We start from the raw sequence: 230,686 nt of genomic DNA on the forward strand, positions 1-230,686 counted from the left end.
CGATGGCCGTGAATCTGTCGGCTACCTGGTTGCGGTGAAAGAGATGCTGGAAGACCCGGCGCGCCTGCTGCTGGATGTCTGATTTTCATCGGGCGCGCCTCGCCGCGCGCCCAACCTCTTTACTCTTTTCAGACCTGAATGGATAGAACATCATGAACTTACACGAATACCAGGCGAAACAACTGTTTGCACGGTATGGCATGCCAGCACCGACCGGTTACGCCTGTACTACACCACGTGAAGCGGAAGAAGCAGCCTCGAAAATTGGCGCAGGCCCGTGGGTAGTAAAATGTCAGGTTCATGCCGGTGGCCGCGGTAAAGCGGGCGGTGTGAAAGTGGTTAACAGCAAAGAAGAGATCCGTGCCTTTGCTGAAAACTGGCTGGGCAAACGCCTGGTGACCTACCAGACAGACGCCAATGGCCAGCCGGTCAACCAGATTCTGGTTGAAGCAGCGACCGACATCGATCAGGAGCTTTACCTGGGTGCGGTGGTCGATCGTGCAACGCGTCGCGTGATCTTCATGGCCTCAACCGAAGGCGGCGTGGAAATCGAAAAAGTGGCGGAAGAGACCCCGCACCTGATCCACAAAATGGCGCTTGATCCCCTGACCGGTCCACAGCCTTATCAGGGCCGTGAGCTGGCATTCAAACTGGGCTTGTCCGGTAAGCTGGTGGGTCAGTTCACCAAGATCTTTATGGGTCTGGCGACGCTGTTCCTGGAGCGCGATCTGGCGATGGTTGAGATCAACCCGCTGGTGATCACTAAGCAGGGCGATCTGATCTGCCTGGATGGCAAACTGGGTGCCGATGGCAATGCCCTGTTCCGTCAGCCAGAACTGCGCGAAATGCGCGATCCAAGCCAGGAAGATCCGCGTGAAGCCCATGCCACACAGTGGGAACTGAACTATGTTGCGCTGGAAGGCAACATCGGTTGTATGGTGAACGGCGCAGGTCTGGCGATGGGTACCATGGACATCGTTAAGCACCACGGCGGTCAGCCAGCCAACTTCCTTGATGTCGGCGGCGGCGCAACCAAAGAGCGCGTCACAGAAGCCTTCAAAATCATCCTGTCTGACGATGCGGTGAAAGCCGTGTTTGTTAACATCTTCGGCGGTATCGTACGCTGCGACCTGATTGCCGACGGCATCATCGGCGCAGTGGCTGAAGTGGGTGTTAACGTACCAGTCGTGGTACGTCTGGAAGGTAACAACGCCGAGCTGGGCGCCCAGAAACTGGCGGACAGCGGTCTGAACATCATTGCAGCAACCAGCCTGACAGACGCCGCACAGCGTGTTGTTGCTGCCGCGGAGGGTAAATAATGTCCATTCTGATCGACAAAAACACCAAAGTCATTTGCCAGGGTTTCACCGGTGGCCAGGGGACTTTCCATTCTGAGCAGGCGCTGGCTTACGGCACCCAACTGGTTGGCGGCGTGACGCCAGGCAAAGGCGGCACCACGCACCTTGGTCTGCCGGTGTTCAATACCGTGCGCGAAGCCGTAGAAGCGACCGGCGCAACCGCCACCGTCATCTACGTACCGGCACCGTTCTGTAAAGATGGCATCCTCGAAGCGATCGATGCGGGCATTAAACTGATCATCACCATCACCGAAGGCATCCCGACGCTGGATATGCTGACGGTGAAAGTGAAGCTGGATGAAGCAGGCGTGCGGATGATCGGTCCAAACTGCCCAGGCGTGATCACCCCAGGCGAATGCAAAATCGGCATCATGCCGGGCCACATTCACCAGCCGGGCCGCGTCGGCATCGTGTCACGTTCAGGGACACTGACCTATGAAGCGGTTAAGCAGACCACGGACATCGGTTACGGCCAGTCGACCTGCGTCGGCATCGGCGGCGACCCGATCCCAGGTTCTAACTTCATCGACATCCTGAAAATGTTCCAGGACGATCCACAGACCGAAGCGATCGTGATGATCGGTGAGATCGGTGGCAGCGCGGAAGAAGAAGCGGCGGCGTTCATCAAAGAGCACGTCACCAAACCGGTCGTTGGTTACATCGCGGGTGTGACGGCACCTAAAGGCAAGCGTATGGGCCATGCGGGCGCCATCATTGCCGGTGGTAAAGGCACCGCTGACGAGAAGTTTGCGGCGCTGGAAGCAGCGGGCGTGAAAACCGTTCGCAGCCTGGCTGACATTGGTGATGCCGTGAAAGCGGTACTGCCAGCGAAATAAGCCGGACCGTTCCGACAACAAAGCCACCTCATGCGGGTGGCTTTTTTTATGCGGTTAAACGGCCGCCAGAGCTTGGTGCGGCTGGGCCGGATACCGCGCTGAATCATCCTCTAAAAACCGCCAACGTTAATTAAATAGGTCAAAGGTAACCTTTTTTAAATAATATTCAGCGCGACGATGACATCCTGATAACAAGAAACCTACCTGAACATATCTGGAAACTTATTGCGTTAATCCAGATCAATTATCGGCAAGTTATAACCAACTATTCCGCTGGCAAAGCGCAGCGTTAAAGGCGTAAATTGCGCTGCATCAATCCAGCCTTTTACACAAACTTTCAAACGTTTGCTCTGACCGGGGATGACACCCTCTTTTCTGTTGTTTCTGCTTACGTTGAAGATAGCGCTGCGTTGACACTCAGGGCTGCTTTACCCGTTATTTGCCAGCATCGGGCAGCTCATTTACCGGTTCCGCCGGGTATAAAAAAACTGGAATTAATAAACAGTCGTTCCTGACTCAGATTACGCGCGCCGCTGACGCGCGCGTAACGAGATAATGCGAGGAGCAAGGAGTCATTATGTTAGATATCGTCGAGCTGTCGCGGTTACAGTTTGCCTTAACGGCGATGTACCATTTTCTGTTCGTGCCTTTAACGCTGGGTATGGCGTTTTTGCTGGCGATCATGGAAACGGTTTACGTCCTGAGCGGTAAACAAATTTATAAAGATATGACTAAATTCTGGGGCAAGTTATTTGGTATTAACTTTGCGCTGGGTGTGGCTACCGGTCTGACGATGGAATTTCAGTTCGGCACCAACTGGTCCTATTATTCTCACTACGTCGGCGATATTTTCGGTGCGCCGCTCGCCATTGAAGGCCTGATGGCGTTCTTCCTCGAATCCACCTTTGTCGGTCTGTTCTTTTTTGGCTGGGATCGGCTGGGCAAAGTGCAGCATCTGGCGGTGACCTGGCTGGTGGCGCTTGGCTCAAACATGTCTGCGCTGTGGATTCTGGTGGCCAACGGCTGGATGCAGAACCCCATCGCCTCTGAGTTCAACTTCGAAACCATGCGTATGGAGATGGTCAGCTTCTCTGAGCTGGTGCTGAACCCGGTTGCGCAGGTGAAATTCGTTCATACCGTGGCAGCCGGTTACACCACCGGTGCGATGTTCATTATGGGCATCAGCGCCTGGTACATGCTGAAAGGGCGTGACTTCGCCTTTGCTAAACGCTCGTTCGCCATTGCGGCCAGCTTTGGCATGGCGGCGATACTGTCGGTAATCGTGCTGGGTGATGAGTCTGGTTATGAGATGGGCGACGTGCAGAAAACCAAGCTGGCAGCGATTGAAGCGGAATGGGAAACCCAGCCCGCGCCTGCGTCATTTACCCTGTTTGGCCTGCCGGATCAGGAAACCCGCGAAAACAAATATGCCATTCAAATCCCGTGGCTGCTCGGCCTGATCGCGACCCGATCCACCGACACGCCAGTGACCGGTCTGAAAGATCTGATGGCGCAGCATGAAGTGCGTATCCGTAACGGCATGAAAGCCTACGCCTTGCTGAATGAACTGCGTGGCGGCAGCCAGGACCCGGCAGTACGCGATGCGTTCAACGCCCATAAACAGGATCTTGGTTATGGCCTGCTGCTGAAGCGCTATACCGACAACGTGGCGGATGCGACCGAAGCACAGATTCAGCAGGCGACGCAGGATTCCATCCCGCGCGTGGCTCCGCTTTACTTCGCCTTCCGCATCATGGTTCTTTGCGGCGTGCTGCTGCTGGGTGTGATGACCCTGGCGTTCTGGAGCGTGATCCGTAACCGCATCGGTAAGAATCGCTGGTTACTGAAAGCGGCGCTGTTTGGTATCCCGCTGCCGTGGATTGCCATCGAATCGGGCTGGTTTGTGGCCGAATATGGTCGTCAGCCGTGGGCGATCGGTGAAGTGCTGCCGACCGCGGTCGCCAACTCGTCGCTGACCACGGGCGATCTGCTGTTCTCCATGATCCTGATCTGCGGCCTCTACACGATGTTCCTGATAGCTGAGATGTACCTGATGTTTAAATTTGCCCGCCTCGGGCCGAGCAGCCTGAAAACCGGGCGTTACCATCATGAACAGATCACGGCGATCACCCAGCCGGTGCAGGGATAAGGAGAAGGATCATGTTTGATTATGAAGTACTGCGCTTTGTCTGGTGGCTGCTGATAGGCGTCCTGCTGATTGGCTTTGCGGTCGCGGATGGCTTTGATATGGGCGTCGGTATGCTGACGCGCATTCTGGGCCGCAACGATACCGAACGCCGCATCATGATTAACTCGATTGCGCCGCACTGGGATGGCAATCAGGTGTGGCTGATCACGGCGGGCGGCGCGCTGTTTGCTGCCTGGCCGATGGTCTATGCCGCCGCGTTTTCCGGCTTCTATGTGGCGATGATTCTGGTGCTCGCCTCGCTGTTCTTCCGTCCGGTGGGTTTCGATTACCGCTCGAAGATTGAAGACAACCGCTGGCGCGGTGCCTGGGACTGGGGCATCTTCATCGGCAGCTTCGTGCCACCGCTGGTGATTGGCGTGGCGTTCGGTAACCTGTTGCAGGGCGTACCGTTCCATGCTGATGAGTATCTGCGCCTGTTCTATACCGGTAACTTCTTCCAGCTGCTGAATCCGTTTGGCCTGCTGGCAGGCGTGGTCAGCGTCGCGATGATTCTGGCGCAGGGCGCGACCTACCTGCAGATGCGCACCACCGGTGAACTGCATCTGCGGTCACGCACTGCGGCACAACTGGCGGCGCTGGTGATGATGGTCTGCTTCGTACTGGCGGGCGTCTGGGTCAAATATGGAATTGATGGCTACGTGGTCACCAGCACCATCGATCACTTCGCTGCCTCTAACCCATTGGGTAAAACCGTGGTGCGCGAAGCGGGTGCCTGGATGGTCAACTTCCAGAATCATCCTGTGCTGTGGCTGTTCCCGGTGCTGGGCGCTGTGCTGCCGCTGCTGACCATCCTCTGCTCACGGGTTGAGAAGGGCGCCTGGGCGTTCCTGTTCTCTTCCCTGACGCTGGCCTGCGTCATCATGACCGCCGGTATCGCGATGTTCCCGTTCATCATGCCATCCAGCACGGTGCCGGGAATGAGCCTGACGATGTGGGATGCCACCTCCAGTCTGCTCACCCTGAAAATTATGACCGTCGCCGCGGTGATTTTCGTACCGATCATTCTTGCCTACACCAGCTGGTGTTACTGGAAGATGTTCGGTCGCATCACCAAAGAGCACATTGAAAGCAACAGTCACTCACTCTACTGATTAAGGAGACGACGCATGTGGTATTTTGCCTGGATTCTTGGCACCTTGCTGGCCTGTGCCTTTGGTATCGTCACCGCACTGGCGATTGAGCATGTCGATGCGCAGGATGAGACACACTGATGCGTACCGTGATTCAGATGCTCTATGGTCTGATGGATAAGGGCCCGTTACGGGCCCTTTCACTGCTGCTGGCGCTGGTGACGGCTGGCGGCGTGCTGTGGGACCCGACGCGCTTTGCCGACCACGCAGGCCGGCTGCCTGCACTGCAGGCGGTGGTGCTGATTTGGGCGATCTGCTGTGGCGTGATCCACGGCGTCGGTTTCCGGCCACAACATACCCGATGGCAGGCGCTATTTTCTCCCTTACCGGCAATGGGGGTGCTGTTTATCGCGCTTTATCGCTTTTACGCTTAATCTCCCGCCATATCGACGCTGTGAGTGAGTTTTTGTCAGCGTCCGGTCAAGAAATCTCCCTGAAATCGTTCCGTTTGTTTCGGTGCGATAATTATTTTCGCCTGGCTCTGGCGACCCATTCCAAACCCGATTTGTCTTGCGTATAGTAGCAACGTTTAAAACGAGGCCGGGATGTAGAGTGAGTACAACGCTGTTTCGCTGGCCGGTTCGGGTCTATTACGAAGATACTGATGCCGGTGGCGTGGTTTATCACGCCAGCTATATCGCTTTTTATGAACGAGCACGTACCGAAATGTTGCGTCAGCACCATTTCAATCAGCAGACGCTGTTAGAACAGCAGGTCGCTTTTGTGGTGCGGCGCATGACGGTGGACTATCTGGCCGCAGCGCGTCTTGATGACCTTCTGGAAATCCAGAGTGAAGTGACATCAATGACCCGGGCGACCATGACGTTTACCCAGCGTATCGTGAATGCTGAAGGCAAAGTGCTCAATGAGGCAGAGGTCCTGATTGCCTGCATTAACCCACATCTGATGAAGCCGATTGCGCTTCCCAAGTCTATTGTCGCGGAGTTCAAGCAGTGACTGACATGAACATTCTTGATTTGTTCCTGAAGGCGAGCCTTCTGGTCAAACTTATCATGTTGATTTTGATCGGCTTTTCGATTGCCTCCTGGGCGATCATTATTCAGCGTACGCGTATTCTCAACGCGGCGGGGCGGGAAGCGGAGGCGTTTGAAGACAAGTTCTGGTCCGGTATCGAACTCTCTCGTCTCTATCAGGAGAGCCAGGGTCGCCGTGATGAACTCGCCGGGTCGGAGCAGATTTTCTACTCCGGCTTCAAAGAGTTTGCCCGTCTGCATCGCGCGAATAACCACGCGCCTGAAGCCGTCATTGAGGGCGCAAGTCGTGCAATGCGCATCTCAATGAACCGTGAGCTGGAGGCGCTGGAAAACCACATTCCTTTCCTCGGCACCGTCGGTTCCATCAGTCCCTATATCGGTCTGTTTGGTACCGTCTGGGGGATCATGCACGCCTTTATCGCGCTGGGCGCGGTGAAGCAGGCGACTCTGCAAATGGTTGCACCTGGTATTGCTGAAGCGCTGATCGCCACGGCGATCGGTCTGTTTGCGGCGATCCCGGCGGTGATGGCCTATAACCGACTGAACCAGCGCGTGAACAAACTGGAGCAGGGCTATGACAACTTCATGGAAGAGTTCACCGCCATTCTGCATCGCCAGGCTTTCTCCAGCGATAGCGCTAAGTAAATAGAGGTTAATGATGGCCAGAGTACGTGGTCGCAAACGCCGCGACCTGAAGTCGGAAATCAACATCGTTCCGCTACTGGACGTCCTGTTGGTGCTGTTGCTGATCTTCATGGCGACGGCGCCCATTATTACCCAGAGCGTAGAAGTGGACCTGCCTGATGCCACCGATTCGAAAACCGTCGCCAGTGACGATAACCCGCCGGTGATTGTCGAAGTGGCGGGTGTCGGTCAGTACAGTCTGGTGGTCGATCACGATCGTATGGATCAGTTGCCACCGGAGCAGGTCATCAGCGAAGCGCAGCGTCGACTGGAAGCGAATCCAAAGACCGTCTTTTTGATCGGGGGCGCGAAAGAAGTGCCTTACGACGAAATTATTAAAGCGCTCAACCTGCTGCACCAGGCGGGTGTTAAATCTGTCGGTTTGATGACGCAGCCGATTTAAAATCGAACCGTTTTTTGGGAACCGAGTGTGTCGAAGGCAACCGAGCAAAACGAGAAGTTAAAGCGCGCGATAATCATTTCGGTGATTCTGCACATCGTGCTGATCGCGCTGCTGATATGGAGCTCGTTTAATGAGCACATTGACGCCAGCAGTGCCGGTGGCGGCGGCAGCGATATTGATGCTGTGATGGTCGATCCCGGTGCGGTAGTGAGTCAATACAACCGTCAGCAGAACCAGCAGAGCGACAGCCAGCGCGCTGAACAGCAGCGTAAAAAGCAGGCGCAGCAGCAGGCTGAAGAGTTGCAACAGAAACAGGCCGCAGAGCAGCAGCGTCTGAAAGCGCTGGAGAAAGAGCGGCTGGAAGCGCAGGAAAACGCCAGACAGCAGGCGAAGCAGCAGGCCGAACAGCAAAAAGCGGCAGAAGAGGCAGCGAAGCAAGCGCAGGAGCAACAAAAAACCGCTGAAGCGGCTGCAGCGAAAGCGAAAGCGGACGCAAAAGCTCAGGCGGATGCGCAGGCGAAAGCCGCTGCCGAACAGGCCAAACAGGCTGCCGCAGAGGCGAAGAAACAGGCCGATCAGCAGGCTAAAGCGGCCGCGGCCGCGGCAGCCAAAGAAAAAGCCGTAGCCGAAGCCAAAGCGAAGTCGGAAGCTGAGGCGAAAGCCGCTGCAGAAGCTAAAGCGAAAGCTGCGGCCGATGCGAAAGCCAAAGCGGCTGAAGAAGCCAAAGAAAAGGCGGCTGAAGCCGCGAAAGCGAAAGCCGAAGCCGCTAAAGAGAAAGCAGAAGCCGCCGCCAAAGCCAAAGCGGACGCAGCTAAAGAGAAAGCGGAAGCCGCTGCGAAAGCGAAAGCCGATGCAGCCGCCAAAGCAAAAGCTGACGCCGCAGCGAAAGCGAAAGCCGATGCGAAGGCCAAAGCCGCTGCAGATGCCGCCAACGACAGCGATGTTGATGACCTGCTAGGCGGACTCGCCTCCGGTAAAAATGCGCCGAAAAGTGGCACTTCTGGCGCAGCAGGTCAGGGTAAACAGAAAAAATCGGGCGCATCAGGTGCAGATATCAGCAATTATGCGGGTCAAATCCAGGACGCAGTAAAGAGCAAGTTTTACGATTGGGAAAGCTTTAAAGGCCGTACCTGTACCTTGCGGATCAAGTTGGCACCAGATGGAATGTTAATCGACGCAAAAACTGAAGGCGGAGATCCCGCTTTGTGCCAGGCGGCATTGGCAGCAGCACGTCAGGCGCGTTTTCCTAAGCCGCCTAGTCAGGATGTTTATGAGGTGTTCCGCAACGCACCTCTGGATTTTAAACCGCAATAATGCAGTATCTGACGGCAAGTTGATCTAAGGTTAGCTTGCCGTAATTAAGTCGTACTCATGGTTTCCAGGAACAGTGCCAATTATCGTGGACTGAGGTTCAGATAAGGGAGATAAAATGAAGCAAGCTCTTCGCGTTACGTTAGGCTTTTTTATCCTGCTGTGGGCAGCCGTGCTGCATGCAGAAGTTCGTATTGAGATCACCCAGGGTGTGAATACCGCACGCCCGATTGGCGTGGTCCCGTTTAAATGGGCCGGTGCTGGCGCCGCGCCAGAAGATATCGGTGGCATTGTGGCGGCTGACCTGCGCAACAGCGGTAAATTTAATCCGCTTGATCGCTCACGTCTGCCACAGCAGCCAACCAGCGCGCAGGAAGTTCAGCCTGCTGCCTGGAGCGCGCTGGGCATTGATTCCGTCGTTGTGGGTCAGGTGCAGTCTAACCCGGATGGCAGCTATCAGGTCTCTTATCAGCTCGTCGATACCGGCGGCGCGCCAGGGACCGTGCTGGCACAAAACTCCTTCAAGGTGACCAAACAGTGGCTGCGCTATGCGGCGCACACCGCCAGTGACGAAACCTTTCAGAAGCTGACCGGTATTAAAGGCGCTTTCCGCACCCGTATCGCCTATGTGGTGCAGACCAACGGCGGTCAGTTCCCATATGAACTGCGCGTGGCGGATTACGATGGCTACAACCAGTTTGTGGTACACCGCTCGCCGCAGCCGCTGATGTCACCCGCCTGGTCGCCAGATGGCAGCAAAGTGGCTTACGTGACCTTTGAAAGCGGCAAGTCAGCGCTGGTAGTGCAGACGCTCTCCAACGGTGCTGTGCGCCAGGTCGCCTCTTATCCGCGTCACAACGGTGCGCCGGCGTTCTCACCAGATGGCTCAAAACTGGCTTTTGCCCTGTCTAAAACCGGTAGCCTCAACCTCTACGTCATGGATCTGGCGTCCGGTCAGACCCGTCAGGTGACCGATGGCCGTTATAACAGCACCGAACCGACCTGGTTCCCGGATAGCCAGACGCTGGCTTATACCTCGGATCAGGCGGGTGCGCCGCAGATTTATAAAGTGGGTCTCAACGGTGGCACGCCACAGCGTATTACCTGGGAAGGCGGTCAGAACCAGGATGCGGATGTGGCTACCGATGGTAAATCAATGGTGATGATTAGCACCAGTGGCGGTGCTCAACACGTCGCCAAACAGGATCTGGAAACGGGAGCCGTTCAAACGTTAACGGACACGTTCCTGGATGAAACGCCGAGCCTGGCACCGAACGGCACAATGGTAATCTATAGCTCTACTCAGGGGATGGGTTCCGTGCTGCAGTTGGTTTCAACCGACGGCCGTTTCAAAGCGCGTCTTCCGGCAACTGATGGACAGGTAAAATTTCCTGCCTGGTCGCCGTATCTGTAATGTCTGACTTAACAGACATCACAAACAATAAACAATAATGGGATTTTTGAAATGCAACTGAACAAAGTGCTGAAGGGTTTGATGCTGGCTCTGCCGGTTCTGGCAGTAGCGGCTTGTAGCTCACACAAAAACAACAACAATGACCAGACTGGCATGGGCGCTGATGGCGCTTACGGTGCAAATTCTGGCATGAACGGCAACGGCGGCAACATGTCTTCTGACGAGCAGGCGCGTCTGCAGATGCAGCAGCTGCAGCAGAACAACATCGTCTACTTCGGTCTGGACAAATATGACGTTCAGTCTGATTACGCTCAGATGCTGGATCAGCATGCTGCCTTCCTGCGTAGCAACCCATCTTACAAAGTGACCATTGAAGGTCACGCGGATGAGCGCGGTACGCCGGAATACAACATCGCCCTGGGCGAACGTCGCGCCAGCGCAGTGAAAATGTATCTGCAAGGCAAAGGCGTTTCTGCCGATCAGATGTCTATCGTTTCTTATGGTAAAGAGAAGCCAGCGGTTCTGGGTCATGACGAAGCGGCTTACTCTAAAAACCGTCGTGCCGTACTGGTCTACTAAGAGAATCACATGGTTAGTAACTTCAGACATCATCTGTTGAGTCTGTCGTTACTGATTGGCGTAGCGGCCCCCTGGGCCGCTAATGCCCAAGCGTCAATCAGTAGCGTTGGCTCCGGCTCGGTCGAAGACCGTGTCACCACTCTTGAACGAATCTCCAATGCCCAGGCACAGCTGATGCAACAACTGCAACAGCAGATGAGCGATAACCAGCGTGACATCGACTCGCTGCGTGGGCAAATCCAGCAAAACTCGTATCAGCTTAATCAGGTCGTCGAGCGTCAGAAACAGCTCTATCAGCAGATCGACAGCCTGAGCAGCAGTAACAGCGGCGGCGCGCAGTCAGCGGCTGGCAGCGATGCCTCAGCCGGTGCAGCGGCGGCCACCGACGCGGGTGCGGCGGCTGCCACTGATAGCGCACCGACGCAGAGCGGTGATGCAAACAGTGATTACAATGCGGCTGTTGCGCTGATTCTGGAGAAGAAACAGTACGATCAGGCGATCACTGCGCTGCAGGCATGGGTAAAACGTTACCCTGATTCGACCTATCAGCCGAACGCCAATTACTGGCTGGGACAGCTGAACTACAACAAAGGCAAAAAGGACGACGCGGCCTATTATTACGCCACGGTGGTGAAAAACTATCCGAAGTCGCCGAAAGCCGCAGAGGCGTTATTGAAAGTGGGCGTCATCATGCAGGAGAAAAACGACACGGCGAAAGCCAAAGCGGTTTACCAGCAGGTGATCAAACTTTATCCCAATACCGACTCTGCAAAACAGGCGCAAAAACGTCTGGCAGGGATGTAATCTGTACGGTTCAGACCGGATATCGTGTGATTTCTGGTCTTGCCGTATGAAAGGTAAGCAAACGACGCTTTTGGCAGAAATAAGGGTTGCGCTACCTCAGTAAATCAGTAATATATGCCGCCGTTGCCGGGTGACATTGCAAAATTGCAAAAGTGTCCGGTAAGCCTGAAGATGGGTCGTTAGCTCAGTTGGTAGAGCAGTTGACTTTTAATCAATTGGTCGCAGGTTCGAATCCTGCACGACCCACCATCTCCGGTCAGACGCGTTGTTAACTGCGCGCCCTTTCAGGAAATAACCTTCAGCATTGCTTCACAACCTAAGATGGGTCGTTAGCTCAGTTGGTAGAGCAGTTGACTTTTAATCAATTGGTCGCAGGTTCGAATCCTGCACGACCCACCATCTTGTTTCAGGCGCCCGGCGCGAAGAACGGTTGTAAGCCCCCAGCGGGTCGTTAGCTCAGTTGGTAGAGCAGTTGACTTTTAATCAATTGGTCGCAGGTTCGAATCCTGCACGACCCACCAATTAAGAAAGAAGCGCCTTTAAGGCGCTTTTTTCGTTTTCAGGGCACAGAGTTAAGCGTGCCGGATGAGGACCTGCCGCAGGTTCGACTGAATCGCGGGGAGCGATTCAGGCTGATGCGCCAGCATCACCCGCAGGGCGAGGCCCCGGATGGGCCGAGGCTTATCCTGCACGACCCACCAATTAAGAAAAAAGCGCCTTTAAGGCGCTTTTTTCGTTTTCAGGGCACAGAGTTAAGCGTGCCGGATGAGGACCTGCCGCAGGTTCGACTGAATCGCCAGCATCACTCCATTTCCCGACTACGACAGACTCTTCCAGATATGCATCACCGCGTAGCTACGCCACGGCCGCCAGACCTGTGAACGCTGCTCAGCGGCGCGCGGCGTCAGGCCACCCAGATTATTGCGCACCGCAATGTCTTCTTTCGGAAACGCATCCGGCCAGCGCAGGGCGCGCATCGCAATATAGTGAGCCGTCCACGGACCAATGCCCGGTAAGCTCATCAGCCGCGTCATCATCGCCTCAGGCGACAGCGTGGCATTGAACCGTAGCTCACCGCTGGCGCAGGCGCTGGCGAACGCCTGAATCGCTCTGGCGCGGGCGCTGACAATCCCGAGCCGGGCAATCTCATCCAGCGCGGTTTCTGCAATCCGTTCCGGACGGGCGGAGTAACGTGACAGATCGGCGAACGGCGTCACGCAGGCCTCGCCAAACGCCTCAGCAAAACGGCTGCTCAGCGTGGTCGCGGCTTTCACCGTGATCTGCTGACCAAGTATCGCCCGGACCCCCATTTCAAAGCCGTCAAAGGCACCAGGCACCCGCAGGCCGGGGTAATCCGCCAGGCTCTGCGCCAGCAGTGGGTCCTGTTGCAGGTGCGCCGCAATCCGCTGTGGCTGCGCATTAAGATCGAACAGATCGCGCAGCCGACGCAGCAGGGCGGGCAACACCGGCGTTAAACTGCTGGTGAACTCAACCTGCAACGCCTGTTTTGCCGGCAGATGTGACACGCTGACCCAGCCGCGATAGTCGCCCAGCGCCACGGTGCGCCGGTAACAGTTATCTTCAACCGCCTCGATCTCTTTCATCAGACGGAGCTGCAGAAAACTGAGCATCGCCTGCCAGTCGTAAGGCGGACGATAGCTAAGCCGCAGCCGCATAGTATCATCAGGCTGCAGCTGTGCCGCCGGCAGCGTCTGCTTGCGTAAGGCACCCGGTGTCATGCGGTAACGGGCCTGAAAGACATCATTGAAGCGCCGCAGGCTGCCAAAGCCGCTGGCATAGGCGACATCAATAATCGGCAACCGGGTTTCGGTCAGTAGCTGTTTCGCCAGCAGCATCCGACGCGTCTGCTTCAGCTCCAGCGGCGAGACGCCCAGCTCCTGCTGCACAATGCGCCGCAGCTGGCGTGCGCTGATGCCAAACTCGGCCGCAATCTCATCCAGCCCCTCGTGCTGCTCCAGCACGCCTTCCTCAATGCGCTGCACCAGCCGATCGGCAATGCGATGCGCATGATCCACCGGCGCATTGCCCGGTGCCAGTTCTGGCCGGCAGCGCAGGCAGGGACGGAACCGCGCTTTTTCGGCCGCTTCGGCGCTGCTGAAGAACAGACAGTTTTTCTGCATCGGCGCTTTCACCGGGCAGATCGGACGGCAATAGATGCCGGTTGAGGTGACGCCGACGAAGAAAACTCCATCGAAGCGGGTATCACGTGAGGTCAGCGCCTGATAGGCAATCTCGGGATCGAGCATGGTCTTTCTCCGGCAAATAAAGCGCAGCCTACGCCGGATACGGCAGGCAGACTGGCTGTTTTCGGACAGCACAACAGTTTATCGTCGTGACCGAAAACAGCCAGCCTGACGGCTGAAAAGTGCGATAATCGGCACTGACTCAGTGAGCGGAGAATCAGCATGTATTACTTCAAACCTATCGTCACACCGGTCGGCGAACTCAAGCTGGTGGCCAGCGACCGTGGTCTGGTCGGCATTTTGTGGGAGAACGACGATCCCAGACGCACCCGGTTTCTACCGCAAACCCGTCACGATGACCTGCCGGTGTTTCTGGCGGCCGAACAGCAGCTGGCGGAATATTTTGCTGGCAAACGCCGCTGTTTCGAACTGCCGCTCGACTTTGTCGGCACCGACTTTCAGAAGAAGGTGTGGCAGGCGCTGGTGGTGATCCCGTTTGGCGAAACACGCAGCTACAGCCAGATTGCCCGTGAGATTGGTCATCCGCTGGCAGTCCGTGCGGTCGGGGCCGCCAACGGCCGTAATCCGCTCTCGATTATCGCACCCTGCCATCGGGTGATTGGTGCCAACGGTAAACTCACCGGCTTTGCCGGGGGACTGGAGATCAAAGCCTTTCTGCTGGCACTGGAAGCCCCGCAGGCACACCTGGCGCTGGCAACCACCACGCAGCCCGACGTGAGCTGATTATTCATACGGGCTGAACAAAAACCCCACGACACACCGAGACATTTCCGCTATCGTGTTTAGCATATAAAACACGATGGCGGGATCAACGCCATAAGTCGCCTTAACAGGCGATTTTCGTTAATTAGATAAAACGAGAGCTGTGTCATGAGTGTGATGTTCGATCCTGAGAGCGCCGTTTACCCCTTTCCGCCTAAACCGGCCCGTCTGACTGACGATGAAAAAGCGGGCTACCGCGAAAAAATCAAAGCGTTGCTGAAAGCGCGTAACGCCGTCATGGTGGCGCACTACTATACCGACCCGGAAATTCAGGCGCTGGCCGAAGAGACCGGCGGCTGTGTCTCGGACTCGCTGGAGATGGCGCGCTTCGGCAGTCAACATCCGGCCACGACCTTGCTGGTGGCGGGCGTGCGCTTTATGGGTGAAACCGCCAAAATTCTCAGCCCGGAGAAGAGGGTGCTGATGCCGACACTGCAGGCGGAATGCTCACTCGATCTCGGCTGCCCGATTGAGGAGTTTAACGCCTTCTGCGATGCCCATCCCGATCGTACCGTGGTGGTCTACGCCAATACCTCCGCGGCGGTGAAAGCACGCGCCGACTGGGTGGTGACCTCCAGCATCGCGGTTGAGCTGATTGAACATCTCGACAGCCTCGGTGAGAAGATCATCTGGGCACCGGATCGCCATCTTGGCCGCTACGTGACGCAAAAATCGGGCGCGGATGTGCTGTGCTGGCAGGGCGCCTGTATTGTGCATGACGAATTTAAAACCCAGGCGCTGCAGCGCATGAAGGCGCTCTATCCCGACGCAGCGGTGCTGGTGCATCCGGAGTCGCCGCAGGCGATTGTCGATCTGGCCGACGCGGTGGGCTCTACCAGCCAGCTGATTCAGGCGGCGAAATCGCTGCCGCATCCGCAAATGATTGTGGCCACCGATCGCGGCATCTTTTATAAAATGCAGCAGGCGGTACCGGAGAAAGAGCTGCTGGAAGCGCCGACCGCTGGCGAAGGGGCTACCTGCCGCAGCTGCGCCCACTGTCCGTGGATGGCGATGAACGGCCTCAGGGCGATTGCAGAGGCGCTGGAGTCGGGCGGCGCGCAGCATGAGGTGCAGGTTGACAATGACCTGCGAGAAGCCGCGTTGCTGCCGCTTAACCGCATGCTATCCTTTGCAGCGGATCTTAAACTCAACGTGAAAGGAAACGCGTAAGCGTTTCTTTGACAGGTGCCTGGCATGGACTTCTTCAGCACACACAATATTCTGGTTCATATTCCGCTCGGTGCGGGCGGCTACGATCTCTCGTGGATTGAGGCGATCGGCACGCTGGCAGGCTTGCTCTGCATCTGGCTCGCTAGCCTGGAAAAGATCGTCAACTATCCGTTTGGCCTGATTAACGTCACGCTGTTTGCGGTGATCTTCTTTCAAATCCAGCTCTATGCCAGCCTGCTGTTACAGCTGTTCTTTTTTGTCGCCAATCTCTATGGCTGGTACGCCTGGAGTCGCCAGACCGACGACCACCAGGCCGCGCTGAAGATTCGCTGGCTGCCGTTACCTAAAGCGCTGGCGTGGGCGGTGGGCTGCATCGTTGCGATTGCGCTGATGACGCTCTATATCGACCCGGTATTTGCCGTCCTGACGCAGGCAGCGGTCACGCTGATGAACGGTCTCGGACTGACGGTGGCGATGCCGGTGCTGCAACCGGATGCCTTCCCGTTCTGGGATTCGTGCATGATGGTGCTGTCGATTGCGGCAATGATTCTGATGACGCGCAAATATGTTGAGAACTGGCTGCTGTGGGTGATTATCAACGTGATCAGCGTAATGATCTTCGCCCGTCAGGGGGTGTATGCGATGTCGCTGGAGTATGTGATTCTGACGCTGATTGCGCTGAACGGTTCCCGGATGTGGATTCGCAGCGCGCGGCAACAGGGTTCCCGCGCGCTGTCGTCTCAGTGAGCGTGATGCTCGCCCGCGGCGTGATGGTGCGCAGGATGAGAGTGATCTGAGCCACCGCTGATGCCGAGCTCACACTCGGCACCGGCACAGGGCTGATACTCCATCTGTACGGTGGCGTGCGCAATCTGATAGTGCTGCTGCAGATAGGCGTGAATGCGGTGCAGCAGCGCATCATGATCGTACGGCGGGATCACCTGCACATGCAGCGTCAGCAGCGGTTTCTCGCCAACCTGCCACAGATGCACATGATGCACGTTGCGCACTTCGGCAATATTCAGGGTCAAATCGCGAATCAGCCGGGTGACGTCAAGCGAGCGCGGCGCACCTTCCAGCAGCTCCTGCAGGCTTTCACGCAGCAGCGCCCAGGCGCTGCGCAGTACCAGCAGCGACACCAGCAGTGACAGGATCGGGTCAATCGGCGTCCAGCCGGTCAGCATAATGATCACTGCCGCCGCCACCGCCCCGACCGAACCCAGCAAATCACCCATCACATGCAGCGCCGCAGCGCGCACGTTGAGGTTCTTCTCGCCGCTGCCGTGATGCAGCAACCAGAACGACAGGATATTGGCCAGCAGTCCCGCGATAGCAATGCCCAGCATCAGCCCGCCGGTGACCGGCTGCGGATCGGCGAAACGGCGCACGGCTTCCCAGACGATCAGGGCGGTAATCACCAGCAGGGCGATAGCGTTGACGAAGGCGGCCAGCGTGGTCAGGCGCAGCAGGCCGAAAGTATGGCGTGCATTGGGCTTGCGGCGGGCAAACTGCACTGCCAGCAGCGCCATCAACAGCGCTGCCGCATCGGTCAGCATATGTCCGGCATCGGCTAGCAGCGCCAGCGAGCCAGAGAGCCAGCCGCCAATCACTTCGGCGATCATAAACAGGGTGGTAACGCCAAATGCCGCGGCCAGACGGGTACGATTGCTATCCTGCCCGCTATGAGTGTGGGTGTGTGCCATAAGAATCCAGTTTTTTCAGTAACCTGTTAGTCAATAATATCAGTAATCGCCACGTTTCAGCGGTGTCCTGATGCTGTTTTGCCTGCTCCGCTAACTGCTGGCTAAGCTGCGCGCCTTCCTCCAGCCCGACCAGTAACCAGCTGCCTTTCATCCGGTGTGCGGCTTCCGCCAGCTGCGTCCAGTCCTGCCGATCGCGCGCCGCGGCAAGCCGCGCCAGATCCTGGCTGACGGTGTCGCGTAATGTCTGGCTCAGACGGCCAAGGAACCGGTCGTTGTGCTGCGCCAGTCGTAACAGGTTGTCATCCAGTGCCGCCAGCGGATCGGGCTGCCAGGCGGCCAGCAGGGCGCTGAGATCGGATAACTGCACCGGTTTAATCAGCACCCGTTCGCCGGCCGCCAGCGGCTGGGACAGCAACTGGGCGTCGGCTGAGCACAATACCCGCATCGCCTGACGGCCACGCTGACGATCGCGACGGCGCAGCAGCCGCAGCAGCAGCGTGCCGTCGGGACGCGGCATCATCTGGTCGATAAACAGCAGGTCATACGGCTGCTGCGCATCGGCGCGCAACAGGTCGCGGCCCTGCTCGAAGGTATCGGCCTGAATAGCGAAGCGCGCCAGCTGCTGCTGCATCACCAGCAGATTGGTGGGATGGTCATCAACAATCGCCACCCGCAACTGCGGGTAGCCGGGCAGGGCAGATTCGCTGACAGGGCTGACCGGCTGACAGGGCTCAAGCGGAAGCGTGACCGTCACTTCGGTGCCGTGACCGGGTTGAGAAACCAGCCGGATATCGCCGCCCATGCGCAACACCATTTCCCGGCAGATAAACAGCCCCAGGCCGCTGCCCTGGACGGAAACCGATTTGCCCGACGGTGCCTGATACCAGGGATCGAACAGCTTCTGCTGCTCCTCCGGCGGAATGCCGCTACCGCTGTCGCTGACCGTCAGCTCCAGCTGCTGTCGGGCCGCCAGCGTCAGCCGGATCTCACCGTGCCGGGTAAATTTCAGCGCATTGGTCATCAGGTTATTCACTACCTGTTGCAGGCGATCGGCATCGATCAGAATCGCCTCCGGCAGCGGCGTCAGCGCCCTGACCACCAGACGCGGTCCGTCAGCGCGCATCAACGGATGGTAAAAGTGCTGCTGCTGTTCGAGCCAGGTCGCCAGCGCCAGCGGACGCGGCGACAGCGTAAAGCTGTTGCTCTCAATCCGGGCGTGATCCTGCAGGTCGTTGAGTAAGGTCAGCAATGATTGCGCGCTGCTGTGCAGTAGCGTCAGATTCTGGCTGCTGTGCTGCTGCTTTTCCAGCTCCAGCAGTCCGAGAATCGCCTGCATCGGCGTGCGCAGCTCATGGCTGACGGTGGCCAGAAACTGGCTCTTCATCGCGTTGGCGCGCTCCGCCTGCTCACGCTGCTGACGCTCCCGGCGCTGCTGCCAGTAGCGGCGCGCCAGTAACAGCAGCAGTAAGGCGATCGCCGCTCCGGCCACTACCAGCACCATCATCGGTAAGGAGCGCATCACCATCACGCTGCCCGGCTGTGGCGGAGTGGACCAGCTATCGCGCATCTGGCTCTGGGTTTCAGCCGGAATCTGCTGCAACGCCCGATCCAGCAGCGCACGCAGCACCGGCTGATCCGGGGCGACGCCCAGCGCGATCGGCCAGGCGATGTCGCTGGCGGCGAAGGCGAGATGAATACGGGGATCGTTGCGGCTGGCGATACGCCAGCGGGCTGACAGCACGTTATCGACCAGGGCATCAATCTGGCCTCTGGCCAGCGCATCGTACAGGCTGTTGCGATCGGCAAAGCGCTGCGGCTGCAGGTCGTCGGGCAACAGCCGCAGCGCCAGATCGTCCTGTAGCACGCCGACCCGCTTACCGCGCAGGTCACGCCAGTGCGTCAGGGAATGGGGCTGAATGCTGTAGATGCCCCACAACGCCCGCCACACCGGTAGCGAGGTGCTCTGCATCGCATCACCGTTAAGCGGTTGCATCAGCTGCAGCATCGCCTGCTGCTGACCGATCAGTGCGGCGGCCTGGCGGGGATTGCTGACCCATACCGGCTCGAATTGCAGTCCGGTACTCTGGGCGATCACTTTCAGCAGCTCGACGCCGTAGCCGCGCGCCGTGCCGGTGCTGTCGCGGTAGCTCCACGGATAGTTATCCGGCTCGGCGGCGTAGAACACCCGTGGATGGGCGGCAATCCATGCCCGTTCATCCGGGCTGAGCATCAGCGTCTGGGTATCCTGATAGCGTGGCAGGATGCTGCTCCAGCGCGCCTGAAGCGTGTTCATCAGCTCGGCGGGCAGCTGACGCAGGCTCTGATTGATCCAGCTAATCAGCTGCGGATCGCGGCTCACCGCGCGCAGGCTGAGCTGACCGGCCTCTATCCGCGAAGCAATCTGATAAATCTGACCCTGCTGCAGCTGACTTAACAGAAAGCCGGCGCTGGTCTCATCCGCCACCACATAATCGTTCTGCTGATTAAGCAGGGTATAGAGAGCCTGCAGATCGCTGCTATAACGCCGCCAGCGATGGCGCGCCGCCAGATCGGGCGGCAGCTGTGCCAGCGTGGTGTCACTGATCGCCAGCTGGGCATTCTGGCTGTTAAACATCACGGCGCGCTGATTCTGCTGGTTACGGTAGATGCGTAGCGGGCTGCTGTACCAGATGTCACTGCTGAGCGTGCCTGGCGGTAACGGCGCGGCCAGCATACCCAGGGCAAAATCGATCTCTCCGTTATTCAGCGCCTGCAATAGATGTGCCTGATCGGCGTACAGCGTCAGACTGAACTGGGCACCGGTCAGCTGACGCAGCGCCGAGAGATAATCGGCATTGATGCCATAGAGATCGTTGCCGATGCGCATCGCCCAGGGCGCGTTGTTCTCCTCCAGCAGACCGACGCGCAGCATCCGACCCTGCATGGTTTCGGCGCGGTTCACCGGCAGCATCATCGGCAGATTTACGCTGCTTACTGGCCGGACGGCCATCCCGACTCCGCTCCATAACAGCAATAAAATCAGCAGCCAGTTCCTCACTGCTGCGCTTTCCACAGGTCAGCCAGTTCCACCACCGAGCGGGCACCGGTCTTTTCCAGAATATTCTTTTTATGGGTGCTGACGGTTTTGTTGCTGATATGCAGCTGAGCGGCAATTTGCAGGTTAGAGAGGCCGCTGGCCAGTAATGCCAGGACCTGGCGCTCTTTCTGGGTCAGCGGCAGTTCTGGTTCATCCTCAATAGCAGGAAAGGCCGTGTGACCGCCCAGCACCGCCAGAATCGCGCTCAGGAGCTGCTCCATGCGCTGACTTTTCACCACATAACCTGCCGCACCCAGCGCCTGAGCGCGTCGCATGGTGTGATGGGTTTGCTGCGCCGAGTAGATCAGCACCGGGCAATCGGGCAGATGAATCTTCAGACGGCGCAGAATCTCCAGGCCGTCGCCATCCGGCAGGCCAATGTCCAGCACGATAATATCCAGCGGCAAAGAGAGAAAGGCGCGTGCGGCTTTTTCACTGCTGGCAGAGTAAAGTTTTACCGGAATCGGTGACTGAGTCAGCGCAGCCTCAAGGGCGACCTCGACCAGTGGATGATCGTCAATCAGAAGCAATGCGGCCATGAATATTTCCCTGTTAATTTCACCGGCTCAGCATAGCGGAAGAGAAGAGAGGAGGGGAGAAAAAGACAGGAGAGCAGAGGCTCTCCTGATCGGACGGAATTACTGTGAGGTGCCGTCGGTTTTGGTATTCACGTCACCGCCACCTTCTTTGGTCTGGACTTTTTTATTGATGTTCGGGCATTTGCCATCTTTACACTGGCTGTTCTGGTCGATTTCATTCGCAGACATATTACCGCTGCTGGTATTGCTGCCAGAAGTTGCCGGATTCGTGTTGGTGCCGGTGTTATTAATATTGCTGTTATCAACATTATTCGGTGGCAGATTTTCTTTCGCACCGCCCGCCGCTGCGCCTGCATCGGCAGCCTGGTTAGCCGTACCATTGTTGCCGCTCGCCGCCATGGCTGCGCCGCTGCTCAGAGTCATCGCTGCTGTCAAAAAGAGTAAGGCAAACTTTTTCATCATTATGCTCCCGTTAATTAATGAAGTTGCTGCTTCAAGCCCAGAGGTGCAATTTGGATAAAAAGGTCCCGTACGAAATAAAATTCGCCGGTTGGCTTAAACAGGGTGATTTAATCGGGTAAGCAGTCCGTTTATCAGTGCTTACCATTAAAAAGTCTAGACGCTAACCCGATTAATGCAAATATCACCCGAACATTTAACCCGTAGCGGGAATTTACACCCCTGGCGCTTCGGGCTACATTGGACAGGTTGTGCCCGGCGCGCGCTGGGCCTGAAATAATATGGAATCAGTATGAATTACCAGAACGATGATTTACGCATCAAAGAGATTAAAGAGCTGCTGCCGCCGGTTGCGCTGCTGGAAAAATTCCCGGCCACCGATCGGGCTGCCGAAACAGTTTCACAGGCGCGTCAGGCTATTCATCAGATCCTTCAGGGTCAGGACGATCGTCTGCTGGTGGTGATCGGGCCGTGCTCGATTCACGACACCGAAGCCGCGAAAGAGTACGCCGCCCGACTGCTGACGCTGCGCGACGAGTTGAAAGGCGAGCTGGAAGTGGTCATGCGGGTCTATTTTGAAAAGCCGCGCACCACGGTGGGCTGGAAAGGGCTGATCAATGACCCTTACATGGATGGCACTTTCCAGCTGAACGACGGACTGCGTCTGGCGCGTAAACTGCTGCTGGAGATCAACGACAGTGGGTTACCGGCGGCCGGCGAGTTCCTCGATATGATCACCCCACAATATGTGGCCGATCTGATGAGCTGGGGCGCGATTGGTGCCCGTACCACCGAGTCTCAGGTACACCGTGAGCTGGCGTCGGGCCTCTCCTGCCCGGTGGGCTTTAAAAACGGTACCGACGGCACCATCAAAGTCGCCATCGACGCGATCAACGCTGCCGGTTCGCCGCACTGTTTCCTGTCGGTCACCAAATATGGTCACTCGGCGATTGTCGAAACCAGCGGTAACGCGGATTGCCACATCATTCTGCGCGGCGGTAAAGAGCCAAACTACAGCGCGCAGCACGTCAGCGAAGTCAAAGCCGGACTGGCGAAAGCGGGCCTGCCGCAGCAGGTGATGATCGACTTCAGCCACGCCAACAGCAGCAAGCAGTTCCAGCGGCAGATGGTTGTGGCGGAAGATGTGGCGCAGCAGATGAGCAACGGTGAGCGGGCAATTATCGGCGTGATGATTGAGAGCCACCTGGTAGAAGGCAACCAGAGCCTGGAGAGCGGCGAGCCGCTGGTCTACGGCAAAAGCGTCACTGACGCCTGCATCGGCTGGGATGACACCGACAAAGTGTTACGCCAGTTAGCGGCAGCGGTAAAACAGCGTCGCGGCTAAAGGAAGCACGCATGAAAAAGGCCAGACTTGCGTCTGGCCTTTTGGCGTTTTAGCGCAGAATTACTTCGCTTTACCCTGATTCGCAACGGCTGCGGCTTTCGCTGCAATCTCGTCGGCATCACCCAGGTAGTAACGCTTCAGCGGTTTGAAGTTTTCATCGAACTCATACACCAGCGGTACGCCGGTAGGGATGTTCAGTTCGAGGATTTCATCTTCGCTCAGGTTATCGAGATATTTCACCAGCGCACGCAGTGAGTTGCCGTGTGCGGCGATAATCACTTTCTCACCGCTTTTGATGCGCGGCAGAATGGTGTCGTTCCAGTAAGGAATGACGCGATCGATGGTCAGCGCCAGGCTTTCGGTGGTTGGCAGCTGCTCTGGGGTCAGTTTCGCATAACGCGGATCATGGCCCGGGAAACGCTCATCTGAACGATCCAGCTCTGGCGGGGTAACGGCAAAACCGCGACGCCACTGCTTAACCTGCTCGTCGCCATATTTCGCGGCGGTTTCTGCTTTATCCAGACCCTGCAGCGCACCGTAGTGACGCTCATTCAGACGCCAGGTTTTTTCGACCGGCAGCCAGGCCTGATCCAGCTCATCCAGCACGTTCCACAGGGTGTGAATCGCACGCTTCAGTACTGAGGTGTAAGCAAAATCAAACACAAAGCCTTCTTTCTTCAGCAGTTGACCCGCTGATTTGGCTTCGCCACGACCTTTTTCAGAAAGGTCAACATCATACCAACCGGTAAAGCGGTTTTCGTTGTTCCACTGGCTTTCGCCGTGACGCACCAGAACCAGCTTAGTTACAGCCATAGCTTAACTCCTTAATACTGTGATGTTTCTGTGAGAATGGAAACCTGCTGCTGCCAGCCCGTTCAACGAGCCAATTGCGCCATACCATAACGGAAAAGCGGGCAGCACGTAAGCCTGTCGGCAACGCACTGCGCGTTTTTCAGCCGGTGACTCAGCGCGGCGTGAAGCGATAACGCGTCACCGATTCCCAGCGATCTCCCGGCTGCAGCCAGCAATCAGGCTGCGGCCATTCCGCATGATTAGGCGAGTCCGGTAAAAATTCACTCTCCAGCGCAATGCCCTGGAAAGCAGTATAGCTCTCCTGCTCACGGGCACGGGTGCCAGCCAGATAGTTAGCCGAGTAAAACTGCAGCGCCGGCGCGGAGGTGGTGACGCTAAGCTGCAGTTTGCCATCTTCCGACCAGAGTTCAGCCGCGGGCTGAGTGGCGTCGCCGGCGCTGTTAAGCAGGAAGGCGTGATCATAGCCCTTCACCGCACGCTGATCGTCGTCGGCGAGGAAATCCTGCGCCACCGGTTTGGCCTGACGGAAATCGAAACTGGTGCCTGCCACCGCTTTCAGTGGCGCATTCGGAATCCCGTCGCTGTCGACAGGCAGGTAACTGTCGGCGTGCAGTTGTAAGCGATGCTGACGCGCGTCGCCATGATGCGCATCAAGGTTAAAGTAAGCGTGGTTGGTGAGGTTGACCGGACAGGCCTGATCGCAGCGCGCTTCATACTGAATGCTCAGGCAGTTATCGTCATCCAGCTGATAGCGCAGATCGGCAATCAGATTGCCCGGATAACCCTGATCGCCATCCGGCGAATCCAGCCGATAGTGCACTTCAGTTTCCGACTGGCTGACGATTTGCCAGCGACGTTTATCAAACCCTTCCGGGCCGCCGTGCAGCTGATGCGGGCCCTGATTGGCCACCAGCTGACGGTTCAGTTTATTCAGCGTCGCTCCGGCGATGCGGTTGGCATAACGGCCCACCGTGGCGCCCAGATAGGCATCCTGGTGCAGATAGTCAGAGGGCGTGGCACAGCCGAGCAGTGCCTCACGGACCGTGCCATCCTGCATCGGCACCCGGGCCGACAGCCAGGTTGCGCCCCAGTCCATAAAGGTCACCAGCATGCCGTTCGCATTGCGCAGCACGGTGATGCGCCACGGTTGCCCGTCCGGCGCATGAGAATTAACGTCGTTTAGCATAGGCCAGCTCCCGCTGAGGCTTTACAAACGTAGAAGGTCTCTTTGATGCCGGTCGCTGCTTCATACTGCTCTGCTACGGCGGCTTTCACCTGATCAACCAGATCGAGCGGCATCAGCGCCACGATACAGCCGCCAAAGCCACCGCCGGTCATGCGCACACCGCCGCGCTCGCCAATCTGCGCTTTCACGATCTCAACCAGGGTGTCGATCGGTGGCACGGTGATCTCGAAATCATTGCGCATCGATGCGTGAGATTCGGCCATCAGCTGGCCCATGCGCGTCAGGTCGCCACGGGTCAGCGCATCGGCGGCTTCCAGGGTACGGGCATTTTCCGTCAGTACGTGGCGCACACGCTTCGCCACCTGCGGATCAAGCTGCGACTGCGCAGCTTCAAATTCAGCCAGTTCGACATCACGCAGCGCTGGTTTATTGAAGAAGCGCGCACCGGTTTCACACTGCTGACGACGGGTGTTGTACTCGCTACCTACCAGCGTACGGCGGAAGTTAGAGTTGATGATCACCACCGCGATATCTTCCGGCATTGAGACCGGGCGGGTCCCCAGCGTGCGGCAATCGAGCAGCATGGCGTGATCTTTCTGGCCCAGCGCCGAGATCAGCTGATCCATGATACCGCAGTTACAGCCGACGAACTGGTTCTCAGCTTCCTGACCGTTGACCGCAATCGCCGCGCCGTCCAGCGGCAGATTGTAGAGCTGCTGCACCACGGTGCCGACCGCCACTTCCAGCGAGGCTGATGAACTCAGGCCCGCGCCCTGCGGCACGTTGCCGCTGATCACCATATCGATGCCGCCGAAATCGGCGTGGCGCTGTTGCAGGTGTTTCACCACGCCGCGCACATAGTTGGCCCACATCGGCTGCTCCAGGCTGCGGATCTCTTCATCCAGCGAGAAGCTGTCTTCAGCGTTGTCGTAATCGACCGCTACCACCCGGATCTGACGATCGTCACGGCGCGCGCAGGCGATCACCGTCTGATAATCGATGGCGCACGGCAGCACAAAGCCATCGTTATAATCGGTATGTTCACCGATCAGGTTAACGCGGCCCGGAGCCTGAATGGTGTGGGTCGGCGCGTAGCCAAAAGTGTCGGAGAAGACCTGCTGCGTGATGGTTTTTAAGCTCATTATTGTGCCTCACGGAAGTGAACGTCGCTGACAGAACGCAGACGTTCCGCCGCCTGTTCCGCCGTTAAATCGCGTTGGGTTTCGGCCAGCATTTCATAGCCAACCATAAATTTACGTACCGTTGCTGAACGCAGCAGCGGCGGATAGAAGTGAGCATGCAACTGCCAGTGATCGTTGGCTTCACCGTTGAACGGTGCGCCGTGCCAGCCCATCGAGTAGGGGAAGGAGCACTGAAACAGGTTGTCGTAGCGGCTGGTCAACAGCTTGATCGCTTTAGCCAGATCGCTGCGTTGCGCCTCGTTCAGATCGGTCAGACGTTGAACGTGTGCTTTCGGCAACAGCAGGGTTTCGAACGGCCATGCCGCCCACCACGGCACCACGGCCAGCCAGTGATCGGTCTCGACCACGGTGCGGCTGCCATCCTGCTGTTCACGGGCGAGATAATCGACCAGCATCGGTGAGCCATGCTTCGCAAAATAGGCGCGCTGATGATCGTCTTCGCGCTGCGCTTCATTCGGCAGGAAACTGTTGGCCCAAATCTGGCCGTGCGGATGAGGATTAGAGCAGCCCATCGCTGCGCCTTTGTTTTCGAACACCTGCACCCACGGATAGTGCTGACCGAGATCGGCGGTCTGTTCCTGCCAGGTGCGTACGACTTCCTCCAGCGCGCTTAACGACATCTCCGGCAGCGTTTTGCTGTGATCCGGCGAAAAGCAGATCACCCGACTGGTGCCGCGCGCGCTTTCACAGCGCATCAGCAGATCGTCGCTCTCTGGCGCGTCTGGCGTGTCGGTCATCAGAGCGGCAAAGTCATTGGTAAAGACATAAGTGCCGGTATAGTCAGGATTTTTGTCACCGGTGATGCGGGTATTGCCCGCACACAGGAAGCAATCGGGATCGTGCGCCGGTAAGGTATTGACCGCCGGGGTCTCCTGCGCGCCTTGCCACGGACGTTTTGCCCGATGGGGTGAAACGAGAATCCATTGATCAATCAGTGGATTGTAACGGCGATGCGGGTGATCGACCGGGTTAAATTTTTCCATGTTGAATCCTGGTAAGCGTCAAAAGCCAAAGAGGCATCGGTAAAAAGTAGCACATCAGCGCGCCCGAAAGCGTGATCAAGTCTGGATAAATGGTATCGTTTACACAAGCTGAATATTCTCATTTCGTGGCATTGTGACGGAATTGCAGGCGGGAAAGCGCAGGTTAAGTGGTAGCGGTTACATCTGAGGGTGAAGCAGACGCCGTCTGACCGGCGTCTGGCCGATTTATTTCAGCTGCTGCTGCGGGTAGTGATAGCCGCCGTCACCGGCAACAAAACTCAGACGGTGCGTGATGCACTGCGGCGCATCTTCGGCATGATGTGAGACAAACAGTAGCTGAGTGCGACCTTCGCCAATCAGCACATCGATAAAACGCCGTACCAGCTGACGGTTGATCGGATCGAGTCCCTGCAGCGGCTCATCCAGAATGAGCAGCGTCGGATGCTTCACCAGCGCGCGGGCAATCAATACCAGCCGCTGTTGTCCCCACGACAGGCTGTGAAAGGGCGCATCCGCCAGCGCATTGTTCATCCCGAGCAGCGCCAGCCATTGCCGGGCCAGCGCCTTCTGACGGTCTGACGCGGCCTGATAAAGACCAATCGAATCGAAAAAGCCTGACAGGATCACCGTCAGCACGTTGACGCTGACGCGATAATCGAGATGCAGGCTGCTGCTGACATAGCCAATATGCTGCTTGATCTCCCAGATGGTTTCACCACTGCCGCGCCGGCGACCAAACAAGGTCAGGTCGTTGCTGTAGCCTTGGGGATGATCGCCGGTCACCAGGCTGAGCAGGGTTGATTTACCGGCGCCGTTGGGGCCGATAATCTGCCAGTGCTCACCGGCATTGACCTGCCAGTTCAGCCCGTCGATCACCGGCCGATCGTGATAAGAGACCACGCCGTTGCGCAGAATCACGCGCGGCGCATCATCCGCCAGCGACGGCAGCTGATCCGGCGCATCTGCTTCCGGCAGCGCCATCCCCAGCAGTTGTTCACTGTGCGCCAGCTGCGCCACCAGCGCTTCGGCTAAAATGGTCTGGCGCGGGCCGATATGGGTGAGGGTACACTCCGCCAGTACTCCAATCTGCTGTATGTACTCGGGAATATCATCAAAGCGGTTGAGCACCAGCACCAGAGTAAAGTCGGGATGCTGCAGGCTGCGTAAGGTCCCGGTCAGGCTGGCGCGTGACGCCACATCCAGCCCGTCAAACGGCTCATCCAGAATTAACAGATCCGGCTGCTGCATCAGCGCCTGGCAGAGCAGCGTCTTGCGGGTTTCGCCGGTGGAGAGATATTTGAAGCGGCGCGTCAGTAACTGCTCGATGCCAAACTGGCGGGCCAGCTGTGTACAGCGTTCCGGCTGCTGCATTTCCGCCTGGATCACCTCAGCCACGGTCAGGCCGGTATCCTCTTCACCTTCACTGAGCAGGTCGGTGTTGTTGCGCTGCCACTCATCGGCGACCAGCTTTTGCAACTGCTCCAGCGACAGTCGCGTCGGACGCTGGAAATCACTGCTGACCGAGCCCGCCAGCGGCGACAACTCGCCAGAGAGGACGCGCGCCAGTGATGACTTGCCGCTGCCGTTGGCACCGACAAAGGCCCAGCTCTCGCCACGCTGAAGCTGAACCTCATTCAGGGTCAAAACCCGGGTATCGCTAAGACGAAACGTGCCTTGCGAAATCTGCAATGAAGCCATGATCTGTTCCATTTTTTGCATCGTGTTACTGTGTTGTAACCACTGGATGCGATGAAGTCAAATCAGCCGGGGAAAATCATACCAGGGTGGCGACGATAGCGTGTTCCGCGTCAAAATGGGCGATGACCGGGTCGCCAGGCTGCAGGTTCTGCTGCTGCAACGCCACATTGCTCAGCGTCGCGCACAGGGTTTCTCCGCTGGCAAGCTGCATCAGCAGCTCACTGAACTGTTCGCCAGGCTCTATGGCGCTGACGGTCGCCGCCAGCTGATTGTCGCCGTCGCCGGCCTGGCGGCTGACCCGAATCCAGGGCGCCTTAATCAACAGCAGCACCTCTTTGCCGGCAGCCAGCTGCAGGCGATCGGCACTGCGCTGGGTCAGCGCCACCCGGAGTTCGGTGACGCCGTCAGCCAGTAAAATCCTGAGATGCTGCACCACCGACTGCGCATCGTTGCTGATCACGGTGCCAAACAGCTGATTCCGGGCGCTGGTTTGCAGTGAGAAGCGCGCAATGGCGGCCAGCAGACTGTCGAGCGGCAGCGCATCCTGTTGCAGGGCGTCAAACGCTTTTTGCTGGATCTGCTCCATCAGCTGAAACAGCTGAATCAGCCGTTCACCGTAGCGCGTCAGGGTAGCGCCGCCACCGCCTTTGCCGCCGGTGGCGCGTGCCACCAGCGTCTCATCCGCCAGCTGGTTCATCTCATTGATCGCATCCCAGGCACTTTTGTAACTGATGCCCGCCAGCTTTGCGCCCTGACTGATTGAACCGGTTTGCTGCACGCGTTTCAGCAGTTCGATGCGGCGCGGATCGGCAAACAGTTTTTGCTGTAAACGAATATGGAGGGAAAGTTCGGCTTGCATAGCGACTCCGGCAAAGGGTTAAGGCGTATCTGCGCGATGATAGCGGCGTTTCGTGACCAAAGTAAAAGCACGAAAAGGGCTGCGCAAAATTTTGCTGACCCGTTACAATCACTTTTTTGTTCGCAGAGTGAGACGCTCCATGCTGGAATTACTTAAAAGCCTCGCCATAGCTGTGCTTATGGTCCCTGTCGTCATGGCGCTGATGTTAGGTATGATCTATGGCCTGGGTGAAGTGTTTAACGTCATCTCAAAATTTGGTCATCGCGAAAAATCTTCAGCCCGTTCGCACAATTAATTGCCTGTCACGCCCGCCTTTGTGCGGGCGTGCTGCTTTCTGCTACCGCTACCGCTACCTCCACTTCCACTCATCCTTCTGCTAAAACTGCCGATAAATTAATAACACTGCCGGAACGGGCGTTGTATTATCCGTTACACAACGAATAACCGGAGAGGATCATGTCTTTACTACAGTACCGCTGGGGAATCGCCGCACTGGTGACCGTTTCACTGACGGGCCAGGCGCTGGCGGCGGAAAAAGTGACCGTCTTTGCTGCCGCCTCGCTGACCAACGCCCTGCAGGATATCGCCCGTGACTATCAGCAGCAGACCGGCGTCACGGTGGTCTCATCGTTCGCCTCCTCCTCGACGCTGGCGCGCCAGATAGAGCAGGGCGCGCCGGCTGACCTGTTTATCTCCGCCGATCAGCAGTGGATGGATGATGCGGTGGCGAAAAAGAGCGTTGATACCGGCAGCCGTTACACGCTGCTGGGCAACGATCTGGTGCTGGTGGCACCGCGCGGCGCGGCGGCGAAGAAGGTTGAGCTGAATCAGCAGACCGACTGGAAAACGCTGCTGCACGGAGAACGTCTGGCGGTAGGCGATCCCGACCATGTTCCGGCCGGTATTTACGCCAAAGAGGCGCTACAGAAGCTCGGTGCCTGGCAAACGGTTGAACCGGTGCTGGCACCGGCAAATAATGTGCGGGCCGCACTGGCGCTGGTTGAGCGTAATGAGACACCCTATGGCATTGTGTACGGTTCCGATGCAGTCGCCAGTGCGAAAGTGCAGGTAGTGGGACGATTCCCGGCCTCCAGTCACAAACCGGTAGAATATCCGATGGCGATCGTTAAAGATCGCGACAACGCCGCCGTTAACGCTTTTTATCACTACCTGAAAGGACCGCAAGCAGCGGTCGTGTTTAAACATTACGGATTCACACCAACGAAATGATACTCAGCGATCCCGAATGGCAGGCGGTAGTGCTCAGCCTGAAAGTCTCTGGCATTGCCGTGCTGGGCAGCCTGCCGTTCGGCATCCTGATGGCGTGGATTCTGGTGCGCTGCCGTTTTCCCGGTAAAGCGCTGCTCGACAGCCTGATTCATCTGCCGCTGGTGCTGCCGCCGGTGGTGGTCGGCTATCTGCTGCTGATCGGCCTGGGACGACGCGGCATCATCGGTGAAAAACTCTATGACTGGTTCGGCTTCAGTTTTGCCTTTAGCTGGCGCGGGGCAGCGCTGGCGTCGGCGGTGATTGCGTTTCCGCTGATGGTACGCGCCATTCGCCTGGCGCTGGAAGCGGTTGATATCCGGCTGGAGCAAGCCGCCCGCACCTTGGGTGCCGGACGCTGGCGGGTATTCTTTACTATCACGCTGCCGCTGACTCTGCCAGGCGTTATCGTCGGCACGGTGCTGGCCTTTGCGCGATCGCTGGGGGAGTTCGGTGCCACCATTACTTTTGTCTCTAATATTCCCGGCGAGACGCGCACCATACCGCTGGCGATGTACAGCCTGATTGAAACGCCAGGCGCAGAAGGCGCCGCCGCGCGGCTGTGTGTGATTGCCATCGTGCTGGCGCTGGCGTCGTTACTGGCGTCAGAATGGCTGGCGCGACTGGGCCGTAAGCGGATGGGGAACTGATGCTGTCACTGAATTTTATCCAGCAGCAGGGCGATCATCGGCTGACGATTGACCTGCAAATCCCTGCTAAGGGCATCACCGCCATTTTCGGCGTGTCGGGTGCCGGTAAAACCTCGTTAATCAACGCCATCAGCGGGCTGACGCAGCCACAGCATGGCCGGATAGAGTTGCGCGATCGGGTGCTGTTTGATGCAGAACAGCAGATTTCGCTGCCGCCGGAAAAGCGCCGGATTGGCTATGTGTTTCAGGATGCGCGGCTGTTTCCACACTATCGGGTGCGCGGCAATCTGCAATATGGCATGGCCCCGGCGATGAAAGCGCAGTTCGACTCGCTGGTCTCCCTGCTGGGTCTGGAGCCATTGCTGTCGCGCTTTCCGCTGTCGCTGTCGGGCGGTGAAAAGCAGCGGGTGGCGATTGGCCGGGCGTTACTGACCGCGCCGGATATGTTGCTGCTGGATGAGCCGCTGGCGTCGCTGGATGTGCCGCGTAAACGCGAGCTGATGCCTTATCTGCAAAAACTGGCGAAGCAGGTGGAGATCCCGATGCTCTACGTGTCGCACAGCCTGGAAGAGATCCTGCATCTGGCGGATAACGTGCTGGTGCTGGATAACGGTAGCGTGAAAGCGTTTGGCCCGCTGGAGCGGGTCTGGAGCAGCAGCGCGATGCGACCGTGGCTGCCGGTCAGCGAGCTGAGCAGCGTATTGCGGGTACAGGTGCTGGAGCAGCATCCTGACTATCCGATGACCGCCCTGTCGCTGGGTGATCAGCATATCTGGGTCAGCCGCATCCATCAGCCGCTGAAAACGCCACTGCGGATTCGTATCGCCTCGGCCGATGTCTCGCTGGCGCTGCAGCCGCCGCACAATACTTCCATCCGCAATATCCTGCCGGCACAGGTGGTGGAGCTGGTGGAGGTCGGCGATCAGGTGGAGGTGAAGCTGCGCATCGGCATCAGTGAACTCTGGGCGCGCATTACGCCGTGGGCGCGGGATGAGCTGGGCATTCGGCCAGATCAGTGGCTCTATGCCCAGATAAAAAGCGTTTCGGTGACGCCCTGATGACTAAAGGTACTGGTAAGTCATTATTTTTAATGAAATTATTTAATGGGTCTCTGTTTTTCTGACTTGTTTCGGATGTTTTATTGAGTAGGGTTCTGACACCTCTGAACAGAGAGCGTGGGTTCTTGCTTTGGTCTCTGGTCGTCGTGAAGAGAAGAAGTGGAAAGCCGACATTAATAATCTGATCAGTATTGATATTCAATTCCCTGTCAGGAAGGGTGATACCGACCAGACGTTTAAACCAAATTAAAATGTAAAGCCTTTTGGTGGCCCCGAACCGTTACCAGAGGGATTCTGCAAAACTTTCTGTGGTTCAGGGCAACGCCCTATAAAATGGCTTTCACCCTGCTTCTGTTTGGTGGCCTGGATGACATCACTCTGCATCAATCAAAGAAGCGTTTGATTCGGATGGCAGAGCAGCGTGGTCAATAGCGCTATATGCCCCGGAATCGTCTATAACTTCAATCCATGTTCTTTGCAGTATTTAACACTGTATACTTCTGATAAAAGATTTTCGACTTCAGGTACGGTCAGTGCAAATACGGCATCACGGGCGAAATATCCAAAATGACGCACGACTAAAAATACTGGCTCTTGTGTTTTCAGATCATTCTCTTCACCGTATTCCAGAATATCATTGTAACGTCCTCCAATGACCTTTTGCTTTGTTTCCTGACGCTGAATAAAGGGTTGTTTAGACCAGGCCAGAAATTCAAAAAAGGGTGCGGTGTTTTCCGTGATTCGACTATCTGTATAGATAAAGGGAAGCGCAACATAGTCGTAGCCCAGGTCAACGACAAATTGCACAAAGGAGAGGTCGTCCGGCACTTTCATGGGATAAACTTTAGGCGCGTAGGGAGCAACGATTGAGCCATCAATGAAAGAATAATAATGCACATCACTGGCGTAGCGGGTTAAATGACCAACCTGTAACGATGTACAACCCGTGAGCATCAATGATAATAAAAGCAGAGCCTTGTTGAATCTATTTGTAAACATATCCCATACCTACAGATAAATAAGGGTTATCGGCAGGTGAAAAATAATCTTTAGCATTTTTTAATTGAAAGTGGTGGGCGGCCTGATATCAAATAGCTTTATATCCCTCTTATGGCAGCACTGTTTTTTGATATTTTTCCGTCATCAACGCTGGAGTCAGCTTTAATGACTATTTATGTCACGTTGCTTTATATCAATGTCAGGTGTTTAAAGGTTAAGAGTGAATAATAAAATGCAGGGCTTATTTTAATAAAAGATTAATAAGGGCTTGAATGTATACAGACCCTCCTCAGAGTCATGTTGCGTTATCTATTGTTTTATCCCTGCGTTAAAATTTGCTTTTTGCTTCTCAACGCATTAAATGAAACAGACCCTTTTTCATCGGGTCAATGCCGGGCGCGCATTACGCAGTGGGCGCCGGATAAGCTGGGCATTCGGCCCGATCAATGGCTCTATGCCCGGCTACAAAGCGTCCCGGTGACGCCCTGATTACAACACGTACTGATAGAGGGTTTCGGCGATACCGGGCTCGAGGTTAGTGCCGATCACTTTTTTCGCCCGCGCTTTGATCGCTTCATCAGCATTGCCCATCACCACGCCCAGACCGGCGGTTTCCAGCATACTGAGATCGTTATAGTTATCACCGAAGGCGATCACATCGGACATGCTCAGCCCCAGCGATTCCACCCACTGCGCCAGTCGCTTGCCTTTGCTGTTGCCGCCTTTGGCGATATCGACCTGATCGTGCCACGACCATTCGCAGGCCAGACCCAGTTCCGCCTCGACTTTGCTGGCAAACTGCTGCAGTTCGGGAATGTTGGGATGTGACAGTGCAAATTTCCAGATGGAATCCGCTTCACGCGCGGCCTGCGCCAGATCGGGTACCTGCCGGAACACCGGGCGCTGGTGCGGCGGCAGCGATTCAGCCCAGTGGAGTGTGCGGGTAACGTGACCGGTCGGCGTCTGATAGAGCATCGCATCATCGACATACAGCAGGCCGTGAATCCGCTGCTGATCCAGCATCTCAATCACCTGCAGCGCCAGCTGGGTGTCGAGCGGATCGGCGGCCAGCACCTTTTTCGCCTGATAGTCATACAGATAGGTACCGTTACAACAGATGGCTGGCGTATCGAGCTCCAGCGCCTGATAAAAAGGGTGAATGGCGCAGTGGTGGCGTCCGGTCACGATAGCGACGTGAATGCCCGCCTCGCGCGCTTTTTTCAGCGCCTCGACAGACTGCGGCAGAATGGTTTTGGCGGGTGTTAATAGCGTGCCATCGAGGTCGAGGGCAATTACACGGTAGCTCATTAATCCTTCCGTTCGGGTAGCGTAGCGAAGCCTCAAGTCTACACCTGACCGCGGTCGCGAGACAAAAAACCGGGCACAAATGATTCCAGCATGGCTAAAACGCGCTACAGTGACTCACAGATCATCATCAGGCAGCCAAAAAGGAGAATGCATGAAACAAGTTGTCTACACCGCCAGTCCCGAGAGCCAGCAGATCCACGTCTGGCAGATGAATGAAGAGGGTGCGCTGACGCTGCTTCAGGTGACCGATGTCGCTGGCCAGGTTCAGCCCATGGTGGTGAGTCCGAACCGCGAATTTCTCTATGTCGGCGTGCGCCCCAATTTTCGCGTGCTGGCGTTCCGCATCGCCGCTGACGGCACCCTGACGGAAGCCGGACAGGCACCGCTGCCAGGCAGCCCGACCCATATCTCTACCGATCGCTACGGTAAGTTCCTGTTCTGCGGCTCCTATAATGACGCCTGCGTCAGCGTCAGCCCGATTGGCGAGGATGGCGTGCCACAGGCACCGCTGCAGGTGATTCACGGACTGGAAGGGTGCCACTCGGCCAATATCGACCTGGCTAACCAGACACTCTACGTACCGGCGCTGAAACAGGATCGCATCTGCCTGTTTGCGCTGGGTGATGACGGCCAGCTGACGCCACGCCCGCAGGCGCAGGTCACCACCGTCGACGGTGCCGGTCCGCGCCACATGCAGTTCCATCCGAACGGTCACTACGCCTATTGCGTCAATGAACTCGACAGCACGGTCGACGTCTGGGCGTTAGATAATGAAGATGGCGAAGTTGAGAGCGTACAGACGCTGGACATGATGCCGGCTGATTTCAGCGGAACCCGCTGGGCCGCAGATATTCATCTGACGCCGGATGGCCGTTTCCTCTACGCCTGTGACCGCACCAGCAGCACGCTGGCGGTGTTCAGCGTCAGTGAAGATGGCGGACAGCTGACGCTGCAAGGTTTCCAGCCAACTGAAACCCAGCCGCGCGGCTTTAATATCGATCACAGCGGACAGTATCTGGTGGCGGCGGGGCAGAAATCCCATCACATTGAGGTCTATCGCATCACTGAACCACAGGGACTGTTACAGCCGCTGGGACGCTATGCGGTCGGACAGGGTCCGATGTGGGTCGTGGTACATCAGTTGCAGGCGTAACGCTGCAATTTAACGCCTCTCCCGGCTGGGAGAGGCGTAGCGGAATTACTGGTAGTTCACGGTCAGTGACGCGCTTGCCAGCGCGTGAAAATGGACATTAAAGCCGACCATGGCACCACTGGCACCCTCATCCACCTCAATCTTTTCCACATCCAGCGCATGTACCGTGAAAATGTAGCGATGGGTTTCGCCCTGCGGCGGCGCCGCACCGCCATAACCGGCCTGACCAAAATCTGTCCGGGTCTGGATCGCCCCTGACGGCAGCCCGGCCTGACCGGAGCCCGCGCCCTGCGGCAGAGAAGTGGTGGTAGCCGGAATGTTCGCCACCAGCCAGTGCCACCAGCCGGAGCCGGTTGGCGCGTCGGGATCGTAGCAGGTCACCACAAAACTTTTGGTACCTTCCGGGGCTGCTTCCCAGGCCAGATGGGGAGAGATGTTCTCGCCCTGATAGCCCATACCGTTGAAAACGTGCTTCTCAGGCATTTTATCGCCGTCGTTAAAGTCCTGACTATAAACGCGCATTACCTCTCCTCACGTGTCGATCATTAGCCTGACATCATAACCAAACGCGCAGTCAGTTCCAGCGCTTCGCCCGCTTCAGTCGGCAAAATGTGAAGAATGCTCAAGCGCTGCCCCAATCGCCTGCACCAGTTTGCTCAGCGCCTGCGGCGTGATGATATAGGGCGGCATCAGGTAGATCAGCCGGCCAAACGGCCGGATCCAGACCCCTTGCTCAACAAAGAACTGCTGCAGCGCCGCCATATTCACGGCACGGTGAGTCTCGACCACGCCAATTGCGCCCAGCACCCGCACATCCGCCACCTGCGGCGCACTGCGCAACGGCAGCAGCTCTGCCCGAAGCTGACGTTCGATAGCGGCAACCTGAGGCTGCCATTCGCCTTCGGCCAGCAGGGTCAGGCTTTCAACCGCCACCGCGCAGGCCAGCGGATTGCCCATAAAGGTCGGGCCGTGCATAAAACAGCCGGCCGCGCTGCGGCTGATGGTATCAGCAACTTCGCGAGTGGTCAGGGTCGCCGCCAGGCTCATCATGCCGCCGGTCAGCGCTTTGCCGACGCACAGAATATCGGGCGTGATGCCAGCATGTTCACAGGCAAACAGTTTGCCGGTGCGACCAAATCCGGTAGCAATCTCATCGGCAATCAGGAGCAGGCCGTAACGATCGCACGCTTCACGTACCTGCTGTAAATAGCGCGGATGGTAGAAGCGCATCCCGCCAGCGCCCTGCACGATCGGCTCCAGAATCACCGCCGCCAGCTGCTGATGATGCTGTTCTATCAGCCGGGCGAAATCATCAAAATCCTGGCGCTCCCATTCATCATCAAAGCCGCAGGCCGGAGCCGCTGCAAAGTGATGTTCGGGCAGATAGCCGCGCCACAGGCTGTGCATCGAATTTTCCGGATCGCACACCGACATCGCCGCAAAGGTATCGCCGTGATAGCCGCGCTTCAGCGTCAGGAACTGCTGCCGGGTTTCACCGCGTCCCAGCCAGTACTGCAACGCCATCTTCATCGATACTTCCACCGCCACCGAGCCGGAATCGGCGAGAAAAACGCACTCCAGCGCCGCGGGCGTCATCGCAACCAGCTGGCGGCAGAGCGCCACCGCGGCGGGATGGGTAATGCCGCCAAACATTACGTGTGACATCTGCGTCATCTGCTGCGTCAGCGCCCGGTTCAGCCGTGGATGGTTGTAACCGTGAATCGCCGCCCACCACGAGGACATGCCATCGACCAGTTCGCGGCCATCGGCCAGTTGCAGTTGAAAACCCTGGGCGGCAACCACCGGATAACAGGGCAGCGGGTCGAGCATTGAGGTGTAGGGGTGCCAGATGTGCTGGCGATCAAAGCGGGCGTCTTCAGGCGTGAACATAGGCGTCGTAAACCGGAGTTGTAAACCAAAATAAAAAAATATAGTTTACAAGTATAACCACGTTAATCGTCGGGATGACACCCTTTTTTTGGAGCACGTAATGGCACAACGCTGGACAGTTGCACAGGCCCAGGCCCTGTTTGATCAACCTTTTCTTGAACTGATGTTTGAAGCGCAGCGGGTGCATCGTCAGCACTTCGATCCGCGTCAGGTACAGGTCAGCACCTTGTTGTCGATCAAAACCGGTGCCTGCCCGGAAGACTGTAAATACTGCCCGCAGAGCGCGCGCTACAAGACCGGCCTGGAGTCGGAACGCCTGATGGAAGTGGAGGAAGTATTGACCTCTGCGCGTCAGGCCAAAGCCGCCGGTTCAACCCGTTTCTGCATGGGCGCGGCATGGAAAAATCCGCACGAGCGCGATATGCCCTATCTGGAAAAAATGGTTGAAGGCGTAAAGGCGATGGGCATGGAAACCTGTATGACGCTGGGTACGCTCAGCGATCAGCAGGCGCAGCGGCTGGCGGGCGCCGGCCTGGATTTTTATAACCACAACCTCGACACCTCGCCAGAATTTTACGGCAGCATCATCACCACCCGCAGCTATCAGGAACGGCTGGATACGCTGGGCAAAGTGCGTGACGCCGGGATCAAAGTCTGCTCAGGCGGCATCGTCGGTCTGGGGGAGACGGTCAGCGATCGCGCCGGTCTGCTGGTGCAGTTAGCCAACCTGCCGACCCCGCCGGAAAGCGTGCCGATCAACATGCTGGTGAAGGTCAAAGGTACGCCGCTGGCGGACAACGATGACGTTGAGCCGTTCGATTTTATCCGCACTATCGCGGTGGCGCGCATCATGATGCCAACCTCGCACGTCCGGCTATCGGCGGGCCGTGAGCAGATGAGTGAGCAGACCCAGGCGATGTGCTTTATGGCCGGGGCGAACTCGATTTTCTACGGCTGCAAACTGCTGACCACGCCGAACCCGGAAGAGGATAAAGATCGCGTGCTGTTCCGCAAGCTGGGGCTGAACCCGGAGCATACCCACACCCAGCACGGCGATCAGCAGCAACAGCAGCAGCTCAGCGACCAGCTGATGCACGCCGACACTGAACAGTTCTATAACGCGGCGCTGTAATGAGCTGGCAGCAACGACTGGCACAGGCGCTGGATCGGCGGCGCGCCGCCGATGGCTGGCGGCAACGCCCGGTAATCGATCATCAGACCACCCGCACGCTGCACAGCGGAGGACGCGTTTATCGTCATTTTTCCAGCAACGATTATCTCGGCTTAACCCAGCATCCGGCGGTGATTGCTGGCTGGCAGCGCGGCGCAGAACAGGCGGGAGCCGGTGCCGGTGCGTCAGGCCACGTCACCGGCTATCACCGGCAGCATGCGGCGCTGGAAGCGCAGCTGGCTGACTGGCTCGGCTATGATCGCGCGCTGCTGTTTATCTCCGGCTTCGCGGCGAATCAGGCGGTGATCCATCTGCTGGGGGAGGAAAACGATCGTATCCTGGCCGATAAGCTCAGCCATGCTTCGCTACTGGATGCCGCCAACCACAGTCCGGCGCAGCTGCGCCGTTTTACGCACAATAGCCCGGCGAGTCTGGCGGCGCGGCTGGCCGCACCCTGCAGCGGCGAAACGCTGGTGGTGACCGAAGGGATTTTCAGCATGGATGGTGACAGTGCGCCGCTGGCGGCGATAGCGGCACAGACGCGCGACGCGCAGGGCTGGCTGCTGGTGGACGATGCGCACGGGATCGGCGTGACAGGCGAGCAGGGGCGCGGCAGCTGCTGGCAGCAGGGAATAAAACCGGAGCTGCTGGTGGTCACCTTCGGTAAAGCCTTTGGCGTCAGCGGGGCGGCACTGTTGTGCGACGCACAAACCGCCGACTATTTTGTGCAGTTCAGCCGCCATCTGATCTATTCGACCGCGATGCCCGCCGCCCAGGCGGCGGCGCTGCAGGCGTCGCTCGGTCAGGTGCAGCAGGGCGATGCGCTGCGTCAGCGGTTGCAGGAGAATATCCAGCGCTTCCGGCGTGGTACCGCCTCGCTGCCGTGGCAACTGATGGATTCCGCCAGTGCGATTCAGCCGTTAATCATCGGCGACAATGCGGAAGCGATGGCGCTCTCCGCCCGGCTGGCAGAAGCGGGCTGCTGGGTCAGCGCCATCCGGCCACCAACCGTACCGCCAGGCACTGCCCGGCTGCGTATTACCCTGACGGCGGCGCATCAGCCGGACGACATCGATATTCTGCTGGAGGCGCTGCATGACGCTGCAGGTTGATAAGCGCGCGGTGGCGCGCGCCTTTGGCCGGGCGGCCGAACACTACGATGCTCATGCCGCGCTGCAACGGCTGAGCGGCGATGCGCTGCTGGCACGGGCACCGGCGCACAGTGGACCGCAGCTACTGGATGCCGGCTGCGGTACCGGCTGGTACAGCAGGCAATGGCGTGAACGTGGTAAGCAGGTCACCGCGCTCGATCTCTCGCCGCAGATGCTGCAACAGGCGCGCGCCAGTAACGCCGCGCAGCACTATCTGGCCGGAGATATCGATGCCTTACCGCTGGCAGCGGGCAGTTTTGATCTGGTGTGGAGTAACCTGGCGGTGCAGTGGAGCAACGATCTGTCGCAGGCGCTGGGCCAGTTCAGGCGGGTGCTGCGTCCCGACGGTACGCTGCTGTTTTCAACCCTGAGCGCCGGTTCATTGCAGGAAGTCCATCAGGCCTGGTCGCATCTGGATCACCATCCGCACGCTAACCGCTTTCTCACCGAGCAACAGATTGCGGCAGCCTGCGCTACCCACCAACTGAACTGCGAGTCGGCGCTCATCACCCTGCATTTCCCGGATGCACTCAGCGCCATGCGTTCGCTGAAAGGGATTGGGGCAACCCATCTGCATCAGGGGCGGGATGGCCCGCTGTTAACCCGACAGCGGCTGGCACAGTTAGAGGCGCACTGGCCGCGCGATCGGCACGGTTTCCGTCTCAGTTATCATCTCATCTATGGAGTAAGTTCATCATGAAGCGCTGGTTTATCACCGGCACCGACACCGAAGTCGGTAAAACGGTCGCCAGCGGCGCCCTGTTACAGGCCGCCCGGGCGGCCGGTTATCGCTGCGCGGGCTATAAGCCGGTCGCCTCGGGCTGCGAAATGACGCCGGAGGGGCTGCGTAACAGTGACGCGCTGGCGCTGCAGCGGTACAGCAGCGTGCCGTTAGACTATCAGCAGGTCAATCCGCTGGCGTTCCTTGAACCGACAGCGCCGCACATCGTCAGTGCCGAAGAGGGCAGGCCGATCACTCATCTGGCGCTGTCGGCGGGCCTGGCGGCGCTGGAACCGCTGGCAGACTGGATTCTGGTTGAAGGCGCAGGCGGCTGGTACACCCCGTTATCCGCAACGCACACCTATGCTGACTGGGTCAGCAGCGAGCAGTTGCCGGTGATATTAGTGGTCGGTGTCAAACTGGGCTGCATCAATCACGCCATGCTGACCGCGGAGGCGGTACGCGCTCGCGGGCTGCGTCTGGCGGGCTGGATCGCCAACACCGTGGTGCCGCCGGGACAGCGTTATCAGGAATATCTCACCAGCCTGACGCAACGCCTGCCTGCACCCTGTCTCGGCACCATTCCCTGGCTGACCGAGTCGCAACAGGACAACTGCGGGCACTATCTGACGCTGCCAGCGTAAATCAGGCCACCGTCAGCCATTTGTTGACGGTGTGGTCATCCAGCTGCGCCATTTTGCCCTGCGCCACGTTACGCCCGCGATGCAACAGCAGAAAATAGTCAGCCACGCGACGGATCAGGGAGAGACGCTGCTCCAGCAGCAGGATCGTCAGGCCATAGTCGAGGTTCAGTCGGCGAATCAGATTCCCCATCTCCTCTTCCAGCCACGGCGACATGCCGTCGGTGGGCTCATCAAGAATCAGCAGTTTTGGCTGCAGCACCAGCGCGCGCGCCAGGGCCAGCTGCTGCTGCTGATCGATCGGCAGATCGCCGCTGCGCTGCTGGCGTAGCGAATAGAGCGCCGGAAACAGGTCAAACACCATTTCGGGAATGGCGCGGTGGCGGTCGGCCTGACTGGCACCGGCCAGCAGGGCGATCAGCAAATTATCTTCCACGCTCATCTGGGTAAAAATATGGCGTCCCTGTGGCACATAGCCAATTCCCATCTGCGCCCGCTGTTCAGCTGGCTGCAGCAGCAGGTCGGCGGGCGGTGAACCATCTTCTTTCCATGAGATCGATCCGCTGTTGATCGGCAGCCGGCCCATAATGCAGTTGACCAGGGTGGTTTTCCCCATGCCTGGCCGGCCAAGAACGCCGGTGCAGGTGCCAGGCGACAGATCGAGATCCACGTCCCACAGGATATGATTTTGACCGTAAAATTGATTTACCGAACGTAAACTCAGCATCTGACACTCTCCTTTCCGATCATTAGCCTGAATGCTTCCGCTCTGTGTCGTCTGGCAAACAAGGTATCAGCAATGGTCATCTCACCACTGCAGCACAGTGCGCGCGATGCGCGTTGACGCCATTCAATCTTGCAATTCCCAGGCCAGATTCAGCGGTGTGCTTTTTTTCAGCGGCCAGCGCGGCTGCGCGCCGGGAAAATATGAGGAATGCTTATCAATTTCTGCGGGTGATAACCGGGCTGCACTTTCACAGTGCCAGCGGGCGGCGTTTCTGGTGCAGTCGTGCGAAGATGAGGCAACGATTCTGATTAAGAATGGCGGGCTGGCGGGGCAAATCAGCAGCAGAGAGTCTGGGTCAGTTAAAAAAAGCAGAACAATTTGTCAGCGGCGGTGGAGAAATTTAGCGGAAAAAAAATTATTTTCAGCAAACCCAGGCGGCAGGGAAAAATTATACACAGCCGATGGCGGCGGGGCTGCCATCACTTATCCACCATTCCTGTGGATAACCTTGTGCATTAGGTAATGAAAACAGGTTGGAAGCGAGGAAATACGCGGCCTGGTTACATAATGTCGAGAATCTGGGCTTTTCGACATAGTATAATTAAATCAATTACTTATTAAAAAACAAGCCTGCGATTTATCTGTCAGTTCACTGAACTGTAATTTTATGACGCTCTATTGACAAATGTTAAATCCGATCTCCGCCTGGGGATAACCTTGCGCAACAACCGCCGGGCTAAAGCCAGCGGCAACCGGTGACCAAAAAGTACGCCAGCCGGGACCCTTACTCTGCCTCAACACTGTTTTTATATCCAGTATTAATTTCTGGCAAAATCACCATAGCAGAGTAAAATAGGTGCCTGCCCGCCGACTTCTTCAGCAGGAACTGCATTCATGAGTAAAGCCTTTAAATTAAATTCCGCTTTCAAACCTTCCGGCGATCAGCCCGAGGCGATTCGTCGTCTGAAAGAGGGTCTGGAAGATGGACTGGCCCACCAGACGTTATTAGGCGTAACCGGCTCGGGAAAAACCTTCACCGTGGCCAACGTGATTGCCGATCTCAACCGTCCAACCATGGTTCTGGCGCCGAACAAGACGCTGGCGGCTCAGCTGTACGGTGAAATGAAGGAGTTTTTCCCGGACAACGCGGTCGAGTTTTTCGTCTCTTACTACGACTACTATCAGCCGGAAGCCTATGTGCCCAGTTCCGACACCTTTATCGAAAAGGATGCCTCGGTTAACGAACACATTGAGCAGATGCGTCTGTCAGCCACCAAAGCATTGCTGGAGCGGCGCGACGTGATTGTGGTCGCCTCGGTGTCGGCGATCTACGGTCTGGGCGATCCCGATCTCTACCTGAAAATGATGCTGCACTTAACCCGCGGCATGATCATCGACCAGCGCAGCATCCTGCGTCGCCTGTCGGAGCTGCAATATACCCGTAACGATCAGGCGTTCCAGCGCGGGACTTTCCGGGTGCGTGGTGAGGTGATTGATATCTTCCCGGCGGAGTCAGACGATATCGCCCTGCGCGTCGAGCTGTTCGATGAAGAGGTGGAGCGCCTGTCGTTGTTTGACCCGCTGACCGGCCAGATCGATTCGGTGGTGCCGCGCTTTACCATCTATCCGAAAACGCACTACGTGACGCCGCGTGAGCGCATTATTCAGGCGATGGAAGATATTAAAGTGGAGCTGGCGGATCGCCGCAAAGTGCTGCTGGAAAATAATAAGCTGCTGGAAGAGCAGCGTATTACCCAGCGTACCCAGTTCGATCTGGAGATGATGAGCGAGCTGGGCTACTGCTCCGGCATCGAAAACTATTCACGCTATCTCTCAGGACGCGGACCCGGCGAAGCCCCACCGACGCTGTTTGACTACCTGCCGGCCGACGGCCTGCTGGTGGTGGATGAATCGCACGTTACCATTCCGCAAATCGGCGGCATGTATAAAGGCGACCGGGCGCGTAAAGAGACGCTGGTGGAGTACGGTTTCCGCCTGCCGTCGGCGCTGGATAACCGTCCGATGAAGTTTGAAGAGTTTGAGGCGCTGGCCCCGCAGACTATCTATGTGTCGGCTACGCCGGGCAAATATGAGCTGGAAAAGTCGGGCGACGAAGTGATCGATCAGGTGGTGCGTCCAACCGGTCTGCTCGACCCCATCCTCGAAGTACGTCCGGTGGCGACCCAGGTCGACGATCTGCTGTCGGAAATCCGTCAGCGGGTGGCGATCAACGAACGCGTGCTGGTGACGGTGCTGACCAAGCGCATGGCGGAAGATCTGACCGAATATCTGGAAGAGCACGGCGAAAAGGTGCGTTATCTGCACTCTGACATCGACACCGTGGAACGGATGGAGATTATCCGCGATTTACGCCTGGGTGAGTTTGATGTGCTGGTGGGCATTAACTTACTGCGTGAGGGGCTGGATATGCCGGAAGTGTCGCTGGTGGCGATTCTGGATGCGGATAAAGAGGGCTTCCTGCGTTCCGAGCGCTCGCTGATTCAGACCATTGGCCGTGCGGCGCGTAACATCAATGGCAAAGCCATTCTGTATGGCGACAAAATTACCCCGTCAATGGCGCGGGCGATTGAAGAGACCGAACGGCGTCGCGAGAAACAGCAGCAGTACAACGAAGAGAACGGCATTGTGCCGCAGGGCCTGAATAAAAAGATCACGGATATTCTGGAACTGGGCAACAACGTGGTGAAAACCCGGGGCAAAGCGAAACCGGCACGACGCGGTGCCGCCGAGGCGGAAGCGGATTATCTGGCGCTGTCGCCGCAGGCCCTGCAGAAAAAGATCCACGAGCTGGAAGGGCAGATGCAGCAACATGCGCAGAACCTGGAGTTCGAACAGGCCGCCAGCGTGCGCGATCAGCTGCATGAACTGCGCACGTTGTTTATCGCCACCTCGTAACTCAGTTAAAGCCCTGAATGGCGTGCTCCAGCGCGACCCGCAGCAGCTGGCGGTCGTGACGATATTTGATATCGGCGGCTTCCAGCGGCTCGCGGACAATCAGCCGATTATCGACCTGACTGATATCGGCGGAAGGGCTGACCACAATCGCATCGATTACCCGTTTGCTAATGTAGCGCTCCATCATCGCCAGCTTGTCGGCCACCGTCAGGCTGGCCGCCGCCGGGCTGAGTTCACGACCCAGATTGCCGATAAATACCATGGTGGCGGGCGTGCGACGCAGCGCCTGCGCCATCTCTTCCATCAGCAGAATCGGCATCAGGCTGGTGTAAAAACTGCCTGGTCCGATCAGAATTAAATCCGCTTCGCCAATGGCATCCAGCGCTTCCCGGGTCGGCTGCACGTTGGGATGCAGCATCATCTCCTGCGGCGGCTGCTTCATCTCATCAATCGCCGTTTCGCCGTAAACCATGTTGCCTTCCACGTCGAGCGCCACCAGATCGACCGGTTGCTCCGACATCGGAATCAAAAACGCATCGACCTTGAGCAGATTACGAATGATGTTGATCGCTTCCAGCGGGCGCACGCTCAGGTGATCCAGCGCTTTCAGCATCAGATTACCGAGGTTATGTCCGGCCAGTTCACCGTTACCGGCAAAGCGATATTCAAACATCGCTGAAGCCACGCTCGGTTCGGCGATCAGCTGGTTAAGGCAGTTACGCATATCGCCCCAGGCGATGCCGCCTTCTGAGCGGCGAATACGGCCGGTTGAACCGCCGTTGTCGGTGGTGGTAACGATGCCGGTGAGACGCGAGCCGAGCGGCGACAGCGCAGACATCACGCGGCCTAAACCGTGTCCGCCGCCGAGAGCCACCACGCGATCAAGATCGGCCAGTGTGCGATTCATACTTCTCCTTAATAGCCTGTCGCGTGGCGTCGCTCTAAACGCTAAACCCGCGCGGATGACTTGCGTCAAAATCTGAAGCGCATTTTAACGTATCCTGTCGCGAAAATGCGGTGAAAATTCGATATGTATCAGAATATATAACGAAAACAGCGAATGGAAGAGTAGCGAAATTCACGCTACCATCCTGTTAACCGCGCTGATCAACGGGTCAGCGTACACTCCAGCCTGATTGCCTACGTCTGCGGATAGGGGAGTCAGGCCGTAGCCATTGAGCTACCAGGGTGCAGGAAGAAATGACTGCATCTCCCAATCTGGAAAGGTGTTCTGGTGTCACAATTTACTGATGCATACGCGCGTAAGTTCTATTACCTGCGCCTGTCGGTCACGGATGTGTGTAACTTCCGCTGTACCTACTGTCTGCCTGACGGCTACAAGCCGCACGGCATTCGCAACAAAAGCTTTCTCTCTCTGGATGAAATCCGTCGCGTCACGCGGGCTTTCGCCGCTGCCGGCACGGAAAAAGTGCGGCTCACCGGCGGCGAACCGTCACTGCGTCGCGACTTTACCGACATCATCGCCGCGGTGCGTGAAAACCAGTCGATTCGCCATATCGCCGTCACTACCAACGGTTACCGGCTGGCGCGCGACGTGAAGCAGTGGCGTGAGGCGGGCTTAACCGCGCTCAACGTCAGCGTCGATAGCCTCGATGCCCGTCAGTTTCACGCTATCACCGGCCAGGATAAATTCCATCAGGTGATGGCGGGCATCGACGCCGCCTTTGATGCCGGTTTTCACCAGGTAAAAGTCAACAGCGTGCTGATGCGCGATCTCAATAGCCGCAACCTGGCAACCTTCCTCGACTGGATCCGTACCCGTCCGATTCAGCTGCGCTTCATTGAACTGATGGAAACCGGCGACGGCGGTACGCTGTTCCGCGATCAGCACGTTTCCGGCATGGTGATCCGTGACCAGCTGATTGCGCAGGGCTGGCAGCGGCGTGAAAGCGGCCGCAGCGACGGCCCGGCTCAGGTCTTTTACCATCCCGATTATGTCGGTGAGATTGGCCTGATTATGCCTTACGCCAAAGATTTTTGTGCCAGCTGCAACCGGCTGCGGGTTTCGGCCCAGGGCAACCTGCACCTCTGCCTGTTTGGCGACGGTGGTGTGCCGCTGCGCGATCTGCTGGCCTCTGACGATCAGCAGGCGGAACTGCAGGCACGCATCGCCAGCAGCCTTGGGCAGAAAAAGCAGACCCATTTTCTCCATCAGGGCAACACCGGCATCACACAGAATCTCTCTTACATTGGCGGTTAATTTCAGGAGGCGTTATGGGCAAAGCAGCCAGCGAATTTCAGGCGGTACAGATTGCGGTGATGACGGTGTCAGATCGCCGCGACGCCAGCGAGGATAGCTCGGGCGACTATCTGCGCAGCGCCGCCCTTGAGGCGGGTCACGAGGTGGTCGATCATGCCATCGTGCCGGATAATCTTTACCGCATTCGCGCCACCGTATCGCGCTGGATCGCCAGTGACGACGTGCAGGTGGTGATCATTAATGGCGGCACCGGCTTCAACCTGAAAAACAGCACGCCGGAAGCGCTACTGCCGCTGTTCGACCGCGAGATTGACGGATTTGGCGAGCTGTTCCGGATGATCTCCTATGAAGAAATCGGCGGCTCGACGCTGCAGTCGCGCGCCATTGCCGGAATGGCAAATCAGACCTTAATTTTTGCGGTGCCAGGCTCGACCAGTGCCTGCCGCAGCGCCTGGGAGCGGATCATCGCTGACCAGCTGGATGCGCGCACCCGTCCCTGCAATTTTGTCTCACATCTGAAAAAACGGTAAGTATGTCGCAACTCACACACATTAATGCCGCGGGCGAAGCGCATATGGTGGATGTCTCCGCCAAAGCGGAAACCGTGCGCGAAGCCCGGGCGGAAGCGCTGGTGCTGATGCACTCTGATACGCTGCAGATGATTATCGATGGCAGCCATCACAAAGGGGATGTGTTCGCCACGGCGCGCATCGCCGGTATTCAGGCGGCTAAACGTACCTGGGAACTGATCCCGCTCTGCCATCCGCTGATGCTGAGCAAAGTGGAAGTCAACCTGGTGGCCGAACCGGAACACAGCCGGGTACGCATCACCTCGCTCTGCCGCCTGACCGGCAAAACCGGCGTTGAGATGGAGGCGCTGACGGCTGCCTCGGTGGCGGCCCTGACCATCTACGACATGTGCAAAGCGGTTCAGAAAGATATGGTTATTGACCAGCTGCGCTTAATCAGCAAAAGCGGCGGCAAAAGCGGTGATTTTCAGGCGGTGTCCAGTGATTAAGGTGCTGTTTTTTGCTCAGGTGCGTGAGCTGATCGGTACCGCATCGCTGGAGATTGCCGACACCTACCCGGACGTGGCTGCACTGCGCGCGGCGCTGGCGCAGCAGGGCGATCGCTGGGCGTTAGCGCTTGAGTCCGGCAAGCTGCTGGCAGCGGTGAACCAGACGCTGGTACCGATGAGTCATGCGCTAAGCGACGGCGATGAAGTGGCCTTTTTCCCGCCTGTAACCGGAGGTTAAGATGGAAACCCGGATTCGCGTCGGCCCGGCAACTTTTGATATGGCAGAAGCGTATCGCTGGCTGGCGGCCTGTGACGAAGATGGCGCAGTGGTGACCTTCACCGGCAAAGTGCGTAATCACAATCTCGGCGACGACGTCGCGGCGTTAACGCTGGAACACTATCCCGGCATGACCGAAAAAGCGCTGCAGGAGATTGTGGATGCGGCCCGCCAGCGCTGGCCACTGCAACGCGTCACGGTGATCCACCGCACCGGGGAACTGTTTCCCGGCGATGAAATTGTGCTGGTGGGCGTCACCAGCGCGCACCGCGGCAGCGCCTTCTCTGCCGCGGAGTTCATTATGGATTACCTGAAAACCCGCGCGCCGTTCTGGAAACGGGAAGCAACCGCCGACGGCGATCGCTGGGTGGATGCCCGCGACAGCGATCGCCAGGCGGCGCAGCGCTGGGATTAAGGCTGTTTTAACTGCTCGGCCGGGCCAAATTGGGTCTGGCCGTGGCTGTGTTCACCGCCGCCGTGGGTGCGTTGCAGCTGAATTACTTCGCCCTGTTGCCAGGCATTGGCTCCCGGTTCAGCCGGATGCGCCACAATATCCGCCCGCTGGGCGCGAATTTTTTTGCTGTCGACATCGAAACGGCGATCGCGATCCGCCAGCAGGCGCGAGTCCATCTGACCGTCAGCGGTAAAGCCCATCATCAGTGCCGGAATGCCGATCGGCAGAGTTTTGTCACGATCGGTATGCCAGGTGTGCCAGGTTTTGCCATAGGTATTGACGATGCGCTTCATCAGCGCGTGGTCGGCGGCCTCCGGCAAACCGGGCGCAATCAGCGTGCCCGATTTCACTTCATACTGATGGCTGTGCCACAGCTTCTTCTCTTCCGGCGGCAGGGTTTTATATAACCGCTCGCTGATGATGTACTCCACCCCCATCAGCCGCGCATCGCGGGTATTGCCATCGTAGATCACCGCCTGCATCACATCCTCATTCAGCACCGTCACATAATGGTGCGCTTCCATCTGACCGTTCTGATCGCCATTGTAAAAATGGAAGCCGTCGAGATAGGTATTGATGGCGTCGATCGGTGGACGGGACTGCATCACCTCCGCGCCGGTTTCCAGCAGTTTGAGTGACGAGGAGGTGGGTGCGCCAGGCGACTGCACCTGAGCCGGAGAGTTATTGGCACCACATCCCGCTAACAGCAGGCTGAATGCCGCGACAGGCCAGAGTTTTAACATCGTAAATTCCTTTAACGGTAAAAGAGGTAACCTTAGTACAGGTAGAGAGGTTCAGAAAATCAGCCCTGCCGGTAAAACGATGGCAATGGTAGAGTAGGGGTTTGATTGATTCTGAGGACAGGCATGTCATCCACCCCAATACTGCAACGTCTGACGCTGGTCGCCGCACTGGTGCTGGCAGGCTGTAGCAGCAAGAAAACCCCCGAGGTGCCGGTCCGGCAGCCCGCCGATGTCAAAGCACAAATCCAGCGGCTGTTGCCTGCTCACGTCAGCAATAAAGCGGACTGGACCGACGACATCTACACCACTTTTCGCACCCAGCAGCTCGATCCCAGCGTCAGTAATCTGTGTGCGGTGATTGCGGTGGCGGATCAGGAGACCAACTTCAGCGCCGAAGCGACCGTGCCGGGCCTGCCGAAAATTGCCTGGGGCGAGATCAACCGCCGGGCGGCGAAGGTGCATGTGCCGGCGTTTGTGGTCCGCACCGCGCTGCTGATTAAATCGCCCAACGGCGAGAGTTACGCAGCCCGTCTGGATAAGGTGCGCAGTGAGAAAGAGCTGAGCGCCATTTTTGATGACCTGATCGATATGGTGCCGATGGGGCAGACGCTGTTTGGCAATCTCAATCCGATTCATACCGGCGGGCCGATGCAGGTCAGCATCGCCTTTGCGGAAGCACATGCCAAAGGCTATCCGTGGCCGATTGATGGCTCTATCCGCCGCGAAGTCTTTACCCGTCATGGCGGCATCTACTTCGGGACCCTGCATCTGCTGGGTTATCCGGCCGATTACAGCCGGCCGCTTTACCGTTTTGCCGACTTCAACGCTGGCTGGTATGCCAGCCGCAACGCCGCGTTCCAGGCGGCAGTGTCACGGGCGACCGGAATGAAGCTGGCGCTGGATGGCGATCTGATTCTTTACGGCAGCGACAAGGCGGGCACCACCGAGCTGGCAGTGCGTACCCTGGCGAAGCAGATCGATATGAGTGACAGCGAAATCCGCCGCGACCTGGAGAAAGGGGAGAAAGCAGATTTCAGCGACAGCACGCTGTGGCGGCAGGTGTTTACCCTGGCCGATAAGATGGCGGGTCGTCGGCTGCCGCGAGAAATGTTGCCGGGCATCAAGCTGGAAAGCCCGAAAATCACCCGTAATCTGACCACCGCATGGTTTGCGCAGCGCGTCGATAGCCGCTATCAGCAGTGTCTGTCGCGTCGTTAAGGGGATGTTGTGGCACAGTTGAGTCGGGCTGTGCCACACTTAGTCAGGCTCCGTCCGCGGAGCACGTCCAAATCCGTTCAACAAGAGGTGCATCATGGACCGATATCCACAAAACGATTCAATTGTTCAACCTGCGTCACGTGGGCTGCAAGCCTATATGGCCCAGGTGTATGGCTGGATGACCTGCGGTCTGTTACTGACAGCGTTTGTCTCCTGGTTTGCCGCGCGTACGCCCGCGGTGATGGAGCTGGTGTTTGCTAACCGCATCACTTTCTTTGGGCTGATTATCGCGCAGCTGGCACTGGTCTTTTTCCTCTCCGGCATGGTGCATCGCCTGAGCGGTGCCGTCGCCACCGGGCTGTTTATGCTCTATTCGGCGCTGACCGGCGTCACCATGGCGAGTATTTTTCTGGTCTATACCTATTCGTCCATTGCCAGCACCTTTTTCGTCACCGCCGGGATGTTTGGTGCGATGAGTTTCTATGGCTACACCACCAAACGCGATCTGAGCCGCTTTGGCAGCCTGCTGTTTATGGCGCTGATCGGCATCGTGCTGGCCTCGCTGGTGAACTTCTGGCTGAAAAGCCCGGCGCTGATGTGGGCCATTACCTATATCGGTGTGGTGGTGTTTGTGGGCTTAACCGCCTATGACACCCAGAAGCTGAAAAATATTGGCGAGCAGATTGATGCGCGCGACACAGAGAACCTGCGTCGTTACTCGATTATGGGGGCATTAACGCTCTATCTCGACTTCATCAACCTGTTCCTGATACTGCTGCGGATTTTCGGCAACCGCCGCTAAGGTCAGGTTACAGAAAGGGAGACGCGCTCAGGTTGCGCGTCTCCCTTTTTTTTCACTACGATTTCTGTAATTTCTGCTCGTTCTTATGACGCAGATGCTTCGCCCGACTCTCCAGCACCAGATAGAGCACCAGCGCCAGCAACAGCGGCAGAATGAAGTAGAGCACGCGGTAGGCCAGCAGGGCGGCGATGATCGCGCCATGCGTCGTATGCTGACCGCTGAGCAGGGCGAGGAACACCGCCTCCAGTACCCCAATCCCGGCCGGAATGTGAATAATCACCCCGGCGATACTGCTGATCAGTAATACCCCCAGCACCATCGGATAGCCGACATCACGGCCCAGCAGCAGCCAGATAATCGCTCCCATCACCATCCAGTTGGCGCAGGAGACGGCAAACTGAAACAGCGCCATCCGCAGTGACGGCAGCTGTAACGTCTGGCCTTTCACCGTCCAGCGGCGACGCTTCGAGAAGGCGCAGGCCCAGAGATAAATTGCCACCAGCACCAGCAACAGCACGCCAATCAGCCGCAGCGTGGTTTCACCAATAAACCAGCCGCTGGGGATCGAGACCATCCCGGCGCTGAACACCACGCCAGCCAGCAGGATATAGCCCAGCCAGTTGGTGGCGATACTCAGTGAAAAGATGCGGGTGATGGTGCCGCTGTCGAGCCCGAGGCGGGAATAGAGCCGGTAGCGCATCGCCACACCGCCGACCCAGGTACTCAGCGTCAGGTTGAAGGCGTAACAGATAAACGACACCAGCATCACCTGGCGTTTCGCCAGCTTATGACCGCAGTAGGCCCGGCCAATCAAATCGTAACAGCCATAGACCAGGTAACTGATCACCACCAGCCCGGCGGCGGTCAGCACCACAAACCGGTTGTAGTTGACGATCACGTCATAGACATCTTCCCAGTTCACCTTACGTGCATAGACCACCAGCAGCACAATCACCGCAATGAAGAACAGCACGGTGAGAATTTTTTTCGCCAGTTGCCAGCGTGGATGCTTTTTCGCCATCAGGGTTTTGCTCCTTCATTGTCGGCTTCAACACGATCCTGCGTCTCCATTTCCGGCTGAACCGGCGCATCAACCTGCGCCAGCAGCGGCGTATGCGCCGGTAACCAGCCGGCGATGGCCGGGAAATGACGCAGAAAGTGGAACACCACCACACTCTTACTCAGTTGCCACCAGTTACGCGGCGGCAGGCGATCGTCCTCTACCCGCTGGCAATCTTTAGCCAGCAGGGCTTCAAGGTTATCGCGTAGCGTCTGGTTAAACTGACGATCGTGAATAATCAGGTTGGCTTCGAGGTTAAGCGACAGGCTGAGCGGATCGAGATTGCTGGAGCCAACGGTCGCCCAGTGATCATCTTTCACCGCCACCTTACCGTGCAGCGGACGACGGCAATATTCGTAGACTTCGACCCCCGCATCGACCAGGTAGTTGTAGAGCAGTTCGGCCCCGACTTTGACAATCGGCATATCGGGTTCGCCCTGCACAATCAGCCGGACGCGCACCCCGCGCTGAGCCGCATTGCGCATTTCGCGCAGCAGCCGGTAGCCAGGGAAGAAGTAGGCGTTAGCGATAATCACATCGCGTTTCGCCTCGCGCAGCATCTCCAGATAGTGCATTTCGATGTCATCACGGTGATCGTCGTTATCGCGATAGACATACAGCACCTGGGCGTCGCCCGGCGTGGCGTTGACGGCCGGGCGATGCGAGCGCGATCCCCACCAGCGGCGGGTGGCCTGCTCGCTGCCAATCGCCTGTTGCAGATAGCGGGCGATATCTCCCACCACCGGGCCTTTCACCTGCACCGCGTAATCCTGCTTGGCTTCCGGACCATAGTCACTGTTGTGCTCAGCCGAGAAGTTAATCCCGCCCACAAAGGCGACCACCTCATCCACCACCACCGTTTTACGGTGCAGGCGGCGGAACACGTTGGTGCGCATTCCCATCACCAGCGGGCGCGGATCGTAATAGATGAAACGCACGCCCGCGCCGGTCAGGCTGTTGACGAATTTGTCGGAGAGATCGGGCGAGCCGTAGCCATCCACCATCACTTCAACTCTGACGCCGCGCTGGGCGGCCGCCAGCAGTTCGCGATGCAGGGCGTTACCGACCTCATCTTCAAACAGAATAAAGGTTTCCAGCAGCACGGTGCGTTCGGCACGCTGAATCGCCCCGAATACCTGCGGGAAAAACTCTTCGCCATTCTCCAGCAGGCGCAGCTTGTTACCCTCTTGCCAGTGAAAATTCATAGATGAATCTCCACCGCCAGCGGCGCATGATCGGAAAGATGCGACCAGGGTTTTCGCGGCAGCGTCCACGGATGACTGACCGTAGCGTTGCGCACATAGATGCGGTCGAGCCGCAGGATCGGAAAGCGCGCCGGGAAGGTGCGCGCCGGGCGTCCGGTTTTCATGCTGAATACCTCTTTCAGGCCTGCGCCATGTTTTAAGATGGCGTTGGCGCGTCGCTGCCAGTCATTAAAATCACCGGCTACCACCACCGGCGCGTCGGGCGGCAGTGAGTTGACCATTTCACAGATTTTTTTCATCTGCGCGTGACGATGCGCTTCTTTCAGACCCAGGTGAACGCAGATGACATGCAGCGTGCCGTGCGGCTCAGGCAGGGCAATCTGACAATGCAGCATGCCGCGGTTTTCACTGCCCGCCACCGAGATATCCCGGTTTTCATATTCGGTGATCGGGAAACGGGACAGCACCGCATTGCCGTGATGTCCTTCCGGATAGACCGCGTTGCGCCCATAGGCGAAATCGTTCCATATGGTGTCGGCCAGAAACTCATAATGCGGCGATTCAGGCCATTCTTCATGGTTAAGGGAGTGGATGGCATGGGTGCCCATCACCTCCTGCAGGAAGACCACATCCGCCTCCGTTGCGCGAACAGCATCGCGTAATTCAGGCAGGATGAAGCGGCGATTAAAAGGGGCGAAACCCTTGTGTGTATTGATCGTCAGGACTTTTATTGAAAATCCTTGCTGGTTTTGTGGCATACTCGCGACGCACTCCTTTTCATCATCAATAGAATCAAAGTGTAGTCTTTGTCACAAATGGAGGGTGAAGAAGGGCGATAATTAAGGCGTTATCCGAAAATTGTTTTACATTGAGGAAACCGTTTCCGGCTTGTGCCGGTAGCACTTGGGCGACCTGTTGGGTCTGCCAGGAGAATTGAATGAAATGGTCTAATCGTATTCAAATCATCACGGGTCAGACGTACGTGCACATTGCGATGCATTTACTGGTGATCGCGGCGCTGATCTGGGGCTGGAAACACAAAGCCCTGGTTGATGTCTGCAGCACGCTGGTGACCACTTATGCACTGGTGTTTATCGCCATGCTGGTGACGCAGCGCAGTGCCCGTTTACGCACGCTCGGTGATTATCTTGAAGAAGCGACCACCACTTACTACTTTGGCGCGGCCATGATGACACTGTTCCTGGTGTCGCGGATTTACCACAACAACCTGCTGCTGGCCTCGCTTGGCGTAGTGATGTTGCTGGGTCCGGCGCTGGTGTCGCTGCTGGCGAAAGAACCGCCGCGGCGCATTGAAAAAAAACGTAGTTAAGTTGAAGGCCACCGCAAGGTGGCCTTCCTGTTTCTAACGCACTAAGTTATGTCAGGAAATGTGAGCTATCTCGCACAGTGCAGCTAAAGCTGTTACACTCGCCCGCTTACGCATCGTAGTTTGTGCCCTTTTCACGCGTCAGCCCCAGCTGGCGTCACTATCCCTCTGAAAACTACACCGTGAATCACGGCCAGAGCGGACCGGAGTAAACCACGTAATGTCTTTTGACTCTCTCGGCCTGAGTGCCGATATTTTGCGCGCGGTTGCCGAACAAGGCTACAGCGAACCTACACCTATCCAGCGCCAGGCGATTCCTGTGGTGCTGGCAGGCCGCGATCTGCTGGCGAGTGCCCAGACCGGCACCGGCAAAACGGCCGGCTTTACCTTACCGTTACTGCAAAAACTCTCTGCCAACGCGGGCGCTATCCGCGGTCGTCGTCCGGTGCGGGCGTTGATCCTCACCCCGACCCGTGAACTGGCGGCGCAGGTAGGCGAAAACGTCAGCGAATACAGCAAATATCTGCCGCTGCGCTCACTGGTGGTCTTCGGTGGCGTCAGCATCAACCCGCAGATGCTTAAACTGCGTGGCGGCGTCGATATTCTGGTGGCGACGCCAGGCCGTCTGCTGGATCTGGCGCAACAGAACGCCGTTGACCTGTCACAGGTCGAAATTCTGGTGCTGGATGAAGCGGATCGGATGCTCGATATGGGCTTTATCCACGACATCCGTCGCGTGCTGGCGCGTCTGCCGGCGAAACGCCAGAACCTGCTGTTCTCCGCCACCTTCTCTGATGAGATCAAAGGCCTGGCTGAGAAACTGCTGACTAATCCTGAGCTGGTGGAAGTGGCCCGCCGCAACACCGCTTCCGAGCAGGTGGCGCAACAGGTTCACTTCGTGGATAAGAAGCGTAAGCGGGAACTGCTGTCGCAGCTGATCGGCGAAGGCAACTGGCAGCAGGTGCTGGTCTTTACCCGCACCAAGCATGGCGCTAACCACCTTGCCGAGCAGCTGGGCAAAGATGGCATCACCGCCGCCGCCATCCACGGCAATAAAAGCCAGGGTGCCCGTACCCGTGCGCTGGCCGACTTCAAATCCGGCGGCATTCGCGTGCTGGTGGCGACCGATATCGCGGCCCGTGGCCTGGATATTGAAGAGCTGCCGCACGTGGTGAACTACGAGCTGCCTAACGTTGCCGAAGATTATGTCCACCGTATCGGCCGTACCGGTCGTGCCGCGGCCACCGGTGTGGCGTTATCGCTGGTCTGCGTTGACGAGCATAAACTGCTGCGTGACATCGAACGTCTGCTGAAGCGCGAGATTCCGCGTCTGGCGATTGCCGGTTATGAGCCCGATCCGAGCATTAAAGCGGAACCGATCATTAACGGTCGTCAACAGCAGTCGCGTGGCGGTGCAGGCGGCGGCGGTCGTGGTCGCAGCCAGGGTGGACAGGGTGCCGGTGCGCCACGTTCATCAGGCGAAAAGCGGCCTCAGGCGCGTCGTCAGAGCCAGCCAGCTCCGCAGGGTGATCGACCGGCTGCTCGTCCGCGTCGTCCGGCAGCGAAGCGTACCGGAAACGTCTGAGTATGAGGGTTTTACTGGCGCCGATGGAGGGCGTGCTTGATTCGCTGGTGCGCCAGCTGTTATCGGAAGTGAACGACTACGATTTGTGCATCACTGAGTTTTTGCGCGTAGTCGATCAACTGCTGCCGGTAAAATCCTTCTACCGTCTCTGCCCCGAACTGCAACACGCCAGCCGCACGCCTTCCGGCACGCGGGTGCGTCTGCAGCTGCTGGGGCAGCATCCCGAATGGTTAGCTGAAAACGCCGCCCGCGCGGTGGAACTCGGCTCCTGGGGTGTTGACCTCAACTGCGGCTGTCCGTCGAAACTGGTGAATGGCAGCGGCGGCGGTGCCACTCTTCTTAAAGATCCCGATCTGATCTATCGCGGCGCGAAAGCGATGCGTGAAGCGGTGCCTGCAGATTTGCCGGTAACGGTCAAAGTACGGCTTGGCTGGGACTCCAGCGCCCGCAGTCTGGAGATTGCCGACGCGGCAGAACAGGCAGGTGCCACTGAACTGGTGGTACACGGCCGGACCAAGGAAGACGGTTATCGTGCTGACGCCATTAACTGGCAGGCGATTGGCGAGATTCGCCAGCGGCTGAAGATTCCGGTGATCGCCAACGGCGAGATTTTTGACTGGCAAAGTGCGCAGGACTGCCTGCGGATTACCGGCTGTGAGGCGGTGATGTTAGGCCGTGGCGCGCTCAGTATTCCCAACCTTAGTCGGGTGGTGAAGTACAACGAACTGCCGATGCCCTGGCCGGACGTCGTTAAGCTATTACAGAAATATACCCGTCTGGAAAAGCAGGGTGATACCGGCTTGTATCACGTAGCACGCATTAAGCAGTGGCTCGGTTACCTGCGCAAAGCCTATACCGAAGCCGACGGGTTATTCAGTGAGATCCGCGCGCTGAAAACGTCCAAAGATATTGCAAACGCTATCCAGCGAATGTGATTGCCAGATAGGGCCTGGTCTGAGTACTCGCGATGTAAAAGGGATATTAAGTCTGAACATTGCATCCGGACATTCAATCCGAATAGTGCAAAAGAGATTACTTCACTCATTAAACGGCAGAAATTGTCTGGAATGATTCAGTCAGAAATCAGCTGTGATTGACTCTTTCTTACCACGCATGTTCTGGAATTTATCTGGCCGCTTTCCTTCTTATTTACGTTAAATTGTATCTGTCTGCCATTCCTTATCACCCTAAATTTTCATAGTCAAAAGCGCCGACCCTCACTTCACTTTCTATCAAAACAACGGCTTTAAAGCTGTCAGCTAATTAGCCAATCTATCTCGTCAGTATCGATGATGAATCTAACATAGCCATGTTAAATTATTTAATAAAAAAAAAGTGTTAATTTTTTGATTGCTTATCCAATTCCGATTTATTGTTACCTACTGCGGTGAATCATCATCATGCAGGCCTGAACAATGACGCCAGGCTCCTGATAACAATTGTTTATCCAGGCTTGATGCGGGTAAATAACTGGAAAGACGTATCCAATTTACGTTACTGTTGGGATAAGACAGCGAAGGTGAGCGCAAAAGCTGATTGTTTAAATAATGATTTATATCAATAAAAAGTCAGGAAGTAATTTATTTCTCTTTGCTGAACCGAATCTGTCGAATTAGTATGAAAAAAAGCCAATGGATAGGTGGTAAATGATGAACAGGGATACAATATTAATTATCGATTCAACGACAGAACATCATTTTGAATTAGGTGTCTGTCCTTATTATATCTATCATGGTCTGAATGTTTATTCAGCACGAAATTTTTTCATGTCGCCTGACGACGAGATTAAAATTATGACTGAACTTTGAAATGAACTATGCAGTCTTGCGTTTCCTCTGTATATAATAGATATTGCCGAAAGTGATCGGGAAAGTGATTATTCCAGGACATCATTAATGTCAGCACGGATAGATGGGAGAAGTACGGTGGAAATAGCAACTAAAAACATCATTATCGTTTTGCAAAACATAGTTACTTTTCGCGCGGATTGGAAATATCTGGCCAGTCATGCCATAAATTCTAAGCTTTTTTTAATTACTGGTCATACCGGGAACGCGAATCTTAGTGAGAGTAATAAATGTGCTTTTTCTGAGCACATTGTTTGTGATGAATTTGATTATGATAATGTCAGAAAGGCATGTGAAACTATTTTTAAAAAGGAAAATTGCACCGATTTCAGCCAGGTCAGAGTAGTGACTAATGATGAGTATTTCTTAGGGCTTGCAGCTCAGATACGTGATTGTTTTGGCATTGCGGGTATAGCGGAAAAAGATATTTTGCCCTTTATAAATAAAATCATTATGAAACAAGTGGTTTCAAAATCGGGCGTTAGAGTTCCTGACGTGATTGAGTTCAATCCGGGAGAATTTACTAATAATGCAGACGACTATCTCAATGATATCGAAAAAAAGTTAGGGTATCCTGTTTTTGCTAAGCAAGTCGATTCAGCTGGAAGCGAAAATGTCGCTAAAATATTCAATCGTTCGCAACTACACAAATGGTGTGTAGAAAATAAATTAAATCTGAATTATGAAGTTGATGAGTTTATCAAAGGGGATTTGTATCATATTGATATTTTAATAAAAGATGGTGCGATGATTGAGCGGTTGATATGCAAATATTCATGCCCGAATGCTGATTTTTTAGATGGAGTTGCGTTAGGAAGCGTTCAAATCAGAAAGTCAGATCATGAATTTGCGATTTTATCTCAAGCCACCATCGATATACTTGCTGCCTTTGAACGCTTGCCTGATGGTGCGATCCATCTGGAGGTTTTTCTCACCAAAGATAACCAGGTCGTCTTTGTCGAAATTGCAGCTCGTGCTCCCGGAGGCTGGGTTCCGCAGATGCATCAACTCGCAAGAGGATATAATATCGAAGAGCAGCATTTTTTATTACAAATGAATTTATTCAGAGCGTTAAAAATTGATGCTAACAATCATTCAGCGTGGATTTGGTTCCCACAAAAGGAAGGAATGAAAGTCAGAAAAGTTGAACCTCAAGTATTGACCAGTAAAGTGACGATAACCTGGGATTTAGACGACGGGGAAGTTCAGAAAAAACCGACCAGCGTCAGAGATAAAGTATGTGGCATTCTTTTAGAAAACGAGGAATACATTAGACTGCAAACAGACTATAAAAAGCTATTAGAAGAATTTAATCCTTATAAGTAGGTGAACTATGTCAGTTGCCCGTAAGCTCCTCAAAACCTGATGGCCAGGCGCAGGCAGTTCTTCTATTCTGAATGTTGAATTGCCAGTTATTTCAATCATTATTTCCATTTAAATTTATTAAAGCCTTATTGGTTATGCAAATGCATTGGCGATATTTATGTTTGCAAATGCTTTTGTCTATCCGTTCACTACCTTAGTGATAAAGCAAGGGATATGATGCGGCTGAAAAAAACTGAATTGTCTGGTTTTTTTTTGCCTTTATGATGGCCATTTTTATAAGCGCGATATATATTATTTTTTGCGCTATTTAGCCTGAAAATATTGAACCTCTGAGCGCAATGATAGGTCCGATAGCTCTTTTGTCTGTGCTTTCCTCGTTTTTTCATCTGATGGTAATGATCGTTGGATTATTAATTCATTTTATTTTTTTGATTGCCAGATCGTTAGAGGGAATATTTGCCGTATAAATTACAAGGAGAGAATGCGAGCGATTGAAAAATATTAGCCGGGGCTAAGCGTAAACCTTTGCTGAACGATCTAAAGGTGCTGAATTTAACAGATAATGAAAAGCGTTCCTTTTAAAAATCGGCAGGAAAGGATGTTGCTGAAATAAAAGAATCGTTACCGAAAAAAGTTAAAGATGTCATCAGAAAACTGGGTGCGCCAGAAGGTCTTGTTGCTGTTCTGATTAAAGGCGCCTCGATTGATATGCCTGTTCCGCCAACGCCTGTAAACGCTGATGATTGTAGAAATAAATTAATGCCAGTCGCTGTCTCGATGATTACGGCTTTTGCCTTAGAGGGCAGCCCTTTGCAGCACATCATCAGGAGCTTAATATCGTCTGGGCAATGGCTGCGAGCCGGTAAAATTATATCCTGTTTTGAGTAGAGTTAACCTGCGCTGAGAGGACAACGATGCCCTGGCCGGACGTCGTTAAGCTATTACAGAAATATACCCGTCTGGAAAAGCAGGGTGATACCGGCTTGTATCACGTAGCACGCATTAAGCAGTGGCTCGGTTACCTGCGCAAAGCCTATACCGAAGCCACCGGGTTATTCAGTGAGATCCGCGCGTTAAAATCCTCGGGCGACATTGCCCACGCCATCGATCGTCACGCCATTGTTCATGGTTTGTGATAAAAAATCAGGCGACCCCTTAGCGGCCTGACGGTATAGTGGGAAAAATTTCCCTTACCTTACAAGCCTGCTATGTCTGATGTCGCTGTATTGAGCAACAGCCAGCTCAATAAACGTATCCTCTCGGTAATCGTTTTCACCTTCTTCTGCTATCTCTCCGTTGGTCTCCCGCTGGCCGTGCTGCCGGGCTTTGTCAAAAACAATCTCGGATTCAGTTCTTTTGTCGCCGGGCTGATCATCAGCCTTCAATACTTTGCCACGCTGCTCAGCCGCCCGCAGTCAGGTCGTCTGGCCGATAGCCTCGGTCCGAAACGGGTGGTGATGCTGGGATTGCTCTGCTGTGGCATGAGCGGGGTGCTGACCATCATCGCTGCGCTGCTGAGTGAATGGCCTTGGCTGAGTCTGGCGCTGCTGGCGCTGGGGCGACTGTTTCTTGGCGTGGGTGAGAGCTTCAGCAGCACCGGTTCAACCCTGTGGGGCATGAACATCGTCGGTCCGATGCAGACCGCGCGCGTCATCTCGTGGAACGGCGTCGCCACCTATCTGGCGATGGCGATTGGCGCGCCGCTTGGGGTGATGCTCAACAGCGGATTAGGCATGAGCGGCTTTGCCGGTCTGATTGCGCTGATGGGCGTTATCGGCTATCTGATGGCCAGCCGCAAACCGGCGGTGACCGTCAGCGTAGGGGAACGGATTCCGTTTCACCGGGTCTTCTCCCGCGTCTGGCTCTATGGTCTGGCACTCGGGTGCGGCACCATCGGTTTCGGCGTCATCGCCACCTTTATCACCCTCTATTTTGCCAGCCGCGACTGGCAGGGTGCGGCCTGGGCGCTGTCGGTCTTTAGCCTCGGCTTTGTGCTGGTGCGCCTCGGTTTTGGCCGCTTTATCACCCGTTTTGGCGGACTGCAGGTTTCGCTGTTCTCTTTTATGCTGGAGTCTCTGGGCCTGATCATCATCTGGCAGGCCGACAGCGCCTGGCTGGTGGGCGCGGGGGCCTTTCTTACCGGCTGCGGCTTCTCGCTGGTCTTTCCGGCGCTGGGCGTCGAGGCGGTTAAGCAGGTCGGGCGTCAGGATCAGGGATCGGCGCTGGGCACCTATTCCGCCTTTCTCGATCTCGGCCTCGGCCTGACCGGTCCGGTGGCGGGACTGTTCATTGGTCACTGGGGAATGCAGTCGGTTTATCTGGCGGCGGCGCTGATGGTGCTGGGCGCGCTGTTGATTACGCTGCGGCTTTACTGGCAAAACCGGCAGACAGGTTAACGGCCCGCCGGTTTTGTATGATCAGAGATGAATAAACAGCCAGTAGAGCAGCGCCGAGAGCAGAATCGACACCGGCAGGGTCAATACCCAGGCCACCGCCAGATTACGCAGCGTTGATAACTGCAAACCGGAGCGGTTAGCCGCCATGGTGCCTGCCACGCCCGACGACAGTACGTGAGTGGTGGAGACCGGCAGACCGAAGCCGTCTGCCGCGCCAATGGTCGCCATCGCCACCAGCTCGGCGCTGGCACCCTGCGCATAGCTGAGGTGCGTTTTACCAATCCGTTCGCCCACCGTCACCACAATCCGTCGCCAGCCGACCATGGTGCCCAGCCCCAGCGCGATCGCCACCACCACTTTTACCCACATCGGAATAAAACGGGTCGCGCTGTCGAGCTCGGTTTTCACCGCTTTCAAATTACGTTCGGTCTCTTCCGGCAGCTTTACTTCGGCGCTTTGCAGATGCTTGATGGTCTCTGAGGCCAGGTACATCTGGTTACGGGTGTTGGCCACCGACTGCGCCGGAATATTGTCCATCGATCCGTAGCGGCGTATCTGGTCGCCAATCTCGTTGAGGGTCATCGCCAGTGCCGGTAACACGTTGGGATTGAGCTGGCTGCTGCCGACAAAGGCGATCAGCACGTCGCGGGCGGCGGGCGGCTGAGGTGCGGCCGGCTGAAGTTGCAGCAGCTGATGTTCAGTGACCTCAGTTAATGCCGCGACGCGTGGGATCTGATCCGGCGGCAGCGATCGGTTAAGTGCGTAGGCGATCGGCATGGTGCCGACCAGGATCAGCATAATCAGCCCCATCCCTTTCTGACCGTCGTTAGAGCCGTGCGCAAAGGAGACGCCGGTACAGGTCAGGATCAGCAGGCCGCGGATCCAGACCGGCGGCGGCTGGTCATTCTGCGGCGCGCTGTAGAGCTGGCGATTGCGGATAAACAGCTTCATCACCCACAGCAACAGCCCGGCGCAGACAAAACCGACTACCGGTGACAGCAGCAGTGCATAGCCGACCTTCAGCGCCTGATCCCAGTCGACACCGCTCAGGCCGCTGCGCCCGTGCAGCATCGCATTCGCCACCCCGACGCCGATGATCGAGCCAATCAGGGTATGCGACGAGGAGGAGGGCAGGCCGAAATACCAGGTGCCGAGGTTCCAGATAATCGCCGAGAATAGCAGGGCATAAACCATGGCAAAGCCGTTACCGCTGCTGGCCTGCAGAATCAGCTCGACCGGCAGCAGGGAGATGATGCCAAAAGCCACCACGCCGCTGGAGAGCAGCACGCCGAGGAAATTACAGATACCGGACCAGACTACCGCCACGCCAGGGGTCAGTGAATGGGTGTAGATCACCGTCGCGACGGCGTTGGCGGTGTCATGAAAGCCGTTGACGAACTCAAAGCCCAGCGCGATCAGCAGCGCCAGTCCCAGCAGGAAGAACGGCAGATAGCTGGTCACCGGCATGTTGGTTTGTTCAACATCATTGACCAGATTCAGCCCGGCAAACGCCAGCCCGGCGACCAGCAGGATGAAAAACAGCGGCTTGCTAAAGCGGCTGCTTTTGCCGTTGAAATCAGGGCGTCGGGTCGATGAGGAAGAAGAGAGACTGTTTTCGCTCATGGTGTACCTCGAATTGCGGATGCCGGATGCTGATTTGCACCGGTACATCGCAGTGTGATACGCGCTTTCTATGACAGTAAAATGACGACCAGCCGCGCGATACGGCGACACCAGAAGCCGCGCTGACCGCTCCCGGCCGGGCGGGCAACGCGCAAACGGAAGGGCAAGGTCTGGCAAATGCAGGCAATAAAAAAGCCAGCGACGGGCGCTGGCTTCGGAGAGCGAAACGGCGATTACGAGTTGTTATTCGCCGTGGCAGGCGCAGGTGCCGTAACCGGCTGCTGCTGTGGCTGCGCGGCGTCGGTGCTGGCGCCCTGTGACGTGACTGGCGTCATTGGCTGCTCCTGTGGCGCAGCCTGCGGGTTCTCAGGCACGTCAACCGGTGCGGTCTGGATGTTGTTCTCCACACCGTTCACTTTTACCGGCATACCGGTACGGCCCTGAATGGCACCGTTCACCTGGTCCTGATTAACACTGGCATCAACCAGCACTTTACTCACCGCCTGCGTCAGCGTAATCGGAACCAGCTCACGCGAGTTAAACTGCTCTTCAGTGGTCGACAGCGGGTTATGCACTTCGACATAACGCGAACCGTCCGGCTCGACGGTGGCTTTCACCGGCTGATCAACGAACTGCACCCGCGTACCAACCGGCACGTTCTGATACAGCCATTTGATATCCTCGGCGCGCAGACGCACACAGCCGTGGCTGACGCGCAGGCCGATACCAAAGTTGGCATTGGTGCCGTGAATCGCATAGAGGCGACCGATATAGAGCGCATACAGCCCCATCGGGTTATCCGGACCGGCCGGGAAGACGGCTGGCAGATTCTCGCCGCGTGCTGCATATTCGGCGTGCATCGCTTTGGTTGGCGTCCAGGTCGGGCCATCTTTCTTACGTTCTACCGCCGTGGTCCAGTTGATCGGGGTATCTTTACCCAGCTCACCGATACCAATCGGCAATACCACCACGGTTTTGCTGCCTTTCGGGTAGTAGTAGAGACGCATCTCAGCGCTGTTAATCACAATGCCTTCGCGCGGTGCATCAGGCAGGATCAGCTGCTGTGGGATGATCATTTTACTGCCAGCCTTAGGCAGATAAACGTCAACCCCCGGATTGGCTTCCAGCATGTTGCTGAGGCCCATCTGGTATTGCGCCGCAAAGGCTTCCAGCGGCAGTTTGCTGTCCTCAGGAACAGTAATCTCGATATTTTCGCCGATCAACCGGCTGTTGGCCGGCGGTAACGGGTAAACCACAGCAAAGGCTGACTGGCTAAACGCCGCCAAAGCCAATGCGATTGAAGCGAACGCGCGAATGCTCATTTTCATATTTTACAAGTCTTTATCGCCATGTTTCAGGCTTGTCAATGTGTCGAACCCATGCTGGCCAATGTGACCTGCTGCGCATTATATGTTCATTAATCTGACGATGTGAATCAGGATTTTAACCTGCCGGAAATACTTTACGTAACTTCCCGTGTTAAACCGGCATTTTTCAGCCACCGCTGGCATAAAAAAACCGGCTTCAGGGCTGCCATAACGTCACTTCACCACTGAGTTTACGATTCAGAAAAAACGCGGCACTGATTAACGCCAGATGCGTCAGCGCCTGTGGCGTATTCCCCAGCGCATGGCCACGACTGTCGAACTCCTCGGCGTACAGCCCCAGCGGACTGGCGTAGCTTAGCAGCTTCTCAAATTCAAAATGCGCTTCCTGAATCCGGCCCGCGCGGGCCAGGCATTCGACATACCAGAATGAACAGGCACCAAACGATCCTTCCGATCCTTGCAGACCATCTGCCGGCGTCTCGTCGATGTTGTAGCGCCGGACCATGCCGTCGCTGACCAGATGCGTTTTGATCGCATCCAGCGTGGCGAGCCAGTCGGGATCGGTGGCCCCGACAAAACGCACCAGCGGCATCAGCAGCATGGATGCATCAAGATGGTCACCGTGACGGGTAGAGGAGAAATGGCCGCGCTCGCTGTTCCAGAAGTTGGCCCAGATATCTTCCCGGATCTCACGCCGCACCCGATCCCAGCGCTCATACGGCATCGGCAACGAGCGCTTCATGCCCAGGCGTAGCGCGCGGTCCATCGCCACCCAGCACATCAGGCGCGAATGCAGAAAATGCTCCGGCTGACCGCGCATCTCCCAGATACCGGCATCGGGCTGATTCCACTTGTCGCAAAGCCGATCGATCATCTGCGTCACATGCTGCCAGCCACGTTGCGAAATCGCCTCGCCATATTTATTGGCCAGGTAGACCGCATCCATCAGTTCGCCGTAGATATCCAGCTGGGTCTGCTGCCACGCATCATTACCGATGCGCACCGGCCGCGAATCCCCGTAGCCTGACAGATTGAGCAGCTCCATTTCGTGCAGCTCGGTGCCGCTGTCCAGCCGGTACATCACCTGCAGGCGCATTTCGTCATGATGGCTGTTTTCAACACAGCGTCCGACCCACTGGGTGAAATGTTTGGCTTCATCGACGTAGCCGAGGCGCATCAGGGCATACATGCTGAATGAGGCGTCGCGGATCCATGAGGCGCGATAATCCCAGTTGCGCTCGCCGCCCAGCTCTTCCGGCAGGCCAAAGGTGGCGGCGGCGGCGATTGAGCCGTGACGATGCGAGGTCAGCAGTTTTAATGCCAGTGCGGAGCGCTGAACCATTTCGCGCCAGCGGCCCTGATAGGTGCTGCGGGCGCTCCAGCGACGCCAGTAATTCAGCGTCTCTTCAAAACAGTGTTCGGTGGAGAGCGCTTCGATGTGCGCGTCGTTGACGCTGCCAAACTCAAATTCGGCATGTTCACCCGCCTGCAGGGTAAAATTCGCGGTGGCACTGTTCTCCTCCAGCGTCATCACCACGGTGGCGGCCAGCCGCAGCGAAGGCTGACCTTCGGCGTGAAAATCGATGCAGCCATGCTGCACTTCGGCGCGGGTCTGCGCCCGGGCGTAGTCGTGGCGGGGCGAACAACGCATGGTAAAGCGCGCCTTGCCGCGCACCATTTTCACCCGCCGGATCAGCCGGGGTAGTTTGTCAGCATCATCGCAAATCGGCATGTAGTCGGTGATTTCGGCTACCCCTTCATCGCCCAGCCAGCGGGTTTGTAAAATGTTGGTATCAGGCAGATAGAGCTGCTGGCGGCGCACATCCTGCCAGTCCGGGGCCAGAGAGAAGAGTCCGGCATCATCACTGTCGAGCAGCGCGGAAAAAACCGAAGGGCTGTCGAGTTCAGGCCAGCAGAGATAATCGATGGTGCCGTCATTGGCGACCAGCGCACAGGTGCGCAGATCACCAATCACGCCGTGGTCCTCAATGTTGCGTTTTACCTTACTCATTCTGGTCTCCCTGTTAGTGTCATTGCTAACTATAGTCGAGGCGGCAGCGTCGGCGGCCGCCTGGCACAGAGGGTTAATTCAGTGCCGGATTCCGTCAGCGGCCGATTGACAGAATGGGCGCTGGCGGCGGGCGAATTTTTCAGGGACGTTATACTGGTGATGACACTTTCCTAAAGGAGGCCGTTATGACCACACCACAGAGTAAAGTCGCCATTATCACCGCATCAGACTCGGGCATCGGCAGCCGCTGCGCTGAAATGCTGGCAGAGCAGGGCTTTGACATTGGTATCACCTGGCGTTCCGATGAAGAGGGCGCGCAACGTACCGCACAGCTAGTGCGGGATAAAGGCCGGCGTGCAGAGATTATCCAGCTGGATTTGGCCGATCCTGAGCAGGGCGGTCAGTCGCTGCAACAGCTGATCGATCGGTTTGGCCGGATTGACGTGCTGGTGAACAACGCCGGGGCTAACTTCAAGGCGGACTTCCTTGATGTCACCTATGAAGACTGGCGTAAAACATTTGCCGTCGACGTGGATGGCGTCTTTGTCTGCGGCCAGATTGCGGCCCGTAAGATGGTTGAGCAGGGCGAAGGTGGCCGGATTATCAATATTACGTCGGTGCATGAGCACACGCCGCTGCCCGGTTCGGTGGCCTATACGGCGGCAAAACATGCGGCGGGCGGCCTGACTAAATCGATGGCGCTGAGCCTGCTGCCGCACAATATTCTGGTGAATGCGGTGGCACCCGGCGCGATCGCCACGCCGATGAATAAGATGAGTGATGAAGATGCGCACAAGGTGAAGATGCCGGAGATCCCGGCTGGCCGGCCCGGTGACACCCACGAGATCGCCAGCATGGTTGCCTGGCTCTGTTCTGAATGGGCGACCTACACCACCGGCCAGTCCTTTATCATCGACGGTGGATTCATGCTGGCGAATCCGCAGTTCAAAGGTTACTGATCGGCCCGACGATTATGCCAGCGGCGGATCACCCAGCGCAGCACAAAGGCAAACACAATCGCACCGACCAGCCACAGCAGATGCTTGAGGTGCTGGTCGAGTTTGTGCAGCCACGGGGCGATGATGCCGCCGGCAAAATAGCCGAGCGTGACAAAAATCAGTGCCCAGATTGCCGCCCCAATCACGTTGAGAATGAAAAACTTCATCGGGTTGAGGCGGCTGGCACCGATAATGATCGGGCCAATCAGCCGGAAGCCATACATAAAGCGCACGCCGATGACAAACAGGCTGGGCCGGCGCTTGATCAGCCGGTTCGCCTTTACCACTTTATCCTGATGTTTTTTCAGACGACGCAGAATGCGCGCGCCATAGCGGCGTCCAATCCAGTAGAGCAGCTGATCGCCAATGATGCCGCCAGCCATGGCGGCCAGCACCACGCCCGCATAGTGCAGCAGGCCTTCATGGGCGGCGACGCCGCCAAGTAAGGTAAACGTTTCCCCTTCCGCAATACAGCCGATCAGCAGCGCCAGATAGCCGTACTGGGTAATTAATCCGTTGATATCCAAATGCAAAATGACTCTCCCTGTTTGACTCTGTTTCTTTAAGTCTATACGCGTTTTGGTTTCGCTTCCGCCCGGCGTCCGCCCCTGCGTTTATTTTTGCTGTTTTTTTGCTCAGCTGCCACGAAAGTTGTTCTGCCGTTTATACTTGAACTGTCGCTGCCCTCAGAGACTCTGTTGCCGTTTCGGGCAGCCCTTCGCATCAGAGGAGTGACTGTATGAACCATGTCTGGGGACTTCTGGCGCATCCGAATCAGGAAATGCGTCATATCAAGCAAGAGAATGAGAGCGTCTCGCACCATTACACCCACCATGTTCTGCTGATGGCGGCGATCCCGGTTATCTGTGCCTTTATCGGCACCACGCAACTGGGCTGGAATCTCGGTGAGGGGCAGTTTGTTCAGCTTAATATCGCTACCGGGATTGGGCTCGGTATCCTGTTCTATCTGATTATTCTGGGTGGCGTGGCGGTGATGGGCCGGGTGATCCACTGGATGGCGCGCAATTATCCGCAGCGGCCTGGGGTACAGCGCTGCACGGTGTTTGCGGGCTATGTCGCCACACCGCTGTTTCTCAGCGGGCTGGTGGCACTCTATCCGCTGGTCTGGCTGTGCGTGCTGGTCGGCGCTTTAGCGCTGGTCTACACCGGCTATCTGCTCTATATCGGCATTCCGCTGTTTCTGAATATTGACCGTGAAGAGAGCCTGCGTTTCTCCGGCTCCACGCTGGCGATTGGCGTGCTGGTCTTTGAAGTGTTACTGGCGATGACCGTCATTCTGTGGGGTTATGGACCCCGACTGTTCTGATCTGCCGCTGCCGCCGTGCTGGCGGCAGCGCCTTTTTAACGCCCGGAAACAATCTCACCAGGAAATTTCTTAACCTTCAGCGTATGATGCTGCTGCCAGCCCGCGCTCTGACTGCACTGATGCGGGCGGCCTGTGTCTGACACAGCGCACAATCTCAACCGGGTCTTTTTTCTACGATGCCTGCAAAAATTCGTTTCACTTTGTTCTCGCTGGCGCTGCTCGTTTCCGGGCAGGGAATGGCATTACCGGCGCAGGCGACCACCTCGCTGTCACAAATGGCGCCGATTGCTCAACCGCAGATTGCCTCTGGCAGCGCGATGATTGTCGATCTCACCAGCAATAAAGTCCTGTTTTCCAGTCATCCGGATCGGGTCAGGCCAATCGCCTCCATCACCAAACTGATGACCGCAATGGTGGTGCTGGACGCACATCTGCCGATGAATGAGATGCTGACGGTGGATGTCAGCCAGACGCCGGAGATGCGTGGGGTATTTTCACGCGTCAAACTCAACAGCCAGATCAGCCGCCGCAATATGCTGCTGCTGGCGCTGATGTCCTCAGAGAACCGCGCCGCCGCCAGCCTGGCTCATGCTTATCCGGGCGGCTATAACGCCTTTATCCAGGCGATGAACGCCAAAGCGCGCGCGCTGGGTATGAAGCAGACCCGCTACGTTGAGCCGACCGGGCTTTCCACGCAAAACGTCTCCAGTGCTCAGGACCTGATCAAGTTACTCAAGGCGACGCGCGAATATCCACTGCTCGGCGCACTCAGCACCACTAAAGAAGAAACCGCCGTCTTCACGCATCCGAGCTATGCGCTGCCATTCCGCAACACCAATCATCTGGTGTACAAAAATGACTGGCGCATTCAGCTGACTAAAACCGGCTACACCGACGAGGCGGGCCACTGCCTGGTGATGCGCACCATGATCAACAATCGTCCGGTAGCGCTGGTGGTGCTGGACGCGTTTGGCAAATATACCCACTTCGCGGATGCCAACCGCCTGCGTGACTGGATTGAAACCGGCAAGGCTGCGCCGGTACCGGCCGCCGCGCTGGCGTATAAAAAACAGAAATCAGGCCAGGTCGCCAGCAACGGTGCCAGCAGTGCCGACGTCGAGTAGAAAAGAGTCGGTGTCGCGCACTGCGCGCACTGGCATTGCCTGCAGGCTGAGCAGGACATCGGGAAAACGCGGTCAGAGGCGTAAAGCCATTTTTACCTCTCTGGCTGCCCGACGTTAACCCGAAAAATGCCCGTTATTCCTATATTGCCATCCCTTGCAAAGCCCTACACTACGCGCGACTGGCGAGGGACGATCGCCTGATTTAAGCTGCCGGAATCTTACTCATATGTTTAAGCTACGATCCTTTTTTGCATTGTTAATGCTGGCGCTGGTGGCATTTGCCCCGGCGCTGACGCTGGCCGCGGATGATACGGCCAGTGCTGCTCAGGACCAGGACGCTCCGCCGAAGCTGAATGCCGCGGTTGAACTGCCGAAAATGCAGAAGATCCTCGATAAAATCAAAAGTCAGGTCTCCGTCGATGCTGGCGAAAACAAGCTGACTCAGCTCAATGAAATGGCGCTTGAGCTCTCTGGTAATGCCGACACGCTGGGACAGGCGCTGATCCCCGATCGCCAGCAACTGGACGCCCAGTTGCAGGTACTGGGGCCGGCACCCAAGGCTGACAGCGGCGTAAAAGAGACGCCGGAAGTGACGCGCAAGCGTAACGCGCTGGAAAGTCAGAAAAGCAAACTCGACGACCAGATCAAACAGGCCGAAGGCATTAAAAATGGCGCACTGACGCTCTCCTCGCAGATTACTAACCTGCGTCGTGACCAGTTAAAAAGCCAGCTGGCGCTGAACTCCGGCACCATTCTGGGGCCGCGTTTCTGGTCACCGCTGCTCAATAGTCAGGACCTGGATGGCGAGAAAATCGGTGAATTCCTGCAGGAGCTGCAGGACACCGCGGTACTCTCATGGGAGCCGGGCTGGCGCGTGGGCAGTGTCTTCTGGCTGCTGGCTGCGCTGTTAGTGATGACGGTCGGCCGTCGTTACAGCGAAGAGTTTCTGGCCTGGGTCAGCATTCACAAATTGCCGGAAGGGAAGTTACGTCGCAGTTTCCTGGCGGCTGCAATCGCCCTGACCACCCTGGCGGCTGTCGTCCTCACCTTTAACTTTATCGCCCTGGCCTTTACCCGCCGTGATGAGGTTTCTGAAAACGTTCAGGACTTCGTGGATCAACTGGTTCGGCTCAGCGTCTTTTGTGGCCTGATTGCCGGGCTGGGACGCGCTTTCCTCTCTACCCGCAGGCCCAGCTGGCGGTTACCGACCATCTCTAATGAAGTGGCGATGGCGTTAAAACCCTTTCCACCCATTACCGCCGTGCTGGTGTTTATCTTTCAGACCGTCGAGTCGTTTAACTACAGCGTCGGCACCAGCCTGAATACCACTATTTTTGCCAACGGCCTGACGGCACTGCTGATTGGCAGTACCGCGCTGGCGATCAGTATGCGCACCAATCGGGTTCGTCGTCGCATGACGCAGGCGGGCACACCACCGGAAGCGCGATCGACGCTGGTCGGACTGATCCAGATGGGCCTGACGCTGACCGGCATCGCCATTCTGGTGTCGCTGCTCATTGGTTACGTCACGCTGGCACGCTTCCTGAGTTATGAAGTGATCTGGTGTGGCCTGCTGTTTGGTTCGTTCTACTTCCTCAGTCATCTGCTCAACGATGGCTGTGAGAGCCTGTTCTCGACCAGTAACGCAACCGGTCGTCGCATTCAGAGTTCGCTTAACATCAATGAGCGTCATCTGCAGCAAACGGCTACGCTGCTGACGGCCATCGGCAAAACCTTTCTGGTGCTGGTTGTGGCACTGGCGCTGGTCAATGGGACCTTTGCCTCGTCAACGCCGATTGAGCTGCTGCAAAAAGTGATCGAGTTCTGGGGCGGTAAAGGACTTGAATCCCTGAATATCGTACCGGCGCATATGGTGAATGCGATAATCTGCCTGATCGTCGGCATCTATGTGCTGCGTTCAATACGCCGCTGGCTGGACAACGATTTCCTGCCGAAAACCACCATGGACGTGGGGATGCGGGTGTCGCTGGTGACGCTGTTCAGCAACATCGGCTTCGTGCTGATTATTCTGCTGACGCTGTCGATCATGGGCCTGCAGTGGAACAAACTGGCGTGGATTGTCAGCGCGCTGTCGGTAGGTATCGGTTTTGGCCTGCAGGAGATTGTGAAGAACTTTATCTCCGGGCTGATTCTGTTAACGGAACGTCCGGTAAAAGTGGGCGATCTGGTGACCATCAGCGGCATTGAAGGGGATATTCGCCGGATTAACGTGCGCGCCACCGAAATTCAGTTAGGCGATAAATCGACCGTCATCGTGCCGAACTCGCAGTTCATCTCGCAGAACGTGCGTAACGCCACCATGGGCAATGCGCAGGGCGTGGTGACGATCACGCTTACCTTCCCGCTGAATATCGATCCCTCTAAAGTGCGCGATATCCTGCTGGAGGTCTACAACGAAAACGAACGTATTCTGGAGACGCCAGAGCCGTCGGTGTCGTTCAAAGATCTGACCCAGCAAGGGATTGTACTGAGCGTGACCGGCAACGTGGCCGGGCAGCGCCAGATCGCTGGCGCGAAGAGCGACCTGCTGTTTGATATTCTGACGCGTCTGCGCAAAGAGGGGATACTGCTCTCGACGCCGCAAACCATGATTATTGAACGACGCCAGCAGGCGGTGGCGGCCAGCGAAGAAGAGAAGCTGCTGTCGTAACGCGAATCTCCCGATCCCGATGTCATGCTTCTGATTGCATGATCCTGAGGCCGACAAACGTCGTAATGCCAGTCAGTTAAGCAACTGACTGGCCCTTTTTCGGGGCTGTGGTGTATTTCCAGGGCCTCTCCGTTACCACCTTCGGGAAGGCCCTTTCCCTTCTTGTCGGTAACTTCATCCGTTCTCATACTTGCAAGATCACGCATCAGTTTCGGTATACGGCCCGGTGAAGCGCCCTGCAGGGTCATCCGCATTTTCATGGCCATTCCGCAGGATTCTGAGAAGCTCAGTTGATTCGGCCAGTCTCCTTTCAGCTGTTCCGCCATTTTAATTATCTGATATCTCAACAGATTATAAGCCAGTGAGGCACCTCACAGTTCCTGCTCCACAAGCTCCGGCTTTTGACTTCTCAAGTGCCTGTCCAGGGTGCATAAAAATCCGGAAACAGGTGAGCATTTCCGGATTCTTACAGAGCTACTGGATCGTTCAGGTGACCCTTAACTGATCAGCATTACCCTGTATGGGCGCTTTTTTTGCCTGAATTTTGTGCTGATGTATTAGTGTGCATTTGGGTTAAGTCTGGGTGTAAAATTCGGTAGAATTAGCGGTGACTGAAAAGTAGTTAGTAATCAAACGGATAATTTTAGAGTGTTCCCCGCGCGAGCGGGGATGAACCGGGGAGATAACTGCTTTCTCTACTCTCTGGTTGGTGTTCCCCGCGCGAGCGGGGATAAACCGGCCACTGCGCCCGGCGGTAAGTCGCGCTCGTTGTGTTCCCCGCGCGAGCGGGGATAAACCGGCGGCGGTGCTGCGCGCTAAAAACCTGCGTTCGTGTTCCCCGCGCGAGCGGGGATAAACCGGCCGTGGGAATGGCTCAATCAAGTGTCAACAAGTGTTCCCCGCGCGAGCGGTGATAAACCGCCGACCGTAACGACCTGGCATACGGGATGATCGTGTTCCCCGCGTGAGCGGGAATAAACCGGTCTGAATATGATAAGAAGCCCGTTACGGCTAACAACACATAGAGTGAAAAGTCATCTTTCTAAAAAAGCCCGCGTTTAAGCCTGGTTACAGTCAGTTAAATATATCAATGAATATAAATTCGCAGGAAAGCTTAGCGGGGGAGAGAAGGGATCAGGATTTCAGCCCGGTTGTACTTCATCAACGGGGAGCAGGTCAGGCCCGAACTCTCGGACCTTATTTAATTAACTGACGTGCATTACGACAAACGTCGGCTTTTTTTATCGCGGTTTACCGGCCTGGCCGCCTGGGCTGATAAATCCGGCCTGACGTTGCCAGGCCGCACCTCGGCCGCGTGCTGTCCCTCTGCTTTACAGTGACTCAACCCGGCTGCTGCGGAGCCCATCGGCGCTGACCGAACGTACCTGTACTGCGCCACTCACCTGAGGTGGTTGAGCGGCATCGTACCGCTGCCAGTGTGTGCCGTTATCCAGACTGTATTCCAGCGTCACACCAGGCAACGCAACATTCATCGCCAGCACGCCTGCGACAATTTTCGCGCCCGGCACCGGCAGCCGATAAGCGATACCGGCTTTGTCCAGCTTCGCCAGCTCACGCTGTCCCAGCAGGTTAGCGAAGCGTTGCCAGTCCTGCTGGAGCGCATGACGATCCACCAGACGGGTCTGCCCGCCGATAAATTCCCGTCCGGCCCGGTAGTCCAGCTCCCAGCTGGCACGATGCCAGCTGCGCTCTGCCACCGCAAACAAACGGGGATAAATCATATATTCCATCTGCGGGTCGGTACGCACGGTTTCACTCCAAAGCTGCGCGGAAAGACCATAGGCACCGGTCCACGGCTTATCCGATTTAGCGCTGAAAGCGTTACCGTCGCGATCTGTTGAGGTTTCAGCATTCTGCGGCAGGTTATCGGGGGCGAAGGCAAATATTTTGCGTTCATCACTGAAGCGGGTGCCCCAGTAGTAGCCGCGTTCCTGCGGATTGACCTCTGAGGGGAAATCGAGATAGAGGTAGTCGGGGCTGGAAATCACCACATCATAGCCTTTCTGTGTCCAGTCACTGGCGCTGTCAAAACCGCCCCAGTAGAGCGTATCCCAGAAATTGACCGCCACGCGTGGGGTGGCGAACGCACGCGCATCTTTGGCATCTTTTAAACCGTCCTGCCACGCCTGCATTTTGCCGATACCGTGACGCTGAACAATCGCACTGACTGTCATCGCAAAATAGCTTGGCAGATGTGCCAGATCGTTGACTTTTCCGCTGTTGATCAGCGCCTGACAAACCTGCGATTTAGCCCAGGGACGATCTTCCTGCTGCCAGTCGCGCAGGCCGGTGCCGGGCTTAGGCTGGTGGCGGTCGGAATAGCCCGGCCCAAAGCGAATATTTTTCGCTTCGTCACCCCCGAAATGCCAGGTGGTCAGCGGCTGTCCCGCTTCGCGGTGCATCGCCTGAATTTCACCGATCACTTTGTCGACAAAGCGCTGGGAAGCATCAATGCAGGGATTGAGATAGCTGGTGCGATCGTAGAGCTGTACCGAGGTGGTATTAGAGTCATCCGTCGGATCGATCAGGCGATATGCACTGGCCTGATCGGGTTGCCCGGCATGCATCAGTCGCTGGTAGCGTGCCTCCATGGCGATCACTGCCGCACGCGCATGGGCGGGCATATCGATCTCCGGGATAACGGTGATATGGCGCGCCTGCGCATACTCCACAATCTCGATGTAGTCGGCGCGGCTGAAATAGCCGCTGCCGTTGTTGTCACTGAACGGCCCCGAACCGAGCTGCGGCAGCAGGCAGCGCTGTTCAGTGAGATCGTGACAGCGCTGGCTGCCCACCTCGGTTAATTCCGGCAGGCCGGGAATTTCAATCCGCCAGCCTTCATCATCACTCAGGTGAAAATGGAAGGTATTCATCTTCCACGCCGCCATCTGATCGAGCAGCCGCAATACCGCCTGCTTGCTGTGGAAGTTGCGTGCCACATCAAGAAAGGCACCGCGATAGGCGAAGCGGGGCGCATCTGTCGCATCCAGCGTGGCGATCTGCGGGGTGCCGTCAGCAGGGATCAGGGAGAGAATCGACATCAGCCCATAAAACGCTCCCGCGGCATCGTAGCCGACGATGCTGGCACTGCGGGCGTTGATATTCAGCCGGTAAGCACCGGATTTGGCCAGTGCGCCGCTGAAATAGCCAGGCCGGATGTCACTGGTAATCGCATAGCCCGACGCGCGCTGTTGGACCCCCAGTTGTTCAAAGCGCTGAACAACCGCCTGGCGCGTAGCGGTACTCAGCCCGTTGAGCGACAGCGTGACGCCGCGGCTGAGTGAGGCATCGTGCGGATGAAGTTTAACCTCAAGCGGCGTCGGGCTGATCTGACCGCGTAAGGCCGAAGCGGGCAGAGGCGTGATATCGCTGTTTTTATCAAAGCGGCTGACGGGCTGCATCAGGACATTGTGGTCATCCGCGCTGCGTCGCCAGTTATCCCCAAACGGCAGCACAAACTTACTGAGATCTTCGCTGTCGGTGCTGGCAATGATTTGTGGCGTTGCCTGACCGGCGGTGACATACCAGCGCGGCATCACATCGGTGATAAACAGCTGCCAGTACTCGTTCACGATCGGAATCTCTACCGACTCGCCAGCCCCGATGCCGGTGAACTTATCGGTCGGCTCAAGACGGGTTAAATCACCGACTATATGGGTCATCTTAAACTGGTCGTTATCCACCCGCAGCGTCTGATGGACGTTGCTCATATATATGGCCCAGTGTTTGTCCGTCAGCGCCGGACCGTGGTTGGTCAGGGTAATGGTGGCGCGATTACAGGCCGCCCAGTCAGCCCCTAATGCTGCGCAGTCGACCCCGTGCAGAGCGGCCAGATTATCCTTCACCTGATAGGTCACGCCAAACTGGCTGATCTGATTTACCAGCGACTGCTCCGACGGACTGGCAGCGCTGGAGAGGGCAACGCTCAGCAGGCTGAGCGCAAAAAAACGTTGGGTTAACATGTCATCATCCTTGTTTCGGCTAGAGAGATCCCGGTCAGCGGCGTGGGTCAGAACAGGGTAAAGGGTGCGATCACCATCAGCTTGATATCCTTCTCGTCCTGAAAAATATTGCCGTAGCCCCCGCTGTAACTGGGCAGATTGCTGTGATTGTCGTAACGGGTGTAGTGCAGTTTAATCAGCGTATCTTTAGCGCGGCCCTGCTGAATCTGGTAGATCAGATCGAGGTTCCAGGCAGACTCGGTCAGCCGTTGACGCTGGTCAAACTGAGGCTGGGTGGCGGGTCTGGCGTCCCAGCCCCAGACCCAGGAGCCGCCCACTTTCCAGCCCGCCAGCTGCCACGGCGTTAAGTCGAGCAGGGCACCGGCAAAAATTGCTTTTTCACCGTTGGCGTTCCAGTCGGAACGGGCATCCCACCAGATATCCAGTCGTCCGTTGGAGCTGGCGTAACCCGGCGTCATACGTTGTAAAAAGAAGCCCTGATTCCCTTCGGCTTTAACCCAGGTGCCTTCGAGTCGCAGATCAACCGGACCGACGGTGTAGCCGACAGTGATCGCCTGTAACCAGGCCAAGCCGTCATAGACATCACGGGGATTAGCGGCACCGCCCGCTACTTTGTCGTGCGCCCCGTAAAACTGATAGCTGGTGTAAAGTGCATTGCCGTTTGGCGTGGCTGACCACGAGGCTTTGGCGAAATATTGATCCATATAATCCGCTGCCTGGCCAAAAGCGCCCTCAAGCACCAGATTATTTTTGAAGTCATATTTCATGCCGAATGAATGCAGATAGCTGACAGGCGTTTTGCCATCAGCCTGACGAAAATCATATAAGTCACGATACCAGGGCGCTTTATATTTGTCGCTCCACATCCAGGAGAGTGATAATGCACCGGCCTGCTGGAAATCATACAGCGCACCGACTTCGACGCCGCGATAGGTTCCGGGTAAGAAACTCCAGTGTGGCGCAATAATTGTCTGGCCGGTTGGCTGAATATACCCGGCGCGCAACCAGTAATCGTTATATTTTAATTTCAGTGCGGCTTTATAAACAGAAGCACCGCCGCTGTCGCCATTCCACTTTTCATCCCAGCGGGTACGCGCCTTACTGAAGCCAATTTCATTGGGTGCGGCGGGGCCGCTGTTGGAAAGCTCAGCAGCACCGAAAATCGCGAGGTCCAGACCAATCCACTCCCCGACATAGCCTGACTGATAGTCGAGATTACTGTTGAGCGAGGCATGATGTAAATTAGCCCGATACTGCCCCTGATATTCACTGGTGGGATCGGTGTCTCTGCGATCTCGCTGACGCTGCCAGTAAAAAACATTTCCCTTTAGCGATGAGTCATCAATAAATCCGCTGGCGTAAGCCGGTGATGAACTTATTGCTGTTGACGCAATTATTACGGTGGCTATTTCAATTAACGTTAACGCGTAATTAATTTTTCGCATGACCACTCTTCCCTGAATGAATTTAAGATGCTTGCTATGAATTTTTATGGCGACAATCTATTTTTCGCGACGCGAAATATCAATTGGCGGCAGGGTTTTTTGTGAACTATTGCGCAGAACCCGATGAGATAAAATAAAGCAGGTGCAATATGGGAGGGGAAATTAATATTCTGATAAAGATGTTAGTTATTGGCAGGGCTGCTGCAACGGGAGGCTGGCGGTGCGAACGGACTTCCCGGTTGTGTGACAATCAGCCTGCTCAGATAAGCAGGCTGACTGATAAGGCGATTAAACCTGCTTCACTGCCCATCCCTTTTGCTTACTGGTTTTGCCAATCCCCGGATTAAAACTGTTGGTGGGATCGAGCTGCCGGTAAAAGGCCGCCAGCTGCGGTTTGGCCTGATAAAGATGACCGACGTTGTGCTCCGCCGGATACTCCGCCCCGCGCGCCTGTAAAATCTCCAGCATCTGCGCTTTCAGCTGATGAGCATCAACGCCTTTTCTGACGATGTAATCCTGATGGAACACATGACAGAAAAAGTGACCGTAGTAGAGGCTGTGGCTGAGTGAGTTTTTTATCGCCTCGGGCAGGGTTTCAAACCAGTTTGGGTCGTTGCGTCGCAATGCGATATCCAGTGCCAGAATATCTTCCACCTCATCCGCATGCACCGCGTGATAGCGCACCGCGGCGCCTGCGGCGGCAAAACGATGCAGGAAAGCATGGGCACCTTCTTTCCCTTCACACTCAAAAAATTCGCCGCCGCCTTCGCGAAAGTAATCGCGTAAATAGTTACGCGCTTCAGCCACGCCGTCGCCGGACATTTTCAGCATCAGGTAATGTTCATATTTGTCGCGATACTGCTTCATTCGTTCAGGCAGATGCGCCGGAAAGAGGCGGCTCAGGCGCTGCAACAGGCGATCGCTGAAGTGCGGTTTGATAAATGACAGCTTGCTCAGCCAGGCATCCACACGACCTTTCAGCGTGAAGAACAGCGGCATCTTGTCGGTGCCCAGCTTGTCGATCATCAGAAAGGTATCTTTGCCGTAGACTTCGGCGATGTCATAGATATCGCGGTGCATATATTCACCCGCTACCGGCAGATTGCTGAAGTGCGCCAGCATGTGGCGGCGAATGTCGCTCAGCACGTCGGGATCGTTGGTACCGATATAGAACACCTGCTGCTGCGGTTCGCTGGCGAAAGTATCGAGACGCACGGCGAAGACCGCCAGCTTACCGGCACAGCCGGAGGCTTCAAACAGGCGACGCGCATCGGCGTTATAGCGGGCCGGCGTATCAGCATCGATCTCGCGTACCCGGCTGGCATAGTCGTGATCGGAGGCGTGACGGCCATCATGCAGGACATCGCTCTGCTGCCAGCGATCGTCATCCAGCCGGCCCAGAATCTCTTCCGGTGAATGCCCTAAATCGATGCCAAGATGGTTAACCAGCCGCAGTTTGCCCTGGGCATCTATCTGCGCGAACAGCGCCATTTCGCTGTAGGCCGGGCCGCGTTTGATCAGCGACCCGCCGGAATTATTACAAATTCCGCCCAGCACCGAGGCACCAATGCAGGACGATCCAATCACTGAATGCGGCTCGCGTCCCAGCGGTTTGAGCACTTTTTCCAGCTGATAGAGCGTGCTGCCGGGAAACGCCAGCACCTGTTTGCCGTCATCAATTAACTGGAGCTTATCCAGCCGCAGCGTACTGATTATCACCAGCGGACGATCGTAATCGTCGCCGTGCGGCGTCGAGCCTTCAGTCAGGCCGGTATTCGCCGCCTGCATCAGAATAATGGCGTCGGCATTGACCAGCGTCTGCAATACCCGCCACAGCTCCAGCAGCGTGGCAGGAAACACCACCGCCAGCGCGTCGCCTTCGCCGGAGCGAAAGCCTTTACGGTAGCGGGCGGTCTGTTCAGGTTCGGTAAGCAGATACGCAGGGCCGACCAGGCGGCGTAAGTCAGAAAGCAGGGCAGAGGTCTGTTTCATGGGCAATTCCCTTGTCTTATCAGTGCGTCATTACTGTAGCACGTCAACTCGCTGCAACGCAGTGTGACACCGGCAGGCTACCTGCTATTCTCTTCTTGTGGCACACTGCCGCCTGTTTATTCGATATTGCGCAGTTACTTAAGAGAACCCAACCTGATGAAATGGATTTACTCTGTTAGTCTCGCTGTCTCCCTCGCGATGCAACCGGCATTGGCTGAGACAATGCCAGGTAACCACCCGATGACCGAGCAGGCGCGGGATGCGTTCGTCAACGATCTGCTTAAAAAAATGACGCTGGATGAGAAGATCGGCCAGCTGCGTTTAATCAGCGTCGGGCCTGATAATCCAAAAGAAGTCATCCGGGAGATGATTAAGAAAAGTCAGGTTGGCGCGATTTTCAATACCGTAACCCGTCAGGATATCCGTGCGATGCAGGATCAGGCGATGCAGCTCAGCCGCCTGAAAATTCCGCTGTTTTTCGCCTACGATGTGATCCACGGCCAGCGCACCATTTTCCCAATCCCACTCGGCCTGGCCGCCAGCTGGGATCTGGACGCAGTGAAAGAAGTAGGGCGGGTTTCCGCCTATGAAGCGGCCGACGATGGCCTGAATATGACCTGGGCACCGATGGTCGATGTCAGCCGTGAACCGCGCTGGGGTCGTGGCTCAGAAGGCTTTGGCGAAGATACCTACCTGACCGGCGAAATGGGCCGCAGCATGGTGCAGTCGATGCAGGGCAAAAGCGCGGCCGATCGCTATAACATCATGACCAGCGTCAAACACTTCGCACTGTATGGCGCGGTGGAAGGCGGGCGGGATTACAACACCGTGGATATGAGCCCGCAGCGGATGTTCCAGGATTATCTGCCGCCCTATAAAGCCTCGCTGGATGCCGGCAGTGGCGGCGTGATGGTGGCGCTGAACTCGATCAACGGTGTCCCGGCTACCGCCGATGGCTGGCTGCTGAAAGATCTGCTGCGCGATAAATGGAAATTTAAAGGGATCACCATCAGCGATCACGGCGCGATCAAAGAGCTGATCAAGCATGGCGTTGCCAGCGATCCACAGGATGCGGTGCGTATCGCGCTGAAGTCGGGCGTCGATATGAGCATGAGCGACGAATATTACAGCAAATATCTGCCCGATCTGGTGAAGAGCGGCGCGGTCAGCATGGCGGAAATTGACGATGCGGCGCGTCACGTACTCAACGTCAAATATGATATGGGACTGTTTAACGATCCCTACAGCCATCTGGGGCCGAAAGAGAGCGATCCGCAGGATACCAATGCTGAAAGTCGCCTGCATCGGGCCGAAGCACGCGATGTGGCACGCAAAAGTATTGTGCTGCTGAAAAACCGGCTGGAAACCTTACCGCTGAAGAAATCGGGCACCATTGCCCTGATTGGTCCGCTGGCAGACAGCCAGCGCGACATCATGGGCAGCTGGTCAGCCGCTGGCGTGGCGAAACAATCCATTTCGCTGCTGCAGGGGATGCGCAATGCCACGGCGGGCAAAGCGACGCTGTTGTATGAAAAAGGGGCCAATATTACCGACAACAAAGGCATTCAGGATTTCCTCAACCTGTATGAACAGGCGGTATCGGTCGATCCCCGTTCGCCGCAGCAGCTGATTGATGACGCGGTTGCCAAAGCGAAGCAGGCAGATGTGGTGATTGCGGCGGTAGGTGAAGCGCAGGGGATGGCGCATGAAGCGTCGAGCCGCAGCGATCTGGTGATCCCACCGAGCCAGCAGAAACTGTTAGCGGCGCTGAAAGCCACCGGCAAACCGCTGGTGATCGTGCTGATGAATGGGCGTCCGCTGGCGCTGGTGAATGAGGATCGGATGGCTGATGCGGTGCTGGAAACCTGGTTCAGCGGCACCGAAGGCGGTAACGCTATCGCTGATGTGCTGTTCGGTGATTACAATCCGTCGGGCAAGCTGCCGGTCTCCTTCCCGCGCTCGGTGGGCCAGATTCCGATCTACTACAACCACCTGCCGACCGGCCGTCCGTACAACCCGGAGAAGCCGAACAAATATACCTCGCATTACTATGATGCGGCCAACGGCCCGCTCTATCCGTTTGGTTACGGTCTGAGCTATACCACTTTCACCGTGTCGCCGGTAAAAATGTCATCGCCGACCATGCCGCGTAACGGTAGCATCGAAGCCAGCGTTACGGTGACCAACAGCGGCAAGCGTGACGGTGCCACCGTGGTGCAGCTTTATCTGAACGATCCGGTCGCCTCCATCAGCCGTCCGGTGCAGGAGCTGCGCGGCTTTAAACGCATCATGCTGAAGGCGGGCGAGTCACAGACCGTGACCTTTAAGATTGATGTCGATGCGCTGAAGTTCTGGAACCAGCAGATGCAGCAGGTGGCGGAACCGGGTAAATTCAATGTGATGATCGGGCTGGATTCAGCGCGTACCCAGCACGCCCAGTTCGACTATCTATAACCGTTCACCTTTCCTCGTTCTGAGGGAAGGTGGCGCGGCGCGCCGGCAGCAACGGCGCGCCGCCTCCTTTCCGTTATCAGAGTGCTCATGATTAATCTGCGTGACCGCATCCAGCAACAGGTGTTTCGCCTTAACGGCCTGTCGCTGAATGAATTCGATATTTCTCAGCCTCCCGGCGATCCCGGCCTGTTTGGCCCGGATAGCGTTATCTGGCAGGTCCACGGTGATTTTACCTCGATGATGTGCGGCGGTATCAGCGCACTGCTGTTACAGATGCTGCACCCGGCAGCGCTGGCGGGCGTCTGGGACCACTCCAATTTTCGCCAGGATATGATGGGCCGCCTGCGGCGCACCAGCCAGTTTATCGCGGTGACCACCTTTGGTAACACTCAGGATGCCCATACGCTGATTGAACGGGTGAAGCGGATTCACCTTAAAGTCAGCGGCGTCGACAGCGCCGGTAAACCCTATGCGGCCAGCGATCCGCATCTGCTGACCTGGGTTCACGTAGCAGAAACCAGCCGCTTTCTGGCGGCTCATCTGCGCTACAAAAACCCGCGTCTCAGTCGCGCCGATCAGGATCGCTATTATCAGGAAGCCGCGCTGATCGCCGAAGCGCTGGGCGCGGAGAAGGTGCCGAAAAGCGTCCTCGATGTTGCGGATTACCTGCAACAGATGCGTCCGGAGCTGCGCTTTGATCAGCGCACGGCGGAAGTGACGCGCCTGCTGATGAACGCGCCCGCCCCAAGCTGGCAGGCCAGACCGGTGATGACGGTGATGCTGAAGTCAGGTTTTGGCCTGATGCCGGACTGGGCGCAGGCGATGTCCGGGCGCGAAACCGGTCGCTTTCAGCAGGCGATGATCGATCAGCAGATCGCGGCGATTGCCGTCGGGTTGAGATGGTCGATTCAGCGCGGCGCCTGGTATCGGGCGATGGTCAGGATGGGGCGAGATCCGGGGTGAGGGAGCTCAACCGGGCTATCAATGTCCGCTTTGTGCTGTAAGTTTAACCGATGGATACACGGCATTAACACTCCACCCGCCCATCGGTTTCTTTCACCGCTGATATCCGGATTAACAGTATCATTACCTCTGTTAACTTATCTGAAATCAAGAAGACCCGGATTATCGCTGGCATGGATAACCTCCTTTCTTTTATAACGTTACCTTCTTTTCTCAAATAAGGTTCAGGACGTTGCGCTACGCATCTATCCCCTTCAACCATAACCAGTCCGGCTGGCCTGCGGGCGACAACTGTTATGCCTCGTATCCAATGTTGCGGGGTGAGATGAGGGCCGACTGGGTGATCGTCGGCGCTGGCTTCACTGGTTTGGCCTTCGCACGCCGTTTAGCTGAAATAGATCCTGGGTTGAACATTATCGTTGTTGATGCACATCGCTCATCAGAAAGTTCATCAGCACGTAATTCCGGCTTCGTTATCGGTCTGCCTCATAATATCGGCAGCTCCACCGCGGAATTAAAAAAAGCAAATGCCTACCGGAACCTGCTTCAGGAAGGAATTTCACAGTTAGAACAGGTTATTTCACAACATAATATTCAGTGCGACTGGGAAAACGTCGGTAAATATCATTGCCAGGTTGAGCAGGGTAACGATCATATATTAAATGAATACACCCGCAATCTCGACTTAATGGATGAACCCTACCAGACTTTAGATAATGATGCGCTCTATCAGAAACTTGGGACAAAATTTTATAGCAAAGGCATTTTTACGCCAGGTTGTGTACTGGTAAATCCGGCGCAATTAATGACTGCGCTCAGCCACTGTTTACCGAACAATATCCAGCTTTTTGATAATACGCCCGTTCTGGGTATTCGTTATGGTGATCATGCCGAAGTCCTCACGCCCTTTGGCGTGATTAAAACCGCAAAAGTGATGCTGGCGACTAACGCCCTGTCGCCAGAACTGCTTCCCGGCATATCCCGTCAGGCGGCTATGGCAACCTTCGCCAGCATCACCGACCCGTTAACAGACCAACAGTTGGCGACACTTCCTCCCATGAAAAGTTGGGGTCTCACGCCGGTGAATGCTATTGCCGGGGCGACCTTCCGTTTCACCTCAGACCGACGCTTCCTGATTCGCCAGCATGTTATTCCCGCCTTAAAAGGTAAGGTTGACGCTGCGCAAACTTATCAGGCAACCCAGTTACATCAGCGTTTATTCAATAAAGTCTATCCGACGCTCAACGGGGTTAAAATAGCGCACACCTGGTCCGGTACGATTAGCGTAACCCGCAACGGCGCACCGGTATGGGGCAGGTTAAATAAATTTGTCTGTACCGCTGGCGGTTGTAACGGCGCGGGTATATCTAAACAGACCGTGGCGGGCAGTTTGCTCGCGGATATGATGATGAATCAGGACAACCCGCTGATTGCGGAGATGAGATCGCTGGGTCAGGCCAATTTTATGCCGCCGTCGCCTGCTCTGGATATCGGCATTGCCTGTTCGCTGTTTAAAGAGCGCTATCTTGGCCGGAAAGAGATTTAATTTCGCGTAACGAGATGGCCTGTATCAGGCGATCTGTGATGGCGGGAGAGTGTTCCCGCTTTTAACTTGCATAGCCGGTTTAAAAAACCATGATCGCTGACCTCAGTCAGGGAGTATTAGCGGCGTGAAATGACGACATCGCTTATCGGACGGGTCAAAACAAAGGCTTTGCGGCCCTGATGTACCTGCGATCTGCAATGATTGAATGTCGGTAGTGGCAGGTAACAAGGTTGAAGCCGTTCTTATTGCCTGACCAGATCTCAGCCCTTTGATATCTGAAAATTCCTTTCGCCTGGTCATCGTGGATACGGCAGCAAGCCTTTCCAGAGCGACCATTAAAAACTTCATGTGCCTTTCAGCCGACAGTCTGAAAACGACAACAGGAATATCCGCTAAGCGGATATTCCTGTTCGCTCAAAGCGGTCTTCAAACCGATAACGGCCGCACATTTCACGTTCTGCATCTCAACACTTCACCCCCAGCCTCCACACTTTGAGACTATTACCCTTGTCTCAGATGGCGGCAGTCACGATCCTGCTCTATTCTCGGGGAAAATGGATTCCTCCAGGCTTTGTCGAGGCACTATGACGTACAAATCCCTGATTGCTGAAGTCCACAATCAGCAACACACCCTGACCGCGATTGTCGAGCAGGATGCGCGCACCGCCTATTTTTATATCTGGCCGACCGATCTGTTTCGCAGCCAGTACGCGGTGCGCGGCTGTTGGTTACGAAACCTGCTGCCGGCACCGGCACAGGAAGATCGCGAAGCGATGGAGCAGGGCATTGCGCCGCTGCTCAGCGCCGAGTATTGCCGCAACCTGGAAGCGGAGCCGGAACTTGATCCGGCGGGCTTACAGGTGCTCTGGGAGCCGAGCGATGATGGCGCAGCCCTGTGGTATTACGGGCAGCTGCTGGCCGTTATTCCAGGCTGGAGCCTGTATCAGGAGAAGCAGGTCAGTTTCTCCGCCGGCTGTATCAAAAAAAACCGGCTGACGGCCCCGCTGGGTTCGGCCTCCACTAACGACTATTACGCCCGCGCTGAACAACAGCGCCAGTTCTGGCGTGAATGGCATGACGGTAGCGAGTGGGACAAGGTGCAGCAGGATTTAATGGCCTGCTACCAGGCGCGCTTTGGCGAGTCGGTGAAATATTATGCCATCGATCAGGGCAGCTGGCCGCCAATGGCGATTTCACAACACTGGCATCAGGGCGTCTGGTACTTCCTGACGCTTGGTATGAGCATCCGCCCGATGCCGCAGGTTGATTATCTGTTTGATGAGCTGGCTCCGCAGTATCGCCGTATCGAACTCGGCATGGCGGTTGACGGCGAAGTGATGACCGAAGGCAATGCGGTGCAGATGGCCAGTGCGCTGGCGGAGTTTGTGCATCTGCCGTGGGCGCGCCTCACCTGGCTGGGTGAAGGGCATACGCTGGCGTCGGAAGTGGCGCCGGTGGGTTTTGACAGCTTTTTGCTGTCGGGCGAGCTGGCTACTGAGAGCGCGCAGCTGAAGCTGCCGAAGCGCGACGGCGACCGGCCAGCCCTGCTGTGGGCCACGCCGGTTACCGAGGCGGAGCGCCAGTTTGCTCAGGCGGATGAGCACGGCGGGCAACGGTTGCGTGAGCGATTGACGGCTGACGGCAATAGCCACATCTTCCGGCCACGTCAGCAGGTGGTGGATTCACCGGAATAACGCGCAACGTCGCTGCTTCGGGCAAATCAGGAGCGGCGGCATCACCAGGCGCTAACACTAAATTCTCAGGCGAATCAGTCATATTTTAAAACTGTGATCCTGCTCATCTCAAGTTCCGCTGGGCCGCGCCGTTAACCCGAATAAGGCAATCGCGCCACACCAGGTCCAGGGGAACAAAGATGTTAAAAACAACACAATCCCGCTTCACCGCAACACTCATCGCTTTCTTTGTTGCGCTCCTCCTGATCACCGTCTGGGTGATTAACCAGTTTGTTGCTCCACAGCTGATCGACAGCGAAAGAAGTCTGGTTCGCTATCAGGTCGATTCACTGGCTTCCGGCATCGTCGAACAGATGAACCGCGTCCAGGCGCAGCAGCGCGCCATCACTGAAGCTGCGTCTGTGATGGATAGCGCCACCATCGACACCTTACTGCCGACGCTGGTGAACCAGTATCAGGACAGCAACGTGTTTGGCGGCGGTATCTGGCCTCTGCCCAATCGCCGCGATCCGGCGAAAGAAAAAAACAGCAGCTTCTTTGCCCGTAACGCCAGTAATGAACTGCAGGTCAACACCTACTGGAACTCCGATGCGGCTGATAAATACTGGGAGCAATCCTGGTACAAAGATGGCATGGCAGCAGCGAAAGGACAGTGTGCCTGGGCTAAAGCCTATCAGGATGCGGCCAGCCCGCAGCCGCGCACCAACTGCGCCATGGCGATCTATCGCGATGGCACCGTCTGGGGCGTCTCGACCATCGACGTAACGCTCGGTTTCTTCAACCAGCTGGCGAAACAGATGGGTGAAACCATTCATGGCAACGTGCTGATCGTTGAAGCCGACGGTAAAGTGGTTGGCAACGGTGCGCTGGTCAATGCCGCGCCGAAACTGGAGAACCTGGCCGATGTGCAGTTGCCGATGGCCGCGCCGCTGAAAGCGCTGCTGAGCGGTGTCGGCAGCCAGCCGCTGGAAACCACCTTTGACAGCAACGATGGTGAACAGACCCTGCTGGTGCAGGCGATTCCCGGCAGCCCGTGGTATCTCGCCAGTAGCCTGCCGACCAGCCTGCTGAAAGCGCAATCTCACAATATGCTGACCCGGCTGGGCCTGGTGCAGATCCCGCTGGCGGTGATCCTGCTGCTGGTGCTGCTCGGTTTTGTCCGCGCCATGATGAAACGCCTCAGCGTGCTTAACAGCAACATCGAAGCCCTGTCGACCGGCGGCGCGGATCTGACTCAGCGTCTGCCCGCCAGCAACAGCCCGGAATTTAACGCGGTGGCGCAGAGCTTTAACCAGTTTATCAGCTACCTGCAGGGGCTGATGCAGCAGGTCGGCGACAGCGCGCTGGCGATAACCGCCGCCTCACGCGAAATTGCCAGCGGCAACGCCAACCTCTCGTCGCGTACTGAAGATCAGGCCAGTTCGATTGTCGAAACGGCGGCCTCAATGGAAGAGCTGACCGGCACGGTACGGCAGAATGCGGACAACGCCACCCATGCTAACCAGCTGGCGGGCGATGCGTCACAGGTTGCGGCGCGTGGGACCGAAGTGGTGCGTCAGGTGGTGACGACGATGGGCGAAATTCATCACTCTTCGCGTAAAGTGGTCGATATCATCAGCGTGATCGACAGCATCGCCTTCCAGACCAACATCCTGGCGCTTAACGCGGCGGTGGAAGCGGCGCGGGCCGGTGAGCAGGGGCGTGGTTTTGCCGTGGTGGCATCCGAAGTGCGTAACCTGGCACAGCGTTCGGCTAACTCGGCGCGTGAGATTAAAAAGCTGATCGAAGAGTCGGTGTCGAATATTGATGCCGGCAGCGCGCTGGTAGAACAGGCGGGACAAACCATGGATGAGCTGATGCAGGGCGTCAGCAGCGTGACCACCCTGATGAGTGAAATCATGTCAGCCAGCCGTGAACAGAGTATGGGTATCGAACAGGTAAACGTGGCGATTACCCAGCTTGACGGCACTACCCAGCAGAACGCCGTGCTGGTGGAGCAGGTTTCCGCCGCTGCGCAGGCAATGGAAGTTCAGAGCACCCAGCTTGAGCGAGTGGTGCAGAGCTTTAAATTATAATTCCTCTCCAGGCCAGCCTCGCTGGCCTGATTTCCTTCCCGCTTCATTTGTTTATCACAGACTGGCTGTCGTTAAAAAAACCTTTTTTGGCCGCCCAAACAGGCAATCTTGTGCCAGAATAGTTGGGAATAATCTCAAGGAAACGCCATGTCTGCTATTGAAGTTATCCTCGTTGACCACCTCGATCGTCCCACCGGCAAAATGGAAAAGCTGGAAGTGCATGAAAAAGGATTGCTGCACCGCGCGGTGACGGTCTACGTCTTCAATTCCCGGCAGGAGCTGCTGTTGCAGCGGCGCGCCAGTGATAAATATCACTGTGGTGGATTGTGGAGTAACACCTGTTGCGGCCATCCTTATCCGCATGAATCGACCCGGGATGCGGCCGAACGCCGCCTGCGCGAAGAGATGGGCATGACGGTCAGCCTGACGCCGATGTTCGAGCTAAGCTACAACCTGCCGCTGAGCAATGGCCTGACCGAGCATGAATATGGTCACGTCTTCTTTGCCGTCAGCGATCGTCTGCCGCAGCTTAATCCGCAGGAAGCGGACGCCTTTGATTACCGCTCGCTGGCAACCATTGAACAGCAGATGCAGCAGCAGCCACAGCAATTCACTCCGTGGTTTTTGCATACTTTTCCGCGCATTCCGGCCCATCTCGACGCGTTTCCGGCATAAAAAAACCGCACGCTAAGGTGCGGTTCTGGTCGTCGATAACGCGTTGGCTCAGCATACCTCCTTCGCAAAATCGCTGTTTAAGGCAGGCTCAGCACGGGCCATGCACGGCTCGCGCTGCTTTGCTACCGACGTACGCTCCCCTCGCTTTATCTTCCGCAGCCGTTATCGCTACATTCTGAGAAGCTATTCAGGATCAACGCGGCAGCTCAAAATCCTCGGCATCAACATCGTAGCCTGACGGTTCCCAGCGGATCGCCAGTAACGCCAGCAGGCCCGCCAGCGGTGCCAGAAAAATGACCCAGAATACGCCGGTCCCGAGCGCCGCAACCAGCACCGGAAACAGAAACAGCGACAGGGTCGAACTGCCACGCATCAGCGTCTGGTTAAAGCCAACGCCGACGCCACGCAGTGAGGTCGGATAGCTGAGCGAAGCAAAGGTCATGGTATGCGAACCGGGACCGAAACCCTGACCAAACAGGAACAGCGCCAGCATACCAATCGCCAGTGCCGCTTCCTGGCCGCCTTCCGGCCGACCAATCAGCGCCAGCCCGAGCAGCGCCACGCACTGACAGGCATAACCGGCCACCGACATCTTCCACGCCCCGAGACGTGGCACCAGCCGCACCGCCAGAATACCGCCGACAAAGGCAAACAGCAGATTCAGCGCCAGCGATACCAGAATGCTGGTCAGCATCGACTGGGCAAAGAAGCTGGTGATAATCACCGGCAGGCCAAACGCCACCGCGTTATAGGCGAAAGAGGAGGCGATGGAGGTGATGGTCGCCAGCAGGGTGCGGCGTCGATAGACTCCCTGCAGCAGCGCACCGTAGTTACGCCAGCTGGCCGGCCGCGCCGGTCTGATCGGCGTCAGCGCCGCATCCTGCGCCACCTGGGCGTTAATGTTCCACGCGCTGCGCAAAATAGAGGCGGCGCCCTGCAGATCGCCCTGATTCGCCGCCCAGACCGGCGACTCGCTCATGTAACGGCTGCGAATAGCGATGATGATAATCGCCGGTACTGCACCAAAGCCAAGGATCAGCCGCCACAGCCAGTCGGTATGGCTTTCCGGCAGCACTGCGTAGAGCAGCAGCACCAGCAGATAAGAGATGCTGATCGCCGCATACCAGGTCGGACACCACATCGCCACGCTGGCCGCCTTGTTGCCCTTACCGCGCAGCTTTGAAAACTCCGCCAGGAACGCCATCGCCACCGGCAGATCGATGCCGACGCCGAGCCCCATCACAAAGCGCGCGCCGCCCAGCACATATTCGTTCGGCGCAAAGGCACAGGCGATCGCCGCCACCACGAAAAAGAACATATCGGCCATGAAGACCCGATAACGGCCGATTTTATCGGTCAGGTAGCCGCCAATCAGCGCGCCAATGATCGCACCGAAGGTGATAGCCGAGGCGACCATGCCGGTGCCGGTCGGGCTGAGATTAAATTCGCGCGCCACGTCTTTGATGCCAAACGCCAGCGCGCCGAGATCGTACGCGTCGAGGAAGACGCCACCGAGCGCGATGGCGACCACAATTCGCGCATTATTGCGGGCGCTATCGCCGCTGTTAACTAAGCGGGAGACATCGGCCGCGCTGCGGATCCACTGCGTTTCGCCGGTCGGCGCACTCCCTGTTGTTGCCACATGGGCGGAAGAGATCAGGTCGGACATGATGTTGTGATTCTTTTATTTTTGAAAACAGGGCATCGAGAATAGCCGTTTAGACGCCCAGACGTAAATTCATTTCAGTTATGAGCAATAAGTTTTTAGTCTCAAATCGTTATCAATTTGCGATAAAGTCATCTACGGTCCGGCATAGCCAGGCTACGCTTTTAAAGCGGCTAACCAAACCGCTGTGCGTCAGGCTACGGTCTTCATAACGGGCACGCGACGGCTCTGCCGGAACAGCGCAGTGCGCGTTATGCGTCATCCTGATCTCCCGGCGTGAGCACAATCGATAACAATTCTCTGATACAACAGGCGATAACACGCGATAAGGAACAGGTCATGGTCAGAATTCGGGGTTGGGTTGGATTGAGCGCCTTGCTGCTCAGTCTGGGCATTGCACACGCGGCCGATCCGGTGCGGGTCGGGTCGAAAATTGATACCGAAGGATCGCTGCTGGGTAATGTGATTTTGCAGGTGCTGGAGAAGCACGGTGTAAAAACCGTCAATAAAATTCAGCTGGGGACCACGCAGGTGGTGCGCGGGGCCATCACCGCCGGGGAGCTGGATATCTATCCGGAATATACCGGTAACGGTGCTTTTTTCTTTAATGATGAAAAAGACAGTGCCTGGAAAAATGCCCGCCAGGGCTACGAAAAAGTTAAAAAACTGGATGCTGAGAAAAACCATCTGGTGTGGCTGACGCCTGCGCCTGCCAATAACACCTGGACCATTGCGGTGCGTAAAGATCTGGCCGAGAAGAACCAGCTGACCTCACTGGCCGATCTCAGTGCCTGGCTGAAAAAAGGTGGCACGTTTAAGCTGGCCGCCTCGGCAGAATTTATTGAGCGCAGCGATGCGTTGCCCGCGTTTGAAAAAGCCTACGGCTTTGATCTTAAACAGGATCAGCTGCTGTCACTGGCTGGCGGGGATACCGCGGTAACGATCAGTGCGGCGGCGCAGCAAACCTCAGGGGTTAACGCGGCGATGGCCTACGGTACCGACGGTCCGGTAGCGGCGCTGGGTTTACAGACGCTGAGCGATCCGAAAGGTGTACAGCCGATCTATGCGCCAACGCCGGTTATCCGGGAATCGGTGCTGAAAGCCTATCCGCAGATTGATGCGTGGCTGAAGCCGGTATTCAGCGCGCTCGACGAGAAAACGCTGCAACAGCTGAACGCCAGAATCGCGGTCGACGGCCAGGATGCCAGCAGCGTGGCGAAAGAGTGGCTGCAACAGCAGAAGCTGCTGTAACCGATGCGGATATCGCGGGAAGCGATACGACGTCCCGGTCAGCAACCCGTTGCGCTGTTGCTGCTGGTGCTGCTCAGCCTGTCGCTGGTGGCGCTGCCCTTTCTGACCTTTGCGCCGAATCGGCTGGTGGCAGGCGAGCCGCTGATGGGCTGGCAGATCAGTCAGTCGGCAGTAGTGCTGCCGCCTCTGGCGGTATTGTGGCTGCTGCTGTGGTTTGCGCCGTCGCGCATCAGCCTTAGTCTGGCGCTGTTGTCGGCTGAACTGATGCTGGCGGCAATGATCTGGCTGAGTGGCAATCAGGCGACGCTGCTCAGCCAGCACGGCAGCCGGCTGGCGCGCACCAGCTTTGCCAGCGGCCTGTGGTGCAGCGGGGCGCTGCTGCTGCTACTGATTACCGACACCGTGCGGCAACTGACCCGCCACCGGCTGGCACAGCTGCTGCTTAACCTGCAGGTGTGGCTGCTGCCGCTGTTGCTGCTGTTCAGCGGCCAGCTTAACGATCTCTCGCTGCTGAAAGAGTATGCCAATCGCCAGGCGGTGTTTGACGCCGCGCTGGTGCGTCATCTGACGTTGCTGGCCGGTACCGTTCTGCCTGCGCTCCTTATTGCGCTGCCGCTGGGTATTCTGCTGTTCCGGCAGCCTCGCTGGCAGAGCGCGGTGTTTGGCGTGCTGAATGTGATCCAGACGGTGCCGTCGGTGGCGCTGTTTGGCCTGCTGATTGCTCCGCTGGCGGGACTGGCACTGCGTTTTCCGTGGCTGGGCGACTGGGGGATCAGTGGCATCGGCATGGCACCGGCCCTGATCGCGCTGGTGCTGTACGCCTTACTGCCGCTGGTGCGCAGCGTGGTGGTCGGGCTGCAACAGGTCCCGCAGGAGGTACGTGAAAGCGCGCGCGGCGTCGGCATGAGCGGCTGGCAGCAGTTTATGGCGGTCGATGTGCCGCTGGCACTGCCGGTGTGGCTGGCAGGTCTGCGGGTGGTGGTGGTGCAAACCCTGGGCATGGCGGTAGTGGCGGCGCTGATTGGCGCGGGTGGCTTTGGCGCAATTATTTTTCAGGGCCTGCTGAGCAGCGCGCTGGATCTGGTGCTGCTGGGCGTGATCCCGGTGATTGCGCTGGCGGTCACCGTCGATGCCCTGTTCCGCCTGCTGATCTCACTGCTGGAGAAAAAAGATGATTGAATTTAAGGGCGTTTCGCGCGCCTTCAACGGCAAAGCGGCGGTCAGCGATCTCTCCCTGACGGTGGCGGAAGGGGAGTTCTGCGTGCTGCTCGGCACCTCCGGTTCCGGTAAATCGACCACCCTGAAGATGATCAACCGACTGGTGGAGTTCGACAGCGGCGAGATCCGTTTCGCCGGTGAGTCGATTCGCCAGCTTGATGCCCGTGACCTGCGGCGACGGATGGGCTATGCCATTCAGTCCATCGGCCTGTTTCCGCACTGGACGGTGCAGAAAAATATCGCCACGGTCCCGGCGCTGCTCGGCTGGTCAAAACAGCAGGTTACGCAGCGGATAGCGGCGTTACTGGCACTGCTGAATCTTGACCCGCAACTGCTGAACCGTTATCCGCATCAGCTGTCCGGCGGACAGCAGCAGCGGGTGGGCGTGGCGCGCGCGCTGGCGGCCGATCCGGAGGTATTGCTGATGGATGAACCCTTTGGCGCGCTCGATCCGGTGACCCGCGGCGCGCTGCAACAGGAGATGCTGCGTATTCACCGGCTGTCGGGCCGCACCATCGTGCTGGTGACGCATGACATTGATGAAGCGCTGACGCTGGCCGATCGCCTTGTGCTGATGGATAACGGTGAGATCGTCCAGCAGGGTAAACCCGCTGAGCTGCTGACCCAGCCGAAAAATGATTTTGTGCGGGACTTCTTTGGCCGCAGCGAAATGGGCGTGCGGCTGCTGGCGCTGGGGCAGGTCGGTGATGCGGTGCGACGGGGCGAATGGCTGACGGGCGAACCGATCGCCGCCGGGCTGACGCTGCGTGAAGCGCTGTCGCAGTTTATTACCCGGCGCACCGACAAACTGCCGGTGATCGATGAACAGCAACAGCCGCTGGGCGTGCTCTACTTCAACGATCTGCTGACGCTGCGCGAGGAGACCGCATGCGCTGGCTGACCGATCCGCTGTTGTGGCTGGTGCTGCTGTATGGCGCGCTGCTGACGCTGATGCCCTACAGCGGGCCGCTGTTTCATCACTGGTTCCCGGAGCTGGCCCGGCCGCTTTACCAGCAGGAGACATTCTGGCAGCTGACGCTGGCGCACCTGTTTCTGGTGATCACCGCGAGTCTGCTGGCGATGGTGATTGGCGTCGGGAGTGGGGTTCTGGTCACCCGGCAAGCCGGTCGGGCGTTTCGTCCGTTAATGGAAACGCTGGTGGCGGCCGGACAAACTATCCCGCCGGTGGCGGTATTAGCGATTGCGGTGCCGGTGATGGGATTTGGTGCCTGGCCAGCGGTGGTGGCGCTGCTGCTCTATGGCTTGTTGCCAATCTTACAGGGCACGCTGGCGGGCATCGACAGCGTCCCTGCCAGCAGCCGGGAGATTGCCGAAGGCGTCGGGATGAGCGCATGGCAGCGTCTGTGGCAGATTGAGCTGGCGCTGGCTGCGCCGGTGATTATCGCCGGTATCCGCACCTCGGTGATCATCAACATCGGCACAGCCGCTATCGCCTCGACGGTCGGGGCAAAAAGCCTGGGCTCACCGGTGATCATCGGTTTAAGCGGATTTAATACCGCGTATGTGATTCAGGGGGCGTTACTGGTGGCGCTGCTGGCGATTGTCAGCGATCGCCTGTTCGAGCGCCTGCAACGGTGGTTTAGCGTGAGTGCACAATGAGAGAGTAACCGACCAGCATCAGACCGCTGGTACCGCCAGCCGCCATAATGAAAAACAGCGTAGCGAAGAATGTTTTTTTCCAGTTCATGGGAAAACCTGAGCGCGTTGTAATGAGGCGGGAATGATAGCGCGCGCAAGGCAGCAGGCAAAGTGCCCAGCGTGCGTTTTTGTCATCAGGGTGTTTCGTGCAACCGCACGGCGTAACCCTGTTCCTGCCAGTGCGACAGCTGTTCCTGCTGACGACGGGTCAGTTTTTTTCCGGTAAACACAAACATATTCATGCCAGGAAACAGCTCCGGGCGCGGAACGTCGAGCGGTTCAGCCAGCACATCGATCCGCCAGCCGTGCTGCGACAGGCGCCAGCCTTCCAGCCAGATGCGGGTGCGGTCATCAATGCCCCAGCCGATAATCAGGGCATCTTTGCCCGCTTTTTTACGGCTGGCGGTCAGGCAGAACGCCACATAATCGATCAGCAAGCCATCCAGCAGGCTGCACATGGTACGGGCGGTGTTTTGATCAAGACTGAGCTTCTGACGCACCGGCATAAAAACGTGATCAATCAGCGCATCGATCGGATGTTCGCGACCGATAGCCGCAATTTTGTTACGCAGTTTGGCGGGTCTGACATGGCGTAACACACTGATGAGTTCATCCTGCAGGGTGGTCCAGCCATCATGCGCATCGACATCACCCCCTTCCAGCAGCGCTTTAACTTTGCCGACCGGCACGCCGCTCTCGATCCAGCGCATGATCTCTTCAATACGCTGAACATCTTCTTCATCAAACTGACGATGCCCACCTTCGGTCCGTTGCGGCTTCAGTAAGCCATAACGTCTTTGCCAGGCGCGCAATGTCACTGGGTTTATGCCACAGCGCTCGGCGACGTCACCGATACTGTATAGGGTCATAAATTCCTCTTTATACTGATCTGAGTGGAATTACCATAACGAAGCAAACTAAGTTGTACAATACATTTTTCAATGTACAACTTGACCGCTGCGCCTTTTCTCAGCTATATCTCATATAAGAGAAATTATTCCCAATTATGAGAAGGTACTATGTCGGACCTGAACACCGAACAACGCCTGGCAGCGCGACTCGCGGAATTACGTCTGCAACGTGGCTGGTCGCTGGATGAGCTTGCAATCGCTACCGGGATCAGCCGTGCCTCATTATCACGCATTGAGCGAAGCGAGACCAGCCCCACTGCCGCATTGCTTAATCGCCTGTGTGTAGCCTACGGATTAACGATGTCGCGCCTGCTGAGTGAAGTAGAGGAGGATGCGAAGCTGCTGATCCCGTATGAGCAGCAGCCGGTATGGAGTGATGAAGCCAGTGGATTCCACCGGCGAAATGTGTCACCGCCTGTTACTCATTTTAGATGCGAATTGGTGGAGGGCAAATTACGGCCCGGTGCGCGTATCGATTATGACGCCCCGCCGATACAGAGTATGGAACAGCATATCTGGCTACGTGAAGGCGGTCTGACCGTCAGCATGGCAAACCAGCAGTGGACCTTACGTCCGGGCGACTGTTTACGCTTTCACCTGACTGGCAAATCGGCCTTTGAAGCGCACCTGACCGAGGGCGCGCGCTATTTACTGGTGGTGGCAAAACCATGATCGACTATCAGATGCTCAGCGCGACACAGGCGCAGCAGCGCTTATCCGAACTTTGTGACGTGCTGCAGGGCTGCGTCGCGCAGGGGGCCAGCGTCGGATTTATTGATGCTGCCGATCAGCAGGCGATCCTGCGTTTCTGGCAGAATCGGATCTACAGCCTGGCAAGCGGCAATGACGAACTGTGGGTGGCGTCTCAGCACGGCGCGATTGTGGCGACGGTGATGATTAACAACAGCGCAATGCCCAACGGCCGTCATCGGGCGGAGATCAGCAAACTGCTGGTCCACCCGCGGGCGCGCCGCCAGGGGATTGCCCGTCAGCTGATGCAGCAGGCGGAACAGCGGGCGCGGCAGATGGGGAAAACGCTGCTGGTGCTGGATACGCGCAGCGGCGATGTCGCCAGCGATCTCTACCGTTCGCTCGACTGGCAGGTCGCCGGCTCGATACCCTTTTATGCCGAATCCACCACCGGCGAGCTGGATGCGACGACCTACATGTTTAAAGTGCTGAGCTGATCCGGCACCGAATACAATAAGAGACGGGATTTGGAACCGCAGACGAAAAAATCTGCCTGAAAGCTGACGTCGTCAGCATACTGTGTAAAAATACAGGCAATTTTTATGGTGTGGTAACAAACAAAATGGCCCTGACAGCAGCAGTAAAAAGCCAGATAGCGCAGTGGTATAAAGCGCTGCAGCAGCAGGTGCCCGATTTCATTCCGCGCGCCGCCCAGCGGCAGATGATTGCCGAAGTGGCAAAATGTCTGGCGGGCGATGATGCGCGCCATCTGGCGGTGGAAGCGCCAACCGGCGTGGGAAAAACCCTTTCTTATCTGATCCCCGGTATTGCAGCCAGCCGCGCTCAGGAAAAACGGCTGGTGATCAGCACCGCCAACGTCGCACTGCAGGATCAAATCTTCACCAAAGATCTGCCGCTGCTGAAAAAAATCATTCCCGATCTCACTTTTACCGCCGCCTTTGGTCGCGGCCGCTATGTCTGTCCGCGCAATCTGGCGGCGCTGGCGGCTGACGACGATCAGCAGGGCGATCTGCTGCTCTACCTGGATGATGACGCCATCAGCAGCACCAAAGAGGAGCAGACGCAGTGCGGCCGGTTGCAGAAAGCGCTGGACCGCTATCAGTGGGACGGCCTGCGCGATCACAGCGAGGAGAACGTCAGCGACAGCCTGTGGCAGCGGCTCTCCACCGACAAAGCCAGCTGCCTCGGCGCTCACTGCCGCTGGTATCGCGAATGCCCGTTTTTTGTGGCGCGGCGTGAAATCGAGCAGGTCGATGTGGTGGTAGCCAATCATGCGCTGGTGATGGCGGCGATGGAAAACGAATCGGTGCTGCCGCCGGCGAAGAATCTGATGCTGGTGCTGGATGAAGGCCATCATCTGCCGGAAGTGGCGCGGGACGCGCTGGAGATGAGCGCCGATATCACCCCAGGCTGGAGCAGCCTGCAGCTGGATCTGTTCATCAAGCTGGTAGAAAGCATCATGACTCAGATGCGGCCAAAATCGCCGCCGCCGCTGGCCAATCCGGAGCGGCTGAAAGCGCACTGCGAGGAGCTGCGTGAGCTGCTGACCATCATCAGCCAGGCGCTCAATCCGCTGTTGCCGCCGCACAATCAGCCGGGCGAATACCGTTTTGTACTGGGTGCGTTGCCGCAGGAGCTGCTGGACCTGTGCGCCCGGTTGTTCAAACTCAGTGATGCGCTGCGGGGCCTGAGCGAAGGCCTGATTAACGCCCTGAGCGAGCAGACCGGCAAGGTTGATGTGGTGCGGCTGCACCGTAATCTGCTGCAGCTGAACCGTCAATTCGGCTGGTTTGAATCGGTCAGTAAGCTATGGCGACTGGCGGCAATGGAGAAAGCCTCCGGCGCACCTGTGTCGAAATGGATCACCCGCGAACTGCGCGAAGGGCAGGCGCACCTGCTGTTTCACTGCGCCGGGATTCGCGTCAGCGATCAGCTGGAGAAAATGCTGTGGCGGAAGATTCCGCATGTGGTGGTTACCTCCGCCACGCTGCGCTCGCTCAACAGTTTTAATCGCCTGCAGGAGATGTCGGGGCTGAATGAAAAAGCGGGCGACCGTTTTGTGGCGCTCGACTCGCCGTTCAACCACGTTGAACAGGGCAAGCTGGTGATCCCGCAAATGCGTTACGAACCGCTGATGACCCACGAAGCGGAGCACATCGCTGAGATGGCGGGCTTCTTCCGCCAGCAGATGAGCCTGAAGCAGCATAAAGGGGTGCTGGTGCTGTTCGCCAGCAACCGGGCGATGCAGCAGTTTGTCGCCTGCCTGCCCGATTTGCGCCTGTCGATGCTGGTGCAGGGCGATCAGCCGCGTAGCCGACTGGTCGATCTGCATCGTCAGCGGGTGAGCAAAGGCGAGACCAGCATTCTGATTGGCCTGCAATCATTCGCGGAAGGGCTCGATTTAAAAGGCGATCTGCTCAGTCAGGTGCATATTCATAAAATTGCTTTTCCGCCGGTAGACAGTCCGGTAATTTTAACCGAAGGCGAATGGCTGAAGAGCCTGAAGCGTTATCCGTTTGAGGTGCAGAGCTTACCCAGCGCCTCGTTTACCCTGATTCAACAGGTCGGACGCCTGATTCGCAGCCATCAGTGTTATGGCGAAATTGTTATCTATGATCGCCGTCTGCTGAGCAAAGCCTACGGCAGCCGACTGCTGGCGGCGTTGCCGATTTTCCCGATTGAGCAGCCCGAACCACCAGAGCCGGCAGCGATACCGGCCGCACCGGCCGCCACGCGCACCGTGCGTAAACGACGTCCGACGCGGCGCTGAACCGCCGCACACTTAACCGGAAGCGAGTGATGGAACTGAATAAAATTATTAAAGAGATCGGCCGCGGAAAAAACCATGCCCGCGACATCGATTTCGACACCGCCGTGGCACTTTACAGTGCGATGCTGGCGGGCGAAGTGCCGGATCTGGAGCTGGGCGGCATTCTGATTGCGCTGCGTATCAAGGGTGAAGGCGAAGCGGAGATGCGCGGTTTTTATCAGGCGATGCAGGCGAAGATGATGAGGCTGAACGCCCCGGCCAGCCGGCCGATGCCAGTGGTAATTCCGAGCTATAACGGCGCACGTCGACAGGGCAACCTGACGCCGTTGCTGGCGCTGCTGCTGGTGAAGCTCGGTTTTCCGGTGCTGGTGCATGGGGTCAGTGACGACGCGACGCGCATCACCAGTGAAGCGGTGTTCGCTGCGCTGGGCGTGATGCCGGTCACCACCGCTGAACAGGCGCAGGCAAAGCTCGATGCGGGCGAACTGGCGTTTATTACCGTGGATCATCTCTGCCCGCCGATGGCGAAACAGCTGTCGCTGCGCTGGCGGATGGGAGTGCGTAACAGTGCGCATACGCTGGCAAAACTGGCGACGCCGTTTGGCGAACGCGAGGCGCTGCGGCTGTCGAGCGTATCGCATCCGGAATATGTGCCGCGGGTGGCGAAGTTCTTCAGCGATATTGATGCGCCTGCACTGCTGCTGAATGGTACCGAGGGCGAGGTTTATGCTAATCCGCAGCGTTGCCCGGCGATCAGCGTGATCCGCGGCGCGGGATCGGAAGCGGAAGTGTGGGTAGAGCGCCAGCCAGAGGTCCAGGTTGAGTTGCCCGCGGATAAAACAGCGGCGGTGACCGCCGCCTGGATAGAGCAGGTGATTAATCAGCAGCGCCCGGTACCGCAGGCGCTGCGGCTGCAGCTGGCCTGCTGCCTGCGCGCCAGCGGAGAATGTGACTCGCTGGAAGCGGCCGACCAGCGGCTGCGCGCCGCCGGTTACTGAATCAGGCGATTGGCAGCGCCTGTTCCACCAGATCCTGCCAGAAGCGAATGCCGATTGGCAGCAACGCGTCATTAAAGTCGTAGCGGGCATTATGCAGCGGCGCCGACGGGGTTTCACCGTCGGCGCCGAGCCAGAAGTAAGCGCCCGGACAGGCTTCCATCATGCAGGCAAAATCCTCAGAGGCCATTGAGGGATTAACCTGCCAGTGAACATGCTCTTCTCCCAGCGTTGCCAGCGCCACTGCGCGCACCTGCTCCGCCGGACCGGCATGGTTGGCGGTTACCGGATAGCCAGGTAACCAGTGTGTCTCGCCGCTCACCCCGAACGGGCGGGGCAGGGTGGCCACAAATTCATCGATCAGCGTCCGGACTTTGTCGCGTACCGCCGGTTGCAGGCAGCGAACCGTGCCGCGCAACACGATCTGTTCCGGGATGACGTTAATCGCCTCACCGCCGTGGATCTGCGTGACGCTGACCACCGCCGAGGAGAGCGGTGACAGCCGGCGCGACGGAATGGTTTGCAGCGCCAGGATCAGCTCAGCCGCCACCACCATCGGATCGGCACCGCTTTCCGGCATCGCCGCGTGGCAACTTTTGCCGTGCAGGGTGATCTCAAACGAATCCAGCGAGGCCATCATCGCACCAGGATTCACCGCCAGCGACCCGAGCGGCAGGCCCGGCCAGTTATGCATGGCGTAGACCGCATCCATCGGGAAGCGCTGAAACAGTCCCTCCTCCACCATTTTACGCGCACCGCCCAGATTCTCTTCGGCGGGCTGAAAAATAAAGTGCACCGTGCCGCTGAACTGGCGGGTCGCCGCCAGCTGTCGGGCAGCGGCCAGCAGAATGGCACTGTGACCGTCGTGGCCGCAGGCGTGCATTACGCCCGGCGTGGCGGATCGCCATTCGACCTCACCTTTTTCGGTGATCGGCAGCGCATCCATGTCGGCACGCAGCCCGATGACCGGGCCGGAACCATTGACCAGCGTGCCAATCACGGCCGTCCCTGCCAGACCGCGAAATACCTGTAATCCGGTCAGCTCAAGTTCGCGTGCAATAAGATCGCTGGTGTGATGTTCCTGGTAACCTAATTCCGGCTGGCGATGGAGCTGGCGGCGCCAGTGCAGGGCATCTTCAAGCAGGGCGGGGGAAAGGGTCATGCAGAATCGCGCTCCATACAGAATGAGAAGATTTCACTTTAGTGGTCGGGGAGCACGCCGTCTATTGCCGTAACGGCGAAATCTGGCTATAGGCTAAATCAAAATGGAATAACTAATAAGTAACGGTGACCGCTGGAGCAGGTTGAGGCGCAAAAAAACGGGGCCAGCGCGGCGCTGACCCCGGTGATAAATTACTTCTGCAGCATCGGCAGGTTAAGCCCGTGCTGCTCAGCACAGGCCTGTGCCTGGGGATAGCCGGCGTCGGCGTGGCGCATTACGCCGGTCGCCGGATCGTTCCACAACACCCGACCCAGACGCCCATCCGCCTCTTTGCTGCCGTCACAGACAACCACCATACCGGCGTGCTGCGAGAAGCCCATGCCGACACCACCACCGTGATGCAGGCTGACCCAGGTCGCGCCGCCTGCGGTGTTGAGCAGCGCATTGAGTAACGGCCAGTCTGATACCGCATCAGAGCCATCTTTCATCGCTTCAGTTTCACGGTTCGGTGACGCCACCGAGCCACAGTCGAGGTGGTCGCGACCAATCACCACCGGCGCTTTCAGTTCGCCATTGCGCACCATTTCGTTGAAGGCCAGGCCAGCAAGGTGTCGTTCGCCCAGGCCGAGCCAGCAGATGCGGGCCGGCAGTCCCTGAAAGGCGATGCGCTCCTGCGCCATATCCAGCCAGCGATGCAGGGTTTTGTGCTGCGGAAACAGTTCTTTAAGTTTGGCGTCGGTTTTGTAGATATCTTCCGGATCGCCCGACAGCGCCACCCAGCGGAACGGGCCTTTGCCTTCACAGAACAGCGGGCGGATGTAGGCCGGGACAAAGCCAGGGAAGTCGAATGCGTTGGTGACTCCTTCATCCAGCGCCACCTGACGGATATTGTTGCCGTAGTCGACGGTCGGGATGCCCATATGGCAGAAGTCGAGCATCGCCTGTACGTGAACCGCCATGGAGGCGCGTGCCGCTTTCTCTACCGCTTTCGGCTGCGAGACTTTCTCCTGCTGCCAGCGCGCCAGATCCCAGCCAATCGGCAGGTAGCCATTGATCGGGTCGTGGGCCGAGGTCTGATCGGTGACGATATCCGGTTTCGGTCCGCCCGCCCTGGCACGCTTGACCAGTTCCGGCAGGATCTCTGCCGCATTGCCCAGCAGTCCGACGGAAATGGCTTTTTTCGCTGCGGTCGCTTCATTAATCAGCGCCAGAGCCTCATCCAGCGAGGTCGCTTTATGATCGACGTAACGGGTACGCAGACGGAAATCGATGCGCGACTCCTGGCACTCAATGGCCAGCACGCAGGCTCCCGCCAGCACGCCCGCCAGCGGTTGTGCGCCGCCCATACCGCCGAGACCGGCAGTGAGGATCCAGCGTCCGCTCAGATCGTTGTTGTAGTGCTGACGTCCCGCTTCAACGAAGGTTTCGTAGGTTCCCTGCACGATGCCCTGCGCGCCAATGTAGATCCACGACCCGGCGGTCATCTGGCCATACATCATCAGGCCCGCCTTATCCAGCTCATGGAAGTGATCCCAGTTGGCCCAGTGCGGCACCAGGTTGGAGTTAGCCAGCAGCACGCGGGGTGCATCGGCATGGGTACGGAACACCCCGACCGGCTTGCCGCTCTGGATCAGCAGCGTCTCATCCGGCTGTAACGCCTTCAGCGAGCGCAGGATCTGCTCGAAGCACTCCCAGTTACGCGCCGCTTTGCCAATGCCGCCATAAACCACCAGATCTTCCGGCCGCTCGGCAACGTCAGGATCGAGGTTGTTCTGGATCATCCGGTAAGCGGCTTCAATCAGCCAGTTGGCGCAGTGCAGCGTGGTGCCATGTGGGGCACGAATTTCGCGGGCCACGGCCTGAGACAGGGTTTCGCTCATTACAGATTCCTTATTCAGCAGAAGTGAAGGCGCGCAGGCTCGGTAGCAGCGCGGTCAAAGCCTGAGGCCAGTCAGCGCGACTAGCCCACTGACGCATCGCGTCGATATCGGGTGCCAGCAGGCGGTCCTCTTCAAGGAAAGCCACCTGCTCGCGGATAGTGCCAATCGCCTGCTCAAGGGTCGGCGAGCTTTTCAGCGGTCGGTTAAATTCAATGCCCTGCGCCGCGGCCATCGCTTCGATGCCGACCACCGCTGCGCTGTTGAAACACATGCTGCCGAGGCGGCGGGCGGCGTAGGTCGCCATAGAAACGTGATCTTCCTGGTTAGCGGAGGTCGGCAGGCTGTCCACGCTGCCGGGATGCGCCAGCGATTTATTCTCGGAGGCCAGCGCCGCGGCGGTGACCTGAGCAATCATAAAGCCGGAGTTAACCCCGCCGTCATGCACCAGGAACGGTGGCAGACCGGATAAACCGGTGTCCAGCAGCAGCGCCAGGCGACGTTCAGAAATCGCGCCAACTTCAGCAATCGCCAGCGCCAGGATATCCGCGGCAAACGCCACCGGCTCGGCATGGAAGTTACCGCCGGAGATCACATCGCCGCTGTCGCTGAACACCAGCGGATTATCAGAAGCGGCGTTGGCTTCAATCTGCAATATCCGCGCCGCGTGGCACAGGTTGTCGAGACAGGCCCCCATCACCTGCGGTACGCAGCGGATGGAGTAGGGGTCCTGCACCCGGCCGCAGTGGGTATGAGAGGTGAGGATTTCACTGCCCTCAATCAGGGTGCTGACCGCCGCGGCGACCGCAATCTGCCCCTGCTGACCGCGAGCCTGGTGAATGCGGGCGTCGTACGGCTTCAGCGAGCCTTTAATCGCTTCCAGCGACAGCGCACCGGCCATCAGTCCGGCGGCAAACAGGTTTTCCCCCTCAAACAGGCCACGCAGTGCCAGCGCGGTCGAGACCTGGGTGCCGTTGAGCAGCGCCAGCCCCTCTTTCGGCCCGAGCACAAACGGTGCCAGCCCAACCGCGGCCAGGCCTTCCGTCGCCGGGATCAGCGCGCCGTTGAGCCGCACCTGGCCTTCGCCCAGCAGCATCAGCGACATGTGGGCCAGCGGCGCCAGATCGCCAGAGGCACCGACCGAGCCTTTCTCCGGAATAACCGGCATCACGCCCGCGTTGAACAGGGCCAGCAGCGCCTCGACCAGTTCGATCCGCACCCCGGAGTGACCGCGCGCCAGGCTGATAATTTTGGTGGCAACCACCAGACGGGTCACATTGTCCGGCAGCAGATCCCCGAGGCCGACGCTGTGCGACAGCACCAGGTTACGTTGCAGATCGGCCAGCCGGCCCGCCGGAATCTGGGTCTGCGCCAGCTTGCCGAAACCGGTATTAATGCCATACACCACCTTGCCGGAGGCGACGATGGCCTCGACGGTTTGCTGCGCATCGGCAATCGCCTGACGTGCTGACTGATCAAGGCTAAGCGTGACGTTACCCTGATAGATAGCGCGTAATGTGGCGAGATCCACCTCGCCCGGCACCAGGTGTAATACCTGCGACGAACCTGACATAGTCTACTCCTGTCTATACAAGTGTGCTGGCGGGGCTGCGTGATATTCATTGCCCTGATCCAGCGGGATAATGCGAGTGAAGCATAAGTGTCTATTCTTGTCTATACAAGTAGCAAAGGGCGTGCCAGGCCGATCACAAAAATGCACTGCCCGCCCTGTCTGGGCGATCGGCAAAGTGTGACACAGCACCTGCACCAGAGCGATGCACAGCCTGCACCGATGGGGCGCAGCCGACGGAAACGGATGTATATACATTCACGTAGCGAGACAGTAAACTTGAGGCATTATCTGGATAAGGAACAGCAAATGGTCGAGCATACGGCACTGGCACAACTGGCTGCGGCCATGAGCGATGAACCCGCGCCGATTTATCAGCGGGTGAAGCAGGCGATTGTCAGCCAGATTCGCGAAGGGCTATGGAAAGCGAACCAGCGTGTGCCCTCAGAAAGTGAACTGGTGAATGAACTGGGCGTCAGCCGGATGACGATCAACCGGGCGCTGCGTGAACTGACCAGCGAAGGGTTTCTGGTACGGATGCAGGGCGTCGGTACCTTTGTCGCCGAGATGAAAGGCTATACCGCGATGCTGGAAGTGCATAACATCGCCGATGAGATCGCCCAGCGCGGTCATCAGCATAGCTGTAAAATCCTGGCTATCGGCCAGAATAAAGCCGATCCGGAGCAGGCGGCGGTGCTGGGACTCACTACCGGACAGACGCTCTATCACTCGCTGATTGTCCATTACGAAAATGAGCTGCCGGTGCAGCTGGAAGATCGACTGGTCAACCCGCTGGTGGCGCCCGATTATCTGACCCAGGATTACCACAGCCAGACGCCTTACACCTATCTGATGCGGGTCGCGCCGCTGACCGCGGGCGAGCACATTGTTGAAGCGGTGCTGCCCGATGCGCGTCAGCGTAAGCACCTGGCGCTGGAGGAGCATGAGCCCTGCTTGCTGATCCGTCGTCAGACCTGGAGCGATAACAAAATCGTCACCTATGCGCGCCTGCTCTATCCCGGCTCACGTTATAAATTGCTGGGCCGCTTCAAGGGACACGGTTAAGCCGGGTCAGCAGCAGCCGGGCATCGTCGCCGATCGGGCTGAGCCGGATCGTCTCATCAACCCAGGCCGCACCCTGCTGTGCCGTCAGTCGCTCGCCGTTTGCCAGCTGCCATGCACCCGCCACGACCCAGGCGACACCGTGCAGGCTGCTGACCGCATCGGTTACCACCTCAACCGTTGCCTGCCATTGCCCGCGTCGGGTCATGATATTGAAATCCTCACTGATTCCGCCCTCAAGCCGGGCGTTTAACGCCAGTTCGCCAGCAAACGCCCAGGGCTGGAGCGGCGTTAAACGCTGCTCAACGCCAGGAGCGGTGAGGGCGACCGCGTCACCGTGCAGCAGAGTGATGATGCGATCCACGCCCGGAAAGGCGGAGAACGGCCCGTCCTGCGCCAGCGTCGCGATGCTGGCTCGCCATTCAAACGCGGCCGCGCCAGGTGGATAACTGATTAACTCGCGGGTCTCCCCGCCGCCGTTACGCCAGCGACTGACCGCCAGCTCAGCATACGCAAATCGAATCATCGCAGTGCCGCCATCGCCTGACTGAACCGGGCAGCACAGGCTTCCTGTGCCGGATGATAACCCTCCTCGATAACCGCTTTACCGGCGACGTAGACGTCACGGATCTGATCGCGCTGACCGGCAAACAGCCAGCGATTCAGCACCGAACGGGGCTCCACGCTGCCGAGCCACGCCTCGTCACGCAGCACCAGCCAGTCGGCCCGCTGTCCCACCGCCAGCGACCCTTGCTGAATGCCGCACGCCTGAGCGCCGCCTGCCGCTGCCTGCTGCCACAGCAGATCGCCGACCGAGGCCTGGCCCGGCAGAGTGATACGATTGCGGCGCTGGTCACGCAGCCGCTGGGCATATTCCAGCCAGCGTAACTCTTCGTTGATACTCAGCGAAACGTGGCTGTCCGAGCCAATACCCCAGCGTCCGCCCTGGGCGATATACTCCACTGCCGGAAAGATGCCATCACCGAGGTTGGCTTCGGTGGTCGGGCATAATCCCGCCACCGCGCCGCTGGCAGCGAGACGTGACAGTTCGCTCTCATCCAGATGAGTGGCGTGAATCAGGCACCAGCGCGCGTCGACCGCAAAGCGATTCAGCAGCCACGACACGGGTCGTTCACCGCTCCACGCCAGCGAGTCGCTGACCTCTTTTTGCTGTTCAGCAACGTGAATATGCACCGGCAGCGCCGGATCACTGGCTGCCAGCACCTGATGCATCTGACTTTCACTCACCGCGCGCAGCGAATGGAAGCAGAGACCGGCATTCAGCAGCGGCCGGTTTCGTTGCAGCGCATGCAACCGCGACTGCTGCTGCAGATAACTCTCGGTTTGCTGAATAAAGCGTTTCTGTCCGGCCGCAGGCGGCTGGGCACCAAAACCGCTGTAGCTGTAGAGCACCGGCAGCAGGGTCTGACCGATTCCCGCGATCTCTGCCGCGCGGATCAGCTGTTGCAGCATCGCGTCGTCCGGGTAGGGCGCGCCGTCAGGATCATGATGCAGATAGTGAAATTCTGCCACCTGGCTGTAGCCGCCTTTCAGCATCTCAATGTAGAGCAGAGCGGCAATATCGCCGACCTGTTCCGGCGTCAGGCGCTGCACCATCCGGTACATCAGATCGCGCCAGGTCCAGAAACTGTCCTGCGGATCGCCCGCCACCTCGGCTAATCCCGCCATGGCGCGCTGAAAGGCGTGTGAATGCAGATTAGCGATCGCCGGGATCACCTCGCCATTCAGCCGGATCGCCCCGGCGTCGTGGCTGTCGGGGGTCACTGCATCAATAAAACCGGCCGGATTGACCGAGATCCGAACCTGATGTCGCCAGCCTTCAGCCAGCATTGCGCGCGGGGCAAAAAAAGTCGCCATGGTTGATCCTCAACGGATGTAGTTGTATATACATATACATACTTTAACGCACAGTGTAAACGGCGGAGGCATGAGGCAGCGATGGCAGAGGATATGCGCGTAGAGAGTGTGTGGACCGGAGCCGATCTGGTCACCATGCGTGACGGAAAGTACCATCTGATCCCGCAGGGCGCGCTGGTCGTCCGGGCGGGCAGGCTGGTGTGGGTCGGCCCTGAAGCGAAGATGCCCGCTTTTATCGCCGAACAGCACCACCTGCTGCCCGGCGGCATTATTACGCCGGGGCTGGTGGATTGTCATACTCATCTGGTGTTTGGCGGCGATCGCAGCCAGGAGTTCGAGCAGCGCCTGAATGGTGTCAGTTATGCGGAGATTGCGGCGCAGGGCGGCGGCATCCTCTCTACCGTGCGCGCCACCCGCAACGCGACCGAGGATCAACTGGTAGCCGCGGCACGCTGGCGGCTCGATCGCCTGCTGGCGGAAGGCGTCACCACCGTTGAGATCAAGTCCGGCTACGGGCTGGATGAAGAGAGCGAACTGCGGATGCTGCGTGCGATTCGCCGGCTGGGTGCCAGCGTGGCCGCTGACGTGCGGGCAACCTGTCTGGCCGCCCATGCGTTTCCGCCGGAGTTTAAACATCATCCGGAGGGCTGGATTGATATCATCTGCCAGCGCCTGTTGCCTGCGGTGAAAGCAGCGGGACTGGCCGATGCGGTCGATGCCTTTTGCGAGCATCTGGCGTTTTCACCGCAGCAGGTGACGCGGGTATTTGAATGCGCGAAAGCGCTGGGACTGCCGGTGAAGCTGCATGCTGAGCAGCTTTCATCGCTGGGCGGGGCGACGCTGGCGGCCAGCTTTGGAGCCTTGTCGGCCGATCATCTTGAATATGCGACCGAAGCCGATGCGCAGGCGATGGCGCAGCACGGCACGGTCGCCGTTTTGCTGCCCGGTGCGTTTTATATGCTGCGTGAAACCCAGCGTCCGCCGGTGGAACTGTTTCGTCGCTACGGCGTGCCGATGGCGCTGGCCAGTGACGCCAATCCTGGTACTTCACCCGCTCTGTCGCTGCGGCTGATGCTGAACATGGGCTGTACGCTGTTTGGCATGACGCCGGAAGAGGCGCTGGCCGGGGTCACACTCTATGGCGCTCAGGCGCTGGGGTTAGCCGACACACAGGGTTCGCTCGAAGCGGGAAAAGTAGCGAACTTTGTCCACTGGCCGCTGGCTCGTCCGGCGGAACTGGTTTACTGGCTGGGGGGCGAGTTGCCCTGTACCGTCATCTATCGTGGAGAACGCCGATGAATGCTTTTCATTTTACTCAGGGCCAGCTGCCGCTGCTGGTCAGCATCCCGCATGCCGGTACCGCACTGACGCCAGAGGTTGAAGCCGGACTGAGCGAGGACGCACGCGGCCTGCCGGACACCGACTGGCACATTCCGCTGCTGTACGATTTTGTCCGTGATCTGGGGGCCAGCGTGCTGATTGGTCACTATTCCCGTTACGTGATCGATCTCAACCGGCCGCCGGATAACCAGCCGCTCTACAGCACCGCCACCACCGGCCTGTTTCCGGAGACGCTGTTTGACGGCACGCCCACTTTTGCGCCCGGTAAAACGCCGGATGCGGTTCAGCGTCAGGGTTATATTGACCAGATCTGGCAACCCTATCACCAGCAGATCCAGCTGGAGCTGGCACGCCTGAAAGCGCAGCATGGTTATGCGCTGCTGTTTGATGCGCACTCTATCGCCAGCGAGATTCCGCGCCTGTTTGAGGGGCGTTTGCCCGATCTCAACGTCGGCACCAACGACGGCGCCAGCTGCAGTCCGGCGCTGATTGCCGCCATTCAGGCGGTGTGTGCCGAACAGAGTGATTACAGCTGGGTGGTGAATGGACGTTTCAAAGGCGGCTACATCACCCGCGCTTACGGTCAGCCGCAGCAGCAGATCCAGGCGGTACAGCTGGAGCTGGCGCAGCTTAATTACATGGATGAGACGCCGCCCTATGCGTGGCAGCAGACACGCGCCAGCCAGCTGCAAAAATTACTGAAAGCGATGTTGCAGCGGATGCTGATGCAAGCCAGCGCCTGATAGTCCGATGCACTTACCCGGTGCATCGCTGCGCTAATCAGGTGCAACAGCGGACGCATACCCGCGTGTCGCCCGCTGTTAACCCGCCTTCCACCGCCAGAACAGAGCTGGCATAACCTTTGCTAAGTTGTATGTACAAGTGCAACGACGGCCATTCACGCAGAATAATTCTTGTCTGGCTCACAAAACGATAAAGACGGCAATGAACTGCGCCACGTTAACTTGTATATACATGACATATCATCCTGTGAAATTTATGTTAAATCTCGCCAGGGCGATGACCAGGCCGCAACTTTTCAGGAGAACCGTATGACACACCGTCAGATCCTTCGTCGTTTAACGCTCGCGACCCTTGCTTCCAGCCTGTTGCTCTGTGGCGTGACTGCCCAGGCGAAAGAGTGGAAATCGATCACTATTGCTACCGAAGGCAGTTACGAACCCTGGAACCTTACCCTGCCTGGCGGCAAGCTGGGTGGCTTTGAGCCGGAACTGATGGCTGACCTGTGTCAGCGCATGGCAATCCAGTGCAAGCTGGTAGTGCAGAACTGGGATGGGATGATCGCTGGCCTCAACGCCGGGAAATATGATGTGATTATGGACGCGATTGTTATCACTCCCGATCGCAAAAAAGTGGTGAATTTCACCGTACCTTACGCCTCAACGCCCGCCACCTTTATCAGCACCAAAGGCAGTCTGCTGCCTGCCGATGCCCAAATCATCAAGCTGCATGATGATGCTCAGCAGATCGAGCAAGCCATTGCTCCGCTGAAAGCGGCGCTGAAGGGGAAAAGCATCGGGATCGCCTCTGGCACGGTCTATACGCCGTTCATCGATAAATATTTCAAAGATGTCGCCGATGTTCGCGAGTACACCAGCTCTGCCGACGCGATTCTCGATTTGCAGGCGGGTCGTATCGACGCCGTGTTTGACGACGTGACGTTTGCGCAGTCGATGCTGGCGCGTCCCGATAACAGCAACCTCAGCTTTAGCGGCCCACAATTGGGCGGTCCGATCTGGGGCGAGGGCGAAGCGATGGGGGTACGGATGGCGGATAACGATCTGAAAGCCAGACTCGATCAGGCGATCCAGGCAGCGCTGGCCGATGGCACGGTGAAAAAACTGAGTGAGAAGTGGTTTAAAACAGACGTCACCCCCTGAGTGAGGTAAATCATGATGAGCCTGCTGAGTTTTGGCGCAGACGGTTGGGGTCGCTTGATCCTGAGCGCGACGCTGACCACCGTGCTGCTCTCCTTTGCCGCGCTGCTGGTCGGAGCGGTAGTAGGGTCCGGCGTGGCGGCGGCAAAGCTATCGCCGCACCGGGCCGTGCGCTGGCTGGGAGAAGGCTATTCGGTGGTCTTTCGCGGCATTCCTGAACTGCTGGTGATCTACCTGTTCTACTTCGGCGGATCGGGTTTGATCACCCTGATAGGGCAGCTGTTTGGTGCTGATGGGTTTATCGAAGCGCCGCCGTTTCTGATCGGCGCGCTGGCTATCGGGCTGATTTCCGGCTCTTATCAGGCGGAAGTCTACCGTGCCGCCCGACTGGCGCTGGCAAAAGGGGAGATTGAAGCCGCGGTAGCTATCGGGATGCCGCGCTGGCGCATACGGCAGCGCATCCTGCTGCCTCAGGTAGCGCGCTATGCGCTGCCGGGGCTGTCAAACGTCTGGCAGATGAGCCTGAAAGATTCCGCGCTGGTGTCGGTGACCGGCATCGTGGAACTGATGCGCGCCAGCCAGATCGCGGCCGGTTCCACCCGGGAATACTTCACCTTTTACCTGGTCGGCGGTGCCTGCTATCTGGCGCTGACGCTGCTGTCGAACCGTGCCTTTTTGCGGGCCGAATCCCGCCTCGGTCGTGCCTGGCAAAGCCGTACCGCAGCCCAGCATTAAGGAGTCCGATAATGATCGATTTTGCTTTTCTCAGTGACACCTTTCTTAAGCTGAGCGCCGCGTTGCCGGTAACCCTCGGCCTGTTTATCAGCGCCTTCCTGTGCGGCGGCGTGCTGGCAGTGGGTATCCTGGCGATGCGCATGAGCCGCTGGCGGCTGCTTAGCGCCTTTGCCCGTGGCTATATTCTGGTGTTTCGCGGTTCACCGCTGATGATTCAGCTGTTCCTGATCTACTACGGACTCGGGCAGTTTGGCGTGATCCGTCACAGTTTCGTCTGGCCGTTTTTGCGTGAGCCGTTTAGCTGCGCGGTGCTGGCGCTGTCACTCTGTACCGCTGCCTACACCGCAGAGATTCTGCGTGGCGCATTACTGGCGGTGCCGCCCGGCCAGGTGGAAGCGGGCATGGCGTGTGGTATGTCGCGCGGCCTGCTGCTGCGGCGAATTATTGCGCCAGTGATGTTGCGCTATGCGCTGCCCGCCTACTCGACGGAGGCGATTCTGCTGGTCAAATCGACCGCGCTGGCCAGCCTGGTCACGGTTTGGGACGTCACCGGCGTGGCGCAGCAGATTATTCAGCGAACCTACCGCACCATGGAAGTGTTTCTCTGCGCCGCGGCAATCTACCTGATCCTCAATTTCATTATCGTTCAACTGTATGCCTTGCTGGAGCGGCGTCTGACACCGGTACATAAACCGGCAAAAAAGCCGTTACCAACCGCTAAGCCGATCCCCGGAGGAGAATAATATGTCAACCCTGCCACCTGTCACGCTGTCGGCCAGCGATATCCATAAATCCTTTGGTGCGATGGAGGTGCTGAAAGGCATCTCACTGCAAGCGCACCAGGGAGATGTCATTTCGATTCTGGGTGCCAGCGGCTCGGGGAAAAGTACCTTGCTGCGCTGCATCAATCTGTTAGAGACGCCTGATGCCGGCGTGGTCAGTGTCGGCGGCGAAACCATTGAGATGAAGCGCCATGCCCGTGGTCATCAGCTGGCAGCGAATCCGCGACAGATTGAGCGGTTGCGCTCGCGGCTTGGCATGGTATTTCAGAGTTTTAATCTCTGGTCACATTTAACGGTGCTGCAAAACGTCATTGAAGGACCGCATTACGTGCTGAAGCGTGACAAAAAAGCCTGCATCGCCGAGGCAGAGAAGCTGCTGGATCGTGTTGGCTTGCTGAACCGCAAGGATTTCTATCCGGCGCAGCTCTCAGGCGGACAGCAGCAGCGGGTGGCGATTGCCCGCGCGCTGGCGATGGACCCTGAAGTCATGCTGTTTGATGAACCGACCTCGGCGCTCGATCCCGAACTGGTGGGGGAGGTGCTGAAGGTGATGCGCAGCCTGGCGGAAGAGGGACGTACCATGCTGGTGGTTACGCATGAGATGGGATTCGCGCGTAACGTCTCTAACCGGGTGGTATTTATGCATCAGGGCACCATCGATTGTCAGGGCACGCCACAGGAGATGTTTGGTGAGCAGGGATCGGCGCGTTTTAAACAGTTCATTTCCAGTCATCATCAGGTGGAGCCGGTGCTATGAGTCAGACTATCGTCTGGGGCGATACGCCGCTACAGTGGCGGGACGTGGTTCAGGTGGCGCGACAGGGCGCGACGCTGACGCTGAGCGACAGTGCCTGGCAGCGCATTGCCCAGGGTCGGGAAATTGTCGGTAATATCGTGGCGGCAGGAGAGGTGGCCTATGGCATCAATACTGGCCTCGGCGCGCTGTGCAATATCACCCTGCCGGACGATGAGCTGAGCCAGCTGTCACGGAATACCTTACTCAGTCACGCCTGTGGCGTCGGGCCCGGTCTGGGAAAGCCCGAGGTCCGCGCCATTCTGTGTGCCGCGATTGCTAATTACAGTCACGGTAAATCGGGCGTGTCGGTGGCGCTGGTGGAACGACTGCTGGCGCTGCTTAATTTGCACATCACGCCGCAGGTTCCGTCTCAGGGCTCGGTGGGCTACCTGACCCATATGGCGCACATTAGCCTGGCGCTGATTGGCATCGGTGACGTGGAGTATGATGGGCAGCTGATGCCGGCGCAGCAGGCGCTGGAGCGCAATGGATTAACGCCTTATCGGCCTGCGGCAAAAGAGGGGCTGAGTCTGGTCAACGGCACGCCGTGTATGACCGGTCTGGCCTGCCTGGCGCTCGACGATGCCGAACGTCTGCTGGACTGGGCCGATGTCACTGGCGCGATGAGTTTTGAAGCCTTGCGTGGCCAGCTGGCGGCTTTTGATCCTGAGGTGCTGGCGCTGAAAGCCAGTCCCGGTATCCAGCGTAGCGGTGAACGTTTACGTCAGTTATTAGCAGACAGCAGGGTGTTAAGCGAGAGTCAGGGCATTCGCACTCAGGATGCTCTCAGCCTGCGCTCAATGCCGCAAGTGCATGGTGCCTGTCGCGATCAGTTCGATCATGCGCAGTGGCAGGTGTCGACCGAGCTGAATGCCTGTACTGACAATCCGCTGGTGCTCGGCACGCCTCAGGCATGGCGGGTGGTTTCGCAGGCCAATCCACACGGCGAATCGGTGGCAATGGCGTGTGACTTACTGGCAATCGCGCTGGCGGAGCTGGGTAGCATTGCCGAACGGCGGCTCGATCGGCTGGTTAATCCACTGGTGAGTGGGCTGCCGCCGTTTCTGGTGGCGCAGCCTGGCGTCAATTCCGGCATGATGATTGCCCAATATGTTGCGGCGTCGCTCTGCGCGGAAAACCGCCAGCTGGCACAACCGGCCGTGCTGGACAACTACGTCACCTCCGGATTGCAGGAGGATCACCTGAGTCTCGGCACCGGCTCCGCACTCAAGCTGTTAAAGCTGGTGAACAATGTCGATCACATCATCGCTATCGAATACCTGTTGGCCGCACAGGCACTGGAATTTCACGGCGAGGCGCGGTTAGCCCGTGGCACCTTACGTGCCTGGCGGCATCTGCGACAGCATGTGGCAAGCTGGCAACAGGACCGCTGGCTGGCACCGGAGATTGCCAGGGCGGTAGGCGAAATTAAAGCGCATCGGCCTGATGCGCTTTAACCCTTAGCGGCGGCGCGCGTCGGGGCGAACTAAATCGAAGCGTTGCGCTTCGCTGATGCCGTAGTAGGCGCTGGGTCCACCGGCACGCAGAATCGGCTCGGCTTTGGCGGTCTGATAAATACCCGCTTCCAGCAACGTTTCACTGATGTGGATCGCCACCGCTTCGCCCAGCACCAGCCAGCTCTCTATCGGCTTTCCCTGCGCATCCTGTAACTGGATCAGCTGCGTCAGCCGACACTCAAAGTTAACCGGGCTCTCGCCGACCAGGCTGGCTTTCACCTGTGAGGCGGGTAACGGCGTCAGTCCGGCATAGGCAAACTCATCCTGATCGGCGGGCAGTGACGCCGAGCTCTCATTCATCGCTTCAGCCAGTGGCCGGGTCGCCAGATTCCAGACAAACTCTTTGGTGTCAGCGATATTCTGTACGCTGTCTTTCCAGCCGCTGCTGGCGAAACCGATGATCGGCGGATGGTAGTTAAAGCAGTTAAAAAAGCTGTAAGGTGCCAGATTGCGCTGACCGCTGGTGCTGATCGAACTGATCCAGCCAATCGGACGCGGGCCGATGATAGCGTTCAGCGGATCGTGGGGCAGACCGTGGCCGGCACGCGGTTGATAGGAATAGCGTTTATGCGTCATAACCTCTCCGGTGGGGAATTTTATTCATCTTAGCCCGACAGCATCGTCTGGCAACACCCCAAATGCGTAAGCGGATTGTGCGGGTTTATTTTCCGCCGCCTACAGCGTATTGTACGCGCGCCTGAATAATTGAGAGAACGTATGAAAAAGTCAGCCAGCTCGTCGCCTTTCCACGCCCGCAATCGCCACCAGGGCGAATACGATTTTGCCGCGTTAACCGCTGCACATCCGCCGCTGGCGGCCAAAGTGCGGCCCAACGGCTATGGCGTGCAGTCGATCGATTTTGCCGACGCGGACGCGGTGATGTTGCTCAATCAGGCGCTGATTAAACTGTTTTACGGCATCGACTGGCAGCTGGCACCGGGTTCGCTTTGCCCGCCCGTGCCGGGCCGCGCCGATTACCTGCACTATCTGGCCGATCTGCTGGCGCTGGATAACCACGGCGTCATTCCGACGGTTGACGTGCTCGATATTGGCTGCGGTGCAAACTGCATCTATCCGCTGATTGGCGCGGCGGAGTATGGCTGGCGCTTCACCGGCACCGAAATTGATGAGGCGGCGATCAAAGCCGCCAACCGGATTGTCGCCGCTAATCCCGGCCTGGCGCGCCAGATCCGCCTGCGCCGGCAGAAAAACAGCGATGCGGTACTGTCAGGCGTGGTGAGTAAAACCGAATTTTTCCACGCGGTAATGTGTAATCCGCCGTTCCACGCTTCGGCTGAGGAGGCGGCGGCGGGATCGCAGCGTAAAGTGCGCAATCTGGGCCTTGATAAAAATGCGCCGCTTAACTTCGGCGGTCAGCACAATGAGCTGTGGTGCGTCGGCGGCGAAAAGGCGTTTGTCGGTAAGATGATCGGTGAAAGCGTGGCGCTGGGTCGCCAGGTGATCTGGTTTACCTCGCTGGTGTCGCGTAAAGAGAATTTAGCCACGCTGGAAAAACAGCTAAAAGCGCTTGATGTTGCTGAGGTCCGGGTAGTGAATATGGCGCAGGGACAGAAACAGAGCCGCTTCCTGGCGTGGAGTTTTATGCCCGCCGCTCAGCGCACAAAAGGACTCAGCCGCTAATCCTCAGGGCGGGCCGGCGGGCCCGCCCTGAACTTATGGCAGCGGCGGCATCGGCCACATCGCTGGCGGTTTGCATCACCTGCACTCTCTGGTGCGGCGCTTTAATCCCGGCGGCGTCAAAGTGCTTCTTCACTTTATCGTCCAGCGCAAAACGCACTGTCCACTGCTTCAGCGGTTGGGTAGTAAAGGAGACGCGCACCCTAAACGCCTGGTCGGTCAGGCCGACCAGCCCGGCAAAACCTGGCTCGCCAGTCACCCTGCCGCGAATTTCCGGATTCTCCAGTCACTCTTTCACCGCCGCCTGCAACGTCTGATTAGCGCGTTCGCTATCCTCATTGCGATCCACATCATAGTTGGCGAAAAACGACCCGATGTCGCGCACAAAGTTGGCAAAGGGAGTTATCGATGAGCAGGGAATGATGTGATAGGCGCCGGTATCCTGACGCACGCTGACCGAGCGAATCGACATCCGCTCTATCGTGCCGGTAATGGCACCGATGGTCACCAGATCGCCGGTATTCATCCCGTTTTCGAACTGGATGAAGATACCGGTAATGATATCGCTCACCAGCGTCTGTGAGCCGAATGAGATCGCCAGCCCCAGCGCACCGGCATCGGCCAGCAGCGGCGCAATGTTCACATCAATCTCAGAGCCGGATCATAAGGGTGATGGTAGTGATCACCACCTCCAGCGCATTGCGGAACAGGGTGAGTAAGGTGCGGGTGCGGGCGCTCGGCATCGGACGGCCATGTGAGTCGGATGCCAGCCGGCTCTCAATCAGGCTGGGCAGAAAAAGCGGGCCGGCAGTGCGGCCCGCCCGTGATCACGAGACGTGCTGCAGAAATTCGCGCAGACGGTCGCTGGGAGGATTGCTGATCAGGCTGTCCGGATCGCCATCTTCGGCGATGCGGCCTTTGTCGATAAAGATCAGACGCGATGCGACTTTCTTCGCGAAGCCCACTTCGTGGGTCACGATCACCATCGTCATGCCTTCTTCCGCCAGGTCCTGCATCACTTTCAGCACTTCGTGACGCAGTTCCGGGTCCAGCGCCGAGGTCGGCTCATCGAACAGCATCATTTTGGGTTTCACCGCCAGCGCACGGGCAATCGCTACCCGCTGCTGCTGGCCGCCGGAAAGCTCGGACGGGAAGTGATGGGCGCGTTCTGCCAGCCCCACTTTGCCCAGCAGCTCTTTCGCCAGCTGACGTGCCGCCTCTTTGCTGGCGCCGCGTACCCGAATCGGACCAAAGGCGACGTTATCCAGCGCGCTCATCTGTGGGAACAGGTGAAACTGCTGGAATACCATGCCCGCTTCCTGACGGATCAGGCGGTCATCTACTTTCGGATCGTTAACCCGCAGGCCATCGACGATCAGTTCGCCGCTGGTGATCTCTTCCAGTTTGTTAATGCAGCGCAGCAGGGTGGATTTACCTGAGCCGGACGGTCCGATAATCACCACGACTTCGCCCTGATTAATCTTCAGGTCAATGTTATGCAGCACCTGGGTCTGACCAAAATGCTTCGAGACATCTTTAAATTCAATCACAGGATTTTCACCCTTTTCTCAACACGGCGCAGCACAAAGCTCAACACCAGGGTAATCACCAGATAGATGATCGCGACGGCGCTCCAGATCTCCAGCGCGCGGAAGTTACCGGCGATAATCTCCTGACCCTGACGCGTCAGTTCAGCGACACCGATAACGATAAACAGCGAGGTATCTTTGATGCTGACAATCCACTGGTTACCCAGCGGTGGCAACATGCGGCGCAGTGCCAGGGGCATAATCACATAGCGCAGGGTTTCGCGGCTCGACAGGCCGAGCGCCAGGCCCGCTTCACGAAAGCCTTTGTTGATCGACAGCACCGCACCACGGGTAATTTCCGCAATGTAGGCGCCGGAGTTAATCATAATGGTGACCACGGCCGCGCTGAACGGATCGATACGCAGGTCGGGGAAGGCCATCGGCAGGGCGAAATAGATGAACATCACCTGCACCACAATCGGGGTGCCGCGGATGATTTCAATAAACACCAGCGCAATGTTGTTGGTGATCCAGCCGCCGTAAGCGCGGGCGAAACCGGCGACGAGGCCGATAATCAATCCGCCCACCAGTCCGATGATTGAGATGATTAAGGTCATCTTCGCGCCTTCGAGCAGCGCCGGCATGGCGGGCCAGATAACGCTCCAGTCAAACTCCATGGTGTGACTCCAGATATGTTGCGAGGAAAAAAGCAGGGAAAACGTTTCCCTGCTGAAAATTAAAACTGCTGCAAATTGTTATTTAGGCTCAGTACCGAACCATTTTTTATACAGCTGATTGTAAGTGCCGTTCTCTTTGATGGTTTTCAGTGCGCCGTTTACTTTTTCACGTAAATCGTCGCTGCCTTTCGGGAAGGCGATGCCGTACTGCTGCGCTTCAATCGATTCGCCTACCGCTTTAAAGCGGCCTTTACCGGCGGTATTGATGAAGTAGAGGATGTTTGGTGTATCGTGCAGAACCGCGTCAGCGCGGTTGGTGCCAAGTTCCATGTAGGCGTTATCGATGTTCGGGAACTGACGCAGATCTTTGGTTTTGATGTTGGCTTTGGCGTAATCCACCGAGCCGGTGCCGCTCTTCACTGCCACTACTTTGCCGGTCAGATCGCTGATGCCTTTGATGTCGTTTTCGTTATTACGCACCATTACCAGCAGACCGCTTTTGTAATAGCCATCAGAAAACTCGATCGCCTTTTTACGTTCTTCGGTAATGGTAATTCCCGCCAGCGCCAGATCGACGTTGCGGGTCTGCAGTGCCGGAATAATGCCGCTGAAATCCATTGGCTTGAGGGTGTAATCGAGCTTCAGTTGTTTAGCGATCGCATCCCACAGATCAACGTCGAAGCCGACATATTTGTCGCCCTGTTTGAACTCAAAAGGAACGAAGGCGGTGTCAGTGGCGACCACCAGTTTCTTTTCTGCTGCAGTGGAAGAGAGGGAGAAGGCCAGCGCCAGCGCGGCCACAGAAACTTTTAACAGTGACTTCATCATTTTTCCTTATTACTACCAGGCGGCAGGGCCTGTGTTTGCGGCTTGTCATATGAAAGAATTATGCCAACTTTGCAAAATACACCAAATCAGTAGGTTAAATAACCCAGCTGACTCGATTTTGCAGGAATATCTGCCTCTGCACTAATTTGGTGACCCAAATTAGTGCAAGTTGCTGTTTTGGTGCAACCGGTAGTGTGCCTCAGATGTTAAAGCTGTGAAGCGAAGGAGGGAAGAACTGTTAACAGGGTCATAAAATTACGATCGTGCAGACGTAAAAAAGGCGGGTCTCCCCGCCATTTTTGTCTCATTGATGAATCAATGGAAATTATTCAATGTTCGCTTCGATAAACCACAGGAATTTATCCAGGTCACGTGAAGCAGCGGTAAAGATATCCGCGGTATCTTCATCTTTCACTTCTGAGATAGCTTTACGGGTATCGTTCGCCACGATGCTGTAACGATCAGCCAGCGCTTTCAGATGGTCCTGCACGCTGTGGATGTTAAGCGGATAGCTTTTCAGTGGGGTTTTATCATTCACCACCTGCGCGGTACCCAGCGCGACGCCGCCTAACTGTACAACACGTTCTGCAATGGTGTCCTGATGGTCAGTGATGGCGGTACGGAAGCCGTCCAGCATTTCATGTACACCAATAAAGTTAGCGCCACGCATGTTCCAGTGGGCCTGCTTGGTGATCAAAGACAGATCAATAAACTCGACAACCAGACGGTTCAATACCTCAATGGTGGCTTTTTTCTCATCATCTGCCACATCGTTACGGGTATAAATCAGGTCGGAAGATTTAGTTTTAACCAATTTAGCGGTACTCATCGTTTCAGTCCTCTCTTTGATGGTTGTCCTAATCAAGTACCGGATAAGTATAGCAGCGGTTTTCAGCTTTGCATTAACGGCCGTATCGATGAATGAAATAGCGTGTAACTTTGGAACGGCGGATGGCAGTCGGGAAAGATTAACGAAATGTTAAAATATAAACCTGAGAATTTTAGCAACAAAAACATCAGGTTAATCTTATATGTAAATAACCGATAAGCGACTGTTTCAAAATACGAAAGACAGCCTGTTGATTTAGTTAAGAATAATTCTCACGTTGAGTGTGATTGTTATTTAAACGATTGAACCCGACGCTATTTATCGCTTATTTGGGCGTGCCGGTGTTAATTTCCACTTCGCTCAACTGGTTCTTTTTCGGCTTCATCGTGAGAGTCGAACCGGCTGAGGCGCTGATGATCGCCAGCAGCGCCAGCCATTGCGTCAGGGTTAAGGTCTCACCGAGAAACAGCATGCCGGAAAAGGCCGCCATCGCCGGCTCCAGACTCATCAGCGTGCCAAAGATACGGGCCGGTAAGCGCGTCAGGGCGATCATTTCAAGCGAGTAGGGGATAGCGCTGGAGAGTAACGCCACCAGCAGCGCCATCGGGAGAATACTCCAGTGCCAGATACCGCTTTCGGCGAAGGTCAGGCCGAGCGGGACAAAAATGACCGACGCAATCAGGGAGCCGATCGCTACCGTGGCGGGACCGTGTTCGGCACCGGCGCGCTGACCCGCCAGAATATAAATCGCCCAGCAGGCGCCTGCGCCGACCGCCAGTGCCGCGCCCAGCGGATCGATGGTTGCCATTCCGGCACCCAACGGCAACAAAAATCCTAATCCGATGACCGCCAGCAGCACCCAGACAAAATCGAGCAGGCGACGCGATCCAAATAGCGCCAGCGCCAGCGGGCCGGTAAACTCAAGTCCGACCGCCACGCCGAGCGGTACGGTCCGAATCGCCAGGTAGAACAGAAAATTCATCGCGCCCAGCGCCAGGCCATACATCAGCAGCGGTTTACGCTGTTCCCGGCTGAAGCGTAAGCGCCACGGTTTAAAGATCACACAGAGGATCAGCGTGCCAAAGCCAAGACGCAGTGCAGTAATGCCGGTTGCCCCAACGCTGGGGAACAGCGTTTTGGCCAGGGAAGCACCGCCCTGGAGCGATAACATCGCGATCAGCAGCACAGTAATCGGTAGCAATACGGGCGTAAGGTTTTTTGAAGCTGAAGAGGCAGACATCCTGTGTACATTTCCTGGTGGTTAACCCGATGAGTCAGTGAGTGTAAAGGAAATGGCGGCCAAAAAAATGACAGAGTGACGTTTAAATTTGCGTTAACTGCACAAATTTTGTCCGGATTCAGGGCCATTTTGGTAAAGAAACGTCAGGATTTTTTAGGATTTAACTTAAAGACCCAAAAGAGGAAAAAAAATTTATTGCAGTAAGATGACGGTTTTTATAAGAAAAATGAATGACATAGGATGTCGCATTAACTTCCTGTTACACCAAACATTCTGTTAGACAACAAAATGCGGGCAGAGTTTCTCGCTATTTTTTGTTATATTTTCAGCGTTGTCAGGAGAGAAGTATTTTCACATTTGAGGTGGTTATGAAAAAAATTGCATGTCTTTCAGCATTAGCCTGTGTACTGGCAGTATCTGCAGGTTCAGCAATGGCACAGAGCACCGTAACTGGTGGCTATGCTCAGAGCGATTACCAGGGCGTGGCTAACAAAGCTAACGGCTTCAACCTGAAATACCGCTACGAAGACGGTTCTAACCCACTGGGTTGGATCGGCTCATTCACCTACACAGAAAAAGATAACACCGATTCTGGCATTTATAACAAAGGCCAATACTACGGTGTGACCGGTGGTCCTGCTTTCCGTCTGAACGACTGGGCAAGCATCTACGGTGTTGTGGGTATCGGCTACGGTAAATTCCAGCAGAACGATACTGCATCACGTGACAAATCTGATTCAAGCGACGTAGGTTTCTCTTACGGTGCAGGTATGCAGTTCAACCCAATCGAAAACGTTGCACTGGACGTGGGCTACGAGCAGAGCCGCATCCGTAACGTTGACGTTGGCACCTGGATTGCTGGCGTAGGTTACAGCTTCTAAGTTTCAGCTTAGACGACCTGCCAAAAAACGGCCCTTTATGGGCCGTTTTTTATTGCGCGCGATTCAGACTGCCGCAGCCACCAGGCCGTCTTCGGCTGCTAACCGGAGTAAGCGCCGATCAAAACGAGAAAAGCGGGTGGAGAGATCTGCGATAACGCGGTGACGGCTTGCTGTGGGCGTCGTTGACGGCGGTAACGATGATGGCAGCAGAAAAGATGGCAGCAGAAAAGGGCACGAGCAGAAAAACCGAAGCGGCCCTTCAGCCGTTTGCTGAAAGGCACCAAAGGGGTGGCTGTGAAAAAATTAACCGCGCCAGATCAGATTCTGGCAGCGACGATCTTCAGGCTTTTTGCCCAGTAATTTTTCAATCAGCATCAGGCGCAGCGTGAATGGGGAACGCGTCAGCAGGCACAGCCAGGATTTCATCTCCGTGGTTGTTCTCTTTTCAGCCTGGAAGCATTTGCTGCAGTCTGCACAGCATTTCAGGGTGCTCATAGAATCACCTCCCAATCAGTATCGACGTAAAAGTAAGCAGAGTCCGGCGACGTAACCCATAAACAACAACAGTAACAGATAGGGATCGAACATGATCTTCATCTCCGGCTGCTTACATTATCAACAAATATAGCATTGGCTATATCATTTAGCCAAGGCTAATCACGAAAAATTTGAGCTTCTTTGCACCTGGTTTACAATGAGCGCAGCTACATCCGTACGGCAGTGACAGTACGGAACATAATAAAGAGGAAGCTGAATGACTCGTCGTGCCAAAAGCGTGGTTTCTGCCCCGCAAGGACCACTGAAAGATATTGAAGAGCATGTCGAAGGTTTTCGGCAGGTGCGTGAAGCGCATCGTCGTGAATTAATTGATGACTACGTTGAGTTAATTTCTGATTTGATTGGTGAATTTGGCGAAGCACGCCAGGTTGATATGGCCGCACGCTTAGGCGTTTCGCAGCCGACGGTCGCCAAGATGCTGAAACGTCTCGGCAGCGCCGGGCTGGTTGAGCAGGTTCCTTACCGTGGTGTGTTTCTGACCCGCGAAGGCGAAAAACTGGCTGAGGAGAGCCGGGCCCGTCATCACATCGTTGAAACCTTCCTGCTGGCGCTGGGGATCAGCCCGGAAACGGCCCGCCGTGACTCTGAAGGGATTGAGCATCACGTCAGTGATGAAACCCTGGCCGTATTCCAGAAATTTTACGAAACACGTTAACCTTTAAGGCGCACCGCCATCATGCCGCAGCTGTTTCGATCTTTTTTGCATGACTCGATTTTGCATTTACTCGTCGTTATTGGTGTGGTTCTGGCATTTCTGGCCGATTTTCGCTGGCCCGATCTGCCTGGCGCGGTCGACTGGCACACCATCATTACCCTGACCGGTTTATTGATCCTGACCAAGGGGCTGGAAACTAGCGGCTATTTTGATGTGCTGGGCGGCCGGTTGATTGCCCGCTTTCGTCATGAGCGCGCGCTGGCTCTGTTCATGGTTCTGGCCGCCGCGTTGCTTTCGACTTTTCTTACCAATGATGTGGCGCTGTTCATTCTGGTGCCGCTGACTCTGACGCTGCGCAAGTTCTCCCGCTTGCCAATCTCCCGGCTGATTATCTTCGAAGCGTTGGCAGTAAACGCCGGATCGCTACTGACACCGGTCGGTAATCCGCAAAACATCCTGTTATGGAGTCACGGCTCGCTGAGCGTGGCCGGTTTTATTGTGCAGATGCTGCCGCTGGCGGTCTGGCTGCTGCTCAGCCTGGTGGTGTTAACCTGGTTTAGCTTTTCGAAGCGTACCATCGACAAGCATGACAATCCTGAACAGCCCCAGTGGCAGAAGCCGCTGTTTGTGGTCAGCGTACTGTTATACGTGCTGTTTATCGCCGGGCTGGAGTGGGAGATCACCGGCTGGGTGCTGCTGCTGATCCTCGCTATTTTTATGGTTATGGCGCGGCCGGTTTTACTCCGCATTGACTGGAGTTTGCTGGCGGTCTTTATTGCCATGTTTATCGATGTCTGGCTGCTGACGCGTTTGCCGGTGATGCAGGCGCACTTTGATCAAATCACCCATCTGGGGCAGGGGCAGCTCTACCTGCTGGCGATTGGATTATCGCAGGTGATCAGCAACGTCCCGGCGACCATCCTGCTGCTGCAAAAAGTCCCGCCGTCAGAGGTGCTGGCCTGGGCGGTGAATATCGGTGGTTTCGGCCTGCTGCCTGGCTCGCTCGCCAACCTGATCGCGTTACGGATGGCGCAGGATCGCGCCGTCTGGTGGCGTTTTCATCTCTTTTCCCTGCCGTTACTCGCCTGGTCAATGGCCAGCGGCTGGGTGCTGTTGCGTCTGCTCAATTAAGCCCATCAGATCCTGCTGCCGTTCACAGGTGGCAGGACGTGCCTCTTTTCTCAAGTTAAGTAAAGTTGCACTGGATTTTGTCAATTTCCGATCTAAGGTTAACGAGACCTTTTATGCCCGGGAATTAGGGCCTTAGCCAGTGATGGGAACTATGAGCGAGAACAACCAACGCGATCCACACCAGCAGGACGCCGATAACGCGTCGGATAAGACCAATCAGTCTGATGAAAATCAGCAGCAGGATCAGCAGCCTGAACGCAAGCGACCCGGTAAAAAGCCGTTGATTATTCTGGCGATTGTGGTGGTGGTGATGCTGATTGTGGGTTTCTGGTTCTGGTTCTCTACCCGTAATCAGGAGACCACTGACGATGCCTTCACCGAAGGCGATGCCGTGACGATTGCCCCGAAAGCGTCCGGTTATGTGGTGAAGCTGCTGGTTAAAGATAATCAGCGGGTGAAGAAGGGCGATCTGCTGGTCGAAATCGATCCCAGCGACAATAAGGCCCAGCGCGATCAGGCGAAGGCGCAACTCGGCCTGGCGGTGGCTCAGCTGCATCAGGCACAGGCGCAGCTGGCGCTGTCGCGGGTGCAGTATCCGGCTCAGCGCGACCAGGCATTAGCCGATCAGGCCAAAGCGGAAGCGAACCTGCTTAACGCGCAGGCGGATTACCGTCGCCAGCGGGGCGTTGACCCGCGCGCCACCAGCCAGCGTAATATTGACACCGCGGCGGCGCAGTTACGCTCGGCGCAGGCCCAGTTGCAGAGCGCGAAAGCGCAGGTAGAAGTGGCGTCGCAGGTGCAGTTGCAGATTCGCCAGCAGGAAACCAACGTTGAAGCGCGTCAGCAACAGGTCGAACAGGCGAAAGCGCAGCTCAACACTGCCGATCTCAATCTCTCTTATACCCAGGTCCGCGCGCCGTACGACGGATTTGTCACCAAACGTAATGTGCAGCCCGGTACGCTGGTTCAGGCAGGAACTTCCCTGTTTTCGCTGGTTTCTCCCGATATCTGGATCACTGCCAACTTCAAAGAGTCGCAGCTTGAACGCATGAATCCCGGCGACAAAGTGGCGATTACCGTCGATGCCTGGCCGGATATGAAGCTGGAAGGGCACGTCGACAGTATTCAGATGGGCTCCGGTTCGCGCTTCTCGACCTTCCCGTCAGAAAATGCCACCGGTAACTACGTCAAAATTGTTCAGCGTGTGCCGGTGAAAATCGTGATTGATAAAGGTCTGGACCCGAATCATCCGCTGCCGCTTGGTCTGTCGGTTGAACCGAAGGTGACGGTGGAATGAGTGCCACCCAGAGCTGGAAACCGGCCAGCAATCCGTGGTTAGTGGCGATCACGGTCACCCTGGCGGTGTTCATGGAGATTCTCGACACCACGATTGTCAACGTGGCGCTGCCGCACATCGCCGGTTCGCTCTCTTCCAGCTACGATGAGTCAACCTGGGTACTGACCTCCTATCTGGTGGCGAACGGCATTGTGCTGCCGATCTCCGCTTTCTTCAGCCGTCTGTTTGGGCGTAAACAGTTCTTCCTGATCTGTATCGTGATGTTCACCATCTGCTCATTTCTGTGCGGCATCGCCACCGAACTGTGGCAAATTATTCTGTTCCGCGTGTTACAGGGCTTTTTTGGTGGTGGCCTGCAGCCGGTGCAACAGTCGGTGCTGCTGGACTATTTTAAAGCCGAAGATCGCGGCAAAGCGTTTGGCCTCTCGTCTATTGCGATCATCGTTGCGCCGGTTATCGGCCCGACGCTGGGCGGCTGGATCACCGATAACTACAGCTGGCGCTGGGTGTTCTTTATCAATATTCCGGTCGGCGTGCTCACCGTACTGGCGATCTACCAGCTGCTGGAAGATCCGCCGTGGGAGCGCAAATGGGCCAAGGGTAAACTCAAGATCGATTACATCGGTATCAGTCTGATCACGCTGGGTCTCGGCTGTCTGCAGGTGATGCTCGATCGCGGCGAGGATGAGGACTGGTTCGCTTCGCACTTCATTGTGCTGTTTGCCATTCTGGCGCTGATCGGCATTGTTGGCGCGATCTACTGGCTGATGTATGCCCGCAAACCGGTGGTCGATATTCTGGTGATGAAAGACCGCAATTTCTGGGTTGCCGGGCTGTTGATGGCCGGGATGGCGATGATCCTTTATGGCAGCTCGGTGGTGTTACCGCAGCTGGCGCAGCAGGATCTGGGTTATACCGCCACCTGGTCCGGTCTGGTGCTGTCACCCGGTGCGGTGCTGATTGTACTGACGATCCCGCTGGTGCTGAAGCTGATGCCGATTGTGCAGACGCGTTACATCATCGCCTTTGGTTTCAGCTGTCTGGCGGTGGCCTTCCTCTACTCCGCTACGCTGACCCCCAACGTCGATTTCACCACGCTGGTACTGATGCGCAGTGCGCAGTCAATTGGCCTCGGTTTCCTGTTTGTGCCGCTGACGACGATTGCGTTTGTTACTATTCCGCAGCGGCTTAACGCTGACGCCTCGGCGCTGTTTACCATGTTCCGTAACGTCGCCGGGTCGATTGGCATTTCATTATCGACCGCTGCCATCACCGAGCGTGAGCAGGTCCGTTCCGCCCATATGGTGCATAACATGACGCCGCTCAACGAGCCGTTCAATATCACCGTTCAGCACTGGGCGCAGGCGATACGCGACTTTACCTCAGCGGTCGGCGATCCGATCACCCTGGCGACCGGTCAGCTCTATCAGGAGATGATCGCCCAGTCGCGCATTCTCGCTTACATCGATGTTTTCTCAGGCCTGAGTATTGTCGCCCTGATTTTGATTCCATTTTGTTGGCTGCTGTCGCCGATTAAGAGCGAAGGCAGTGCAGGAGCACACTGACATGAAGGTTATTACTTCCCGCGGCCTGAAACCGTTGAGCCTGTTAACGCTGGCAATGTGGCTGGCTGGCTGTGCCGTCGGGCCAGATTATCAGGCCCCGAAACCCACGCTGCCTGGCAGCTATAACACCCTGGATTCGCAGGAAGCGTCAAAGCCGCAGAGTGCGGCGATCAACTCGCGCTGGTGGCGAACCTTTAACGATCCGCAACTCGACAGCCTGATTGCCCGGGCGATTGAGGGCAACCTGACGCTGCAACAGGCGGTGCTGCGCATTGCCGGCGCGCGTGAGCAGCTGAGCCAGGCGCAGGGCGGCCTGTTTCCCAGCCTCAACGGTTCGGCCAAAGTTAATCGCCAGCAGCTGGGTCTGGAAGGATTGCTGAAAGCCAATGGCGCAACCGACCAGCTCGACAGTAATGTCGCCAGCCAGCTCGATGGCCTGACGCAGCCGGTCACCCTTTATCAGGGCAGTTTCGATGCCAGCTGGGAACTGGACCTGTGGGGCAAAGTGCGCCGTCAGGTTGAATCCGCCAATGCTCAGCAGCAGGCGGCGATTGAGCAGCGCAACGATGCGCTGGTGTCGCTGGAAGCGGAAGTCGCGCGCGCCTGGCTGCAACTGCGCGGCGCGCAAAGTACTATCCAGACGCTGCAGCAGCAGATTGATGTGGCACAGCAGACCGTCGAACTGACTCAGAGCCAGCAGCGTAACGGGCTGGCACCCTTAACCGATGTGGAGAACGCCCGCGCCCAGCTCAGTAGCCTGCAGGCGCAGCTGCCGCAGTATCAGTCACAGGCGCGCCAGGCGATGAATGGGTTAGCGGTGCTGCTGGGCAAAACGCCGGGTTCGCTGGATGCGGAACTCAGTACGCCTAAAGCGTTACCGCCGCTGCCGCAGTTTGTCCCGGTCGGCATTCCTTCCACGCTGGCCCGCCGTCGTCCCGATATTCGTCAGGCGGAAGCGACGCTGCATGCACAGACAGCAGAGATTGGCGTCTCCGTGGCGCAGCTATTCCCTAGTCTCTCCCTGACCGGCCAGCTTGGCGTGCGCAACACCGACGTCAGCTATCTGGATAACTGGAGCAGTCACTTCTACAGCTACGGTCCCGCCTTATCGATTCCGATTTTCCAGGGCGGACGGCTGGTGTCGAGCGTTAAGCTGGCACGCGCACAGCAGGCCAGCGCCGCACTCGATTATCGCCAGACGGTGCTGACCGCCTTACAGGATGTGGAAAATGCGCTGGTCAGCTATCGCGCCGATCAGCAGCGCGTCACCGCGCTGGACCAAACCACCGGTTCGCTGCAGCGTGCCTTTGATCTCGCCAGCGACAGCTATCGTCAGGGACTTTCAACCTTCCTGGAGGTGCTGGATGCGCAGCGTCAGCTGGCGCAGGCTGAAGAACAGGCCACCCAGGCACGGATGCAGAGCGCGCTGGATTTAGTCGCTTTGTATAAAGCGCTGGGCGGCGGCTGGGAAACCTATCAGAACGTCGACCTGCCGCAATATTCTGTATTTGGTCCAGCGACCACGGTTAATTAATCGCCAGGCTGTGGCAGCATACGCGCTGCCACAGCCTGTTAACGCCTCACCCGCGTTGTCGTTTTTGAGGACAGCAGCCTGCGCTATTTACCCATTATTTTCGCGTTAACACCTTGAATAATATCTCTTCCTCTCCATTTTCGCCGTCGGGCAGGGAGGAAAATAAAACAGCATGACTGTCAGGACTATTATCTTGTGCCGCGGCGCAGGGCTGGGCATTATTTTGCAACCCGGATAAATAACCTCATTTTAACCCTGCATCGGGTGCGGGCTTTTTGCGTTTTTATTCACGGCGCTGGATTTTAAGCCTGCCAGCTGTAGCCCCTAATAGGTCGGGCGGTGCCCTGGCTAATCTGTCATCCTGCGGCCGGTCACCTGAGGATTATCCGACAGTCAGCGTCCGACGCCACAAATTGTTTAAAACCGCCGCGTCAGGAAATAAAAAATTGCAGGCTGGATACACCTTTTGCGCTATTACCGCGCAGAAGCGGGGACATTTTGAACCTTAATCTGTAACCTTGTGTGACTGAGATCGAAATTCAGACAGCCGTTAATGATCTTTTTTTCTGGCGACATCGCAAAAATAAACAGTTCCGGCGGACGGTTTCCCCCGCAGCTCTCTGCCGGGCGCGGCAGGCAACGGATGCATGAAATCGATTCCAGCACCAGAAGTGCAGCGCCGTTCGGTGTTAATTCAGCGTTAATAAAACGTCAGGAATTAGCCGCTAGCGTTGACGAGGAATTTTAAAATTAACCGATAAGAATTATCCGTAGCGTAAAAATAATTTATTTTTTTATTTGAATTAGGTAATCTTGTCGCTACAGTTTTATTAACCCCCTTAATCAAGGACATTGTGATGAGTGACGCATTTAAAGTTCTGAACAATATTCGCACATTACGTGCCCAGGCCCGTGAACTGCCATTGAGCGATCTGGAAGAGATCCTGGAAAAATTAACCGTTGTCGTTACCGAGCGCCGTGAAGAAGCGGAAGCGGAAGAGACGCAAAATCGCGAAAAAGAAGAAAAGCTGTCGAAATATCGCGAAATGCTGCTGGCTGACGGCATCGATCCTAATGAATTATTAGGTGCGCTGGAAACCGGTAAAAAACGCGCTAAGCGTGCGCCGCGTCCGGCTAAATATTCTTACACCGACGAAAACGGTGAGAAAAAATCATGGACCGGCCAGGGCCGTACCCCGGCAGCGATTAAAAAAGCGCTGGACGCCGGTAAAAGCCTGGACAGTTTCCTGATCGATTGATCGACACAATCCTTGTAAGTGGGAGCCGGGGGGCCATTATGGCCTTCCGGCTTTTTTATTTCTGTCGGGATATCAATCACCACGCCCGCAATCCACGGCTGATGCTGGCGTGCGCTGCGTCACATCTGGCATAATAGCCGCCGTTTTTTCATCCACTCTCTTCACAAAGGTCAATGCCGTGTTAGTTAGCAGCAATATCACCATGCAGTTTGGCAGCAAGCCACTGTTCGAGAACATCTCCGTTAAATTTGGCGGCGGTAATCGTTACGGTTTAATCGGTGCGAACGGCAGCGGAAAATCCACCTTCATGAAGATTCTGGGTGGCGATCTGGTGCCTTCTGGCGGCAACGTCTCATACGATCCGAATGAAAGGATCGGTAAGTTACGCCAGGATCAGTTCGCCTTTGAACAATATAGCGTGCTCGACACCGTGATTATGGGTCACCATGAATTATGGGAAGTGAAGCAGGAACGCGATCGTATTTATTCTTTGCCGGAAATGAGCGAAGAGGAAGGGTATAAAGTTGCCGACCTTGAAGCCGTTTACGGTGAAATGGACGGCTACAGCGCCGAATCCCGCGCTGGCGAGTTATTACTGGGCGTTGGCATTCCGGTTGAGCAGCATTATGGCCCGATGAGCGAAATTGCGCCGGGCTTTAAATTGCGTGTGCTGCTGGCGCAGGCGCTGTTCTCGAATCCTGATATTTTGTTACTGGACGAACCAACCAATAACCTGGATATCGATACCATCCGCTGGCTGGAGCAGGTGCTGAACGAACGCGACAGCACCATGATTATCATTTCGCACGATCGTCACTTCCTTAATATGGTCTGTACCCACATGGCTGATTTGGATTATGGCGAGCTGCGGGTCTATTCCGGTAATTATGATGAATATATGACCGCAGCGACCCAGGCGCGTGAACGTCTGTTAGCGGATAACGCCAAGAAAAAGGCGCAGATTGCCGATCTGCAATCTTTCGTCAGCCGCTTTAGCGCCAACGCCTCTAAATCCCGTCAGGCAACCTCGCGTGCTAAACAGATGGATAAAATTAAACTGGATGAAGTAAAAGCATCCAGCCGTCAGAACCCGTTTATCCGTTTTGAGCAGGACAAGAAGCTGTTCCGTAATGCGCTGGAAGTGGAAGGCTTAACCAAAGGCTTTGATAACGGTCCGCTGTTTAAAAATTTAAACCTGCTGCTGGAAGTTGGTGAAAAACTGGCGGTGATCGGGGCTAACGGTATCGGTAAATCAACCTTTCTGAAAACCCTGGTCAGCGAGATGACGCCTGACAATGGCAGCGTTAAATGGTCAGAGAATGCGCGTATCGGCTATTACGCGCAGGATCATGCTGAAGATTTTGCTAATGACCTGACGGTATTTGACTGGATGAGTCAGTGGAAGCAGGCTGGCGATGATGAGCAGAGCGTGCGCAGTATTCTTGGCCGCCTGTTATTCTCTCAGGATGATATTAAGAAACCGGCCAAAGTGCTGTCCGGTGGTGAGAAAGGTCGTATGCTGTTCGGTAAGCTGATGATGGAAAAACCGAACATCCTGATTATGGATGAGCCGACCAACCACCTCGATATGGAATCCATTGAGTCGCTGAATATGGCGCTGGAGATGTACGAAGGCACGCTGATTTTCGTTTCGCATGACCGTGAATTTGTCAGCTCGCTGGCGACCCGGGTCATGGAGATTAAATCGGATCGGGTGGTGGACTTCACCGGTAATTACGAAGATTACCTGCGCAGTCAGGGCATCGTCTGATGGAAACGGGGTGGCACAGGCCACCCCGTTTTTTTTGGTGGTCAGGTGGTCAGGTGGTTCAGCGCAGGCTCAGGGAGCAGAGACGTTCCTGCCGACGCTACGCGTTCCCACCACACACTTCACACTGCGCGTCCTGCGCCACTTTCATGCTGCGAAACTCCGCACTTAGCGCATCGTACATCAGCAACCGACTGGTGGCGGGCGTACCGTAATTCGCCAGCAGCTTAATCGCCTCCATAGCCTGCATTGCGCCAATCACCCCAACCAGCGGTGCCATGACGCCCGCTTCGACACAGCTCAGCGTCTGCTCGCCAAACAGTCGGCTGATACAGCGGTAGCAGGGCGTACCCGGCTGCCAGCTGAACACGCTAATCTGGCCTTCCATCCGGATTGCCGCGCCCGAGACCAGCGGCACCTGCAACTGACGACACAGCCGGTTGAGCTGCTCGCGCGCCGTCACGTTGTCGGTACAGTCCAGCACCACCTGCTGCCGGGCGATCAGCGCCCGCAGCGCCGCATCGTCCAGTTCACCGTTTACCGGCTGCAGATGGCAGTGAGGATTGATGGCTGCCAGGCTACGGGCGGCGGAATCGACCTTAGCGTGACCAATATCCGCGTCGTGGTGCAGAATCTGCCGCTGTAGATTGGAGTGTGAAACGCTGTCGAAATCGAGCAGCGTCAGGGTACCGACGCCCGCTGATGCCAGATACGGCGCGGCGGCACAGCCCAGCCCACCCAGACCGACAATCAGCGCATGACTGGCTTTCAGCCGCTCCTGACCGTCAAAATCGAAGCCGCGCAGGACAATCTGCCGGTTGTAGCGCAGCATTTCCTCATCCGTTAATTCAGGCAGCATTTATCCCTCCAGCAGTGCATTGAACGGCTCGACCTCGACCCACTCGCCCGGTTCAACGTTGCCACGCTCGCGCTCCAGCACGATGAAACAGTTGGCCGCGGCAAAAGAGCTGAAGATGTGTGAACCCTGCATACCGGTGGTGTGAACCTCGAGTTCGCCGTCAACATTCTGGCGCAGGATGCCGCGCTGAAAATCGAGCCGGCCTGGCGATTTTTTCAGGCGTGAGGCGCTGCGCACTTTCTGACGCGGCGGCAACGCCGCTTTTTTCTGACCGGTCAGAGCGGCGAGCAGCGGTTGCACCAGTTGATAAAAGGTGACCGCAGCGGAAACCGGATTACCCGGCAACCCGCAGAACCAGCTGCTGGCGAGACGGCCAAAGGCAAAAGGTTTACCGGGCTTGATCGCCAGCTTCCAGAAACTGATGGCACCCAGCTCTTCCAGCATATTTTTAGTGAAGTCTGCTTCGCCCACCGACACGCCGCCGGTACTGATCACCACATCAGCCTGACGGTCGGCTTCCTCAAATGCAGCCCGCAGCGCGACCGGATCGTCTTTAACAATGCCGAGGTCGATCACCTCACAGCCCAGTTTGTGCAGCATCAGCGAGACCGCAAAGCGGTTCGTGTCATAAATCTGTCCGGCCGCCAGCGGCTGGCCCACCGGCTGCAGCTCGTCGCCGGTTGAAAAAATCGCCACTCGCAGTTTACGCCGCACGGCGACCTGGGCGATACCCAGCGATGCCAGTAGCGGCAGCTCAGCCGCGCCCAGCCGCACGCCAGCGTCAAGCACCACATGACCTGGCTGGATATCATCACCGGTCAGGCGAATATTTTGCCCGGCACGCACCGGTGCGGTAATCACAATCGAATCACCCTGCGTTTCAGTCTGTTCCTGCATCACTACCGCCTCACAGCCTGGCGGAATCGGCGCACCAGTCATGATTCGCACTACGCTGCCGTGCGGCCATTCACCACTAAAGGGCGCACCCGCAAAAGCCTTACCGGCAACCGGCAACGGCTCACCGCGACTGACATCTGCCAGCCGCACCGCATAGCCATCCATCGCTGAATTATCAAATGGCGGCACCGCAATCGGCGAGGTGACAGCAACGGCGGTAATACGGCCGACCGCTTCCGTCAGCGGAACGCTCAATGAGTCGGTGATTGGCTTCAGCTGCGCCAGCATGGTCTGTTGAGCCTCCTCAAGGGAGATCAATCCTGCAGTAAAACTTTCCATGATTATTCCAGTCGGGTTATTTCAGATGCTGCTTATTATGGTGGGAATTGTCCGCTGAGTCACATCGCTATCCGCGCGCGCTGACATCCGCCGTGTTCCTGCCGGTGGCAAGCCCGGCTAAAGTGAAATATCGCCGGAAGAAAAGGTTATAACCATCGGAACAGTTTCTGCTTTACAACACTTAGCAGGCTTTCTATAGTCAAAAATCAGCAAAAATGGATGAAAACCATTCTAAATCAGTGTTTTTCGTGCTGATGCAACCACAGGACAGAGCGTTATGGTCAAAGCAGTGATTGCCATTCATGGTGGGGCAGGCGCGATTACGCGTGCTGCAATGAGCGACGAAAAGGAGCAGCACTATCGTCAGGCCCTGCTTGACATTGTGACGCACGGTCAGCAGATGCTGGCGCAGGGAGCCAGCGCACTCGACGTGGTGACGGAAGCGGTGCGTCAGCTGGAAGAGTGTCCGCTGTTTAACGCGGGCAAAGGGGCCGTCTTCACTCATCAGGGTACTCATGAGCTGGACGCCTGCGTGATGGATGGCCGCACGCTGAACGTCGGGGCGGTGGCGGGTGTCTGCCGGGTACGTAACCCGGTACTGGCGGCGCGCGCCGTGCTGGAGCAGAGCCCGCATGTGCTGTTTATCGGTGAAGGCGCAGAGCAGTTCGCCGAGGCGCAGGGCCTGACGCCGGTGGCAGCAGACTATTTCTCCACCCCAGATCGCTGGGAGCAGCTGCAGCGCGCATTAAACAGCGACGAAGCGGTGCTGGATCATGATGGCGCGGCCGGCGGCGACGATCCGCTCGACCCGGACCGCAAATTTGGCACGGTAGGCGCCGTGGCGCTCGATCTCGAGGGTAATCTGGCTGCGGCAACCTCCACCGGCGGCATGACCAATAAGCAGGCGGGACGGGTCGGTGATTCGCCGCTGCCGGGCGCGGGCTGTTACGCCAGCAACGACAGCGTGGCGGTCTCCTGTACCGGCACCGGTGAAGTTTTTATCCGCACCCTGGCGGCCTACGATGTGGCGGCACAGATGCGTTATGCCGGTCGCACGCTTCAGCAGGCCAGCGTCAACGTCATCCACGATAGCGTGCTGGAGCTGGGTGGCAGCGGCGGTCTGATCGCCGTCGATCGTGAAGGCAACGTGGCGCTGCCGTTTAATAGCGAAGGAATGTACCGTGCCTCAGCACGGGTCGGTGAGGCGGCAGATGTGGCGATTTATCGCGACAGTTAAGGAGCAGGCATGAACCATCGGCAGGCGTTGCCGCCGCTGGCATCGGAGCAGGTGCTGGCAGTTCGCGATCTTAATGTGCATTTTCAGCAGCAGGGCACGGTCACCCAGGCGGTGCGCCATCTTTCGCTCGATCTGTTTCGCGGTGAAACCCTGGCGCTGGTGGGTGAATCGGGCTCCGGCAAGTCGGTAACCTCGCTGGCGCTGATGCGGCTGATCGAACAGAGCGGCGGCGTGGTGAGCGGTGAGGTGCAGTTGCGTCGCCGCAACGGCGAGGTACTGGATATTATGCGCGCGCCGTCCGGCCAGATGCGGCGGGTGCGCGGAGCCGATATGGCGATGATTTTCCAGGAGCCGATGACCTCGCTCAACCCGGTATTCAGCGTCGGGGAACAGATTGCCGAATCGATTCGTCTGCATCAGGGCAAAAGCCACGCACAGGCGCTGGCGGAAGCGCGCCACATGCTGGACCTGGTGCGTATTCCCGATGCGCAAAATGTCTTGTCTCGCTTCCCGCATCAGCTCTCCGGCGGAATGCGCCAGCGGGTGATGATCGCCATGGCGCTCTGCTGCAAACCGGCGTTGCTGATAGCCGATGAGCCGACCACCGCGCTCGACGTCACCATTCAGGCACAGATCCTGCAACTGATCCGCGTACTGCAAAAAGAGATGCAGATGGGCGTCATTTTTATCACCCACGATATGGGTGTGGTGGCGGAAATGGCCGATCGGGTGCAGGTGATGTATCGCGGCGAAGTGGTGGAAAATGCCCCGGCGGCGCAGCTGTTCAGCGCGCCACGCGAGCCTTACACCCGGGCGTTGCTGGCGGCAGTGCCTAAACTCGGATCGATGCAGGGCCAGCCGCTGCCGGCGAAGTTCCCGCTGTTACAGGGCGGAGAAGAGCAGGAGACGCCGCAGGATACGGTGCGCCGCGACCAGCCGCCAGTTCTGCAGGTACGCGATCTGGTGACCCGTTTTGATATTCGCGGCGGGCTGTTTAACCGGGTGAAAAGCCGGGTACACGCGGTTGAGAAAGTCAGTTTCGACCTCTATGCCGGTGAGACGCTGGCGCTGGTCGGTGAATCGGGTTGCGGTAAATCCACCACCGGTCGCTCCCTGCTGAAGCTGGTGGCCAGCCAGGGCGGCACGCTCACCTTTAACGGACAGCGTATCGACCATCTGCGTGGGGCCGCGCTGGCCCATCTGCGGCGAGACATTCAGTTTATTTTCCAGGACCCTTACGCCTCGCTCGATCCGCGGCTGACGGTAGGCTTTTCCATTATGGAGCCGCTGCTGGTGCACAAGGTGATGCCGCGTCGGGAAGCGGAGCAGCGCGTCGCCTGGCTTCTGGAGAGAGTCGGTCTGCTGCCGGAGCACGCGCAGCGCTATCCGCACGAATTTTCCGGCGGACAGCGCCAGCGCATCTGCATTGCCCGCGCGCTGGCGCTTAACCCGAAAGTGGTGATTGCGGATGAATCGGTTTCGGCGCTGGACGTCTCTATCCAGGCGCAAATCATCAACCTGATGCTCGATTTACAGCGCGAATTTGGTATCGCGTTTCTCTTCATCTCACACGATATGGCGGTGGTAGAGCGTATCAGTCACCGCGTGGCGGTGATGTATCTCGGCCAGATTGTGGAGATGGGGCCGCGTCAGGCGGTGTTTGAGCAGCCGCAGCATCCTTATACCCGCAAACTGATGGCCGCGGTTCCGGTCGCCGATCCGGCGCATCCTCGCCGGGAGCGTGCATTAATGGTTGACGAGATCCCCAGCCCGATTCATGCGTTAGGGGATGAACCTGAAGTGGCACCGTTGATGGAAGTGGCGCCAGGGCATTTTGTCGCCCGCCACGTTATCAGCGCCACCTGAATAGTGAAGATATCGCTTCGGCGACCCACCCGACAGGGATTACAGGAGAACAAGATGCAGATAACGATGCGTAAAGGGTTACTGGCGGCTGGCGTATTAAGCAGCGCCCTTACATTGCCCGCCTGGGCGGCGCAGGATGCGGTGATTGCCGTCGCGTCTAACTTCACCACCCTCGATCCGTATGACGCCAATGACACGCTGTCGCAGGCGGTCGCCAAATCGTTCTATCAGGGGCTGTTTGGTTTTGATAAACAGATGAAGCTGACCAACGTGCTGGCAGAGAGTTATCAGGCCAGTCCGGATGGTCTGACCTACACCATCAAGCTCCGTCCGGGAATTAAATTCCAGGACGGCAGCGACTTCAATGCCGAAGCGGTGAAGGTCAATCTCGACCGTGCCAGCAACCCGGATAATCACCTCAAACGCTATAACCTGTTTAAGCAGATTGCCACCACCGAAGTGATCGATCCGACCACGGTGAAAGTGACCCTGAAGCAACCCTTCTCCGCCTTTATCAATATTCTGGCGCACCCGGCTGCGGCGATGATCTCGCCGACCGCACTGAAAAAATATGGCAAGGATATTGGCTTCCATCCGGTCGGTACCGGTCCGTTTGTGTTTGAAACCTGGAACCAGACTGACTTCGTTAAGGTGAAAAAGTGGGACGGCTACTGGAAGCCGGGCTACCCGAAACTGGACAGCATCACCTGGCGACCGGTAGTGGATAACAACACCCGTGCGGCGATGCTGCAAACCGGAGAAGCTAATTTCGCATTCCCGGTTCCTTATGAGCAGGCGAAATTGCTGGAGAAAAACAGCAAACTTGACGTGGTAACCACGCCGTCGATTATGCAGCGTTACATCAGCCTTAACGTCACCCAGAAGCCGTTCGACAACCCGAAAGTGCGTGAGGCGCTGGAATACGCCATCAACCGTCAGGCGCTGGCCAAAGTGGCGTTTGCCGGTTACGCCACGCCAGCCACCGGTATCGTGCCGCCTGCTATCGATTTCGCTCAGAGCTATCCCGCCATCAGCTATGATCCGGCTAAAGCCAGGGCGTTGCTGAAAGAGGCGGGTTACCCGAACGGCTTCGAAACCACGCTCTGGTCGTCACACAACCACAGCACCGCGCAGAAAGTGTTGCAGTTCACTCAGCAGCAGCTGGCGCAGGTTGGCGTGAAGGTTAAGGTAACCGCGATGGATGCCGGTCAGCGTGCGGCAGAAGTGGAAGGCAAAGGGCAGAAAGAGAGCGGTGTACGGATGTTCTACACCGGCTGGTCCGCCTCAACCGGTGAAGCAGACTGGGCGCTGACGCCGCTGTTTGCCACCGCCGCCTGGCCGCCAGCGATCTTTAACACCGCGTTTTACAGCAATCCTAAGGTGGATAAAGATCTGGCAGATGCGCTGAAGACCACTGACCGTGCGCAGAAAGCCCAGCTGTATAAAGATGCTCAGGACACCATCTGGCAGGATCATCCGTGGATCCCGCTGGTGGTTGAGCAACTGGTGTCTGCCAACAGCAAAAATCTCAGCGGTTTTTATGTGATGCCCGATACCTCATTCAGTTTTGATGAGGCCAGTCTGAAGTAACGGAGCCGGCCAGCCCGCGTGGCTGGCCGCAGCTGCAGGATGTTGCATGTTTAACTATTTTATTAAGCGGCTGTTGGGGCTGATCCCCACCTTGCTGATTGTTGCGGTGATGGTGTTTCTGTTTGTTCACCTGCTGCCGGGCGATCCGGCGCGCCTGATTGCCGGACCGGAGGCGGATGCCTCGGTGGTGGCGCTGGTGCGGCAGGAACTGGGACTGGATCTGCCGCTGCCGCAGCAGTTCTGGCACTTTATTCTTAATGCGCTGCAGGGCGATTTCGGCCAGTCGATGGTATCGAAACGGCCGGTGGCGGATGAGATCGCTTCGCGCTTTATGCCGACATTGTGGCTGACCCTGACCAGCATGATCTGGGCCGTGATATTTGGCATGGCGATTGGCATTGTGTCTGCCGTCTGGCGCAACCGCTGGCCCGATCGCCTCGGCATGACGCTGGCGGTCTCCGGCATTTCGTTTCCGGCTTTTGCCCTCGGCATGTTGCTGATGCAGGTCTTCTCGGTGGAGCTGGGCTGGCTGCCGACGGTGGGCGCGGAGAGCTGGCAACATTATATTCTGCCGTCGATAACCCTGGGAGCGGCGGTGGCGGCAGTGATGGCGCGTTTTACCCGTGCCTCTTTTGTTGAAGTAATGCAGGAAGATTACATGCGTACCGCGCGCGCCAAAGGGGTGCGCGAGTCGCTGGTGGTGGTGAAACATGGATTGCGCAACGCGATGATCCCGGTGGTCACCATGATGGGCCTGCAGTTCGGCTTTCTGCTCGGCGGATCGATTGTGGTCGAGGTGGTGTTTAACTGGCCGGGCCTGGGTCGGCTGCTGGTTGATTCCGTCACGATGCGCGACTATCCGGTGATCCAGGCGGAAGTGCTGCTGTTTTCACTGGAGTTCATTCTGATCAATCTGATCGTCGATATGTTGTATGCGGTGATCAATCCCGCCATTCGCTTTAAGGAATCGCGATGAAAAACTGGCGACGCGATGCGTCCCTGAAAACGCTGCCGCTGATCAAGGAGAACCGGGTACGCACCCCGTGGCGTGAGTTCTGGCGGCGTTTCCGGCAACAGCCGGTGGCGCTGCTGGCCGGGCTGTTTGTGCTGGTGCTGATTGTACTGGCGTTTATCGCGCCTTACGTGGCGCCGTTTGATGCTGAAAATTATTTCGATTATGACCGGCTGAATGATGGGCCCTCGCTGCTGCACTGGTTTGGGGTTGATTCACTGGGCCGCGATATTTTCAGCCGGGTATTGGTAGGAACCCGTATCTCACTGATTGCTGGCTTCTTCTCGGTGGCCATCGGTGCGCTGATCGGTACGCTGTTTGGGCTGCTGGCGGGCTACTACGAAGGCTGGTGGGACCGCATAACCATGCGCGTGTGCGACGTGCTGTTCGCTTTTCCCGGTATCCTGCTGGCGATTGCGGTGGTGGCGATCATGGGCAGCGGCATGAGCAACGTGATCGTGGCGGTGGCGATCTTCAGTATCCCGGCGTTTGCCCGCCTGGTGCGCGGCAATACGCTGGTGCTGAAGCATCAGACCTATATTGAGTCGGCGCGCAGCATCGGCGCATCGGACTGGACCATTATCATGCGCCATATCCTGCCGGGTACCGTCTCGCCGATTGTGGTCTATTTCACCATGCGCGTCGGCACCTCTATCATTACCGCTGCCAGCCTGTCGTTCCTTGGACTGGGCGCGCAACCGCCGACGCCGGAGTGGGGCGCTATGCTGAATGAGGCGCGGGCCGATATGGTGATTGCGCCGCACGTCGCGATTTTCCCCAGCCTGGCAATCTTCTTCACCGTTCTGGCATTTAATTTACTCGGTGACGGGCTGCGCGACGCGTTGGATCCTAAACTTAAAACATGAAACCTTTCGATTACGATCAGGACTTCACAACCCTCGATTTTCGTCAGCATCCCGAACGTTATCAGGTCGGGCGCGGCGAGCAGGGGGTATTGATGGTCGAGCCTTATAAGAGCGAAATCCTGCCGCACTGGCGTTTTCGTACCGTCCCGATTGCTAAAGAGTCGGCTGAAAAAATCATGGCGCTGTTTGAGGATTACCGTCGGCAGGATGATTTTGTTGGCATGGATATGGCGCGCAAATTTATTCAGATGGGGTATACCCGTGCGCGGCGCTACAGCAATCATCAGGGCGGCCGCAAATATGATGCTGATGGCAAAGAACTGCCGCGGGGCGTTAATGAAGAAAAGGCCGCGGCGGCGGCCGTTTTCAAAGGCTACTGGGATCGGATTCGGGCAGATGAGGATTATCTGAAACGCAAAAAGGCGCATCAGCAGCAGTATGGCTAAGCGCCGGGCCAGTCCGGCGGCGCGTCACAGGCTACTCCCCGCCGGACAGGATGGATTTATACCCGGCTCGCCCAGAGATCGTACTCGTCGGCATGGTCGACTTTAACCCTTAGCATATCGCCCGGTTTGACGTTGCGCTCGCCGTTCAGATAGACCGCGCCGTCAATTTCCGGGGCATCAGCCATACTGCGGCCAATCGCGCCTTCCTCGTCCACCTCATCAATAATCACCAGAATCTCACGACCAACTTTCTCCTGCAGACGTTCGGCTGAGATCTGCTGTTGCAACTGCATAAAGCGATCGTAACGCTGCTGCTTCACCGATTCATCGACCGGATCGGGCAGCTGATTCGCGGTCGCGCCTTCCACCGGGCTGTACTGGAAACAGCCCACCCGATCGAGACGCGCCTCTTTGATAAAGTCGAGCAGCAGCTGGAAGTCCTCTTCGGTCTCGCCGGGAAAGCCGACGATGAAGGTAGAGCGCAGCGTCAGTTCCGGGCAGATTTCACGCCAGCGCTTGATCCGCTCCAGCGTGCGTTCCACTGCGCCAGGACGCTTCATCAGCTTCAGAATGCGCGGGCTGGCGTGCTGCAACGGAATATCGAGATAGGGCAGAATTTTGCCGGCCGCCATCAGCGGAATGACCTCATCCACGTGCGGGTAAGGATAGACGTAGTGCAGACGCACCCAGACGCCGAGTTTCGCCAGTTGCTCACACAGGCTGACCATGCTGGTTTTCACCGGCGAGCCGTTCCAGAAACCGGTGCGATGCTTAACATCCACGCCATAAGCGGAGGTATCCTGCGAAATCACCAGCAGCTCTTTAACGCCCGCTTCAACCAGCCGTTTAGCCTCATCCAGTACCTCGCCGACGGCGCGGCTGTCGAGATCGCCACGCATTGACGGGATGATGCAGAAGGTGCAGCGATGGTTGCAGCCTTCGGAAATTTTCAGATAGGCGTAGTGACGTGGGGTCAGCTTCACGCCCTGTTCCGGCACCAGGCTGAGAAACGGATTGTGCTGAGGCTTCGGCACGTAGCGATGGACGTGCGACAACACCTGCTCATAGCTGTGCGGACCGGTGATCTCCAGCACTTTCGGATGCACTTCACGAATCTGATCAACTTTTGCACCGAGACAGCCGGTGACAATCACCTTGCCGTTTTCATTCAGCGCTTCGCCAATCGCCTCAAGCGACTCCTGGACAGCACTGTCGATAAATCCACAGGTGTTGACGATGACGATTTCAGCATCGTCATAGCGCGGCACCACATCATAGCCCTCGGTGCGCAGTTCGGTGAGGATGCGCTCGGAGTCAACGAGGTTTTTGGGGCAGCCGAGCGAGACGAATCCGACCCGTGGCGGCAAGGTTTTTGTTGTATCAGACATGGCTCTGTTTCCGGTTCAGCACAGCGATGGCGCGGGATTCTACCTGTGTTGCAGAAAAAATTGTAGCGTTATCTGTAAGGGATTAGCGGCGTGTAAAGGTGTGAAAAAACTGGTAAAACCTGGCCCGCTGATCGGGTGAAAAAGTGCGGGCGGCGGGCAGGGCAAATTTCCAGTAACTCCCGGTGCTGTAAAAAGAAAATCACCGTACAGCAGGTAAATAGCGATTTAAGCGAAACGCTGACAGAACGCAGCAAAAAACAGCCTTAGGAAATCGCCGGTTGATATTCACTTGTTTTCATTAATAATAAACGGGCAAATCAACACTGAAGGGGCTATGCCCTTCAGGTAACGACGTGGATAATGTGAGAGCTAAATAATGAAAGAGATCATCAATGGATTTCTGAATTTCCAGCAGAATGTGTTTCCTGAAAGGAAGGATCTTTTCAAAAGCCTGGCGTCAAATCAAAATCCCAAAGCGCTGTTTATCTCCTGTTCTGACAGCCGGCTGGTGCCGGAACTGGTAACGCAGCAGGAGCCGGGCGAGCTGTTCGTTATCCGCAATGCGGGCAACATTGTGCCTTCGTTTGGCCCGGAGCCGGGCGGCGTCTCAGCGACCATCGAATACGCGGTGGTCGCGTTGGGTGTCTCCGACATCATCATCTGTGGTCACTCTAACTGCGGTGCGATGAATGCTATCGCCTCCTGCGCCTGCATGGATACCATGCCCGCGGTCGAGCACTGGCTGCGCTATGCCGACGCGGCAAAAGCGGTGGTGGAGCAGCGCAACTATGACTCGCCAGAGAAAAAGCTGAATGAGATGGTGAAAGAGAACGTCATCGCTCAGCTCAATAACATGAAAACCCATCCTTCCGTGTCGGTGGCGCTGCGTAACGGTAAACTGCGTCTGCATGGCTGGGTATACGATATTGAAACCGGCACCATCATGGCACTGACGCACGGCGGTAAAGAGTTTATTACCCTGTCAGAAAACCCTGATACCTGTTTCGAGTAACCTGCCTGCCCGCTGCAGTCTGCAGCGGGTCATTCCCGCTATTCAGAGCAGATAACCCATTAAAATAACGATTATTTTTACTGTTTCCCGCCTGATTTACTCTATGCTTGCCTGAACCTTCCTGATATAAGCGAGTCGATGATGCGTAAACCTTCCGTGGCTGCTCTGCTGGCGGTCTCTGTTCTGCTGCTCAGTGGTTGTACTTCTCATGTTGCTGACAAGCAGCAATATTCAGGCTTTTTAGGTGATTACAGCCAGCTGAAGCCCACTGAGTCGGCCAGCGGCCAGCCGACTTTGCGCTGGATCTCACCCGACTATCAAAGCGGCCAGTATAAGGATGTGCTCTATACGCCACTGGTCTACTATCCGGCAGCCCATCCCACCGCACGCATCAGTCAGCAAACGCTGGATCAGGTGCTGAGTTATACCGACATTCAGTTAAAAGGCGCTATCGCGACCCGCCGACCGCTGACAAATCAGGCGACGCCGCACACCCTGAAAGTGCGGGCCGCCATCACCGCCGTGTCAGCGGAGAACCAGGGAGTGCAATTCTATGAGGTGGTGCCGGTAGCGGCAGTGGTGGCGAGCACCATGGCCGCATCGGGCCATCGTACCCAGAACAGCGAGCTGTTTCTGGAGATTGAAGCCAGCGATGCGGTAACCGGCAAACCGCTGATCCGGGTAGTGCGTAAAGCGTTCGGCAAAACGGTCAGTAACAGCAATACGCCGATCACGTTTGAAGATCTCAAGCCGGGTATCAATACTATGGTGCGTGATACGGTAAGTTTTAACGCGCCGTAAACCTGCGAGATTAACGGGTGGTATTCGGGTTTTAACCGGCAGTCAGCGCGCCTGTTCCCCGTGTGAGCGGGGATAACCGTCTCCATTTCGGGGGCCGCCGATCACTGGCTTGCAAAAAATGACGATGAAACGGCTGTCCAAGCGGGTTCCTCCCGCTGTCTGGAATTTCGTTCGTCAGCCGGTGCGATGGCGAGGCATACGGCCTGTGATATCCTATGCGTGTGATGATCAGAGTCAGGCCCGATGAAAAAAAAGAACAGCACACCCACGCCCCACGATGCCACATTCCGGCAGTTTCTCACGCAGCCGGACATTGCCCGTGACTTTATGGAACTGCACCTGCCCGCAAAGCTGCGTGCACTCTGTGACCTCAGTACTCTGAAGCTGGAATCGGGTTCGTTCGTTGAAGACGACCTGCGTCAGTATTTCAGCGACGTTCTCTATAGCCTGAAGACCACGGCTGGCGACGGTTATATACACGTGCTGGTTGAACACCAGTCTACGCCGGACAGGCATATGGCGTTCAGGCTGATGCGATACGCCGTGGCGGCCATGCAGCGCCATCTTGAGGTTGGCCATAAGGCGCTGCCACTGGTGATACCGGTGCTGTTCTATACCGGCAAGCGCAGTCCTTATCCGTACTCAACGCGCTGGCTCGATGAGTTCAATGATCCGGCGCTGGCAGAAAACCTCTATGGCAGCGCTTTTCCCCTGGTGGATGTAACGGTCATTCCGGACGATGAGATTATGGGGCACCGCAGCATGGCGGCGCTGACGCTGTTACAAAAGCATATTCACCAGCGAGACATCGCCAGCCTGACCGATCGGCTGGCCACATTACTGATGGCGGATTATCTTTCTTCACCCCAGGTAACAGCGCTGATACACTATTTACTTCAGGCAGGTGAGTCAGCTGACTCTGAAGCCTTTATTCGCGAACTGGCACAGCGTGTGCCGCAACACGGAGACGCACTTATGACCATCGCACAACAGCTGGAGCAGAAGGGCATCGAGAAGGGCATCGAGAAGGGCATTCAGCTTGGTGAACAACGAGGCATTGAGAAAGGCGAGCGCGAAGCCACGCTGAAAATTGCCCGTACCATGCTGCAGAACGGCATTGACCGTACTACCGTCCAGAAAATGACCGGTCTTTCAGAAGACGAACTGACACAAATCCGACACTAAAACCAGCAGTCGGGTTGGGTAAGGAAGGTCAGAATTATGATGGATATATCAGCGGTAACAGCAAAAATTAAACGCGTCAGATGCAGAGCGTTTTTCTCCGGTCAGGACTTTAAGCTGATACCGGAAAACTAATTAAACCCGATCTCACCCGTCGGGTTTTTTTATGCCCATCATTTGCCGCCGGCTATCCTCAGTTCCAGCCGACAGACTGTAAGACCATGAGTACGGAACCTGTGGCCTTGCTGAGCACAATCGCGATGTGGTTGCTGGATTATCAGTCTGGGAATTAAGATTTATATCTTTGATATCAGATCAATAGCGTGAAACTGCGGCGGATTCCTGCCGGACCTTAACGAATAACATCCTCATGCACTCTTCGCGGGTTTGAAGACAGTTGTGCCGGATGAGGACCTTAATCATCTTGCCCGCTGATACCGGAATAAGGTGATGATTGACTGAGCTGCGATGAGTGGAAATCCCCTAAGCCCGCCCGGCGCTGTTGAGTGGGAGCAACCCGATTTCAGGTACGGACTCACGACTACAGGTTGTTGCTGCTCGCGTCGTGAAGTTTTCCACGCGCCCCTGAATATGAACCGAAACCAGGCTACGGCTGGCATTGTTGGTAGCCTGTTCTCCACATCATCAGGGCGACAGACCGCTGTCGCCCAGTTTAATCTTTTGTAAATCCTCAGCATCATCGCACTGCGGCTGACTACGCTTAAGGGCATTCCATCCCGTCAGGAGAACGCTATGGTTCGTGTCGCTCGCGCGTTATTGTTCAGTGGTTCACTTATGGTCGCCTTGCCGCTGCTGGCGGCAGAACAGCAGGTCGAGGTGCAGCTGTTACAGGATAAGTTACAACATCCATGGTCCGTGGCGTTTCTGCCCGACAACCAGACCCTGCTGATTACCGAACGCAGCGGCCAGTTGCGCAGCTGGAATCCGGAACGCGGTCTGTCGCAGCCGATCACCGGCGTGCCGCAGGTCTGGGCGCAGCGGCAGAGCGGCCTGCTGGATGTGGTGCTGGCACCCGATTTTGCCAGCAGTCGCCGCGTCTGGCTGAGTTACACCGAAGCCAACAGCAGCGGTAAAGCGGGCGCGGTAGTGGGCGTCGGGACCCTGAGCGAGGATAACCGGCAACTGCGCGATTTCCGCGTGGTGATTCGCCAGACGCCGATGCTCTCCAGCGGCAACAATATCGGCACCCGCCTGGCGTTCGATAAGCAGGGTTTTCTATGGATCGCCTTTGGCGACAACTTTGCCAGCAGTACGGCCCAGCATCTCGATAAGCTGCAGGGGAAATTGCTGCGGCTGAATGCCGATGGCAGCGTGCCCGACGATAATCCGTTTGTGAAGCAGAGCGGGGCGCGCCCGGAGATCTGGGCTTATGGTTTGCGTAATCCGCAGGGCCTGGCACTCAATCCGTGGACCGGCACGATATGGGAAAACGAGCATGGTCCGCGCGGCGGCGATGAAGTGAATATCATCGCTAAAGGGAAAAACTACGGCTGGCCGCTGGCTACCTACGGTATCGATTACAGCGGTGACAAAGTCCCGGAATCGAAAGGGACGCACGCTGCCGGAACCGAGCAGCCGATCTATCACTGGAAAGATTCGCCCGCCATCAGCGGCATGGCGTTCTATAACAGCGCCCGCTTCCCGCAGTGGAAGAACTCGCTGTTTATCGGCGCGCTGAAAGAGAAAAACCTGATCCGGCTGAGCATTAACGGTGAAAAAGTGGTGGAGGAGCAGCGTCTGCTCAGCGACCAGAACGCACGCATTCGTGATGTGCGGCAGGGACCGGATGGCTATCTCTATGTGCTGACCGATGAGGCCAATGGGAAACTACTCAAAGTGGGGTTAGCGCAGGACGCCAGCGCGTCCCGCGGCTAGCTTAACGGGCCCAGTGGCAGATCTGCCATCCGCGATTTAACGCTTCCTGATGCAGCATCGCATCAGGGTTGATCACATGCGCATGATCGGCCTGCTCCAGTAACGGCAGGTCGTTCATTGAGTCGCTATAAGCCCAGGTGCGGCCAAAAGATTCGCTCTGCTGTAACGCTTTCCAGTCACCGAGCCGTGTCACTTTGCCCTCTTTGTAGGTCATGGTGCCGTAGGTCTTGCCACTGTAACGCTCATCCACGATCTCGACGCCGATAGCCAGCGCGCCGCAGGCACCCAGCTGATGGGCAATCGGTACCACCAGATGCTCACCACTGGCGGAGATAATCATCACTCTGTCGCCGCGAGCCTGGTGCCACTGGATGCGTTCACGCGCTGCGGGGTAGACGCGCGGCATGATGTCGCGATGGATAAAGCGACGCACCCAGCCTTCAACGGTCAGGGTCGCCATTCCGGCCAGCGGGGCCAGCGTGGTGTTCATGTACTCTTCAATGGAGAGCGTGCCGGCATAATACTGTGCCATTAATGCCTGTTCCTGGTCGATCAGCTCGCGCGGGGCGAAGCCCTGCGAAACCAGCCAGCGTAACCACAGGCCGGTGCTGTCTTCACTAATAAGCGTCTCATCCAGATCAAAAAGGGCTAAGTCCATGGTCGGTCTCCTCGGCTGACTGGCTTTCAGGTTAGCTGATATTTGTGACCGGCTTAACTGTTCTGCGAAAAATCGGAATTGCACGCATTTTTGATGACGACAGAGCGGGGTGAAACTGGCACGCGCGCGGCAGGGATGCCAGGGTTACTCTACTAAACTCTAAAAAACTTTACGATTCGGCGGTTTTTTTCACTGCCGCCAACGGTTAGCGTTCTCAGTGGAGGTTTTCTGCCTTCAGAATTCCGATTTAATAAGGACAATCCGGTCAAGCCCATGACAAACTCTCGCGTTGCTTCTCGCCTGCGGCTACTTGCTGCCACCTCTTTACTTCTTATCGTCCCGATCGGCGCCTTTGCTGAACAGGCACCGGCCGCGCCAGGCATTGATGCCAAAGCCTGGATACTGATGGATTACGCCAGCGGCAAAGTGCTCGCTGAATCAAACGCCGATCAGCGTCTCGATCCCGCCAGCCTGACCAAAATGATGACCAGCTACGTGGTGGGTCAGGCGATCAAAGCCGGCAAAATTAAGCCGGACGATCTGGTTACGGTTGGGCAGGACGCCTGGGCGACCGGTAACCCTAAGCTGCGCGGCTCATCGCTGATGTTTTTAAAGCCGGGCGATCGCATTCCGGTCCATGAGCTGAATAAAGGCATTGTGATCCAGTCCGGTAATGACGCCTGTATCGCTCTGGCGGATTACGTGGCGGGCAGTCAGGATTCGTTTATCGGCCTGATGAACAACTACGGTAAAGCGCTGGGGCTACAGAACACCCACTTTATGACAGTGCACGGGCTGGATGCGGAAGGACAGTACAGTACGGCGCGCGATATGGCGTTAATTGCTCAGGCGCTGATCCGTGACGTGCCGGAAGAATATGCGCTGAATAAAGAGAAAGAGTTCACCTTCAATAAAATTCGCCAGATGAACCGCAACCGCCTGCTGTGGAGCACTAATCTCAAGGTCGACGGTGTCAAAACCGGCCACACTTCCGGTGCCGGTAATAATCTGGTGGCTTCAGCAACCGAAGGTGATATGCGGCTGATTTCGGTGGTGCTGGGCACCGCAAGCGATGCGATTCGTTTCCGCGAAAGTGAAAAACTGCTCACCTGGGGCTTCCGCTTCTATGAAACCGTGACGCCGATTAAGGCCGACGCGCCGTTTGCCCAGCAGCGGGTCTGGTTTGGCGACCAGAGTCAGGTCAATCTTGGTGTGTCAAAAGATGCCGCGCTGACCATTCCGAAAGGGCAGATGAAGAACCTCAAGGCGAGCTTTAAGCTCAATTCGCCACAGCTGGAAGCGCCACTGAAGAAGAATCAGGTGGTCGGCACCATCGATTTCCAGCTGGATGGCAAAACCATCGACCAGCGTCCGCTGGTGGTGTTGCAGGAGGTGCCGGAAGGCGGCTTCTTCAGCCGGATAGTTGATTTCGTGATGATGAAATTCAATGGCTGGTTTGGCAAGTGGTTTTCATAAAAGAGCAGGGACACAGGCTCGTTCTGCGTTGACCAGGAAACAAGGTCAGTTCGCAAAGTCGCTAAAGCCATCTATGGCCGCTCGGTCCGCACAATTACGCACCTCATCCCTGAGGTGCGCCCGTTGCCGGGCCAACGCTTCGCGTTGTTCAGAAACGCTCCCGGCGTTTTTATCCGGGCGGCGGGACGCTTTCCTCCTCTGACGCTGTTCCCTGCGGTAAATCCGGGTTTGCCAACGTGCCGGGGACGCCGTGGCGTCCCTTTTTTAATCCTGTATCCAGCCTTTGCGAATCGGCAGAGCAAACAGTGCGCGGTAGAGCGGGTTAATCACCGCCAGCATCCGGTTACCATAGATCTGCCAGGCCAGATGGGAGGCCAGGCAGCTCAGCAAACCGACCAGGAAACCGCCCAGCATATCCAGTGGCCAGTGGACGCCCAGATAGATGCGTGACCAGGCGATGGCGATACCCGCCAGCATCAGCACCACGCCGGACCACAACCGATGCCAGAACACAAACGCCAGCGCAAAGGTAAAAATGGTGGTGCCGTGATCGCTGGGATAGGAGTCATCTGCCGCATGGTGCAGGAACTGGTAACCGAGTCCAATCGCGAACGGACGAGGATGCGGTAATAGCTGGCCGACACACCAGGAGATTGCCAGCGCATAAAGCAGCGCCATGCCGGTTTTTAACACCAGCACCCGCTGTGACGAGACCTGATCACGCGGTCCCCATAGCCACAGCGCGACGATTAAGAGCGGCACGATGGCAATCAGATCTTTGGCGATAAAGGTGGCCAGCTGTAGCAGCCAGGCGGGTGACGCGGGTGTGGCATTGATGGCGATAAACAGTGAGCGGTTGAGTTCTTCCATTATAGGGGGCATTCCTCTGCAAACAGGCCGCTAATCAACGGCGGCGTCATCCAGACGGGCAGACACAGCCTGACTATCGCGGCAAATCAAAAGTCAGCGACGACGCGCTAACCAAAATATTCAGCACAAATTGCTAACAGCACCGGCACACTATCCTGCTTTTTTACCCTGACTTTCACCATAGCCGGGCTCTTAATCTGCATACGAGTTGCTTAACGGTTTAAGTTTGGTCGTGACACGACGGCTTTTCAGACCAGAAAGGGCGCAGCGTGGCGGAAAAAGGGCATAAAAAAACCCGCCGGGAAAAAGACCAGCGGGCTCCACAATTTGGGGATTTCAAAGAAAAGCAGTGGCACTTATTCAGACTGCCCCTTAATAAAAAAGTTCTGGACGCAGCCAAAAAAATTTTATAAGGGCAAAAGTGGCCAGACAATCACGATCAGCGTACCGGCCAGCGTCAGCAGGACGTTAGCAATTGCATAAGTCCCGGCATAGCCCAGCGCCGGAATATTGCTGCGGGCGGTATCACTGATGATCTCCATCGCCGGCGCGCAGGTGCGTGCGCCCATGATTGCGCCGAACAGCAGCGCGCGGTTCATGCGCAGAACGTAGGCACCAAACAGATAACAGATGATCACCGGGATCAGGCTGACCAGCAATCCACACAGCAGCATCAGGGCGCCGTCACTGCTGATGCCGTGATTGATACCGCTACCGGCACTCAATCCTACGCCCGCCATAAAGACCATCAGCCCGAACTCTTTCACCATGGTGAGCGCGCCCTGTGGAATGTAGCCAAAGGTAGGATGGTTAGCACGCAGGAAGCCGAGCATGATGCCGGCAAACAGCAGACCGGCTGCGTTACCGATGCCAAAACTGAAATTGCTGAACTGAAAGGTAATCAGACCAATCATCAGACCGACAATAAAGAAGGCGCAGAAGGCCAGCAGATCGGTCATCTGACTGTGAATAGCGATAAAGCCGATGCGATCGGCCACGCTTTTAACCCGTCGTGCTTCGCCGCTGACCTGCAACACATCGCCTTTGTTCAGCATGATGCTGTCATCGATCGGCATCTCAATCTGGCTGCGAATCACCCGGTTCAGGAAGCAGCCATGATCGGTAAGGTTCAGTTTGCTCAGCCGCTTGTTTACCGCATTGTGGTTTTTCACCACAATCTCTTCGGTCACAATGCGCATATCCAGCAGATCGCGGTCAAACACCTCTTTGCCGTTACGGAAGCTGGGATCGAGACGGGCGTGCGCATCGGGATAGCCAACCAGCGAGATGTCATCGCCCAGCTGCAGCACCGCATCGCCATCCGGGCTGGCGAGAATACCGTTACGACGGATACGCTCGATGTAGCAGCCGGTCTGACGATAGATACCGAGTTCGCGCAGGTTTTTGCCGCCGCTCCACGCCACCAGTTCCGGGCCGACGCGATAAGCGCGGATCACCGGTAAAAAGACTTTTCGCTGGCTGTCGGCATCCAGCCCGCGCTCGCGCGCGATCTGCTGGGCGCAGGTCGGCAGATCCTGATGCTGCAGTCGCGGCAGATAGCGCGCGCCAAAAATCAGGCTCACCAGGCCAATCAGATAGGTCACCGCGTAGCCGAGGCTGAGCTGGTCCTGCATTAATCCCAGCTGTTTACTGTCGCTGATACTTTGCCGCAGCGTATCGCCGGCCCCGACCAGCACTGGCGTAGAGGTCATTGAACCCGCCAGCATGCCCGCAGTCAGCCCGATATCCCAGCCAAACAGTTTACCCAGACCCAGCGCCAGAATCAGCGCGCTGACCACCATCACAATCGCCAGCATGAAGTAGTTTTTGCCGTCGCGGAAGAAGATAGAGAAGAAGTTGGGACCCGCCTCGACGCCGACACAAAAAATAAACAGCATAAAACCAAGACTCAGTGCATCGGTATTGATCGTAAAATGCTGTTGCCCCAGTAATAGCGACACCACCAGTACGCCAATCGAATTTCCCAGCTGTACCGAGCCCAGACGCAATTTCCCCAGACAAAGGCCGAGCGCCAAAACGACAAATAATAACAAAACGTCATTTCCACTTAACAATTCTGCGACGTTAATATTCACTGTTTAACTTCTTGTTTACGTGTAACCTGTTGAAGAGTGGCCTGTTTTTCGCTATCTTGAGCAAGCCGTCGGGGTTGTATTGTATCAATGCTGCAAATGAAACCGTTGTAGCGGCCGCTATTCTAATCAGAAATAACTTCCTCAGCTATTGGCTAATTTCATTCGTTAACACAACGGACTGTTTCTTTTTATTTCCACCTTTACGCAGCAGGGTTAAAGGCGAGTTTTATCCTGGTCATTTTTTTAGTCAGCGAGGTGATATGCCGCAGCGTTCTTATCTCTGGACGACCCGTCTGTGTGGCGTGGTGCTATATAGTCTGGTGTTTGTTTTTACCGTCCACTTCTGGCAGGCGGGTCCTGATCCCCTGCGCGGTCAGCCAGAACTGCTGCTGTTTATACTGCCCGGGTTTGTGATGGCGTTAATGCAGGTGAAGAGTCCGCTAAAAAGTACCTTGCTGATGGCGCTGTGGGGCACGCTGCTGGCCGCGCTGCTGTTACACACGACGCTGCTGAACCACTCCAGCGGGCTGTTTGTGGTGGCCTGGAGTGTCAGCGCCATGTTCTGGGCCGGCTGCGGCGCGCTGCTGGTACGTCTGATGCAGATTGTGCTGGCATCGCTGAATTAAACCGCACAGCGCAGTAACGCACGCCAGCCGTCCCGTCATCAAAGGCCGAAGGCGATTCTGCCCGCAGTGGCGCAGCAAAAAGGCGAGACCGCTAACCGCGTCTCGCCTTTTTTATTATCGTGCCAGGGATCGGAGATTAGGCGACGAAGCCCAGGTTCTCTTTGGTCCACGCGGCGAACTCGGTGTAACCGCCGACGTGTTGATCATCCAGGAAAATCTGTGGCACGGTGGTGACCGGTTTACCGGCACTGGCTTCCAGATCCGCTTTAGTGATGCCTTCCGCCTGAATATCGACGTACTGATAGCTAAAATCATCACGCTCAGCAGTGAGTTTATCAGCCAGCTCTTTAGCGCGGACACAGTAAGGGCAGCCTGGGCGACCAAAAATTACAGCAATCATGAAGAACTCCTTGCAGCATGGCGTGTGATCTAAGTCACACAATAAAACTGAGAATGGTAACCATCATGCCCGCTCGTATCGCTTAAAGAAAGCAGGATTTGCCTGTTAGTCTGATGCCCGCCACCTATAGCGGCGGCCCTGTCGCCGGCCCCGCGCCAGTGCGACTTTCACCTGCCAGCGGTGGGCAATTTTCCGGTTGTTAACCATAATTGACGCTCAATAACCGGCTACGGCAGGAGAAGACAATGCAGAATGTCACCCGATTACCCCGGATGGTGTTGGTGGCGGAAGCGCTTGGCGGCCTGATGATTCTGGCTGCGCTGCTGCTGGTGAACCGCTGGCTGCCCGCGCCCGGCACGCTGGATGCGAAAGCGCTGGCGACCGGGCTGTTTATCGCCGGGATTGTCCTGATGCTGCCCGCCGCCTGGCTATTAATGTGGCGCACCGCAAAAGCGATTGCGCCGCAGTTGTTTAACCATACTGACAAAAAAAGATAATGTTGCTGGAGACTTTATGACACCGACCATTGATTTACTGTGCAGCCACCGCTCCATTCGCGCCTTTACTGACCAGCCGGTCAGCGAAGCGCAGCGTGAAGCGATTCTTAATGCGGCGCAATCGGCGTCCACATCCAGTTTTTTGCAGTGCTCTTCGATTATCCGCATCACTGACAAAGGGCTGCGCGACCAGCTGGTGACCCTGACTGGCGGCCAGTCGTGGGTGGCCGATGCGGCGGAATTCTGGGTCTTCTGCGCGGACTTTAATCGTCATCTGCAAATCTGCCCGGATGCGCAACTGGGCCGCGCTGAGCAGCTGCTGCTGGGCTGTGTTGATACCGCGCTGATGGCGCAGAATGCGATGGTCGCGGCCGAATCGCTGGATCTGGGCGGCGTCTTTATTGGCGGTATCCGTAATAACATCGCCGAGGTCACCACGCTGCTGGGCCTGCCAAAATTTGTGCTGCCGCTGTTTGGTTTTTGCCTCGGTCATCCGGAATCAAAGCCGGACGTTAAACCGCGTATGCCCCACGCCATGCTGGTGCATGAGAACCGCTACCAGCCGCTCGATCCCGCGGTGCTGGCCGAATATGACAGCCGCACTGAGCTCTATTATCAGCATCGTGACAGCAACCCACGTAGCGAAACCTGGAGTGAACTGATTCAGCGGCTGATTATTAAAGAAACGCGTCCGTTTATGCTGGACTACCTGCATCAGCAGGGATGGGCAACCCGCTAAGCTGAACGCCGGGGGCAGACGATGAAAATAGCGATTCTGTCTTGCGATGAAACGCTTTACTCCTCCCGGCGGCTGCGTGAGGCGGCGGAAGCGCGCGGACATCAGGTGCAAATCATCGATCCGCTCTCCTGCTACATGAACATCAATCCCGCCTCGCCAGCGGTGCACTATTGCGGTGAACCGCTCGGCCACTTTGATGCGGTGATTCCGCGCATCGGTAACCTGACAACCTTTTACGGTACCGCGGTGCTGCGTCAGTTTGAGATGGGCGGCAGCTACCCGCTGAATGAGTCAGCGGCGATCACCCGCGCACGCGACAAATTGCGCTCGCTGCAACTGCTGGCGCGTGAGGGGATCGATATGCCGGTTACCGGCTTCGCCTCCTCGCCAGATGATACCGACGATCTGATCGCTATGGTGGGCGGCGCGCCGCTGGTAGTGAAGCTGGTGGAAGGGACCCAGGGCATCGGCGTGGTGCTGGCCGAAACGCGTCAGGCGGCGGAAAGCGTCATCGATGCGTTTCGCGGACTGAACGCCCATATTCTGGTGCAGGAATTTATCAAAGAGGCGCGCGGGCGCGATATTCGCTGTCTGGTGATTGGTCAGCAGGTGGTGGCGGCGATTGAGCGGGTGGCGAAAGAGGGCGATTTTCGATCCAATCTGCATCGCGGCGGGAAAGCGTATCCCATCACTATCACCGATCAGGAGCGGCAGATCGCCGTCAAAGCGGCGACCACGCTGGGGCTGGAGGTGGCCGGCGTCGATATTCTGCGCGCCGATCGCGGTCCACTGGTGATGGAAGTGAATGCCTCGCCGGGCCTGGAAGGAATAGAGACCACCAGCGGTCTGGACATCGCCGGATTGATGATCGGCTGGATTGAGCGGCAGGCTAGCACCGGGCTCCGTCCTAAAACCGCGGGCTGACACGCGCTTTTCAGCGGTTTTCGTGGCATCGACGCGCATTTTTCCGTAAGCTAAGTCGCCTGTTTATCACCCCATGGGATTTTACGATGGATTCTCTTGTCGTTCCGGATATCGACCTGTTGCGTCGCTGGCTGGATCAGCAAAATATCACCTGGTTCGAATGCGATGCCTGTCAGGCACTTCATCTGCCGCACATGCAAAACTTCGACGGGGTGTTTGACGCCAAAATCGATCTGGTCGACAACGTCATTCTGTTTTCGGCGCTGGCTGAAGTGAAGCCTACAGCGTTGATTCCTCTGGTGGGCGACCTGTCGCAAATCAATGCCAGTTCGCTGACGGTGAAAGCGTTTATCGACATTCAGGATGATAACCTGCCGAAGCTGATTGTCTGTCAGTCAATGACCATCACCGCAGGGTTAACCTTTGGTCAGTTCTCGCACTTTATGAAACAGAGCGAAGAGCAGATCTCAATGGTGATCCTGGAGGCGTTTGCCAACAATCTGCTGATGATTGGTGAAGAAGAAGAGCATGTACCGATGACCAGCGTCCATTCGGTGCTGCATTAAGCGCTTAACTGACCCAATCGCCAATCAAGCCGTCCCTGTGACGGCTTTTTTTATCTCCGCCGCGCCCGATTGCCATAATTTTTTATTCTGCATTTTGCCCTTTAGTGCCAGATATTTGTCGTTCTTTATGCCAGTAAAGCCGAACCTCATAGCTTAAACATGCATAAAATATCGCTTTTAGGCGTTTTTTACGCTGAGGTCTGGTGCAGCCTGAGCCGGGGGGCTATTCTTGCGGGGGCTGTGACAGCCGCGTAACTGCGCAACAGCTAATGGTTTTTGCTATTACACTTCCGCTGAATAATGATTCATTGTGTCACTGACTTTACACACAGAACGCAACGTATGGATCTCTGGTTTGCAGCGTTGTGATGACCCGCTCAGGAGGATGGAAAACATGTTCAACCAACGTCAGAAATGGTTGTCAGGTGTGGTAGCTGGCGTGCTGATGGCCGCGTCTGCCAGCACCATGGCGGAAGATAAAACGCTGCACGTCTACAACTGGTCCGATTATATCTCGCCAGATACCGTGCCGAATTTTGAAAAGCAGTCCGGCATCAAAGTGGTCTACGACGTGTTTGACTCCAATGAAGTGCTGGAAGGCAAACTGATGGCGGGCAGCACCGGCTACGACGTGGTGGTGCCATCCTCCAGCTTCCTGGCGCGTCAGCTGCAGTCCGGCGTGTTCCAGCCGCTGGATAAGAGCAAGCTGCCGAACTACAAAAACCTCGATCCGGCGCTGATGGAAAAAGTGGCGCAGCACGATCCGGGCAATAAGTACGCCATTCCTTACCTGTGGGGCACCACCGGTATTGGTTACAACATCGAAAAAGTGAAAGCGGTACTCGGCGCAGACGCACCGGTCAACAGCTGGGATCTGGTGATGAAGCCGGAGAATCTGGAGAAGCTGAAAAGCTGTGGCGTCTCTTTCCTCGATGCGCCGGAAGAGATTTTCGCTACCGTACTCAACTATCTGGGCAAAGATCCCAACAGTTCTGATGCCAAAGATTATTCCGGCGCGGCCACCGATCTGCTGCTGAAACTGCGTCCGAATATTCGTTATTTCCACTCGTCGCAGTACATCAACGATCTGGCTAATGGCAATATCTGCGTGGCGATTGGCTGGTCCGGCGACATCCTGCAGGCGAAAAACCGGGCAGATGAAGCGAAAAACGGCGTGCACCTGGGTTACAGCGTGCCGAAAGAGGGCGCGCTGGCCTTCTTCGATATGATGGCGATTCCGAAGGACGCGAAGAATCTTGACGGTGCCTACGCCTGGCTGAACTACATCATGGACCCGAAAGTGATCGCTGACGTCTCCAACAAGATGAACTACGCCAACGGCAATAAAGCCTCGCTGCCGCTGATCAATGCAGATGTGCGTAACAACCCAGGCATCTTCCCGACGCCGGAAGCGATGTCGAAATTGTTCGTGCTGAAAGTTCAGGATCCGAAACTGGATCGTGTGCGTACCCGCGCATGGACTAAAGTAAAAAGTGGTAAGTAATTCGTTCTGAACGGATTGACTGATTACGCATCAGCAACAGAGGCGCAGTGTCGGCCTCTGTTGTGCCATTTTAGCGGCGGATTTTGCCGCGAGGTTCCGCCTGGCTCCGGAGAGATACGTTAGTGAACGATGCCATTCCCCGTCCTCAAACTAAGACCGCAAAGGCGTTAACGCCGCTGCTGGAAATTCGCAACCTGACAAAATCCTTCGACGGCCAGCACGCTGTGGATGATGTCAGTCTGACCATTTACAAAGGCGAGATTTTTGCCCTGCTGGGCGCGTCGGGCTGTGGTAAATCCACTCTGCTGCGGATGCTGGCCGGTTTCGAACCGCCAACCAGCGGCCAGATCGTGCTGGATGGTCAGGATCTGTCGCACGTGGCGCCTTATCAGCGCCCAATCAATATGATGTTTCAGTCTTACGCGCTGTTTCCGCACATGACGGTGGAGCAAAACATCGCCTTTGGCCTGAAGCAGGATAAGTTGCCGAAGGGCGAAATCGCCAGTCGGGTGGCGGAAATGCTGGCGCTGGTGCACATGCAGGAATTTGCAAAGCGTAAGCCACATCAGCTTTCCGGCGGTCAGCGTCAGCGTGTGGCGCTGGCCCGGAGCCTGGCGAAACGGCCTAAGCTGCTGCTGCTGGATGAGCCGATGGGCGCGCTGGACAAGAAGCTGCGTGACCGTATGCAGCTGGAAGTGGTGGATATCCTGGAGCGTGTCGGCGCCACCTGCGTGATGGTGACCCACGATCAGGAAGAGGCGATGACCATGGCGGGCCGCATCGCCATTATGAATCGCGGCAAGTTTGTACAGATTGGCGAGCCGGAAGAGATCTATGAGCATCCGACCAGCCGCTACAGCGCCGAATTTATCGGTTCGGTGAACGTCTTCGAAGGGCTGCTGCGTGAACGTCAGGCGGATGGTCTGGTGATCGACAGTCCCGGTCTGGTGCACCCGCTGAAGGTCGACTCTGATGTCTCGGTGGTGGATAACGTGCCGGTTCACGTCGCGCTGCGACCGGAAAAAGTGATGCTGTGCGATGAGGTGCCGGCTGATGGCTGCAACTTCGCCGTCGGTGAAGTGGTTCACATCGCCTATCTCGGTGACCTGTCGATTTTCCATGTCCGTCTGCACAGCGGACAGATGATCAGCGCACAGTTACAAAACGCGCATCGCTACCGCAAAGGGTTGCCGACCTGGGGCGATGAAGTCCGCCTCTGCTGGGAAAGCGACAGCTGCGTGGTGTTGACGGTTTAAGGAGCGGCTATGAGCCAGATTTTCCAACGCGCCAAAGCGCCCGCCCGGCTGGTCGGCACGCCGCTGCAACGCTGGGCCACGCGGATTAAGATGCAGCACGGCCGCAAGCTGGTGATCGCCTTACCTTATGTCTGGCTGGTGCTGTTGTTTCTGCTGCCGTTTCTGACGGTGCTGAAGATCAGCTTCGCGGACATTGCGCGAGCGATCCCTCCTTACACCGAGCTGGTGAGCTGGGCAGACGATCAGTTTAGTATTGTGCTCAATTTCGGCAACTACCTGACGCTGACCGACGATCCGCTCTATGTCGACGCTTATCTGCAGTCGCTGAAGGTGGCGGCGATCTCGACGGTAATCTGTCTGCTGATTGGCTATCCGCTCGCCTGGGCGGTGGCGCACAGCAAGCCGTCGATGCGCACCATTTTGCTGCTGCTGGTGATCCTGCCATCCTGGACCTCGTTTCTGGTGCGGGTCTACGCCTGGATGGGGCTGCTGAACAACAACGGCATTCTGAATCGCTTTCTGCTGTGGCTGGGCGTGATCGATCATCCGCTGGTGATCCTCTATACCAATACCGCGGTCTATATCGGCATCGTTTACTGCTATCTGCCGTTTATGGTGCTGCCGATCTACACCGCGCTGACGCGTATCGACTACTCGCTGGTGGAAGCGTCGCTGGATCTGGGCGCGCGTCCGCTGAAGACCTTTTTCAGCGTGATTGTCCCGCTGACCAAAGGCGGCATTATTGCCGGTTCGATGCTGGTATTTATTCCGGCGGTCGGTGAATACGTCATCCCGGAACTGCTCGGCGGCCCGGACAGCATCATGATTGGCCGTATTTTGTGGCAGGAGTTCTTTAACAACCGTGACTGGCCGGTCGCCTCGGCGCTGGCGGTGATTATCCTGCTGATCCTGATTCTGCCGATCATCTGGTTCCATAAGCATCAAAACCGTGAGATGGGGGAGAAGGCATGAATAACTTGCCAACCATTCGCTCGCCCTGGCGTACCGGCATTCTGGTCTGCTGTTTCCTGTTCCTCTATGCGCCGATGTTGCTGCTGGTGGTTTACTCCTTCAACAGCTCACAGCTGGTAACGGTATGGGACAGCTTCTCTTTCCACTGGTATCGGGTGCTGTTCCAGGATAGCGCGATGATCGATGCGGTGATGCTGAGCCTGAGCATCGCCGCGCTCTCCGCTACCATGGCGGTGGTGCTGGGGACGCTGGCAGCCGTCATCATCGTGCGCTTTGGCCGTTTCCGCGGCCATAACGGCTTTGCGTTTATGCTGACCGCGCCGCTGGTGATGCCTGACGTGATTACCGGGCTGTCGCTGCTGCTGCTGTTTGTGGCGATGGGGAACGCCTTCGGCTGGCCGAGCGAGCGCGGAATGCTGACCATCTGGCTGGCGCACGTCACTTTCTGTACCGCCTATGTCGCGGTGGTGATCAATTCGCGACTGCGCGAACTGGACCGGTCGATTGAAGAGGCGGCGATGGATCTGGGCGCAACGCCGCTGAAGGTCTTCTTCGTGATTACCGTGCCGATGATCGCCCCGGCTATCGTCACCGGCTGGCTGCTGGCGTTTACGCTGTCACTCGACGATCTGGTGATTTCCAGCTTTGTGACCGGGCCTGGCGCCACCACCTTGCCGATGGCGATTTTTGCCACTGTGCGGCGTGGCGTCAATCCGGAGATCAACGCGCTGGCCTCGCTGATCCTGTTTGTGGTCGGTTTAGTCGGTTTTATCGCCTGGCGGGTGATGGCACATGAAGAAAAACAACGTTTAAGCGATATTCAGAAAGCTAAACGTGGCTGAAATCCGTAACCTTTGCCACTATAAGAACGGGCTGGTTTTTACCGGCCCGTTTTTCGATCGGCTGGAGTCACGGACTATGTCAGAAATCTTTAAAAACAGCAGCACGCTCTCCGAGGCACCGGTGCCGGTCACCGTGGCGGGCATTGCCATTATTGCCACGCGTTGCCTGAGCGTAGTGATGCTGGCCAATGAACTTGGCTACAGCGAGCTGGCCAACTTTGTCCACCGCAGCGCCCAGGCCTGGGACTCCACCTTTATCTTTGTCGCCAGTCAGCTGATCTTCCTGTTCGAACTGCGTTGCGCCTTCACCCTGATGCGCGGCAGCAACCGCGGGCGCTGGGGATATGTCGCCACGCAGGTGATTGTGCTGGGCTATATGCTGATGGCGTCGATGGGCTGGATCTACCCGGAGATCTTCAGCATTGATGGCGACAACAATCGCCAGATCGTCCACCACACCCTGCTGCAAAAGCTCCCTGATCTGCTGGTGCTGTTGCTGCTGTTTGTGCCGCTCAGCAGTCGCGCATTTTTCAGCAAGCGATGATACAATCGCGCTCCGCCCGACCTCTCCACCGTTAATACAGGCTTTCCCATGCATTGCGCGCTCTATGACGCTAACCGTTGCCGCTCCTGTCAGTGGCTGGAAAAACCCTATCCGCAACAGCTGACCGATAAACAGTCCTGGCTGGAACAGCTGCTGGCTCAACAGCCGGTCGCGCAGTGGTTGCCACCGATCACCTCGCCGCAACAGGCGTTTCGTAATAAAGCCAAAATGGTAGTCAGCGGCAGCGTGGAACGCCCGGTATTCGGCATGGTGCAGCGGGATGGCGAGGCGATCGACCTGTGCGACTGTCCGCTCTATCCAGCCAGTTTTCAGCCGGTATTTACTGCGCTGCGGCCGTTTATCGCCCGCGCCGGTCTGACGCCCTATAACGTGGCGCGCAAACGGGGCGAGCTAAAGTACCTGTTGCTCACGGAGAGTCAGCAGGGCGGCATGATGCTGCGCTTTGTGTTGCGTTCCACCACTAAGCTGGAACAGCTGCGTGCGGCGCTGCCGGAACTGCAACAGCAGTTGCCGCAGCTGATGGTCATCTCAGCCAATATTCAGCCGGTGCACATGGCGATTCTGGAAGGGGAGCAGGAAATAGCGCTGACGCCGGCGCAGTCGCTGGCGGAAAACTTTAACGGCGTACCGCTGTGGATCCGTCCACAGAGTTTCTTCCAGACCAATCCGCAGGTCGCCAGCGCGCTCTACGCCACGGCACGTCAATGGGTGCGGGAATTGTCGGTCACCAGCATGTGGGATCTGTTTTGCGGCGTGGGCGGATTTGGCCTGCACTGCGCCACCCCTGAGATGCAGCTGACCGGTATTGAAATCAGCGCCGAGGCGATTAAATGCGCTCAGCGTTCAGCGCAGATGATGGGGCTGGAAAAGGTGCAGTTTGCCGCGCTGGATTCGACCGCGTTTGCTACCGGTCGTGATGCGGTACCGCAGCTGGTGCTGGTGAATCCACCGCGTCGCGGCATTGGCGCTGAACTGTGTGACTATCTCAGTCAGATGGCGCCCGATTACCTGCTCTATTCCAGCTGCAATCCGCAGACGCTGGCGCAAGACGTGGCCCGGCTGAGCGACTATCAGCTGAGCAAAGTGCAGCTGTTTGATATGTTTCCACACACTGCCCATTTTGAAGTGCTGGCGCTGTTAACCCGCCAGCCGCGCTAAGCTGCGGACTCAGGTAGTGAGCCCGCGTCTGTGGTTTATTCAGGGAACCACTGCTGGTTAATCTGCTGCCAGCGGCCACTGGCCTTCAGTTCGGCCAGCGCATGATTAAAGCGATCGCGTAATTCGGTGTTGCCTTTACGCACCGCAATGCCGAGGCCGGTGCCGAAGTAGTCGGCATCGGTGACGTGCTCGCCGACGGTCGCCAGATCGCTGTTGGTCTTCAGCCACTGATTCACCACGGCGCTGTCACCAAACACCCCATCCAGACGCCCATTCTTCATATCCAGAATCGCATTCTGATAGCTGTCATAGGCTACCACCGTCACCTCAGGGTGTTTCTCCTGCAGGTATTTCTGGTGGGTAGTGCCGTTCTCGACGCCGAGACGCTTGCCCTTCAGAGCAGCAAAATCACTGAACTGGCCTTTGCGGGCAATCACGATAGCGGAGTTGGCGTAGTAGGGCTGAGTAAAATCGACCTGCTTGCTGCGCTCGGCGGTGATGTCCATGCCGGAAATGACCGCATCATAGCGGCGGAACTTCAGCGAAGGGATCAGGCTGTCGAAGGCGTTGTTGGTAAAGGTACAGTCCGCTTTCATCTGCTGGCAGAGCGCCTTCGCCAGATCGATATCGAAACCGACCAGCTGATTTTCACGGTTCAGCGATTCGAACGGGGGATAGGTCGCCGAAGCGGCGAAGCGAATTTTATCAGCGGCCTGGGCGCTGAGGGCCAGCGAAGCCAGCGTGGCGGCAACAATCCATTTTTTCATTATACGACTCCTGTAATCACAACCTGTTCACGACTCTGAGAGGGACTTACCCTGCCAGATAATGAATTTTTATGCAATCATTGTGAGTTTTCAGGCGGGTCAGGCGGGCGATCCCGCCTGACCATCAGTTGCGTTGCTCAAAGGCCAGCGCGCGTTTTTCGATCAGCCGCATCATCAGCGTCAGCACGCCGTTGACGCAGAGGTAAACCAGCCCGGCGGCGGCATACACCGTGACGTCATAGGTACGGCCGTAGAGCAACTGACCGTGTCCCATTACTTCCATCAGGGTAATGGTATAGGCCAGCGAGGTGCCTTTAAACACCAGCACCACCTCATTGGAGTAAGAGGAGAGGGCGCGCTTAAATGCATAAGGCAGCAGAATACGCAGCGTATCTTTGCGGTTCATGCCGAGCGCGGCACAGGATTGCCACTGACCAGAGGGAATAGCCCGCACCGCGCCGTAAAACAGCTGGGTGGTGTAAGCCGCGCTGTTAAGCGACAGCGCCAGCATGGCGCACAGCCAGGGTTGCGACAGCAGGTGCCACAGCCACGGGATCTGCTGGATCGCCGGAAACTGGCCGGGACCGTAGTAGATCAGGAAGATCTGCACCAGCAGAGGGGTGCCGGTAAACAGCGTGATAAAGCCTTTCACCAGCGGATTCAGAACCGGCGTTTTCAACGCCAGCACCACGGTAAACAGCAGCGCCAGCAGCAGTGCCAGCACCAGCGAGGCCGCGGTCAGCGTCAGGCTGGTGTGTAATCCTTTCAGTAATTCGGGCAGATACGCCAGCATCAGCTGTTCCCCCGTTCAAATCGGGTCGTACGCAACTCAATGCGGCGAAGTATCGCCTGGCTGAACAAGGTGATCACCAGGTAGATGGCTGCCGCCACCAGAAACCAGGTAAACGGCTCCTGCGTGCGGGTCGCAATACTTTTGGTTTGCAGCATCAGGTCGTTGACGCTGATCAGCGATACCAGAGCGGTATCTTTCAGCAACACCAGCCACTGATTGCCAAGCCCCGGCAGGGCATGACGCCACATCTGCGGCATGATCAGACGCAGAAATATCGCCGATTTTTTCATTCCCAGCGCCTGGCCCGATTCCCACTGGCCGATCGGCACCGCTTTCAGCGCCCCGCGCAGGGTTTGTGAGGCGTAGGCGGCATAGAGCATCGCCAGCGCAATCACACCACAGAGAAACGGACTGACGTCGAAGTTTTCAATCTCAACCTGCACCGGCAACTGAAACAGACCGAAATTGAGCGTGAATCCATCAGAGAGGGTCAGCAGCAGCTGAGAGGCACCAAAATAGATAAACAGCACCACCAGAATTTCCGGCAGACCGCGGATCAGGGTAACCAGGCCGGTGCCGATCCACGCCAGCGGTTTCCAGCGCAGTGACTCCCAGCCAGCGAAAATCATCGCCAGCACCAGGCCAGCGATAAGCGCACAAACAGCAAGGCCGACGGTCATACCGGCGGCGCTTGCGAGTGGGATCATTTCATTCATCAGAAATTACTGCGGGAACCATTTGCTGTAGATGGTTTTGTAGGTGCCATCGGCTTTGATCTTCTCCAGCGCACCGTTGAATTGGGTCTGCAGATCGGTGTTACCGGTACGCACCGCAATACCCAGACCGGTACCAAAGTAGGCTTTATCGGTCACTTTCTCACCCACCGGTGCCAGCGTCGCGTTCTGCTTCAGCCACTCGTTGACCACCGCGGTGTCACCGAATACCGCATCGATACGGCCATTTTTCAGGTCCAGTACCGCGTTCTGATAGCTGTCGTATGGCACGGTGGTGATTTCACTGTGCTTCTCGGTCAGGTATTTCTGGTGAGTGGTGCCGTTTTGCACGCCGACGCGCTTGCCTTTCAGCGCTTCAACGCTGGCCACTTTACCTTTCTGCGCCACGAACAGCGCCGAGTTGTCGTAATAAGGTTTGCTGAACAGCACCTGTTTTTCACGCTCAGGGGTGATATCCATGCCCGCCATCACTGCATCAAAGCGACGGAATTTCAGGCTGGGGATCAGGCTGTCGAACGCCTGGTTGGTAAAGGTGCAGGTTGCATCCATCTCTTTACACAGCGCATTGGCCAGATCGACATCGAAGCCCTGAATTTTGTTGTCAGCATCGACGAACTCAAACGGAGGATAAGAGGCTTCGGTGGCGAAACGAATGGTCTGCGCCGCGGTGGCGCTCAGGCTAAAACCAGCAAGCAGTGCAGCAAGTACGACTTTTTTCATTGTTAGCATCCTGACTTAGTGCGAAAGATAGTGAGCAAACGCCTCGGTTTGCGGCTGTGTAAAGCGGCTGGCATCGCCCTGTTCCACGATATGACCATTCTCCATGTAGACCACGCGGCTGGCGGTTTTACGCGCCACTTCCACTTCATGGGTCACGATCACCTGGGTAATCCGGGTCTGGGCCAGCTCGCGAATAATGGTGACGATCTGTGCGGTAATTTCCGGGTCGAGCGCGGCGGTCGGCTCATCAAACAGCAGCACCTGTGGCTCCATCATCAGCGCGCGGGCAATCGCCACACGCTGCTGCTGACCGCCGGAGAGATGCAGTGGAAAGCGGTCGCTGTAGGGCGTCAGGCGCAGACGATCGAGCAGCTTATCTGCCCGGGCGCGTGCGTCGCTCTTGCTGAGGCCGAGTACACGGCAGGGCGCTTCCATCAGGTTCTGCAGCACGGTGAGGTGCGGCCAGAGATTATATTGCTGAAAGACCATCCCGACATTCTGACGCAGCTCGCGGATCGCGGCTTCAGCCGGTTTCTGGCTGAAGTCGAACTGATTACCGGCAATCTGCAGCTGACCCGAACGGGGTTGCTCCAGTAAATTCAGTACCCGCAGCAACGAACTCTTACCGGCGCCGCTGGGACCCAGCAACACCAGCGTTTCGCCTTGCGGACACTCAAGGTTGATATCGAACAGCGCCTGATGAGCACCGTAGAAGCAGTTTATTGCGTTTAGTTGAATACTCATGCGCCAGATTTGAATAGCTATTAGTGTCGCGGATTTTAACGTCACCAGAATAGTTATGCAATTGAGGTGAGTTAAAATTTATGAAACAGCAGTGAAACCGCTAAAGCTTAGCACAATATCGTGTGCTGTCCGGCAGAGAGAGACGACGCCACGCGCGCCAGCAGAAACAAAAAAAGCGCGGGCATTGACGCCTCGCGCTTTTTTATCACGCCACCATCGGGTGATTATTTTTTCGATTTTTCAAGCATCTGACTCAGACTGCCACCCTCGGCATGCGCCGGGTTAGCCATGTAGCGCACATCATCGACAACCCAGCAACTGCCCTGGTGGATCATCAGCACTTCATCCTGCCACTGCTTGCCGTCACGACTCAGCTCAACCCGCAGCGGAATGTTACGCGCATCACGATTAGGAATGGTGGAAGCGTCCGCTACGCTGGCCGCGGTCGGACCCTGCGACAGGCTGGAGAAGAGATCGCCATTGCGCCACTGCGCACCGGCATTGCTGCCGCTGGCGGCCTGCAAAGAGCGATAGAGCGCATCGCTCAGATAAGGGCGGTATTTCGCCAGCGTGGTGCTGTCGGGCAGACCCTGAGTCGGCTGTTCAACGCGCAGATCGTAGAATTGCTGGGCTACCTGATCCGGGCCACCTTCAATACAGGGCGCGCTACGCGGGCCATTATCCTTAATCACTGGCTCAACGGTGGTACAGGCGCTGAGCAGCAGGGCCGCTGGGATCATTAACGCAAACGCGTTGTTTCTCATCTCGATTTCCTTATAGTTCTCTGGCAAGTTGCCCTTTTTAGCATAGAGTATAGCCGTGCTTTTTAGTCGAAAGAGCCTTAGTCCGTTTTTCAACAAGGAGATGACGATGAAATTTACCACAACCCCCACGCTGGAAGGCCACAGCATTACGGAATATTGCGGTGTGGTGACCGGTGAAGCGATTCTCGGCGCCAATATCTTTCGTGATTTTTTCGCGGGCATTCGCGATATCGTCGGCGGTCGCTCCGGCGCCTATGAAAAAGAGCTGCGTAAGGCGCGTGAGATTGCGTTCAAAGAGCTGGAAGAGCAGGCCAAAGCGCTGGGCGCCAACGCGGTGGTCGGCATTGATATCGATTACGAAACGGTTGGTAAAGATAGCAGCATGCTGATGGTGAGCATCAGCGGTACGGCGGTGATGGTGCGTTGAAACGCCTGCTGTTGCTGTTAGCGGCGCTGCTGCTGGTCGGCTGTCAGTCCGGGGTGGAATCCCGTTCCGGCTACTGGGCCGACCTGCGACATCCCGCGCAGGGAGCCCGGCCACGGGTCAAGGTGATTGTGATCCACTATACCGCCGAAGATTTTCCCTCTTCGCTCGCCACCCTGACCGATCAACAGGTCAGCGCCCATTATCTGATCCCGCGTCAGCCGCCACAGCGCGGCGGCAAAGGCGTTGTCTGGCAACTGGTGCCGGAACAGCAGCTCGCCTGGCATGCCGGACCGAGCTTCTGGCGCGGTGCCAGCCGCATTAACGATACCTCGATTGGCATTGAACTGGTGAATCGCGGTTACCGCCGTACCCTGACCGGCCGCCAGTGGCAACCGTTCACCGCAGCGCAAATCACCACGCTGGAGGCGCTGTTGCGTGACATCAGCCAGCGCTACGCTATCCCGCCGGAAAACATCGTCGGTCACAGCGATATTGCGCCGCAGCGCAAACAGGACCCCGGTCCGCTGTTTCCCTGGCAGCAGCTGGCGCAGCGCGGCATCGGTGCCTGGCCCGACGCCCGACGCGTGGCGTTTCACTTAGCCGGTCAGGACCCGCAGGCTGCGGTGCCGGTTGAGCTTATCGTGGAGAGATTACAGCGCTACGGCTACCAGGTGGACAACGTAATGGAGGCGCGCCAGCAGCAGAGGGTGATCGCGGCGTTTCAGATGCATTTCCGCCCGGCAGACTATCGCGGCAACGCCGATGCGGAAACCGCCGCGATAGCGGCCGCGCTGCTGGAAAAATATGGCGCGGCGCAGTAATCAGGCTGATTTACTGCTGAAGAAAGGCTTTCCAGTGGCTAACAACCTGTTCGAGTGCCGCGCGATCGGCATCCAGATGGGTGACCAGTCGGGTACGGGTACCGGCGCTGATCAGCACGCCACGCGCCTTCATCCAGGCGGCTAACGGTTCAACCTGGTTGACCGGGAGCTGGACAAACAGCATGTTGGTTTGCTGATCGATCACCTCAACGCCCAGTTCATGCAGCTGCTGCCCAAGCCAGGCGGCATTGTCGTGGTCCTGTTGCAGACGCGCCACGTTGTGCTGCAGGGCATAGAGTCCGGCCGCCGCCAGAATCCCGGCCTGGCGCATACCGCCGCCGGTCATTTTGCGCCAGCGGCGCGCGCGCTCAATCAGCGCCGCATCGCCACACAACAGTGACCCGACCGGCGTTCCCAGCCCTTTTGACAGGCAGATGGTCAGGCTATCGCAATAGCGGGCAATGCCTTCCAGCGTGGTCTGCTGGGCGACCACGGCGTTAAAGATGCGTGCGCCATCAATATGCAGCGCCAGCGCGTGCTCACGGGTGAAGTTCCACGCCTGTTCCAGATAACCTAACGGCAATACTTTACCGTGATGGGTATTCTCCAGACTCAACAGGCGAGTGCGGGCAAAGTGGATATCGTCAGGCTTGATCGCGGCGGCTACCACGTCGAGCGGCAGGGTGCCATCGTCGGCGGCCAGAATCGGCTGCGGCTGGATACTGCCCAGCACCGCCGCGCCGCCCGCTTCATATTTGTAGTTATGCGCCTGCTGGCCAACGATATATTCATCCCCGCGCTGGCAGTGGCTCAGCAATGCCACCAGATTGGCCTGGGTGCCGGTCGGGAAGAACAGCGCCGCCGCTTTGCCGCTCAGGCGCGCCGCTTCTGCCTCCAGGGCATTGACGGTAGGATCATCACGATAGACATCATCACCGGTTTCGGCGGACATCATGGCGCTTAACATGGCGGCGCTGGGCCGGGTCACGGTATCACTGCGTAAATCGATCAACGGGGGGCTCCTGGACGTGGCGGTAGTCAAAAAAAAGGCGGGCATCGCGCCCGCCTGGGTGATGCTGTTGTTTTACCGCAGCCAGTTGGTTTTCGCCAGTTCTACCACCTCATCGCCGCGACCATTCAGAATGGCGCGCAACATGTAAAGGCTGAAGCCTTTGGCCTGCTCCATTTTGATCTGCGGTGGCATCGCCAGTTCTTCTTTGGCGGTGATGACATCGACCAGCACCGGACCCTCATGGGCAAACGCCTGCTCCAGCGCGCCGTTCAGCGCCGAGGCTTTTTCAACCCGGATGCCTTTGATCCCGCACGCTTCGGCGATAGCGGCAAAATCGGGATTATCCAGCTCGGTGCCGTCAGTGAGGTAGCCGCCCGCTTTCATCTCCATCGCCACAAAGCCCAGCACGCTGTTGTTGAAGATCACCAGCTTGACCGGCATTTTCAACTGCGCCAGTGAGATAAAGTCGCCCATCAGCATGCTGAATCCGCCGTCGCCGCACAGCGCCACCACCTGGCGATTGCGGTCAATCGACTGCGCGCCCAGCGCCTGCGGCATTGCGTTCGCCATGGAGCCGTGGTTAAACGATCCCAGCAGCCGACGCTTGCCGTTCATCTTCAGGTAACGCGCCGCCCAGACGGTGGGCGTGCCGACGTCGCAGGTAAAGATGGCATCTTCGCTGGCGTAGTGACTGATCTGCTGTGCCAGATATTGCGGATGAATCGGCTGTTTATCGTTGGGCTGCGCCAGATCATCGAGGCTTTTACGCGCATCGACATAGTGTTCCAGCGCGCTGTCGAGATGGCTGCGATCGGTTTTGCTGGTGAGCTGTGGCAGCAGTGCCTGCAAGGTGGTTTTCACGTCGCCAACATAGGCTTCATCGACGTGACAGTGCGAGCCGAGGCTGCCCGGATTGATATCAATCTGAATGATCCGGGCTTTTTCCGGATAGAAGGCGCGATAGGGAAACTGAGTGCCGAGCAGGACCAGCGTTTCGGCATTCATCATGGCGTGAAAGCCGGAGGAGAAACCGATCAGCCCGGTCATGCCGACATCGTAGGGATTGTCATATTCGAGATGCTCTTTGCCACGCAGCGCATGGACAATCGGCGCTTTCAGTGTTTCAGCCAGCTTCACCACCTCCGGATGCGCGCCAGCGCAGCCGCTGCCACACAGCAGGGTAATGTTGCTGGCTGCATTCAGGGTCTGGGCCAGCTGGGCCAGTTCGGCGGCCTGCGGCAGCACCTGTGGCAGCTGCGGCGGATACCAGGCGGGATTGGCATTTTCAGGCGCAGGCTTGAGTGCCACATCGCCCGGCAGTACCACCACCGAGACGCCGCGATTGAGGATCGCTTTGCGCATCGCGATAGCCAACACCTGGGGCAGCTGCTCCGGATTAGAGACCAGCTCGCAATAGTGACTGCATTCGCGGAACAGCTCCTGCGGATGGGTCTCCTGGAAATAGCCGCTGCCGATCTCACTCGACGGGATATGTGCCGCAATCGCCAGCACCGGCACGCGGTTGCGGTGACAGTCAAACAAACCGTTGATCAGATGTAAGTTGCCTGGCCCGCAGGAACCAGCGCAGACCGCCAGCTCACCGCTGATATGTGCTTCCGCGCCCGCCGCAAACGCCGCGACTTCTTCGTGACGGGTCGGCATCCATTCAATGGTGCCCATGCGGTTCAGGCTGTCGCTCAGGCCGTTTAATGAATCCCCGGTAACGCCCCAGATTCTTTTAACCCCGGCGTTTTCAAGCGTTTTGGCGACCAGCGCCGCCACGGTTTGTTTCATCTTGTTCTCCTTTGTGGATGCGCCACCACGATGGCGCGACCAAAACCGCAAAAAAGAAGCGTAGACGACGCGGCAGAAAAGCAGCCGTGAAAAAATGCGCTGGCGGCTTCCCGCCTCGATCAGGCGGAGAACAGGGCGATAAGAATCGGAGCCAGCAGACTCATCACGAAGCCGTGCACAATGGCGGCGGGCACAATCTCATTGCCGCCCGCCCGCTGCAGCACCGGCAGGGTGAAGTCCATCGAGGTGGCACCACATAAGCCCAGGGCGCTGGAACGATGGCGGCCGATCAGCGCCGGGATCAGCATGATCGCCACCAGCTCGCGCAGCAGATCGTTGAAGAAGGCGGCGCTGCCGATCACCGGCCCAAACGCTTCAGTGATCAGAATACCGGAGAGAGAGTACCAGCCAAAACCGCTGGCTAACGCCAGACCGGTTTTCAGCGGTAATCCCAATGCCAGCGCCGCAATCAGGCCGCCGATCAGCGCGCTGACCAGCACTACGCTAGCCACCAGCATTCCGCGCCGGTTGAGGATGATCTGGCGTAGCGTCATCCCGCTGCCGCGTAGCTGAATCCCTACCAGAAACAGCAGGAAGATCAGCGCATATTCGCTGGCGGTGGCCGCATGATGCAGCAGCGGCCACTGCGTCAGGCCAAGCACAAACCCGATCACCACCACACCGCATAACTTCAGCGAATCCAGCGCCATGTGCAGCCGCGACGGCAGTTTTTCCTGCTTATGGGCATGCTGCCATGGCACACGTTTTTCCAGCCAGCGCAGCGCCAGCAGGTTGCATAACAGAATGCAAAGTGCGGTGACCAGCGCGGTGTGAAATACGGTCACCAGATTGCTGCTGAGGTTATCGAGGAACGCCAGGCTGATGCCCATAAAGAACAGAATCACGTAGACCATCCAGCCTAACAGCCGATTGACCTGACGCAAAAAGGAGGTTTGACGAAAAGGGAGCAGCCAGCCCGCAATCAGGGGCAGCAGAATAATCAGCAGTCCGGAGTACATAACGAATAAGGTCATCCATGAGGAAAGTGGCGACACGCTAACCAAAAAGTGCAATGGAGTAAACCCCTGATGCCGACCGACTTGACCGGCCCGTCTCCGCCAACCATGCTTCGTTTAATAAGAGGATGGCACCCTATGATTCTGGAACATATCGACATTCGCGGTTTTCGCGGCATCAATCAGCTTTCACTGCCTTTAACCCAGACCAATCTGCTGATTGGTGAGAACGCCTGGGGCAAATCCAGCCTGCTTGATGCGCTGAGTTTACTGTTATCACCCCATCATGAGGAGTATGTGTTTACCCCGGGCGACTTCCATTTCACCCCGGGCGACGTCACGGATTCGAAACGTCGTCTCTCGGTGGTGTTTCACTTTCGTGATGACGGCAACAATCATGATGCGCTGCTGGAGCCCTTCTGGCAGCGTGATCCGCAAGGTGCGCGCTGGATCTTTTACAGCGTGCGCGCGACCTGGCGTGCGGAGGGCATCAGCGCCAGCCGGCGCCTGGTTGACCGCCAGCTGCAGCTGTTGCCACAGGAAAACGGCGCGGCGGCCATTGCGCTGCTGCTGCGCCGTCATCCGGTGTTGCGGCTGCGCGATGCGCGCTTCAGTTCACGTTCCCGCCATGAGCGGCCGCGCGAGGCAGCCGACCCGGCTCTGCATCCGCAACTGCTGGCTGGCATGGAAGATCTGGCGCGCGATCTTGAGCGGCATCCGCAGCAACTGAGTGATGAGGTGCTGCGGCAGGGACTGAAAACCCTGCAACAGCTGATGGAGCACTATTTTCTGGTGCAGCAGCCCGCTGCATCGGCGGTAGCCCGACGGGTTGATCCGCAGGTGCGGGATGGCGATCAGGGATGGCGGGCACTGGACCAGCTTAATCAGCTGATTGCCGGCAATGACTCGCGCAGCCGGCAACTGATCCTGCTGCAGATGTTCACGCTGCTGATCCAGGCGCGCGGCGATCTGCCGCTGGCACCGGATGCGCGTCCGCTGTTATTGATTGAAGATCCGGAAACCCGTTTGCATCCGATTATGCTGTCGGTGGCGTGGAACCTGCTGTCATTGCTGCCACTGCAAAAAATCGCCACCACCAATTCGGCAGAACTGCTGTCGCAGGTGCCGGTGGAGAATGTCTGCCGGCTGGTCCGTGAACCGTCACGGGTGGCGGCGTGGCGCATCGGGCCGGAAGGATTGAGTGCGGAAGAGAGCCGGCGCATCGGTTTTCATATTCGCGTCAACCGGCCTGCCGCGCTGTTTGCCCGTTGCTGGCTGCTGGTGGAAGGGGAAACCGAAGTCTGGATCATCAATGAGCTGGCCCGGCAGTGTGGCTACAGCTTTGCCGCCGAAGGGATAAAAGTCATTGAATTTGCTCAGTCCGGCCTCAAGCCACTGCTGAAATTCGCCCGCCGGATGGGCATTGCCTGGCATGTGCTGACTGACGGCGACGAGGCGGGCAACAAATATGCCGCTACCGCCCGCAGCCAGCTGCAGCCGCACGATAGCGAGCAGCAGCATCTGACGCAGCTACCCGCATGGGATATTGAAAACTTTCTCTTTCAGCAGGGATTTCGTGAGGTTTATCTGGAGACAGCGCACCTGCCGTTAAACGTGAAGATGAGTGCCAGGCGTATTATTACTCAGGCGATTCACCAGACCTCGAAGCCTGAACTGGCGATCGCGGTGGCGAACGCTGCGGCTGAACGCGGTCCGGATGCCATCCCGGCGTTGATGCGCGAAATGTTCGCTCAGGTCATCGGGCTGGCACAGGGCAAAGCAGACTAACGCGTCGCCACAAGAAAAATGCCAGCGTCGTTGGCTGGCATTTTTAGGGGAGTATTCAGAATGGGGATGAAGGTGTCAGGCAACGGCCTGTACTTCTGCCGGCATCTCTACCGGTACAATCAGACTGGCATGATTGCCCTTCGGACCTTCGTGGACATCAAACTGAACCTGCTGGCCAGCTTTCAGCGTTCTGTAACCCTCCATCTGAATCGTTGAGTAGTGTGCAAAGATATCTTCGCCACCCCCGACTGGACAGATAAAGCCAAAGCCTTTGGCGTTATTGAACCATTTAACTGTACCCGTCTCCATGCTTTTACTTCCCTCGCAAGACATTTTATAAGTAGGTGAGGTCATTGAAGCTGTGAGTCGAGTTTGATTAAAACTCAATCAGCTTGTGCAAGTAGAATGTAGAGAAATGGCGGCTGGCGTCAAGCAAACCCCCAGGCTGGATGGGGAAAAAATCATCAAAATTTGAGGCAGTTAACGCTATTGCGAATTTTGTGATACAGGTCGCGGGTGGGATTTTCCGAATAAATTTTCATCAGCGGCCAGGCGCTTGACAGGCATGTTAAACTCTCAACATGTAGCCGCTTAAATGCGATGGTCGAAATCTCAACGGAACACTATGGCAAACACAAACGACTGGCTTAACTTTGAACATCTGGCCGAAGACAAAGTACGCGAAGGGTTAAAGCCGCCTTCAATGTATAAAGTCATTCTGAATAATGACGATTATACACCTATGGAATTTGTTATTGACGTTGTACAAAAGTTCTTTTCTTATGATGTTGAACGTGCAACGCAGCTGATGTTGAAAGTTCACTACCACGGCAAGGCGATCTGTGGTGTATTTACTGCAGAAGTCGCCGAGACCAAAGCGGCCCAGGTGAACAATTATGCGCGGGAAAATCATCATCCGTTGCTGTGTACGCTGGAAAAAGCCTGATCGCGTCTCCATATAGGAAACAGGTCAGAGCGATAATTGGGGGAGGTGCCTAATGCTCAATCAAGAACTGGAACTCAGTTTAAATATGGCTTTCGCCAGAGCGCGTGAGCACCGTCATGAGTTTATGACCGTCGAGCATCTGTTACTGGCGTTGCTCAGTAACCCGTCGGCCAGAGAGGCACTGGAAGCCTGTACGGTGGATATAGTGGCTCTGCGGCAGGAACTCGAAGCCTTCATCGAACAAACCACACCCGTTCTACCTGCCAGTGAGGAGGAGCGCGATACACAACCGACGCTCAGCTTCCAGCGCGTATTGCAGCGTGCGGTTTTCCATGTCCAGTCATCCGGTCGCAGCGAAGTTTCCGGTGCGAACGTGCTGGTCGCTATCTTCAGCGAACAGGAGTCGCAAGCCGCTTATCTGTTGCGTAAGCATGAAGTCAGCCGTCTTGATGTGGTGAACTTCATTTCTCACGGTACGCGCAAAGATGAGCCTGGCCAGGCGCCTGGCGCAGAAAATCCGGTTAACGAAGAGCAAGCAGGCGGGGAGGAACGTATGGAAAACTTCACCACCAATCTTAATCAGCTTGCTCGCGTCGGTGGCATCGATCCGCTGATCGGTCGCGATAAAGAGCTGGAGCGTACCATCCAGGTGCTGTGCCGTCGCCGTAAAAACAACCCGCTGCTGGTGGGTGAATCGGGCGTCGGGAAAACGGCGATTGCGGAAGGACTCGCCTGGCGTATCGAGCAGGGCGACGTACCGGAAGTCATGAAAGACTGCACCATCTACTCGCTGGATATTGGTTCGCTGTTAGCTGGCACCAAATACCGCGGTGACTTTGAAAAACGTTTTAAAGCGCTGCTGAAACAGCTTGAGCAGGATGAAAGCAGCATTCTGTTTATCGATGAAATCCATACCATCATCGGTGCAGGTGCGGCCTCAGGTGGCCAGGTTGATGCCGCTAACCTGATTAAACCGCTGCTTTCCAGCGGGAAAATCCGGGTAATGGGTTCCACCACCTATCAGGAATTCAGCAACATCTTCGAAAAAGACCGTGCTCTGGCGCGTCGCTTCCAGAAGATCGATATCACGGAGCCTTCTGTTGATGAAACCGTGCAGATCCTGAATGGCCTGAAAACCAAGTACGAAGCGCACCACGATGTGCGTTATACCGCGAAAGCGGTGCGTGCGGCGGTGGAACTGGCGGTGAAATATATCAACGACCGTCATCTGCCGGATAAAGCGATTGACGTGATCGATGAAGCCGGTGCGCGTGCGCGCCTGATGCCAGCCAGTAAACGCAAGAAAACCGTTAACGTGGCTGACATTGAAACCGTGGTTGCGCGTATTGCCCGCATTCCGGAGCAAAGCGTCTCGGCCACCGATCGCGATACGCTGAAAAATCTGGGCGACCGCCTGAAAATGCTGGTGTTTGGTCAGGACAACGCCATTGAGGCGTTGACTGAAGCGATCAAAATGAGCCGGGCAGGATTGGGTCAGGATCGTAAGCCGGTGGGATCGTTCCTGTTCGCCGGACCGACGGGCGTCGGTAAGACTGAAGTCACCGTGCAGCTGGCAAAAGCGCTGGGTATTGAACTGCTGCGCTTTGATATGTCCGAGTACATGGAGCGTCACACCGTCAGTCGTCTGATTGGTGCGCCTCCGGGTTATGTTGGCTTTGATCAGGGCGGCCTGCTGACCGATGCGGTGATTAAACATCCCCATGCGGTAGTACTGCTGGATGAGATTGAGAAAGCGCATCCTGACGTGTTCAACCTGCTGCTGCAGGTGATGGATAACGGTATGCTGACCGATAACAACGGTCGCAAAGCGGACTTCCGTAACGTGGTGCTGGTGATGACCACCAACGCCGGGGTACGTGAAACCGAACGTAAATCTATCGGCCTGATTCATCAGGACAACAGCACCGACGCGATGGAAGAGATCAAAAAGATCTTTACGCCAGAGTTCCGCAACCGTCTGGACAACATCATCTGGTTCAGTCACCTGTCACCAGAGGTGATTCATCAGGTGGTCGACAAATTTATTGTCGAGTTGCAGGCGCAGCTGGATGCGAAAGGCGTGTCGCTGGAAGTCAGTGATGAAGCGCGTGACTGGCTGGCTGAGAAGGGCTATGACAAAGCGATGGGTGCCCGTCCGATGGCACGCACCGTGCAGGAAAGCCTGAAGAAACCGTTAGCCAATGAATTGCTGTTTGGTTCGCTGGTGGATGGTGGTTCAGTCTCGGTAGCGCTGGATCGTGAGAAAGGTCAGCTGACCTATCACTTCCTGAGTGCAGAGAAACGTAAAACCGAAGGCACCGTGCATTAATTGACGGATGCCAGATATGAAAAAGGCCGGACTAAAATCCGGCCTTTTTTTCGCTGCATTTCTGATGCCGCGAGACTATCGCAGCTTAGCGACTACGGAAGACAATGCGGCCTTTGCTCAGGTCGTACGGGGTCAGCTCGACTGTGACTTTGTCGCCCGTCAGGATGCGGATGTAGTTTTTGCGCATTTTACCGGAGATATGAGCGGTAACCACGTGTCCGTTCTCAAGTTCTACGCGGAACATGGTGTTAGGTAACGTATCCAGTACGGTACCTTGCATTTCAATATTGTCTTCTTTGGCCATCGAATCCTCTGGGTGTACTACCTTTCAGTTGAACCGGCAAGATAATGCCCAATTCAACGATTTATGTAAAGAACCGTCGGCGATTTTGCCAACGCTTTGCCGTGCTTCGCGTGATACGCGAGCATTACGGTAAAATTCGGGTGTTTATGTGACGTCTGCGGGGGATTAGCGGGCTAAGAATCTGTATCAACCGGTTACACGCGCACGATTGAAACAGTTCCGAGAGTGCGTTGAGATTCCCAGCCTGGCAATTCCGGCTCATGATAACCAAGCGCGGACGACATACCAAACTCGATTATTATATCACTTATACGCCTTTATGTGTGCAAAACATCTGCGCGCGGTTAAAAAAGCGTTTGTGTCCGCCAGCATCCGTCGCTGACCGGTTGCCACGCAAGGCTTTGTACATATTGCAGATAGTCAGCGCGCGGGATTTCCCGCGCCCCCAGCGAGGCAGTATGGGGGTTAAGTACCTGACAATCCACCAGACGCCCCTGATGTCTGATAAAGTGCTGGCAGAAAACCAAAAGTGCGGTTTTTGAGGCATTCTCCTGACGACTGAACATCGACTCGCCGCAAAAGATCTGTCCCAGCGCCAGACCATACATTCCCCCCACCAGTTTCTGCTCGTCCCAGACCTCTATCGAGTGCGCATGACCCGATTCATACAGCCGCAGCCAGGCCCGCTTTACCTCAAAGGTAATCCAGGTGCCTTCTTCACGACCAGTGGCACAGCCGTCAATCACGTCGCTAAACGCTTCGTTCATCGTGACGCGATAGGGCGAGCGCTGATGAAAGCGCTTCATACTGCGACTCAGATGAAAATGCTCCGGTAACAATACCGCGCGCGGATCGGGTGACCACCAGAGGATGGGATCGCCGGGAGAAAACCAGGGGAATATGCCGTGCTGATAGGCGTTAAGTAAGCGGGCAGGGGAGAGATCGCCACCCATCGCCAGCAGGCCATTCGGCTCGCGCAGCGCCATCTCCGCAGGCGGAAATTGCAGGGATTCCCGTGACAGTTGTACCAGTCTCATCGCGTTGTTCTACTCATCAGCATGTCGCTAAGACTATAGCGCAATCCGCTGCCGGAAACGCCAGTAGCGGCCCGCTTTTGAGATTAATTCGGCATGGCTTCCCTGTTCGACAATGACGCCATTATCCATCACGCAGATGCGGTCCATCTGCTCCAGTCCGCTCAGGCGATGGGTCACCATAATCACCGTTTTGCCTGCCGTAAGCCGCTGCAGCAGAACAAGAATCTGCTGTTCCGTCGTGGCGTCCAGGCCTTCGGTGGGTTCATCCAGCAGCCAGAGATCGCCGTTATGCAGCACCGCCCGGGCAATCGCCAGACGTCGCAGTTCGCCGCCAGAAAGCGGACGACCGCCTTCGCCCATCCAGGCATTTAACGCCTCTGGCGTTTCCAGCAGGCGCTGCAGACCGGTATCGATCAGCGCCTGGCGTAATGTCTCATCATCGGCAGTTGGGCAGGCCAGCAGTAAGTTATCCCGCAGGCTCTGGCTGAACAGGTGCACCCGTTGTGTCACTACGCTGATGCGCTGGCGCAGGGCTGATTCCGGCCAGGCGGCGATCGGCAGATCGTTGAGAATAATCGCGCCCTGCTGGCTCTCCCAGGCACGGGTCAGCAGCCCCAGCAAGGTCGATTTTCCACAGCCGGTAGGACCAAGCAGCGCAATGCGCTCGCCCGCATTAACCTGCAGCGAAAGCTGGTTCAGCACTTTATCCGGACGATCGGGATAGCTGAAATCGAGCTGGTCGATCTCTACCGCCAGGCTACCGGGGCGGGCGCTGCCGTGGGTCGGGAATGTGATCGCCGGTGCCTGATCGATAATGTCATTGACCCGCTGGGCCGAGGCCATTACCTGCGACATCGGCAGAAAGGCAGCTGCAACCGGGGCCAGCGCTTCAAACGCCGCCAGCGCGCAAAACACCACCAGCGCAATGAGTGAGCCGGGTAACTGCTGTTCGCTGATGCTGCCGGCACTCAGCCACAATAGCGAGGTCACTGTCAGGCCGCTGATCAGCAGCAGCAGGCTCTGCGCCGCCGCCTGTAAACGTAGCTGCTGGCCCTGCGCCCGTAGCCAGTGTTGTTCTTCTTCATCCAGCCGTTTACGCCACGCCGGCGAGGCGCCATACAGGGTAAGTTCCGCCTGACCAGCCAGCCAGTGCATCAGTTGTGAGCGCCAGCGGGCCCGGCCATCGGCAATCGCCACACCAGCAGGCGAGCCCAGTCGATAAAACAGGGGTGGCAGGATGATCAGCGTGGCGAGCATGATTGCGCCCAGCGTCAATGCCAGCTGGAGATCGATAAAACTCAGACCCACGGTGACCACTATCGTCACCACCAGCGCGCCCGCCAGCGGGGAAATAACCCGCAGATAAAGATGATCGAGCGTATCGACGTCGGCAACAAAACGGTTGAGCAGATCGGCATGGCGAAAGCGCGATAGCTGTCCCGGTGACAACGCAATCAGGCGGCTGAAGGTATGCACCCGCAGATGCTGTAGCACCCGAAAAGTCGCGTCGTGACTGACCAGTCGCTCAGCATAGCGGGCGGCGGTGCGGATGATGGCTGCGCCGCGCACCCCTGCGGCGGGCAGCATATAGTTGAACGTGTAGAGTCCGGCGACACCCGCCACGGATGAAGCGGCGAGGAACCAGCCGGAGAGCGTTAGCAAGCCGATGCTGGCCAGTAAAGTGAGGATCGCCAGCACAATTCCCAGCGCTAAGCGAAAAGGATGACGCAGCCAGAGGCGAAGAAACGGACGCAAAGCGGACATCAGTTAATCTCCTGTTGACGGTGCTTCAGCATTTCACTGAACGGACCCGGCTGCTGCGACAGCGTCGGCCAGTCACCTTGTTGTACCAGCTTGCCCGCCTCCATTACCCACAGTGTCTGCCAGTCGCGTAATGCATCCAGCTGATGCGTAATCATCAGGGTAGTCTGCTGAGTGGCAGCCTGATTCAGCGCCTGCATGACGTGACGTTCACTGAGCGCATCCAGACTGGCGGCAGGTTCATCGAGCAGCAGCAAATGAGAGGGTTTATAGAGCGCTCGCGCCACCGCAATACGCTGCGCCTGACCAACCGACAGCTGATTGCCGCCATCGCCTGGTTGAGTTTCAATGCCCTGCGGCAGTCGCGACAGAAATTCGTTGACGCCGCAGGCCTCGAGCACGGCGCTAAAGCGTCCGGCATCCCATTCTGCATTCATCACTATATTGTCGCGCAGCGTAGCGGCCGGTAGCTGAGGATTTTGTCCGACCCAGCTGAGCTGCTGATGCCAGTCAGCCCGGCGCATCTCGCGCAATTCAACACCGTTCGCTTTCAGCGAACCCTGATAGGGCAGGAAGCCCAGCAGTACGTTCATCAGCGCGGTTTTACCGGCTCCGCTTTGGCCAACCAGCGCAACACGTTCACCTGCTGCCAGGCTAAAGGTCAGCGGGCCACACAGTATCTGGCCATCTGGTGCACAGACCTGCAGGTCGATGGCGGCGAGCGTAATCGGCCGATCGGCAGTAAACGCTGTTTCACCCTGTTCCGGGCCGCGGGTCGGGTTAGCCTGCATAAACTGTTCAAGCGCATCGGCACCGCCGACGGCCTGCGCTTTAGCATGGTAAAACGCCCCTAAATCACGCAGCGGCTGAAAAAATTCTGGCGCGAGGATCAGCACCAGAAAACCGGCAAACAGGGTGACGCCCTGACCGTAGTCGCCAAAGTGCAGTTCACCGAGGTAGGAGAAGCCAAAATAAACGGCCACCACGGCAATCGCTAACGAGGCGAAAAATTCCAGTACCGCTGAAGAGAGAAAGGCTAAACGCAGCACTTCCATGGTGCGCTGACGAAAATCGGTGGTGGCCGCCGCCACGGCCTGCTGCTCTGCCGCACCGCGGTGAAACAGCCGCAGCGTTTCGCGGCCGCGTAAACGGTCAAGAAAGTTACCGCTCAGGCGCGCCAGTACCAGAAAGTTGCGGCGGTTGGCTTCGGCTGCGCCCATCCCGACCAGGGCCATAAACAGCGGGATTAACGGCGCGGTAGCAAACAGAATCAGACCCGCTGCCCAGTTGAGAGGAAAGAGGGTTAACAGGATGCAGCAGGGGATCAGCACCGCCAGCGTCATTTGCGGCAGATAGCGGGCATAATAGTCCTGCATCTCTTCGATTTGCTCAAGCAGCAGGGTGGCCCAGCTGCCGGCAGGCTTGCCCTGAATCCAGGCCGGACCCAGCGCTGACAACCGGTCTAACACCTGCTTACGCAGCGCCTGACGAATCGCCTGACCGGCACGATAACCGACTCGCTCGCGGGCATAGTGGATCAGGGCGCGAAGGGCGAAGCAGAGCAGTAACAGCAGCATCTCGCCACTCAGCGCCGCGCGCGGTTGCTGTTCAATAATCAGCGCCTGCAGCAGCGCGGCCAGCAGTCCGGCCTGAGCAATGATCAGCAGTGCGCTGATTACGCCCAGCAGCGTGCTCAGTCGCAACCAGCGACCGGCGAAATGACGTTGCTGACGAAGCCAGCGGGTAAGATGCTGCTGCCGGGTTTTGTCCATGCTAAACCATGATTTGAGCCGATGAGCGATGAAAAATGACAGGGCATTTTCATCCCGTTCAGGCGCAAGAATCTAGCATGCGGGCCATAAAAAAGGCGACTGAAAAACAGTCGCCCGGAACATTTGAGATCAGAGGGTTAACAACTTACTTATCGTTTTTAACCAGTCCGTCAAGAAAACGTTCAGCATCTAACGCCGCCATACAGCCGGTACCCGCAGAGGTAATGGCCTGGCGATAGATATGATCCATCACGTCACCCGCGGCAAAGACGCCTGGAATGCTGGTCTGGGTCGCATTGCCGTGCAGGCCCGACTGGACTTTGATGTAACCATTTTCCAGTTCGAGCTGACCGTCGAAAATCGCGGTATTCGGACTGTGTCCGATCGCCACGAACAGACCTGCCACCTCCAGCGCTTCTGTTTCAGCGTCATTCTGGGTTGAGCGCAGGGTCAGACCGGTAACGCCCATCTGATCGCCCACCACTTCTTCCAGCGTGCGGTGGGTGTGCAACACGATATTGCCGTTGCGCACTTTTTCCATCAGACGATCAATCAGGATCTTTTCTGCCCGGAAACTGTCACGACGGTGAATCAGATGCACTTCAGCCGCGATGTTTGCGAGATAAAGTGCCTCTTCAACCGCAGTGTTACCGCCACCAATGACCGCCACTTTCTGATTGCGGTAGAAGAAACCGTCACAGGTGGCACAGGCGGAAACGCCTTTACCTTTAAACGCCTCTTCTGACGGCAGGCCCAGGTAGCGGGCAGAGGCACCGGTTGCGATGATCAGCGCATCGGCAGTGTATTCGCCACTGTCGCCAGTGAGACGGAACGGGCGATTCTGCAGGTCGACGGTGTGAATGTGGTCGAAAATAATTTCGGTATTAAATTTTTCGGCGTGCTCATGCATGCGCTCCATCAGCGATGGACCTGTCAGATCGTGCGGGTCGCCCGGCCAGTTCTCCACCTCAGTGGTGGTGGTCAGCTGTCCGCCTTTTTCCAGCCCGGTGATCAATACCGGATTCAGGTTGGCGCGTGCAGCATAAACGGCTGCGGTATAACCCGCTGGACCGGAGCCCAGAATGAGTAACTTACTGTGTTTGGCCGTACTCATGCGTTCCTCAGTTTCATTCGGCTGACATAGCCTGCGATTGTAGGGAATATCCGGCGGCAAAGACAAGGCTTCGGCAATTTTGTTAACGATAGCTGCAAACGGCGTAGTCGATGAGTCCCTTTTTCGCCTGCCGTCTGCGCCAAAAGGGGGCAAAAATCGGTTTTAGGGGGTGCAGCAGTTCAAAAATACTCATTTAAAAACAGATACCCAGCGGTCTGTCTGGCATCTTGTACTGAATTTGGACATTTTACTTTGACAATCGCCTGCGCTTTTGCGAAAACATTATCAGAAGCGAATAACATTAATCGGAACAAAACAGGGTTTCCTCTCTTGTTTTGCACGCAACACCGAATAAATGCAGCCTGATATTGGTAATGACGCATGATGTGGACAGACAACATGCGTCATACGGATAAGTGTGAAAGCGCGCAGGCTCGGTTAGTTCACTTCAGAAATGCCCCGAACAATGAGCGTTTTCAGGGCGTGGCAGGTAAAGGGAAGGAATTAAGAGAGACAATAATAATGGTAGACAATAAGAAACGCCCCGGGAAAGATCTCGACAGAATTGACAGAAATATTCTGAATGAACTTCAGAAAGATGGTCGCATTTCAAACGTGGAACTTTCCAAACGCGTAGGGTTATCGCCTACGCCATGTCTTGAGCGTGTGCGTCGTCTCGAGCGTCAGGGTTTCATCCTTGGCTATACCGCGCAGTTAAACCCGCACTATCTGGATGCATCACTGCTGGTGTTCGTTGAGATTACTCTGAATCGTGGTGCGCCGGATGTGTTTGAGCAATTTAACGCCGCCGTACAAAAACTTGAGGAAACTCAAGAGTGTCACCTCGTTTCTGGCGATTTCGACTACCTGCTGAAAACGCGCGTACCTGACATGTCTGCCTACCGTAAACTGCTGGGTGAAACCCTGCTGCGCCTGCCGGGCGTAAACGACACGCGGACTTACGTGGTGATGGAAGAGGTTAAACAGAGCAATCGACTGGTGATTAAAACTCGCTGATGCGGGGCAGGTGCAAAACCTGTGAGATTTCGGTACACTCCTGTGAATTCATACAGGACCAGCGTCGGGCCAGCCCGACGCTGTTGCTTCTTACTTTACAGGCACCTGGAGAGTTCTCTTGAGCCAGGAATACACAGAAGATAAAGACGTTTCGTTACAATCGCTGAGCAGTGGACGTCGTCTGCTGGAAGCGTTGCTCATCCTGGTGGCACTTTTTGCCATCTACCTGATGGTTTCTCTGGTCAGTTTTAACCCTTCCGACCCGAGCTGGTCGCAAACGGCCTGGCACGAACCCATTCATAACATTGGCGGCAGCGTTGGCGCCTGGCTGGCTGACACCTTACTGTTCATCTTTGGTGTGATGGCCTACGCCATACCGCCGGTGATCCTCGGTCTGTGCTGGATTGCTTTCCGCCAGCGCGATAATCAGGACTATTTTGACTATTTCGCCGTCGGCTTACGCCTGATCGGCGTACTGGCGCTGGTAGTGACCACCTGTGGTATGGCAGCGCTGAACGCGGATGATATCTGGTACTTCGCCTCAGGCGGCGTCATTGGTAGCCTAGTCAGTAATGCGATTGCGCCATGGTTCAGCCCGGCGGGCGGCACGCTGACCCTGCTCTGCGTCTGGGCGGCGGGCATCACGCTCTATACCGGCTGGTCGTGGCTCACTATTGCCGAAAAAATTGGTGGGGTGGTGATGGGCGTGCTGACGTTTGCCAGCAACCGGTCCCGTCACGATGAACCCTGGCAGGAAGACGAGGATGAGCCGGATGCGCGTGAGCATGCTGACGCGCCGCTGCTGCATGCGGCAAATCCGGACGACGACGATGTTCTGCTTTCTGCACCGCGCAGTGCGGCTGGCGGGACGGAACTCTCTCAGGATGATCCACTGCTGGCGAAAGCTGCTGCTGCGACCAGTGCCGCCGTCGCGGCCACCACGGAAGCGGCAGAGGTGGCGATCGCCCCGGCAGCCGTTTCTGCGCCTGTCGCACCGGCAACACCAGCCGTTGCGGTGCCTACCCCGGCAACCGCCGTACCTGTGTCGCAGCCTGCTTCATCCCCGGCCTTTACGGCACCGCAGACCCCTGCGCCAGCCGCCAGCCACGTTACTGAATCCGCGTTTACCGCAGCCAGTTCGCCAGCGCATAGCGCCCCAGCGGAGACGCCTCCGTTATACCGCTTTGAAATGCCGGATGAAGCGCCTGTTACACCGTCGTTCAGCGCCTATGACGATGACGAGCCTAAGATGGGTAACTGGCGTGACACGCCATCGATGCCGGCCGCGCCGACTGCAGCGGTAGCTGCGGCAGCCGCAGCGGCTCAGGCAACGACGCGCACCGCACCGGTGTTCGATCTGGCGCCGGAGACCAACCTCAATCCGCAGGTTAAGCAGGGCATCGGCCCGGCACTGCCGCGGCCAAATCCGGTCAAACTGCCGACCCGTCGTGAGCTGGCCTCGTATGGCATTAAGCTGCCGTCTCAGCGCATGGCGGAAGAGAAAGCGAAAACCGAAGAGAATGTTCCGACCACCGCGGTCGAAGCCGAAGCGGAAGCGGCATTGCAGCAGGATGAACTACGTCAGGCGTTCCAGTCTGAGCAGCAGCAGCGGTATGGCAGCAGCTGGCAGCAGGAGGACGAAGATGAGCAGGAGGCGCAACAGCAGGCGGCTCTGGCCCGTCAGTTCGCCGAGCAGCAACAGCAGCGCTATGAGCCGGAAGTAAAAAAAGAGGGTCCGATCTTTAATCTGGATACGGCGTCTGCGTTTGACTTCTCACCGATGAAGGACCTGGTCGATGACGGTCCGGTCGAGCCGCTGTTTACCATTGCGGCCACGCCTGAACCTGAAGCGCCTGCCACCTCACATGAGCCCTGGCAGCAAACGCGTGAGGTTTCATCGCCACAGGCTTCTGCACAGGTTCCGGCACCTTCCGCCTTTGCACCCGCTGCGGCGTCAGCTCCTGAGCAGCCCGCCTATACGGCGCCGGCCACCACGCCGTCGCCATACTCTGCTTCCTCTGCCACTGCACAGACGCCAGCGCCAGCCGCTTATACGGCACCTGCCGCTACGCAGCCGCCGCACTCTGCATCATCTGCGGCTTCACAGGCATCTGCCTATACGGCGCCTGCAGCCGCGCCGGTCGAAGAGGCGAAGCCGTCACTGCATGAGAGCCTGATTCATCCGTTCCTGATGCGTCACGAACAGCCGCTGGAAAAACCTTCAACCCCGCTACCTTCGCTGGATCTGCTGACCGCACCGCCAGAAGAGGAAGAGCCGGTTGATATGTTCTCGCTGGAGCAGACTGCCCGACTGGTTGAATCGCGGCTGGGTGATTACCGGGTGAAAGCCGAAGTGGTGGGCATCTCGCCTGGTCCGGTCATTACCCGATTCGAACTGGATCTGGCACCGGGTGTTAAAGCCGCACGCATCTCCAACCTGTCGCGCGACTTAGCACGTTCGCTCTCTACCGTCGCAGTGCGTGTGGTCGAGGTGATCCCAGGCAAACCCTATGTGGGTCTGGAACTGCCGAATAAGCATCGTCAGACGGTCTATCTGCGTGAAGTGCTGGATTGTCCTAAGTTCCGCGACAATCCGTCACCGCTGGCGGTGGTGCTGGGCAAAGACATCGCGGGTCAGCCGGTCGTGGCCGACCTGGCGAAAATGCCACACCTTCTGGTAGCCGGTACCACCGGTTCCGGTAAGTCGGTGGGCGTTAACGCCATGATCATCAGCATGCTATACAAAGCGACGCCGGAAGAAGTCCGCTTTATCATGATCGACCCGAAAATGCTGGAATTATCGGTGTATGAAGGGATTCCGCATCTGCTGACAGAAGTGGTCACTGATATGAAAGATGCCGCGAATGCGCTGCGCTGGAGTGTGGGTGAAATGGAGCGGCGCTATAAGCTGATGTCGGCGCTGGGCGTGCGTAACCTGGCCGGTTACAACGAAAAGGTTGAACAGGCTGAAGCGATGGGCCGTCCGATTCCCGATCCGTTCTGGAAGCCGGGTGACAGCATGGACATGACGCCACCCGTGCTGGAAAAACTGCCTTATATCGTAGTGATGGTGGATGAGTTCGCCGACCTGATGATGGCAGTAGGTAAAAAAGTTGAAGAACTGATTGCCCGACTGGCTCAGAAAGCCCGTGCCGCCGGTATTCACCTGGTGCTGGCAACCCAGCGTCCGTCAGTGGATGTCATTACCGGCCTGATTAAAGCCAACATCCCGACGCGTATTGCCTTTACCGTATCCAGCAAAATCGACTCCCGTACTATCCTCGACCAGGGGGGTGCAGAATCGCTGCTTGGCATGGGTGACATGCTGTATATGCCGCCGAACTCGTCGATGCCGGTGCGTGTTCACGGTGCTTTTGTCCGTGATCAGGAAGTGCATGCGGTGGTTCAGGACTGGAAAGCGCGCGGTCGTCCGCAATATATCGAAAGCATTACGGCGGGCGAAGAGAGCGAAGGCGGCGGTGGTATCGATAGCGATGAAGAGCTGGACCCGTTGTTTGATCAGGCGGTGGGCTTTGTTGTCGATAAACGTCGCGCCTCAATTTCAGGCGTTCAGCGTCAGTTCCGCATTGGCTATAATCGGGCTGCACGTATCATTGAGCAGATGGAAGCGCAGGGCATTGTTTCTGCACCAGGGCACAATGGTAACCGTGAAGTCCTGTCACCACCGCCACACGATATGTGACGGCTGACGATACGTTTTGCAACATTAATCAATGAGCCAGTTTCGACTGGCTCATTGTTTTCAGGCGCTTAAACCCCATATCTGACTATGCTTTCGGTTTATTCTCCTGTTCTGATCACGGAATAGCGACCAGGCTGAAGAGAGTGAGTCATGGGAACGTTTAAATAAGGAATTGAAGCAGATGAAATTACGCGTAATCGCTCTTGGCCTGTTGGCCACCTTTTCATCAGCCAGCGTACTGGCTGATGCGTCCAGTGATCTGCAACAGCGCCTGAACAAGGTCAGCAGCTTCCATGCCAGCTTCACGCAAAAAGTGACCGACAGCAGCGGGGCTAACGTGCAGGATGGTGAAGGTGAGCTGTGGGTGAAACGTCCCAGCCTGTTTAACTGGCATATGACCGCCCCGGACGAAAGCATCATCATCTCCGATGGCAAATCACTGTGGTTCTACAACCCGTTTGTTGAACAGGCGACGGTCAGCCTGCTGCAGAATGCCACCAGCAACACCCCTTTTATGTTGATTGCCCGTAATCAGTCCAATGACTGGAAGCAGTACAACATTAAACAGCAGGGCGACAATTTTGAACTGACCCCTAAAAACAGCGATGGCAACCTGAAACAGTTCACCATCCAGGTGACGCCAGGCGGCACCATCAACCGCTTCAGTGCTATTGAGCAGGATGGTCAGCGCAGCGATTACCAGCTGAAAAGTCAGCAGAATGGGGCGATCAGCCCGGATAAATTTACGTTCACTCCGCCAAAAGGCGTCACGGTGGACGATCAACGTCAGTGAGGTCGCAGTGAGTAACCTGTCCCTGGATTTTTCCACTGAAAATTTCAAACCTCTGGCCGCGCGTATGCGGCCAGAAACGTTGAAACAGTACATTGGTCAGCAACATCTGCTGGGTGCCGGAAAGCCGTTGCCGCGTGCCATTGAAGCAGGCCATCTGCACTCAATGATTCTGTGGGGACCGCCCGGGACCGGTAAGACTACGCTGGCTGAGATTATTGCTCATTATGGCAACGCCGATGTAGAGCGAATCTCTGCGGTGACCTCGGGCGTTAAAGAGATTCGTGAGGCTATTGAGCGTGCCCGTCAGAGCAAGCAGGTCGGGCGACGTACCATTCTGTTCGTGGATGAGGTTCACCGCTTCAATAAAAGCCAGCAGGATGCATTTTTACCGCACATTGAAGACGGCACCATCACTTTTATCGGTGCAACCACCGAAAATCCTTCGTTTGAACTTAACTCGGCACTGCTGTCGCGCGCCCGCGTCTATCTGTTGAAATCGCTGACCCACGACGATATTGAGCAGGTGCTGGATCAGGCGATGCAGGATAAAGCGCGTGGCTACGGCGACAGCGACATTGTGCTGCCCGATAATACTCGTCGCATGATCGCTGAGCTGGTGAATGGCGATGCGCGAAGGGCGCTCAATACGCTGGAGATGATGGCCGACATGGCCGAAACCAACGCATCGGGCCAGCGTGAACTGACGCCGCAGTTGCTGAATGAAGTCTCAGGTGAACGATCGGCGCGCTTTGATAATAAAGGCGACCGCTTCTACGATCTGATCTCGGCGCTGCACAAATCGGTGCGGGGTTCCGCGCCGGATGCGGCCCTTTACTGGTATGCGCGGATAATCACTGCCGGCGGCGATCCGCTCTATGTGGCGCGTCGGTTGCTGGCGATCGCTTCAGAAGATGTGGGTAATGCCGATCCGCGTGGAATGCAGGTGGCGATTGCGGCCTGGGACTGTTTCACCCGCGTCGGGCCCGCCGAAGGGGAGCGTGCCATTGCTCAGGCAATCGTCTATCTGGCCTGCGCGCCCAAAAGCAACGCAGTCTATACCGCCTTCAAAGCGGCGATGCGTGATGCGCGCGACCATCCCGATTATGATGTCCCGGAACATCTGCGTAACGCTCCAACGAAACTGATGAAAGAGATGGGGCTGGGCAAAGAGTATCGTTATGCGCACGATGAGGCTAACGCTTACGCGGCCGGAGAGGTCTACTTTCCGCCCGAAATGGCCAGTGCGCGCTATTACGTTCCGACGCAGCGTGGGCTCGAAGGTAAGATTGGCGAAAAGCTAAGCTGGCTGGCTGAGCAGGATCAAAATAGCCCGACAAAACGCTACCGCTGAAACAGACGTTACGGTAATGTGGTCAAGGTTTTCAACGCATTCCGCTGGAGTGCGTCCCTTCTTTCAACCAACTTTTAAATACACAGGATAAGCATGCTCGATCCCAATCTGCTGCGTAACGAGCCAGACGCAGTCGCAGAAAAACTGGCACGCCGGGGATTTAAACTGGATGTGGAAACGCTGCGTTCGCTTGAAGAGCGTCGTAAAGTCTTGCAGGTAGAAACAGAAAACCTGCAGGCGGAGCGTAATGCCCGATCCAAATCCATCGGCCAGGCCAAAGCACGTGGGGAAGACATCGAGCCACTGCGTCAGGAAGTGAATGCGCTGGGCGAACGCCTGGATGCCGCTAAAGCAGAACTGGATGAACTGCAGAATCAAATTCGTGACTTTGCGCTGGCGCTGCCCAATATTCCGGCAGATGAAGTGCCTCTGGGCAAAGATGACAGCGAAAACCAGGAAGTCAGCCGCTGGGGCGAACCGCGCCAGTTCGACTTCGAGGTAAAAGATCATGTAGAGCTGGGCGAAGCGGCTAAAGGGCTCGATTTTGCAGCCGCCGTGAAGCTGACCGGTTCCCGCTTTGTGGTGATGCAGGGTCAGATTGCGCGTCTGCACCGCGCGCTGAGTCAGTTCATGATTGACCTTCACACTGAGCAGCATGGCTACCTTGAAACCTACGTGCCGTACCTGGTAAACCATGAAACGCTGTACGGAACTGGTCAGTTGCCGAAGTTTGGCGAGGATCTGTTTCATACCCGTCCGCTGGAAGAGGAATCAGACAGCAGTCACTATGCCCTGATCCCGACCGCTGAAGTGCCGCTGACCAATCTGGTGCGCGACGAGATTCTTGAAGAAGAGAGCCTGCCGGTTAAGCTGACGGCGCATACTCCTTGCTTCCGTTCTGAAGCCGGTTCCTACGGTCGTGACACGCGGGGTCTGATCCGTATGCATCAGTTCGATAAAGTCGAAATGGTGCAAATTGTCACGCCGGAACAGTCGATGGATGCGCTGGAAGAGCTGGTCGGTCACGCTGAGAAAGTGCTGCAACTGCTGAACCTGCCTTATCGTAAGGTTTTACTCTGTACCGGCGATATGGGCTTTGGATCGACCAAAACCTACGATCTCGAAGTCTGGTTACCGGCGCAGAACACCTATCGCGAAATCTCCTCATGTTCCAACATGGGCGACTTCCAGGCGCGTCGTATGCAGGCACGCTGCCGCAGCAAACAGGAGAAGAAACCTCGCCTGGTTCATACCCTGAATGGCTCAGGCCTGGCTGTCGGCCGTACGCTGGTGGCGGTGCTGGAAAACTATCAGCAGCAGGATGGCCGAATCGAGGTGCCTGAGGTTTTACGTCCGTACATGAACGGCGTTGAAATTATTGGTTAAGCCATCTCGTTTTAACTGACCCGGCTCTGGCCGGGTTTTTTTATCTCCGCCGTTCCAGAATAGGATTAATTCGTTTTAGAACTTATCACAAATAAACGTTATCGATGGTCATTCGGTCGAATGGCTTAAAAATGCGATTTTTCATAGAGATAGCGTTTATTGTCCTGCCGCTTCGTCCTGCTGTAACCCACTGAAGATTAGTAAATTAAATTGTCACGCAGCAAAATGTGCTGCGCGAAATTTCCGGCCATTGACTTTAAAAAAGCCAATGGCAAACTGCGCGCAATTTCCTTCATTCGCTTTGGTTTTTTCCCCTATGTCAACCTGGTCACGCCCCGTGTTATTGCTGCTTTGCGGCCTGCTGTTAATGACCGTCTCTATTGCCGTGCTTAACACTCTGGTCCCGCTGTGGCTGACCCATGACTTACTGACAACCTGGCAGGTAGGTATTGTCAGCTCCTCCTATTACACCGGTAATCTGGCCGGGACGCTGCTGGCTGGCTGGTTAATCCGCCAGTATGGCTTCAACCGGAGCTATTACTTTGCGACTGCTCTGTTTGCCATAGCCACTATCTGCCTGGCAATGATGGATGGGTTCTGGGCGTGGAGCTCGCTGCGTTTTGCCGCCGGTGTGGGCTGTGCGCTGATGTGGGTGGTGGTGGAAAGCGCATTGCTGTGCAGCGGGACGGTACGCAACCGTGGCCAGCTGCTGGCGGCGTATATGATTGTCTATTATCTCGGTACCGTGGCAGGTCAGTTGCTGGTCAGCAAGCTGTCGACTGAACTGTTAAGTGTGATCCCCTGGGTAACCAGTCTGGTATTTTGTGCGGTGTTACCGCTGGTGTTTACCCGCGTGTCTGCCAGTGGCGATACAGCAGAAGCCGCGCCAGGTCGCATCTGGCCGATGCTGCGTCGTCGCAGTTCGCGCTTAGGCATCAATGGCTGCATTATTTCAGGAATCGTTCTGGGCTCGCTTTATGGTCTGATGCCGCTCTACCTGTCGCACCAGGGAATGAGCGATGCCAATGTTGGCTACTGGATGGCGCTACTGGTCAGCGCAGGTATTGTCGGGCAGTGGCCAATTGGCCGACTGGCAGATCGCTTTGGCCGGATGCTGGTATTACGGGTACAGGTGTTTGTGGTAATTCTGGGCGCGATGGCGATGCTGACCAGCGCCGCGATGGCACCGGCACTGTTTGTGCTGGGGCTGGCGGGTTTTACGCTCTATCCGGTTGCTATGTCGTGGGCCTGTGAAACCGTCGCACATCATGAACTGGTAGCGATGAATCAGGCGTTGTTGATGAGCTATACCGTTGGCAGTCTGGTAGGGCCAGCGATGACCTCAATGCTGATGCAGAATTATTCTGACCGACTGCTGTTTGTGATGATTGCTGCGGTGGCGCTGATCTATCTGGTAATGCTGCTGCGTAAGGCTGATCATCACGCCACGCCGGTGGCGCATGCCTGATTGCCGGAGCGTAAACTGATTGCCAGACAGTAGAGCTTAGTGCTCGTCCTTTAAGCGCCGAGTGATAACGCAGTCTGGTGCAGCTCAGGGACTGGCGGTCCTCGCGCCGCTGCGCCTTCACTTCATTCCTCTGCCTGACGGTCCGTCGGGGATTGCACATCCTGTGCCGCCCCGCCTTTCGCCCGCGTCCTGCGGGCTCTCCTGGCTAATGTTCAGCGCTGTGGATTGCCTGCCCCTGATCGGCCCCAGCCTGCTCTGAAACTTCAGTGCGTGTTGTTAAAAAGGGCACGAGCGTGAAGGCCTGAGCGCCTCTGCTGCTGAAAGGGCTATCTGCAGCGCTGAGGCGTGACGTTGGGCCAGAACGCCACGCCGGGAAGCGTGGTGAGTTCGGGGCCAGCCAGGGAAGGCCGATCCCGAACGGTTCGTCGGCACGCCGTCAAAGCCGAAGGTACCGCGCAGCGGCGCGAGGACGGCCCGGCAGCAGCAGCGGTGCTCAGGCCCGCACTCCGGCACGCTGGCGCAGAAAAAAAGCTGCCACGTCTGAACGTGACAGCCTTTGCAAATTTAATCTTAACTGACGAGCATTAAGCCACGGGTTATTTCAGATATTTTTCGCTTAATCAGTACATGACTTCGTGGCCGTAACTGGCGAGGATGTTTTTAACCCGTTCCATTGTCTCTTTGCTGGGCGGCTTAACGCCATCCAGCTTGTACTCTTCACCCATCGCAATCCATTTGTGTTTGCCCAGTTCGTGATAGGGCAACAGCTCAATCTTCTCCACGTTTTCCATATCGCGGGTAAATTCACCCAGCCGATGCGCGGTATCGTCGTCGTCAGAATAGCCAGGCACCACGACAAAACGAATCCAGGTGCGCTTACCTTTTTTCTGCAGATAGCGAGCAAAGTCCAGCGTGCGATGATTCGAGACGCCGACCAGGATCTGGTGAACGTCATCATTCATCTGTTTGAGATCGAGCATTACTAAATCGGTTACGTCGAGCAACTCGTCAATCACCGGATCGTAGCGACGGACAAAACCGTTGGTATCAAGACAGGTATGAATGCCTTCGGCTTTACAGGCGCGAAACCAGTCGCGTACAAACTCCGCCTGCAAAATGGCCTCACCGCCCGATGCCGTCACGCCGCCGCCAGAGGCATTCATAAAATGACGATAAGAGAGCACATCCGCCATCAACGCCTCGACGCTGATCTCTTTACCCCCGTGGGTATCCCAGGTGTCGCGGTTGTGACAGTAGAGGCAGCGCATCAGGCAGCCCTGAAAGAAGGTGATAAAGCGGATGCCGGGACCATCGACGGTACCGCAGGATTCGAACGAGTGGATACGACCGTTGACTGACATTGCGATGTTTTCTCCAGTGAGTCTGCCGGGACAGACGGCGCAATCTCTGTTGCGCTCAGGGCAGGAAATCGATTCTGGTTGTGACCTCAACGGAGATCACCAACAGAGCAGACTTTGAATAAAAGGCTCCCTGCGGAGCCTTTTTTATCGAACGGAGCGGTGATTACAGTGACTGTGTAAAGGTACGGGTAATCACATCCTGCTGCTGTTCTTTAGTCAGTGAGTTGAAGCGTACAGCGTAACCAGAAACACGGATAGTCAGCTGAGGATACTTCTCTGGATGCTCCATCGCGTCCAGCAGCATTTCACGGTTCATTACGTTGACGTTCAGATGCTGACCGCCTTCGATGCTGGCTTCATGATGGAAGTAACCATCCATCAGACCGGCAAGGTTGGCTTTACGCACGTTATCATCTTTACCCAGCGCGTTCGGCACAATCGAGAAGGTGTAAGAGATACCATCTTTCGCATAGGCAAACGGCAGTTTCGCTACTGAGGTCAGAGAGGCAACAGCCCCTTTCTGATCGCGACCGTGCATCGGGTTGGCACCTGGTCCGAATGGCGCGCCAGCACGACGTCCATCAGGCGTATTACCGGTTTTTTTGCCGTAAACCACGTTAGAAGTAATGGTCAGGACAGACTGCGTCGGTACGGCATGACGGTAAGTGGTGAGCTGCTGAATTTTCTTCATGAAGCGCTCAACCAAATCACAGGCCAGGTCATCAACCCGTGGGTCGTTGTTACCGAACTGTGGATATTCGCCTTCGATATCGAAGTCGATAGCCAGACCATCTTCGTCGCGGATCGGTTTCACTTTGGCGTATTTAATCGCAGAAAGTGAATCCGCAGCAACGGAGAGACCCGCGATACCACAGGCCATGGTACGGTAAACGTCACGATCATGCAGCGCCATCAGTGCCGCTTCGTAGCTGTACTTATCATGCATGTAGTGAATGATGTTCAGCGAAGTCACGTACTGTTTTGCCAGCCAGTCCATGAAGTGATCCATACGCTCCATAACGGTGTCGAAATCCAGCACGTCGTCGCTGATTTTGTCGCCTTTCGGTCCAACCTGCATTTTCAGCTTTTCATCCACGCCGCCGTTGATTGCGTAGAGCAGGGTTTTCGCCAGGTTGGCACGCGCGCCAAAGAACTGCATTTGTTTACCGACAATCATCGGGCTGACGCAGCAGGCGATAGCGTAGTCATCATTGTCGAAATCAGGACGCATCAGGTCATCGTTCTCATACTGCAAAGATGAGGTATCGATAGAAACTTTAGCGGCATATTTTTTGAAGTTAATCGGCAGTTTTTCAGACCACAGAATGGTCATGTTCGGCTCTGGTGAAGGACCCATGGTGTAGAGGGTATTCAGGAAGCGGAACGTACTTTTTGATACCAGGGTACGGCCATCAACGCCCATACCTGCCAGTGATTCAGTGGCCCAGATAGGGTCACCTGAGAACAGCTCATCATATTCCGGCGTACGAAGGAAACGGACCATACGCAGTTTCATCACCAGATGGTCAATCAGTTCCTGTGCCTGTTCTTCAGTCAGTTTACCGGCTTTAAGGTCACGTTCGATGTAAACATCAAGGAAGGTTGAGACGCGGCCAAATGACATGGCAGCACCATTTTGAGATTTAACTGCAGCCAGGTAGCCATAGTAAGTCCACTGCACGGCTTCCATCGCATTGGTCGCCGGGCCGGAGATGTCATGGCCATATTTTGCTGCCATCTCTTTAATCTGTGCCAGCGCACGATGCTGATCAGCAATCTCTTCACGCAGACGAATGGTCGCTTCCAGATTAACGCCATTCTCTAAATCTTCCTGCAGTGAGGCGAACTGAGAGAATTTATCCGCCATCAGGAAATCGATGCCGTACAACGCCACACGACGATAGTCACCAATGATACGGCCGCGACCATACGCATCCGGCAGGCCGGTCAGAATACCGGATTTACGGCAGCGCAGAATATCCGGTGTATAAACATCGAAGACACCCTGATTATGGGTTTTGCGGTATTCAGTGAAGATTTTTTTCAGCGAAGGATCGAGTTCACGGCCATACACTTTGCATGAGCCTTCGACCATTTTGATGCCGCCATAAGGAATGATGGCGCGTTTCAGCGGCGCTTCGGTCTGCAGGCCGACGATTTTTTCCAGTGGCTTAATAATGTAACCAGCGTCATGGGAGGTAATGGTTGACGCCAGGTCGGTATCGAAATCTACCGGTGCGTGGGTGCGGTTCTCAATTTTGATGCCTTCGAGTACGCTTTCCCATAATTTGGTGGTCGCTTCGGTTGGGCCCGCCAGGAAAGACTCATCACCTTCATACGGTGTGTAATTTTTCTGGATGAAGTCGCGTACGTTGACGCTATTCTGCCATTCGCCTTCAGCAAATCCTTCCCAGGCTGAAGCCAGTTTTGCATTAAGTTCGGTCATAATATACCTGCCTTATATGAGGAGACTTTACGGTCGGGCGCCGATGATGCCTGCGCCGTCAAAAATGCATTTAATGTGACTGGTCACCATCGCGAAGATAGATGATCCAGTAGGTCAACCCGACCAGTACACCGCCGCCGATAATATTGCCGAGGGTAACAGGAATCAGGTTGTCAAAAATAAAGTTACTCACCGAGAGCGATTGGAACTGTGCGGCAGTGGTGCCGGTCGCCTGCCAGAACTCAGGAGCGGCGAAGTCGCGAATCACAATTGCAAACGGAATCATGAACATATTGGCGATGCTGTGCTCGAAGCCGCTGGCAACAAACATCGCGACCGGTAATATCATCACCACCAGCTTGTCGGTGAGCGTACGGCCTGAATAACTCATCCAGACAGCCAGGCAAACCAGCAGATTCGCCAGGATCCCCAGACAGACGGCTTCAACAAAGGTGTGATGCATTTTATGGTCAGCGGTTTGCAGGACGTTTAAGCCCCACGCGCCGTTGGCCACCATGTACTGACCAGCAAACCACATCAATGCGACAAAAAAGAGTGCGCCCACCAGGTTGCCGATATAGACGTTAATCCAGTTGCGGGCCAGCTGACCCCAGCTGATGCGTCCGCTGGCTTTGGCCACAACGATTAGCACGGTAGAGGTGAAGAGGTCGGCACCACAAACCACGACCAGCATTAAACCCAGTGAAAAACAGATCCCGCCGATCAATTTAGCAATGCCATAGGGCATTACGGCGGTACCGGTGGTGGCTGTGATATAAAAAACAAATGCGATGGAGATAAAGATGCCGGCGTTTATCGCCAGAAAGAAGGTGGTAAAAGGATGTTTGGTCGCTTTATATATACCCGCATCTTCAGCAACTTTCGCCATCGCAGCCGGTAATAAAAGATTAAAAGGGTTGTCAGCTTTCACACTAACTTACTCCAGAAGTTGTCTGAAAAAATACTAACAAAGGAGTATAGGTCAGTAATTGATTTGGATCATGTTTGCCGGAGCGGCAGCGGCGATGAGTAATATCAGAGGCGTTAAAAACGAATAATTGTTTGAAATATAATAAATAAATAAATTTTAAAAATACAAATATATTTTAATGATAATGTTCAGCTCCACTTTTTCTAGCGGCGATTATCATTCATTGTTAACGGATATGTTAATTAATATGAAGTGTTGTGACGTAAAAAAATTTTAATGGCGCTAATGTTTTTTAGAAATAACGCCCCATCTTCCGGATGATCCGGCAGCCGGGGCGTCAGCCTGTTTTACTGCTTAGCGCAGATGAATTATGCGCTTTGCCAGTAACGACGCTTCGCAGCCTGCAGTTTTTCATAGGCCGCCAGCAGAGACTGGTGCGCCGGGAACGCTTTCAGTTCCTCATCCACCGCCTGAAGGCCATAGAATGGGCTTTCACCACTGATCGCTGCGGAAGCGGCTTCCATTGCCTCTGTGCCGTACATGCGCACAAACGCATGATGATATTGCAGCGGGTCACGCTCATCTTCCATCGCCAGCAAAAGCAGTGTCTGCAGGCAGCGATAGTAGTTGGCGCGTTCAGGCGTAAAGATGGAACTGTTGAATTCCATTGTCCATTCCGTCCAGATCAAGGCCTGATCCAGGTCGCCTCCCGCCATTGCCAGCATCGCTTTCAGCTCGCCAATGCGCAGGGTATACCAGCCGTTATCTTTACCAGTCGCCAGGCCCAGCAGTTCGCGGACGCGGGTAAAGTCATCAAAGCCTTCGTCATCGAGCTGGCCAATCAGATCCAGATACTCTTCCGGATTCCAGTTGCTGTCAGGCAGAGCCAGTAAGGTTTCACGCATACCCGCGCCCATGCTGTTATTCGCCAGCAGCAGGTCTTCTGCCGGATAGATGTCCGACATGCCAGGTACGATAATACGGCAGGCATAGACGCCCAGATGCTCATAATCAGCGATATAAACTTCCTGATCTTCAGCCGCGAAGATCGCCATCAGCGTGGCAAATTCCTGTTCCGTGGTGCCAGCAAAGGTCCAGTCAACAAACGGGTAATCTGCCGTCTCTTTAAACAGGTCCCAGGAGATCAGGCCGCTTGAATCGATGAAGTGCGTTTCGAGATTCGCGTGTTCCGCGACTTCTTCATCATCGAAGGTGGGCGGCGTGAACACATCCAGATCTTTGAGGCTGCGACCCTGCAATAACTCGGTAACGGTACGTTCAAGCGCCACGCCAAAATCAGGATGAGCACCGAACGAAGCGAAACAGGTGCCGTTGGCCGGATTAAACAGGACCACACAGATGACCGGATATTTTCCGCCCAGCGAGGCATCGTAAGCAAAGATGGGGAAACCTTCCGCTTCCAGGCGCGCAATCGCCTCGACCACGTCAGGATAACGCTGCATCACGGCATCGGGAATGGCCGGCAGGCTGATGGCTTCAGCGATGATGCGGTTTTTAATGTAGCGCTCGAAAACTTCTGACAGCCCCTGAACCCGTGCCTCATTAGCGGTGTTGCCCGCTGACATCCCGTTAGAGACGTAGAGGTTACCGATGATGTTCATCGGAATGTAGACGGTTTGCTGATCGGACTGACGGGTAAAGGGCAGGGCGCAGATGCCACGCTCAACATTGCCGGACTGCAGATCAATCAACTCTGCGGCGGTCAGCGCATTATCCGGATCGTAAAAAGCGCGCAGGCGCGGGTCAAGAATGCCTTCTGGCAGAGATTCATCAGCCGGCAGCGCAAACCATTTTTCATTGGGATAGTGAACGAAATCGCCGTTGGCGATAGTTTTTCCTAACCAGAAATCAGCGAAGAAATAGTTGGTTGAGAGACGCTCAAAATATTCACCCAGTGCAGAGGCGAGTGCCGCTTTCTTGCTGGCCCCCTTACCGTTCGTGAAGCACAACGGGCAATCGCGGTCACGAATATGCACAGACCAGACATGGGGAACAGGATTCAGCCAGGAGGCCTCTTCAATATTAAAACCAAGGTCCTGAAGCTTGTTCTGGAAACGGGTGATGGAGTCTTCCAGCGCGGCATCTTTGCCCGGGATAAATGTTTGCGTCATAGTGCCGCTCTCTCAGTTGTCATAGGGTGCGTAAAGCGCGCAATGATACGGATTTTGCCGACGATCCGCTATCAAGGCGGGATAATTTTACCGGCTTAGTGTTCATCACCAGAGCTGTCAGACCAAACGGCAATTCGGCAGGCTGGACGAAGCCTCACAAAATTTTGCGTTGGTTTGCATTGGTAACATAACCTCCGGCACGACGGATTCAGAAAATGTGACCGTCACCGGATTTATGATTGCAGCCATCAGGATGCAGTGATAAAACCGGTAAGTTATTCATAACCGTTCGATATGACAGTGGTGAGGGGAAATGACGCAAGTTTATAATTTTAGCTCCGGCCCAGCGATGCTGCCGGTTGAAGTGCTCCGTCGTGCAGAACAAGAGCTGACAAACTGGCGTGGCCTGGGAACCTCCGTAATGGAGATCAGTCACCGCAGCAAAGAATTTATTCAGGTGGCCGAAGAAGCGGAGCAGGACTTCCGTGATCTGCTAAAAATACCGGCCAATTACAAAGTATTATTCTGCCACGGCGGCGCGCGTGCGCAGTTTGCTGCCGTGCCGGGCAACCTGCTGGGCAATGCGTCATCGGCTGACTACGCCGATGGCGGCTACTGGGCGCACAGCGCAATAAAAGAAGCGCAGAAGTATTGCTCCCCACGCACCCTGGATGTCAAAACCACACGTGACGGTAAACGTGCGATTCTGCCGATGCGGGAATGGGACGTCAGCGACGACTCTGCTTATCTGCACTTCTGTCCGAACGAAACCATCGACGGTATTGCGATCGACGAACAGCCTGATTTTGGCAGCAAAACGGTGGTCGCAGATTTCTCCTCTACCATTCTTTCGCGTCCGATTGATGTCAGCCGTTATGGCGTCATCTATGCCGGTGCGCAGAAAAACGTCGGACCCGCCGGATTAACGCTGGTGATTGTGCGTGAAGATCTGTTAGGCCAGGCGCAGGCCTCGGTACCTTCCATCCTTGATTATAAGGTGCTGGCGGACAATGACTCGATGTTCAATACTCCGCCCACTTTTGCCTGGTATCTTTCTGGCCTGGTGTTCAAATGGCTGAAAGAGAAGGGTGGCGTGGCTGAGATTGACCGGATCAATCAGGCCAAAGCTGACCTGCTGTATGGCGTGATCGATCACAGCGGTTTCTACCGCAATGACGTGGCGACAGAAAACCGCTCACGCATGAATATCCCTTTCCAGCTGGCTGATGCAACACTGGATGCGCTGTTCCTTGAAGAGTCTTTCAGGGCCGGACTGCATGCGCTGAAAGGACATCGGGTCGTCGGTGGAATGCGTGCCTCGATCTATAATGCCATGCCGCTGGAAGGCGTTAAGGCGCTGACCGATTTTATGGTTGATTTTGAACGCCGTCACGGCTGATTAATAACATATCAGCATCAATGCTGATGCCAGACCTCGTCAGTTGGCGAGGTCTTCGTATTTTTTGAGGATTTCGTTTCACATGCAGGACTCCCTGACTCTCCAACCCATCGCGCGCGTCAACGGCACGGTAAATCTGCCGGGATCTAAGAGCGTATCGAATCGTGCATTGCTGCTGGCGGCACTGGCTAAAGGCACCACCCGTCTGACCAACCTGCTCGACAGCGATGATGTTAAGCACATGCTGAATGCCCTTAGCGCATTGGGCGTAAACTACACGCTTTCCAGCGATCGCCGGGTGTGTGAAGTCACGGGAAAGGGCGGTCCGTTGCAATCCGATCAGCCTCTCTCGCTGTTCCTGGGGAATGCGGGTACCGCGATGCGTCCGCTGGCCGCCGCGTTATGCCTGGGTCAGCAGGATATTGAACTCACTGGCGAACCGCGTATGAAAGAGCGGCCAATCGGGCATCTGGTCGATGCATTACGCCAGGGCGGTGCCACTATTGAGTATCTGGAGAATCAGGATTATCCGCCGCTGCGTTTGCGTGGAGGCTTTACCGGGGGTGACGTCAGCGTGGATGGCAGCGTCTCCAGTCAGTTCCTGACGGCGCTACTGATGACTGCACCGCTGGCTGAGCAGGACACCCGTATCAGCATCAAAGGCGAACTGGTTTCGAAGCCTTACATCGATATTACGCTGCACCTGATGCGCTGCTTTGGCGTTGAGGTTGAAAACCAGAACTATCAGCATTTCCTGATCAAAGGACAGCAACACTATCAGTCACCGGGCGACTATCTGGTTGAAGGTGATGCCTCTTCGGCTTCCTATTTCCTCGCCGCTGCCGCTATCAAAGGTGGAACGGTACGGGTGACCGGGATTGGCCGCCACAGCGTGCAGGGCGATATCCGTTTTGCCGATGTACTGGAAAAAATGGGCGCGCAGATTGAGTGGGGCGACGACTACATTGCCTGTACGGCCGGAAAGTTACAGGCGATTGATATGGACATGAACCACATCCCGGATGCGGCGATGACCATTGCCACCACCGCGCTGTTCGCCGAGGGAACCACCCAGTTGCGTAATATCTATAACTGGCGGGTGAAAGAGACCGATCGACTGAGCGCGATGGCCACTGAACTGCGCAAAGTGGGCGCAGAAGTGGAAGAAGGCCACGACTTTATCCGCATTACCCCGCCGGCGACGCTGGTTCATGCGGATATTGGTACCTATAACGATCACCGTATGGCGATGTGTTTCTCGCTGGTGGCGCTCTCTGATACGCCGGTTACCATTCTTGATCCGGGCTGTACGGCGAAAACGTTTCCCGACTACTTCGCTCAGCTGGCAAAAATCAGCCAGCCAGCCTGATGCCTCATCTCCGGTGCGTTACTGCACCGGAAATCCTCATATTATCTGGCCGTATTGCGGCAGAGATCCTCTGATTTACCTGGAATTATTAACACCGTCAGTGCGAAAGGGTAACCAAGGATGGTTGGGCAGCGTATAATGCTAGTCATTACCGATGGCCAACAGGCCGACAAGCGCGCAGCAACAGGAGGGAATAATGACAGTAACTGCCCCGGTCATAACTATCGATGGGCCAAGTGGTGCGGGAAAAGGGACCCTGTGCAAAGCAATGGCGGAAGCCTTGCAGTGGCATCTGCTGGATTCCGGCGCAATTTATCGCGTGCTGGCGTTAGCCGCGTTACATCATCAGGTCGATATCGAATCTGAAGAAGCGCTGGTGCCGATTGCCGCACATCTGGATGTGCGCTTTGTGTCACAAAATGGCGAGATGCAGGTGATTCTGGAAGGTGAAGATGTCACCAGCGAAATTCGTACCCAGGAGGTCAGCAACACGGCTTCCCGCGTGGCGGCTTTTCCACGGGTACGTGAAGCGTTACTGCGCCGTCAGCGCGGCTTTCGCGAGGCGCCGGGTCTGATCGCCGATGGTCGCGATATGGGCACCGTGGTTTTCCCGGATGCGCCGGTCAAAATTTTCCTGGATGCCAGCGCTGAAGAGCGTGCCCAGCGCCGCATGCTACAGTTGCAGGATAATGGCTTTAATGTTAACTTTGATCGCCTTTTAGCCGAGATAAAAGAGCGTGATGACCGCGATCGTAACCGCGCAATTGCGCCTTTAGTAGCCGCTGGCGATGCATTGGTTCTGGACTCTACTGAAATGTCTATCGATCAAGTCATTGAAAAAGCGCTACACTATGCCCGGGAAAAGCTGGGCATTACGGCTTAACTGAATTTATCACCCTGTACCAGGGATCCGGTGCCGGGCATGTGAAACAACCCCATCCGACATGAAGTCAGATGGACGTTAAATTGAAGAATCCTGAAGATTATCAATATGACTGAATCTTTTGCTCAACTATTTGAAGAATCCTTAAAAACAATCGAAACCCGCCCGGGTTCTATCGTTCGTGGCATCGTCGTTTCTATCGACAAAGATGTCGTTCTGGTTGATGCGGGTCTGAAATCTGAATCTGCAATTCCTGCAGAGCAGTTCAAGAACGCAGCCGGCGAACTGGAAATCCAGGTTGGCGACGAAGTTGATGTTGCTCTGGATGCAGTGGAAGACGGCTTCGGTGAAACCCTGCTGTCCCGTGAGAAAGCTAAGCGCCATGAAGCCTGGATCACGCTGGAGAAAGCTTACGAAGACGCTGAAACTGTTACCGGTGTTATCAACGGCAAAGTTAAAGGCGGCTTCACAGTTGAGCTGAACGGTATCCGTGCGTTCCTGCCAGGTTCACTGGTTGACGTTCGTCCGGTGCGCGATACGCTGCACCTGGAAGGCAAAGAGCTTGAATTCAAAGTGATCAAGCTGGATCAGAAACGCAACAACGTCGTGGTTTCACGTCGTGCGGTTATCGAATCCGAAAACAGCGCAGAGCGCGATCAGCTGCTGGAAAACCTGCAGGAAGGCATGGAAGTCAAAGGTATCGTTAAGAACCTCACTGACTACGGTGCATTCGTTGATCTGGGTGGCGTTGACGGCCTGCTGCACATCACTGACATGGCCTGGAAGCGCGTTAAGCATCCAAGCGAAATCGTCAATGTGGGCGACGAAATCACTGTTAAAGTGCTGAAGTTCGACCGCGAGCGTACCCGCGTATCCCTCGGCCTGAAACAGCTGGGCGAAGATCCATGGGTGGCTATCGCTAAGCGCTATCCGGAAGGCACCCGCCTGACCGGTCGTGTAACCAACCTGACTGATTACGGCTGCTTCGTGGAAATCGAAGAAGGCGTTGAAGGTCTGGTACACGTGTCTGAAATGGACTGGACCAACAAAAACATCCATCCGTCTAAAGTTGTTAACGTAGGCGACGTGGTTGAAGTTATGGTTCTGGACATCGACGAAGAGCGTCGTCGTATCTCCCTGGGTCTGAAGCAGTGTAAATCTAACCCATGGCAGCAGTTCGCTGAGACGCACAACAAAGGCGATCGTGTTGAAGGTAAAATCAAGTCAATCACTGACTTCGGTATCTTCATCGGCCTGGACGGCGGCATCGACGGTCTGGTTCACCTGTCTGACATCTCCTGGAACGCGACCGGCGAAGAAGCCGTTCGTGAGTACAAAAAAGGCGACGAAATCGCTGCCGTTGTACTGCAGGTCGATGCAGAGCGTGAGCGTATCTCGCTGGGCGTTAAGCAACTGGCAGAAGATCCGTTCAACAACTACATCACGCTGAACAAGAAAGGCGCTATCGTTAACGGCAAAGTAACTGCTGTTGATGCTAAAGGTGCTACAGTTGAATTAGCAGACGGCGTTGAGGGTTACCTGCGCGCTTCTGAAGCTTCACTGGATCGCATTGAAGATGCCACTCTGGTTCTGAGCGTTGGTGACGACGTTGAAGCCAAATTCACCGGTGTTGATCGTAAAAACCGTGTGGTTAGCCTGTCTGTCCGTGCGAAAGACCAGGCTGACGAGAAAGAAGCCATCAATACTGTTAACACCAAACAGGAAGAAGGCAATTTCTCTAACGCTATGGCTGAAGCGTTCAAAGCGGCTAAAGGCGAGTAATCGACCTGAAGCACCGGGTGGGCAACCACCCGGTTTCGGTAAAAGCTGTCATACTTTCCCAGAGGGATAAACCGGAGGTTACATGACCAAGTCAGAACTGATCGAAAGACTGGCGGGACAGCATACTCATATACCGGCGAAAGTCGTTGAGGATGCAGTAAAAGAGATGCTTGAGCACATGGCCACAACGCTGGCACAAGGCGAACGCATCGAAATCCGGGGATTCGGCAGCTTTTCTTTGCACTATCGCGCTCCGCGCACCGGTCGTAACCCGAAAACGGGTGACAAAGTGGATCTGGAAGGTAAATACGTTCCCCACTTCAAGCCAGGCAAAGAGCTGCGCGATCGCGCAAATATCTACGGCTAAGCCGATACCGAACCAGACAAACGACACCTCCGGGTGTCGTTTTTTTTTGCCCGGTATTTTTCCGCGCTGACATCCGGATGGGTGCAAGCTGTTCTGCAACACCAGCGAATTAATGCGATACCGCTCGCGACTGTCTGATTACCTGCTTTAACGCCTCCTCCAGCCGTTCAAAATAAGTCTCCTCATCAGGATGGATGTGATTATGCTGACATGGATGGTTGTAGCCCGGCTGGGCATTATGGCTACGCTGCCTTTACTGTTTATCGCCCGGCTTCCTGCCGGAGAAAGCATTCTGGGTTTGCTGCTGACAGGGATCGTATTACTGCAATGTCGTCTGCCAACCCTGCGCATAAGCGGGCTCGCACTGCTGCTACTGGCATGGGCTTGTAACGATGCAAGGTTAATGGTCAGGGATATTGAGCATCATGCCGCACGACCAGCCACCTACAGCATCCGCATTGTCGAACTGAAAAAGGAGAGCAGGCAAATCAGGGTTCACCTGCTGAAAGAGGGCGAGCGCTGGCTGTTTCCACCTCGTTTTGCCTGGCTCTATTTCGATGCCGATCCTGAACAGTATTGTCCCGGCCAGCGCTGGACAATGCGATTACGACTGCGGGCGGTTCATGCCCGGCTGAATGAGGGTGATTTTGATGCTCAGCGTTTTGCGCTGGCGAATAATACGCCGTTACAGGGGCGCATTCTTCAGCAGGTTGCGGATAAGAGTCAGTGTAACTGGCGCTGGCGATTCATCCTGCGGCACCGCAGACAGACAGCCGCCTTACCGTCACATGCCACATTAGAGGCTCTGGCCTTCGGCATCCGCGATGATTTGAGCCGCGAAACGCGTCAATTGTTGCGTGATACCGGTACCGCTCATCTGATGGCGATTTCAGGTATGCACATTGCGCTGGCGGCAGGCAGCGGCTGGCTGCTGGCTCGCGGACTGCAATTTGCGCTGCCGGCCCGCTATATCAGTTACGGTTTTCCACTGTTACTCAGCTGGCTGTTTGCTGCGCTATACACCTGGCTGTCGGGGGCGCATCCGCCAGCACAGCGCGCACTGCTGGCGCTGACGCTCTGGACGCTCACCCGCATTGCCAGCATTCAGCTCAATAGCTGGCAGGTCTGGACATATTGCGTAGCGCTGCTGTTGATCCTCGATCCCCTGACTGTGCTGTCAGAAAGCTTCTGGCTCTCGACGCTGGCTGTCGCCATGCTGCTGATCTGGTATCACTGGTTCCCGCTCTCCCGCCGATTCCGCCATCAACGGCGCTGGTTACCGCTGCAGCTGCTGCATCTTCAGCTGGGAATGCTGTTGCTGATGGCACCGCTGCAGGTGGCTATCTTTAATGGTCTCAGCCTGACTGCACTGGTGGCTAACGTGTTGGCCGTTCCGGTGGTGTCATTCGTTACCGTACCGCTGATTCTTATAGCAATGCTGCTGCCTCTACCTGCGTTATCGATACTCTTCTGGCAGGCTGCGGATCTGTCGTTACGGGCACTATTACAGTCTCTGGCAGCCTTGCCGCCAGGCTGGTGGCCGCTGCACGGCACCGTTTTTTTCGCGGTGCTGATATGGGGCGGTCTGATTCTATGGCGAACCCAGCTGTTCTTCGCTCTGCCTCTGAGCAGCAGTGCAATTGCGCTGGCGATAATCATGAGTCGCCAGCCGAAACAGGAGCCGGGATGGCGCATCGATATGCTGGATGTCGGTCACGGTTTAAGTATGGTGATCAGTCAGGGCGATGAAGCGGTACTGTATGATACCGGTCCGCGCTGGCAGAGCGACAACGCTGGCAGCCGGGTGATTATCCCCTGGCTGGAGCGCAAGCAGCTGCAACTGAAGCAGATCATCCTCAGTCATAAACATCTCGACCACAGCGGTGGACTTGCGGCGATAACTGCGCGCTGGCCGACGGTTAACGTGCGTAGCGCGCTGGCAAACGACGCCCATCTGCCTTGTGTACGCGGTACGCAATGGCGCTGGGGCCGGCTCCAGTTTGACGTTCTCTGGCCATTGTCCCTGCCGACCCGCGGCGACAACAACGATTCCTGTGTCATCATCGTCGATGATGGTCAGGTGAGATTGCTGTTAACCGGCGATATCGAGGCGATAGCGGAGCGTCAGCTGGTGGCGCTGGAGAAGCAGCGTCTCAGGGTCGATATCCTGCAGGTGCCGCATCACGGCAGCCGCACGTCCTCAACCCCGCTGTTGTTGCGCAGCGCGGCGGGCAAAACAGCACTTGCCTCTCTGGCGCGCTACAACGCCTGGCATATGCCGGCAAAAAGCGTGCTGGAAAATTACCAGCGAGCCGGTTTTAACTGGCTTGATACCGGTCAGTCGGGCCAGATCAGCATCACTATCCAACAGGGTAAAATTGCGGTTTACAGCCTGCGCGATCAATTAATGCCCCGTTGGTACCATCAGTGGTTTGGCGTCAAACGCGAATCCAGGTAGAATGGCCGGCTATTTCCAACAGCGTGAATAAATAATGCATCTAGATAAAGATCTCTCTACGTGGCAGACATTCCGCCGACTCTGGCCAATGATCGCGCCTAACAAGGCGGGATTAATTGTGGCGTCCGTTGCCCTGGTTATTAACGCTGCGGGCGACGCCTTAATGCTCTCCCTGTTGAAACCGTTACTGGATGATGGTTTTGGTAAAGCCGATAAATCGGTGATGCTGTGGATGCCGCTAGTGGTTATCGGCCTGATGCTGATCCGCGGCGTGACCAGCTATATCTCCAGCTACTGCATCTCCTGGGTTTCTGGCAATGTGGTAATGACTATCCGCCGTCGGCTGTTCAGCCACATGATGGGCATGCCGGTCTCATTCTTCGACCAGCAGTCGACCGGCACCCTGTTGTCACGTATCACCTACGATTCAGAGCAGGTTGCGTCTTCCTCTTCGGGTGCGCTGGTTACGGTGGTACGTGAAGGTGCCTCCATTATTGGCCTGTTCATCATGATGTTTTACTACAGCTGGCAGCTGTCGTTGATTCTGATTGTACTGGCACCGATCGTTTCCTTTGCGATCCGCACCGTCTCCAAGCGTTTCCGTAACATCAGTAAAACCATGCAAAACACCATGGGGCAGGTGACGACCAGCGCGGAACAGATGCTGAAGGGTCATAAAGAAGTGCTGATTTTCGGCGGCCAGGAGATCGAGTCTGAGCGCTTTGCCCGCGTCAGTAATCGCATGCGTCAGCAGGGTATGAAGCTGGTTTCTGCCTCGTCCATCTCCGATCCGGTGATTCAGCTGATCGCCTCTCTGGCACTGGCTTTTGTACTCTATGCTGCCAGCTTCCCGAGCGTGATGGATACCTTAACCGCCGGTACTATTACCGTGGTCTTCTCATCAATGATCGCGCTGATGCGTCCCCTGAAGTCACTGACTAACGTTAATGCCCAGTTCCAGCGCGGTATGGCAGCCTGTCAGACGCTGTTCTCTATTCTGGACAGCAAGCAGGAAGTGGATAACGGTACTCGTGAAATCACCCGTGCGAAGGGCGATATTGAGTTTCGTAACGTCACCTTTACCTATCCGGGTCGTGATATTCCGGCGCTGCGTAATATCAATCTCTCGCTGCCGGCAGGCAAAACGGTGGCACTGGTGGGGCGTTCCGGCTCCGGTAAATCGACCATGGCCAGTTTGCTGACCCGCTTCTACGATATTCAGCAGGGCGAAATTCTGCTGGATGGTTTCGATTTGCGTGAGTACACCTTACGTTCGCTGCGTAACCAGGTCGCCCTGGTGTCGCAGAATGTTCATCTGTTCAATGACACCATTGCCAATAACATCGCCTATGCCCGCAGCGAGCAGTACAGCCGCGCGGAGATCGAAAAGGCCGCGACTATGGCGCATGCGATGGATTTCATCAATAAGATGGATAAGGGCCTGGATACAGTGATCGGCGAAAACGGCGTGCTGCTATCAGGCGGCCAGCGTCAGCGTATTGCGATTGCGCGTGCTCTGTTACGTGATTGCCCGATTCTGATCCTTGATGAAGCCACCTCGGCGCTGGATACCGAATCTGAGCGGGCCATTCAGTCGGCGCTGGACGAACTGCAGAAGAACCGTACCTCTCTGGTGATTGCGCACCGACTCTCTACCATCGAAAAAGCGGATGAAATCGTGGTGATTGAAGATGGTCAGATTGTTGAGCGCGGCACGCACCAGGTACTGTTAGCGGAGCGTGGGGCCTATGCCCAGCTGCATAAGATGCAATTCGGCCAATGATTGAGCGCATCTGGAGTGGTCGTTCACCCTTATGGCTGCTGTTATGGCCACTGAGCCTGCTGTATGGGGCGATCGCCACTCTGATTCGTTACAGTTATCAGCGCGGCTGGCGTAAAAGCTGGCGCGCGCCGCTGCCGGTGGTGGTGGTGGGCAATCTTACGGCTGGCGGTAATGGAAAAACGCCGGTGGTGATCTGGCTGGTCGAGGCATTGCAACAGCGCGGTCTGCGCGCGGGTGTGGTGTCGCGTGGCTACGGCGGTAAAGCAGAACATTATCCGCTGCTGGTTACCGCCCGGACCGCTACCGAACAGGCCGGCGATGAGCCGGTGCTGATTGCCCAGCGCACCGGTGCGCCCGTGGCCGTGGCACCAGAACGGCGGCGGGCAATTGAAGCGCTGCTGAATCAGGGGCCGTTAGATGTGATTATCACTGATGACGGCCTGCAACATTACGCATTGCAGCGCGATCGCGAAATTGTGGTGGTGGATGGTGTCCGTCGCTTCGGCAATGGCTGGTGGCTACCCGCCGGACCGATGCGTGAACGCGCCGATCGTCTGCGCCAGGTTGATGCGATTGTGGTCAACGGCGGAGAAGCGGAGCCCGGTGAAATTGCGATGCAGCTTCAGCCAGGCCTGGCAACCCATCTGCTGACCGGCGAAACCCGCCCGGCTGACCAGCTTCATTCGGTGGTCGCCATGGCCGGTATTGGTCACCCGCCGCGCTTCTTTACCACCCTGAAACAGCAGGGGCTGACGCCGGTCGCCGAGATCGCGTTTGCCGATCATCATGCTTACAGTCAGGATGAGCTGGCGCGGCTGACTCAGGCCGGACAGCAACTGCTGATGACCGAAAAAGATGCGGTAAAATGCCGCCACTTTGCTCAGCCCAACTGGTGGTATCTGCCGGTCGATGCCAGTCTGAAGGGAGAGGCCGTAGCACCGCTGCTGGCCGATATTGAACAGCTGTGCCGCAGCGGTCAGCCAGGACATTAATTTCCCGATCAATAAGGAAGAGAATGAACCCGCAGCATTCACTTTCGTTACGACAAGCACGCCACCTTCATCTCGCCGCGCAGGGCCTGCTGCGCCCGCCAGCAAAACGCGCCCGCTATCAGGATCTGATTGACTGCATCTCACGCATGTCGCTGCTGCAAATCGATACCATTAACGTCGTTGCCCGCAGCCCCTATCTGGTGCTGTTCAGTCGCCTTGGTGACTATCCGCAGGCGTGGCTGGAACAGGCACTGGCTGAGGGTAAGGTGTTTGAATACTGGGCACACGAAGCCTGCTTTATTCCACGCGCCGACTACAGGCTGCTGCGGCACCGCATGCTGTCGCCGGAACGGCTGGGCTGGAAATATAACGCGCAGTGGGTAGCTGATCATCAGCAGGAGATCGCCGAATTGCTGCAGCAGATCCGCGAAAACGGTCCGGTGCGGGCTGCCGATTTTGCGCCTGCCGAAAACCATAAACCGGGATGGTGGGCATGGAAACCGCACAAGCGGCATCTGGAGAATCTGTTCAGCGCCGGTGAGTTGATGGTGGCCGAACGCCGCAATTTTCAGCGGGTATACGATCTGCGCAGCCGGGTAATGCCCGACTGGCAGGATGCGCTGCACAGCATCAGCGAAGCCGAAGCGACCCGCTTGATGTTACTCAACAGTGCCCGCAGTCTCGGCATCTTTCGCGCCAGCTGGCTGGCCGACTATTACCGGCTGAAACGGGTGCCGCTGAGCGCCTTTCTGGCGGATGCGCAGGACGCGGGAGAAGTCATCGCGGTGACCACCGAAGAGCTGGGCGAAATGTGGCTGCACCGTGATTCGCTGCCGTTGCTTGAATCCCCGTTACAGGCAACCCACAGCGCGCTGCTGTCGCCGTTCGATCCGGTGGTCTGGGATCGCAAACGCGCGCTGGAGCTGTTCAGCTTTGATTACCGCATTGAGTGTTATACGCCCGAGGCAAAACGGAAATTTGGCTATTTCGTATTGCCGATCCTGCATCGTGGCGAGATAAAAGGCCGACTGGATGCCCGGATGGTGCGCCAGTCAAAACAGCTGGAGATTAAAAATGTCTGGCTGGAGGATCGGACGCGGGTCACGTTGCAATTTGCCGGAGATATCCGGCGGGCGATAACGCGCTTTGCAGCCTGGCAGGGCGCGGAAACCGTTTCTCTGCTGCAGGTTCCCGCCGCTCTGCGGCAGCACTGGCCGGCCAGCTGGTCACTGCAATCCCAGCCTGGCAACCGGTGATGCACTGATACGTTTTACGCCCTGCCGCCCGGGCTGGGCTATGGTATGCTTTATCCCTTACGCATTCGGTCCCTGATGGAGGACATATGGATCATCGTTTACTCGAAATCGTTGCCTGCCCGGTGTGCAATGGCAAACTTTATTACAACAATGCGCAGCAGGAGTTGATCTGCAAACCGGATGGCCTGGCGTTCCCGGTGCGTGACGGTATTCCGGTATTACTGGAGAATGAAGCGCGCACGCTGTCGGTTGAAGAGATTCATCCATGAGTTTCACCGCCATCATTCCTGCGCGTTATGCGTCAACCCGCCTGCCAGGCAAGCCGTTAGTGGATATTCACGGCAAGCCGATGGTGGTGCATGTAATGGAGCGCGCCCGTGAATCGGGCGCCAGTCGGGTCATCGTCGCTACCGATCATCCGGATGTGGCACAGGCGGTGCAAGCCGCTGGCGGTGAAGTCTGCATGACGCGCGCCGATCATCAGTCCGGCACCGAGCGTCTGGCAGAGGTGATTGAAAAATATCAGTTTGCTGATGATGAGATCATCGTCAACGTGCAGGGCGATGAGCCCATGATCCCGGCGGAGATCGTGCGCCAGGTCGCCACCAATCTGGCCGGTTCCACGGCAGGAATGGCGACGCTGGCGGTGCCAATCACCGATGCGGAAGAGGCGTTTAATCCGAATGCGGTGAAAGTGGTGATGGACGTGCATGGCCATGCGCTCTATTTTTCGCGTGCCACTATCCCCTGGGATCGTGAACGTTATGCCAGCTCGCGCGAGCAGATTGGCGACACGCTGCTGCGTCACATCGGCATTTATGCTTATCGCGCGGGCTTTATTCGCCGCTATGTCGCCTGGGCGCCTTGCCCGCTGGAGCAGATCGAGCTGCTTGAGCAGTTGCGGGTGCTGTGGTACGGCGAGAAAATTCATGTTGCGGTGGCGAAAACGATTCCCAGCGTCGGCGTTGATACGCCGGACGATCTGCAGCGCGTTCGCGCAGCAATGCAGGCCTGATAAAACGGGGAGAGACTCCCCGTTACTGCGCAGTGTTGTTGATCCGTCGCTAAACTTCTTATCTGTAGTCCCTTCAGGATAGTCTGCTATTCATCTGAGGAGGATGCCCCATGGAACAGCTCAAAACCGAACTGGCGCTGGTGCTGGGCGAGCCCATCAGCCGTCTCGAAATCATCAGCGAACATCCGCCTGCCCGACTTTATGCGCTGTACGACGATAAAGGACAGCCGATGCCGGTGATGGCGAAATATTTCCGTCATCAGGGACGTGCCGCGCTGGAAGCCAAAAAACTGGCGTTACTTGGCCACGCCGGGCTGATTGCGGTGCCGGTGGTATTTGGCCTGGTGATGAGCCAGCAGCCGCCGGTGCATGAAATGTTGCTGCTGGCGCGACTCAATGGCGTACCGGCAGAAGCACCGGCGCGTGATGCACAACGCTGGCAACAGTTTTGCGAACAGGTGGTGGAGGGGCTGCTGGCCTGGCACCGGCTCGACAGTCATGGACTGGTCGGTACGGTGGACAGCACGCAGGAAAACCGCTGGCCCGCCTGGTATGCGCAGCGGGTTGAGGTGCTATGGGCGACCCTGAGCTATCTGCGTCCGCCCGGCTTTACGCTGGACGACCGTCAGATTCTGTTTCGCAGCCGGGCGCGGTTAGTGCATCTGTTCCGCGACTTTAACGATCCCTGTGTCATGGTGCACGGTAATGTCAGGCTGCAAAGTATGCTGAAAAATCCGCGCAGCGATCAGCTGCTGGCGATGACCCAGCCTGGACCGATTCTATGGGCACCGCGGGAATATGACCTGATTCATCTCGATGATTCGCCAGCCGAAACCGCGCTGCTGCACGCTTACCTGCAGCGGGCCCCGGTGGCAGAAGGCTTTGTCTGGCGACGGTGGCTCTATCAGCTGTGGGACTGCATCGATCAGCTGGTGCAGACCGGCGAATTTGACCGGTCCCGTTTTGATCATGCCCGCACCCAGCTACTCCCCTGGCTCGGATGACCGCGTTGTGTCTCCCTTCAGTCGCTGCAATACCGTACCCAGTGTTTCATACACTGCCCGCTCGCTGTGACTCAGCCAGATAGAGGACGGAATGGCGCGCTCCCAGCCATTCAGCGGCGAGGTGATCGCCAGCTGGTTGGCCGGCGCAGCAATCGGATTCAATCCTGCCGCCTGGAAGAAACGCATTGCGCGGGGCAGATGATTGGCTGAGCTGATCAGCAGAAAGGGGCGCTGACCAATCTTCTTCTTCACCGCCTGTGCTTCGTCAGCGGTATCCCGCGGCTGATCGAGAATCTGAATGCGATCGGCCGGCACGCCGAGACTTTCGGCAACCTGCGCGGCGACCCAGGCGCTGCTCTTTGGATTGGTGCCACCCGCGGCGCCGGTAAAAATCAGGGTAGCCTGCGGATAGCGATGCCACTGACGTACCCCTTCCGCCACGCGTGGCAGGCTGTTGTTGAGCAGGTTTGAGCTGGGCGCCCAGTCCGGATTAAAGGTGTAGCCGCCGCCGAGTACCACGATGTTATCGACCGGCTGCGTGCCGTTCCAGGTCGGATAACGGCTATCGAGCGGCAGCAGCAGCCGATCGGCCAGCGGCTGCAGGCTTAGCAGCAGCAGAAATAACCAGCTGGCGGAGATCAAAATTTTGCCGCTTTTCTGCCAGTCAGTGAACCAAAGCAATAAAATGCCGAGCGCCATCAGCAAAAGCAGAAACGGCAGGGGCAGCAACAGCCCGCCGATCACTTTTTTCAGGGTAAAAAGCATCTAAAAAGACTCCTGTTGTCCGAAAAAACAGCAGCCGGAAGGGAAGATGGGGATGAAAGGTTCATTCTTCTGGTGCCTGTGACAAAATAGCACAAGTCTCACCGCAGCATACCGGAGCACATGCCATGCAGGATCGTAACTTTGACGATCTCGCGGATAAATTTTCGCAAAATATATACGGCACCACCAAAGGGCGAGTGCGCCAGGCGATCCTGTGGGATGAGCTGGAAACTATCCTGCCCGGACTGTCACCGCATCCGCTGTCGGTGCTGGATGCGGGCGGCGGCGTGGGGCAGGTCTCCAGCGGGCTGGCCGCGCGCGGCCATCAGGTTCTGCTGTGTGATCTTTCAGGCGAAATGCTGCGCCGGGCAGAGGAAAATGCGGCAGCGCAGGGTGTGAGCCACAACATGCAATTCAAACAAATTAGCGCCCAGCAGGTGGGTGAACATTTGGATAAGCCGGTGGATCTGGTATTGTTTCACGCTGTGCTTGAGTGGGTTGCTGAACCGGAAAAGGTGCTGCAGGCGCTATTTGATCTGTTGCGTCCGGGCGGCGTCATGTCGCTGATGTTTTATAACCTGCACGGCCTGACGCTACGCACCTTAACGCTGGGCAATTTTGGCTATCTGCGCACCAATCTGACCAAGCGTAAAAAGCGCACGCTATCACCTGACTATCCGCGCGATCCCGATCAGGTCTACCGCTGGCTGGAAGCGTGCGGCTTCGTCATTGAACAACGCGCCGGCATCCGGGTATTCAGCGACTACATGAAGCCGCCGAAAGGCGAGCCCAAAAGCGACGACGAAATTATTGAGATGGAGCGGCGTTACTGCCGTCAGGAACCCTTTTTGAGCTTAGGGCGCTACATCCATGTGACTGCGCGCAAACCCGGGCAGAAGGACGAATTATGAGTGAATTTTCCCAGACGGTACCTGAACTGGTATCCTGGGCGCGCAAGAATGACTTCTCTCTTGCGCTGCCAGTAGAACGTCTGGCCTTTTTGCTGGCTATCGCCACCCTTAACGGTGAGCGGATGGATGGCGAAATGAGTGAAGGCGATCTGATTGATGCTTTCCGTCACGTCAGTAAGGCTTTCGAACAAACCCACGAAACCGTGTTGGTTCGCGCCAACAACGCCATCAACGATATGGTGCGACAGCGCCTGCTCAACCGCTTTACCAGCGAGCTGACCGAAGGCAATGCCATCTATCGTCTGACCCCGCTGGCGATCGGCATTACCGACTACTACATCCGCCAGCGCGAATTTTCGACCTTACGCCTGTCGATGCAGCTCTCTATCGTTGCCAATGAGCTCAAGCGCGCTGCCGATGCGGCTCAGGAAAACGGCGATGAATTTCACTGGCACCGCAACGTCTTTGCGCCGCTGAAATATTCGGTGGCTGAGATATTCGACAGCATCGACATGACGCAGCGTCTGATGGATGAACAGCAGCAGGCGGTGAAAAATGATATCGCCGAGCTGCTGAATAAAGACTGGCGCGCGGCGATCTCCAGCTGTGAAATGCTGCTGTCGGAAACCTCCGGTACGCTGCGTGAACTGCAGGATACGCTGGAGGCGGCGGGCGACAAGCTGCAGGAGAACCTGCTGCGGATTCAGGATGCGACGCTCGACAGTCCGGATCTGGGCTTCGTCGATAAGCTGGTGTTTGATCTGCAAAGTAAACTCGACCGTATCACCAGCTGGGGCCAGCAGGCGATCGACCTGTGGATCGGTTACGACCGCCACGTCCATAAGTTTATCCGTACCGCCATCGACATGGATAAAAACCGCGTTTTCGCTCAGCGTCTGCGGGTCTCGGTGCAAAATTACTTCGATGCGCCCTGGGCGCTGACCTACGCCAACGCCGATCGCCTGTATGACATGCGCGATGAAGAGCTGACGCTGCGTAATGACGAGGTGATGGGTGAACTGCCGGCCGAGATGGAGTACGAAGAGTTCAACGAAATTCGCGAGCAGCTGGCAGCGATGATTGAAGAGGCGCTGCAGATCTATAAAACGCAACAAAAACCGCTCAACCTCGCGTCAGTGATGCGTGACTACCTGGCCCAGTATCCTCGCGCCCGTCATTTCGATCTGGCGCGGATTGTGGTCGACCAGGCGGTGCGTCTTGGCGTTGCGGAAGCTGATTTAGCCGGCTTGCCTGTGGAATGGCAAGCCATCAATGATTACGGAGCCAAGGTGCAGGCACATGTCATCGACAAATATTGAACAAGTGATGCCGGTTAAGCTGGCACAGGCACTGGCAAACCCGATCTTTCCCGCGCTCGACAGCCAGTTGCGCGCCGGACGACACATCGGTATTGAAGAGCTGGATAATCACGCTTTTCTGATGGATTACCAGGCGTTTCTCGAAGAGTTTTACAGCCGCTATAACGTTGAGCTGATTCGTGCGCCGGAGGGCTTTTTCTATCTGCGTCCGCGCTCTACCACGCTGATCCCACGCTCGGTGCTCTCTGAGTTAGACATGATGGTGGGAAAAATCCTCTGCTATCTCTACCTCAGCCCGGAACGCCTGGCCAATGAAGGGATCTTCACTCAGCAGGAATTGTATGACGAACTGCTGTCACTGGCTGATGAAAGCAAGCTGCTGAAGCTGGTTAACCAGCGTTCGACCGGCTCAGATCTGGATCGCACCAAACTGCAGGAGAAAGTGCGCGCCTCGCTGAGCCGTCTGCGCCGCCTGGGGATGGTGTGGTTCTTCGGTAACGACAGCAGCAAATTCCGTATCACCGAATCGGTATTCCGCTTCGGCGCTGACGTGCGTAGCGGTGACGATGCCCGTGAAGCGCAGCTGCGCCTGATCCGCGATGGCGAAGCGATGCTGCTGGAGAACGCCACCGCAACGGCAGACGCCGATGAAGGCGACGAACAGGAAAGCGATGCGAGTGAGAACGCAGAGGAACAACAGGCATGATTGAACGCGGAAAATTTCGTTCGCTTACGCTGATCAACTGGAACGGCTTCTTTGCCCGCACCTTTGATCTTGATGAACTGGTCACCACTCTGTCAGGCGGCAACGGTGCGGGTAAATCCACCACCATGGCAGCGTTTGTCACCGCGCTGATCCCCGATTTGACGCTGCTGCACTTCCGTAACACCACCGAAGCCGGCGCGACCTCGGGCTCACGCGATAAAGGCCTGCACGGTAAGCTGCGGGCTGGCGTCTGCTATTCCATGCTCGACGTGGTTAACTCGCGCCATCAGCGTGTGGTGGTTGGCGTGCGGCTGCAACAGGTGGCCGGACGGGATAAAAAAGTCGACATCAAGCCGTTCAGTATTCATGGCCTGCCGACCGACACCAATCCCACCGACATGCTGACCGAAGTCCTCAACAGCCGGCAGGCGCGCGTGCTGCCGCTGAACGAGGTCAAAGAGCGGGTTGAAGCACAGGAAGGGGTGCAGTTCCGCGCCTACAGCTCGGTCACCGATTATCACGCCATGCTGTTTGATCTCGGTGTGGTGCCGCGTCGTCTGCGCTCCGCCAGCGATCGCAGCAAGTTTTATCGTCTGATTGAAGCCTCGCTGTATGGCGGTATCTCCAGCGCCATTACCCGCTCGCTGCGTGACTATCTGCTGCCGGAAAACAGCGGCGTGCGTAAAGCCTTCCAGGATATGGAAGCCGCGCTGCGCGAAAACCGCATGACGCTGGAAGCGATTCGCGTCACCCAGTCAGATCGCGATCTGTTTAAGCATCTGATTTCGGAAGCGACCAGCTACGTCTCCGCCGACTACATGCGGCACGCTAACGAGCGACGGGTCCATCTCGACAACGCCTTACAGCTGCGTAATGAGCTATTCAGCAGCCGCAAACAGCTGGCGTCTGAACAGTATCGCCACGTTGAAATGGCGCGCGAACTGGCTGAGCACAGCGGAGCGGAAAACGACCTGGAAGTGGATTATCAGGCGGCCAGCGATCACCTGAATCTGGTACAGACCGCGATGCGCCAGCAGGAAAAGATTGAGCGCTATGACGCCGATATCGAAGACCTGACGCTGCGGCTGGAAGAGCAGAGCGAAGTGGTGGCGGAAGCGCGTGAGATTCAGGAAGAGAATGAAGCGCGCGCCGAAGCGGCTGAACTGGAAGTCGATGAGCTGAAAAGCCAACTGGCGGACTTCCAGCAGGCGCTTGACGTGCAGCAAACCCGCGCCATTCAGTATCAGCAGGCCCTGCAGGCGCTGGAACGCGCCCGTTCACTCTGTCAGTTGCCCGACTTAACCATCGACAACGCGGCGGAATGGCAGGCCAGTTTCCAGGCCAAAGAGGAAGAGGCGACCGAACGGTTACTCAATCTTGAGCAGAAGCTGAGCGTGGCGGAAGCGGCGCACAGTCAGTTTGAACAGGCGCTGGCGTTGGTGACCAGCATTGCCGGCGACGTAACCCGACAGGACGCATGGCAGACCGGCCGGACGCTGCTGCGCGACGCCAGCAATCAGCGCCATCACGCTGAACAGCTCTCTTCGCTGCGTCTGCGCCTCAGTGAGCTGGAGCAGCGTTTACGCGAGCAGCATGAGGCTGAGCGTTTGCTGGCGGAGTTCTGTAAACGCCAGGGGCAGCATTATGAAGCTGATGCGCTGGACGGTTTGCAGCGTGAGCTGGAAGCGCAGATTGAGCAGCTGAACAGCAGCGTGGCGGATGCCGGTGAGCAGCGCATGATGATGCGTCAGGAGCTGGAACAGCTGCGCGAGCGTATCGCCACGCTGACCGCCCGCGCGCCGCACTGGCTGGCTGCGCAGGAAATTCTGACGCAGCTGAGTGAGCAGACCGGCCAGGCGCTCGCCAGCAGTCAGGACGTGACCGAATATATGCAGCAGTTGCTGGAGCGGGAACGTGAAACCACCGTTGAACGTGACGAAGTGGCGGCGCGTAAACGTGATATCGAGCAGCAGATTGAACGTCTCAGTCAGCCTGGCGGTGCCGAAGATGCGCGCCTTAACCAGCTGGCGGAACGTTTTGGCGGCGTACTGCTGTCAGAAATTTATGATGACGTCACGCTGGATGATGCACCTTACTTCTCGGCGTTGTACGGTCCGTCACGTCACGCGATTGTGGTGCCGGATCTGTCGCTGGTGCGTGAGCAGCTCGACGGGCTGGAAGAGTGTCCGGAAGATCTCTATCTGATCGAGGGCGACCCCCAGTCGTTTGATGACAGCGTTTTCAGCGTTGATGAACTGCAGAATGCGGTGGTGGTGAAGGTTGCAGAGCGGCAGTGGCGCTATTCCCGCTTCCCGAAAATCCCGCTGTTTGGCCGTGCTGCGCGAGAAAATCAGCTTGAGCTGCTGCACAGCGAACGCGATCGTCTGGCCGAGCGCTATGCCACGCTGTCGTTCGACGTTCAGAAAACCCAGCGTCTGCATCAGTCATTCAGCCGCTTTATCGGCAGTCACCTCGCCGTGGCGTTTGATGCCGATCCGGAAGCACAGATTCGCCAGCTGGGCGCACGTCGCGGTGAGCTGGAGCGGGCACTTAACCAGCACGAAAGCAACAATCAGCAGCAGCGTCAGCAGTTTGAGCTGGCAAAAGAGGGCGTAGCGCAGCTAAACCGCCTGCTGCCGCGCGTTAACCTGCTGCTGGATGAGACGCTGGCCGATCGCTGTGAAGAGATCCGTGAACAGGTTGAGGAGGCGCAGGAGGCGGCGCGCTTCCTGCATCAGCACGGCGCGAAACTGGCGAAACTCGAACCGATTATTGCCGTATTACAAAGCGATCCTGAACAGCATGAGCAGCTGCAGGCCGATTACCAGCAGGCGCAGCAGCAACAGCGCAACGCCCGCCAGCAGGCTTTTGCCCTGACGGAAGTAGTGCAGCGTCGTGCGCACTTTGGCTATGATGATTCGTCCAGCATGCTTAACGGCAACAGCGATCTCAGTGACAAGCTGCGTCAGCGTCTGGAGCAGGCTGAGGCGGAACGTAGCCGCAGCCGTGAGCGTCTGCGCGAGCATCAGGCGCAGCTGACGCAGTATGCTCAGGTGCTGGCCTCGCTGAAAAGTGCCTATGACGCCAAGCGCGACATGCTGAAAGAGTTGCAGCAGGAGATGCAGGATATCGGCGTTCATGCCGATGCCAGCGCCGAAGCGCGGGCGCGCGTCCGTCGTGATGAGCTCTATACGGCGCTGAGCCATAACCGTGCACGGCGTAATCAGCTGGAAAAACAGCTGACCTTCTGTGAAGCGGAGATGGATAACCTGCAGAAGCGACTGCGCCAGCTGGAACGCAACTATCATCAGGTGCGTGAACAGGTGGTCAGCGCCAAAGCGGGCTGGTGTACGGTGCTGCGGCTGGTGAAAGAGAATGGTGTCGAACGTCGCCTGCATCGTCGCGAACTGGCCTATCTGAGCGGTGACGAGCTGCGTTCTATGTCGGATAAAGCGCTGGGTGCGCTGCGTCTGGCGGTGGCGGATAACGAACACCTGCGTGACGTGCTGCGTCTGTCGGAAGATCCGAAACGGCCGGAACGCAAGATCCAGTTCTTTATCGCGGTTTACCAGCATCTGCGCGAGCGTATTCGTCAGGATATTATTCGCACTGACGATCCGGTTGAAGCGATTGAGCAGATGGAAATTGAGCTGAATCGCCTGACGGAAGAGCTGACGGCGCGTGAACAGACGCTGGCTATCAGCTCACGCAGCGCCGCCAACATCATCCGCAAAACCATTCAGCGTGAGCAGAACCGTATCCGCCAGCTGAACCAGGGTCTGCAGACCGTGAGCTTTGGTCAGGTGCGCAGTGTCCGGCTCAACGTTAACGTGCGTGAAACCCATGCAATGCTGCTGGATACGCTGTCGGAAGAGCATGAACAGCATCAGGATCTGTTTAACAGCAACCGTCTGACCTTCTCAGAGGCGTTGGCGAAACTTTATCAGCGTCTTAATCCGCATATCGACATGGGGCAGCGGACGCCGCAGACCATCGGTGAAGAGCTGCTGGACTACCGCAACTATCTTGAGATGGAAGTTGAAGTTAACCGGGGTTCTGACGGCTGGCTGCGTGCGGAAAGCGGAGCGCTGTCGACCGGTGAAGCGATCGGTACCGGGATGTCGATTCTGGTGATGGTGGTGCAGAGCTGGGAAGAGGAGTCTCGCCGTCTGCGCGGTAAAGACATCTCGCCATGCCGGTTGCTGTTCCTTGATGAAGCGGCCCGTCTTGATGCGCGTTCGATCGCCACGCTATTTGAACTGTGTGAACGGCTGGAAATGCAGTTGGTGATCGCCGCCCCGGAAAATATCAGTCCGGAGAAAGGCACAACCTATAAGCTGGTGCGTAAAGTATTCAACAATACCGAGCATGTGCATGTGGTTGGCCTGCGTGGTTTTGCGGCCGATCCTTCACCGACCCGACGGCAGGATGAGAACGATTCTCTGCCCGATTTAGCCGGTGAAAAATCGCAGGCGGAAACATAGTCAAAAACTGATCCATTGGTTAATCTGGTAACGGCATTTGTCGCGTGAGGCAAATGCCGTTTTTGTTTGTATACTCAACATTATGAGTAAGCAGCCCGGTCGCAGTAGTTTCAGGGAACGCTGCGCAGTTGAACAGAGAAGGGGGCAGGGATGTTGCTGGCAAATAGGTTTAAACATCATCGTGTTGTTTCATGGTTAGCGCTGGCGCTAACCATGGTTCCATTTACGCTGCCGCAGGCCGCTGTGATCGCCGCTATGCCGGGCACCACACAGAGTGCGATGTCAGTCACCGAAAGTCAGCAACGTATCCGGCAGGCGTTTTCCAGTGCCGATCAGCCTTTTTATCTGGGGCCACTGGCGACGCTGTATGCGTCCCGTCATATGCAGCCGCTGTGGCAGGATCGCCAGGCGGTGCAAAAATTTCAGCAACAGCTGGCTGAGGTTGCGCTATCCGGCGTGCAGCCGCAGTTTACCCGCTGGGTCGAACGTCTGACTGACCCGGCCATTACCGGCTTTGCCCGCGATGTGGCGCTCTCTGACGCGATGCTCGGCTATCTGCAGTTTGTCTCCAGCGTGCCGACGCAGGGTGAAACCTGGCTTTACAGTAACGTGCCCTACAAACTGGCCCAGCCGTCAGTGGCGGTGGTTAATCAGTGGCAGAATGCGGTCAATGCTGGTTCTGACAGCATTTTTATCACTTCACTGGAACCGCAGCATCCGCAATATCGCCCAATGCACGCTGCGCTAAAAAATCTGCTCAGCGATAAACGGCCATGGCCGCAGCTGAAGAATAGCGAAACCCTGCGTCCGGGACAGGTGAGTGATGATGTGCCGGCGCTACGTGAAATCCTGCAGCGCAGCGGGATGCTCACCGCACAGGCTGATGCGCCCGCGCCGGATGAGGACGCCGTGCCGGTGACTTCTGTACCGGTCAGCCACAGCGACCAGCCGGTGGTGGTCAGCCCGTCTGCGACGCCGGTTTCCGATCTGCCTGTTGCCACGCCGCAGTCACCGGGTAATGTGCAGAGCCTGACGCTGGATGCCAATAACAGCGCGAATGTTTACGACACGACGCTGGTTGCAGCGGTGAAGCGTTTTCAACAGTGGCAGGGACTGGATGGCGACGGGGCGATCGGTGCCAGAACGCGTCAGTGGCTGAATGTGTCACCCCAGATGCGCGCCTCCTTGCTGGCGCTTAACATTCAGCGGCTGCGGCTGCTGCCGGATGATATGCACAACGGCATCATGGTCAACATCGCCAACTACTCACTGATTTACTACAACAACGGTAATAAAATTTTGTCGTCGCGGGTGATCGTTGGTCGTCCCGATCGCAAAACGCCACTGATGCGCAGCGCGCTCAACAATGTGGTGCTGAATCCGCCGTGGAACGTACCGACCACGCTGGTGCGTAAAGACATTATTCCCAAGGTGAAGCAGGACCCTGCCTATCTCTATAAGCACGGCTATACCCTGCTGTCGGGCTGGAGTGAGGATGCCGAGGTGATCGACCCGAGCATGATTGACTGGAGCATGGTGTCGGCCTCATCGTTCCCCTATCGCCTGCGCCAGGCCCCAGGCCAGATGAACGCGCTGGGACGCTACAAATTCAACATGCCGAGTTCAGATGCCATCTATCTGCACGACACGCCGAATCATAACCTGTTCCAGCGGGATATCCGGGCGCTGAGCTCAGGCTGCGTGCGGGTGAATAAAGCCTCTGAACTGGCGGGGCTGCTGTTGCAGGATGCCGGCTGGAATGATTCGCGCATCTCCAGCACCCTGAAAGAGGGCGATACCCGGTACGTACCGATTCGCCATCGCATTCCGGTTAATCTCTATTACTTAACCGCCTGGGTAGCGGATGATGGCAAACCGCAGTTCCGAACAGATATTTACAATTATGATGACACTGCACGCTCCGGCAGTCAGGCGTTACAAAGGGCTGAGCAGTTGTTGCTCTAGTGTTTGATTTTCAATCGTTAGCCGTCGGCTATCGTTAACGAAAATAGCGCTCAAATGGCGATCCCGCTCGGGATCGCCGCACATTCTCGCACCACATGGGTTGACGCCTCTCTGAGAGAAAGTTATGGTTCGGCCTGTGCGCTTTTTGCACATTTCTATGGCTTCACTCTCAGGTAATACGGTTAATGTCTACTATTGATTCTTTTCGTCGCAAGCTACTGCTTTGCGGAAGTGCGGCCGCCGGGCTGGCATTATTGCCCGCTTCTGCAAGGGCCTCGCTTTCAACTTCTCGCCCGCGTGTATTAACGCTGAATAACCTTCACACAGGTGAAACCCTTAAAACTGAGTTTTTTAATGGTAAACGTTACGACAAGGATGAGTTGTCACGATTAAATCACTTTTTCCGTGACTATCGCGCCAATAAAGTGAAAAGCATCGATCCCCACCTGTTTGACCAGATTTTTCGTCTGCAGGCGCTGCTGGAAACCCGTAAACCGGTGCAGCTGGTTTCCGGTTACCGTTCGCTGGCGACCAATAACATGCTGCGCGAAAGCGGGCCTGGGGTAGCGAAACACAGCTATCACACCAAAGGTCAGGCGATGGATTTCCACATTGAGGGCGTTACCTTAGCCAACGTTCGCAAAGCGGCGTTATCTCTGCGCGCGGGTGGTGTAGGATATTATCCTCGCAGCAACTTTGTACATATTGATACCGGGCCGATCAGGCACTGGTAATGACGCCGGCAACGCTGCGTGAGCCGGTCATGGAGCGTTATGAACTACCACATTATTCCTGTTACCGCCTTTGCCCAGAACTGTTCGGTGATCTGGTGTGAAACCACCGGTGAGTCGGCGCTGGTCGATCCGGGCGGTGACGCTGAACGTATCAAACAAACGCTGGAACAACACAAGCTGAAGCCTGCGCAGATCCTGCTGACTCATGGTCACCTTGATCATGTCGGCGCGGCGGTGGAACTTGCAGCCTTTTACCAGATTCCAATCGTCGGACCGCAGAAACGCGATGCCTTCTGGCTGGAAGCCCTGCCGACTCAGAGCCGGATGTTTGGACTGGAAGAGTGCTCGCCTTTTACGCCGGACCGCTGGCTGGAAGAGGGTGATAGCGTGCAGGTCGGGTTGGTGACGCTGGAAGTTTTGCACTGTCCAGGCCATTCGCCGGGTCATGTGGTGTTCTTTGATCGTCCGGGACGCTTGCTGATCTCCGGTGATGTGATTTTCAACGGTGGCGTCGGCCGCACCGATTTCCCGCAGGGCGATCATCAGCAGCTGATCGATGCCATCCGGAGCAAATTATTGCCGCTCGGCGATGATGTGACTTTCCTGCCAGGACACGGCCCGATTTCCACGCTGGGCCGTGAACGAATCAGTAATCCTTTCCTGCAATAAAAAATGGGCCAGTCGGCTAATGCTCGTCAGTGAAGGTTAACTTTGCAAAGGCTGTCACGGTCAGACGTGGCAGCTTTTTTTCTGAGCAGGCATGCCGGAGTGCGGGTCTGAGCACCTCTGCTGCTGCCGGGCCGTCCTCGCGCCGCTGCGCGGTACCTTCGGCTTTGACGTCGTGCCGACGAACCGTTCGGGGATCGGCCTTCCCTGGCCGGCCCCGAACTCTCCACGCTTCCCGGCGAGGCGTTCTGGCCCGGCGTCACGCCTCAGCGCTGCGGATAACCCTTTCAGCAGCAGAGGCGCTCAGGCCTCTACTATCGTGCCCGTTTTAACAACACTCACTCAAGTTTCAGAGCAGGCCGGAGCGGCACCAGACTGCGTTATCACCGGTCGCTTAACTGACGAGCAATGGGCCAGTCGGCCCATTTTTTAGTCGTGATACGCGGTTACAGTACCGCGACAAACGCCTCACACAGCGCCGACATATTATCTGGCGTCATGCCCGCAACGTTGACTCGTCCTGAGTTGACCGCATAGACCGCAAACTCCTCGCGCAGACGAATCACCTGATCTTTGGTCAGGCCGCTGAACGAGAACATTCCGTTCTGTTTGATGATGAAGCTGAAGTCACGCTGCGCGCCTTTCTCCGCCAGAGTATTCACGAACAGCTGACGCATACGCTGGATGCGCTGACGCATGTCTGACAGCTCCTGCTCCCAGATGGTACGCAAAGCGTCGTTGCCGAGGATGGTGGCAACAACGGCGGCACCGTGAGCTGGCGGATTGGAGTAGTTCGCCCGGATGGTATATTTCACCTGGCTGAAGGCGGTATCCGCCACGCTTGCCTCGGCGGCCACCAGGGTAATGGCGCCTACACGTTCGTTGTACAAGCCAAAGTTCTTCGAATAGGAGCTGGCGACAATCAGTTCCTGATGGGACGCGGCGAAAATGCGCAGTCCTTCGGCATCCTCATCCAGACCGCGGGCGAAGCCCTGATAGGCAAAGTCAAACAGGGGTAACCAACCGCCAGCCTGTGACAGCTGCGCCAGCTGCTGCCACTGTTCAGCCGTTGGATCGATGCCGGTTGGGTTATGACAGCAGCCGTGGAACAGCACCACATCGCCTGGCTGCACCTGTTTCAGTGATGCAACCAGACCGTCAAAATCGAGCGTATGATTTTCAGCGTCGTAATACTGATATTCACACACCTCAAGACCAGCAGCATTAAACACATTTTTGTGGTTCGGCCAGCTGGGATTGCTGACCCAAATCCGCTTTACGGATGTCTGGGTGGCAAGGAAATCGGCCGCTACGCGCAGCGCACCGGTACCGCCTGGGGTCTGTGCCGTACGGGCGCGGCCAGCGGTAATCAGTGGGCTCTGACTGCCAAACAGTAACGCCTGGGTACAACGGGCGAAATCCGCCAGACCATCAATGCTGAGATAGTTTTTGGTGGTTTCGTTTTCCAGCAGGTACTGTTCGGCTTTTTTAACGCTGGTCAGCACCGGTGTCTTACCGGTTTCATCTTTGTAGACGCCAATACCGAGGTTAATTTTGTTAGGGCGGTCGTCAGCGCGAAACAGATCGGCCAGCCCAAGAATGGGATCGGCGGGTGCAGCAGAGATCGATTCAAACATGAGTCAGGTCCAGTAGCGGGAACGTTAGCAAAATGAGCTCTCAGGTTAGCGTCACGCCAGGCAAATGCCAACCGTTTGCGAGCGTTATTGATACTTTTTGCGGGCTTACTTCAGCGAGAGGAAATAAAAAAGGGGAGCGTGGGTAAGCGTCGGGAGAAAAAGGGCGTCTGGCTGGATAACAGACATAAAAAAACGGGGCCGATGGCCCCGTCTTCAAATAGTTCTGACAGCGAGATTAGAACTGGTAAACCAGACCCAGTGCAACTACGTCGTCTGTATTCAGACCCAGACGGTTGTTGTCATCCAGCTGGTTGATCTGGTAGTCCACATAGGTAGACATGTTTTTGTTGAAGTAGTAGGTTGCGCCCACGTCGATGTATTTAACCAGGTCAGCATCGCCCACGCCTTCGATATCTTTGCCTTTAGACTGAACGTAGGCGATAGATGGACGCAGGCCGAAGTCGAACTGATACTGTGCAACCAACTCAATGTTCTGCGCTTTGTTTGCGAAAGCAGTGGTATCGGTGCCAGGTCCAGTTGTCAGAGTGAACGGCGTTGAGTTACGGGTTTCACCGTAATAAGCCGCCAGGTAGACATTGTTTGCATCATACTTCAGACCGGTTGCCCAGTTTTCAGCGCGTTTACCCTGACCGACAACAGTACCGTTAGCTGCAACGCCAGCGGCCTGTGCATCGGTACGGTCGCTGCTGCTATAGGCACCCACAACACCTACACCGATTGGTGAGACGTAAGACGTTGACAGACCCCAGCCGTCGCCGTTTGAACGACGAATTTCATCACGCTCGTTTTTGCCCTGATACTGAACGGCGAAATCCCAGCCATCTACCAGACCAAAGAAGTTAGTGTTGCGGTAAGTCAGCAGGCCGGTGCTACGACCGTTCATGAAGTTATCTGAGTATCCTGAGTCGCCACCGAACTCTGGCAGCATATCGGTCCAGCCGATTGCATCGTAAACCACACCGTAGTTACGGCCGTAGTCGATTGAGCCAGCATCACCGAATTTCAGACCGGCAAAGCCCAGACGTGTTCTGTTACCGTCTTGCGCGTCAGAACCTTCAGAGTTGTTCGCCTGAACGTTGTATTCCCACTGGCCGTAACCGGTCAGCTGGTCGTTAATCTGAGTTTCACCCTTGAAGCCGAAGCGAACGTAAGTATTGTCGCCATCGCTGCCGTCGTTATCAGAGAAGTAATGCAGGCCAACGGCTTTACCGTACAGGTCCAGTTTGTTGCCGTCTTTATTATAAATTTCGGCTGCGTTTGCTGCGCCTGCGGCTAACAGAGCAGGGATAACCACTGCAAGAATATTGCGCTTCATCATTATTCATTACCCTCGTTGGAGTTATTTGTACACCTGCCACTGCCGTCAAGAAACCTTTACGGGAACCCTGAGAGAAGTTTGGTGTCTTCCTGTGTCTGCACGCATCTTTCC

Annotated in this window: 199 protein-coding genes, 3 tRNA genes, 3 pseudogenes, 1 CRISPR repeat array and 1 riboswitch (1 of these 207 only partly in view); of the genes and pseudogenes, 132 read left to right on the forward strand and 73 right to left on the reverse strand. The window is 56.7% G+C overall.

Annotated elements, in window-relative coordinates:
* From odhB to WFK59_RS01820, 17 genes are all read left to right on the forward strand, one after another.
* A protein-coding gene (gene odhB / locus WFK59_RS01740) for a 2-oxoglutarate dehydrogenase complex dihydrolipoyllysine-residue succinyltransferase (RefSeq protein ID WP_233984886.1) crosses the window boundary here: on the forward strand, window positions 1-82 show its 3' portion. It extends 1,139 nt beyond the left edge of the window; 82 of the gene's 1,221 nt are visible here — the last part of the coding sequence; its start codon lies off the left edge, out of view; its stop codon occupies window positions 80-82.
* 70 nt (window positions 83-152) lie between these two features.
* Complete coding sequence (gene sucC / locus WFK59_RS01745; protein ID WP_046288453.1) at window positions 153-1,319, forward strand: ADP-forming succinate--CoA ligase subunit beta; 1,167 nt, start codon at window positions 153-155, stop codon at window positions 1,317-1,319.
* Window positions 1,319-2,194 carry a succinate--CoA ligase subunit alpha gene (sucD, locus tag WFK59_RS01750; protein ID WP_021508535.1) on the forward strand — a complete coding sequence of 292 codons (876 nt, stop codon included), beginning with the start codon at window positions 1,319-1,321 and terminating at the stop codon, window positions 2,192-2,194. The genes sucC and sucD overlap by 1 nt, the downstream gene beginning before the upstream one ends.
* A gap of 577 nt (window positions 2,195-2,771) precedes the next feature.
* Entirely contained in the window at window positions 2,772-4,343 is a 1,572-nt protein-coding gene (cydA, locus tag WFK59_RS01755; protein ID WP_336754878.1) for a cytochrome ubiquinol oxidase subunit I, read from the forward strand.
* Between the two features lie 11 nt (window positions 4,344-4,354).
* Window positions 4,355-5,494, forward strand: coding sequence for a cytochrome d ubiquinol oxidase subunit II (gene cydB / locus WFK59_RS01760; protein ID WP_336754879.1), 1,140 nt, complete (start codon window positions 4,355-4,357; stop codon window positions 5,492-5,494).
* A gap of 15 nt (window positions 5,495-5,509) precedes the next feature.
* Window positions 5,510-5,614: a cytochrome bd-I oxidase subunit CydX gene (cydX, locus tag WFK59_RS01765; protein WP_094119676.1), complete on the forward strand. Its 105-nt coding sequence runs from the start codon at window positions 5,510-5,512 to the stop codon at window positions 5,612-5,614.
* Window positions 5,614-5,907, forward strand: coding sequence for a cyd operon protein YbgE (ybgE, locus tag WFK59_RS01770; protein WP_233984883.1), 294 nt, complete (start codon window positions 5,614-5,616; stop codon window positions 5,905-5,907). Before cydX ends, ybgE begins: the two co-directional genes overlap by 1 nt.
* A 178-nt stretch (window positions 5,908-6,085) precedes the next feature.
* Entirely contained in the window at window positions 6,086-6,490 is a 405-nt protein-coding gene (gene ybgC / locus WFK59_RS01775; protein ID WP_031374830.1) for a tol-pal system-associated acyl-CoA thioesterase, read from the forward strand.
* Window positions 6,487-7,173 (forward strand): Tol-Pal system protein TolQ, encoded by a 687-nt coding sequence (tolQ, locus tag WFK59_RS01780; protein ID WP_031374831.1) that lies wholly within the window; start codon window positions 6,487-6,489, stop codon window positions 7,171-7,173. The genes ybgC and tolQ overlap by 4 nt, the downstream gene beginning before the upstream one ends.
* 13 nt (window positions 7,174-7,186) lie before the next feature.
* A complete protein-coding gene (gene tolR, locus WFK59_RS01785) occupies window positions 7,187-7,615 on the forward strand; it encodes a colicin uptake protein TolR (protein WP_010260764.1) in 429 nt (142 codons plus the stop codon).
* Window positions 7,616-7,642: 27 nt separating this feature from the next.
* Complete coding sequence (tolA, locus tag WFK59_RS01790; protein ID WP_336754880.1) at window positions 7,643-8,929, forward strand: cell envelope integrity protein TolA; 1,287 nt, start codon at window positions 7,643-7,645, stop codon at window positions 8,927-8,929.
* A gap of 115 nt (window positions 8,930-9,044) precedes the next feature.
* Window positions 9,045-10,340, forward strand: coding sequence for a Tol-Pal system beta propeller repeat protein TolB (tolB, locus tag WFK59_RS01795; RefSeq protein ID WP_233984881.1), 1,296 nt, complete (start codon window positions 9,045-9,047; stop codon window positions 10,338-10,340).
* A 51-nt stretch (window positions 10,341-10,391) separates the two neighbouring features.
* Complete coding sequence (gene pal, locus WFK59_RS01800) at window positions 10,392-10,919, forward strand: peptidoglycan-associated lipoprotein Pal (RefSeq protein WP_031374834.1); 528 nt, start codon at window positions 10,392-10,394, stop codon at window positions 10,917-10,919.
* Window positions 10,920-10,928: 9 nt separating this feature from the next.
* Window positions 10,929-11,723 (forward strand): cell division protein CpoB, encoded by a 795-nt coding sequence (gene cpoB, locus WFK59_RS01805; protein WP_233984880.1) that lies wholly within the window; start codon window positions 10,929-10,931, stop codon window positions 11,721-11,723.
* Between the two features lie 173 nt (window positions 11,724-11,896).
* Window positions 11,897-11,972: transfer RNA gene (locus WFK59_RS01810), tRNA-Lys, on the forward strand.
* Window positions 11,973-12,046: 74 nt separating this feature from the next.
* Window positions 12,047-12,122 (forward strand) — tRNA-Lys (locus WFK59_RS01815).
* A 46-nt stretch (window positions 12,123-12,168) separates the two neighbouring features.
* Window positions 12,169-12,244 (forward strand) — tRNA-Lys (locus WFK59_RS01820).
* 297 nt (window positions 12,245-12,541) lie between these two features.
* Here the strand turns inward: WFK59_RS01820 and WFK59_RS01825 are convergent.
* Window positions 12,542-13,990 carry an AlkA N-terminal domain-containing protein gene (locus tag WFK59_RS01825; protein ID WP_233984879.1) on the reverse strand — a complete coding sequence of 483 codons (1,449 nt, stop codon included), beginning with the start codon at window positions 13,988-13,990 and terminating at the stop codon, window positions 12,542-12,544.
* Window positions 13,991-14,149: 159 nt separating this feature from the next.
* Here WFK59_RS01825 and WFK59_RS01830 point away from each other — a divergent pair, with 159 nt between their 5' ends.
* From WFK59_RS01830 to pnuC, 3 genes are all read left to right on the forward strand, one after another.
* Window positions 14,150-14,671 carry a methylated-DNA--[protein]-cysteine S-methyltransferase gene (locus WFK59_RS01830; RefSeq protein WP_336754881.1) on the forward strand — a complete coding sequence of 174 codons (522 nt, stop codon included), beginning with the start codon at window positions 14,150-14,152 and terminating at the stop codon, window positions 14,669-14,671.
* A 147-nt stretch (window positions 14,672-14,818) separates the two neighbouring features.
* A complete protein-coding gene (gene nadA, locus WFK59_RS01835; RefSeq protein ID WP_336754882.1) occupies window positions 14,819-15,880 on the forward strand; it encodes a quinolinate synthase NadA in 1,062 nt (353 codons plus the stop codon).
* A 24-nt stretch (window positions 15,881-15,904) separates the two neighbouring features.
* Window positions 15,905-16,627, forward strand: coding sequence for a nicotinamide riboside transporter PnuC (gene pnuC / locus WFK59_RS01840; protein WP_336754883.1), 723 nt, complete (start codon window positions 15,905-15,907; stop codon window positions 16,625-16,627).
* On the opposite strand, the gene zitB is transcribed toward pnuC, so the two are convergent.
* From zitB to WFK59_RS01860, 4 genes are all read right to left on the reverse strand, one after another.
* The gene (gene zitB / locus WFK59_RS01845; RefSeq protein ID WP_233984875.1) at window positions 16,621-17,583 is read right to left on the reverse strand and encodes a CDF family zinc transporter ZitB; all 963 of its coding nucleotides are present in this window, start codon (window positions 17,581-17,583) and stop codon (window positions 16,621-16,623) included. The genes pnuC and zitB overlap by 7 nt on opposite strands.
* Window positions 17,561-20,635 carry a hybrid sensor histidine kinase/response regulator gene (locus tag WFK59_RS01850; RefSeq protein ID WP_336754885.1) on the reverse strand — a complete coding sequence of 1,025 codons (3,075 nt, stop codon included), beginning with the start codon at window positions 20,633-20,635 and terminating at the stop codon, window positions 17,561-17,563. The genes zitB and WFK59_RS01850 overlap by 23 nt, the downstream gene beginning before the upstream one ends.
* Window positions 20,617-21,198 carry a response regulator transcription factor gene (locus tag WFK59_RS01855; RefSeq protein WP_094119441.1) on the reverse strand — a complete coding sequence of 194 codons (582 nt, stop codon included), beginning with the start codon at window positions 21,196-21,198 and terminating at the stop codon, window positions 20,617-20,619. The genes WFK59_RS01850 and WFK59_RS01855 overlap by 19 nt, the downstream gene beginning before the upstream one ends.
* 99 nt (window positions 21,199-21,297) lie before the next feature.
* On the reverse strand, window positions 21,298-21,660 hold the full coding sequence (locus WFK59_RS01860; protein ID WP_233984873.1) for a YbgS-like family protein: 363 nt from the start codon (window positions 21,658-21,660) through the stop codon (window positions 21,298-21,300).
* A gap of 289 nt (window positions 21,661-21,949) precedes the next feature.
* On the opposite strand from WFK59_RS01860, the gene aroG reads away from it, so the two are divergent.
* A complete protein-coding gene (gene aroG / locus WFK59_RS01865; RefSeq protein WP_233984872.1) occupies window positions 21,950-23,002 on the forward strand; it encodes a 3-deoxy-7-phosphoheptulonate synthase AroG in 1,053 nt (350 codons plus the stop codon).
* A gap of 60 nt (window positions 23,003-23,062) precedes the next feature.
* On the opposite strand, the gene gpmA is transcribed toward aroG, so the two are convergent.
* The 6 genes from gpmA to modE form a co-directional block, all read right to left on the reverse strand.
* The gene (gene gpmA / locus WFK59_RS01870; RefSeq protein WP_233984871.1) at window positions 23,063-23,815 is read right to left on the reverse strand and encodes a 2,3-diphosphoglycerate-dependent phosphoglycerate mutase; all 753 of its coding nucleotides are present in this window, start codon (window positions 23,813-23,815) and stop codon (window positions 23,063-23,065) included.
* Between the two features lie 151 nt (window positions 23,816-23,966).
* Window positions 23,967-25,001 carry a galactose-1-epimerase gene (galM, locus tag WFK59_RS01875; RefSeq protein WP_233984870.1) on the reverse strand — a complete coding sequence of 345 codons (1,035 nt, stop codon included), beginning with the start codon at window positions 24,999-25,001 and terminating at the stop codon, window positions 23,967-23,969.
* Window positions 24,995-26,143 carry a galactokinase gene (gene galK / locus WFK59_RS01880; RefSeq protein ID WP_233984869.1) on the reverse strand — a complete coding sequence of 383 codons (1,149 nt, stop codon included), beginning with the start codon at window positions 26,141-26,143 and terminating at the stop codon, window positions 24,995-24,997. The genes galM and galK overlap by 7 nt, the downstream gene beginning before the upstream one ends.
* Window positions 26,143-27,186 (reverse strand): galactose-1-phosphate uridylyltransferase, encoded by a 1,044-nt coding sequence (galT, locus tag WFK59_RS01885; protein WP_233984868.1) that lies wholly within the window; start codon window positions 27,184-27,186, stop codon window positions 26,143-26,145. Before galT ends, galK begins: the two co-directional genes overlap by 1 nt.
* A gap of 225 nt (window positions 27,187-27,411) precedes the next feature.
* On the reverse strand, window positions 27,412-28,884 hold the full coding sequence (modF, locus tag WFK59_RS01890) for a molybdate ABC transporter ATP-binding protein ModF (protein ID WP_233984867.1): 1,473 nt from the start codon (window positions 28,882-28,884) through the stop codon (window positions 27,412-27,414).
* Between the two features lie 76 nt (window positions 28,885-28,960).
* Window positions 28,961-29,743, reverse strand: coding sequence for a molybdenum-dependent transcriptional regulator (gene modE / locus WFK59_RS01895; RefSeq protein ID WP_233984866.1), 783 nt, complete (start codon window positions 29,741-29,743; stop codon window positions 28,961-28,963).
* A 139-nt stretch (window positions 29,744-29,882) separates the two neighbouring features.
* On the opposite strand from modE, the gene WFK59_RS01900 reads away from it, so the two are divergent.
* From WFK59_RS01900 to modC, 4 genes are all read left to right on the forward strand, one after another.
* Entirely contained in the window at window positions 29,883-30,038 is a 156-nt protein-coding gene (locus WFK59_RS01900) for an AcrZ family multidrug efflux pump-associated protein (protein ID WP_233988206.1), read from the forward strand.
* A 161-nt stretch (window positions 30,039-30,199) separates the two neighbouring features.
* Window positions 30,200-30,973: a molybdate ABC transporter substrate-binding protein gene (gene modA / locus WFK59_RS01905; RefSeq protein WP_336754887.1), complete on the forward strand. Its 774-nt coding sequence runs from the start codon at window positions 30,200-30,202 to the stop codon at window positions 30,971-30,973.
* Entirely contained in the window at window positions 30,970-31,659 is a 690-nt protein-coding gene (modB, locus tag WFK59_RS01910; RefSeq protein WP_233984864.1) for a molybdate ABC transporter permease subunit, read from the forward strand. Before modA ends, modB begins: the two co-directional genes overlap by 4 nt.
* Window positions 31,659-32,717, forward strand: a complete 1,059-nt coding sequence (modC, locus tag WFK59_RS01915; RefSeq protein WP_336754889.1) for a molybdenum ABC transporter ATP-binding protein ModC — start codon at window positions 31,659-31,661, stop codon at window positions 32,715-32,717. Before modB ends, modC begins: the two co-directional genes overlap by 1 nt.
* Before the next feature lie 453 nt (window positions 32,718-33,170).
* Here modC and WFK59_RS01920 read toward each other — a convergent pair whose 3' ends face one another.
* Entirely contained in the window at window positions 33,171-33,716 is a 546-nt protein-coding gene (locus WFK59_RS01920) for a hypothetical protein (protein WP_336754891.1), read from the reverse strand.
* Between the two features lie 489 nt (window positions 33,717-34,205).
* The gene (locus WFK59_RS01925) at window positions 34,206-35,024 is read right to left on the reverse strand and encodes a pyridoxal phosphatase (protein ID WP_336754892.1); all 819 of its coding nucleotides are present in this window, start codon (window positions 35,022-35,024) and stop codon (window positions 34,206-34,208) included.
* Between the two features lie 151 nt (window positions 35,025-35,175).
* Here WFK59_RS01925 and pgl point away from each other — a divergent pair, with 151 nt between their 5' ends.
* Window positions 35,176-36,177: a 6-phosphogluconolactonase gene (pgl, locus tag WFK59_RS01930; protein ID WP_336754894.1), complete on the forward strand. Its 1,002-nt coding sequence runs from the start codon at window positions 35,176-35,178 to the stop codon at window positions 36,175-36,177.
* Window positions 36,178-36,222: 45 nt separating this feature from the next.
* Here the strand turns inward: pgl and WFK59_RS01935 are convergent, their stop codons facing one another.
* Window positions 36,223-36,699, reverse strand: a complete 477-nt coding sequence (locus tag WFK59_RS01935; RefSeq protein ID WP_094119427.1) for a kinase inhibitor — start codon at window positions 36,697-36,699, stop codon at window positions 36,223-36,225.
* A 75-nt stretch (window positions 36,700-36,774) separates the two neighbouring features.
* A complete protein-coding gene (bioA, locus tag WFK59_RS01940; protein WP_336754896.1) occupies window positions 36,775-38,067 on the reverse strand; it encodes an adenosylmethionine--8-amino-7-oxononanoate transaminase in 1,293 nt (430 codons plus the stop codon).
* 100 nt (window positions 38,068-38,167) lie between these two features.
* Between bioA and bioB the strand changes: the two genes are divergently transcribed.
* From bioB to bioD, 4 genes are read left to right on the forward strand one after another with little or no spacing between them, the layout of a single operon-like run.
* The gene (gene bioB / locus WFK59_RS01945; RefSeq protein ID WP_233984859.1) at window positions 38,168-39,199 is read left to right on the forward strand and encodes a biotin synthase BioB; all 1,032 of its coding nucleotides are present in this window, start codon (window positions 38,168-38,170) and stop codon (window positions 39,197-39,199) included.
* Complete coding sequence (gene bioF / locus WFK59_RS01950; protein WP_336754898.1) at window positions 39,199-40,350, forward strand: 8-amino-7-oxononanoate synthase; 1,152 nt, start codon at window positions 39,199-39,201, stop codon at window positions 40,348-40,350. Before bioB ends, bioF begins: the two co-directional genes overlap by 1 nt.
* Window positions 40,334-41,089: a malonyl-ACP O-methyltransferase BioC gene (gene bioC / locus WFK59_RS01955; RefSeq protein WP_233984857.1), complete on the forward strand. Its 756-nt coding sequence runs from the start codon at window positions 40,334-40,336 to the stop codon at window positions 41,087-41,089. Before bioF ends, bioC begins: the two co-directional genes overlap by 17 nt.
* Window positions 41,086-41,754, forward strand: a complete 669-nt coding sequence (bioD, locus tag WFK59_RS01960; protein ID WP_233984856.1) for a dethiobiotin synthase — start codon at window positions 41,086-41,088, stop codon at window positions 41,752-41,754. The genes bioC and bioD overlap by 4 nt, the downstream gene beginning before the upstream one ends.
* Before the next feature lies 1 nt (window position 41,755).
* On the opposite strand, the gene WFK59_RS01965 is transcribed toward bioD, so the two are convergent.
* Window positions 41,756-42,478 carry an ABC transporter ATP-binding protein gene (locus WFK59_RS01965; protein ID WP_094119421.1) on the reverse strand — a complete coding sequence of 241 codons (723 nt, stop codon included), beginning with the start codon at window positions 42,476-42,478 and terminating at the stop codon, window positions 41,756-41,758.
* 106 nt (window positions 42,479-42,584) lie between these two features.
* Here WFK59_RS01965 and WFK59_RS01970 point away from each other — a divergent pair, with 106 nt between their 5' ends.
* Together WFK59_RS01970 and uvrB are read left to right on the forward strand one after the other, a co-directional pair.
* Window positions 42,585-43,001 (forward strand): hypothetical protein, encoded by a 417-nt coding sequence (locus tag WFK59_RS01970; protein WP_336754901.1) that lies wholly within the window; start codon window positions 42,585-42,587, stop codon window positions 42,999-43,001.
* 371 nt (window positions 43,002-43,372) lie between these two features.
* Window positions 43,373-45,394 carry an excinuclease ABC subunit UvrB gene (uvrB, locus tag WFK59_RS01975; protein ID WP_233984854.1) on the forward strand — a complete coding sequence of 674 codons (2,022 nt, stop codon included), beginning with the start codon at window positions 43,373-43,375 and terminating at the stop codon, window positions 45,392-45,394.
* 1 nt (window position 45,395) lies between these two features.
* Here uvrB and WFK59_RS01980 read toward each other — a convergent pair whose 3' ends face one another.
* Window positions 45,396-46,301, reverse strand: a complete 906-nt coding sequence (locus WFK59_RS01980) for a gluconeogenesis factor YvcK family protein (RefSeq protein WP_336754903.1) — start codon at window positions 46,299-46,301, stop codon at window positions 45,396-45,398.
* Window positions 46,302-46,505: 204 nt separating this feature from the next.
* Window positions 46,506-46,639: riboswitch (molybdenum cofactor riboswitch) on the forward strand.
* On the opposite strand from WFK59_RS01980, the gene moaA reads away from it, so the two are divergent.
* The 5 genes from moaA to moaE all read left to right on the forward strand — a co-directional run bounded on the left by moaA (window position 46,629) and on the right by moaE (window position 49,325).
* Window positions 46,629-47,615 carry a GTP 3',8-cyclase MoaA gene (gene moaA / locus WFK59_RS01985; RefSeq protein WP_233984852.1) on the forward strand — a complete coding sequence of 329 codons (987 nt, stop codon included), beginning with the start codon at window positions 46,629-46,631 and terminating at the stop codon, window positions 47,613-47,615. (Overlaps the previous riboswitch by 11 nt.)
* Before the next feature lie 14 nt (window positions 47,616-47,629).
* The gene (gene moaB, locus WFK59_RS01990) at window positions 47,630-48,145 is read left to right on the forward strand and encodes a molybdenum cofactor biosynthesis protein B (RefSeq protein ID WP_233984851.1); all 516 of its coding nucleotides are present in this window, start codon (window positions 47,630-47,632) and stop codon (window positions 48,143-48,145) included.
* 2 nt (window positions 48,146-48,147) lie between these two features.
* The gene (gene moaC, locus WFK59_RS01995) at window positions 48,148-48,633 is read left to right on the forward strand and encodes a cyclic pyranopterin monophosphate synthase MoaC (RefSeq protein ID WP_336754905.1); all 486 of its coding nucleotides are present in this window, start codon (window positions 48,148-48,150) and stop codon (window positions 48,631-48,633) included.
* Window positions 48,626-48,871, forward strand: coding sequence for a molybdopterin synthase sulfur carrier subunit (gene moaD, locus WFK59_RS02000; protein ID WP_233984849.1), 246 nt, complete (start codon window positions 48,626-48,628; stop codon window positions 48,869-48,871). Before moaC ends, moaD begins: the two co-directional genes overlap by 8 nt.
* A gap of 1 nt (window position 48,872) precedes the next feature.
* Window positions 48,873-49,325, forward strand: a complete 453-nt coding sequence (moaE, locus tag WFK59_RS02005; RefSeq protein WP_336754906.1) for a molybdopterin synthase catalytic subunit MoaE — start codon at window positions 48,873-48,875, stop codon at window positions 49,323-49,325.
* On the opposite strand, the gene WFK59_RS02010 is transcribed toward moaE, so the two are convergent.
* Entirely contained in the window at window positions 49,322-50,107 is a 786-nt protein-coding gene (locus tag WFK59_RS02010) for an OBAP family protein (protein ID WP_336754907.1), read from the reverse strand. The two genes, moaE and WFK59_RS02010, sit on opposite strands and share 4 nt — an antisense overlap.
* Before the next feature lie 123 nt (window positions 50,108-50,230).
* On the opposite strand from WFK59_RS02010, the gene WFK59_RS02015 reads away from it, so the two are divergent.
* Together WFK59_RS02015 and WFK59_RS02020 are read left to right on the forward strand one after the other, a co-directional pair.
* Entirely contained in the window at window positions 50,231-51,325 is a 1,095-nt protein-coding gene (locus tag WFK59_RS02015) for a DUF1615 domain-containing protein (protein ID WP_233984846.1), read from the forward strand.
* Between the two features lie 94 nt (window positions 51,326-51,419).
* The gene (locus WFK59_RS02020) at window positions 51,420-52,127 is read left to right on the forward strand and encodes a Bax inhibitor-1/YccA family protein (RefSeq protein ID WP_233984845.1); all 708 of its coding nucleotides are present in this window, start codon (window positions 51,420-51,422) and stop codon (window positions 52,125-52,127) included.
* A gap of 55 nt (window positions 52,128-52,182) precedes the next feature.
* Here the strand turns inward: WFK59_RS02020 and WFK59_RS02025 are convergent, their stop codons facing one another.
* From WFK59_RS02025 to WFK59_RS02035, 3 genes are read right to left on the reverse strand one after another with little or no spacing between them, the layout of a single operon-like run.
* A complete protein-coding gene (locus tag WFK59_RS02025; RefSeq protein WP_233984844.1) occupies window positions 52,183-53,148 on the reverse strand; it encodes a lysylphosphatidylglycerol synthase domain-containing protein in 966 nt (321 codons plus the stop codon).
* Window positions 53,148-54,392 carry a cardiolipin synthase ClsB gene (gene clsB / locus WFK59_RS02030; protein WP_233984843.1) on the reverse strand — a complete coding sequence of 415 codons (1,245 nt, stop codon included), beginning with the start codon at window positions 54,390-54,392 and terminating at the stop codon, window positions 53,148-53,150. Before clsB ends, WFK59_RS02025 begins: the two co-directional genes overlap by 1 nt.
* Window positions 54,389-55,150, reverse strand: coding sequence for an endonuclease/exonuclease/phosphatase family protein (locus WFK59_RS02035; RefSeq protein WP_233984842.1), 762 nt, complete (start codon window positions 55,148-55,150; stop codon window positions 54,389-54,391). The genes clsB and WFK59_RS02035 overlap by 4 nt, the downstream gene beginning before the upstream one ends.
* A 179-nt stretch (window positions 55,151-55,329) precedes the next feature.
* On the opposite strand from WFK59_RS02035, the gene WFK59_RS02040 reads away from it, so the two are divergent.
* The 6 genes and pseudogenes from WFK59_RS02040 (at window position 55,330) to WFK59_RS02065 (ending at window position 62,873) form a co-directional block, all read left to right on the forward strand.
* Window positions 55,330-55,722: a YbhQ family protein gene (locus tag WFK59_RS02040; RefSeq protein WP_233984841.1), complete on the forward strand. Its 393-nt coding sequence runs from the start codon at window positions 55,330-55,332 to the stop codon at window positions 55,720-55,722.
* Between the two features lie 217 nt (window positions 55,723-55,939).
* On the forward strand, window positions 55,940-57,304 hold the full coding sequence (gene rhlE, locus WFK59_RS02045; protein ID WP_233984840.1) for an ATP-dependent RNA helicase RhlE: 1,365 nt from the start codon (window positions 55,940-55,942) through the stop codon (window positions 57,302-57,304).
* A gap of 2 nt (window positions 57,305-57,306) precedes the next feature.
* On the forward strand, window positions 57,307-58,239 hold the full coding sequence (gene dusC / locus WFK59_RS02050; RefSeq protein WP_336754908.1) for a tRNA dihydrouridine(16) synthase DusC: 933 nt from the start codon (window positions 57,307-57,309) through the stop codon (window positions 58,237-58,239).
* A gap of 960 nt (window positions 58,240-59,199) precedes the next feature.
* Window positions 59,200-60,477, forward strand: coding sequence for an ATP-grasp domain-containing protein (locus WFK59_RS02055; protein WP_336754910.1), 1,278 nt, complete (start codon window positions 59,200-59,202; stop codon window positions 60,475-60,477).
* A gap of 914 nt (window positions 60,478-61,391) precedes the next feature.
* A pseudogene (locus tag WFK59_RS02060) lies at window positions 61,392-61,613 on the forward strand (tRNA dihydrouridine(16) synthase DusC); the annotation flags it as partial.
* Window positions 61,614-61,685: 72 nt separating this feature from the next.
* Complete coding sequence (locus tag WFK59_RS02065; RefSeq protein WP_336754911.1) at window positions 61,686-62,873, forward strand: MFS transporter; 1,188 nt, start codon at window positions 61,686-61,688, stop codon at window positions 62,871-62,873.
* Between the two features lie 21 nt (window positions 62,874-62,894).
* Here WFK59_RS02065 and WFK59_RS02070 read toward each other — a convergent pair whose 3' ends face one another.
* From WFK59_RS02070 to WFK59_RS02080, 3 genes are all read right to left on the reverse strand, one after another.
* Window positions 62,895-64,496 carry an inorganic phosphate transporter gene (locus tag WFK59_RS02070; protein ID WP_233984832.1) on the reverse strand — a complete coding sequence of 534 codons (1,602 nt, stop codon included), beginning with the start codon at window positions 64,494-64,496 and terminating at the stop codon, window positions 62,895-62,897.
* Window positions 64,497-64,729: 233 nt separating this feature from the next.
* Window positions 64,730-65,824, reverse strand: a complete 1,095-nt coding sequence (locus tag WFK59_RS02075) for a L,D-transpeptidase family protein (RefSeq protein ID WP_233984831.1) — start codon at window positions 65,822-65,824, stop codon at window positions 64,730-64,732.
* Between the two features lie 196 nt (window positions 65,825-66,020).
* Window positions 66,021-67,835, reverse strand: a complete 1,815-nt coding sequence (locus WFK59_RS02080; protein ID WP_336754914.1) for a glycoside hydrolase family 15 protein — start codon at window positions 67,833-67,835, stop codon at window positions 66,021-66,023.
* A 185-nt stretch (window positions 67,836-68,020) separates the two neighbouring features.
* On the opposite strand from WFK59_RS02080, the gene WFK59_RS02085 reads away from it, so the two are divergent.
* Complete coding sequence (locus tag WFK59_RS02085) at window positions 68,021-68,794, forward strand: SDR family oxidoreductase (RefSeq protein WP_233984829.1); 774 nt, start codon at window positions 68,021-68,023, stop codon at window positions 68,792-68,794.
* Here WFK59_RS02085 and WFK59_RS02090 read toward each other — a convergent pair.
* A complete protein-coding gene (locus WFK59_RS02090) occupies window positions 68,788-69,366 on the reverse strand; it encodes a DedA family protein (protein WP_233984828.1) in 579 nt (192 codons plus the stop codon). The two genes, WFK59_RS02085 and WFK59_RS02090, sit on opposite strands and share 7 nt — an antisense overlap.
* Window positions 69,367-69,572: 206 nt before the next feature.
* On the opposite strand from WFK59_RS02090, the gene WFK59_RS02095 reads away from it, so the two are divergent.
* The 3 genes from WFK59_RS02095 (at window position 69,573) to WFK59_RS02105 (ending at window position 73,955) form a co-directional block, all read left to right on the forward strand.
* Window positions 69,573-70,160, forward strand: coding sequence for a Yip1 family protein (locus WFK59_RS02095; protein ID WP_233984827.1), 588 nt, complete (start codon window positions 69,573-69,575; stop codon window positions 70,158-70,160).
* 176 nt (window positions 70,161-70,336) lie between these two features.
* Complete coding sequence (gene pbpG / locus WFK59_RS02100) at window positions 70,337-71,284, forward strand: D-alanyl-D-alanine endopeptidase (protein WP_336754915.1); 948 nt, start codon at window positions 70,337-70,339, stop codon at window positions 71,282-71,284.
* Between the two features lie 226 nt (window positions 71,285-71,510).
* Window positions 71,511-73,955 (forward strand): DUF3772 domain-containing protein, encoded by a 2,445-nt coding sequence (locus tag WFK59_RS02105; RefSeq protein ID WP_233984825.1) that lies wholly within the window; start codon window positions 71,511-71,513, stop codon window positions 73,953-73,955.
* Between the two features lie 76 nt (window positions 73,956-74,031).
* On the opposite strand, the pseudogene WFK59_RS02110 reads toward WFK59_RS02105, so the two are convergent.
* The 4 genes and pseudogenes from WFK59_RS02110 to dld all read right to left on the reverse strand — a co-directional run.
* Window positions 74,032-74,368 (reverse strand): annotated as a pseudogene (locus WFK59_RS02110) (IS4 family transposase); the annotation flags it as partial.
* Window positions 74,369-74,603: 235 nt separating this feature from the next.
* A CRISPR array of direct repeats spans window positions 74,604-74,939; the repeat unit is 31 nt; unit sequence GTGTTCCCCGCGCGAGCGGGGATAAACCGGC.
* Between the two features lie 347 nt (window positions 74,940-75,286).
* Window positions 75,287-77,938, reverse strand: a complete 2,652-nt coding sequence (locus WFK59_RS02115) for a beta-N-acetylhexosaminidase (RefSeq protein ID WP_336754916.1) — start codon at window positions 77,936-77,938, stop codon at window positions 75,287-75,289.
* A 47-nt stretch (window positions 77,939-77,985) separates the two neighbouring features.
* Window positions 77,986-79,383, reverse strand: a complete 1,398-nt coding sequence (gene chiP / locus WFK59_RS02120) for a chitoporin ChiP (protein ID WP_233984823.1) — start codon at window positions 79,381-79,383, stop codon at window positions 77,986-77,988.
* 288 nt (window positions 79,384-79,671) lie between these two features.
* On the reverse strand, window positions 79,672-81,375 hold the full coding sequence (dld, locus tag WFK59_RS02125) for a D-lactate dehydrogenase (protein ID WP_336754917.1): 1,704 nt from the start codon (window positions 81,373-81,375) through the stop codon (window positions 79,672-79,674).
* 156 nt (window positions 81,376-81,531) lie between these two features.
* Between dld and bglX the strand changes: the two genes are divergently transcribed.
* From bglX to idi, 6 genes are all read left to right on the forward strand, one after another.
* Complete coding sequence (gene bglX, locus WFK59_RS02130; protein ID WP_336754918.1) at window positions 81,532-83,829, forward strand: beta-glucosidase BglX; 2,298 nt, start codon at window positions 81,532-81,534, stop codon at window positions 83,827-83,829.
* A gap of 87 nt (window positions 83,830-83,916) precedes the next feature.
* Entirely contained in the window at window positions 83,917-84,792 is an 876-nt protein-coding gene (locus WFK59_RS02135; protein WP_336754920.1) for an oxygenase MpaB family protein, read from the forward strand.
* Window positions 84,793-85,024: 232 nt separating this feature from the next.
* On the forward strand, window positions 85,025-86,338 hold the full coding sequence (locus WFK59_RS02140) for an NAD(P)/FAD-dependent oxidoreductase (protein ID WP_336754921.1): 1,314 nt from the start codon (window positions 85,025-85,027) through the stop codon (window positions 86,336-86,338).
* 584 nt (window positions 86,339-86,922) lie between these two features.
* Window positions 86,923-88,032, forward strand: a complete 1,110-nt coding sequence (locus WFK59_RS02145) for a suppressor of fused domain protein (protein ID WP_336754922.1) — start codon at window positions 86,923-86,925, stop codon at window positions 88,030-88,032.
* Window positions 88,033-88,211: 179 nt separating this feature from the next.
* On the forward strand, window positions 88,212-90,107 hold the full coding sequence (locus tag WFK59_RS02150) for a methyl-accepting chemotaxis protein (RefSeq protein WP_293003439.1): 1,896 nt from the start codon (window positions 88,212-88,214) through the stop codon (window positions 90,105-90,107).
* A gap of 147 nt (window positions 90,108-90,254) precedes the next feature.
* Window positions 90,255-90,782 (forward strand): isopentenyl-diphosphate Delta-isomerase, encoded by a 528-nt coding sequence (gene idi, locus WFK59_RS02155; RefSeq protein ID WP_233984815.1) that lies wholly within the window; start codon window positions 90,255-90,257, stop codon window positions 90,780-90,782.
* A 193-nt stretch (window positions 90,783-90,975) separates the two neighbouring features.
* On the opposite strand, the gene WFK59_RS02160 is transcribed toward idi, so the two are convergent.
* Window positions 90,976-92,451 carry an MFS transporter gene (locus WFK59_RS02160; protein ID WP_336754923.1) on the reverse strand — a complete coding sequence of 492 codons (1,476 nt, stop codon included), beginning with the start codon at window positions 92,449-92,451 and terminating at the stop codon, window positions 90,976-90,978.
* A gap of 336 nt (window positions 92,452-92,787) precedes the next feature.
* On the opposite strand from WFK59_RS02160, the gene osmF reads away from it, so the two are divergent.
* Genes osmF through WFK59_RS02180 form a run of 4 tightly spaced genes read left to right on the forward strand, consistent with a single transcriptional unit; the run spans window position 92,788 to window position 96,537 of the window.
* Window positions 92,788-93,699 (forward strand): glycine betaine ABC transporter substrate-binding protein OsmF, encoded by a 912-nt coding sequence (gene osmF / locus WFK59_RS02165; RefSeq protein WP_233984813.1) that lies wholly within the window; start codon window positions 92,788-92,790, stop codon window positions 93,697-93,699.
* 3 nt (window positions 93,700-93,702) lie between these two features.
* Complete coding sequence (locus tag WFK59_RS02170; RefSeq protein WP_233984812.1) at window positions 93,703-94,878, forward strand: ABC transporter permease; 1,176 nt, start codon at window positions 93,703-93,705, stop codon at window positions 94,876-94,878.
* A complete protein-coding gene (locus tag WFK59_RS02175; RefSeq protein WP_233984811.1) occupies window positions 94,871-95,818 on the forward strand; it encodes an ABC transporter ATP-binding protein in 948 nt (315 codons plus the stop codon). Before WFK59_RS02170 ends, WFK59_RS02175 begins: the two co-directional genes overlap by 8 nt.
* A complete protein-coding gene (locus WFK59_RS02180; protein WP_233984810.1) occupies window positions 95,806-96,537 on the forward strand; it encodes an ABC transporter permease in 732 nt (243 codons plus the stop codon). The genes WFK59_RS02175 and WFK59_RS02180 overlap by 13 nt, the downstream gene beginning before the upstream one ends.
* Before the next feature lie 173 nt (window positions 96,538-96,710).
* Here WFK59_RS02180 and WFK59_RS02190 read toward each other — a convergent pair whose 3' ends face one another.
* On the reverse strand, window positions 96,711-97,445 hold the full coding sequence (locus WFK59_RS02190) for a MerR family transcriptional regulator (protein WP_233984809.1): 735 nt from the start codon (window positions 97,443-97,445) through the stop codon (window positions 96,711-96,713).
* Window positions 97,446-97,595: 150 nt separating this feature from the next.
* Here WFK59_RS02190 and WFK59_RS02195 point away from each other — a divergent pair, with 150 nt between their 5' ends.
* The 4 genes from WFK59_RS02195 to ybiB all read left to right on the forward strand — a co-directional run bounded on the left by WFK59_RS02195 (window position 97,596) and on the right by ybiB (window position 101,966).
* Window positions 97,596-98,159, forward strand: a complete 564-nt coding sequence (locus WFK59_RS02195) for an XRE family transcriptional regulator (RefSeq protein WP_336754925.1) — start codon at window positions 97,596-97,598, stop codon at window positions 98,157-98,159.
* Window positions 98,156-98,674 (forward strand): GNAT family N-acetyltransferase, encoded by a 519-nt coding sequence (locus WFK59_RS02200; RefSeq protein ID WP_336754926.1) that lies wholly within the window; start codon window positions 98,156-98,158, stop codon window positions 98,672-98,674. The genes WFK59_RS02195 and WFK59_RS02200 overlap by 4 nt, the downstream gene beginning before the upstream one ends.
* A gap of 125 nt (window positions 98,675-98,799) precedes the next feature.
* Complete coding sequence (gene dinG / locus WFK59_RS02205) at window positions 98,800-100,968, forward strand: ATP-dependent DNA helicase DinG (protein WP_233984806.1); 2,169 nt, start codon at window positions 98,800-98,802, stop codon at window positions 100,966-100,968.
* Window positions 100,969-100,997: 29 nt separating this feature from the next.
* Entirely contained in the window at window positions 100,998-101,966 is a 969-nt protein-coding gene (gene ybiB / locus WFK59_RS02210; RefSeq protein ID WP_233984805.1) for a DNA-binding protein YbiB, read from the forward strand.
* A 1-nt stretch (window position 101,967) separates the two neighbouring features.
* On the opposite strand, the gene WFK59_RS02215 is transcribed toward ybiB, so the two are convergent.
* The 3 genes from WFK59_RS02215 to hutH form a co-directional block, all read right to left on the reverse strand.
* Window positions 101,968-103,125: a M20 aminoacylase family protein gene (locus WFK59_RS02215; protein WP_336754927.1), complete on the reverse strand. Its 1,158-nt coding sequence runs from the start codon at window positions 103,123-103,125 to the stop codon at window positions 101,968-101,970.
* Between the two features lie 191 nt (window positions 103,126-103,316).
* The gene (gene hutU / locus WFK59_RS02220; protein WP_336754928.1) at window positions 103,317-105,005 is read right to left on the reverse strand and encodes a urocanate hydratase; all 1,689 of its coding nucleotides are present in this window, start codon (window positions 105,003-105,005) and stop codon (window positions 103,317-103,319) included.
* Window positions 105,006-105,015: 10 nt separating this feature from the next.
* The gene (gene hutH / locus WFK59_RS02225; RefSeq protein ID WP_233984802.1) at window positions 105,016-106,575 is read right to left on the reverse strand and encodes a histidine ammonia-lyase; all 1,560 of its coding nucleotides are present in this window, start codon (window positions 106,573-106,575) and stop codon (window positions 105,016-105,018) included.
* A 306-nt stretch (window positions 106,576-106,881) separates the two neighbouring features.
* On the opposite strand from hutH, the gene hutC reads away from it, so the two are divergent.
* The gene (hutC, locus tag WFK59_RS02230; RefSeq protein WP_094119372.1) at window positions 106,882-107,637 is read left to right on the forward strand and encodes a histidine utilization repressor; all 756 of its coding nucleotides are present in this window, start codon (window positions 106,882-106,884) and stop codon (window positions 107,635-107,637) included.
* On the opposite strand, the gene WFK59_RS02235 is transcribed toward hutC, so the two are convergent.
* Window positions 107,621-108,160 carry a HutD/Ves family protein gene (locus tag WFK59_RS02235; protein WP_233984801.1) on the reverse strand — a complete coding sequence of 180 codons (540 nt, stop codon included), beginning with the start codon at window positions 108,158-108,160 and terminating at the stop codon, window positions 107,621-107,623. The two genes, hutC and WFK59_RS02235, sit on opposite strands and share 17 nt — an antisense overlap.
* Window positions 108,157-109,512 carry a formimidoylglutamate deiminase gene (locus WFK59_RS02240; protein WP_233984800.1) on the reverse strand — a complete coding sequence of 452 codons (1,356 nt, stop codon included), beginning with the start codon at window positions 109,510-109,512 and terminating at the stop codon, window positions 108,157-108,159. Before WFK59_RS02240 ends, WFK59_RS02235 begins: the two co-directional genes overlap by 4 nt.
* An 81-nt stretch (window positions 109,513-109,593) precedes the next feature.
* Between WFK59_RS02240 and hutI the strand changes: the two genes are divergently transcribed.
* The 7 genes from hutI (at window position 109,594) to WFK59_RS02275 (ending at window position 116,521) form a co-directional block, all read left to right on the forward strand.
* Window positions 109,594-110,811 carry an imidazolonepropionase gene (gene hutI, locus WFK59_RS02245; protein ID WP_336754931.1) on the forward strand — a complete coding sequence of 406 codons (1,218 nt, stop codon included), beginning with the start codon at window positions 109,594-109,596 and terminating at the stop codon, window positions 110,809-110,811.
* Entirely contained in the window at window positions 110,808-111,596 is a 789-nt protein-coding gene (gene hutG / locus WFK59_RS02250) for an N-formylglutamate deformylase (RefSeq protein WP_336754933.1), read from the forward strand. The genes hutI and hutG overlap by 4 nt, the downstream gene beginning before the upstream one ends.
* A 309-nt stretch (window positions 111,597-111,905) precedes the next feature.
* Window positions 111,906-112,754, forward strand: a complete 849-nt coding sequence (locus tag WFK59_RS02255) for a transporter substrate-binding domain-containing protein (protein ID WP_233984797.1) — start codon at window positions 111,906-111,908, stop codon at window positions 112,752-112,754.
* A 12-nt stretch (window positions 112,755-112,766) separates the two neighbouring features.
* Window positions 112,767-113,486: an ABC transporter permease gene (locus WFK59_RS02260; RefSeq protein ID WP_233984796.1), complete on the forward strand. Its 720-nt coding sequence runs from the start codon at window positions 112,767-112,769 to the stop codon at window positions 113,484-113,486.
* A gap of 11 nt (window positions 113,487-113,497) precedes the next feature.
* Complete coding sequence (locus tag WFK59_RS02265; protein WP_233984795.1) at window positions 113,498-114,229, forward strand: ABC transporter permease; 732 nt, start codon at window positions 113,498-113,500, stop codon at window positions 114,227-114,229.
* 1 nt (window position 114,230) lies between these two features.
* Window positions 114,231-115,025: an ABC transporter ATP-binding protein gene (locus WFK59_RS02270; protein ID WP_233984794.1), complete on the forward strand. Its 795-nt coding sequence runs from the start codon at window positions 114,231-114,233 to the stop codon at window positions 115,023-115,025.
* Window positions 115,022-116,521 (forward strand): HAL/PAL/TAL family ammonia-lyase, encoded by a 1,500-nt coding sequence (locus WFK59_RS02275; RefSeq protein ID WP_233984793.1) that lies wholly within the window; start codon window positions 115,022-115,024, stop codon window positions 116,519-116,521. The genes WFK59_RS02270 and WFK59_RS02275 overlap by 4 nt, the downstream gene beginning before the upstream one ends.
* 3 nt (window positions 116,522-116,524) lie before the next feature.
* Here WFK59_RS02275 and WFK59_RS02280 read toward each other — a convergent pair whose 3' ends face one another.
* The gene (locus WFK59_RS02280; RefSeq protein ID WP_233984792.1) at window positions 116,525-117,157 is read right to left on the reverse strand and encodes a flavin reductase family protein; all 633 of its coding nucleotides are present in this window, start codon (window positions 117,155-117,157) and stop codon (window positions 116,525-116,527) included.
* A gap of 141 nt (window positions 117,158-117,298) precedes the next feature.
* On the opposite strand from WFK59_RS02280, the gene rlmF reads away from it, so the two are divergent.
* A complete protein-coding gene (gene rlmF, locus WFK59_RS02285; protein WP_233984791.1) occupies window positions 117,299-118,222 on the forward strand; it encodes a 23S rRNA (adenine(1618)-N(6))-methyltransferase RlmF in 924 nt (307 codons plus the stop codon).
* On the opposite strand, the pseudogene WFK59_RS02290 reads toward rlmF, so the two are convergent.
* The 6 genes and pseudogenes from WFK59_RS02290 to rhtA all read right to left on the reverse strand — a co-directional run.
* Window positions 118,212-119,025 (reverse strand): annotated as a pseudogene (locus WFK59_RS02290) (mechanosensitive ion channel domain-containing protein); the annotation flags it as partial. The gene rlmF and the pseudogene WFK59_RS02290 sit on opposite strands and share 11 nt — an antisense overlap.
* Before the next feature lie 21 nt (window positions 119,026-119,046).
* On the reverse strand, window positions 119,047-119,769 hold the full coding sequence (glnQ, locus tag WFK59_RS02295; RefSeq protein ID WP_233984790.1) for a glutamine ABC transporter ATP-binding protein GlnQ: 723 nt from the start codon (window positions 119,767-119,769) through the stop codon (window positions 119,047-119,049).
* The gene (glnP, locus tag WFK59_RS02300; RefSeq protein ID WP_031377032.1) at window positions 119,766-120,425 is read right to left on the reverse strand and encodes a glutamine ABC transporter permease GlnP; all 660 of its coding nucleotides are present in this window, start codon (window positions 120,423-120,425) and stop codon (window positions 119,766-119,768) included. The genes glnQ and glnP overlap by 4 nt, the downstream gene beginning before the upstream one ends.
* A gap of 78 nt (window positions 120,426-120,503) precedes the next feature.
* Entirely contained in the window at window positions 120,504-121,250 is a 747-nt protein-coding gene (gene glnH, locus WFK59_RS02305) for a glutamine ABC transporter substrate-binding protein GlnH (RefSeq protein ID WP_094119364.1), read from the reverse strand.
* A 328-nt stretch (window positions 121,251-121,578) separates the two neighbouring features.
* Entirely contained in the window at window positions 121,579-122,082 is a 504-nt protein-coding gene (dps, locus tag WFK59_RS02310) for a DNA starvation/stationary phase protection protein Dps (protein WP_233984789.1), read from the reverse strand.
* Between the two features lie 325 nt (window positions 122,083-122,407).
* Window positions 122,408-123,322, reverse strand: a complete 915-nt coding sequence (rhtA, locus tag WFK59_RS02315) for a threonine/homoserine exporter RhtA (protein ID WP_336754935.1) — start codon at window positions 123,320-123,322, stop codon at window positions 122,408-122,410.
* A 368-nt stretch (window positions 123,323-123,690) separates the two neighbouring features.
* Here rhtA and ompX point away from each other — a divergent pair, with 368 nt between their 5' ends.
* Complete coding sequence (gene ompX / locus WFK59_RS02320; protein WP_233984787.1) at window positions 123,691-124,203, forward strand: outer membrane protein OmpX; 513 nt, start codon at window positions 123,691-123,693, stop codon at window positions 124,201-124,203.
* A gap of 303 nt (window positions 124,204-124,506) precedes the next feature.
* On the opposite strand, the gene WFK59_RS02325 is transcribed toward ompX, so the two are convergent.
* Window positions 124,507-124,698, reverse strand: coding sequence for a hypothetical protein (locus WFK59_RS02325; RefSeq protein ID WP_336754936.1), 192 nt, complete (start codon window positions 124,696-124,698; stop codon window positions 124,507-124,509).
* A gap of 259 nt (window positions 124,699-124,957) precedes the next feature.
* On the opposite strand from WFK59_RS02325, the gene mntR reads away from it, so the two are divergent.
* From mntR to WFK59_RS02360, 7 genes are all read left to right on the forward strand, one after another.
* Window positions 124,958-125,416, forward strand: coding sequence for a manganese-binding transcriptional regulator MntR (mntR, locus tag WFK59_RS02330; RefSeq protein ID WP_094119359.1), 459 nt, complete (start codon window positions 124,958-124,960; stop codon window positions 125,414-125,416).
* Between the two features lie 21 nt (window positions 125,417-125,437).
* Window positions 125,438-126,547, forward strand: coding sequence for an SLC13 family permease (locus WFK59_RS02335; RefSeq protein ID WP_336754937.1), 1,110 nt, complete (start codon window positions 125,438-125,440; stop codon window positions 126,545-126,547).
* Window positions 126,548-126,698: 151 nt separating this feature from the next.
* On the forward strand, window positions 126,699-127,844 hold the full coding sequence (locus WFK59_RS02340; protein ID WP_233984784.1) for an HlyD family secretion protein: 1,146 nt from the start codon (window positions 126,699-126,701) through the stop codon (window positions 127,842-127,844).
* On the forward strand, window positions 127,841-129,409 hold the full coding sequence (locus WFK59_RS02345) for a DHA2 family efflux MFS transporter permease subunit (RefSeq protein WP_336754938.1): 1,569 nt from the start codon (window positions 127,841-127,843) through the stop codon (window positions 129,407-129,409). Before WFK59_RS02340 ends, WFK59_RS02345 begins: the two co-directional genes overlap by 4 nt.
* Before the next feature lies 1 nt (window position 129,410).
* A complete protein-coding gene (locus WFK59_RS02350; protein WP_233984782.1) occupies window positions 129,411-130,943 on the forward strand; it encodes an efflux transporter outer membrane subunit in 1,533 nt (510 codons plus the stop codon).
* Between the two features lie 857 nt (window positions 130,944-131,800).
* Window positions 131,801-132,202 (forward strand): H-NS family histone-like protein, encoded by a 402-nt coding sequence (locus tag WFK59_RS02355; protein WP_233984780.1) that lies wholly within the window; start codon window positions 131,801-131,803, stop codon window positions 132,200-132,202.
* A gap of 178 nt (window positions 132,203-132,380) precedes the next feature.
* Window positions 132,381-133,973 (forward strand): ABC-F family ATPase, encoded by a 1,593-nt coding sequence (locus WFK59_RS02360; protein ID WP_233984779.1) that lies wholly within the window; start codon window positions 132,381-132,383, stop codon window positions 133,971-133,973.
* A 97-nt stretch (window positions 133,974-134,070) separates the two neighbouring features.
* Here the strand turns inward: WFK59_RS02360 and moeB are convergent, their stop codons facing one another.
* Together moeB and moeA are read right to left on the reverse strand one after the other, a co-directional pair.
* A complete protein-coding gene (moeB, locus tag WFK59_RS02365; RefSeq protein WP_336754939.1) occupies window positions 134,071-134,829 on the reverse strand; it encodes a molybdopterin-synthase adenylyltransferase MoeB in 759 nt (252 codons plus the stop codon).
* Window positions 134,830-136,065, reverse strand: a complete 1,236-nt coding sequence (gene moeA / locus WFK59_RS02370; RefSeq protein ID WP_336754940.1) for a molybdopterin molybdotransferase MoeA — start codon at window positions 136,063-136,065, stop codon at window positions 134,830-134,832.
* 277 nt (window positions 136,066-136,342) lie between these two features.
* Between moeA and WFK59_RS02375 the strand changes: the two genes are divergently transcribed.
* Genes WFK59_RS02375 through WFK59_RS02400 form a run of 6 tightly spaced genes read left to right on the forward strand, consistent with a single transcriptional unit; the run spans window position 136,343 to window position 143,082 of the window.
* Window positions 136,343-137,302 (forward strand): isoaspartyl peptidase/L-asparaginase family protein, encoded by a 960-nt coding sequence (locus WFK59_RS02375; RefSeq protein ID WP_233984776.1) that lies wholly within the window; start codon window positions 136,343-136,345, stop codon window positions 137,300-137,302.
* Between the two features lie 9 nt (window positions 137,303-137,311).
* A complete protein-coding gene (locus WFK59_RS02380; protein ID WP_233984775.1) occupies window positions 137,312-139,168 on the forward strand; it encodes a dipeptide ABC transporter ATP-binding protein in 1,857 nt (618 codons plus the stop codon).
* A 54-nt stretch (window positions 139,169-139,222) separates the two neighbouring features.
* The gene (gene gsiB / locus WFK59_RS02385) at window positions 139,223-140,758 is read left to right on the forward strand and encodes a glutathione ABC transporter substrate-binding protein GsiB (RefSeq protein WP_262287753.1); all 1,536 of its coding nucleotides are present in this window, start codon (window positions 139,223-139,225) and stop codon (window positions 140,756-140,758) included.
* 46 nt (window positions 140,759-140,804) lie between these two features.
* Window positions 140,805-141,734 (forward strand): glutathione ABC transporter permease GsiC, encoded by a 930-nt coding sequence (gene gsiC / locus WFK59_RS02390; RefSeq protein WP_336754941.1) that lies wholly within the window; start codon window positions 140,805-140,807, stop codon window positions 141,732-141,734.
* The gene (gene gsiD, locus WFK59_RS02395) at window positions 141,731-142,636 is read left to right on the forward strand and encodes a glutathione ABC transporter permease GsiD (RefSeq protein ID WP_336754942.1); all 906 of its coding nucleotides are present in this window, start codon (window positions 141,731-141,733) and stop codon (window positions 142,634-142,636) included. Before gsiC ends, gsiD begins: the two co-directional genes overlap by 4 nt.
* Entirely contained in the window at window positions 142,633-143,082 is a 450-nt protein-coding gene (locus WFK59_RS02400; RefSeq protein ID WP_233984772.1) for a DUF4385 domain-containing protein, read from the forward strand. Before gsiD ends, WFK59_RS02400 begins: the two co-directional genes overlap by 4 nt.
* Window positions 143,083-143,138: 56 nt before the next feature.
* Here WFK59_RS02400 and rimO read toward each other — a convergent pair whose 3' ends face one another.
* Complete coding sequence (gene rimO, locus WFK59_RS02405; RefSeq protein WP_233984771.1) at window positions 143,139-144,470, reverse strand: 30S ribosomal protein S12 methylthiotransferase RimO; 1,332 nt, start codon at window positions 144,468-144,470, stop codon at window positions 143,139-143,141.
* A gap of 376 nt (window positions 144,471-144,846) precedes the next feature.
* On the opposite strand from rimO, the gene WFK59_RS02410 reads away from it, so the two are divergent.
* From WFK59_RS02410 to WFK59_RS02425, 4 genes are all read left to right on the forward strand, one after another.
* Entirely contained in the window at window positions 144,847-145,482 is a 636-nt protein-coding gene (locus WFK59_RS02410; protein ID WP_094119346.1) for a carbonic anhydrase, read from the forward strand.
* A 141-nt stretch (window positions 145,483-145,623) separates the two neighbouring features.
* Window positions 145,624-146,283, forward strand: coding sequence for a DUF3313 domain-containing protein (locus tag WFK59_RS02415; protein ID WP_336754943.1), 660 nt, complete (start codon window positions 145,624-145,626; stop codon window positions 146,281-146,283).
* 243 nt (window positions 146,284-146,526) lie between these two features.
* Window positions 146,527-147,468 carry an Rpn family recombination-promoting nuclease/putative transposase gene (locus WFK59_RS02420; RefSeq protein WP_336754944.1) on the forward strand — a complete coding sequence of 314 codons (942 nt, stop codon included), beginning with the start codon at window positions 146,527-146,529 and terminating at the stop codon, window positions 147,466-147,468.
* Between the two features lie 750 nt (window positions 147,469-148,218).
* Window positions 148,219-149,361 carry a PQQ-dependent sugar dehydrogenase gene (locus tag WFK59_RS02425; protein ID WP_233984769.1) on the forward strand — a complete coding sequence of 381 codons (1,143 nt, stop codon included), beginning with the start codon at window positions 148,219-148,221 and terminating at the stop codon, window positions 149,359-149,361.
* Window position 149,362: 1 nt separating this feature from the next.
* Here WFK59_RS02425 and WFK59_RS02430 read toward each other — a convergent pair whose 3' ends face one another.
* A complete protein-coding gene (locus WFK59_RS02430) occupies window positions 149,363-150,019 on the reverse strand; it encodes an HAD family hydrolase (protein WP_233984768.1) in 657 nt (218 codons plus the stop codon).
* A 273-nt stretch (window positions 150,020-150,292) separates the two neighbouring features.
* Here WFK59_RS02430 and WFK59_RS02435 point away from each other — a divergent pair, with 273 nt between their 5' ends.
* Window positions 150,293-151,495, forward strand: coding sequence for a serine hydrolase (locus WFK59_RS02435; RefSeq protein WP_233984767.1), 1,203 nt, complete (start codon window positions 150,293-150,295; stop codon window positions 151,493-151,495).
* A 264-nt stretch (window positions 151,496-151,759) separates the two neighbouring features.
* Here WFK59_RS02435 and ybjG read toward each other — a convergent pair whose 3' ends face one another.
* A complete protein-coding gene (gene ybjG, locus WFK59_RS02440) occupies window positions 151,760-152,365 on the reverse strand; it encodes an undecaprenyl-diphosphate phosphatase (protein WP_336754945.1) in 606 nt (201 codons plus the stop codon).
* Between the two features lie 407 nt (window positions 152,366-152,772).
* Entirely contained in the window at window positions 152,773-154,461 is a 1,689-nt protein-coding gene (locus WFK59_RS02445; RefSeq protein ID WP_233984765.1) for an aspartate:alanine antiporter, read from the reverse strand.
* A gap of 260 nt (window positions 154,462-154,721) precedes the next feature.
* On the opposite strand from WFK59_RS02445, the gene ybjM reads away from it, so the two are divergent.
* Window positions 154,722-155,087 (forward strand): inner membrane protein YbjM, encoded by a 366-nt coding sequence (gene ybjM / locus WFK59_RS02450; protein ID WP_233984764.1) that lies wholly within the window; start codon window positions 154,722-154,724, stop codon window positions 155,085-155,087.
* 136 nt (window positions 155,088-155,223) lie between these two features.
* On the opposite strand, the gene WFK59_RS02455 is transcribed toward ybjM, so the two are convergent.
* Window positions 155,224-155,487, reverse strand: a complete 264-nt coding sequence (locus tag WFK59_RS02455) for a GrxA family glutaredoxin (protein ID WP_094119337.1) — start codon at window positions 155,485-155,487, stop codon at window positions 155,224-155,226.
* A gap of 245 nt (window positions 155,488-155,732) precedes the next feature.
* Here WFK59_RS02455 and WFK59_RS02460 point away from each other — a divergent pair, with 245 nt between their 5' ends.
* The 10 genes from WFK59_RS02460 (at window position 155,733) to rlmC (ending at window position 164,510) form a co-directional block, all read left to right on the forward strand.
* Entirely contained in the window at window positions 155,733-155,984 is a 252-nt protein-coding gene (locus WFK59_RS02460; protein WP_233984763.1) for a DUF1418 family protein, read from the forward strand.
* Between the two features lie 16 nt (window positions 155,985-156,000).
* Window positions 156,001-156,723: an oxygen-insensitive NADPH nitroreductase gene (gene nfsA / locus WFK59_RS02465; protein ID WP_233984762.1), complete on the forward strand. Its 723-nt coding sequence runs from the start codon at window positions 156,001-156,003 to the stop codon at window positions 156,721-156,723.
* A 21-nt stretch (window positions 156,724-156,744) separates the two neighbouring features.
* Complete coding sequence (rimK, locus tag WFK59_RS02470) at window positions 156,745-157,647, forward strand: 30S ribosomal protein S6--L-glutamate ligase (protein WP_336754946.1); 903 nt, start codon at window positions 156,745-156,747, stop codon at window positions 157,645-157,647.
* Window positions 157,648-157,733: 86 nt separating this feature from the next.
* Window positions 157,734-158,213 (forward strand): YbjN domain-containing protein, encoded by a 480-nt coding sequence (locus WFK59_RS02475; RefSeq protein WP_094119333.1) that lies wholly within the window; start codon window positions 157,734-157,736, stop codon window positions 158,211-158,213.
* Window positions 158,214-158,607: 394 nt separating this feature from the next.
* A complete protein-coding gene (gene potF, locus WFK59_RS02480; protein WP_233984760.1) occupies window positions 158,608-159,717 on the forward strand; it encodes a spermidine/putrescine ABC transporter substrate-binding protein PotF in 1,110 nt (369 codons plus the stop codon).
* Window positions 159,718-159,839: 122 nt separating this feature from the next.
* Complete coding sequence (gene potG / locus WFK59_RS02485; RefSeq protein WP_094119332.1) at window positions 159,840-160,973, forward strand: putrescine ABC transporter ATP-binding subunit PotG; 1,134 nt, start codon at window positions 159,840-159,842, stop codon at window positions 160,971-160,973.
* A gap of 9 nt (window positions 160,974-160,982) precedes the next feature.
* On the forward strand, window positions 160,983-161,945 hold the full coding sequence (gene potH, locus WFK59_RS02490) for a putrescine ABC transporter permease PotH (protein WP_010254421.1): 963 nt from the start codon (window positions 160,983-160,985) through the stop codon (window positions 161,943-161,945).
* Window positions 161,942-162,787, forward strand: a complete 846-nt coding sequence (gene potI, locus WFK59_RS02495) for a putrescine ABC transporter permease PotI (RefSeq protein ID WP_031376999.1) — start codon at window positions 161,942-161,944, stop codon at window positions 162,785-162,787. The genes potH and potI overlap by 4 nt, the downstream gene beginning before the upstream one ends.
* A 76-nt stretch (window positions 162,788-162,863) precedes the next feature.
* Entirely contained in the window at window positions 162,864-163,331 is a 468-nt protein-coding gene (locus WFK59_RS02500; protein ID WP_233988203.1) for a YbjO family protein, read from the forward strand.
* A 48-nt stretch (window positions 163,332-163,379) separates the two neighbouring features.
* Complete coding sequence (gene rlmC, locus WFK59_RS02505; protein ID WP_336754947.1) at window positions 163,380-164,510, forward strand: 23S rRNA (uracil(747)-C(5))-methyltransferase RlmC; 1,131 nt, start codon at window positions 163,380-163,382, stop codon at window positions 164,508-164,510.
* A 35-nt stretch (window positions 164,511-164,545) separates the two neighbouring features.
* Here rlmC and WFK59_RS02510 read toward each other — a convergent pair whose 3' ends face one another.
* The 6 genes from WFK59_RS02510 to WFK59_RS02535 form a co-directional block, all read right to left on the reverse strand.
* Window positions 164,546-165,277: an arginine ABC transporter substrate-binding protein gene (locus WFK59_RS02510; RefSeq protein ID WP_233984758.1), complete on the reverse strand. Its 732-nt coding sequence runs from the start codon at window positions 165,275-165,277 to the stop codon at window positions 164,546-164,548.
* A 124-nt stretch (window positions 165,278-165,401) separates the two neighbouring features.
* The gene (artM, locus tag WFK59_RS02515; protein ID WP_233984757.1) at window positions 165,402-166,070 is read right to left on the reverse strand and encodes an arginine ABC transporter permease ArtM; all 669 of its coding nucleotides are present in this window, start codon (window positions 166,068-166,070) and stop codon (window positions 165,402-165,404) included.
* Window positions 166,070-166,786 (reverse strand): arginine ABC transporter permease ArtQ, encoded by a 717-nt coding sequence (artQ, locus tag WFK59_RS02520; protein WP_233984756.1) that lies wholly within the window; start codon window positions 166,784-166,786, stop codon window positions 166,070-166,072. The genes artM and artQ overlap by 1 nt, the downstream gene beginning before the upstream one ends.
* A 6-nt stretch (window positions 166,787-166,792) precedes the next feature.
* On the reverse strand, window positions 166,793-167,524 hold the full coding sequence (gene artJ / locus WFK59_RS02525) for an arginine ABC transporter substrate-binding protein (RefSeq protein ID WP_336754948.1): 732 nt from the start codon (window positions 167,522-167,524) through the stop codon (window positions 166,793-166,795).
* A 15-nt stretch (window positions 167,525-167,539) separates the two neighbouring features.
* A complete protein-coding gene (gene artP, locus WFK59_RS02530) occupies window positions 167,540-168,268 on the reverse strand; it encodes an arginine ABC transporter ATP-binding protein ArtP (RefSeq protein WP_233984754.1) in 729 nt (242 codons plus the stop codon).
* Between the two features lie 224 nt (window positions 168,269-168,492).
* Window positions 168,493-169,032, reverse strand: coding sequence for a lipoprotein (locus WFK59_RS02535; protein WP_233984753.1), 540 nt, complete (start codon window positions 169,030-169,032; stop codon window positions 168,493-168,495).
* 106 nt (window positions 169,033-169,138) lie between these two features.
* On the opposite strand from WFK59_RS02535, the gene WFK59_RS02540 reads away from it, so the two are divergent.
* Together WFK59_RS02540 and WFK59_RS02545 are read left to right on the forward strand one after the other, a co-directional pair.
* Window positions 169,139-169,459 carry a heavy metal-binding domain-containing protein gene (locus WFK59_RS02540; RefSeq protein ID WP_233984752.1) on the forward strand — a complete coding sequence of 107 codons (321 nt, stop codon included), beginning with the start codon at window positions 169,139-169,141 and terminating at the stop codon, window positions 169,457-169,459.
* Window positions 169,456-170,280, forward strand: coding sequence for an N-acetylmuramoyl-L-alanine amidase (locus tag WFK59_RS02545; RefSeq protein WP_233984751.1), 825 nt, complete (start codon window positions 169,456-169,458; stop codon window positions 170,278-170,280). Before WFK59_RS02540 ends, WFK59_RS02545 begins: the two co-directional genes overlap by 4 nt.
* Window positions 170,281-170,290: 10 nt before the next feature.
* Here the strand turns inward: WFK59_RS02545 and ltaE are convergent, their stop codons facing one another.
* The 3 genes from ltaE to WFK59_RS02560 form a co-directional block, all read right to left on the reverse strand.
* Window positions 170,291-171,292, reverse strand: coding sequence for a low-specificity L-threonine aldolase (gene ltaE, locus WFK59_RS02550; protein ID WP_336754949.1), 1,002 nt, complete (start codon window positions 171,290-171,292; stop codon window positions 170,291-170,293).
* Window positions 171,293-171,364: 72 nt separating this feature from the next.
* Window positions 171,365-173,086, reverse strand: a complete 1,722-nt coding sequence (gene poxB / locus WFK59_RS02555) for a ubiquinone-dependent pyruvate dehydrogenase (protein WP_233984749.1) — start codon at window positions 173,084-173,086, stop codon at window positions 171,365-171,367.
* 119 nt (window positions 173,087-173,205) lie between these two features.
* Complete coding sequence (locus WFK59_RS02560) at window positions 173,206-174,105, reverse strand: lysine exporter LysO family protein (RefSeq protein ID WP_233984748.1); 900 nt, start codon at window positions 174,103-174,105, stop codon at window positions 173,206-173,208.
* A gap of 135 nt (window positions 174,106-174,240) precedes the next feature.
* On the opposite strand from WFK59_RS02560, the gene WFK59_RS02565 reads away from it, so the two are divergent.
* A complete protein-coding gene (locus WFK59_RS02565; RefSeq protein ID WP_336754950.1) occupies window positions 174,241-175,890 on the forward strand; it encodes an ATP-dependent endonuclease in 1,650 nt (549 codons plus the stop codon).
* A 75-nt stretch (window positions 175,891-175,965) separates the two neighbouring features.
* On the opposite strand, the gene cspD is transcribed toward WFK59_RS02565, so the two are convergent.
* The gene (gene cspD / locus WFK59_RS02570; protein WP_233984746.1) at window positions 175,966-176,199 is read right to left on the reverse strand and encodes a cold shock-like protein CspD; all 234 of its coding nucleotides are present in this window, start codon (window positions 176,197-176,199) and stop codon (window positions 175,966-175,968) included.
* Between the two features lie 316 nt (window positions 176,200-176,515).
* Here cspD and clpS point away from each other — a divergent pair, with 316 nt between their 5' ends.
* Together clpS and clpA are read left to right on the forward strand one after the other, a co-directional pair.
* Window positions 176,516-176,836, forward strand: a complete 321-nt coding sequence (gene clpS / locus WFK59_RS02575) for an ATP-dependent Clp protease adapter ClpS (protein WP_003849318.1) — start codon at window positions 176,516-176,518, stop codon at window positions 176,834-176,836.
* 52 nt (window positions 176,837-176,888) lie between these two features.
* Window positions 176,889-179,165: an ATP-dependent Clp protease ATP-binding subunit ClpA gene (gene clpA / locus WFK59_RS02580; protein ID WP_233984745.1), complete on the forward strand. Its 2,277-nt coding sequence runs from the start codon at window positions 176,889-176,891 to the stop codon at window positions 179,163-179,165.
* Window positions 179,166-179,250: 85 nt separating this feature from the next.
* On the opposite strand, the gene infA is transcribed toward clpA, so the two are convergent.
* From infA to trxB, 5 genes are all read right to left on the reverse strand, one after another.
* Window positions 179,251-179,469 carry a translation initiation factor IF-1 gene (gene infA, locus WFK59_RS02585; RefSeq protein ID WP_002211347.1) on the reverse strand — a complete coding sequence of 73 codons (219 nt, stop codon included), beginning with the start codon at window positions 179,467-179,469 and terminating at the stop codon, window positions 179,251-179,253.
* 344 nt (window positions 179,470-179,813) lie between these two features.
* Window positions 179,814-180,506, reverse strand: a complete 693-nt coding sequence (gene aat, locus WFK59_RS02590) for a leucyl/phenylalanyl-tRNA--protein transferase (protein ID WP_233984744.1) — start codon at window positions 180,504-180,506, stop codon at window positions 179,814-179,816.
* Between the two features lie 33 nt (window positions 180,507-180,539).
* Window positions 180,540-182,270, reverse strand: a complete 1,731-nt coding sequence (gene cydC / locus WFK59_RS02595) for a heme ABC transporter ATP-binding protein/permease CydC (RefSeq protein WP_336754951.1) — start codon at window positions 182,268-182,270, stop codon at window positions 180,540-180,542.
* Window positions 182,270-184,039 (reverse strand): heme ABC transporter permease/ATP-binding protein CydD, encoded by a 1,770-nt coding sequence (cydD, locus tag WFK59_RS02600; protein ID WP_336754952.1) that lies wholly within the window; start codon window positions 184,037-184,039, stop codon window positions 182,270-182,272. Before cydD ends, cydC begins: the two co-directional genes overlap by 1 nt.
* Window positions 184,040-184,184: 145 nt before the next feature.
* Window positions 184,185-185,153 carry a thioredoxin-disulfide reductase gene (trxB, locus tag WFK59_RS02605; RefSeq protein WP_336754953.1) on the reverse strand — a complete coding sequence of 323 codons (969 nt, stop codon included), beginning with the start codon at window positions 185,151-185,153 and terminating at the stop codon, window positions 184,185-184,187.
* 522 nt (window positions 185,154-185,675) lie between these two features.
* On the opposite strand from trxB, the gene lrp reads away from it, so the two are divergent.
* The 6 genes from lrp to WFK59_RS02635 all read left to right on the forward strand — a co-directional run bounded on the left by lrp (window position 185,676) and on the right by WFK59_RS02635 (window position 194,871).
* Window positions 185,676-186,170 carry a leucine-responsive transcriptional regulator Lrp gene (gene lrp, locus WFK59_RS02610; protein ID WP_006118610.1) on the forward strand — a complete coding sequence of 165 codons (495 nt, stop codon included), beginning with the start codon at window positions 185,676-185,678 and terminating at the stop codon, window positions 186,168-186,170.
* Between the two features lie 118 nt (window positions 186,171-186,288).
* Complete coding sequence (locus tag WFK59_RS02615; protein WP_336754954.1) at window positions 186,289-189,873, forward strand: DNA translocase FtsK 4TM domain-containing protein; 3,585 nt, start codon at window positions 186,289-186,291, stop codon at window positions 189,871-189,873.
* Window positions 189,874-190,054: 181 nt separating this feature from the next.
* Complete coding sequence (lolA, locus tag WFK59_RS02620; RefSeq protein ID WP_031376650.1) at window positions 190,055-190,666, forward strand: outer membrane lipoprotein chaperone LolA; 612 nt, start codon at window positions 190,055-190,057, stop codon at window positions 190,664-190,666.
* Window positions 190,667-190,673: 7 nt separating this feature from the next.
* Window positions 190,674-192,017, forward strand: a complete 1,344-nt coding sequence (locus tag WFK59_RS02625; protein WP_233984739.1) for a replication-associated recombination protein A — start codon at window positions 190,674-190,676, stop codon at window positions 192,015-192,017.
* A 93-nt stretch (window positions 192,018-192,110) separates the two neighbouring features.
* Window positions 192,111-193,403 carry a serine--tRNA ligase gene (serS, locus tag WFK59_RS02630; protein WP_233984738.1) on the forward strand — a complete coding sequence of 431 codons (1,293 nt, stop codon included), beginning with the start codon at window positions 192,111-192,113 and terminating at the stop codon, window positions 193,401-193,403.
* Between the two features lie 316 nt (window positions 193,404-193,719).
* Complete coding sequence (locus tag WFK59_RS02635; protein ID WP_336754955.1) at window positions 193,720-194,871, forward strand: MFS transporter; 1,152 nt, start codon at window positions 193,720-193,722, stop codon at window positions 194,869-194,871.
* A gap of 620 nt (window positions 194,872-195,491) precedes the next feature.
* Here WFK59_RS02635 and pflA read toward each other — a convergent pair.
* The 4 genes from pflA to ycaO form a co-directional block, all read right to left on the reverse strand.
* Entirely contained in the window at window positions 195,492-196,232 is a 741-nt protein-coding gene (pflA, locus tag WFK59_RS02640) for a pyruvate formate lyase 1-activating protein (protein WP_010254935.1), read from the reverse strand.
* 163 nt (window positions 196,233-196,395) lie between these two features.
* On the reverse strand, window positions 196,396-198,678 hold the full coding sequence (gene pflB, locus WFK59_RS02645; RefSeq protein ID WP_233984736.1) for a formate C-acetyltransferase: 2,283 nt from the start codon (window positions 198,676-198,678) through the stop codon (window positions 196,396-196,398).
* Window positions 198,679-198,748: 70 nt separating this feature from the next.
* Window positions 198,749-199,609 carry a formate transporter FocA gene (focA, locus tag WFK59_RS02650; protein ID WP_233984735.1) on the reverse strand — a complete coding sequence of 287 codons (861 nt, stop codon included), beginning with the start codon at window positions 199,607-199,609 and terminating at the stop codon, window positions 198,749-198,751.
* Window positions 199,610-199,977: 368 nt separating this feature from the next.
* Window positions 199,978-201,741, reverse strand: a complete 1,764-nt coding sequence (gene ycaO / locus WFK59_RS02655; RefSeq protein ID WP_233984734.1) for a 30S ribosomal protein S12 methylthiotransferase accessory factor YcaO — start codon at window positions 201,739-201,741, stop codon at window positions 199,978-199,980.
* 313 nt (window positions 201,742-202,054) lie between these two features.
* Here ycaO and serC point away from each other — a divergent pair, with 313 nt between their 5' ends.
* The 12 genes from serC to WFK59_RS02715 all read left to right on the forward strand — a co-directional run bounded on the left by serC (window position 202,055) and on the right by WFK59_RS02715 (window position 216,049).
* Window positions 202,055-203,140 (forward strand): 3-phosphoserine/phosphohydroxythreonine transaminase, encoded by a 1,086-nt coding sequence (serC, locus tag WFK59_RS02660; protein WP_336754956.1) that lies wholly within the window; start codon window positions 202,055-202,057, stop codon window positions 203,138-203,140.
* 82 nt (window positions 203,141-203,222) lie between these two features.
* Window positions 203,223-204,509, forward strand: coding sequence for a 3-phosphoshikimate 1-carboxyvinyltransferase (gene aroA, locus WFK59_RS02665; RefSeq protein WP_233984732.1), 1,287 nt, complete (start codon window positions 203,223-203,225; stop codon window positions 204,507-204,509).
* A 196-nt stretch (window positions 204,510-204,705) separates the two neighbouring features.
* Window positions 204,706-205,392 (forward strand): (d)CMP kinase, encoded by a 687-nt coding sequence (gene cmk / locus WFK59_RS02670; protein ID WP_233984731.1) that lies wholly within the window; start codon window positions 204,706-204,708, stop codon window positions 205,390-205,392.
* A gap of 108 nt (window positions 205,393-205,500) precedes the next feature.
* Window positions 205,501-207,174: a 30S ribosomal protein S1 gene (gene rpsA, locus WFK59_RS02675; RefSeq protein ID WP_031376639.1), complete on the forward strand. Its 1,674-nt coding sequence runs from the start codon at window positions 205,501-205,503 to the stop codon at window positions 207,172-207,174.
* An 82-nt stretch (window positions 207,175-207,256) separates the two neighbouring features.
* Complete coding sequence (gene ihfB, locus WFK59_RS02680; RefSeq protein WP_003849360.1) at window positions 207,257-207,541, forward strand: integration host factor subunit beta; 285 nt, start codon at window positions 207,257-207,259, stop codon at window positions 207,539-207,541.
* Window positions 207,542-207,743: 202 nt separating this feature from the next.
* Entirely contained in the window at window positions 207,744-209,999 is a 2,256-nt protein-coding gene (locus WFK59_RS02685; RefSeq protein ID WP_336754957.1) for a DNA internalization-related competence protein ComEC/Rec2, read from the forward strand.
* Window positions 210,000-210,033: 34 nt separating this feature from the next.
* The gene (gene msbA, locus WFK59_RS02690) at window positions 210,034-211,782 is read left to right on the forward strand and encodes a lipid A ABC transporter ATP-binding protein/permease MsbA (protein ID WP_233984729.1); all 1,749 of its coding nucleotides are present in this window, start codon (window positions 210,034-210,036) and stop codon (window positions 211,780-211,782) included.
* Window positions 211,779-212,774, forward strand: coding sequence for a tetraacyldisaccharide 4'-kinase (gene lpxK / locus WFK59_RS02695; protein ID WP_233984728.1), 996 nt, complete (start codon window positions 211,779-211,781; stop codon window positions 212,772-212,774). The genes msbA and lpxK overlap by 4 nt, the downstream gene beginning before the upstream one ends.
* A 23-nt stretch (window positions 212,775-212,797) precedes the next feature.
* A complete protein-coding gene (locus WFK59_RS02700) occupies window positions 212,798-214,030 on the forward strand; it encodes a winged helix-turn-helix domain-containing protein (RefSeq protein ID WP_233984727.1) in 1,233 nt (410 codons plus the stop codon).
* 86 nt (window positions 214,031-214,116) lie between these two features.
* The gene (locus WFK59_RS02705; RefSeq protein WP_031376635.1) at window positions 214,117-214,299 is read left to right on the forward strand and encodes a Trm112 family protein; all 183 of its coding nucleotides are present in this window, start codon (window positions 214,117-214,119) and stop codon (window positions 214,297-214,299) included.
* Window positions 214,296-215,045 (forward strand): 3-deoxy-manno-octulosonate cytidylyltransferase, encoded by a 750-nt coding sequence (gene kdsB, locus WFK59_RS02710; RefSeq protein ID WP_336754959.1) that lies wholly within the window; start codon window positions 214,296-214,298, stop codon window positions 215,043-215,045. Before WFK59_RS02705 ends, kdsB begins: the two co-directional genes overlap by 4 nt.
* Window positions 215,046-215,155: 110 nt before the next feature.
* Window positions 215,156-216,049 carry a YcbJ family phosphotransferase gene (locus WFK59_RS02715; RefSeq protein WP_336754960.1) on the forward strand — a complete coding sequence of 298 codons (894 nt, stop codon included), beginning with the start codon at window positions 215,156-215,158 and terminating at the stop codon, window positions 216,047-216,049.
* Here WFK59_RS02715 and elyC read toward each other — a convergent pair.
* Window positions 216,029-216,814 (reverse strand): envelope biogenesis factor ElyC, encoded by a 786-nt coding sequence (gene elyC / locus WFK59_RS02720; RefSeq protein ID WP_233984724.1) that lies wholly within the window; start codon window positions 216,812-216,814, stop codon window positions 216,029-216,031. The two genes, WFK59_RS02715 and elyC, sit on opposite strands and share 21 nt — an antisense overlap.
* Window positions 216,815-216,939: 125 nt before the next feature.
* Between elyC and cmoM the strand changes: the two genes are divergently transcribed.
* From cmoM to WFK59_RS02755, 7 genes are all read left to right on the forward strand, one after another.
* Complete coding sequence (gene cmoM / locus WFK59_RS02725) at window positions 216,940-217,725, forward strand: tRNA uridine 5-oxyacetic acid(34) methyltransferase CmoM (RefSeq protein ID WP_233984723.1); 786 nt, start codon at window positions 216,940-216,942, stop codon at window positions 217,723-217,725.
* Window positions 217,722-219,044: a chromosome partition protein MukF gene (gene mukF / locus WFK59_RS02730; protein WP_233984722.1), complete on the forward strand. Its 1,323-nt coding sequence runs from the start codon at window positions 217,722-217,724 to the stop codon at window positions 219,042-219,044. Before cmoM ends, mukF begins: the two co-directional genes overlap by 4 nt.
* A complete protein-coding gene (mukE, locus tag WFK59_RS02735; RefSeq protein WP_233984721.1) occupies window positions 219,025-219,750 on the forward strand; it encodes a chromosome partition protein MukE in 726 nt (241 codons plus the stop codon). The genes mukF and mukE overlap by 20 nt, the downstream gene beginning before the upstream one ends.
* The gene (mukB, locus tag WFK59_RS02740; RefSeq protein WP_233984720.1) at window positions 219,747-224,234 is read left to right on the forward strand and encodes a chromosome partition protein MukB; all 4,488 of its coding nucleotides are present in this window, start codon (window positions 219,747-219,749) and stop codon (window positions 224,232-224,234) included. The genes mukE and mukB overlap by 4 nt, the downstream gene beginning before the upstream one ends.
* Window positions 224,235-224,384: 150 nt before the next feature.
* Window positions 224,385-226,199, forward strand: coding sequence for a L,D-transpeptidase (gene ldtD / locus WFK59_RS02745; protein WP_233984719.1), 1,815 nt, complete (start codon window positions 224,385-224,387; stop codon window positions 226,197-226,199).
* Window positions 226,200-226,384: 185 nt separating this feature from the next.
* Entirely contained in the window at window positions 226,385-226,933 is a 549-nt protein-coding gene (locus tag WFK59_RS02750) for a YcbK family protein (protein ID WP_233984718.1), read from the forward strand.
* A gap of 39 nt (window positions 226,934-226,972) precedes the next feature.
* On the forward strand, window positions 226,973-227,602 hold the full coding sequence (locus tag WFK59_RS02755; protein WP_233984717.1) for an MBL fold metallo-hydrolase: 630 nt from the start codon (window positions 226,973-226,975) through the stop codon (window positions 227,600-227,602).
* A 443-nt stretch (window positions 227,603-228,045) separates the two neighbouring features.
* On the opposite strand, the gene WFK59_RS02760 is transcribed toward WFK59_RS02755, so the two are convergent.
* Both WFK59_RS02760 and ompF read right to left on the reverse strand, forming a co-directional pair.
* Window positions 228,046-229,236, reverse strand: a complete 1,191-nt coding sequence (locus WFK59_RS02760; protein ID WP_336754961.1) for an amino acid aminotransferase — start codon at window positions 229,234-229,236, stop codon at window positions 228,046-228,048.
* A 235-nt stretch (window positions 229,237-229,471) separates the two neighbouring features.
* Window positions 229,472-230,575, reverse strand: coding sequence for a porin OmpF (ompF, locus tag WFK59_RS02765; protein ID WP_293000671.1), 1,104 nt, complete (start codon window positions 230,573-230,575; stop codon window positions 229,472-229,474).
* Window positions 230,576-230,686 lie beyond the last annotated feature (111 nt).

Origin of the sequence: Pantoea sp. USHLN298, from assembly GCF_037149395.1 — a bacterium.
In the GTDB taxonomy this organism is placed as follows: domain Bacteria; phylum Pseudomonadota; class Gammaproteobacteria; order Enterobacterales; family Enterobacteriaceae; genus Pantoea; species Pantoea astica.

Bases quoted from the DNA above. Each gene is read 5' to 3' on its own strand.
- rimK (WP_336754946.1), top strand. From the start codon at position 156,745: ATGAAAATAGCGATTCTGTCTTGCGATGAAACGCTTTACTCCTCCCGG.
- WFK59_RS01830 (WP_336754881.1), top strand. From the start codon at position 14,150: ATGTATTACTTCAAACCTATCGTCACACCGGTCGGCGAACTCAAGCTG.
- aroA (WP_233984732.1), top strand. From the start codon at position 203,223: ATGCAGGACTCCCTGACTCTCCAACCCATCGCGCGCGTCAACGGCACG.
- WFK59_RS02685 (WP_336754957.1), top strand. From the start codon at position 207,744: ATGCTGACATGGATGGTTGTAGCCCGGCTGGGCATTATGGCTACGCTG.
- clpS (WP_003849318.1), top strand. From the start codon at position 176,516: ATGGCAAACACAAACGACTGGCTTAACTTTGAACATCTGGCCGAAGAC.
- galT (WP_233984868.1), bottom strand. From the start codon at position 27,186: ATGGAAAAATTTAACCCGGTCGATCACCCGCATCGCCGTTACAATCCA.
- aat (WP_233984744.1), bottom strand. From the start codon at position 180,506: ATGAGACTGGTACAACTGTCACGGGAATCCCTGCAATTTCCGCCTGCG.
- pflB (WP_233984736.1), bottom strand. From the start codon at position 198,678: ATGACCGAACTTAATGCAAAACTGGCTTCAGCCTGGGAAGGATTTGCT.
- gpmA (WP_233984871.1), bottom strand. From the start codon at position 23,815: ATGGCTGTAACTAAGCTGGTTCTGGTGCGTCACGGCGAAAGCCAGTGG.
- WFK59_RS02265 (WP_233984795.1), top strand. From the start codon at position 113,498: ATGATCGATTTTGCTTTTCTCAGTGACACCTTTCTTAAGCTGAGCGCC.
- WFK59_RS01860 (WP_233984873.1), bottom strand. From the start codon at position 21,660: ATGATGAAAAAGTTTGCCTTACTCTTTTTGACAGCAGCGATGACTCTG.
- rlmC (WP_336754947.1), top strand. From the start codon at position 163,380: ATGCATTGCGCGCTCTATGACGCTAACCGTTGCCGCTCCTGTCAGTGG.
- WFK59_RS02015 (WP_233984846.1), top strand. From the start codon at position 50,231: ATGTCATCCACCCCAATACTGCAACGTCTGACGCTGGTCGCCGCACTG.
- WFK59_RS02255 (WP_233984797.1), top strand. From the start codon at position 111,906: ATGACACACCGTCAGATCCTTCGTCGTTTAACGCTCGCGACCCTTGCT.
- cmk (WP_233984731.1), top strand. From the start codon at position 204,706: ATGACAGTAACTGCCCCGGTCATAACTATCGATGGGCCAAGTGGTGCG.
- glnP (WP_031377032.1), bottom strand. From the start codon at position 120,425: ATGGAGTTTGACTGGAGCGTTATCTGGCCCGCCATGCCGGCGCTGCTC.
- WFK59_RS02145 (WP_336754922.1), top strand. From the start codon at position 86,923: ATGACGTACAAATCCCTGATTGCTGAAGTCCACAATCAGCAACACACC.
- lpxK (WP_233984728.1), top strand. From the start codon at position 211,779: ATGATTGAGCGCATCTGGAGTGGTCGTTCACCCTTATGGCTGCTGTTA.
- kdsB (WP_336754959.1), top strand. From the start codon at position 214,296: ATGAGTTTCACCGCCATCATTCCTGCGCGTTATGCGTCAACCCGCCTG.
- mukE (WP_233984721.1), top strand. From the start codon at position 219,025: ATGTCATCGACAAATATTGAACAAGTGATGCCGGTTAAGCTGGCACAG.
- dinG (WP_233984806.1), top strand. From the start codon at position 98,800: ATGGCCCTGACAGCAGCAGTAAAAAGCCAGATAGCGCAGTGGTATAAA.
- WFK59_RS02115 (WP_336754916.1), bottom strand. From the start codon at position 77,938: ATGTTAACCCAACGTTTTTTTGCGCTCAGCCTGCTGAGCGTTGCCCTC.
- ldtD (WP_233984719.1), top strand. From the start codon at position 224,385: ATGTTGCTGGCAAATAGGTTTAAACATCATCGTGTTGTTTCATGGTTA.
- gsiD (WP_336754942.1), top strand. From the start codon at position 141,731: ATGAAAAACTGGCGACGCGATGCGTCCCTGAAAACGCTGCCGCTGATC.
- hutU (WP_336754928.1), bottom strand. From the start codon at position 105,005: ATGAGCGAAACCCTGTCTCAGGCCGTGGCCCGCGAAATTCGTGCCCCA.
- WFK59_RS02020 (WP_233984845.1), top strand. From the start codon at position 51,420: ATGGACCGATATCCACAAAACGATTCAATTGTTCAACCTGCGTCACGT.
- pbpG (WP_336754915.1), top strand. From the start codon at position 70,337: ATGCCTGCAAAAATTCGTTTCACTTTGTTCTCGCTGGCGCTGCTCGTT.
- WFK59_RS02070 (WP_233984832.1), bottom strand. From the start codon at position 64,496: ATGAGCGAAAACAGTCTCTCTTCTTCCTCATCGACCCGACGCCCTGAT.
- WFK59_RS02175 (WP_233984811.1), top strand. From the start codon at position 94,871: ATGATTGAATTTAAGGGCGTTTCGCGCGCCTTCAACGGCAAAGCGGCG.
- mntR (WP_094119359.1), top strand. From the start codon at position 124,958: ATGACTCGTCGTGCCAAAAGCGTGGTTTCTGCCCCGCAAGGACCACTG.
- WFK59_RS02280 (WP_233984792.1), bottom strand. From the start codon at position 117,157: ATGACGCATAAACGCTATTCCTATCAACCGCGTGCCGGCCACGGTCTG.
- ybjM (WP_233984764.1), top strand. From the start codon at position 154,722: ATGCCGCAGCGTTCTTATCTCTGGACGACCCGTCTGTGTGGCGTGGTG.
- hutI (WP_336754931.1), top strand. From the start codon at position 109,594: ATGGCAGAGGATATGCGCGTAGAGAGTGTGTGGACCGGAGCCGATCTG.
- cmoM (WP_233984723.1), top strand. From the start codon at position 216,940: ATGCAGGATCGTAACTTTGACGATCTCGCGGATAAATTTTCGCAAAAT.
- moeA (WP_336754940.1), bottom strand. From the start codon at position 136,065: ATGGAAAGTTTTACTGCAGGATTGATCTCCCTTGAGGAGGCTCAACAG.
- ybjG (WP_336754945.1), bottom strand. From the start codon at position 152,365: ATGGAAGAACTCAACCGCTCACTGTTTATCGCCATCAATGCCACACCC.
- WFK59_RS02400 (WP_233984772.1), top strand. From the start codon at position 142,633: ATGAAACCTTTCGATTACGATCAGGACTTCACAACCCTCGATTTTCGT.
- WFK59_RS02380 (WP_233984775.1), top strand. From the start codon at position 137,312: ATGAACCATCGGCAGGCGTTGCCGCCGCTGGCATCGGAGCAGGTGCTG.
- potI (WP_031376999.1), top strand. From the start codon at position 161,942: ATGAATAACTTGCCAACCATTCGCTCGCCCTGGCGTACCGGCATTCTG.
- WFK59_RS02565 (WP_336754950.1), top strand. From the start codon at position 174,241: ATGATTCTGGAACATATCGACATTCGCGGTTTTCGCGGCATCAATCAG.
- WFK59_RS02150 (WP_293003439.1), top strand. From the start codon at position 88,212: ATGTTAAAAACAACACAATCCCGCTTCACCGCAACACTCATCGCTTTC.
- mukF (WP_233984722.1), top strand. From the start codon at position 217,722: ATGAGTGAATTTTCCCAGACGGTACCTGAACTGGTATCCTGGGCGCGC.
- bioF (WP_336754898.1), top strand. From the start codon at position 39,199: ATGAGCTGGCAGCAACGACTGGCACAGGCGCTGGATCGGCGGCGCGCC.
- rlmF (WP_233984791.1), top strand. From the start codon at position 117,299: ATGAAAAAGTCAGCCAGCTCGTCGCCTTTCCACGCCCGCAATCGCCAC.
- gsiB (WP_262287753.1), top strand. From the start codon at position 139,223: ATGCAGATAACGATGCGTAAAGGGTTACTGGCGGCTGGCGTATTAAGC.
- nadA (WP_336754882.1), top strand. From the start codon at position 14,819: ATGAGTGTGATGTTCGATCCTGAGAGCGCCGTTTACCCCTTTCCGCCT.
- WFK59_RS02635 (WP_336754955.1), top strand. From the start codon at position 193,720: ATGTCAACCTGGTCACGCCCCGTGTTATTGCTGCTTTGCGGCCTGCTG.
- zitB (WP_233984875.1), bottom strand. From the start codon at position 17,583: ATGGCACACACCCACACTCATAGCGGGCAGGATAGCAATCGTACCCGT.
- WFK59_RS01925 (WP_336754892.1), bottom strand. From the start codon at position 35,024: ATGAGCTACCGTGTAATTGCCCTCGACCTCGATGGCACGCTATTAACA.
- dusC (WP_336754908.1), top strand. From the start codon at position 57,307: ATGAGGGTTTTACTGGCGCCGATGGAGGGCGTGCTTGATTCGCTGGTG.
- cspD (WP_233984746.1), bottom strand. From the start codon at position 176,199: ATGGAGACGGGTACAGTTAAATGGTTCAATAACGCCAAAGGCTTTGGC.
- elyC (WP_233984724.1), bottom strand. From the start codon at position 216,814: ATGCTTTTTACCCTGAAAAAAGTGATCGGCGGGCTGTTGCTGCCCCTG.
- hutG (WP_336754933.1), top strand. From the start codon at position 110,808: ATGAATGCTTTTCATTTTACTCAGGGCCAGCTGCCGCTGCTGGTCAGC.
- chiP (WP_233984823.1), bottom strand. From the start codon at position 79,383: ATGCGAAAAATTAATTACGCGTTAACGTTAATTGAAATAGCCACCGTA.
- cydA (WP_336754878.1), top strand. From the start codon at position 2,772: ATGTTAGATATCGTCGAGCTGTCGCGGTTACAGTTTGCCTTAACGGCG.
- galK (WP_233984869.1), bottom strand. From the start codon at position 26,143: ATGAGCTTAAAAACCATCACGCAGCAGGTCTTCTCCGACACTTTTGGC.
- WFK59_RS01965 (WP_094119421.1), bottom strand. From the start codon at position 42,478: ATGCTGAGTTTACGTTCGGTAAATCAATTTTACGGTCAAAATCATATC.
- WFK59_RS02340 (WP_233984784.1), top strand. From the start codon at position 126,699: ATGAGCGAGAACAACCAACGCGATCCACACCAGCAGGACGCCGATAAC.
- WFK59_RS02170 (WP_233984812.1), top strand. From the start codon at position 93,703: ATGCGGATATCGCGGGAAGCGATACGACGTCCCGGTCAGCAACCCGTT.
- ybiB (WP_233984805.1), top strand. From the start codon at position 100,998: ATGGAACTGAATAAAATTATTAAAGAGATCGGCCGCGGAAAAAACCAT.
- WFK59_RS02435 (WP_233984767.1), top strand. From the start codon at position 150,293: ATGACAAACTCTCGCGTTGCTTCTCGCCTGCGGCTACTTGCTGCCACC.
- hutC (WP_094119372.1), top strand. From the start codon at position 106,882: ATGGTCGAGCATACGGCACTGGCACAACTGGCTGCGGCCATGAGCGAT.
- moeB (WP_336754939.1), bottom strand. From the start codon at position 134,829: ATGCTGCCTGAATTAACGGATGAGGAAATGCTGCGCTACAACCGGCAG.
- WFK59_RS02705 (WP_031376635.1), top strand. From the start codon at position 214,117: ATGGATCATCGTTTACTCGAAATCGTTGCCTGCCCGGTGTGCAATGGC.
- sucC (WP_046288453.1), top strand. From the start codon at position 153: ATGAACTTACACGAATACCAGGCGAAACAACTGTTTGCACGGTATGGC.
- WFK59_RS02325 (WP_336754936.1), bottom strand. From the start codon at position 124,698: ATGAGCACCCTGAAATGCTGTGCAGACTGCAGCAAATGCTTCCAGGCT.
- ycaO (WP_233984734.1), bottom strand. From the start codon at position 201,741: ATGACGCAAACATTTATCCCGGGCAAAGATGCCGCGCTGGAAGACTCC.
- moaC (WP_336754905.1), top strand. From the start codon at position 48,148: ATGTCGCAACTCACACACATTAATGCCGCGGGCGAAGCGCATATGGTG.
- pflA (WP_010254935.1), bottom strand. From the start codon at position 196,232: ATGTCAGTCAACGGTCGTATCCACTCGTTCGAATCCTGCGGTACCGTC.
- artQ (WP_233984756.1), bottom strand. From the start codon at position 166,786: ATGAATGAAATGATCCCACTCGCAAGCGCCGCCGGTATGACCGTCGGC.
- infA (WP_002211347.1), bottom strand. From the start codon at position 179,469: ATGGCCAAAGAAGACAATATTGAAATGCAAGGTACCGTACTGGATACG.
- WFK59_RS02415 (WP_336754943.1), top strand. From the start codon at position 145,624: ATGCGTAAACCTTCCGTGGCTGCTCTGCTGGCGGTCTCTGTTCTGCTG.
- WFK59_RS02085 (WP_233984829.1), top strand. From the start codon at position 68,021: ATGACCACACCACAGAGTAAAGTCGCCATTATCACCGCATCAGACTCG.
- serC (WP_336754956.1), top strand. From the start codon at position 202,055: ATGACGCAAGTTTATAATTTTAGCTCCGGCCCAGCGATGCTGCCGGTT.
- cydB (WP_336754879.1), top strand. From the start codon at position 4,355: ATGTTTGATTATGAAGTACTGCGCTTTGTCTGGTGGCTGCTGATAGGC.
- WFK59_RS02540 (WP_233984752.1), top strand. From the start codon at position 169,139: ATGAAATTTACCACAACCCCCACGCTGGAAGGCCACAGCATTACGGAA.
- WFK59_RS02335 (WP_336754937.1), top strand. From the start codon at position 125,438: ATGCCGCAGCTGTTTCGATCTTTTTTGCATGACTCGATTTTGCATTTA.
- artJ (WP_336754948.1), bottom strand. From the start codon at position 167,524: ATGAAAAAAGTCGTACTTGCTGCACTGCTTGCTGGTTTTAGCCTGAGC.
- tolR (WP_010260764.1), top strand. From the start codon at position 7,187: ATGGCCAGAGTACGTGGTCGCAAACGCCGCGACCTGAAGTCGGAAATC.
- WFK59_RS02075 (WP_233984831.1), bottom strand. From the start codon at position 65,824: ATGAAAATGAGCATTCGCGCGTTCGCTTCAATCGCATTGGCTTTGGCG.
- hutH (WP_233984802.1), bottom strand. From the start codon at position 106,575: ATGTCAGGTTCGTCGCAGGTATTACACCTGGTGCCGGGCGAGGTGGAT.
- pnuC (WP_336754883.1), top strand. From the start codon at position 15,905: ATGGACTTCTTCAGCACACACAATATTCTGGTTCATATTCCGCTCGGT.
- WFK59_RS02135 (WP_336754920.1), top strand. From the start codon at position 83,917: ATGATTAATCTGCGTGACCGCATCCAGCAACAGGTGTTTCGCCTTAAC.
- WFK59_RS02510 (WP_233984758.1), bottom strand. From the start codon at position 165,277: ATGAAAAAATGGATTGTTGCCGCCACGCTGGCTTCGCTGGCCCTCAGC.
- ihfB (WP_003849360.1), top strand. From the start codon at position 207,257: ATGACCAAGTCAGAACTGATCGAAAGACTGGCGGGACAGCATACTCAT.
- pgl (WP_336754894.1), top strand. From the start codon at position 35,176: ATGAAACAAGTTGTCTACACCGCCAGTCCCGAGAGCCAGCAGATCCAC.
- cydC (WP_336754951.1), bottom strand. From the start codon at position 182,270: ATGTCCGCTTTGCGTCCGTTTCTTCGCCTCTGGCTGCGTCATCCTTTT.
- modC (WP_336754889.1), top strand. From the start codon at position 31,659: ATGCTGTCACTGAATTTTATCCAGCAGCAGGGCGATCATCGGCTGACG.
- mukB (WP_233984720.1), top strand. From the start codon at position 219,747: ATGATTGAACGCGGAAAATTTCGTTCGCTTACGCTGATCAACTGGAAC.
- WFK59_RS02195 (WP_336754925.1), top strand. From the start codon at position 97,596: ATGTCGGACCTGAACACCGAACAACGCCTGGCAGCGCGACTCGCGGAA.
- WFK59_RS02425 (WP_233984769.1), top strand. From the start codon at position 148,219: ATGGTTCGTGTCGCTCGCGCGTTATTGTTCAGTGGTTCACTTATGGTC.
- WFK59_RS01970 (WP_336754901.1), top strand. From the start codon at position 42,585: ATGCGCGTTGACGCCATTCAATCTTGCAATTCCCAGGCCAGATTCAGC.
- WFK59_RS02410 (WP_094119346.1), top strand. From the start codon at position 144,847: ATGAAAGAGATCATCAATGGATTTCTGAATTTCCAGCAGAATGTGTTT.
- dld (WP_336754917.1), bottom strand. From the start codon at position 81,375: ATGAAACAGACCTCTGCCCTGCTTTCTGACTTACGCCGCCTGGTCGGC.
- WFK59_RS02750 (WP_233984718.1), top strand. From the start codon at position 226,385: ATGTCTACTATTGATTCTTTTCGTCGCAAGCTACTGCTTTGCGGAAGT.
- dps (WP_233984789.1), bottom strand. From the start codon at position 122,082: ATGAGTACCGCTAAATTGGTTAAAACTAAATCTTCCGACCTGATTTAT.
- WFK59_RS02010 (WP_336754907.1), bottom strand. From the start codon at position 50,107: ATGTTAAAACTCTGGCCTGTCGCGGCATTCAGCCTGCTGTTAGCGGGA.
- tolB (WP_233984881.1), top strand. From the start codon at position 9,045: ATGAAGCAAGCTCTTCGCGTTACGTTAGGCTTTTTTATCCTGCTGTGG.
- artP (WP_233984754.1), bottom strand. From the start codon at position 168,268: ATGAGTATTCAACTAAACGCAATAAACTGCTTCTACGGTGCTCATCAG.
- rpsA (WP_031376639.1), top strand. From the start codon at position 205,501: ATGACTGAATCTTTTGCTCAACTATTTGAAGAATCCTTAAAAACAATC.
- serS (WP_233984738.1), top strand. From the start codon at position 192,111: ATGCTCGATCCCAATCTGCTGCGTAACGAGCCAGACGCAGTCGCAGAA.
- WFK59_RS02025 (WP_233984844.1), bottom strand. From the start codon at position 53,148: ATGGCGAAAAAGCATCCACGCTGGCAACTGGCGAAAAAAATTCTCACC.
- rhtA (WP_336754935.1), bottom strand. From the start codon at position 123,322: ATGTCTGCCTCTTCAGCTTCAAAAAACCTTACGCCCGTATTGCTACCG.
- trxB (WP_336754953.1), bottom strand. From the start codon at position 185,153: ATGAGTACGGCCAAACACAGTAAGTTACTCATTCTGGGCTCCGGTCCA.
- pal (WP_031374834.1), top strand. From the start codon at position 10,392: ATGCAACTGAACAAAGTGCTGAAGGGTTTGATGCTGGCTCTGCCGGTT.
- WFK59_RS02260 (WP_233984796.1), top strand. From the start codon at position 112,767: ATGATGAGCCTGCTGAGTTTTGGCGCAGACGGTTGGGGTCGCTTGATC.
- WFK59_RS02715 (WP_336754960.1), top strand. From the start codon at position 215,156: ATGGAACAGCTCAAAACCGAACTGGCGCTGGTGCTGGGCGAGCCCATC.
- WFK59_RS02105 (WP_233984825.1), top strand. From the start codon at position 71,511: ATGTTTAAGCTACGATCCTTTTTTGCATTGTTAATGCTGGCGCTGGTG.
- WFK59_RS02500 (WP_233988203.1), top strand. From the start codon at position 162,864: ATGTCAGAAATCTTTAAAAACAGCAGCACGCTCTCCGAGGCACCGGTG.
- moaE (WP_336754906.1), top strand. From the start codon at position 48,873: ATGGAAACCCGGATTCGCGTCGGCCCGGCAACTTTTGATATGGCAGAA.
- WFK59_RS02200 (WP_336754926.1), top strand. From the start codon at position 98,156: ATGATCGACTATCAGATGCTCAGCGCGACACAGGCGCAGCAGCGCTTA.
- bglX (WP_336754918.1), top strand. From the start codon at position 81,532: ATGAAATGGATTTACTCTGTTAGTCTCGCTGTCTCCCTCGCGATGCAA.
- WFK59_RS02240 (WP_233984800.1), bottom strand. From the start codon at position 109,512: ATGGCGACTTTTTTTGCCCCGCGCGCAATGCTGGCTGAAGGCTGGCGA.
- uvrB (WP_233984854.1), top strand. From the start codon at position 43,373: ATGAGTAAAGCCTTTAAATTAAATTCCGCTTTCAAACCTTCCGGCGAT.
- WFK59_RS02375 (WP_233984776.1), top strand. From the start codon at position 136,343: ATGGTCAAAGCAGTGATTGCCATTCATGGTGGGGCAGGCGCGATTACG.
- potF (WP_233984760.1), top strand. From the start codon at position 158,608: ATGTTCAACCAACGTCAGAAATGGTTGTCAGGTGTGGTAGCTGGCGTG.
- lolA (WP_031376650.1), top strand. From the start codon at position 190,055: ATGAAATTACGCGTAATCGCTCTTGGCCTGTTGGCCACCTTTTCATCA.
- glnH (WP_094119364.1), bottom strand. From the start codon at position 121,250: ATGAAGTCACTGTTAAAAGTTTCTGTGGCCGCGCTGGCGCTGGCCTTC.
- clpA (WP_233984745.1), top strand. From the start codon at position 176,889: ATGCTCAATCAAGAACTGGAACTCAGTTTAAATATGGCTTTCGCCAGA.
- gsiC (WP_336754941.1), top strand. From the start codon at position 140,805: ATGTTTAACTATTTTATTAAGCGGCTGTTGGGGCTGATCCCCACCTTG.
- WFK59_RS02180 (WP_233984810.1), top strand. From the start codon at position 95,806: ATGCGCTGGCTGACCGATCCGCTGTTGTGGCTGGTGCTGCTGTATGGC.
- WFK59_RS01935 (WP_094119427.1), bottom strand. From the start codon at position 36,699: ATGCGCGTTTATAGTCAGGACTTTAACGACGGCGATAAAATGCCTGAG.
- bioA (WP_336754896.1), bottom strand. From the start codon at position 38,067: ATGTTCACGCCTGAAGACGCCCGCTTTGATCGCCAGCACATCTGGCAC.
- ompF (WP_293000671.1), bottom strand. From the start codon at position 230,575: ATGATGAAGCGCAATATTCTTGCAGTGGTTATCCCTGCTCTGTTAGCC.
- WFK59_RS02755 (WP_233984717.1), top strand. From the start codon at position 226,973: ATGAACTACCACATTATTCCTGTTACCGCCTTTGCCCAGAACTGTTCG.
- moaB (WP_233984851.1), top strand. From the start codon at position 47,630: ATGGGCAAAGCAGCCAGCGAATTTCAGGCGGTACAGATTGCGGTGATG.
- artM (WP_233984757.1), bottom strand. From the start codon at position 166,070: ATGCTGGCGTATCTGCCCGAATTACTGAAAGGATTACACACCAGCCTG.
- WFK59_RS02475 (WP_094119333.1), top strand. From the start codon at position 157,734: ATGGATTCTCTTGTCGTTCCGGATATCGACCTGTTGCGTCGCTGGCTG.
- bioB (WP_233984859.1), top strand. From the start codon at position 38,168: ATGGCACAACGCTGGACAGTTGCACAGGCCCAGGCCCTGTTTGATCAA.
- aroG (WP_233984872.1), top strand. From the start codon at position 21,950: ATGAATTACCAGAACGATGATTTACGCATCAAAGAGATTAAAGAGCTG.
- WFK59_RS01855 (WP_094119441.1), bottom strand. From the start codon at position 21,198: ATGGCCGCATTGCTTCTGATTGACGATCATCCACTGGTCGAGGTCGCC.
- WFK59_RS01825 (WP_233984879.1), bottom strand. From the start codon at position 13,990: ATGCTCGATCCCGAGATTGCCTATCAGGCGCTGACCTCACGTGATACC.
- cydD (WP_336754952.1), bottom strand. From the start codon at position 184,039: ATGGACAAAACCCGGCAGCAGCATCTTACCCGCTGGCTTCGTCAGCAA.
- WFK59_RS01980 (WP_336754903.1), bottom strand. From the start codon at position 46,301: ATGAATCGCACACTGGCCGATCTTGATCGCGTGGTGGCTCTCGGCGGC.
- galM (WP_233984870.1), bottom strand. From the start codon at position 25,001: ATGCTAAACGACGTTAATTCTCATGCGCCGGACGGGCAACCGTGGCGC.
- WFK59_RS02065 (WP_336754911.1), top strand. From the start codon at position 61,686: ATGTCTGATGTCGCTGTATTGAGCAACAGCCAGCTCAATAAACGTATC.
- bioD (WP_233984856.1), top strand. From the start codon at position 41,086: ATGAAGCGCTGGTTTATCACCGGCACCGACACCGAAGTCGGTAAAACG.
- cpoB (WP_233984880.1), top strand. From the start codon at position 10,929: ATGGTTAGTAACTTCAGACATCATCTGTTGAGTCTGTCGTTACTGATT.
- lrp (WP_006118610.1), top strand. From the start codon at position 185,676: ATGGTAGACAATAAGAAACGCCCCGGGAAAGATCTCGACAGAATTGAC.
- nfsA (WP_233984762.1), top strand. From the start codon at position 156,001: ATGACACCGACCATTGATTTACTGTGCAGCCACCGCTCCATTCGCGCC.
- WFK59_RS02055 (WP_336754910.1), top strand. From the start codon at position 59,200: ATGTCAGCACGGATAGATGGGAGAAGTACGGTGGAAATAGCAACTAAA.
- sucD (WP_021508535.1), top strand. From the start codon at position 1,319: ATGTCCATTCTGATCGACAAAAACACCAAAGTCATTTGCCAGGGTTTC.
- ybgE (WP_233984883.1), top strand. From the start codon at position 5,614: ATGCGTACCGTGATTCAGATGCTCTATGGTCTGATGGATAAGGGCCCG.
- modE (WP_233984866.1), bottom strand. From the start codon at position 29,743: ATGCAAGCCGAACTTTCCCTCCATATTCGTTTACAGCAAAAACTGTTT.
- msbA (WP_233984729.1), top strand. From the start codon at position 210,034: ATGCATCTAGATAAAGATCTCTCTACGTGGCAGACATTCCGCCGACTC.
- WFK59_RS02080 (WP_336754914.1), bottom strand. From the start codon at position 67,835: ATGAGTAAGGTAAAACGCAACATTGAGGACCACGGCGTGATTGGTGAT.
- WFK59_RS02700 (WP_233984727.1), top strand. From the start codon at position 212,798: ATGAACCCGCAGCATTCACTTTCGTTACGACAAGCACGCCACCTTCAT.
- WFK59_RS02560 (WP_233984748.1), bottom strand. From the start codon at position 174,105: ATGTACTCCGGACTGCTGATTATTCTGCTGCCCCTGATTGCGGGCTGG.
- WFK59_RS02345 (WP_336754938.1), top strand. From the start codon at position 127,841: ATGAGTGCCACCCAGAGCTGGAAACCGGCCAGCAATCCGTGGTTAGTG.
- WFK59_RS02420 (WP_336754944.1), top strand. From the start codon at position 146,527: ATGAAAAAAAAGAACAGCACACCCACGCCCCACGATGCCACATTCCGG.
- poxB (WP_233984749.1), bottom strand. From the start codon at position 173,086: ATGAAACAAACCGTGGCGGCGCTGGTCGCCAAAACGCTTGAAAACGCC.
- rimO (WP_233984771.1), bottom strand. From the start codon at position 144,470: ATGTCTGATACAACAAAAACCTTGCCGCCACGGGTCGGATTCGTCTCG.
- WFK59_RS02350 (WP_233984782.1), top strand. From the start codon at position 129,411: ATGAAGGTTATTACTTCCCGCGGCCTGAAACCGTTGAGCCTGTTAACG.
- WFK59_RS02275 (WP_233984793.1), top strand. From the start codon at position 115,022: ATGAGTCAGACTATCGTCTGGGGCGATACGCCGCTACAGTGGCGGGAC.
- WFK59_RS01920 (WP_336754891.1), bottom strand. From the start codon at position 33,716: ATGTTTACAAATAGATTCAACAAGGCTCTGCTTTTATTATCATTGATG.
- WFK59_RS02760 (WP_336754961.1), bottom strand. From the start codon at position 229,236: ATGTTTGAATCGATCTCTGCTGCACCCGCCGATCCCATTCTTGGGCTG.
- cydX (WP_094119676.1), top strand. From the start codon at position 5,510: ATGTGGTATTTTGCCTGGATTCTTGGCACCTTGCTGGCCTGTGCCTTT.
- rhlE (WP_233984840.1), top strand. From the start codon at position 55,940: ATGTCTTTTGACTCTCTCGGCCTGAGTGCCGATATTTTGCGCGCGGTT.
- ompX (WP_233984787.1), top strand. From the start codon at position 123,691: ATGAAAAAAATTGCATGTCTTTCAGCATTAGCCTGTGTACTGGCAGTA.
- WFK59_RS02235 (WP_233984801.1), bottom strand. From the start codon at position 108,160: ATGATTCGATTTGCGTATGCTGAGCTGGCGGTCAGTCGCTGGCGTAAC.
- osmF (WP_233984813.1), top strand. From the start codon at position 92,788: ATGGTCAGAATTCGGGGTTGGGTTGGATTGAGCGCCTTGCTGCTCAGT.
- WFK59_RS02270 (WP_233984794.1), top strand. From the start codon at position 114,231: ATGTCAACCCTGCCACCTGTCACGCTGTCGGCCAGCGATATCCATAAA.
- modB (WP_233984864.1), top strand. From the start codon at position 30,970: ATGATACTCAGCGATCCCGAATGGCAGGCGGTAGTGCTCAGCCTGAAA.
- idi (WP_233984815.1), top strand. From the start codon at position 90,255: ATGTCTGCTATTGAAGTTATCCTCGTTGACCACCTCGATCGTCCCACC.
- WFK59_RS02160 (WP_336754923.1), bottom strand. From the start codon at position 92,451: ATGTCCGACCTGATCTCTTCCGCCCATGTGGCAACAACAGGGAGTGCG.
- bioC (WP_233984857.1), top strand. From the start codon at position 40,334: ATGACGCTGCAGGTTGATAAGCGCGCGGTGGCGCGCGCCTTTGGCCGG.
- WFK59_RS02460 (WP_233984763.1), top strand. From the start codon at position 155,733: ATGCAGAATGTCACCCGATTACCCCGGATGGTGTTGGTGGCGGAAGCG.
- potH (WP_010254421.1), top strand. From the start codon at position 160,983: ATGAGCCAGATTTTCCAACGCGCCAAAGCGCCCGCCCGGCTGGTCGGC.
- modA (WP_336754887.1), top strand. From the start codon at position 30,200: ATGTCTTTACTACAGTACCGCTGGGGAATCGCCGCACTGGTGACCGTT.
- modF (WP_233984867.1), bottom strand. From the start codon at position 28,884: ATGGCTTCATTGCAGATTTCGCAAGGCACGTTTCGTCTTAGCGATACC.
- WFK59_RS02040 (WP_233984841.1), top strand. From the start codon at position 55,330: ATGAAATGGTCTAATCGTATTCAAATCATCACGGGTCAGACGTACGTG.
- clsB (WP_233984843.1), bottom strand. From the start codon at position 54,392: ATGAATTTTCACTGGCAAGAGGGTAACAAGCTGCGCCTGCTGGAGAAT.
- WFK59_RS02430 (WP_233984768.1), bottom strand. From the start codon at position 150,019: ATGGACTTAGCCCTTTTTGATCTGGATGAGACGCTTATTAGTGAAGAC.
- WFK59_RS01900 (WP_233988206.1), top strand. From the start codon at position 29,883: ATGCTGGAATTACTTAAAAGCCTCGCCATAGCTGTGCTTATGGTCCCT.
- WFK59_RS02215 (WP_336754927.1), bottom strand. From the start codon at position 103,125: ATGACCCTTTCCCCCGCCCTGCTTGAAGATGCCCTGCACTGGCGCCGC.
- WFK59_RS02455 (WP_094119337.1), bottom strand. From the start codon at position 155,487: ATGATTGCTGTAATTTTTGGTCGCCCAGGCTGCCCTTACTGTGTCCGC.
- WFK59_RS02535 (WP_233984753.1), bottom strand. From the start codon at position 169,032: ATGAGAAACAACGCGTTTGCGTTAATGATCCCAGCGGCCCTGCTGCTC.
- WFK59_RS02355 (WP_233984780.1), top strand. From the start codon at position 131,801: ATGAGTGACGCATTTAAAGTTCTGAACAATATTCGCACATTACGTGCC.
- WFK59_RS02035 (WP_233984842.1), bottom strand. From the start codon at position 55,150: ATGCCACAAAACCAGCAAGGATTTTCAATAAAAGTCCTGACGATCAAT.
- WFK59_RS02190 (WP_233984809.1), bottom strand. From the start codon at position 97,445: ATGACCCTATACAGTATCGGTGACGTCGCCGAGCGCTGTGGCATAAAC.
- WFK59_RS02095 (WP_233984827.1), top strand. From the start codon at position 69,573: ATGAACCATGTCTGGGGACTTCTGGCGCATCCGAATCAGGAAATGCGT.